This window comes from Mesorhizobium sp. P3_B5 (assembly GCF_056402815.1).
The window spans coordinates 1-217,281 of the sequence record NZ_JBFUGR010000003.1; the positions used below are offsets into that span (position 1 = coordinate 1).

Annotated in this window: 232 protein-coding genes, 1 tRNA gene and 2 pseudogenes; 116 read left to right on the forward strand and 119 right to left on the reverse strand. The window is 61.5% G+C overall.

Translation table 11 applies throughout. The features are described 5' to 3' along the window. Positions 1 to 266: pseudogene (locus tag AC1DVW_RS09620) on the forward strand (MBL fold metallo-hydrolase); the annotation flags it as partial. A 1-nt stretch (position 267) separates the two neighbouring features. Beyond that, complete coding sequence (locus tag AC1DVW_RS09625; protein ID WP_477322675.1) at positions 268 to 666, forward strand: nuclear transport factor 2 family protein; 399 nt, start codon at positions 268 to 270, stop codon at positions 664 to 666. A 381-nt stretch (positions 667 to 1,047) separates the two neighbouring features. On the opposite strand, the gene AC1DVW_RS09630 is transcribed toward AC1DVW_RS09625, so the two are convergent. Both AC1DVW_RS09630 and AC1DVW_RS09635 read right to left on the reverse strand, forming a co-directional pair. After that, positions 1,048 to 2,499: an NAD-dependent succinate-semialdehyde dehydrogenase gene (locus AC1DVW_RS09630; protein ID WP_477322676.1), complete on the reverse strand. Its 1,452-nt coding sequence runs from the start codon at positions 2,497 to 2,499 to the stop codon at positions 1,048 to 1,050. Positions 2,500 to 2,639: 140 nt separating this feature from the next. Next, positions 2,640 to 3,944 carry an NADH:flavin oxidoreductase/NADH oxidase family protein gene (locus tag AC1DVW_RS09635; protein ID WP_477322677.1) on the reverse strand — a complete coding sequence of 435 codons (1,305 nt, stop codon included), beginning with the start codon at positions 3,942 to 3,944 and terminating at the stop codon, positions 2,640 to 2,642. A 139-nt stretch (positions 3,945 to 4,083) separates the two neighbouring features. Here AC1DVW_RS09635 and AC1DVW_RS09640 point away from each other — a divergent pair, with 139 nt between their 5' ends. Further along, positions 4,084 to 4,806: a GntR family transcriptional regulator gene (locus AC1DVW_RS09640; RefSeq protein WP_477322679.1), complete on the forward strand. Its 723-nt coding sequence runs from the start codon at positions 4,084 to 4,086 to the stop codon at positions 4,804 to 4,806. A 90-nt stretch (positions 4,807 to 4,896) separates the two neighbouring features. Here AC1DVW_RS09640 and AC1DVW_RS09645 read toward each other — a convergent pair whose 3' ends face one another. The 6 genes from AC1DVW_RS09645 to AC1DVW_RS09670 all read right to left on the reverse strand — a co-directional run bounded on the left by AC1DVW_RS09645 (position 4,897) and on the right by AC1DVW_RS09670 (position 11,403). Continuing rightward, positions 4,897 to 5,787: an N-acyl homoserine lactonase family protein gene (locus tag AC1DVW_RS09645; RefSeq protein WP_477322681.1), complete on the reverse strand. Its 891-nt coding sequence runs from the start codon at positions 5,785 to 5,787 to the stop codon at positions 4,897 to 4,899. Further along, a complete protein-coding gene (locus tag AC1DVW_RS09650; RefSeq protein WP_477322682.1) occupies positions 5,787 to 6,377 on the reverse strand; it encodes a hypothetical protein in 591 nt (196 codons plus the stop codon). Before AC1DVW_RS09650 ends, AC1DVW_RS09645 begins: the two co-directional genes overlap by 1 nt. Before the next feature lie 106 nt (positions 6,378 to 6,483). Next, a complete protein-coding gene (locus AC1DVW_RS09655) occupies positions 6,484 to 7,725 on the reverse strand; it encodes a sugar ABC transporter substrate-binding protein (RefSeq protein ID WP_477322683.1) in 1,242 nt (413 codons plus the stop codon). 129 nt (positions 7,726 to 7,854) lie between these two features. Then, positions 7,855 to 8,880, reverse strand: coding sequence for an ABC transporter permease (locus AC1DVW_RS09660; RefSeq protein ID WP_477322684.1), 1,026 nt, complete (start codon positions 8,878 to 8,880; stop codon positions 7,855 to 7,857). Next, positions 8,873 to 9,778: an ABC transporter permease gene (locus AC1DVW_RS09665; RefSeq protein ID WP_477322686.1), complete on the reverse strand. Its 906-nt coding sequence runs from the start codon at positions 9,776 to 9,778 to the stop codon at positions 8,873 to 8,875. Before AC1DVW_RS09665 ends, AC1DVW_RS09660 begins: the two co-directional genes overlap by 8 nt. Positions 9,779 to 9,882: 104 nt before the next feature. Then, the gene (locus AC1DVW_RS09670) at positions 9,883 to 11,403 is read right to left on the reverse strand and encodes a sugar ABC transporter ATP-binding protein (protein WP_477322687.1); all 1,521 of its coding nucleotides are present in this window, start codon (positions 11,401 to 11,403) and stop codon (positions 9,883 to 9,885) included. Positions 11,404 to 11,688: 285 nt separating this feature from the next. On the opposite strand from AC1DVW_RS09670, the gene AC1DVW_RS09675 reads away from it, so the two are divergent. Beyond that, positions 11,689 to 13,284 carry a GMC family oxidoreductase gene (locus AC1DVW_RS09675; protein WP_477322688.1) on the forward strand — a complete coding sequence of 532 codons (1,596 nt, stop codon included), beginning with the start codon at positions 11,689 to 11,691 and terminating at the stop codon, positions 13,282 to 13,284. A 396-nt stretch (positions 13,285 to 13,680) separates the two neighbouring features. Here AC1DVW_RS09675 and AC1DVW_RS09680 read toward each other — a convergent pair whose 3' ends face one another. Further along, entirely contained in the window at positions 13,681 to 14,559 is an 879-nt protein-coding gene (locus tag AC1DVW_RS09680) for a LysR family transcriptional regulator (protein WP_477322690.1), read from the reverse strand. 149 nt (positions 14,560 to 14,708) lie between these two features. On the opposite strand from AC1DVW_RS09680, the gene AC1DVW_RS09685 reads away from it, so the two are divergent. The 6 genes from AC1DVW_RS09685 (at position 14,709) to AC1DVW_RS09710 (ending at position 21,055) form a co-directional block, all read left to right on the forward strand. Then, positions 14,709 to 15,167 carry a nuclear transport factor 2 family protein gene (locus tag AC1DVW_RS09685; RefSeq protein ID WP_477322691.1) on the forward strand — a complete coding sequence of 153 codons (459 nt, stop codon included), beginning with the start codon at positions 14,709 to 14,711 and terminating at the stop codon, positions 15,165 to 15,167. Positions 15,168 to 15,336: 169 nt separating this feature from the next. Continuing rightward, complete coding sequence (locus AC1DVW_RS09690; RefSeq protein WP_477322693.1) at positions 15,337 to 16,407, forward strand: alkene reductase; 1,071 nt, start codon at positions 15,337 to 15,339, stop codon at positions 16,405 to 16,407. 33 nt (positions 16,408 to 16,440) lie between these two features. Beyond that, positions 16,441 to 17,037, forward strand: coding sequence for an NADPH-dependent F420 reductase (locus AC1DVW_RS09695; RefSeq protein WP_477322694.1), 597 nt, complete (start codon positions 16,441 to 16,443; stop codon positions 17,035 to 17,037). 168 nt (positions 17,038 to 17,205) lie between these two features. Further along, entirely contained in the window at positions 17,206 to 18,723 is a 1,518-nt protein-coding gene (locus AC1DVW_RS09700) for a GMC family oxidoreductase (RefSeq protein ID WP_477322695.1), read from the forward strand. Between the two features lie 347 nt (positions 18,724 to 19,070). Continuing rightward, positions 19,071 to 19,997 (forward strand): pirin family protein, encoded by a 927-nt coding sequence (locus AC1DVW_RS09705; RefSeq protein ID WP_477322697.1) that lies wholly within the window; start codon positions 19,071 to 19,073, stop codon positions 19,995 to 19,997. A gap of 20 nt (positions 19,998 to 20,017) precedes the next feature. Then, entirely contained in the window at positions 20,018 to 21,055 is a 1,038-nt protein-coding gene (locus AC1DVW_RS09710; RefSeq protein ID WP_477322698.1) for an LLM class flavin-dependent oxidoreductase, read from the forward strand. Between the two features lie 736 nt (positions 21,056 to 21,791). Here the strand turns inward: AC1DVW_RS09710 and AC1DVW_RS09715 are convergent. After that, a complete protein-coding gene (locus AC1DVW_RS09715) occupies positions 21,792 to 22,622 on the reverse strand; it encodes an alpha/beta fold hydrolase (protein WP_477322699.1) in 831 nt (276 codons plus the stop codon). A 164-nt stretch (positions 22,623 to 22,786) separates the two neighbouring features. Here AC1DVW_RS09715 and AC1DVW_RS09720 point away from each other — a divergent pair, with 164 nt between their 5' ends. Continuing rightward, positions 22,787 to 23,797, forward strand: coding sequence for a GlxA family transcriptional regulator (locus AC1DVW_RS09720; protein WP_477322700.1), 1,011 nt, complete (start codon positions 22,787 to 22,789; stop codon positions 23,795 to 23,797). 204 nt (positions 23,798 to 24,001) lie between these two features. Here AC1DVW_RS09720 and AC1DVW_RS09725 read toward each other — a convergent pair whose 3' ends face one another. The 10 genes from AC1DVW_RS09725 to AC1DVW_RS09770 form a co-directional block, all read right to left on the reverse strand. Continuing rightward, positions 24,002 to 24,133 (reverse strand): lactate racemase domain-containing protein, encoded by a 132-nt coding sequence (locus tag AC1DVW_RS09725; protein ID WP_477323315.1) that lies wholly within the window; start codon positions 24,131 to 24,133, stop codon positions 24,002 to 24,004. Further along, positions 24,108 to 24,293 carry a hypothetical protein gene (locus tag AC1DVW_RS09730; RefSeq protein ID WP_477322701.1) on the reverse strand — a complete coding sequence of 62 codons (186 nt, stop codon included), beginning with the start codon at positions 24,291 to 24,293 and terminating at the stop codon, positions 24,108 to 24,110. Before AC1DVW_RS09730 ends, AC1DVW_RS09725 begins: the two co-directional genes overlap by 26 nt. Positions 24,294 to 24,366: 73 nt before the next feature. Continuing rightward, positions 24,367 to 25,245, reverse strand: coding sequence for an SMP-30/gluconolactonase/LRE family protein (locus AC1DVW_RS09735; protein ID WP_477322703.1), 879 nt, complete (start codon positions 25,243 to 25,245; stop codon positions 24,367 to 24,369). Between the two features lie 12 nt (positions 25,246 to 25,257). Then, positions 25,258 to 26,130, reverse strand: a complete 873-nt coding sequence (locus AC1DVW_RS09740) for an SMP-30/gluconolactonase/LRE family protein (RefSeq protein ID WP_477322705.1) — start codon at positions 26,128 to 26,130, stop codon at positions 25,258 to 25,260. A gap of 24 nt (positions 26,131 to 26,154) precedes the next feature. Continuing rightward, positions 26,155 to 27,117, reverse strand: coding sequence for a 3,5-dioxohexanoate:acetyl-CoA acetone transferase (kce, locus tag AC1DVW_RS09745; protein WP_477322707.1), 963 nt, complete (start codon positions 27,115 to 27,117; stop codon positions 26,155 to 26,157). Next, on the reverse strand, positions 27,114 to 28,061 hold the full coding sequence (locus AC1DVW_RS09750) for a 3-hydroxyacyl-CoA dehydrogenase (protein ID WP_477322709.1): 948 nt from the start codon (positions 28,059 to 28,061) through the stop codon (positions 27,114 to 27,116). Before AC1DVW_RS09750 ends, kce begins: the two co-directional genes overlap by 4 nt. A 10-nt stretch (positions 28,062 to 28,071) precedes the next feature. Next, entirely contained in the window at positions 28,072 to 28,878 is an 807-nt protein-coding gene (locus AC1DVW_RS09755; protein WP_477322711.1) for an SDR family oxidoreductase, read from the reverse strand. A gap of 13 nt (positions 28,879 to 28,891) precedes the next feature. Beyond that, positions 28,892 to 30,961, reverse strand: a complete 2,070-nt coding sequence (locus tag AC1DVW_RS09760; protein ID WP_477322713.1) for an ABC transporter permease — start codon at positions 30,959 to 30,961, stop codon at positions 28,892 to 28,894. Next, positions 30,958 to 32,496, reverse strand: coding sequence for a sugar ABC transporter ATP-binding protein (locus AC1DVW_RS09765; RefSeq protein ID WP_477323316.1), 1,539 nt, complete (start codon positions 32,494 to 32,496; stop codon positions 30,958 to 30,960). The genes AC1DVW_RS09760 and AC1DVW_RS09765 overlap by 4 nt, the downstream gene beginning before the upstream one ends. Before the next feature lie 79 nt (positions 32,497 to 32,575). Further along, positions 32,576 to 33,706, reverse strand: coding sequence for a sugar ABC transporter substrate-binding protein (locus AC1DVW_RS09770; protein ID WP_477322715.1), 1,131 nt, complete (start codon positions 33,704 to 33,706; stop codon positions 32,576 to 32,578). Positions 33,707 to 33,910: 204 nt separating this feature from the next. On the opposite strand from AC1DVW_RS09770, the gene AC1DVW_RS09775 reads away from it, so the two are divergent. After that, positions 33,911 to 34,588, forward strand: coding sequence for a GntR family transcriptional regulator (locus AC1DVW_RS09775; protein WP_477322717.1), 678 nt, complete (start codon positions 33,911 to 33,913; stop codon positions 34,586 to 34,588). 142 nt (positions 34,589 to 34,730) lie between these two features. Further along, the gene (locus AC1DVW_RS09780; RefSeq protein WP_477322719.1) at positions 34,731 to 35,234 is read left to right on the forward strand and encodes an acyl-CoA thioesterase; all 504 of its coding nucleotides are present in this window, start codon (positions 34,731 to 34,733) and stop codon (positions 35,232 to 35,234) included. Between the two features lie 374 nt (positions 35,235 to 35,608). On the opposite strand, the gene AC1DVW_RS09785 is transcribed toward AC1DVW_RS09780, so the two are convergent. Beyond that, positions 35,609 to 36,544, reverse strand: a complete 936-nt coding sequence (locus AC1DVW_RS09785) for a LysR family transcriptional regulator (RefSeq protein WP_477322721.1) — start codon at positions 36,542 to 36,544, stop codon at positions 35,609 to 35,611. Positions 36,545 to 36,616: 72 nt separating this feature from the next. Between AC1DVW_RS09785 and AC1DVW_RS09790 the strand changes: the two genes are divergently transcribed. Continuing rightward, complete coding sequence (locus AC1DVW_RS09790; protein WP_477323318.1) at positions 36,617 to 37,258, forward strand: NADPH-dependent F420 reductase; 642 nt, start codon at positions 36,617 to 36,619, stop codon at positions 37,256 to 37,258. 214 nt (positions 37,259 to 37,472) lie between these two features. Here AC1DVW_RS09790 and AC1DVW_RS09795 read toward each other — a convergent pair whose 3' ends face one another. The 5 genes from AC1DVW_RS09795 to AC1DVW_RS09815 form a co-directional block, all read right to left on the reverse strand. Beyond that, the gene (locus AC1DVW_RS09795) at positions 37,473 to 37,958 is read right to left on the reverse strand and encodes a hypothetical protein (protein ID WP_477322723.1); all 486 of its coding nucleotides are present in this window, start codon (positions 37,956 to 37,958) and stop codon (positions 37,473 to 37,475) included. 23 nt (positions 37,959 to 37,981) lie between these two features. Next, positions 37,982 to 40,375, reverse strand: a complete 2,394-nt coding sequence (locus AC1DVW_RS09800) for a primase-helicase family protein (RefSeq protein ID WP_477322725.1) — start codon at positions 40,373 to 40,375, stop codon at positions 37,982 to 37,984. Positions 40,376 to 40,381: 6 nt separating this feature from the next. Then, positions 40,382 to 40,747, reverse strand: coding sequence for a hypothetical protein (locus AC1DVW_RS09805; protein ID WP_477322727.1), 366 nt, complete (start codon positions 40,745 to 40,747; stop codon positions 40,382 to 40,384). 217 nt (positions 40,748 to 40,964) lie between these two features. Then, entirely contained in the window at positions 40,965 to 41,465 is a 501-nt protein-coding gene (locus AC1DVW_RS09810) for a MerR family transcriptional regulator (RefSeq protein WP_477322729.1), read from the reverse strand. Positions 41,466 to 41,702: 237 nt separating this feature from the next. Beyond that, positions 41,703 to 41,924: a DUF6471 domain-containing protein gene (locus tag AC1DVW_RS09815; protein WP_477322731.1), complete on the reverse strand. Its 222-nt coding sequence runs from the start codon at positions 41,922 to 41,924 to the stop codon at positions 41,703 to 41,705. 136 nt (positions 41,925 to 42,060) lie between these two features. On the opposite strand from AC1DVW_RS09815, the gene AC1DVW_RS09820 reads away from it, so the two are divergent. From AC1DVW_RS09820 to AC1DVW_RS09835, 4 genes are all read left to right on the forward strand, one after another. Beyond that, complete coding sequence (locus AC1DVW_RS09820; RefSeq protein WP_477322733.1) at positions 42,061 to 42,279, forward strand: hypothetical protein; 219 nt, start codon at positions 42,061 to 42,063, stop codon at positions 42,277 to 42,279. Between the two features lie 62 nt (positions 42,280 to 42,341). Continuing rightward, a complete protein-coding gene (locus AC1DVW_RS09825; protein ID WP_477322734.1) occupies positions 42,342 to 43,028 on the forward strand; it encodes a hypothetical protein in 687 nt (228 codons plus the stop codon). A 548-nt stretch (positions 43,029 to 43,576) separates the two neighbouring features. Next, entirely contained in the window at positions 43,577 to 43,828 is a 252-nt protein-coding gene (locus AC1DVW_RS09830; protein ID WP_477322736.1) for a hypothetical protein, read from the forward strand. A 54-nt stretch (positions 43,829 to 43,882) separates the two neighbouring features. Beyond that, on the forward strand, positions 43,883 to 45,073 hold the full coding sequence (locus AC1DVW_RS09835) for a site-specific integrase (RefSeq protein WP_477322738.1): 1,191 nt from the start codon (positions 43,883 to 43,885) through the stop codon (positions 45,071 to 45,073). Between the two features lie 181 nt (positions 45,074 to 45,254). Here the strand turns inward: AC1DVW_RS09835 and AC1DVW_RS09840 are convergent, their stop codons facing one another. From AC1DVW_RS09840 to AC1DVW_RS09850, 3 genes are all read right to left on the reverse strand, one after another. Then, positions 45,255 to 46,331 carry a helix-turn-helix domain-containing protein gene (locus AC1DVW_RS09840; RefSeq protein ID WP_477322740.1) on the reverse strand — a complete coding sequence of 359 codons (1,077 nt, stop codon included), beginning with the start codon at positions 46,329 to 46,331 and terminating at the stop codon, positions 45,255 to 45,257. Positions 46,332 to 46,336: 5 nt separating this feature from the next. Further along, positions 46,337 to 46,978, reverse strand: a complete 642-nt coding sequence (locus AC1DVW_RS09845; RefSeq protein ID WP_477322742.1) for a hypothetical protein — start codon at positions 46,976 to 46,978, stop codon at positions 46,337 to 46,339. A gap of 362 nt (positions 46,979 to 47,340) precedes the next feature. Beyond that, positions 47,341 to 47,416, reverse strand: a tRNA-Ile gene (locus AC1DVW_RS09850). 133 nt (positions 47,417 to 47,549) lie between these two features. Between AC1DVW_RS09850 and AC1DVW_RS09855 the strand changes: the two genes are divergently transcribed. Next, a complete protein-coding gene (locus tag AC1DVW_RS09855) occupies positions 47,550 to 48,260 on the forward strand; it encodes an SIMPL domain-containing protein (protein WP_477322744.1) in 711 nt (236 codons plus the stop codon). 195 nt (positions 48,261 to 48,455) lie between these two features. Here AC1DVW_RS09855 and AC1DVW_RS09860 read toward each other — a convergent pair whose 3' ends face one another. Both AC1DVW_RS09860 and AC1DVW_RS09865 read right to left on the reverse strand, forming a co-directional pair. Beyond that, entirely contained in the window at positions 48,456 to 48,809 is a 354-nt protein-coding gene (locus tag AC1DVW_RS09860; RefSeq protein ID WP_477322746.1) for a hypothetical protein, read from the reverse strand. A 262-nt stretch (positions 48,810 to 49,071) separates the two neighbouring features. Beyond that, a complete protein-coding gene (locus AC1DVW_RS09865) occupies positions 49,072 to 49,518 on the reverse strand; it encodes a YcgN family cysteine cluster protein (protein WP_477245226.1) in 447 nt (148 codons plus the stop codon). Positions 49,519 to 49,718: 200 nt separating this feature from the next. Between AC1DVW_RS09865 and AC1DVW_RS09870 the strand changes: the two genes are divergently transcribed. After that, complete coding sequence (locus AC1DVW_RS09870) at positions 49,719 to 51,908, forward strand: OmpA family protein (RefSeq protein WP_477322748.1); 2,190 nt, start codon at positions 49,719 to 49,721, stop codon at positions 51,906 to 51,908. A gap of 276 nt (positions 51,909 to 52,184) precedes the next feature. Next, complete coding sequence (locus tag AC1DVW_RS09875; RefSeq protein WP_477245229.1) at positions 52,185 to 52,703, forward strand: TIGR00645 family protein; 519 nt, start codon at positions 52,185 to 52,187, stop codon at positions 52,701 to 52,703. Positions 52,704 to 52,720: 17 nt separating this feature from the next. Here the strand turns inward: AC1DVW_RS09875 and AC1DVW_RS09880 are convergent, their stop codons facing one another. Beyond that, positions 52,721 to 53,587: an SDR family oxidoreductase gene (locus AC1DVW_RS09880; RefSeq protein ID WP_477322750.1), complete on the reverse strand. Its 867-nt coding sequence runs from the start codon at positions 53,585 to 53,587 to the stop codon at positions 52,721 to 52,723. Between the two features lie 177 nt (positions 53,588 to 53,764). On the opposite strand from AC1DVW_RS09880, the gene AC1DVW_RS09885 reads away from it, so the two are divergent. Together AC1DVW_RS09885 and AC1DVW_RS09890 are read left to right on the forward strand one after the other, a co-directional pair. After that, entirely contained in the window at positions 53,765 to 54,031 is a 267-nt protein-coding gene (locus tag AC1DVW_RS09885) for a type II toxin-antitoxin system VapB family antitoxin (protein ID WP_477322752.1), read from the forward strand. Next, entirely contained in the window at positions 54,028 to 54,417 is a 390-nt protein-coding gene (locus tag AC1DVW_RS09890; RefSeq protein WP_477322754.1) for a type II toxin-antitoxin system VapC family toxin, read from the forward strand. Before AC1DVW_RS09885 ends, AC1DVW_RS09890 begins: the two co-directional genes overlap by 4 nt. Before the next feature lie 6 nt (positions 54,418 to 54,423). Here the strand turns inward: AC1DVW_RS09890 and AC1DVW_RS09895 are convergent, their stop codons facing one another. Further along, positions 54,424 to 55,086, reverse strand: a complete 663-nt coding sequence (locus tag AC1DVW_RS09895; RefSeq protein ID WP_477322756.1) for a response regulator transcription factor — start codon at positions 55,084 to 55,086, stop codon at positions 54,424 to 54,426. Between the two features lie 8 nt (positions 55,087 to 55,094). Then, a complete protein-coding gene (locus AC1DVW_RS09900) occupies positions 55,095 to 55,967 on the reverse strand; it encodes a S1C family serine protease (protein WP_477322758.1) in 873 nt (290 codons plus the stop codon). Between the two features lie 167 nt (positions 55,968 to 56,134). Here AC1DVW_RS09900 and AC1DVW_RS09905 point away from each other — a divergent pair, with 167 nt between their 5' ends. Next, positions 56,135 to 57,085 carry a S1C family serine protease gene (locus AC1DVW_RS09905; RefSeq protein ID WP_477322760.1) on the forward strand — a complete coding sequence of 317 codons (951 nt, stop codon included), beginning with the start codon at positions 56,135 to 56,137 and terminating at the stop codon, positions 57,083 to 57,085. A 17-nt stretch (positions 57,086 to 57,102) separates the two neighbouring features. Here AC1DVW_RS09905 and AC1DVW_RS09910 read toward each other — a convergent pair whose 3' ends face one another. Then, the gene (locus tag AC1DVW_RS09910) at positions 57,103 to 57,525 is read right to left on the reverse strand and encodes a VOC family protein (protein ID WP_477322762.1); all 423 of its coding nucleotides are present in this window, start codon (positions 57,523 to 57,525) and stop codon (positions 57,103 to 57,105) included. Positions 57,526 to 57,591: 66 nt separating this feature from the next. On the opposite strand from AC1DVW_RS09910, the gene AC1DVW_RS09915 reads away from it, so the two are divergent. Then, entirely contained in the window at positions 57,592 to 58,218 is a 627-nt protein-coding gene (locus tag AC1DVW_RS09915) for a TetR/AcrR family transcriptional regulator (RefSeq protein ID WP_477322764.1), read from the forward strand. On the opposite strand, the gene AC1DVW_RS09920 is transcribed toward AC1DVW_RS09915, so the two are convergent. After that, the gene (locus AC1DVW_RS09920) at positions 58,151 to 59,107 is read right to left on the reverse strand and encodes a LysR family transcriptional regulator (RefSeq protein ID WP_477322766.1); all 957 of its coding nucleotides are present in this window, start codon (positions 59,105 to 59,107) and stop codon (positions 58,151 to 58,153) included. The two genes, AC1DVW_RS09915 and AC1DVW_RS09920, sit on opposite strands and share 68 nt — an antisense overlap. 108 nt (positions 59,108 to 59,215) lie before the next feature. Between AC1DVW_RS09920 and AC1DVW_RS09925 the strand changes: the two genes are divergently transcribed. After that, positions 59,216 to 59,857, forward strand: a complete 642-nt coding sequence (locus tag AC1DVW_RS09925; protein ID WP_477322768.1) for an FMN-dependent NADH-azoreductase — start codon at positions 59,216 to 59,218, stop codon at positions 59,855 to 59,857. Positions 59,858 to 59,922: 65 nt separating this feature from the next. Here the strand turns inward: AC1DVW_RS09925 and AC1DVW_RS09930 are convergent, their stop codons facing one another. The 3 genes from AC1DVW_RS09930 to AC1DVW_RS09940 all read right to left on the reverse strand — a co-directional run bounded on the left by AC1DVW_RS09930 (position 59,923) and on the right by AC1DVW_RS09940 (position 61,951). Next, on the reverse strand, positions 59,923 to 60,765 hold the full coding sequence (locus tag AC1DVW_RS09930; RefSeq protein WP_477322770.1) for a hypothetical protein: 843 nt from the start codon (positions 60,763 to 60,765) through the stop codon (positions 59,923 to 59,925). A gap of 114 nt (positions 60,766 to 60,879) precedes the next feature. Next, positions 60,880 to 61,176: an HlyU family transcriptional regulator gene (locus tag AC1DVW_RS09935; RefSeq protein WP_477245249.1), complete on the reverse strand. Its 297-nt coding sequence runs from the start codon at positions 61,174 to 61,176 to the stop codon at positions 60,880 to 60,882. 100 nt (positions 61,177 to 61,276) lie between these two features. Beyond that, positions 61,277 to 61,951, reverse strand: coding sequence for a PadR family transcriptional regulator (locus AC1DVW_RS09940; RefSeq protein WP_477322772.1), 675 nt, complete (start codon positions 61,949 to 61,951; stop codon positions 61,277 to 61,279). Positions 61,952 to 62,224: 273 nt separating this feature from the next. Between AC1DVW_RS09940 and AC1DVW_RS09945 the strand changes: the two genes are divergently transcribed. After that, entirely contained in the window at positions 62,225 to 62,482 is a 258-nt protein-coding gene (locus AC1DVW_RS09945) for a DUF2798 domain-containing protein (RefSeq protein ID WP_477245252.1), read from the forward strand. A 58-nt stretch (positions 62,483 to 62,540) separates the two neighbouring features. On the opposite strand, the gene AC1DVW_RS09950 is transcribed toward AC1DVW_RS09945, so the two are convergent. The 7 genes from AC1DVW_RS09950 to AC1DVW_RS09980 form a co-directional block, all read right to left on the reverse strand. After that, on the reverse strand, positions 62,541 to 62,921 hold the full coding sequence (locus AC1DVW_RS09950; RefSeq protein ID WP_477322774.1) for a thiol-disulfide oxidoreductase DCC family protein: 381 nt from the start codon (positions 62,919 to 62,921) through the stop codon (positions 62,541 to 62,543). Between the two features lie 3 nt (positions 62,922 to 62,924). Then, positions 62,925 to 63,989 carry a DMT family transporter gene (locus tag AC1DVW_RS09955; protein WP_477322776.1) on the reverse strand — a complete coding sequence of 355 codons (1,065 nt, stop codon included), beginning with the start codon at positions 63,987 to 63,989 and terminating at the stop codon, positions 62,925 to 62,927. A gap of 51 nt (positions 63,990 to 64,040) precedes the next feature. Continuing rightward, positions 64,041 to 64,676 carry a sulfotransferase family 2 domain-containing protein gene (locus tag AC1DVW_RS09960; RefSeq protein ID WP_477322778.1) on the reverse strand — a complete coding sequence of 212 codons (636 nt, stop codon included), beginning with the start codon at positions 64,674 to 64,676 and terminating at the stop codon, positions 64,041 to 64,043. A 106-nt stretch (positions 64,677 to 64,782) separates the two neighbouring features. Continuing rightward, positions 64,783 to 65,076: a GYD domain-containing protein gene (locus AC1DVW_RS09965; RefSeq protein WP_477245259.1), complete on the reverse strand. Its 294-nt coding sequence runs from the start codon at positions 65,074 to 65,076 to the stop codon at positions 64,783 to 64,785. A 222-nt stretch (positions 65,077 to 65,298) separates the two neighbouring features. Further along, positions 65,299 to 67,323 (reverse strand): RNA polymerase sigma factor RpoD, encoded by a 2,025-nt coding sequence (gene rpoD, locus AC1DVW_RS09970; protein WP_477322780.1) that lies wholly within the window; start codon positions 67,321 to 67,323, stop codon positions 65,299 to 65,301. 377 nt (positions 67,324 to 67,700) lie between these two features. Beyond that, entirely contained in the window at positions 67,701 to 69,641 is a 1,941-nt protein-coding gene (dnaG, locus tag AC1DVW_RS09975) for a DNA primase (RefSeq protein WP_477322782.1), read from the reverse strand. A 142-nt stretch (positions 69,642 to 69,783) separates the two neighbouring features. Then, on the reverse strand, positions 69,784 to 70,155 hold the full coding sequence (locus AC1DVW_RS09980) for an RcnB family protein (protein WP_477245265.1): 372 nt from the start codon (positions 70,153 to 70,155) through the stop codon (positions 69,784 to 69,786). Positions 70,156 to 70,237: 82 nt separating this feature from the next. On the opposite strand from AC1DVW_RS09980, the gene AC1DVW_RS09985 reads away from it, so the two are divergent. The 4 genes from AC1DVW_RS09985 to AC1DVW_RS10000 all read left to right on the forward strand — a co-directional run bounded on the left by AC1DVW_RS09985 (position 70,238) and on the right by AC1DVW_RS10000 (position 73,811). Further along, positions 70,238 to 70,417 carry a hypothetical protein gene (locus AC1DVW_RS09985; protein ID WP_477322784.1) on the forward strand — a complete coding sequence of 60 codons (180 nt, stop codon included), beginning with the start codon at positions 70,238 to 70,240 and terminating at the stop codon, positions 70,415 to 70,417. Positions 70,418 to 70,528: 111 nt separating this feature from the next. Further along, entirely contained in the window at positions 70,529 to 72,193 is a 1,665-nt protein-coding gene (locus tag AC1DVW_RS09990; RefSeq protein ID WP_477322786.1) for a Na/Pi cotransporter family protein, read from the forward strand. Between the two features lie 96 nt (positions 72,194 to 72,289). Beyond that, positions 72,290 to 72,499, forward strand: coding sequence for a DUF2061 domain-containing protein (locus AC1DVW_RS09995; protein ID WP_477245269.1), 210 nt, complete (start codon positions 72,290 to 72,292; stop codon positions 72,497 to 72,499). A 130-nt stretch (positions 72,500 to 72,629) separates the two neighbouring features. After that, a complete protein-coding gene (locus AC1DVW_RS10000; RefSeq protein ID WP_477322788.1) occupies positions 72,630 to 73,811 on the forward strand; it encodes an MFS transporter in 1,182 nt (393 codons plus the stop codon). A 56-nt stretch (positions 73,812 to 73,867) separates the two neighbouring features. Here the strand turns inward: AC1DVW_RS10000 and AC1DVW_RS10005 are convergent, their stop codons facing one another. Continuing rightward, positions 73,868 to 74,317, reverse strand: a complete 450-nt coding sequence (locus tag AC1DVW_RS10005) for a GatB/YqeY domain-containing protein (protein WP_477322790.1) — start codon at positions 74,315 to 74,317, stop codon at positions 73,868 to 73,870. 277 nt (positions 74,318 to 74,594) lie between these two features. On the opposite strand from AC1DVW_RS10005, the gene carA reads away from it, so the two are divergent. Beyond that, positions 74,595 to 75,800 (forward strand): glutamine-hydrolyzing carbamoyl-phosphate synthase small subunit, encoded by a 1,206-nt coding sequence (carA, locus tag AC1DVW_RS10010; protein ID WP_477322792.1) that lies wholly within the window; start codon positions 74,595 to 74,597, stop codon positions 75,798 to 75,800. A 222-nt stretch (positions 75,801 to 76,022) separates the two neighbouring features. Here the strand turns inward: carA and AC1DVW_RS10015 are convergent, their stop codons facing one another. Both AC1DVW_RS10015 and ypfJ read right to left on the reverse strand, forming a co-directional pair. Beyond that, entirely contained in the window at positions 76,023 to 77,288 is a 1,266-nt protein-coding gene (locus tag AC1DVW_RS10015) for a TCR/Tet family MFS transporter (protein ID WP_477322794.1), read from the reverse strand. Positions 77,289 to 77,499: 211 nt separating this feature from the next. After that, complete coding sequence (gene ypfJ / locus AC1DVW_RS10020) at positions 77,500 to 78,432, reverse strand: KPN_02809 family neutral zinc metallopeptidase (RefSeq protein WP_477322796.1); 933 nt, start codon at positions 78,430 to 78,432, stop codon at positions 77,500 to 77,502. A 189-nt stretch (positions 78,433 to 78,621) separates the two neighbouring features. On the opposite strand from ypfJ, the gene AC1DVW_RS10025 reads away from it, so the two are divergent. After that, positions 78,622 to 80,673 (forward strand): hypothetical protein, encoded by a 2,052-nt coding sequence (locus tag AC1DVW_RS10025; protein WP_477322797.1) that lies wholly within the window; start codon positions 78,622 to 78,624, stop codon positions 80,671 to 80,673. Between the two features lie 22 nt (positions 80,674 to 80,695). Here AC1DVW_RS10025 and AC1DVW_RS10030 read toward each other — a convergent pair whose 3' ends face one another. Both AC1DVW_RS10030 and mntR read right to left on the reverse strand, forming a co-directional pair. Continuing rightward, the gene (locus tag AC1DVW_RS10030) at positions 80,696 to 80,884 is read right to left on the reverse strand and encodes a hypothetical protein (protein WP_477236907.1); all 189 of its coding nucleotides are present in this window, start codon (positions 80,882 to 80,884) and stop codon (positions 80,696 to 80,698) included. Positions 80,885 to 80,973: 89 nt separating this feature from the next. Beyond that, positions 80,974 to 81,426, reverse strand: coding sequence for a manganese-binding transcriptional regulator MntR (gene mntR / locus AC1DVW_RS10035; RefSeq protein ID WP_477272611.1), 453 nt, complete (start codon positions 81,424 to 81,426; stop codon positions 80,974 to 80,976). Positions 81,427 to 81,668: 242 nt separating this feature from the next. On the opposite strand from mntR, the gene AC1DVW_RS10040 reads away from it, so the two are divergent. The 3 genes from AC1DVW_RS10040 to AC1DVW_RS10050 all read left to right on the forward strand — a co-directional run bounded on the left by AC1DVW_RS10040 (position 81,669) and on the right by AC1DVW_RS10050 (position 84,780). Beyond that, complete coding sequence (locus AC1DVW_RS10040) at positions 81,669 to 83,036, forward strand: Nramp family divalent metal transporter (protein ID WP_477322799.1); 1,368 nt, start codon at positions 81,669 to 81,671, stop codon at positions 83,034 to 83,036. An 85-nt stretch (positions 83,037 to 83,121) separates the two neighbouring features. Beyond that, a complete protein-coding gene (locus AC1DVW_RS10045) occupies positions 83,122 to 84,009 on the forward strand; it encodes a protein-L-isoaspartate O-methyltransferase family protein (RefSeq protein WP_477322801.1) in 888 nt (295 codons plus the stop codon). Between the two features lie 117 nt (positions 84,010 to 84,126). Then, positions 84,127 to 84,780 (forward strand): dihydrofolate reductase family protein, encoded by a 654-nt coding sequence (locus tag AC1DVW_RS10050; RefSeq protein ID WP_477322803.1) that lies wholly within the window; start codon positions 84,127 to 84,129, stop codon positions 84,778 to 84,780. A 241-nt stretch (positions 84,781 to 85,021) separates the two neighbouring features. On the opposite strand, the gene AC1DVW_RS10055 is transcribed toward AC1DVW_RS10050, so the two are convergent. After that, positions 85,022 to 85,891 (reverse strand): LysR family transcriptional regulator, encoded by an 870-nt coding sequence (locus tag AC1DVW_RS10055; RefSeq protein ID WP_477322805.1) that lies wholly within the window; start codon positions 85,889 to 85,891, stop codon positions 85,022 to 85,024. A 96-nt stretch (positions 85,892 to 85,987) separates the two neighbouring features. Here AC1DVW_RS10055 and AC1DVW_RS10060 point away from each other — a divergent pair, with 96 nt between their 5' ends. Next, the gene (locus AC1DVW_RS10060; protein WP_477322807.1) at positions 85,988 to 86,587 is read left to right on the forward strand and encodes a LysE family translocator; all 600 of its coding nucleotides are present in this window, start codon (positions 85,988 to 85,990) and stop codon (positions 86,585 to 86,587) included. 391 nt (positions 86,588 to 86,978) lie between these two features. Here AC1DVW_RS10060 and AC1DVW_RS10065 read toward each other — a convergent pair whose 3' ends face one another. Further along, the gene (locus AC1DVW_RS10065; protein ID WP_477322809.1) at positions 86,979 to 87,773 is read right to left on the reverse strand and encodes an SDR family NAD(P)-dependent oxidoreductase; all 795 of its coding nucleotides are present in this window, start codon (positions 87,771 to 87,773) and stop codon (positions 86,979 to 86,981) included. A gap of 219 nt (positions 87,774 to 87,992) precedes the next feature. Here AC1DVW_RS10065 and AC1DVW_RS10070 point away from each other — a divergent pair, with 219 nt between their 5' ends. Then, the gene (locus AC1DVW_RS10070) at positions 87,993 to 88,448 is read left to right on the forward strand and encodes a MarR family winged helix-turn-helix transcriptional regulator (RefSeq protein ID WP_477322811.1); all 456 of its coding nucleotides are present in this window, start codon (positions 87,993 to 87,995) and stop codon (positions 88,446 to 88,448) included. Between the two features lie 25 nt (positions 88,449 to 88,473). Here the strand turns inward: AC1DVW_RS10070 and AC1DVW_RS10075 are convergent, their stop codons facing one another. Next, positions 88,474 to 89,652: an MFS transporter gene (locus AC1DVW_RS10075; protein WP_477322812.1), complete on the reverse strand. Its 1,179-nt coding sequence runs from the start codon at positions 89,650 to 89,652 to the stop codon at positions 88,474 to 88,476. 194 nt (positions 89,653 to 89,846) lie between these two features. Here AC1DVW_RS10075 and AC1DVW_RS10080 point away from each other — a divergent pair, with 194 nt between their 5' ends. From AC1DVW_RS10080 to carB, 4 genes are all read left to right on the forward strand, one after another. Then, entirely contained in the window at positions 89,847 to 90,236 is a 390-nt protein-coding gene (locus AC1DVW_RS10080; RefSeq protein WP_477322814.1) for an ArsR/SmtB family transcription factor, read from the forward strand. Between the two features lie 53 nt (positions 90,237 to 90,289). Beyond that, on the forward strand, positions 90,290 to 91,045 hold the full coding sequence (locus tag AC1DVW_RS10085) for a metallophosphoesterase family protein (RefSeq protein ID WP_477322816.1): 756 nt from the start codon (positions 90,290 to 90,292) through the stop codon (positions 91,043 to 91,045). Further along, a complete protein-coding gene (locus AC1DVW_RS10090) occupies positions 91,042 to 92,037 on the forward strand; it encodes an SH3 domain-containing protein (RefSeq protein ID WP_477322818.1) in 996 nt (331 codons plus the stop codon). Before AC1DVW_RS10085 ends, AC1DVW_RS10090 begins: the two co-directional genes overlap by 4 nt. A gap of 145 nt (positions 92,038 to 92,182) precedes the next feature. Then, entirely contained in the window at positions 92,183 to 95,686 is a 3,504-nt protein-coding gene (gene carB / locus AC1DVW_RS10095) for a carbamoyl-phosphate synthase large subunit (RefSeq protein WP_477322819.1), read from the forward strand. Here carB and AC1DVW_RS10100 read toward each other — a convergent pair. The 4 genes and pseudogenes from AC1DVW_RS10100 to AC1DVW_RS10115 form a co-directional block, all read right to left on the reverse strand. After that, on the reverse strand, positions 95,683 to 96,861 hold the full coding sequence (locus AC1DVW_RS10100; protein WP_477322821.1) for an FAD-dependent monooxygenase: 1,179 nt from the start codon (positions 96,859 to 96,861) through the stop codon (positions 95,683 to 95,685). The genes carB and AC1DVW_RS10100 overlap by 4 nt on opposite strands. Positions 96,862 to 97,177: 316 nt before the next feature. Then, on the reverse strand, positions 97,178 to 97,570 hold the full coding sequence (locus tag AC1DVW_RS10105) for a RidA family protein (RefSeq protein WP_113194079.1): 393 nt from the start codon (positions 97,568 to 97,570) through the stop codon (positions 97,178 to 97,180). A gap of 75 nt (positions 97,571 to 97,645) precedes the next feature. Next, positions 97,646 to 98,110, reverse strand: a complete 465-nt coding sequence (locus AC1DVW_RS10110) for a cupin domain-containing protein (protein ID WP_477322823.1) — start codon at positions 98,108 to 98,110, stop codon at positions 97,646 to 97,648. Positions 98,111 to 98,468: 358 nt separating this feature from the next. After that, positions 98,469 to 99,110 (reverse strand): annotated as a pseudogene (locus tag AC1DVW_RS10115) (DUF899 family protein); the annotation flags it as partial. Between the two features lie 177 nt (positions 99,111 to 99,287). On the opposite strand from AC1DVW_RS10115, the gene AC1DVW_RS10120 reads away from it, so the two are divergent. Continuing rightward, on the forward strand, positions 99,288 to 99,632 hold the full coding sequence (locus AC1DVW_RS10120; RefSeq protein ID WP_477322824.1) for a hypothetical protein: 345 nt from the start codon (positions 99,288 to 99,290) through the stop codon (positions 99,630 to 99,632). A gap of 273 nt (positions 99,633 to 99,905) precedes the next feature. Here AC1DVW_RS10120 and AC1DVW_RS10125 read toward each other — a convergent pair whose 3' ends face one another. Beyond that, entirely contained in the window at positions 99,906 to 100,394 is a 489-nt protein-coding gene (locus AC1DVW_RS10125; RefSeq protein ID WP_477245321.1) for a GNAT family N-acetyltransferase, read from the reverse strand. Next, positions 100,387 to 101,343: a transglycosylase SLT domain-containing protein gene (locus AC1DVW_RS10130; RefSeq protein WP_477245322.1), complete on the reverse strand. Its 957-nt coding sequence runs from the start codon at positions 101,341 to 101,343 to the stop codon at positions 100,387 to 100,389. The genes AC1DVW_RS10125 and AC1DVW_RS10130 overlap by 8 nt, the downstream gene beginning before the upstream one ends. 177 nt (positions 101,344 to 101,520) lie before the next feature. On the opposite strand from AC1DVW_RS10130, the gene AC1DVW_RS10135 reads away from it, so the two are divergent. Further along, a complete protein-coding gene (locus AC1DVW_RS10135; RefSeq protein ID WP_477245324.1) occupies positions 101,521 to 102,090 on the forward strand; it encodes a methylated-DNA--[protein]-cysteine S-methyltransferase in 570 nt (189 codons plus the stop codon). Positions 102,091 to 102,138: 48 nt separating this feature from the next. Here AC1DVW_RS10135 and AC1DVW_RS10140 read toward each other — a convergent pair whose 3' ends face one another. Next, a complete protein-coding gene (locus AC1DVW_RS10140) occupies positions 102,139 to 102,465 on the reverse strand; it encodes a hypothetical protein (RefSeq protein WP_477245326.1) in 327 nt (108 codons plus the stop codon). A gap of 36 nt (positions 102,466 to 102,501) precedes the next feature. Further along, complete coding sequence (locus tag AC1DVW_RS10145) at positions 102,502 to 102,807, reverse strand: hypothetical protein (protein WP_477322826.1); 306 nt, start codon at positions 102,805 to 102,807, stop codon at positions 102,502 to 102,504. 52 nt (positions 102,808 to 102,859) lie between these two features. On the opposite strand from AC1DVW_RS10145, the gene AC1DVW_RS10150 reads away from it, so the two are divergent. Beyond that, complete coding sequence (locus tag AC1DVW_RS10150; protein ID WP_112396569.1) at positions 102,860 to 103,072, forward strand: cold-shock protein; 213 nt, start codon at positions 102,860 to 102,862, stop codon at positions 103,070 to 103,072. A gap of 441 nt (positions 103,073 to 103,513) precedes the next feature. Here the strand turns inward: AC1DVW_RS10150 and AC1DVW_RS10155 are convergent, their stop codons facing one another. The 3 genes from AC1DVW_RS10155 to AC1DVW_RS10165 all read right to left on the reverse strand — a co-directional run bounded on the left by AC1DVW_RS10155 (position 103,514) and on the right by AC1DVW_RS10165 (position 106,011). Further along, entirely contained in the window at positions 103,514 to 104,125 is a 612-nt protein-coding gene (locus tag AC1DVW_RS10155) for a glutathione S-transferase family protein (RefSeq protein WP_477245331.1), read from the reverse strand. Between the two features lie 87 nt (positions 104,126 to 104,212). Beyond that, complete coding sequence (locus AC1DVW_RS10160) at positions 104,213 to 105,073, reverse strand: EAL domain-containing protein (RefSeq protein WP_477322828.1); 861 nt, start codon at positions 105,071 to 105,073, stop codon at positions 104,213 to 104,215. Continuing rightward, positions 105,070 to 106,011, reverse strand: a complete 942-nt coding sequence (locus tag AC1DVW_RS10165; RefSeq protein WP_477245334.1) for an EAL domain-containing protein — start codon at positions 106,009 to 106,011, stop codon at positions 105,070 to 105,072. The genes AC1DVW_RS10160 and AC1DVW_RS10165 overlap by 4 nt, the downstream gene beginning before the upstream one ends. Positions 106,012 to 106,163: 152 nt before the next feature. On the opposite strand from AC1DVW_RS10165, the gene AC1DVW_RS10170 reads away from it, so the two are divergent. Next, positions 106,164 to 107,366, forward strand: coding sequence for a pyridoxal phosphate-dependent aminotransferase (locus AC1DVW_RS10170; protein WP_477322829.1), 1,203 nt, complete (start codon positions 106,164 to 106,166; stop codon positions 107,364 to 107,366). Positions 107,367 to 107,448: 82 nt separating this feature from the next. Here the strand turns inward: AC1DVW_RS10170 and AC1DVW_RS10175 are convergent, their stop codons facing one another. Next, positions 107,449 to 107,844, reverse strand: coding sequence for a (R)-mandelonitrile lyase (locus tag AC1DVW_RS10175; RefSeq protein WP_477245338.1), 396 nt, complete (start codon positions 107,842 to 107,844; stop codon positions 107,449 to 107,451). Between the two features lie 254 nt (positions 107,845 to 108,098). On the opposite strand from AC1DVW_RS10175, the gene AC1DVW_RS10180 reads away from it, so the two are divergent. The 3 genes from AC1DVW_RS10180 (at position 108,099) to AC1DVW_RS10190 (ending at position 111,378) form a co-directional block, all read left to right on the forward strand. Then, complete coding sequence (locus tag AC1DVW_RS10180; protein WP_477322831.1) at positions 108,099 to 110,150, forward strand: elongation factor G; 2,052 nt, start codon at positions 108,099 to 108,101, stop codon at positions 110,148 to 110,150. A gap of 477 nt (positions 110,151 to 110,627) precedes the next feature. Continuing rightward, positions 110,628 to 110,909, forward strand: a complete 282-nt coding sequence (locus tag AC1DVW_RS10185) for a hypothetical protein (RefSeq protein ID WP_477245341.1) — start codon at positions 110,628 to 110,630, stop codon at positions 110,907 to 110,909. Then, positions 110,881 to 111,378, forward strand: a complete 498-nt coding sequence (locus tag AC1DVW_RS10190; RefSeq protein WP_477322833.1) for a methyltransferase family protein — start codon at positions 110,881 to 110,883, stop codon at positions 111,376 to 111,378. Before AC1DVW_RS10185 ends, AC1DVW_RS10190 begins: the two co-directional genes overlap by 29 nt. A 22-nt stretch (positions 111,379 to 111,400) precedes the next feature. Here AC1DVW_RS10190 and AC1DVW_RS10195 read toward each other — a convergent pair whose 3' ends face one another. Then, positions 111,401 to 112,297 (reverse strand): LysR family transcriptional regulator, encoded by an 897-nt coding sequence (locus AC1DVW_RS10195; RefSeq protein WP_477245345.1) that lies wholly within the window; start codon positions 112,295 to 112,297, stop codon positions 111,401 to 111,403. Positions 112,298 to 112,375: 78 nt separating this feature from the next. Continuing rightward, positions 112,376 to 113,350, reverse strand: a complete 975-nt coding sequence (trxB, locus tag AC1DVW_RS10200) for a thioredoxin-disulfide reductase (RefSeq protein WP_477272651.1) — start codon at positions 113,348 to 113,350, stop codon at positions 112,376 to 112,378. Positions 113,351 to 113,619: 269 nt separating this feature from the next. On the opposite strand from trxB, the gene AC1DVW_RS10205 reads away from it, so the two are divergent. Then, positions 113,620 to 114,090 carry an Lrp/AsnC family transcriptional regulator gene (locus AC1DVW_RS10205; RefSeq protein ID WP_112560993.1) on the forward strand — a complete coding sequence of 157 codons (471 nt, stop codon included), beginning with the start codon at positions 113,620 to 113,622 and terminating at the stop codon, positions 114,088 to 114,090. On the opposite strand, the gene AC1DVW_RS10210 is transcribed toward AC1DVW_RS10205, so the two are convergent. The 4 genes from AC1DVW_RS10210 to AC1DVW_RS10225 form a co-directional block, all read right to left on the reverse strand. After that, on the reverse strand, positions 114,087 to 114,731 hold the full coding sequence (locus AC1DVW_RS10210; RefSeq protein ID WP_477322835.1) for a D-glycero-alpha-D-manno-heptose-1,7-bisphosphate 7-phosphatase: 645 nt from the start codon (positions 114,729 to 114,731) through the stop codon (positions 114,087 to 114,089). The two genes, AC1DVW_RS10205 and AC1DVW_RS10210, sit on opposite strands and share 4 nt — an antisense overlap. Before the next feature lie 6 nt (positions 114,732 to 114,737). Then, positions 114,738 to 115,310: a D-sedoheptulose-7-phosphate isomerase gene (locus AC1DVW_RS10215; RefSeq protein ID WP_477322837.1), complete on the reverse strand. Its 573-nt coding sequence runs from the start codon at positions 115,308 to 115,310 to the stop codon at positions 114,738 to 114,740. Between the two features lie 7 nt (positions 115,311 to 115,317). Next, positions 115,318 to 116,811, reverse strand: a complete 1,494-nt coding sequence (gene rfaE1 / locus AC1DVW_RS10220; RefSeq protein WP_477322839.1) for a D-glycero-beta-D-manno-heptose-7-phosphate kinase — start codon at positions 116,809 to 116,811, stop codon at positions 115,318 to 115,320. A 141-nt stretch (positions 116,812 to 116,952) separates the two neighbouring features. Further along, complete coding sequence (locus AC1DVW_RS10225; protein WP_477322841.1) at positions 116,953 to 117,585, reverse strand: LysE family translocator; 633 nt, start codon at positions 117,583 to 117,585, stop codon at positions 116,953 to 116,955. 168 nt (positions 117,586 to 117,753) lie between these two features. Here AC1DVW_RS10225 and rfaD point away from each other — a divergent pair, with 168 nt between their 5' ends. Genes rfaD through waaC form a run of 3 tightly spaced genes read left to right on the forward strand, consistent with a single transcriptional unit; the run spans position 117,754 to position 120,664 of the window. Then, on the forward strand, positions 117,754 to 118,704 hold the full coding sequence (rfaD, locus tag AC1DVW_RS10230; protein WP_477245359.1) for an ADP-glyceromanno-heptose 6-epimerase: 951 nt from the start codon (positions 117,754 to 117,756) through the stop codon (positions 118,702 to 118,704). Then, entirely contained in the window at positions 118,677 to 119,684 is a 1,008-nt protein-coding gene (gene waaF, locus AC1DVW_RS10235) for a lipopolysaccharide heptosyltransferase II (RefSeq protein WP_477322843.1), read from the forward strand. Before rfaD ends, waaF begins: the two co-directional genes overlap by 28 nt. Then, positions 119,681 to 120,664 (forward strand): lipopolysaccharide heptosyltransferase I, encoded by a 984-nt coding sequence (gene waaC / locus AC1DVW_RS10240; RefSeq protein WP_477322845.1) that lies wholly within the window; start codon positions 119,681 to 119,683, stop codon positions 120,662 to 120,664. Before waaF ends, waaC begins: the two co-directional genes overlap by 4 nt. Here the strand turns inward: waaC and greA are convergent. Further along, the gene (greA, locus tag AC1DVW_RS10245; RefSeq protein WP_095090920.1) at positions 120,657 to 121,130 is read right to left on the reverse strand and encodes a transcription elongation factor GreA; all 474 of its coding nucleotides are present in this window, start codon (positions 121,128 to 121,130) and stop codon (positions 120,657 to 120,659) included. The genes waaC and greA overlap by 8 nt on opposite strands. 272 nt (positions 121,131 to 121,402) lie before the next feature. After that, positions 121,403 to 121,963: a tetratricopeptide repeat protein gene (locus AC1DVW_RS10250; protein WP_477322847.1), complete on the reverse strand. Its 561-nt coding sequence runs from the start codon at positions 121,961 to 121,963 to the stop codon at positions 121,403 to 121,405. Positions 121,964 to 122,189: 226 nt separating this feature from the next. Between AC1DVW_RS10250 and AC1DVW_RS10255 the strand changes: the two genes are divergently transcribed. The 3 genes from AC1DVW_RS10255 to AC1DVW_RS10265 all read left to right on the forward strand — a co-directional run bounded on the left by AC1DVW_RS10255 (position 122,190) and on the right by AC1DVW_RS10265 (position 124,743). Continuing rightward, positions 122,190 to 122,615, forward strand: coding sequence for a DUF3775 domain-containing protein (locus AC1DVW_RS10255; RefSeq protein ID WP_477322849.1), 426 nt, complete (start codon positions 122,190 to 122,192; stop codon positions 122,613 to 122,615). A 330-nt stretch (positions 122,616 to 122,945) separates the two neighbouring features. Beyond that, positions 122,946 to 123,833, forward strand: coding sequence for an extensin-like domain-containing protein (locus AC1DVW_RS10260; protein ID WP_477323320.1), 888 nt, complete (start codon positions 122,946 to 122,948; stop codon positions 123,831 to 123,833). A gap of 109 nt (positions 123,834 to 123,942) precedes the next feature. Then, entirely contained in the window at positions 123,943 to 124,743 is an 801-nt protein-coding gene (locus AC1DVW_RS10265) for an extensin-like domain-containing protein (RefSeq protein ID WP_477272672.1), read from the forward strand. Here the strand turns inward: AC1DVW_RS10265 and AC1DVW_RS10270 are convergent. Next, on the reverse strand, positions 124,740 to 125,471 hold the full coding sequence (locus AC1DVW_RS10270; protein ID WP_477322851.1) for a gamma-glutamylcyclotransferase: 732 nt from the start codon (positions 125,469 to 125,471) through the stop codon (positions 124,740 to 124,742). The two genes, AC1DVW_RS10265 and AC1DVW_RS10270, sit on opposite strands and share 4 nt — an antisense overlap. A 113-nt stretch (positions 125,472 to 125,584) precedes the next feature. Between AC1DVW_RS10270 and AC1DVW_RS10275 the strand changes: the two genes are divergently transcribed. Further along, the gene (locus AC1DVW_RS10275; RefSeq protein WP_477322852.1) at positions 125,585 to 126,292 is read left to right on the forward strand and encodes an LssY C-terminal domain-containing protein; all 708 of its coding nucleotides are present in this window, start codon (positions 125,585 to 125,587) and stop codon (positions 126,290 to 126,292) included. Positions 126,293 to 126,305: 13 nt separating this feature from the next. Here the strand turns inward: AC1DVW_RS10275 and AC1DVW_RS10280 are convergent, their stop codons facing one another. After that, positions 126,306 to 127,328, reverse strand: coding sequence for a zinc-dependent alcohol dehydrogenase family protein (locus AC1DVW_RS10280; protein WP_477322853.1), 1,023 nt, complete (start codon positions 127,326 to 127,328; stop codon positions 126,306 to 126,308). A gap of 127 nt (positions 127,329 to 127,455) precedes the next feature. Between AC1DVW_RS10280 and AC1DVW_RS10285 the strand changes: the two genes are divergently transcribed. Both AC1DVW_RS10285 and AC1DVW_RS10290 read left to right on the forward strand, forming a co-directional pair. Further along, positions 127,456 to 128,370 carry a LysR family transcriptional regulator gene (locus AC1DVW_RS10285; protein ID WP_477322854.1) on the forward strand — a complete coding sequence of 305 codons (915 nt, stop codon included), beginning with the start codon at positions 127,456 to 127,458 and terminating at the stop codon, positions 128,368 to 128,370. Positions 128,371 to 128,436: 66 nt separating this feature from the next. Then, positions 128,437 to 129,747, forward strand: a complete 1,311-nt coding sequence (locus AC1DVW_RS10290) for a hemolysin family protein (RefSeq protein ID WP_477245383.1) — start codon at positions 128,437 to 128,439, stop codon at positions 129,745 to 129,747. 106 nt (positions 129,748 to 129,853) lie between these two features. Here the strand turns inward: AC1DVW_RS10290 and AC1DVW_RS10295 are convergent, their stop codons facing one another. Continuing rightward, a complete protein-coding gene (locus tag AC1DVW_RS10295) occupies positions 129,854 to 130,720 on the reverse strand; it encodes an alpha/beta fold hydrolase (RefSeq protein WP_477322856.1) in 867 nt (288 codons plus the stop codon). Positions 130,721 to 130,817: 97 nt separating this feature from the next. After that, positions 130,818 to 132,224: an MFS transporter gene (locus AC1DVW_RS10300; protein ID WP_477322857.1), complete on the reverse strand. Its 1,407-nt coding sequence runs from the start codon at positions 132,222 to 132,224 to the stop codon at positions 130,818 to 130,820. 393 nt (positions 132,225 to 132,617) lie between these two features. Here AC1DVW_RS10300 and AC1DVW_RS10305 point away from each other — a divergent pair, with 393 nt between their 5' ends. Further along, positions 132,618 to 133,085, forward strand: a complete 468-nt coding sequence (locus AC1DVW_RS10305; protein ID WP_477322858.1) for a winged helix-turn-helix transcriptional regulator — start codon at positions 132,618 to 132,620, stop codon at positions 133,083 to 133,085. A 109-nt stretch (positions 133,086 to 133,194) separates the two neighbouring features. Here the strand turns inward: AC1DVW_RS10305 and AC1DVW_RS10310 are convergent, their stop codons facing one another. Then, entirely contained in the window at positions 133,195 to 133,800 is a 606-nt protein-coding gene (locus AC1DVW_RS10310) for an NADPH-dependent FMN reductase (protein WP_477272688.1), read from the reverse strand. A gap of 91 nt (positions 133,801 to 133,891) precedes the next feature. Here AC1DVW_RS10310 and AC1DVW_RS10315 point away from each other — a divergent pair, with 91 nt between their 5' ends. Then, the gene (locus AC1DVW_RS10315; RefSeq protein WP_477245389.1) at positions 133,892 to 134,260 is read left to right on the forward strand and encodes a winged helix-turn-helix transcriptional regulator; all 369 of its coding nucleotides are present in this window, start codon (positions 133,892 to 133,894) and stop codon (positions 134,258 to 134,260) included. A gap of 49 nt (positions 134,261 to 134,309) precedes the next feature. On the opposite strand, the gene AC1DVW_RS10320 is transcribed toward AC1DVW_RS10315, so the two are convergent. Together AC1DVW_RS10320 and AC1DVW_RS10325 are read right to left on the reverse strand one after the other, a co-directional pair. Further along, the gene (locus tag AC1DVW_RS10320; protein ID WP_477322859.1) at positions 134,310 to 134,657 is read right to left on the reverse strand and encodes a hypothetical protein; all 348 of its coding nucleotides are present in this window, start codon (positions 134,655 to 134,657) and stop codon (positions 134,310 to 134,312) included. Positions 134,658 to 134,736: 79 nt separating this feature from the next. Next, positions 134,737 to 135,132, reverse strand: a complete 396-nt coding sequence (locus tag AC1DVW_RS10325) for an acyl-CoA thioesterase (protein ID WP_477322861.1) — start codon at positions 135,130 to 135,132, stop codon at positions 134,737 to 134,739. A gap of 214 nt (positions 135,133 to 135,346) precedes the next feature. On the opposite strand from AC1DVW_RS10325, the gene AC1DVW_RS10330 reads away from it, so the two are divergent. From AC1DVW_RS10330 to AC1DVW_RS10340, 3 genes are read left to right on the forward strand one after another with little or no spacing between them, the layout of a single operon-like run. Beyond that, positions 135,347 to 136,963 carry a GMC family oxidoreductase gene (locus AC1DVW_RS10330; protein WP_477322862.1) on the forward strand — a complete coding sequence of 539 codons (1,617 nt, stop codon included), beginning with the start codon at positions 135,347 to 135,349 and terminating at the stop codon, positions 136,961 to 136,963. Beyond that, entirely contained in the window at positions 136,960 to 138,171 is a 1,212-nt protein-coding gene (locus AC1DVW_RS10335) for a mandelate racemase/muconate lactonizing enzyme family protein (protein WP_477322863.1), read from the forward strand. The genes AC1DVW_RS10330 and AC1DVW_RS10335 overlap by 4 nt, the downstream gene beginning before the upstream one ends. Further along, positions 138,168 to 139,091: an NAD(P)-dependent oxidoreductase gene (locus AC1DVW_RS10340; RefSeq protein ID WP_477322865.1), complete on the forward strand. Its 924-nt coding sequence runs from the start codon at positions 138,168 to 138,170 to the stop codon at positions 139,089 to 139,091. Before AC1DVW_RS10335 ends, AC1DVW_RS10340 begins: the two co-directional genes overlap by 4 nt. 92 nt (positions 139,092 to 139,183) lie before the next feature. Here AC1DVW_RS10340 and AC1DVW_RS10345 read toward each other — a convergent pair whose 3' ends face one another. Beyond that, positions 139,184 to 140,122 carry a diacylglycerol/lipid kinase family protein gene (locus AC1DVW_RS10345; protein ID WP_477322866.1) on the reverse strand — a complete coding sequence of 313 codons (939 nt, stop codon included), beginning with the start codon at positions 140,120 to 140,122 and terminating at the stop codon, positions 139,184 to 139,186. A gap of 712 nt (positions 140,123 to 140,834) precedes the next feature. Here AC1DVW_RS10345 and AC1DVW_RS10350 point away from each other — a divergent pair. From AC1DVW_RS10350 to AC1DVW_RS10360, 3 genes are all read left to right on the forward strand, one after another. Then, positions 140,835 to 141,035, forward strand: coding sequence for a hypothetical protein (locus AC1DVW_RS10350; protein ID WP_477322867.1), 201 nt, complete (start codon positions 140,835 to 140,837; stop codon positions 141,033 to 141,035). A 5-nt stretch (positions 141,036 to 141,040) separates the two neighbouring features. After that, positions 141,041 to 142,171 carry a hypothetical protein gene (locus AC1DVW_RS10355; RefSeq protein WP_477322869.1) on the forward strand — a complete coding sequence of 377 codons (1,131 nt, stop codon included), beginning with the start codon at positions 141,041 to 141,043 and terminating at the stop codon, positions 142,169 to 142,171. Positions 142,172 to 142,308: 137 nt separating this feature from the next. Continuing rightward, entirely contained in the window at positions 142,309 to 142,830 is a 522-nt protein-coding gene (locus AC1DVW_RS10360) for a hypothetical protein (RefSeq protein WP_477322870.1), read from the forward strand. 20 nt (positions 142,831 to 142,850) lie between these two features. On the opposite strand, the gene AC1DVW_RS10365 is transcribed toward AC1DVW_RS10360, so the two are convergent. Both AC1DVW_RS10365 and AC1DVW_RS10370 read right to left on the reverse strand, forming a co-directional pair. Further along, complete coding sequence (locus AC1DVW_RS10365) at positions 142,851 to 143,477, reverse strand: hypothetical protein (protein WP_477322871.1); 627 nt, start codon at positions 143,475 to 143,477, stop codon at positions 142,851 to 142,853. Between the two features lie 307 nt (positions 143,478 to 143,784). Continuing rightward, positions 143,785 to 144,027 (reverse strand): DUF1344 domain-containing protein, encoded by a 243-nt coding sequence (locus tag AC1DVW_RS10370; RefSeq protein WP_477312813.1) that lies wholly within the window; start codon positions 144,025 to 144,027, stop codon positions 143,785 to 143,787. A 403-nt stretch (positions 144,028 to 144,430) separates the two neighbouring features. On the opposite strand from AC1DVW_RS10370, the gene AC1DVW_RS10375 reads away from it, so the two are divergent. Next, positions 144,431 to 144,967 (forward strand): YegJ family protein, encoded by a 537-nt coding sequence (locus AC1DVW_RS10375; RefSeq protein WP_477322873.1) that lies wholly within the window; start codon positions 144,431 to 144,433, stop codon positions 144,965 to 144,967. A 16-nt stretch (positions 144,968 to 144,983) separates the two neighbouring features. Here the strand turns inward: AC1DVW_RS10375 and AC1DVW_RS10380 are convergent, their stop codons facing one another. Together AC1DVW_RS10380 and AC1DVW_RS10385 are read right to left on the reverse strand one after the other, a co-directional pair. Then, on the reverse strand, positions 144,984 to 145,952 hold the full coding sequence (locus tag AC1DVW_RS10380) for a hypothetical protein (protein WP_477322874.1): 969 nt from the start codon (positions 145,950 to 145,952) through the stop codon (positions 144,984 to 144,986). Between the two features lie 151 nt (positions 145,953 to 146,103). Further along, complete coding sequence (locus AC1DVW_RS10385; RefSeq protein ID WP_477322875.1) at positions 146,104 to 147,144, reverse strand: CapA family protein; 1,041 nt, start codon at positions 147,142 to 147,144, stop codon at positions 146,104 to 146,106. A 161-nt stretch (positions 147,145 to 147,305) separates the two neighbouring features. Between AC1DVW_RS10385 and AC1DVW_RS10390 the strand changes: the two genes are divergently transcribed. After that, complete coding sequence (locus AC1DVW_RS10390) at positions 147,306 to 148,559, forward strand: hypothetical protein (protein ID WP_477322877.1); 1,254 nt, start codon at positions 147,306 to 147,308, stop codon at positions 148,557 to 148,559. 40 nt (positions 148,560 to 148,599) lie between these two features. Here the strand turns inward: AC1DVW_RS10390 and AC1DVW_RS10395 are convergent, their stop codons facing one another. After that, positions 148,600 to 150,309, reverse strand: coding sequence for an AIPR family protein (locus tag AC1DVW_RS10395; protein ID WP_477322879.1), 1,710 nt, complete (start codon positions 150,307 to 150,309; stop codon positions 148,600 to 148,602). A gap of 344 nt (positions 150,310 to 150,653) precedes the next feature. Between AC1DVW_RS10395 and uvrB the strand changes: the two genes are divergently transcribed. The 6 genes from uvrB to AC1DVW_RS10425 all read left to right on the forward strand — a co-directional run bounded on the left by uvrB (position 150,654) and on the right by AC1DVW_RS10425 (position 157,779). After that, entirely contained in the window at positions 150,654 to 153,719 is a 3,066-nt protein-coding gene (uvrB, locus tag AC1DVW_RS10400; protein WP_477322880.1) for an excinuclease ABC subunit UvrB, read from the forward strand. Between the two features lie 314 nt (positions 153,720 to 154,033). Next, positions 154,034 to 154,939: a DMT family transporter gene (locus AC1DVW_RS10405; protein WP_477322882.1), complete on the forward strand. Its 906-nt coding sequence runs from the start codon at positions 154,034 to 154,036 to the stop codon at positions 154,937 to 154,939. Positions 154,940 to 155,193: 254 nt separating this feature from the next. Further along, positions 155,194 to 156,720 carry an ABC-F family ATP-binding cassette domain-containing protein gene (locus AC1DVW_RS10410; protein ID WP_477322883.1) on the forward strand — a complete coding sequence of 509 codons (1,527 nt, stop codon included), beginning with the start codon at positions 155,194 to 155,196 and terminating at the stop codon, positions 156,718 to 156,720. Positions 156,721 to 156,862: 142 nt separating this feature from the next. After that, positions 156,863 to 157,144, forward strand: coding sequence for a type II toxin-antitoxin system RelE/ParE family toxin (locus tag AC1DVW_RS10415; protein ID WP_477322884.1), 282 nt, complete (start codon positions 156,863 to 156,865; stop codon positions 157,142 to 157,144). 15 nt (positions 157,145 to 157,159) lie between these two features. Further along, the gene (locus AC1DVW_RS10420; RefSeq protein ID WP_477322886.1) at positions 157,160 to 157,459 is read left to right on the forward strand and encodes a HigA family addiction module antitoxin; all 300 of its coding nucleotides are present in this window, start codon (positions 157,160 to 157,162) and stop codon (positions 157,457 to 157,459) included. A 146-nt stretch (positions 157,460 to 157,605) separates the two neighbouring features. Beyond that, positions 157,606 to 157,779, forward strand: a complete 174-nt coding sequence (locus AC1DVW_RS10425; protein ID WP_477272719.1) for a hypothetical protein — start codon at positions 157,606 to 157,608, stop codon at positions 157,777 to 157,779. A gap of 49 nt (positions 157,780 to 157,828) precedes the next feature. Here AC1DVW_RS10425 and AC1DVW_RS10430 read toward each other — a convergent pair whose 3' ends face one another. Beyond that, on the reverse strand, positions 157,829 to 158,443 hold the full coding sequence (locus tag AC1DVW_RS10430) for a glutathione S-transferase family protein (RefSeq protein ID WP_477322887.1): 615 nt from the start codon (positions 158,441 to 158,443) through the stop codon (positions 157,829 to 157,831). A 211-nt stretch (positions 158,444 to 158,654) separates the two neighbouring features. Between AC1DVW_RS10430 and AC1DVW_RS10435 the strand changes: the two genes are divergently transcribed. The 3 genes from AC1DVW_RS10435 (at position 158,655) to AC1DVW_RS10445 (ending at position 160,277) form a co-directional block, all read left to right on the forward strand. Next, the gene (locus tag AC1DVW_RS10435) at positions 158,655 to 159,083 is read left to right on the forward strand and encodes a VOC family protein (RefSeq protein ID WP_477322888.1); all 429 of its coding nucleotides are present in this window, start codon (positions 158,655 to 158,657) and stop codon (positions 159,081 to 159,083) included. A 182-nt stretch (positions 159,084 to 159,265) separates the two neighbouring features. Continuing rightward, positions 159,266 to 159,619, forward strand: a complete 354-nt coding sequence (locus tag AC1DVW_RS10440; RefSeq protein ID WP_477322890.1) for a DUF1428 domain-containing protein — start codon at positions 159,266 to 159,268, stop codon at positions 159,617 to 159,619. A gap of 70 nt (positions 159,620 to 159,689) precedes the next feature. After that, positions 159,690 to 160,277, forward strand: coding sequence for a dihydrofolate reductase family protein (locus AC1DVW_RS10445; RefSeq protein WP_477322892.1), 588 nt, complete (start codon positions 159,690 to 159,692; stop codon positions 160,275 to 160,277). A 4-nt stretch (positions 160,278 to 160,281) separates the two neighbouring features. Here the strand turns inward: AC1DVW_RS10445 and AC1DVW_RS10450 are convergent, their stop codons facing one another. Both AC1DVW_RS10450 and AC1DVW_RS10455 read right to left on the reverse strand, forming a co-directional pair. Continuing rightward, positions 160,282 to 161,865, reverse strand: a complete 1,584-nt coding sequence (locus AC1DVW_RS10450) for a tetratricopeptide repeat-containing sulfotransferase family protein (protein ID WP_477322893.1) — start codon at positions 161,863 to 161,865, stop codon at positions 160,282 to 160,284. 204 nt (positions 161,866 to 162,069) lie between these two features. Continuing rightward, positions 162,070 to 162,252, reverse strand: a complete 183-nt coding sequence (locus AC1DVW_RS10455) for a hypothetical protein (protein ID WP_477272729.1) — start codon at positions 162,250 to 162,252, stop codon at positions 162,070 to 162,072. Positions 162,253 to 162,618: 366 nt separating this feature from the next. Between AC1DVW_RS10455 and AC1DVW_RS10460 the strand changes: the two genes are divergently transcribed. From AC1DVW_RS10460 to AC1DVW_RS10475, 4 genes are all read left to right on the forward strand, one after another. After that, positions 162,619 to 162,885, forward strand: a complete 267-nt coding sequence (locus AC1DVW_RS10460; RefSeq protein WP_477322895.1) for a hypothetical protein — start codon at positions 162,619 to 162,621, stop codon at positions 162,883 to 162,885. Then, positions 162,882 to 163,130: a hypothetical protein gene (locus AC1DVW_RS10465; RefSeq protein ID WP_477272730.1), complete on the forward strand. Its 249-nt coding sequence runs from the start codon at positions 162,882 to 162,884 to the stop codon at positions 163,128 to 163,130. Before AC1DVW_RS10460 ends, AC1DVW_RS10465 begins: the two co-directional genes overlap by 4 nt. A 100-nt stretch (positions 163,131 to 163,230) precedes the next feature. After that, a complete protein-coding gene (locus AC1DVW_RS10470) occupies positions 163,231 to 163,365 on the forward strand; it encodes a hypothetical protein (protein WP_477245443.1) in 135 nt (44 codons plus the stop codon). 104 nt (positions 163,366 to 163,469) lie between these two features. Beyond that, complete coding sequence (locus tag AC1DVW_RS10475; protein WP_477322897.1) at positions 163,470 to 163,694, forward strand: hypothetical protein; 225 nt, start codon at positions 163,470 to 163,472, stop codon at positions 163,692 to 163,694. A gap of 19 nt (positions 163,695 to 163,713) precedes the next feature. Here the strand turns inward: AC1DVW_RS10475 and AC1DVW_RS10480 are convergent, their stop codons facing one another. Beyond that, complete coding sequence (locus AC1DVW_RS10480) at positions 163,714 to 164,115, reverse strand: Kazal-type serine protease inhibitor family protein (RefSeq protein ID WP_477322899.1); 402 nt, start codon at positions 164,113 to 164,115, stop codon at positions 163,714 to 163,716. Between the two features lie 495 nt (positions 164,116 to 164,610). Between AC1DVW_RS10480 and AC1DVW_RS10485 the strand changes: the two genes are divergently transcribed. From AC1DVW_RS10485 to AC1DVW_RS10495, 3 genes are all read left to right on the forward strand, one after another. Next, entirely contained in the window at positions 164,611 to 164,823 is a 213-nt protein-coding gene (locus tag AC1DVW_RS10485; RefSeq protein WP_006202520.1) for a cold-shock protein, read from the forward strand. A 345-nt stretch (positions 164,824 to 165,168) separates the two neighbouring features. Next, a complete protein-coding gene (locus AC1DVW_RS10490) occupies positions 165,169 to 165,381 on the forward strand; it encodes a cold-shock protein (RefSeq protein WP_013530020.1) in 213 nt (70 codons plus the stop codon). Between the two features lie 188 nt (positions 165,382 to 165,569). Beyond that, positions 165,570 to 165,980: a BA14K family protein gene (locus tag AC1DVW_RS10495; RefSeq protein ID WP_477272735.1), complete on the forward strand. Its 411-nt coding sequence runs from the start codon at positions 165,570 to 165,572 to the stop codon at positions 165,978 to 165,980. 384 nt (positions 165,981 to 166,364) lie between these two features. Here AC1DVW_RS10495 and AC1DVW_RS10500 read toward each other — a convergent pair whose 3' ends face one another. From AC1DVW_RS10500 to AC1DVW_RS10510, 3 genes are all read right to left on the reverse strand, one after another. Further along, positions 166,365 to 167,006 (reverse strand): MBL fold metallo-hydrolase, encoded by a 642-nt coding sequence (locus AC1DVW_RS10500; protein ID WP_477322901.1) that lies wholly within the window; start codon positions 167,004 to 167,006, stop codon positions 166,365 to 166,367. A 141-nt stretch (positions 167,007 to 167,147) separates the two neighbouring features. After that, positions 167,148 to 167,465: a hypothetical protein gene (locus AC1DVW_RS10505; RefSeq protein WP_477245452.1), complete on the reverse strand. Its 318-nt coding sequence runs from the start codon at positions 167,463 to 167,465 to the stop codon at positions 167,148 to 167,150. 145 nt (positions 167,466 to 167,610) lie between these two features. After that, on the reverse strand, positions 167,611 to 168,504 hold the full coding sequence (locus tag AC1DVW_RS10510; protein ID WP_477322903.1) for a branched-chain amino acid aminotransferase: 894 nt from the start codon (positions 168,502 to 168,504) through the stop codon (positions 167,611 to 167,613). Positions 168,505 to 168,753: 249 nt separating this feature from the next. Here AC1DVW_RS10510 and AC1DVW_RS10515 point away from each other — a divergent pair, with 249 nt between their 5' ends. Then, entirely contained in the window at positions 168,754 to 169,287 is a 534-nt protein-coding gene (locus AC1DVW_RS10515; RefSeq protein ID WP_477322905.1) for a MarR family winged helix-turn-helix transcriptional regulator, read from the forward strand. Continuing rightward, entirely contained in the window at positions 169,274 to 169,993 is a 720-nt protein-coding gene (locus AC1DVW_RS10520; RefSeq protein WP_477322907.1) for a response regulator, read from the forward strand. The genes AC1DVW_RS10515 and AC1DVW_RS10520 overlap by 14 nt, the downstream gene beginning before the upstream one ends. A gap of 41 nt (positions 169,994 to 170,034) precedes the next feature. Here the strand turns inward: AC1DVW_RS10520 and AC1DVW_RS10525 are convergent, their stop codons facing one another. From AC1DVW_RS10525 to AC1DVW_RS10555, 7 genes are all read right to left on the reverse strand, one after another. Beyond that, complete coding sequence (locus tag AC1DVW_RS10525) at positions 170,035 to 170,703, reverse strand: methyltransferase family protein (protein WP_477322909.1); 669 nt, start codon at positions 170,701 to 170,703, stop codon at positions 170,035 to 170,037. A gap of 129 nt (positions 170,704 to 170,832) precedes the next feature. Continuing rightward, the gene (locus tag AC1DVW_RS10530; RefSeq protein ID WP_477322911.1) at positions 170,833 to 171,846 is read right to left on the reverse strand and encodes a phosphatase PAP2 family protein; all 1,014 of its coding nucleotides are present in this window, start codon (positions 171,844 to 171,846) and stop codon (positions 170,833 to 170,835) included. A 246-nt stretch (positions 171,847 to 172,092) separates the two neighbouring features. Further along, the gene (locus tag AC1DVW_RS10535) at positions 172,093 to 172,617 is read right to left on the reverse strand and encodes an A24 family peptidase (protein WP_477322913.1); all 525 of its coding nucleotides are present in this window, start codon (positions 172,615 to 172,617) and stop codon (positions 172,093 to 172,095) included. 9 nt (positions 172,618 to 172,626) lie between these two features. Next, positions 172,627 to 173,175, reverse strand: coding sequence for a tetratricopeptide repeat protein (locus AC1DVW_RS10540; RefSeq protein ID WP_477322914.1), 549 nt, complete (start codon positions 173,173 to 173,175; stop codon positions 172,627 to 172,629). 53 nt (positions 173,176 to 173,228) lie between these two features. Then, positions 173,229 to 174,185 carry a type II secretion system F family protein gene (locus AC1DVW_RS10545; RefSeq protein WP_477323321.1) on the reverse strand — a complete coding sequence of 319 codons (957 nt, stop codon included), beginning with the start codon at positions 174,183 to 174,185 and terminating at the stop codon, positions 173,229 to 173,231. 12 nt (positions 174,186 to 174,197) lie between these two features. After that, on the reverse strand, positions 174,198 to 175,169 hold the full coding sequence (locus tag AC1DVW_RS10550) for a type II secretion system F family protein (RefSeq protein WP_477322916.1): 972 nt from the start codon (positions 175,167 to 175,169) through the stop codon (positions 174,198 to 174,200). Next, complete coding sequence (locus AC1DVW_RS10555; RefSeq protein WP_477322918.1) at positions 175,169 to 176,560, reverse strand: CpaF family protein; 1,392 nt, start codon at positions 176,558 to 176,560, stop codon at positions 175,169 to 175,171. Before AC1DVW_RS10555 ends, AC1DVW_RS10550 begins: the two co-directional genes overlap by 1 nt. Before the next feature lie 515 nt (positions 176,561 to 177,075). Between AC1DVW_RS10555 and AC1DVW_RS10560 the strand changes: the two genes are divergently transcribed. The 10 genes from AC1DVW_RS10560 to AC1DVW_RS10605 all read left to right on the forward strand — a co-directional run bounded on the left by AC1DVW_RS10560 (position 177,076) and on the right by AC1DVW_RS10605 (position 185,323). Next, entirely contained in the window at positions 177,076 to 177,291 is a 216-nt protein-coding gene (locus AC1DVW_RS10560) for a Flp family type IVb pilin (RefSeq protein ID WP_477247618.1), read from the forward strand. An 89-nt stretch (positions 177,292 to 177,380) separates the two neighbouring features. Next, positions 177,381 to 178,439 (forward strand): Flp pilus assembly protein CpaB, encoded by a 1,059-nt coding sequence (gene cpaB, locus AC1DVW_RS10565; RefSeq protein WP_477322920.1) that lies wholly within the window; start codon positions 177,381 to 177,383, stop codon positions 178,437 to 178,439. 32 nt (positions 178,440 to 178,471) lie between these two features. Further along, on the forward strand, positions 178,472 to 179,917 hold the full coding sequence (locus tag AC1DVW_RS10570; RefSeq protein ID WP_477322922.1) for a type II and III secretion system protein family protein: 1,446 nt from the start codon (positions 178,472 to 178,474) through the stop codon (positions 179,915 to 179,917). Further along, positions 179,904 to 180,188, forward strand: coding sequence for a hypothetical protein (locus tag AC1DVW_RS10575; protein WP_477322924.1), 285 nt, complete (start codon positions 179,904 to 179,906; stop codon positions 180,186 to 180,188). The genes AC1DVW_RS10570 and AC1DVW_RS10575 overlap by 14 nt, the downstream gene beginning before the upstream one ends. An 80-nt stretch (positions 180,189 to 180,268) precedes the next feature. Further along, positions 180,269 to 181,816 carry a TadE/TadG family type IV pilus assembly protein gene (locus tag AC1DVW_RS10580; protein ID WP_477322926.1) on the forward strand — a complete coding sequence of 516 codons (1,548 nt, stop codon included), beginning with the start codon at positions 180,269 to 180,271 and terminating at the stop codon, positions 181,814 to 181,816. Positions 181,817 to 181,821: 5 nt separating this feature from the next. After that, the gene (locus AC1DVW_RS10585) at positions 181,822 to 182,358 is read left to right on the forward strand and encodes a TadE/TadG family type IV pilus assembly protein (RefSeq protein WP_477322928.1); all 537 of its coding nucleotides are present in this window, start codon (positions 181,822 to 181,824) and stop codon (positions 182,356 to 182,358) included. A gap of 2 nt (positions 182,359 to 182,360) precedes the next feature. Next, the gene (locus AC1DVW_RS10590) at positions 182,361 to 182,999 is read left to right on the forward strand and encodes a TadE/TadG family type IV pilus assembly protein (protein ID WP_477323323.1); all 639 of its coding nucleotides are present in this window, start codon (positions 182,361 to 182,363) and stop codon (positions 182,997 to 182,999) included. Next, positions 182,996 to 184,159 carry a CpaE/TadZ family protein gene (locus tag AC1DVW_RS10595; RefSeq protein ID WP_477247628.1) on the forward strand — a complete coding sequence of 388 codons (1,164 nt, stop codon included), beginning with the start codon at positions 182,996 to 182,998 and terminating at the stop codon, positions 184,157 to 184,159. The genes AC1DVW_RS10590 and AC1DVW_RS10595 overlap by 4 nt, the downstream gene beginning before the upstream one ends. Continuing rightward, on the forward strand, positions 184,143 to 184,733 hold the full coding sequence (locus AC1DVW_RS10600) for a L,D-transpeptidase (protein ID WP_477322930.1): 591 nt from the start codon (positions 184,143 to 184,145) through the stop codon (positions 184,731 to 184,733). The genes AC1DVW_RS10595 and AC1DVW_RS10600 overlap by 17 nt, the downstream gene beginning before the upstream one ends. Continuing rightward, positions 184,730 to 185,323 carry a hypothetical protein gene (locus AC1DVW_RS10605; protein WP_477322932.1) on the forward strand — a complete coding sequence of 198 codons (594 nt, stop codon included), beginning with the start codon at positions 184,730 to 184,732 and terminating at the stop codon, positions 185,321 to 185,323. The genes AC1DVW_RS10600 and AC1DVW_RS10605 overlap by 4 nt, the downstream gene beginning before the upstream one ends. A 109-nt stretch (positions 185,324 to 185,432) precedes the next feature. Here AC1DVW_RS10605 and AC1DVW_RS10610 read toward each other — a convergent pair whose 3' ends face one another. The 6 genes from AC1DVW_RS10610 to AC1DVW_RS10635 form a co-directional block, all read right to left on the reverse strand. After that, positions 185,433 to 185,972: a hypothetical protein gene (locus AC1DVW_RS10610; RefSeq protein ID WP_477322934.1), complete on the reverse strand. Its 540-nt coding sequence runs from the start codon at positions 185,970 to 185,972 to the stop codon at positions 185,433 to 185,435. Positions 185,973 to 186,744: 772 nt separating this feature from the next. Beyond that, a complete protein-coding gene (locus AC1DVW_RS10615) occupies positions 186,745 to 186,951 on the reverse strand; it encodes a hypothetical protein (protein WP_477322936.1) in 207 nt (68 codons plus the stop codon). A 470-nt stretch (positions 186,952 to 187,421) separates the two neighbouring features. After that, on the reverse strand, positions 187,422 to 187,637 hold the full coding sequence (locus AC1DVW_RS10620) for a Flp family type IVb pilin (protein WP_477322938.1): 216 nt from the start codon (positions 187,635 to 187,637) through the stop codon (positions 187,422 to 187,424). A 309-nt stretch (positions 187,638 to 187,946) separates the two neighbouring features. After that, the gene (locus tag AC1DVW_RS10625; RefSeq protein WP_477322939.1) at positions 187,947 to 188,225 is read right to left on the reverse strand and encodes an excalibur calcium-binding domain-containing protein; all 279 of its coding nucleotides are present in this window, start codon (positions 188,223 to 188,225) and stop codon (positions 187,947 to 187,949) included. A gap of 291 nt (positions 188,226 to 188,516) precedes the next feature. Further along, positions 188,517 to 188,732, reverse strand: a complete 216-nt coding sequence (locus AC1DVW_RS10630) for a Flp family type IVb pilin (RefSeq protein ID WP_477322940.1) — start codon at positions 188,730 to 188,732, stop codon at positions 188,517 to 188,519. Between the two features lie 266 nt (positions 188,733 to 188,998). Beyond that, a complete protein-coding gene (locus tag AC1DVW_RS10635; protein ID WP_477322942.1) occupies positions 188,999 to 189,241 on the reverse strand; it encodes a hypothetical protein in 243 nt (80 codons plus the stop codon). 458 nt (positions 189,242 to 189,699) lie between these two features. Here AC1DVW_RS10635 and AC1DVW_RS10640 point away from each other — a divergent pair, with 458 nt between their 5' ends. Then, entirely contained in the window at positions 189,700 to 190,002 is a 303-nt protein-coding gene (locus AC1DVW_RS10640; protein WP_477322944.1) for a hypothetical protein, read from the forward strand. 534 nt (positions 190,003 to 190,536) lie between these two features. On the opposite strand, the gene AC1DVW_RS10645 is transcribed toward AC1DVW_RS10640, so the two are convergent. Next, on the reverse strand, positions 190,537 to 191,016 hold the full coding sequence (locus tag AC1DVW_RS10645) for a recombinase family protein (protein ID WP_477322946.1): 480 nt from the start codon (positions 191,014 to 191,016) through the stop codon (positions 190,537 to 190,539). An 82-nt stretch (positions 191,017 to 191,098) separates the two neighbouring features. Between AC1DVW_RS10645 and AC1DVW_RS10650 the strand changes: the two genes are divergently transcribed. From AC1DVW_RS10650 to AC1DVW_RS10660, 3 genes are all read left to right on the forward strand, one after another. Continuing rightward, entirely contained in the window at positions 191,099 to 192,514 is a 1,416-nt protein-coding gene (locus AC1DVW_RS10650) for an ATP-binding protein (protein WP_477322948.1), read from the forward strand. Positions 192,515 to 192,722: 208 nt separating this feature from the next. After that, positions 192,723 to 193,745, forward strand: coding sequence for a glycosyltransferase family 4 protein (locus AC1DVW_RS10655; RefSeq protein WP_477322950.1), 1,023 nt, complete (start codon positions 192,723 to 192,725; stop codon positions 193,743 to 193,745). 233 nt (positions 193,746 to 193,978) lie between these two features. Further along, positions 193,979 to 194,857 (forward strand): hypothetical protein, encoded by an 879-nt coding sequence (locus AC1DVW_RS10660; protein WP_477322952.1) that lies wholly within the window; start codon positions 193,979 to 193,981, stop codon positions 194,855 to 194,857. Between the two features lie 40 nt (positions 194,858 to 194,897). Here the strand turns inward: AC1DVW_RS10660 and AC1DVW_RS10665 are convergent, their stop codons facing one another. The 3 genes from AC1DVW_RS10665 to AC1DVW_RS10675 all read right to left on the reverse strand — a co-directional run bounded on the left by AC1DVW_RS10665 (position 194,898) and on the right by AC1DVW_RS10675 (position 196,397). Further along, the gene (locus tag AC1DVW_RS10665; RefSeq protein WP_477322954.1) at positions 194,898 to 195,257 is read right to left on the reverse strand and encodes a tRNA-binding protein; all 360 of its coding nucleotides are present in this window, start codon (positions 195,255 to 195,257) and stop codon (positions 194,898 to 194,900) included. A 13-nt stretch (positions 195,258 to 195,270) separates the two neighbouring features. Beyond that, a complete protein-coding gene (locus AC1DVW_RS10670; RefSeq protein ID WP_006202532.1) occupies positions 195,271 to 195,771 on the reverse strand; it encodes a type III secretion system chaperone family protein in 501 nt (166 codons plus the stop codon). Positions 195,772 to 196,094: 323 nt separating this feature from the next. Beyond that, positions 196,095 to 196,397, reverse strand: a complete 303-nt coding sequence (locus tag AC1DVW_RS10675) for an accessory factor UbiK family protein (protein WP_477322956.1) — start codon at positions 196,395 to 196,397, stop codon at positions 196,095 to 196,097. A gap of 157 nt (positions 196,398 to 196,554) precedes the next feature. On the opposite strand from AC1DVW_RS10675, the gene AC1DVW_RS10680 reads away from it, so the two are divergent. From AC1DVW_RS10680 to AC1DVW_RS10690, 3 genes are all read left to right on the forward strand, one after another. Beyond that, positions 196,555 to 196,713: a hypothetical protein gene (locus tag AC1DVW_RS10680; protein WP_477322958.1), complete on the forward strand. Its 159-nt coding sequence runs from the start codon at positions 196,555 to 196,557 to the stop codon at positions 196,711 to 196,713. A gap of 126 nt (positions 196,714 to 196,839) precedes the next feature. Next, entirely contained in the window at positions 196,840 to 197,694 is an 855-nt protein-coding gene (gene lgt / locus AC1DVW_RS10685; RefSeq protein WP_477322960.1) for a prolipoprotein diacylglyceryl transferase, read from the forward strand. After that, positions 197,691 to 198,755 carry a class I SAM-dependent methyltransferase gene (locus AC1DVW_RS10690; RefSeq protein WP_477322962.1) on the forward strand — a complete coding sequence of 355 codons (1,065 nt, stop codon included), beginning with the start codon at positions 197,691 to 197,693 and terminating at the stop codon, positions 198,753 to 198,755. Before lgt ends, AC1DVW_RS10690 begins: the two co-directional genes overlap by 4 nt. Before the next feature lie 85 nt (positions 198,756 to 198,840). On the opposite strand, the gene AC1DVW_RS10695 is transcribed toward AC1DVW_RS10690, so the two are convergent. After that, entirely contained in the window at positions 198,841 to 199,740 is a 900-nt protein-coding gene (locus AC1DVW_RS10695) for a hypothetical protein (protein WP_477322964.1), read from the reverse strand. A gap of 185 nt (positions 199,741 to 199,925) precedes the next feature. Here AC1DVW_RS10695 and pgeF point away from each other — a divergent pair, with 185 nt between their 5' ends. The 4 genes from pgeF (at position 199,926) to AC1DVW_RS10715 (ending at position 203,631) form a co-directional block, all read left to right on the forward strand. Then, a complete protein-coding gene (gene pgeF, locus AC1DVW_RS10700) occupies positions 199,926 to 200,720 on the forward strand; it encodes a peptidoglycan editing factor PgeF (protein WP_477322966.1) in 795 nt (264 codons plus the stop codon). Then, positions 200,720 to 201,871: a M24 family metallopeptidase gene (locus tag AC1DVW_RS10705; RefSeq protein WP_477322968.1), complete on the forward strand. Its 1,152-nt coding sequence runs from the start codon at positions 200,720 to 200,722 to the stop codon at positions 201,869 to 201,871. The genes pgeF and AC1DVW_RS10705 overlap by 1 nt, the downstream gene beginning before the upstream one ends. Before the next feature lie 66 nt (positions 201,872 to 201,937). Beyond that, positions 201,938 to 202,537, forward strand: coding sequence for a hypothetical protein (locus AC1DVW_RS10710; RefSeq protein ID WP_477322970.1), 600 nt, complete (start codon positions 201,938 to 201,940; stop codon positions 202,535 to 202,537). 158 nt (positions 202,538 to 202,695) lie between these two features. Then, the gene (locus AC1DVW_RS10715) at positions 202,696 to 203,631 is read left to right on the forward strand and encodes a ribose-phosphate pyrophosphokinase (RefSeq protein ID WP_477245476.1); all 936 of its coding nucleotides are present in this window, start codon (positions 202,696 to 202,698) and stop codon (positions 203,629 to 203,631) included. Here AC1DVW_RS10715 and AC1DVW_RS10720 read toward each other — a convergent pair. Then, entirely contained in the window at positions 203,628 to 204,512 is an 885-nt protein-coding gene (locus tag AC1DVW_RS10720; protein ID WP_477322971.1) for an AraC family transcriptional regulator, read from the reverse strand. The two genes, AC1DVW_RS10715 and AC1DVW_RS10720, sit on opposite strands and share 4 nt — an antisense overlap. A gap of 180 nt (positions 204,513 to 204,692) precedes the next feature. Here AC1DVW_RS10720 and AC1DVW_RS10725 point away from each other — a divergent pair, with 180 nt between their 5' ends. Continuing rightward, complete coding sequence (locus tag AC1DVW_RS10725; RefSeq protein WP_477322972.1) at positions 204,693 to 205,934, forward strand: MFS transporter; 1,242 nt, start codon at positions 204,693 to 204,695, stop codon at positions 205,932 to 205,934. Positions 205,935 to 205,997: 63 nt separating this feature from the next. Here the strand turns inward: AC1DVW_RS10725 and AC1DVW_RS10730 are convergent, their stop codons facing one another. Then, positions 205,998 to 206,840: an alpha/beta fold hydrolase gene (locus tag AC1DVW_RS10730; protein WP_477245482.1), complete on the reverse strand. Its 843-nt coding sequence runs from the start codon at positions 206,838 to 206,840 to the stop codon at positions 205,998 to 206,000. A gap of 152 nt (positions 206,841 to 206,992) precedes the next feature. Between AC1DVW_RS10730 and AC1DVW_RS10735 the strand changes: the two genes are divergently transcribed. The 7 genes from AC1DVW_RS10735 to AC1DVW_RS10765 all read left to right on the forward strand — a co-directional run bounded on the left by AC1DVW_RS10735 (position 206,993) and on the right by AC1DVW_RS10765 (position 212,415). Continuing rightward, complete coding sequence (locus tag AC1DVW_RS10735) at positions 206,993 to 207,424, forward strand: MarR family winged helix-turn-helix transcriptional regulator (RefSeq protein WP_477322974.1); 432 nt, start codon at positions 206,993 to 206,995, stop codon at positions 207,422 to 207,424. A gap of 184 nt (positions 207,425 to 207,608) precedes the next feature. Continuing rightward, the gene (locus AC1DVW_RS10740) at positions 207,609 to 208,253 is read left to right on the forward strand and encodes a 50S ribosomal protein L25/general stress protein Ctc (RefSeq protein ID WP_477322975.1); all 645 of its coding nucleotides are present in this window, start codon (positions 207,609 to 207,611) and stop codon (positions 208,251 to 208,253) included. Positions 208,254 to 208,275: 22 nt separating this feature from the next. Continuing rightward, positions 208,276 to 209,016, forward strand: a complete 741-nt coding sequence (pth, locus tag AC1DVW_RS10745) for an aminoacyl-tRNA hydrolase (RefSeq protein ID WP_477322976.1) — start codon at positions 208,276 to 208,278, stop codon at positions 209,014 to 209,016. A 97-nt stretch (positions 209,017 to 209,113) separates the two neighbouring features. Continuing rightward, positions 209,114 to 210,217, forward strand: a complete 1,104-nt coding sequence (gene ychF, locus AC1DVW_RS10750) for a redox-regulated ATPase YchF (RefSeq protein ID WP_477322978.1) — start codon at positions 209,114 to 209,116, stop codon at positions 210,215 to 210,217. A gap of 191 nt (positions 210,218 to 210,408) precedes the next feature. Further along, complete coding sequence (corA, locus tag AC1DVW_RS10755; RefSeq protein WP_477245489.1) at positions 210,409 to 211,383, forward strand: magnesium/cobalt transporter CorA; 975 nt, start codon at positions 210,409 to 210,411, stop codon at positions 211,381 to 211,383. A 103-nt stretch (positions 211,384 to 211,486) separates the two neighbouring features. Then, on the forward strand, positions 211,487 to 211,948 hold the full coding sequence (locus AC1DVW_RS10760) for a MaoC family dehydratase (protein WP_477245491.1): 462 nt from the start codon (positions 211,487 to 211,489) through the stop codon (positions 211,946 to 211,948). Then, a complete protein-coding gene (locus AC1DVW_RS10765; RefSeq protein ID WP_477322979.1) occupies positions 211,945 to 212,415 on the forward strand; it encodes a MaoC family dehydratase in 471 nt (156 codons plus the stop codon). Before AC1DVW_RS10760 ends, AC1DVW_RS10765 begins: the two co-directional genes overlap by 4 nt. A gap of 169 nt (positions 212,416 to 212,584) precedes the next feature. Here the strand turns inward: AC1DVW_RS10765 and AC1DVW_RS10770 are convergent, their stop codons facing one another. The 5 genes from AC1DVW_RS10770 to petA form a co-directional block, all read right to left on the reverse strand. Then, positions 212,585 to 213,130: an adenine phosphoribosyltransferase gene (locus AC1DVW_RS10770; protein ID WP_477322981.1), complete on the reverse strand. Its 546-nt coding sequence runs from the start codon at positions 213,128 to 213,130 to the stop codon at positions 212,585 to 212,587. 225 nt (positions 213,131 to 213,355) lie between these two features. Further along, positions 213,356 to 214,051, reverse strand: a complete 696-nt coding sequence (locus tag AC1DVW_RS10775) for an acid phosphatase (RefSeq protein ID WP_477322983.1) — start codon at positions 214,049 to 214,051, stop codon at positions 213,356 to 213,358. A 138-nt stretch (positions 214,052 to 214,189) separates the two neighbouring features. Next, positions 214,190 to 215,062 carry a cytochrome c1 gene (locus tag AC1DVW_RS10780; RefSeq protein ID WP_477245499.1) on the reverse strand — a complete coding sequence of 291 codons (873 nt, stop codon included), beginning with the start codon at positions 215,060 to 215,062 and terminating at the stop codon, positions 214,190 to 214,192. A gap of 27 nt (positions 215,063 to 215,089) precedes the next feature. Beyond that, on the reverse strand, positions 215,090 to 216,391 hold the full coding sequence (locus tag AC1DVW_RS10785) for a cytochrome b (protein ID WP_477245501.1): 1,302 nt from the start codon (positions 216,389 to 216,391) through the stop codon (positions 215,090 to 215,092). Positions 216,392 to 216,407: 16 nt separating this feature from the next. Then, positions 216,408 to 216,968: a ubiquinol-cytochrome c reductase iron-sulfur subunit gene (gene petA, locus AC1DVW_RS10790; RefSeq protein WP_477322985.1), complete on the reverse strand. Its 561-nt coding sequence runs from the start codon at positions 216,966 to 216,968 to the stop codon at positions 216,408 to 216,410. Between the last annotated feature and the right edge of the window lie 313 nt (positions 216,969 to 217,281).

Consider the following 217,281-nt stretch of genomic DNA (forward strand, 5'->3'; position numbering starts at 1 on the left):
CGGCATGGATTGCCAATCTTGAGAAAATCGCGGCCCGCAAGCCGGCGATCGTGGTTGCCGGCCACATGACACCGCAGTCCCCTACCGACCTCTCGGGCGTCGAGCACACCAAGACCTACCTCATTGCCTTCGAGGAAGAGCTGGCCAGGGCCAAGGATGCGGCCGCGCTCAAGAGCGCCATGGAAGCCCGCTTCCCCGGCCTCGGCATGGGGGTCGCCCTCGACATCGGTTCCAAGGTTGCCACCGGCGAAATGAAGTGGGGCTGAGATGGGCGCCCATCTCGATCTGATCCGCGCCACCTATGAGGGGTCGTCGGAGGACAACGGCCGCAATCTGCTGGCCGCTCTCGCCCCCGATGCCGAGTGGACCGAGGCCGAGGGGTTCCCATACGCCGGGACCTATGTCGGCGCGGAAGCGATCATCGCGGGGGTCTTCCACCGCCTCGCCACGGAATGGATCGGCTACAAGGCCGAGGTACACACCTATCTCGAAGACGGCGACCGTGTCGCCGCCTTCGGCGTGTACTCCGGCACCTACAAGGCGACAGGCAAATCGATGCACGCTGCCTTTGCCCATCTCTACGAGGTGAGAGGCGGCAAGATCGCGCGCATGACGCAGTATGTGGACACATTCCTGGTCCAGCAGGCGCTGACGCCCGACGACTGACCGAGTGCCACTGGCTGCGTTAACGAACTTCATGCCGTCGACCCAAGCGCCGTTCGTTCGACCACACGAGATGGCGTTCGAGGTGAACTCGGTGCCATGGCCAGAGAGGATATGCGCGGCTTACCGCTGTGAGCGATCAGTTCGTCAGCTCGCAGCAACCCCGACGATCTCCTCAGCTCGGCAGCTGGAATTCGAAGCTCGATACCGGAGCCAAGTCATCGGCTTCATGCCTCGAGAAAGCTGTCTGGTCGAGTTTGCGGATCGTTCGCCAACGTCCTCAAGCATACGCTCCTGGCCCGGCCTATTGTAAGTCGCACGGTGCCTAGGCTGCACAGCCATCGGGAAGTGCAAAATGAACCAGCTTCACCTCAATTGCCCAGACTAGAGACCTTGCTGCGCAAACCGCGTCTTTATGTATTTCGGCTCAAGGTAGTCGAGTATCCCAATACGGCCGCCCTCACGGCCCGTGCCGCTTTCCTTGATCCCTCCAAAGGGAATCTCGGCGGCGGCTATTGACAAGTCGTTCACCCCGACCATGCCGACCTCGAGCGCCTCCGCCGCGCGATTGGCGAGCTCCAGCGAGTTTGAGAAAACGTACCCGGCTAGCCCAAACGGGAGGGCGTTCGCACGCTGCACGACTTCTTCGAATTCCGTGAAAGTCGTCACTGGGGCAACCGGGCCGAACGGCTCTTCTCTCATAATCAGCGCATCGTCTGGAACGTCGCTGAGCACAGTAGGGGTATAAAAGAACCCGCGATTGTGGACGGGCGGTATCTTGCCGCCGGCACGCACCTTGGCTCCCCTGGCAATTGCATCATCAACCATGTTGATGATGCGCTGCCGGCCGCGCGAATTTGCCATAGGACCCAACTCCACGCCGTCGTCAAGACCTCTTCCGACGCGGAGACCATCAGCAACTGAGACCATGGCCTGGGTAAAGGCTTCTGCTATGGAAGCGTGGACAAAGAAGCGGCTGGGCGATACGCAAACTTGCCCGGCATTGCGAAACTTGGCTTTAGCGCACAACGTGCCGGCGGCAATTGGATCGGCGTCAGCCATCACCAGCACAGGGGCATGACCGCCCAGTTCCATCGATACCTTCTTGACTGAATCGGCACAGAGATGCAGCAGTCGCTTGCCTACATCAACCGAACCAGTCAGCGAAACTTTCCGGATTATCGGGGAAGCGATTAGCCGCGAGGAAATGTCTGCTGACGGTCCGGTCAAGACATTAAGCACCCCAGGGGGCAGGCCAGCTTTTTGCGCTGCCTCGGCGATGAAATAGGTCGAGGACGGCGCTTCTTCTGACGGTCGAATGACTATTGGACATCCGGCGGCCAACGCCGCTGCAATCTTGCGGGCAGGAAGCAACGCAGGGAAATTCCAGGCGGTAAACGCTGCGACTGGTCCGACGGGGTCGTATCGAACGTCCAGTCGCACGCCTCTTTCTCGGCCGTCCAAAGTGTGGCCAAAAATTCGGCGTGCCTCGTCCGCGTACCATTCAAATTGGTCGATAGCGGCATTGAATTCGCCCCTCGCCTCGATCAACGGCTTTCCGGTCTCGAGCGACATCGCGCGCGCGGCCGTCTCAGTGCTTAACCGCATTTCAGCTGCGATTCGTCGGAGGAAACTGCTTCGCTCCCAACCTGACACTTCGCGCCACCGACTTGCCTCGCGCCTGAGAGCCGACAGCACCTCATCCAGGTCTTGCGGATAAGCACAAGGGAGATAACCCAAGACCTCTTCGTCTACTGGATCGATGACCGCTCGGCTCTTTTCGTCGCGCGACCAGCGCCAACGACCGTCGATCAGTAGTCCGAAGTTTTCGTACATCGCACCGCTCCGCAGAGAGTTTCTTGGATATCTGGAAGGCTGCTGCGGGCCGTTATGCGCCGTGCGCGGCCAGCGTTGATGGTTTCACTGACGTAGAGCAGCAACCAGAAATTAGGATCCGTCATCGACAGGAAGCCGTGTTAATATTTTGGCATGATGGCTTTTTCGATCGCACCCTCCTTCTGCGCAAATTCAACCTCCGTCTCCTTCAGCGATCTGCTGTAATCAGGATCCATCCCGTCGCCGAGGTCAAATAGCCCAAGATACAGCAGCGACTGTTGCAGGAAGACCTGTGCAGCGTGGATCTCGTCAGCCGTTTTGCCCATGCGTTCCGCTGAGTTCAGCACCTTCACAGTTTCGAAAGCTGGCGTCTCCGACACTGCACCGGTGAGCAGCTTAGCCGCGATCGAGGTGTCGACGCAGAACGGGCGGCCCAAACCGACGATGTCGCAGGTTCCTTCATTGAGCGCAGCCTCCATGGAGGCAAGTCGCCGGAACCCGCCCGTTGCCATGATCGGCATGGTTGCGACCTTGCGGGCGTGGGCTGTATAGACGGCGAAATAAGCCTCACGGGCAGCGGTGGAAGCTCGCACTGGTTCGCGGTTGAGCTGATCGGATTCGACGATGCCAATCATCGCGGCCCCCTCATAGGTGCCACCCGATAGCTCAAGTAGATCGATCGACTCGCCATTGAGCATCTCGACGACAGTCATCGAGTCGGCGTGCGTAAAGCCGCCTTTTTGAAAGTCGGCGGAGTTCATCTTTACCCCAACGGGAAAATCGGGGCCAACGGCACTTCGGGTGGCTCGGATAACCTCAAGCAGGAAACGGGCCCTGTTAGGAAGCGAACCTCCCCATTCGTCGGTCCGGTGATTTGCGCGCGGGCTAAGGAACTCGCTGATCAGGTATCCGTGGGCGGCATGGATCTGAACGCCCGTGAAACCCGCATCTCGACATATTCGTGCGGCGTTCGCGAAGCGTCCAATGATGTCGTGAATCTCGTCTGGGCTAAGTTCCTTTGGAAGGTCCCCCTTTTTCCATGCCACGGATTCAAGTCCAACCGCGGACGGGGCGACGGGCGCCGGGCAGACCGCCGATGCTGCCTGACGGCCGGCGTGTGCGATCTGCGCCCAGAAATGGCCACCGCCCGAAGTGCCCGCAGCAGCGAGAGCCTTGAGGCGAGACATCTGCTCGACGTCTTGTGGCCCCTCGATACGAATGTTTCCTGCCCGCTCGAGCGATCTCCGGTCAACTTGAATATTTCCCGATAGCAACAGCCCAGCTCCGCTCTCCGCCCAGCGGCGGTAGAGCGTGACGTGACGATCGGTGGCACGACCCCATGGGTCTGCAAGCCCCTCAGTCATTGCGGCTTTGCAAAGTCGGTTCGGCAATACGGCTCCGCACGGCAGGGTAAGAGTGGTCGAGACTGTGATCGGTTCACTCATAGTTCCTCCGCGAGGTTCTCTATCAACGTAGTCCACGTCGCCTCCTTTGTTATATGTTATTATGTAGCTTTGCGCGCAGGTCCGTGTCAAGATGCTTGTGCTGTTGATTGAGGCGACCCAAAGGGAATATGAGGGCTGAATGAGTTTCGAATCAGGTACTGGCTCAAACGACGCGCACGCGGATTGGTACTCGACAATCGTCAAGGAGAACTTGAGCGAGCGAGCTTACCTTGCTCTGCGTGAAGCCTTGATGCGCGGCCAATTGCTGCCGGGTGAGCGTCTGATACTTCGGCCAACATCGGAACGATTTGGCATCAGTGCTACACCTATGCGTGAAGCATTCATGCGCCTCATCTCTATCAATGCTCTTGCATTAGATGGCCGTGGGACCGTGTCCGTTCCGGTCTTGTCGCGAGACGAGCTGATTGAAATCCGCAACATTCGAATTGACCTTGAAGGTCGGGCTGCGGCAGAAGCCGCTCGAATTGCGAAACAGCAGGATATTGATGTTTTGGAGGCGATTCAAAGTCGCATTGCGGCCTGTCACGAGGCCCAGGCATTTGCCGAAGCAGTGAATTATAATACCCAGTTTCATCTTGCGCTGTGTCGAACGGCCAGGCTCCCCATTTTGCAGGAAATCGTCGAGAATCTTTGGGTGCGTTGCGGACCGATCCTGTCGCACCTGTACGACGGGGGTGTGCCCGACTGGAAACCACATCCACATGAACATGTTCTACATGCTCTGCGCGCTCGCGACCCCGAAGGGTGCAAGGCGGCGATACAGTACGACATCAAGAACGGCGGCAAAGGATTGTTGCAGTACGTCTCCAACGCAGGATCTGAGCATGCTAGCGAAACGTAATGCTCGCTAGCACGAACAACGTCTGCTGCGTCGTGCGCCGCTACAAACCCTTTTTGAGATGCTTCGACCGACTGGATTGCTTACAACCTTCTACTGTTTAACAGCAGACTTGGCTCCATCTGCCAGGCATATCTCGCTGATCCGCAACCCCGTTTTGGCAATCCGGCTCGGAAAGGTGGTGGCCAAGCCCTCCTCATGCGCAGGGATCACCCGGCGCTCCTCGTAGCCCACTTGCTTCATCATGGCCTCGGTCGCGAGGATAAGATTCAGCTGGCTCCCGACAGCCAGTCCCACCGGCGTGTACATTGTGTCTACGCCGACGACCGAACCTTCGTTCTTGAGATTTGAAAACTGGTAAACCAAGTCGCCCGCCAGGATCCAGCTGTCCTGCGAATCTGCTCGCCCGTCATTTCGAACAGTAACCCACATTGAACCAAACGTATGGCTATCGCGGGCCAAGTGAAGATCAATGCCCGGCAGGACGTTTTCGACGGAGCCCTCAACCAGGCGCAAGCGACCTTGAGCCGCCAGGCCGACGCCACGCAGGATGTCGGATGGGTCGATGGCGATCATAACCCATCGCATCCGTTCAGGCAGGGACATAGCCCACACCCATTTCTCAATTTCTTCGCGCTGCATGTAGAACGTTGCGTTAGGAAAATCCTCGACATTCCCAAAATGATCAAAATGGGCGTGGCTTACGAAGACCGTGTCGATGTCGGCGGGGCTCAGCCCGAGCTCTGCCAGTACCTCCCGGGGGGGATGCCAGTTCGTTGCTCCGAATTTGTCCCCAAGGTAGGCGCCATAGTCCTTGTGATTATAACCCACGTCAACCATCGCAACATGGCCGTTACCTTGAATTACCACGTAGCAATATGGGAGTTTAATAAATCCTTGGTTGTGCGCGCCATAAAGCACACCACTCTTATGGTACTGTGGAACGTTGCAATATTCCAGGACGTGTATTGAATAATCGGCCATCAGAGCCTCTCTTTTAACGATTCGAATTTGCTTACTGCATTTCTCGATTGCGCCGAGGCACAATTGCAGCAGCTCCGATTGAGGTCCACAGGAGCTATATCAACTGTGGGCAGCGCCGCGCCGATCAGGAGACGCTGTACGACGTGAAGCTGCCGCAGGATGACGGTGACATCCTGTTGTCTGCGGTGCGGATCCAAGGACGCCCGGATTGAGTCGATCATTCGCAACGCTGCAGCGAGTCCTTCCATGGCATCGGTCATGGTGGACCGATGACGAAGGGCGCTTGAAGGGGCCGCCAACCCCCGCAATCTCTCCGAAGCTTCTCGAAGCTGCTCCCGCGCGCTCGCAAGAATCACATGGTCCAGCGGCAATCCAGGAGTTCGGCTGGTCATTGCAAGAAGTAAAATACCGGCCAATTGGGATAGACTACGTGCTGCTGCGGAGTAAAGCGGCGTGACAGCCGACAGGTAAGATGCAGTAGCGGGGTCATCGACCCCACTTGCCAACAAATGCTCGATCTCAGCGGTTTGAGGAATTTCCCAGATTCCGCAGTTGGCCTGATGCACCTGAGTGTGTTCGGGGAACGTCATTGATCAACCAACTTCTCGGTTCTATGGAACACAAAGCGACATTGATTTTGACATATGTAAATAGATTGCCCGCCTGCCAGGCTGGATGTCCGGCAGGCGGTTCACTTCAGGGCTGCACAGTCGCCTGTACCTTTGTCAGTTTGTAGAGGTCTGCCGGTGCTTCACACGCGCTGCAGTTAATGCCAGGCAAGTTTGAAGCCGGAACGTAAGCATCAGCAGGCAGCGCTTGAATGACTGCCCCGGCGGTAGGTTTGGCATCATTAGCGGAGCTCAGCGACAATTCTGGGAGTAGTTTTGGGTTGAACACTTCCGTAACGAACGAGCCCGGGACTTTGTCCGCTGGAAAGGCGTTGCAACCGTTTTCGAATGCTTCCCCTTTGCAAAGGACGACGTCTGCGGCTGTCACCCACGGAAGTGGATACTCGAGGTTGCGCTGACCGACAGGGTAAGCGGCATGCGTGCCATTCAAAATCTCCATCATCATCTTGAATGCGATTCCCGACTGCGCGGGCGGAGATCCGGCCGAAACGCCATTCAACCCCTTCGCTTTGTAGTCTGGATTGGCAAGAGCCAGGCGAAAGCCGTTCGAATTCTCTCCCGTCACCGGCACTAGTTTATCAGGGTTTGCTTGGAGGAGAGCAAGAATGACTCCGTTTTCGCCCGCCTGCGCCCAGATGCCGGCCACATCCGGATGGGCAGCCAGCGCCTTGGCCGTCTCTTGCTGCGTCGTGCGGTCATCCCAATAGCCGTAATATTCAGCGGCGATCTTTATGTCCGGATACTTGCTGAACACGCTCATGGCGCCGCCGACATGTCGGTCATCGACGGAGTTGCCCGGGACGCCGCGGTCGAGGAAAATCTTGCCTTTTCCGCCGATGGCATTGACAAGAGCCTGCGCTGTGTTTTCGCCAAAGCCTGAAGTCAAATAGCTGAGCTGGTAGGCACAGTTTTCTGTAACGTTGCCGTCATACATGAAGAACATGACACCCTTGTCACACCCTGCCTTGATGACTTTGTTGAGCGCGGTGGCCGAGATTGGGAAACTGATGACGCCATCGGCACCAGCCGCGATCATGCTCTCATAGTCGGAGATCTGCGCCTGCGGATCGGTGCCCGAGATCACCTGAACAAGCTTCACCGTGTCATTGAACGGCGGCGTGGCAGCGAGCGCCTTGATGATGTTTGCCGTTTCGCTCTGCCAAGCATTGCCTGAGTAGCTCTGCGCCAAATAGATTAGCCATTTTCCATCAGCGGTCTTTGCATCGGCGCTCGTGACACCAATAAGGTGCAGTGCTGTGGCAAGAATACTTGACACGAAAGCCGTTGATGTCTTAGTCCAAACGTTCATCTTCCACTCCTCCAATTACCGCTTTTTCAATCGCACAGCGGTCTTGTGCGCGTGTTCCGATAGCAAAGCCTCGGAAATTCACATCTTTCGCTCGACGGCAAATTGGTGCGTCAACATGTGAGCCGCAACTCAACGCGCCTGCCGAAGCCACTCTTGCAGCGCGGCGAACGTTTGGTCGCGCAAGGCTACAAGCGCAATCAGGATCACGCCGCCCTCGACTATCGTTTTCCAGCCTTCCTCAAAGCCGGCCGCAGACAGGATGGTCGAAAGAGTTGTGAGCAGGAGAGCGCCGCCGACCGTCCCCAAAAATAGGCCTTTGCCGCCAAGGATTGAGGACCCGCCGACCACGACCGCCGCAATTGACGGCAAGAGAAAGGCGTCGCCCATCCGTAGCGTCGCCCCATCGGCGTAGCCGGTCATCAATACGCCTGTCAGTCCCGCGCAGAGTCCTGAAACAGCGTAAGCTGCTGTTGTAATTCGCTTACATGGCAAGGCGGCCAGGTAGGCTGCTGTTGGATTGGCGCCGACGGCATTGAGCATTCGACCAAAAGTTGAATAGGACTGCACGATTGTGCCGACGAATACGAACGCCAGGAGCAGCCAGATTGGCGCCGCGAGGCCCAGCAAAGTCGCCCCCATAAAGGCGCGCAGTGCTGGTGCGGCGTAGCCTCCAGGTGTTCCCAAGGTGGAACCAAGACATGTGCTGTAAACGATCAAGCCCATCGCCATCGTCATGATGAAAGGTGGTACTTGAAAGACCGCAACGCCGATTCCGTTAATGATGCCGACCAGAGTGCAGATGGCGAGGATGGCGATCAGCAGAACGATGAAATTGTCGTTGCTGCCATTCATCAAAGTGGCGGACAGGACGCCGCCAAGCGTGATGGTGGATGCAATTGAGAGGTCAAGCCCTCGCACCATGATCACCAGGCCCTGACCAAAAGCACAAAATACAAGAAAAGAGCTTAGGTAAAGTACCGTCCCTACATGTGACCATCCGCTCAACGCAGGACTTATTAACCTAAACCCTAGAAGCATCGCCAAGGTGATAGAGAGAATCACGATGACGGATATGCCTTGTTCTCCGAGGCGAGCAGTCTTGGGCCTTGGTGCGCTGTCTGGGAGCTCGCCGGCATCAAGATCATATTTACTCATCTTTCGTGCCTCCCTGATGTTGGGCTACTGCTCGGACCATAGGGGCGACGAGAACTGCTGCGATCATGATGGCCCCCTGAACGACGCCGGTGTAGAAAGACGACACCCCAAGCGCGAATAGAACTTTCTGCATCAGCATCAACGTGGCTGCTCCGATGAGCGATGCTGTCAGACTGCCTCGCCCCCCTCCAAAAGCAGTCCCGCCAAGAGCAACCGAAGCAAAGCACAACAATAGGAAGGAATCGCCGGCACTCGGATTGCCTGTGGAGGTTTGTGCTGCCAACATATAGCCGGCAAGAGAATAGAACGCGCCGGCCCACAGGAATGACTTGAACCGCACCCGAGCCACATCAATCCCGGACAGCGCCGCCGCCTGATCGTCCTGACCGATGGCTATAAGAGCCCGCCCGGTGTTGGTCCGGCGATAGATACTCCAAAACAAGATGACACAGGCCGCGACTGCCACTGCTACCGGAACAATTCCGAACAGCGAACTGGTCAACTCATCGGTCATGAATTCCGGCACGATACCGCCAGGCGCTCGAAGGACGAGGAGAGCCGCGCCCTTGCAGATGATCATCGTGGCGAGCGTGACCGCGATGGCTTGGATACGCAGGTATGCCACGAACAAGCCGTTGATAGCGCCTACGGCCAAGCCAATCGCTATGACGATTGCCAGATCCGCGACAGCACCCCATAGCCCACCGAAGGGGACAACCGCCACAACCACATTGGCGAGCGAGATCACACCGGCAACCGACAGATCAAATTCACCATGCAGGATGACGAATGTCGCACCAGCTGCAGCAAGCATAAGTGGAAGCGAGTTGTTGAACAACGCCTCGATCGCGTATTGGGACAATGCCGAAGGCAGAACGGCAATATAGATCGCGGCCATAATCCCGTATATGCAAATTATCTGGAACGAACCGTCCGACAGTCGTCGAGAAAGCACCCCAGAACCCTTAGAACGCTTGAAGTAGTTGGACACTAACGCCATTGTCAGCCTGCCTTCTGTTGAAGCGGCAGAGCGCCGTGTGCGGCCGCCAGCAGGGCCTCCTCGTTCAACTGGTCTCCTTCGAACTCCCCAGCTATTCGCCCGTCATAAATCGCAATGCAGCGCGAGCTGAGTTCCACCAACTCCGACAACTCAGATGAATAGAAGATAATTCCGCCGCCTTCCGAAACGAACTGGCGCATCATAGAGTAGATCGACTGCTTGGTTCCCACATCAACACCGCGCGCAGGATCGAACAACACGAGGCACCGTGCGCCAGTCATGAGCGCCCGGGCCAAAAGTGCTTTTTGTTGATTCCCACCGGAGAGCGCACCTACCGCGATTGGGAGATAACGGTCGGCCAATGCCACACGGCGGCTAACTGATTTTGCGGCCTTGCGCTCAAGAGCCGCCCTTAAGAATCCGCCGCGGGCGATCCGAGAGAGGCTGGGAAGGGAGATGTTCGCGGCCGCCGACAGTTCCGAGAATATGCCCGCGCTCTTGCGCTCCTCAGGAATAAAAGCAATTCCGCCGCCCGCACTCAACGCCTGTCGCGGGGACCCTAAACTCACCGGCTTGCCATCGACGAGCACTTTCCCACCCCGGATCGTGCCGGCGCCGCCGAGAATACGAAGTAACTCCTGTTGTCCCTGACCCTCAAGAGCCGCAACGCCCACAATCTCGTGGGAATGAACGGCAAGATGGATGTCTCGTATTCGCCAGCCTGCCAAACCTTTGGTCTCGATCAGTGGGACGCCGTTGCTTTTCGACAACGATCTTCCTGTCACCCGAGCGGTAGGTTTTCGCCCTACCATTAAGGAAAATATTTCTTCATTCCCAATACCATGCAGGTCAGTTGTCTCAACGGTGCTACCATTTCTTAGAACAGTTGCCCGCTCGCAGATTTCGCGAACTTCCCCAAGTCGATGTGAAATATAGATTACCGCTACGCCGTTGCGGGTGACTTGACGAAGCTGATCAAATAGCCATTTTGGATCAGGCAGAGCTGCCGTAGGTTCATCGAGTATGAGAAGTCGTGTCGCATGAGAAAAAGCGCGAGCAATCTCGACTCTCTGCCTTTGCGCCAGGGAAAGTTCCGCCACAATCGACTCGGAGGAAATGTCAGCGATTTGCCAATCCGCCAAAACACGTTCTGCGCGCCTTAATATCTGAGGTCGCGCTTCGGGCCAAAACGATGTGCGCGAAGGACGTGGGAGCAAGAGGTTCTCGCCGACAGTTAAGTTCGGAACAAGGCTCAGTTCCTGGAATGCAGTGGCAACTCCCCGCTCTCGAGCCTGCATGATCGAAGACGGGGCATATAAGCGGCCATCAAGTGCAAGCCGGCCCTCATTAGGAGCCACGACGCCGGACAGAACCTTCACCAAGGTGGACTTGCCCGCTCCGTTCTCACCCAGGATAGCTCGGATTTCGCCGGGTGGAATGGACAAGGCGACGCGGCTCAGTGCAAGCGTGGCACCGTAGCGTTTCGATAGCTCCGTCACTTCCAAGGCGGCCTGCAACGACATCCCTCCCTTTGTTGTTATAACAAATAACCTAGAGTCTAAAACGGGCCTTGTCAACACGCCAACGCCGGCAGTGCGTGCCCGCCCTTGCTGCACAATGTTGGGAGGAAAGCGGGCATCGGTGTTGACAAGGCCCGAAGCCTATAGATATCTGTTATAACAAATAACGGATGCGCCGATCTATTGCAGGTCCGGTTACAATCGGGTTGTCCGCTCCGTATCGACCGCACGCCGAGTTAGCCAGGTTCCGAGATTTGGTTCGCTGCCTGAGGTCACGAGGGGATTGCAATGGCAAATTTCGACTACATCATTGTCGGTGGTGGGACCGCTGGCTGCGTGCTAGCCAACCGGTTGACCGAAGACCGAAAGAATCGCGTTCTTCTTCTTGAGGCGGGAGGAGAGGACCGTGGTTTATGGCTCAATATTCCCGCAGGCTTCGGGAAGCTTTTGACCAACAAGAAATTCAACTGGCGTTTTCAAACCGAACCTGAGTTCTCAACGAACTATCGAACTATTGCTGTCCCGCGTGGGAAAGGACTAGGTGGCTCGAGTTTGATCAACGGAATGGTCTATGTCCGTGGACAGCGCGAGGACTTCGAAACCTGGAGACAACTGGGCAATGTGGGCTGGAGCTTCGCCGACGTGCTCCCATATTTTAAAAAACAGGAAGACTACGCGGTCGAAAATAATCTACGTGGCAAAGGTGGTCCCGTTTCAGTGGTCAAAGTCAACGAGAGGCCGGTGCTGGCCGAGGCCTTCATAAACGCCGCGATCCAAGCGGGCTACAACCAAAACCCCGACTACAATGGGATATCCCAAGAAGGGTTTGGCTACTATCAAGTCAATCAACGGAACGGCCGTCGCTGTAGTGCGTCGACTGCATACCTCCGCCCGGCGCGCAAGCGCGAGAACTTGATGGTTGTAACCGGTGCCTATGTTACCCGCCTCTTGCTGAGCGGAAAGAGGATCACCGGCGTGGAGTTTCGACGAGGAACCAGTGTTGAACAGGTTAGCGGCGGCGAAACGATACTCTCGGCCGGTGCCATTCAAACTCCTCAAATCCTCGAGACATCTGGAATCGGCGATCCGGCCGTCCTTACTCAATTTGGTATTCCGGTCCTTCATCCATCAGTTGGTGTCGGCGCCAATTATGCGGACCACTTCTGCACTAGGATGAACTGGCGCGTTAATCAGCCGATTACGCTAAACCAGCAGACTCGGGGTTTCGGGCTGGTGAGCGCGGCTGCGAAATACTTTGCCACGAGGAAGGGAATATTGTCTCTTGGAACCGGCCTCGCTCATGGATTTGTCCGGACGAATCCAGGCGTAGTGTCGCCGGACGTGCAGTTCTTCTTCATGCACGCCAGTTATGCGAACGCCGCCGAACGCGTATTGGATCGGGAGCCCGGGATGACAGTGGGGATTACGCAACTGCGACCGGAATCCCGCGGTACAATCCATATTAGATCAGCCAATCCGCTGATGTCGCCCGCAATCCGTCCCAATTTTCTATCAGCCAGTGCCGATCAACAGGTAATGGTTGATGGGATGAAAGTGGTTCGAGAAATTATGGGGCAAGACGCCATAAAATCATTTATTTCAGCCGAGATGAACCCCGGGCCGAAGACCCAACGCGACGAAGAATGGCTCTCGTTTGCTCGATCAAATGGTCAGACTATTTACCATCCAGTTGGCACTTGTCGTATGGGCCAGGGCGGGGATGCTGTCGTGGATTGTCGTCTAAGAGTGCACGGTCTTACAGGCCTGCGCATCGTCGATGCATCAATAATGCCAACTCAAGTCTCGGGAAATACGATGGCGGCGGTGGTGATGATCGCGGAAAAGGCATCGACAATGATTCTCGAGGATAGAGTCGCCGTCTGACTACTTTGAATGCGGCCTTGGCCCGTTGCTACTCGCGCTCGCGCCCGAGATCGGAATGTCCGCTAACATTACTTCTTTGAAAGCTCCGCCCTCTACCAGACTTTGGCAGTTTCTGACGGAAGGATTCCGAGGCGATGTCGACAAAGGTTCGAGCTTAGCGAGGCGCAGTCGGCGTGTCCTTTGACGTCGACGTGGCACCTGGCGTTGTGCTCGATGCACGCCGCCTTTGCCCATCTCTACGAGGCGTGAAACGGAAAGGTCGCAAGCATGACGCAGTATGTCGACACATTCCTGGTCCGCAGGCGCTGACGCCGGACGCTTGGCCAGGATATCTTCGACTCGCAGGCGTAACTAGCAAAGTGGCTAGATTACGGGATTAGCGGTTTCGAGCCCCTCTCAACGGTGCTGCCATCGGAAGAAATTTTCGATCAGCAGGTCGGTGAGGACTCGGACCTTTCGCGTTGGATACTGCCCCGGGGGCCGTACAACGTAAATGCCCGCCTCCAGGAGTGGATAGCGGGTCATCAAAGGGACCAACGCGCCGGAAGCCAAATGGTCCGCGGTTAAAAAATCCGGCAGCGCCGTAACCCCCAGTCCTGCCAGCGCAGCCGCTACCAGCGCGACACCGCTATCGGCCTTGAACCGTCCCTGCGGATGAAACGAGATCGTCTTGTCGCCGTCGATGAATTGCCAGATTTCCGTTCCCTGGATGAGCGCTTGGTGCCTGAGGAGATCGTCCAACGTTTCGGGAGACCCGTGCTCCCTGACATAGTCAGGGCTCGCCACAACCCTTGCATGGACCGGGCCGATCCGGCGTGCGGTCAGGTTTGAATCGGGTAGATTTCCGACCCGCAAGGCGCAATCGAAGCCCTCGCCGACGAGATCCACGAAGCGATCACTGTAGCTTGTGTGCACATGAAGGAGAGGGTGTCGCCGCGCCAGATCCGCGAGAACAGGCGCCAGATGCGTTGGAAAGAATGAAAGCGGTGCAGCGATCCGCAAGCGACCGCGCAAGTCGCCAGTCGGCAGGATTGTCTCTCGTGCAGCATCGATCTCGGCGCCGATCCGCGCGGCGTGCTCGCGGAACGTGGCGCCAGCTTCTGTGAGCGCCGCGCCACGTGTGGTCCGGGCGAGAAGCTGGACGCCGAGTTCGGCCTCCAGCCGAAACAGCCGCCGACTGACTATCGATTTCGAGACGCCGAGGCGGCGTGCCGCCGGCGACACGCCACCAGCGTCGGCAACCTCAACAAAGGTCCGCAAATCTTCAAGATCCAAGCCCGCGTTCCATTTTTCGCGACACAGAGTGGCAATTTGCACGACTACCACGGCGCAGAAGGGAGCGCTACTTGCACGTCAGCGTTGATCCACGGGTCACCTGGGCAGAGCTTTGGATTCGCTTTCATCGCCTAAAGAAGGAACAAGCAATGCTTAAGCTCGTCGACCCCAACGATCCGATAGCGGTTCGCAATTTGAACCACATAATTGACCTCCACGAGGTGATGATCAACCAAAGGAAGCCGGAAGAAGCCGTGGCGAAATACATGGACCCGGGATACATCCAGCACGACCCTCTGCTTGCCACAGGTGCGGCAGGCCTGGCGAAATTTTTCAACGACATCATCAAGGACCGCGCTCGCGCACGTTGGGTCGGCTTGCGGATAATTGCAGTGGACAACTATGTGTGGGTTCACTCAAACTTTCTTAATATTTTCAACGATGATCCTAACGATACCGGGATCGTTGGCGCAGACATTTTCAAGATGGACGCCGACGGCAAGGCGATCGAGCACTGGGAGGTCCTGCAGATTGTAGGCACTCCTGACAATGCCGCGCCCTGGCTTGCCCCGAATATCAAGGCTGCCAATACAAACGGAACAATCTGACTTTAGGTCGGCGACGGCCGCAGAACCTGCATTCCCGGCAGATCGGGTCGCGGCGTCAGCGACTCCAGCAACAGGCTATGGCGCCGGGCAAGATGTTCTGCCCCTCGCCAGCAATGAGCCCCCAACGGGCAAACCAATGCGCCTGTCTGCGCGCCAAAGGAACTATCCAATGACCATACCTGAGAGGCTGCTCTCGCCTGTTCAACTTGGCCCCTATACCTTGCGCAATCGCGCGGTGATGTCGCCGCTCACCCGCAGCCGTGCCGGCGATGGCGATGTGCCCACTGCGCTCGCGGTAGAGTACTACCGTCAGCGCGCGACGGCGGGTCTGATCATTACTGAAGGCTCGCAAATATCGACGCAGGGCAAAGGCTATTCCCGTACGCCCGGCATCTTTACCGATGCGCAGGTCGCCGGCTGGTCGGCAGTGACCGATGCCGTCCATGCCGAGGGTGGGCGCATCTTCCTGCAGCTCTGGCATGTCGGGCGCCTGTCGCACTCCACGTTCCAGGCGAATGGCGGACTGCCAGTCGCGCCTTCGGCGATCGCGCCTGTGGGCGAAATCTATACCCCCTCCGGACTCAAGCAACCCTATGAGACGCCTCATGCGTTGAGCGTGAAGGAGATCGAAGGCGTGGTGGCGGACTTTGCCCACGGCGCCGAGAACGCCAAGCGCGCGGGCTTCGACGGTGTCGAGATCCACGGCGCGAATGGCTACCTCATCGATCAGTTCCTTCGCGATGGCACCAACAAGCGCACCGACGCTTATGGCGGCTCGGTCGAGAACCGCATTCGCTTCCTCAAGGAAGTGGTCGAGGCCGTGATCGCCGTCTTCGGTGCGGATCGCGTTGGCGTGCGCCTGGCGCCGATCTTCCATCTGTTTTCGATGCGCGACAGCAATCCGACCGAGATCTTCGGCCACGCAGCCAAGGTGCTGAGCCGCTATGGCCTCGCCTATCTGCATGCCATGCAAATGGGTGAGGCCAACTTCGACTTATTGGCCTTCAAGCGGGCGTTCGGAGGCGTCTACATCGCCAATAGCGGCTACGACGCCGAACGGGCGGAGGCGGCGATCGAGGCCGGCGAGGCCGACCTGGTGGCGTTCGGGACGAAGTTCCTCGCCAACCCGGACCTGGTAGAGCGCTTCCGTCGCGGCGCTCCACTCAACACGCCGGACCCCACCACCTTCTATCAGGGCGAGGAGCGCGGTTACACCGACTATCCAGCGTTGACCGGCTGACCCTGACACCAGCCCAAAACAAAGGAGACCACGATGACCAGCTATGCGATCATTGGCGCCGGTGCCATCGGCGCCGCGCTTGCCGAACGCTTCCACGCCGCCGGGACTTCGGCCATGATAGCCAATAGCCGCGGTCCAGCCTCGCTCACCTCCATTGTCGACCGTTTCGGGGGATCGCTCAAAGCCGCTGAATTGAGTGAAGCCCTTTCAGCCGATGTCGTCATCCTGGCCGTTCCCTACGATGCGATACCCTCCGTCATTGGAGGCAGGTCCAACTGGGGCGGGCGTATCATCGTCGATGCCTCGAACGCCCTCGATCTTCCTGCGTACACGCCGCGTGATCTCGGGGGACGGATCTCTACGGATATTGTTTCCGAACTCGTGCCTGATGCCAAAGTCGTCAAGGCATTCAACAGTCTAAAAGCCACGGTGCTCGTAGCCGAACCGCACACGGCTGGCGGTCGCAGGGTTCTGTTTGTCTCGGGCAATCACCCTGAGGCAAATGATGAGGTAGCCGAGTTGATCTCGGCACTCGGTTTCGCGCCTATCGATCTCGGAACACTTGCCAGGGGTGCCTCTTTGCAACAATACGGCGGCCCCCTCGCCGCAATTTCTCTTCTTAAAGAATGATCTGCCGCACTCCTTTGCTCGGATTGGCTGCGGCACTTTGTACGACGTAATTCTCGGACGAGAAGTACGAGCACGGTCAGCGGTTGTGCCGCGGTGCCAGAGGCGACCAGGTCTCAGCTGGCGAATGCACACGTCGGATGCGGTTTGAGCCGCGTAGGGATAATTTCCATGCCAAACCAAGACAAAACACCTTCCTTCGACGTCATCATTGTTGGTGGTGGCTCTGCCGGAGCCGTGCTCGCCAATCGATTGAGCGCGGATCCATCGCGGCGCGTGCTGCTCATCGAAGCCGGCAAGGCCTACCCCCCGAATGCCTATCCCGATTCTGTGCGGCGCCAGGACCTTTTGGGCGGCGACTCGCAGCATGACTGGGGATTCGAAAGTGAGCCAGGTGTGCTCGGTCGGAAAATCCCTCTCAACCGCGGCAAAGTCCTTGGCGGGAGCTCCGCGATCAACGGTGGCGTGACGATGCGATTGCCGAGATTCGATTATGAGCGCTGGGCAAAGGAATACGATCTCGGTGAATTGAGCTGGGAATCCGCGCGACCCTTTTATCAGTCACTCGAGCGAACTTCAGGGGCAGGTGGCGAGGGTCATGACGGGCCCTTTCCAATACACCAGCTCGGCGACGAGGAAGTCTCCGATCAACATCGTGCCTTCATCGCGTCCGCCGTGGCGGCGGGTTATCAGCGCACGGCGGGCTTCACGACCGAGCAACCGCTTGGTGTCGGTGCCTATGTCATGAACACACGCATGGGCGTCCGGCTCAACACAGGCATGACGCTTCTGAACGATGGGGTTCGGGCGCGCCCCAATCTGACGATCCGCGACGAAACGCTTGTTGACGCCGTCATTGTGGAGGGAGGTCGTGCGACGCGGGTTCGGCTGGCCGGTGGAGAAGAGATCGCAGCCGGAGAAATCGTCCTGTCCGCCGGCACTTACGTCAGTCCGGCGATCCTCATGCGGTCTGGAATTGGACCGGCCGAAACGTTGCGCCGCCTCGACATTCCGGTCATCGCTGATCTACCGGTCGGTCGCCGTCTGCAGGATCATCCTGTTTTTCCAACGGTCTGGTCGATCCGCAAGGAATCGGTTGGGCTTGCCTATCCGCCCATTGGCGCCATGCTCTGGGAGCGGTCGCGCCATGCCACTGGCGACGAGGCCGACATCAACATCAGCACCGCACCACTCCCGGATGGCGGCCAATCCCCGACCGGCGCAATGTTCCTGCTCTTTGCCGCTCTCGTCCGTCCCCGCTCCGTGGGTTCGCTGACGATCGCAAGCCGCGATCCGCAAGCCGCACCGGTCATCGATCTTGGCTTTCTCAGGGATGCCGAAGACAAGGAACGCCTGGTCGATGGCGTCGAAATGATCCGGGAAATCACGAGCCACAAGCCCTTTGCCGACATCATCGGCGCGGAGATGATGCCGGGTGCAGCTACGAGCGATCGTGCGTCAATCAACGCTGCGTTGGCGGCCGGCGTCGTCACCTACCAGCATCCGACCTCGACGGTGCCAATGGGCGGCGCCCGGGATCCAAACGCTGTGGTCGACACCCAGGGGCGGGTTCGCGGCGTCAGCGGACTGCGTGTGGTCGACGCATCGCTATGGCCCGACGTGCCGTCAGTCGCGACAGCGTTCCCAACCATGATGCTTGCTGAAAGCATCGCCGCAAAAATGGCATAGAAAGCGCATGCCGAATTTTGCTCATGGGTTGGACCGAGTTGGGAAATATTGCGGTGGCCGCGCGGCAAGCTGGCAAGACCGTCGGCGGTAGAGCGATTTCCCGGCGTTCCACTCTGGGCGACACAGTGTGTCAAGCAACGAGCCTAGTACCTCGTTGATAGGTACAACACATTAGCTCCCATGAAAGCCAACGTAGATGTGACGACAAATTCTCTGGGCGCAACAGCAGCGCGCTCAGTCGAGGCTTTTGGCATCGCCTGTCGAGATCACCGGCGCCATTGCGCTGTTCGTGCCGGATCGCCGCACGACTGTGCTGAATTTGAACCCCTGCAAAAAAGGAGCAGGCAATGACCATTTCAAGCGCGGTGCCAGACTCGGCAGTGGAACAGCTGATCCTCCCACCTGTTCGCGATCTGGGTGATGGCTTCAAGGTTCGCCGTGCGCTGCCATCCGCCCTGCGTCGAACGGTTGGTCCCTTCATTTTCCTCGATCATTTCGGGCCAGTGGTGTTTCGAGCCGGGGCTGGTCCGAATGTCCGTCCCCATCCCCATATCGGGCTGTCGACGCTGACCTACCTGCTCGAAGGCGAGATGGTTCATCGCGACAGCGTCGGCAGCGTCGAGACGATCCGTCCCGGTGACGTGAACTGGATGACGGCGGGTAGCGGCATTGTCCATTCGGAGCGCTCGCCCGCGAAGCTCCAGGCTCAAGGTGGAACGATGTTCGGCCAGCAGATTTGGGTCGCCTTGCCCAAGGCGCTCGAAGAAATGCAGCCGGGCTTCTCCAATCACGCCGAAGGCACTCTGCCTGGGATCGAAGCCGACGGAGCCTCGCTCACCATCGTTGCGGGCAATGCGTTTGGAGAACGCTCGCCGGTTCCGGTCTATTCTGATTTGATGTATGTCGACGCCGTGCTCAAGCCCGGCGCGCAGTTGCAAGTGCCCGCCGAGCATATTGAGCGGGCGGTGTTTGTCGTATCGGGCGAGATTGAAGTTGCCGGCCAGACCGGAACCTTCGGCGAAGCGCAGTTTGTGGTCTTCAAGCCTGGCGCGGAGATCATTGTGACCTCACGAGGCGGAGCGCACCTGATGCTAGTGGGCGGCGAACCATTTCCTGAGCAACGCCACATCTACTGGAACTTCGTTTCAAGTTCCAAGGATCGGATCGAACAGGCCAAGGACGACTGGAGACAGGGCCGCTTCCCGGAGGTCGCCGGCGAGACGGAATTCATTCCACTTCCGCCAGACCCACCGCGGATTGGGCCTGCCGTCTGATGATTTTGCAAGGACACGTTATGGAAATCGGTATCGATAGTTTCGCAGCAATCCTCCCCGATCCGGCGACAGGAAAACTTCCTTCAGCAACCGATCGTATGGCCGATCTGCTAGAAGAGGTCGAGGTTGCCGATCGTGTTGGGCTCGACGTCTTCGGCATTGGCGAGCACCACCGTGCGGAATTCTTGGATTCCGTGCCTGCGGTGATTCTGGCTGCTGCGGCTGCCCGAACCAACACGATCCGGCTGACAAGCGCGGTCACGGTACTGAGTGCCGCCGACCCTGTGCGGGTGTTTCAGCAATTCGCGACGCTCGATCTGATCTCAAAAGGTCGTGCCGAAATTGTCGTTGGCCGTGGCTCATTCGTCGAGGCGTTTCCGTTGTTCGGCTTACAGACACGGGACTATGACGCACTTTTCGCGGAGAACCTCGATCTCTTCCTCAATCTGCGCGAGACGACCCACCCCACTTGGGAGGGGCGCTTCCGCGCACCGCTGACAGGCCAGGGCGTTTTTCCCCGGCCCCATCAGCAGCGCCTCCCGGTGTGGCTTGGCGCCGGCGGCACGCCGCAATCCTTCGTCCGCGCCGGCACGCTCGGCCTTCCCCTGATGGTCGCGATCATCGGCGGCAGCTTTGAGCGTTTCCGCCCGCTGTTCGATCTCTACCGCGAGAGCGGGCTGCGCGCCGGGCATGCGCCTGAGCAACTCACAGTCGGCGTCCATGCCATGGGCTTCGTCGGAGATACCACCGAAGAAGCCAAGGATGCCTTCTTCCCGGGCTGGGCACATCTGACGACGACGATTGGTCGCGAGCGCGGCTGGTCAGCGCCATCGCGCCAGCAATTCGAGGCGATGTGTGGACCAGAAGGCGCCTTTCTCATCGGCGACCCTGCGACCGTCGCCGACAAGATGCTCGATGCGAGTGATGCGCTTGGCGGCGTCGCACGCATCACTTTCCAAATGAGTACGGCATCCCTCGAAACGGCCGCGATGAAGCGCTCGATCGAACTGCTGGGAACTGAAGTCGCGCCAATCGTCCGGGCGGCGCAGTCAAAGTAGACTGCCGATAGAATTGGACGCGTAATTTGGTATAGAGAATAGACCCAATGCCGGTCTCGACGCCCCGCCTCCGATATGGGCACGTACCGGGCCAGGTTGTCCGTCAGGGCCCAAGCGCAGGCCGACCAGATCGCAGATCCGCACCGTGTAGACGCCTTTACGGATCGATCTGCTCGGCCGCGTCCAAACTTGTCTTTGCATCCGCGGTCCCGTCGTCTTTTCCTCCTGATCAGGCCTTGGTGGCCATGGCCGAAGGCGTTGATGACATTCTTCGACCGCGACGCCCGGTCGATCACCGGGATGCCGTCGGGGGATCAAAACGATGCCCCATCCAGCGTGTCACCTCACCCACGCCCAGTTTCCGGAACATCGGCCTGTTTGAGAAGAACATTGGCCCGGTGCGGCGAATTCGACTTTGCCGTCGATCCGCAGTCCGTCTTCCATCGGCGAGGCAACGAACTTGGCGGTCGGCGGAAATGGTCTGGATGCACAGGCCGGTAGCGACGCCCTTGACCATGATATGGCAGCCGCGCTCGCTCTCCAGCGCGGTCGCCGAGCTAGAGTGCAAAGCTCGCCAGGCGACCCGCATGTACTCCTAAACCCGCTGCCGGGTGTCCGGCAAATCCGGAACTTCTTTGTCTTGAAAGAGGTCAAGGACAACGTGCCTCTCCTTCTGAGCGTTAGGCAAGTTTAGGGGGCGGATTGGGCCCGCCCCCTTGGGTCAAGTATTCCGCGATCAGGCTTTGGCAAAGGCCAGGAGGTCGGGGTTGATCACCTCGGGATGGGTGGCGAAGAGCCCGTGCGACAGACCCGGATAGGTCTTCAGCGTGCCGTTCTGCAGCAGTTTGATCGCCTTGTGGGCCGAATTCGCGATCGGCACGATCTGATCGTCCTCGCCATGGATCAGCAGCACCGGGATGGTCAGAGCCTGCAGATCCCCGGTGAAATCGGTCTCTGAAAAGGCCTTGATGCAGTCGTAATGCGCCTTGGCGCTGCCCGCCATGCCCTGACGCCACCAATTCTGGATCAGCCCCTGGCTAACCTTGGCACCCTCGCGGTTAAAGCCGTAAAATGGCCCTGTGGGGACATCGAGGAAGAACTGCGCCCGGTTGGTCACCAGCGCCGCCCGGAACCCGTCGAACACCTCCAGCGGAATGCCATCGGGGTTGGCTGCGGATTTCACCATAACTGGCGGCACGGCGCCGATCAGCACGGCCTTGGCAATCCGGCCGGGCTCGGCACGGGCGGCATAGCGGGCAACCTCGCCGCCGCCGGTGGAATGGCCGATGTGGATGGCATCTTTCAGGTCCAGCGCCCGGGCCAGGTCGACCACGTCATTGGCATAGGTGTCCATCTCGTTGCCGGGGTCGGTCTGGTCCGACCTGCCATGGCCACGGCGGTCGTGGGCGATGACGCGGTAGCCGTGCGACAGGAAATACAGCATCTGGTTGTCCCAGTCGTCGCCCGACAGCGGCCAGCCGTGGTGAAAGACGATGGGCTGGGCGTCGCGCGGGCCCCAGTCCTTGTAGAAGATATTGGTGCCGTCCTGGGTCTTGATCGTGGCCATGGTGATCTCTCCTTGGGTTTGTGCGGAAGTCGTGCGGTTCATTATGATCGCGGCGGTGGCGGCTGCCCCCGTCAAGATCAGCGTTCGTCGGGTAAGTTCGAAATTCATTGCGGTACCTTTCGGTTCGGTATGGACAAGTTAGGCTTGAGGGAGCAGGAAAGGACGTGGCGGAAAGGACAATTACCAAGGCAAAACGGACAATTGCCCGAAAGGCGGAACAGGTGGCTGAAATCGGCCTGCTGATCTATCCGGACTGCCAGCTGGCCGCGATCTACGGGCTGACCGATCTGTTCCGCATTGCCGGCGAATGGGCGGGTGAGCCGCCACGCTTCATCCGCGTTTCGCATTGGCAGGCTGCGGATGACGGTGTTGTCTGCGTCTGGGACAGCCATCCCGGCACCGCGCACAGGCTAGGTCAGGCGATCGCCCCGCCCAGCATCATCCAGCCGGAACGCATGGCGCCTGCGCCTGCGGCGGCACGCTGGCTGCGCGACCAGCATGCGGCGGGGGCAACTTTGTGTTCAGTCTGCGCCGGGGCCTTCGTTCTGGCCGAAACCGGGCTCATTGATGGGCGCCGCGCAACCACCCATTGGGCCTTTGCCCGGCAACTGGCAAAACGCTTTCCCAAGGTGCATCTGGCCGAGGAGCACATGGTGCTGGACGAGGGCGACATCATGACCGCCGGCGGCATCCTCGCCTGGGCCGATCTGGGCTTGACCCTGGTCGGCCGCCTCCTAGGCCCGGCGACTATGCTGGCCACGGCGCGGTTCCTGCTGATCGCGCCGCCGCGCTCAAGCCAGCGCCCCTTTGCGCAATTCGTGCCCCGATTCGATCATTCGGATGAGGCGGTGCGCCAAAGCCAGCACCATATCCACGCCCATGCGGCAACCCTACAAGGGGTGGCCGATCTGGCCGCCGCCGCCGGAATGACCGGCCGCACGTATCTCCGCCGCTTCAGTGCCGCCACCGGCTTCTCGCCGGTCGAATATATGCAACAAGTCCGCATCGCCAAGGCGCGCGAGGCGCTGGAGCGGACGCTGACGCCGGTCGACCGCATCGCCTGGGATGTCGGCTATTCCGACCCGGCCGCGTTCCGCAAACTGTTCCAGAAGCTGACCGGCCTGCCACCCGCCGCTTATCGCCAGCAGTTCGGTATTGCGGCAGACTCTCAATAGTGCCGCGCACCGCTAGTTTCATGGACGGAACTTGGCTGCAGCGGCGTGCGTTGCCGAGCATACTTGGATATCTTTGGAGGACATCGCGAGCTTGGCCGTCACGCCCGGTCTGTATGCCCGGCTGCGCTTGTTTCCAGCACCCAGCGATCACCCACGAGTCCGGCAAGCTCGCTGCCGAGATTGGGACGAAGCAGGCCCCGGTCGCTAATCCAGTCCAATTCCGGCTTCCACCATCGTCTCGATCATCGGCCGCAGGAACAATCGGTTCGGCACCGGGCGCGTAATATCGTAGATCAGGATGCAAGCGCTCTTACGGCCCCGCGCCAGCTTGGAAATGGTTCCGAACCGACAGGCTCGTTAGAGCTGCCGCAATCGATTCAGCAGGATCGATGAGCTTGGGAAGTTGCCTTTTCCGGATCACCGTAGCTTTGGCGCAGTCAGGCAATACCACTGACAGGTGGTCGCGCCCGAAGGATATCGAAATCCCTTCGTTCATGGGGTCTTCTCCGCAGCCCGCCGGGTTCCATTGGCCACCTGTTCGGCGAGGGGCCAGTCACTCTTCTTGAGAGTCACGCACCAAAACGCGGCTCTTCGATGCCCCTAATGCCGAGACCCGTGATCGCGAACAGGCTACCGCGCAGGACGCCATCACCTGGGAAGCGTGGCAAAGGCGGTTTCGCCATTGAGGTCACATAGATGATGTCGAGATTTGGCCCACCGAACATGACACTTGTGATCTTCTTGACCGGCATGTCGATGATGCGGTCGACGCTGCCGTCCGGCGCATAGCGCACCAGCCTACCGTCATAGACCAGTGCATTCCACAGAAGGCCTTCCGCATCGACGGTCGAGCCGTCGGCCGCACCGCCACGGCTGGTGTCGACGTGCGCGAAGGTGCGCCTGTTGGTGGCAGCGCCGGTGGCAATATCATAGTCATAAGCCCAGATCTCGCCGGTCCAGGTGTCGGCAAAATAGAAGGTGCGGTCGTCGGGGCTCCAGCACGGTCCGTTGGAAACGATGATGCCGGTCTCGACCCTGGTGACCTTGAAATCCGGATCCAGCCGATAAAGAGCGCCGAAGGGTCCCGCCTCCTGGCTGTCCATAGTGCCGGCGAAGAAGCGCCCTTGGCGATCCACCTTGCCGTCGTTGATCCAGTTGGTCGCACGGTCCGGCTCTATCTCCGCGATGAGCGGACAATCGCCCGTGGCGAAATCCAGTGCATGGAAGCCCTTCGCGAGCGAACAGATGGCGCCGCCGCCATCCTTACGGATGGCGATGGAACCGACTCTCGACGGCACGTCCCACGCTCGTATTTCGCCGCCTTGAGCGGTTGCGCGGAACACCCTCATGCCCGCGGCGTCGATCCAGTAGAGCCGCTGCTGCTCGACGTCCCAGAGCGGGCCTTCGCCCAATGTGGTCTTCACGTCGACGACGACATCGATCTTCATTGTCATTCTCCCTTAACCTCTGAAGCGCGGCTCCTCGATGCCGCGCACGCCCAGACCGTGAACCGCGAAGACAAATCCTGCCTCACGTTCGCTGTGGTATTGAAACTGATAGGGCCGCGCCATCGAGGTAACGTAGGCAATGTCAAGGTTCGGTCCACCGAAGGTCAGGCTGGTGGTGGAATTCACCGGTAGGCCGACGATACGGTCGACGACCCCGTTTGGATCGAAGCGGATCAGCCGGCCGGAGTACACCTCGCAGCACCAGAGATAGCCTTCGGCGTCGACCGTCGCGCCGTCTGGCAGGCCACGCTGTGTCTCGAAACTGGTGAAGGTGCGCCGCGACCGCACGTTGCCGGTCGCTGTATCGTAGTCGTAAGCCCAGATTACCTTTTGGCCGGTGTCGGCGAAGTAAAGCGTTTTTCCGTCGGGGCTCCAGCACGGGCCGTTGGAGCAGATGATGCCACAATCGAGCGTGTGCAAGGAGAGGTCCGGATCGAGCCGGAACAGCTTCCCTACCGGCTCGGCCTCGCCGAAATCCATCGAGCCGGCGACGAAGCGTCCCTGCCGGTCGACCTTGCCGTCGTTCATGCGAGGCCGCAGTTCGCCGGCCTGCGTCTCGTGGATGCGCTTCGCCTCGCCGCTCTCGAAATCGAAGCTGTAGAAACCGTCGCGCAGCGACAGGATCGCGCCGCCGTTTTCGCGCAAAGCCATAGAGCCGATCGGTTCGGGGACGGTCCAGCTCTTGCGCTCGCCGCCTTCGGCATTGGCCGAATAGATCGCCGGGCCGTAGGAATCGATCCAGTAAAGCCGCTGCTCCCTGACGTCCCAGAGCGGCCCCTCACCGAGCTGGTCGGGTTTGTCGCTGAAGATTTCGATGCGCAGCATGACGGTTCCTCCCTGACCGTTGCTCTAGAACGCAACCTTGTCGGCGCCCTTCAACTCGAGGATCTCGCGTGCGTCGTCAGGTGTCGCCACCTCAAGCCCCAGTCCCTCGATGATCTTGCGGGCAAGCACGACCTGCTCGGCGTTGGATTTCGCCAGCTTGCCCTTGCCGGCCCACAGACTGTCTTCAAGACCGACCCGGATGTTGCCGCCAAGGGCGGCCGACTGCGCGGCGATGCGCAACTGGCTGGCGCCAGCGCCGAGCACCGACCAGCGGAACTGGTCGCCGAACAGCCGATCGGCGGTGCGCTTCATATGGGCGACGTCTTCGGGATGCGTACCGATGCCGCCGAGCAGCCCGAAGACCGACTGCACGAAGAACGGCGGCTTCACCAAACCGCGGTCGGCGAAGTGAGCGAGATTGTAGAGGTGGGCGATGTCGTAGCACTCGAATTCGAAGCGCGTGCCATTGTCGTAGCAAGTCGCCAGAATGTATTCGATATCCTTGAAAGAGTTGCGGAAGACGAGGTCGCGCGTCGCTTCCAGATGCGGCTTTTCCCAGTCGAACTTGAAGGTCTCGTATTTTTCGGCGAGATGATAGAGACCGAAATTGATCGAACCGATGTTAAGGGAAGCCACTTCCGGTTTGAAGAGGGCAGCCGGTCGCACGCGCTCCTCAACCTTCATAAACGGGCTGCCCCCGGTGGTGATGTTGATGGCGGCATTGGTGGCTTGCTTGATGCGCGGCAGAAAGCGGGCAAAGGCCTCCGGCGTCTGGTCCGGCTTTCCCGTCTCCGGGTCACGCGCATGCAGATGCAGGATCGCGGCCCCGGCTTCAGCCGCTGCGATCGCCTCCGAGGCGATCTGGTCGGGCGTGATCGGTAGATAGGGCGACATGGTCGGGGTATGGATTGCGCCGGTAATGGCACAGGTGATGATCACCTTTCCCCTGTTGGTCGCGCCGCTCGATTTGCGTGTCGTTTCACTCATTTGCCAAATTCCTCGTCAGACTTTCTTTTATGGGCGGCCAGCGCCATCAACCTGCGATCGCGCCAAACCTGGCGGCCGGCGAGGTCTTTTTGCTGCAGGCGCTTGCGGCGGTCGGCTTCCACGGTTTCCATAACTTCGCCCGCCCAGTCGACTCGGCGCAGCATCTGCGGGAAGATGTTCGAATAGATCGTCTGGTAGCGGTCGACGTAATCTCGTACGCCGCCGGGCGCATTGAGATCGATCGTCTCGAAAGGACCCATGAACGACCAGCGCAGCGCCAGCCCGTCTCGGATGCCGATATCGACATCTTCGACGCTGGCATAGCCGTCAGCGACAAGCCGGAAAGCTTCCTCTAGCAGCGCGCCCTGCAAGCGGTTCATAATGAAGCCGTCGAGTTCACGCTTCATGATCAACGGCGCATGACCGGCCGAAATAAGGAACAGCCGCGTTCTTTCCACTGCATCGGCAGAGGTCCACGGGGCTGGTACAATTTCCGCCGCCGGAATGAGGTATGGCGGATTGATCGGATGCACCACCAGGCAGCGGTGACGCCCCTTCAGATGATCGGTAAATTTTGAAGGCAGCAACGCTGAGGTGGAACTTGCGATAACTGCTTGCGGGCCGGCAAGCGCATCTATTTGGGCGAAAACCTCTCGCTTGATACCGAGGTTTTCCGGTGTGTTTTCCTGGATGTGAGTGGCGCCGCTTAAGGCCTCGCCAAGATCCGATGAAATCGAAAACCGTGCTAGGATGTCGCCCGGCGACTGGCCACGCAGCAAGTCATTGGCGGCAAGATCGTCCAACACTCCGGCGATATAGGATCGCGCCGCCTCAGCCGCCTCCGGCGACTGATCCCACATTTTGACCTGATGTCCAGCCCGAGCAAAGCTGATTGCCCAACCACGCCCGATAAAGCCGCTGCCGATGATTGTGGTTATTTCCATGAACCTTGACTCACAGAGTTTCAACATTGCCGTCGACACCCAGCGATTGGCCAGAAATGTTGATGCCGGCGTCGGAAAGCAGGAACGCCACCATGGCGGCAACGTCGTAGGGGCTGGTCATGCGGCGCAGCGAAATGTTTTGCAGGTAGCGATCCGTCATCTCCTCATGGCTGACACCGACCTGCTTGGCGCGCGCCGCGATGACGCCTTCTATACGCGGTCCTTCGATGATGCCGGGCAGGATGGCGTTGACCCTGATGCCGTGCGGCCCTAGCTCCTTGGCGAGGCTCTGGGTAAAACCAATGACGCCGAACTTGGCCGCCGAATAGGGCGTGCGGAACGCGTAGCCGTGGCGCCCCGCCGCTGACGACATCGAGACGATCGAGCCGCCACCCGCAGCCTTGATCAGCGGCACGGCCCGCCGGGCGCACAGGAACTGGCCGGTCAGGCAAATGTCGATGCAGCGCCGCCAGTCAGCCGGGTCGATCTCATCGACGCCGCCAGTCGGCCCGGCAATGCCGGCATTGTTGATTAGCGCGTCGAGCCCGCCGAGTTCTTTCTCGACCGCTTCGAACAGGCGGTCGACCTCATCGTCGCGCGAAACGTCGGCCTTGACTGCCGCCACCAGGTCGATCTTGCCGGGCGCGGCGGCCAGCGCCTCGTCGGAAACGTCGCAGACGACGATGCGCGCGCCGAGCCGCGACAGCGTCTCGGCTATGGCAAAACCAATGCCGCCGGCGCCCGCCGTCACCAGCACGCGCTGGCCTTTCAGCCCGCCCAGAAATTCGTCCGCCGATGCCGGTGCGCTTGCGCTCATGGTCCTGTCCTTGTCATTGCAGCCGCCGTTCGCGCAGCGCCATGACGGCGCCGAGAACGACCAGCCCGTAAAGAATTGCCCTTGTGGCGTAGGGAAGCGTGGTGCCGGCCAGCAGCATCTGCAGCGCCGTCAGCAACAGCACCCCGCCAAGCATGCCGAGATAGTGGCCGCGTCCGCCGGTGATCAGCGCACCGCCGACCACCACCACAGCGATCGATGGCAACAGATAGTCGTCGCCCATGCCGAGGCTCGCCTGGCCCGAAAAGCCGGTCAACATGATGCCGACCACGGCCGCGCAGACGGCCGACAGCATGTAGACCAGGATCAGCGTGCGCTCGACCGCGATGCCGGACAGCCGCGCGGCGCGCAGGCCGTTGCCGATGCCGTAGACTCGGCGGCCGAAAGCGGTGCGGCCGAGCAGCGTCACCGAGACGGCCACGAAGACGACCATGAAGAATATGACGGGTGTGAAGCCAAGCAATTTGCCGGTCATGAACCAGCGCAGCATCGGTGAGGAAAAGCCGGCCGGTGTTCCCTGCGAATAGAGCAGCGCAAAACCTTGGAGGATGCCATTGGTGGCGAGGGTCATGACGATCGGCGAGATGCCGAGATAGACAATGCCGACGCCGTTGGCGAAGCCGATGGCGCAGGCTATCAGCAGTACGACCGGCATCGCATAGACCAGCGCGGCGTCCGAGCCGTTGACCATGCCGGTCAGGATGATGCCGGATATGCCGATCGTCCACGGCACGGACAGGTCGAGACCGCCGGTCAGGATCACCGTGCCCTGCCCCAGCGCCAGCACAGCCAGGAACGACGACAGCACCAGCAGCGAGTTCCAATAGCCGGGATTGAGAATGGCGCGTCCGAGCCAGATTTGCGTGACCACAACGACGATCAGCAAGCAGACATAAGCGGGCAGCGCGAAACGCAGGATTTCGGCATTGCGGATGTGAAAAGCCGGGCGGGGAGCTGCGTCACGGGCGCCGATCGGCCCGGCGATCCGCAACCGCCGGTCGACGCTATCGAGTTGCGATGGCAGCATGCCGGCCCGCCACGCGGCGAGCCGGGCGCGCGCCGCGCGGAACTGTATTGCCAGTACGGAGCCATGCGAGATCGCGCCAGCGAGAACGGCAAGGATCAGGATCGTGCCTTCTGCGATGGTCGCATAGTAGGCCGAGACGTTGAGAACAAGAAGGATGTTGACGACCATCATCAGGATGAAGGCGCCGAACGCCGTTCCTACAGGGCCACCTTGCCCACCGCCGAGCCGCGTGCCACCGACGACCACGGCCGCGAACATGGAGAGCAGTAGAGGATTGCCGACCAGCGGGTCGCCACTGCCAGTCTGGGCGCTGATGAACACGCCGGCAAGGCCATAGCAGCCGCCGGCAATGACATAGACCATGAAGCGCACGAGAACGACACGAACGCCTACTGAAGTAGCGACATCCGGGTCGCTGCCAACAGCATAAAGAGCCGTACCGAAACGCGTTCCCTTAAGCCAAAGCCAAGCCAGGAGCACCACTGCGATCACCACCAGCGGCATCGGCAGAAAGCCGGTAATCGCATCGCCGAGATAGAAGGCGCCGAGGTCGGGTCCGACGATCCCGCCGGGTTTGTCCATGACCAGCAAGGTGACGCCCTGCAGAATGAACATGGTCGACAGCGTCACCACGATCGGCTGCATGCGCAGCACTGCGATGAAGAAGCCGTTGAAGGCGCCAACGCCCATGCCAATGGCGATGCCGACCGCAGTCCACAGTACAACGCTGGCGGTCGGCGCCATCGGATCCATGCTGGACGCCAGCACGACATTGACCAGCGAAATGACGGCACCGGCCGACAGGTCGAAGCCGCCTGACAGGACGACGATCGTTTGGCCGATGGCGGCGATCGCCGAGGCGGCTCCGCCGCTCGACAGGAACGAGATGTCGAAATAGGTGAGCGGGCCAGCGCTGATGAAATCGACGATGAATAGAAGCACTGCAAACACCGCGACCGCGATCAGCGCACCGCGATTTCGCGTCACCCAACGGCCGACGCCAATGCCGCGCGATGCGGAAGCGGTCAAAGCGCTCATGCCGCCACGTCCTCGACTTGGCCATGCCCAAGCGCGGGCCGCATGATGGCCGGTTCGGTGATCTCATCCCCCTCAAGTTCGGCGGCAACGCGGCCCTCGTAAAGCACGAGCACTCGGTCGCATTGATGAACAAGTTCCGGGATTTCGGTCGAGTGCAGCAGGATCGAGCCGCCTGCGGCGACGTAGTTGCGCATCATCACGTAGAGCTCGTGCTTGGTGCCGACGTCGATCCCCCGGGTCGGGTCGAAGAGAAGCAGAATGCGGCTTTCGGCGACCAGCCATTTGGCGATGGCGATCTTCTGCTGATTGCCGCCCGAGAAGGCGCCCGCACGCGTCCATAGCGCTCGACCGTCAACCTCGACGGTCGAGAAGGCGGAATGGACCGCCGCCGTCTCCGTCCGGCCGTCGATCAGGCCCATTTTCGTGAACCGCGACACGACTGGTAACGAAGCGTTCTGCCGCCCACTCAGTTTCAGGAACAGACCTTCCGATTTGCGGTCTTCCGGCACAAGGCCGATCGCCATGTTCGGCCTTAGTGCGTCAGCTGGCGAGCCGAGCCATACCTTGCGGCCGTCCACCAGCACCCCACCGCGCTCGATCTCGGCCATGCCGAAGCAGGCAAGAAACAGATCCTGCTGCCCCATGCCCTGGAGCCCGGCGATACCCAGAATCTCGCCCTGGCGCAGATCGAAGCCAACACCGTCAAGCTTGTGCCCGACCTTCAGGTCTCTGGCGCCAAGCACCGGGGCGCCGAACGCCTGTTCAGAGGCAGGCTTCGGCGGAAACGTTTGTTCTATGGTGCGGCCGATGATCTTTTCGATGACGTCCGCATCCGAAATCTCGCCCGTTGGTACCGTCACGATATGGCGGCCGTTGCGCAGGATAGTCAGCGTATCGCAAAAAGCGCGAACCTCGCGCATGCGGTGGGTTATGAAAACAATCGTCGTGCCCGCCTTCGTGAGCCTCTTGATAATATCGCCGAGCCAGTCGACGTCACGGCCCGCAAGCGTCGACGTTGGCTCATCGAGCAACAGGATGCGTGGCTTGCGGTAGACGGCGCGGGCGATCTCTATCTTCTGTCTTTCTGATAGCTCGAGGCTCGCCACCTCCGCATCGAGATCCACCGAAAAACCCAATTCCTCTATGTGCTGCTGCACACTCCTGCGTGCTGCGGCGCGCCGGACGAGCCCGCTTGCACCCGTTGGGGCATAAGGCAGCAGCATGTTGTCGAGCACGGTTAGGTCCCGGACCAGCGTCATTTCCTGAAACGCTGTCTGTACGCCAAGCGCATGGGCAGCGCGCGGCGAACTGAGCGCGGCGTCCTCGCCAAAGATGCGGAAGCGGCCTTCGCTGGGGTGCATGAGTCCGGACAGCAATTTGACCAGCGTTGACTTGCCGGCGCCGTTCTCCCCAAGCAGGGCATGAACGCTACCTGGTGCGATATCGAATGAAACGCCGTCGAGCGCGACCGTCGGGCCGAACGCCTTGCGGACGCCGTCGACTGAAACTGCCGGAACCTGCGGGTTGGACATCATCAATACCGATTGTTGCAAGTGATGGCACGGCGCACGGATCAAACATCCGTGCGCCGCAACGAACAAGCCTTGGGAGGGCTCAGTTCTCTGGCTGACCCACGAGAGCGGCGGCGAGGCCGACCTCAGGCGTCTGGTCCGAAAAGATCGAAGCGAACCAGCCGGGATTGGAGACCAGCGACGGCTTGAAGGCGTTGCAGCCGGCCTTCATCTCCGCCCAGGTGCCTTCGTCACACAGCTTGATCGTCTCATTGGTGACGAGCGGCAGCGGCAGGATCGTAAGCTTCGGAACGTCCTTGCCTTCAAGCGCCTGCACGGCGAGCTTCAGCGCCAGCGCCCCGGAATAGGGCGGCGAGGCATAGGAAATGCGTTGTGCACCCACCGGTGCATAGGGAGGCGCCGCACCCTCGACTTCGGTGCCCTCCGGCAGCATCTGGATACGGCCGCCATTGGAGCCCTCGCCGGCGCAAGGCAGGAGTTCGCTGGTCTTCTTGCCGGCTTCGAGCTGCATCGAGTTGGCGGTAAAGCAGCCGACCTGCATCCACAACCCGTTGATGTTGTCCCAACTTTGGGTCGCGAGAATTTTCGACAACTCGGTGCGGGCGACCGCCTGGCTCCACATGCCGACGGCCTCGCCGACGATCTTGATGTCGGGATACTTGGCGAAGACTTCCTTGGCGGCCTTTGTACGTTGGTCGTCGACGGATGTTCCCGGAACACCGGTGATGGCGATGATGTTGCCCTTGCCGTTGAGCTTTTTCACCAGCCATTCGGCGGTCACCCTGCCCGCCTCCAACTGGTCGATGTGTACGTTGTAGGCACAAGGCTCGGTGATCTCGGCGTCGTATGCAAACACCTTGACGCCCTTGTCACAGGCATTCTTCACCACCTGGTTGAGCGCGGTCGGCGAGATCGGGTATACCACGATCGCATTGGCGCCGCTTTGCACCATTGCGTTGATCTGCTGAATTTGGCGTTGCGCGTTGGGACCCGCGACCTGGACCTGCAGATCGACCTTGTCGGCCAGGCTCTTGTGCGCAGCCATGGCCTTGACCATGTTGGCCGCCTCCGCCTGCCAGTCATTGCCGATATAGCTCATGCTCAAATAAATTTTGTATTTCTCGGCCGCCTGCGCCGTCGTTCCACATCCGAGCGCAATAGCACCCAGTCCCGCCAGCAGCGCGAGCCGCCGGATTTTTGATCCGATTTCCATCTCGTTCACTCCTCCCTACTTTGCGCGCAGATCAGAGAAGCATGGTCAAACACCACGCTTGTCATCCGGCGAAATAGACCCTATCATCATTTGATCAAAGATCAACGATGAAAACAGAAATCGAACTTTTCAGCTCGCTTGACGCACACGGAGGAAGGCGGCATTGCCGTTTCTGGAAAGCCGCCAGAAAGGAAAGTGAGCTCAATGGTCGACGGTGCTTATAAGAGAGAGGGCGTCGAGATCGTTCCGCTCTCAAAGGAAACTCTCCAGGACCAGGTTTTTCGACACGTCACGGAGCTCATTCTGGACGGGAGCATAGTGCCTGGGGAAACGGTTACGGTTCAAAGCCTTGCCGATGCGTTCGGCGTCAGCCCGATGCCGGTCCGCGAAGCGCTGCGCCGGCTGAGTTCAGCCAACGCTCTGACCGTGATCTCAGGCCGTTCGATCGGCATCCCGGCTCTTAGCCGCAAGCAACTGACGGACTTGCGCAATGTCCGCTTTGAAGTGGAGGGAATCGCCGCATCCTGGGCTGCGCAGAAGCGCAGCGATACCGAGATTCCGGAGTTCTCGCGCCATCTGGCCGCCCTTGAGGAGGCGAATGGCGCAGGCGACGTAAAGGCTTATCTCCGGGCGAACTATACCTTTCACTTCGCGATCTACCGGGCGGCAAGGTCAGAAATTCTTCTGAAGATAATAAAAGACCTGTGGCTGCAGGTCAGTCCATATTTCAACATGCTGCACGGTTCCTACACGACGGCCAACACCTATCATCAGGACATGTTCGCGGCTTTGCGGGACAAGAACGCAGAAGCCATGAGAATTGCCGTGTGTGCCGACATTGATGCGGCCTATCAGGTTCTAATGCAGCGATTGGTTGAGTAGATGCTCACTTTGCGGCAGGTGCGTTTCCAGCAGTACCGATCGGCTTCCGGAACATTCCCGAGCACGAGAATCGGAATGGCGCAGGTCGACGAAAATCAGAGCGCGTTTCTGCAGACCGGTTCATGAAGAATAGGGGAGAAATATGGACACATTGTCATATAGCAGAGTGCCTTCGACTGCGCGCAATGGCGTGAAGCCTGCTGTCCATCCCCTTTCCACATACCGGTGGATAACTACTCACGACCTTCGTTTCGCAGATGTCGACGCAAATGGTCACGTGAACAACGGAGCTTACAATTCAATTATCGAATCCAACCGAAGTTTACTCCTGAACACCAATGACATTCGGGAATGCGGGCCATATAAATTTTTGTTGGCGCACTTTGAAATTCACTACTTGGCCGAACTTACGTGGCCAAATCTTGTTCATGCGGGGCTCGGAATCGCGCGCGTAGGAGTGAGCTCAATTCGCTTCAGACAAGCGCTTTTCGCGCAAATCCAATGCGTCGCCATCGCCGACCTAACCATCGTTGCCGGGGACACCGAAACTCGGAAACCGCGCGGCATCTCGGATGATCTGCGAGCGGTACTCGCCCAATGGGTCATGCCCCTCGCGGCGAAATCAGAGATGAGGCGCGACAATTGAAAGATTGCCGCATCGTCCCAGATCGAAAGCCGGTCGACCGGCTGGCCGAACATTCCACCCGGGCTTGACGCCCAGGCCGGGCCTTTGCGATGCCTTTGCTATGACGATCAGGTTGGCGATATCGAAATGGCCATCGATCTATTGGTGTATGATCCAAGCTCGTTGAAAGACCGGGAAGATCTTCTCGCACCATCTGCGGGAGAATCTCGCTGCCGCGGACTTGCGATCGTCAACAGACGATCTCGCCGACCTTGACCTGATCGCCGGGCGCTCAGAATAGCGCGGACGGGCCAACCAAGGGTTTCGTCGTACCAAAATGGTGCAAGCTTCGTCGGGTGGCCGATCTGACGCACGACTAATCTTAACGCTCGCCGCTATCCGGTGTCGCCAGGTATTGCTGCAAACAGCTGACGAACCTTCCTTGTTTTGAAAGCGTCGGAGACGAAATCGATGAACGCCCGCGTCTTCGCCGGCAACAGCTTCTGCCCTGCAAAATATAGTGACATCGGCCCCACCTCGACCTTCCATTCAGGCAGCAGCCGCACAAGCGCACCGCTCTCGAGATGCGGCTTCGCAAGCGGCACTGCGACCAGTCCAATGCCGATGCCCATGACGACGGCGGAGCAGAGCGCATCGGGATCATTGGCAATCATGACCGGGGTTTCCCCGGCGGCCATTTCCGTCATGCCTTGCCGCATCATCCAGATCCGCACGCGATTGTTAAGCGGGGAGCGCATCGTCACGCAGGGCCATTGCGCCAACTCGGTGGGGTCCGACGGCAGAGTCCGGCCGCGCAACAGGTCGGGTGCGCCGACAGCGATCAGGGTGATTCGGGTCAGTTCGCGCGAGACCATTCCGTCTGGCATGTCGAACCCTGCCCCGATCGCCACGTCGAAACCGCCCGCGATCAGGTCTAGCGGGCGATTGTCGAAGGTCCAGTCGAGTACCACCGCTGGATAGCGCTCGCGAAACGCCGGCATCAGCGGCAGCAGGTATGTGACGCCGAACCCCACCGGCGCAGTGAGTTTGAGCGTCCCTGCCGGTTGACCAGCGTTGCGCGTGACGTCCGCGATCGCCGTCTGGATGTCGTCGAGACCAGCGCGCAACGAAAGAAGAAAACGATCGCCGGTCTCCGTCGTGGTCAGCCCGCGCGTGGTGCGCTGGAACAGTCGCACGCCGAGATTGCGTTCAAGCTGCGCCACATTACGGCTGACTGCCGCGGGCGTGAGCCCCAGCCGACGGGCGGCGAGCGAGAAGCTGCCTGCTTCTGCACTGCGCACGAAGGACTCCAGATTGGCGAGTGTTTCCATAGACCGATCATAACGTATGCTTGAAACTGATTCAACTCGGAGCTGACTAACGCTAGAAACCGTGCCGGCCTAATTCTCTGCTATCGCAATCATCCAACGTCGGAATGGACCAATAAAATGAACATCGGAATCATCGGCGCAGGCGCCATCGGTACCGCCATTGCACGCAAGCTGGCGAATGCCGGATTCAAGGCGTCCATCGCCAACAGCCGCGGACCGGAGACGCTCCAGGACCTCGTCGAGGAACTCGGCCCGAACATCACCGCGACAACGGCGGCGCAAGCCGCCGCAGCTGATATCGTCTTCCTCGCGGTGAACTGGGATAGGCTGGAAGACGCGCTGGCAAACCTCGGCCCCTGGAACGGTCGCATCCTGATCGACGCCAACAACGCGGTCGAAGTGCCTTCCTACCAGCCCGTCGATTTGGGTGGCCGCGCATCGACGCAGGCGGTGGCGACATGGGCGCCCGGCGCGCGCGTCGTGAAGGCGTTCAATCATCTGGTCGCCAATGCGCTCGAGGCGGATCCGAAGACCGATGGAGGTCGGCGGGTACACTTTATCGCCGGCGAAGATGCGGATGCCAAGAAGACGGTCGCCGATCTGGCCGGCAAGCTCGGCTACGCGACGATCGACCTCGGCGGCATCGAGCAAAGCCGCCTCGTCCAGTTCCCGGGCGGGCCGCTCTCGATCATCAATTTCGTTCACCTCGACTGATATGAGCCGGTGGCGGCATTCAAGAGACGACGACAATTGTGAACCAGACGCTCGTTGCTTGGATGAGCTTGAGCGACTTGACCATCTTCACCGACGCGGCCTTGTAGGGCTTGTCAGCACGGTCAGAGACTCGACCCAACCGGTCGGCCGCCGCCTGTAGGCGGCAGCAGTCAACAGTGAGTGCCCGGCCATCTAGTACAATTATTTCACTGGGCTAGGCCGCCTCGACTTCACGGAAATTTCGCCAAAGCCGGTTCACCGCCGGGAAAAGGTCGTTCACGGCCTCCAGCTGGGCGATACGTATTTGTACGGCCTCCTCGCTGATCACGTCGAGCGGCATGCCCATCTGGCCGAGCCACAACGCCGAGAACTGCCAATCGGAACATTTACCACCCGAGAGCCACTCAGCGATCTTGTCCGGACGATAATATATGCGGTTGCCATACCCCCGCCGCATCGGTTCGGTTGCGGGTCCCACCTCTCTTAGGCGCCAGTTCGCGAGACTCTGTACGCTGGCGCCCAGGAACCGTGCTGCAAGGCGCGATGGTATCGGCCGCCACGGAGGTAGGCTTGTCGTCGTGGCCATCGTGTAAAAGTGCTCAATGTCGACGTGCTTGGCGATACCCTTGGGTGTCCAACTGTCCAACTGTCCAACCTCTTTTTCTTCAAAGTGATGGTTGGTAGAGATATAAGTCTGCATGGTCCTTTGCTCCGCGCACCTGGTCAGTTGGCCAGCTGGACAGCGGCCGCGATGGCAGGCATCAGGCCCGATGACAGGACATCCGCATCTCTACCCGTCAGGGCAACCCGGACGTCATCGTTCGAAGCGTCCATCCACTTTTCGACTTCCTGCCACGCCCAGATATAGCCACGCGGCGACCGTCCGAGGCGCGGAACGGACGTCTTCGTGCTCCGCTTGCAATCGCCGAGCCTCTTGAGGATTGGGGTGATCTGCTGCACCGTGATCGTCTTCCTCATTCGCGCTTCAACCGCCTCGGCCACGTCCTCGGCCAGGTACACGGGACGATTGAACGGCGCAGAGCCAGTTTCTCGAAGGTCAACGATAACCTGTTCCAGCACGGGCGCGCTGGCCCGGATCAACTCTTCCTTCGCACCGGTTCGCGGCGGCTCAGCATTGGCGTCGAAGTCGGAGAGGTCGAAGTTCAGAAGGTAGTGTTTAAAGGCGGCGACGGTCTCGTCCGAGTGGCCTACCTTCCTGAGATGGCGGTAGTAGGCGTCTTCCCGCTTCGGTGCCTCCACCTTGCACACGAAGAGCCTGCGGTCGTCATGCTCGATGGCCATCGGCTTATCGCTGTTGGTCATGATGATGATGCCGCGAGGCGTCCTCACGTTGAACGCATCAACCCCCTTGCGCTCGACCGACTGAGTCTCCTCGGTGGCCCATCTCTTTAGTCGGTTGTAGGCGGTCTTGAGCTCATCGATCTGCAATTCGTCGAGAGCCAACAGACGAACGTTTCCCAACTCCGCCTGCCAACGCTCCCCGAGAATGCCGCCGTACACCTCGCGGACATCGTTCTCATGAAACATGCGCTTGATGGCGCGCACCAGGATGTTCTTGCCGACGCCTTGCTTGGATTGGAGCAGGATCGCCGATTTGATCTTGTCGGCCGGCCGCTGAACGAGGTGAGCAAGGTATTGAAGCAGCCAACGCCTCTCACCGTCACCCGGTAGAAGATAGCGCAGATGGTCAAGCCAAAGAGAAGCGTCTCCTTCCGCGGCAACCACCCCTCCATCCTTCCACGTGTTCAACTTGCGGATGCCGTTCTCCTCCACGATGAGCTCTTCATTTCCAACAAGGAAGTCATGCTCGTCGGCAAGGCAAGACACCCGCGAATTCCGGAAAGCGATGCTTGCCGTTCGGTTCTTCTGGATGTCCCGCGTGTAGGAGCGATCGAAATCTTCCCTCGTCTTGTCTCGCCCGTTCAAGACGTCGAAGAACAAACCCGATTTAGTGTCGAGCACGTACTTCCCCTGCAGCGGCGCAAGTCCGGGATCGGTCTTTGCCAGTGCGACGGGTGTTCGAATGACCCTTCCTTCCCGGAAGAGGCAGCCCTCACACTCGGAGTTTGTTTTGGCGATCGTCTCGCAGAGCTTCGGGCGATACTTGCTGGCGTGATCCAGCTTGTCCTCCGCCTGCTGATACGAGTAGCGGTCATCACGGGAGGACATCAGGTGGAAATACCGCCGCCCTTGCGGGATGTGCGCCAGAATGTCCGCAGCGTCCTTCCACTGCGGCTCCGTCAGGCGCCCGCTGCTCTCATCGCATGAACGAAGGAAACTGCAGGCCGTGATCATGGCCAGGGCGCCGGCAGCATCCTTTCCTCCATCTTCGTCGCCCGACCTCATTTCGTCTCGGAGCGCGTCCGCCACGGTATGCTGGCCAGAGCTGGGCGAACTGTTGGAACTTGGGGCCATTCGGGTCGCGACGACGGCTTCCAGTTGTTCGAGCGTCCATGTCCGGCCACTTGCCCCGTACATGATGTGGACAGGCTTGGCCGGTTTTGTCTTCGGGTTGAACGTTCCCGGCACCCGGAGGACACGTGCGAGCTCCGCGATCCTGTCCAGCTTGAGCCCGTGTCGCTCCCAGACCAGCCCAGCCTGTTCGTTCCAGGCGGACCAGAGCCGCTCAACACGGCTCCGATCTTCCTGCGTCTTCAAGAGCAAGGGTTGCTCGAACTGCCATATCGGGTAGAGCCCTCCACCTGAATGGATGGTCAAGGTGGGCTCAGGCAAGCCCGCTTCCTCCAGCAGCTTGAACGCTTGTTTTTCGTTCTCCGGCAGGTTCTTGGCTGAGTGCACCCCAGTGGCAAGATCAATGTCGAGCGCCAGGAAGGCGACGGCGCAGGCGGTGTCCTGTCGTCGCGTCTGGTTCTCGACGGCGTTGTGATCGTGAAGCGCTACCGCGAGGTATCGATGAATGCCTTCGGGCTGTGCTGCCAAAAAGTCGAAGGCGACTTCCCGATTGCTGTACGGGAAAACCGCATGCCTCCGCCGTGTGTTCGATTGATCGCGCTCGAACACAACGAGGTTGCCCCGGCTTTCCTGCCCGAACATCCTCTCGATGTAGTCCTTGATCTGCTTCCTGTCAGACGGCATGCGCACTTACCATGCCTTCCGCGAAAACAGGGTAGTCAGAAACCTCCGCGGGTCTGCATTGTCATAGTGCTCGAACTCACGAATACGTCGAGTTCGATCGTCCTTCAGGATGATATCGGCCGCTTGCCTGATATCTTCGTCACTTGCTCCGCGAGCTGCCCAAGATTTCCAGAACGAAACAGCCTCCTTCAAAAACCAGTAGTGGTCTGACGCGAAAGCGGGATGCGGCCTTGGGCCAAGCCCTGCCTTAACGAGTTCGACGAGAGCATCTCGCGGGATGTGAAGTTTGAGAGCGACCTTGGTATCAACCATTAGAGCTCCTTCTTGCTTAGCCAAGTATGGGTAGAGATCGATCGGGTATTGTTCGTTCACGTGGTTCTTCCTTCTGAACTGCCTGGCCGCTGCCAGTGCCGATCAGATTGTGACTACCGAAGAGGGGAACAACCGAAGTGTGCTGCGTCGTGCTGCAGCCAGATCTCGCGGCGAGGCGCGTGATGTGCGCATGCCGCGAACCACACAAGTGCAGCCTTTTGGACGCCGAGCATTTGAAACCCGGCGTCCATGACGCGGTACTATTTTTTTGCTGGGATTAGTGGCTCACGTTTGGAGCTTCGACCGTCACATCCAAATCATACTGCCCGGCCCAGCTATATCCCCAAGCGATTGAAGTGGGATTTGGAAGACCCTCCAAACTGACCTCTGGGACATTTGCGTCCTCACAGGAAAGCAAGATGGTCTCGTGATCGGGAAGATCATCGACCAAGTGTGTGAGCCATGGGCGAATGTGGAGGCTTTTGTCCCAGAGACTGAAAACTGCGAATGGCCAGTTTTTGTGGATAAGCATGTGGCTGGCCTTCACCACCCTATAGTAGAAATAATCTTCGCCCGTCGAGAGGTAGACGCCGGCAGAGGGGATAGCGTCGTCCTCCTCCTCGCGTCGACGCAAGATAGGCTCCTCAGGAAAGTGTGGTTCACCGTTTGTCGTGACCGGAGGTGGGAGCGCCCCGTGTTCAGCCATTCGCAAAATATTTTCTTTGAGCACACCAAGCACGTCGGCAACTTCTGAGACTGTCAAATATTTGTTGGACATTGGTTTCCTTTCAATGGATTTGCCCGACCCATGTGGTCCCGCCAACCTCGCTCCGCTAGGCGCGTAATTCGCGATACTCTAGGGGAAGAGAACTTCGTCGAGATCGTCTCCGAGTGGGCAAATCCCGCCTGCGCCAGGACCTGGGCCAGTCCAAGGGCCTCTACCCGACAGCACAACCAGCTGCGGTAGCTGCGTATAGAAGACTGCATGGACCAGGCGCTGGCGCGCCGACGAATGTCAGTCGAGCTTCAGCCTCTGCGATCCGACGGCCTTTAGGCACTGCGCAAAAAATACTGCCGTGAAGGTTCCCCGTGAAAGCTTGTTGGCGATGTTCACTTCCTTTTCGTGAACGCCGATGTCAGCCAGCTTTTTCACCAAGTCGGCGTAGCTGAGACCCCGTAGCTTCAGCTCAGCCTTCACGACTCCGCTTAGTAGCCGCTGCCATTCGGTCTCGGTCATCGGCGCATTCTCCGCGAAAAAAATGTCGCTCGACCTATTGCGCGGCGCACGTTCATATTTATCTATCTCAAACCTTCAGTTTCATACTGAAAAAGATATATTAGACACCACTCAAGCTCGACTAGGAACTCACAACATGACCATCGACCAGACAACGGCAAAAGTGCTGACGGACCTCCTGCTCGAACTCTCCTCGGAACTGGACCTTCATCACGAAGATGACCAGTTCCCCGCCCTCAAGCCAACGATCGAGACGCTGCGAAGTGCTGCTACCCTGATGACGGACGCCGGCCACAAGACTCCTGAAGTCTACCACCATGTCATGCGCCGCTTCGAACGGGCGACTCGTTCCTAACATAGCGATCCGAAGCCGAATTTCACGGCGTCCAGCCTGCATACTCCACAGGACTTTCAAAAATGATCAAACTATTCGACTCATCAATCTTGAGCTCCGACTATCTGGCCCTGGCGCGAGACCGCCATCGGGCCGGGCCATCCAGACTGAACGAGGATCTGGCATGGATGCTGGATGACGACTACACATGCGGCCTAAACCAAGAACACGTCGATGTCCTTATCTATCCCGCCAACTGGAGCTCCGCCGTACGCGATGAGAACAGGAAACCGCGGGCTTATCTCCACGCGACGGTGAACCAAAAGGGAAACGCGGAGGTAAACTGGGCGCGAGGCGACCACGAAGTGGTTTATGAAACCGACTTTCTGGCCAGGTACGTGAGCGCGGCTCAGTCCGCTGCCTCGGTCACAGGGCGAGGCATCGGGGAACTGATGTGGTGGAAGGGCTTCGAGCTCCTGGTCAGCAATACAATCATCCGCAGATCGCCTGTAGCCACCGCGCTCCTGTACGCCCACGCCGCCAGCCTCAACGAGCTCGCATCCGTCCTTGCCCAACACGTCAATCTGGTCGGCGCAATGGCGCTCAAGTTCACCTATCAGGATGGCGAAATAACCTCGGCGGACTTCGAGTCGACCATCCCGCCTGATCGGCTCCGAGAGATGATCCAGGAGCGAGGCCGGCGGAAGGCGGCAACGCTTCGAGAGGCCGTCGAGCGCATCGCAAAGTTTAACCCTGAGGATTCTGAATGATCCTCGTACGCTCTGCTCCTTCTGCCTCCTTCCTCAACCCGCCCATGTGTGTCCAATGGCCTTCCTCGGGGCCCAAGTTCGCCCACGGCTCTCACAGCGTTTTTCGAACCCGATTGGCAGTCTTATCCCCAACGATCCACCTGCATCTCGCGGCCGACATCTTCTCGGCAAAGCGGTCGATCCGCAGGCGCAATGAACAGCGGCGCGGCCAGCTGGATTTTGGGCCAGCATTTCCATCCTGCAGCTCCGCCGCCGGCTGGAAGGTTTTGGAACCGGCTCGGCCGCGGATCTTTTCGTTCGCCCGTGCACCTGGAGTTGGCAGGGGAAGGGGTACACCTTTTTTCGGCAGAAAGGGTGGGTTGGCGGCGGGAATAGACCCGCCCTCGGTTCGCACAAAAACTTGGGTTTTTGACTAATAGCACTCGCACCCAGACCCATCAGGCTGAAAAGGCACTTCCCCTATAGTACAGCGTAGATTGCCCATAGGCGCCCCGTCTGCACCACCTTAGATGCGCCCTACAAACGCACTTAGGCACCGGGCGATCAGCATGACGAGCGATACAATCTCATACCCGCCCAGGGGCCTCTCGAGACATGAAGCTGCACGTTACGTCGGCGTTGGTTCAACACTTTTCGACGAGATGGTCGCCGACGGACGGATGCCTACGCCAAAGCACGTCAACAGCCGCACCATTTGGGACCGTGTTGCGCTCGACATCGCGTTCACCTCCTTGCCCGACGAGAAGACTGAGCTTCAGACCCTTCTTGAACGGAGCACCCGGAACGCCAGGAAAGCGTAGGCCTTTCATACAATACGGTCAGGCCGCCGCAAGACAGATTGAAACGAGAATTTGATGGCCAGGCCTTTCAAGAACGAGCGCTATCCCGGCGTTTCATCGCGCGCCAAAAATGGGAAGGTGATCTACCGTTACCGCGCCAAGGGCATGCCCGAGATCCGACTTCCCGGGCAGCCTGGAGATCCCGAGTTCGAAGCCGAATACCAAAAGGCAATCCAGGGTCTTGGCACGCAGGCAGTGGTCATCCACCTGCCAGGTCGAGCGCGGCCGAAGTCCTTTGGTCATGCCGCAAGACGGCTTGAGGGCACGATGGAATGGCTGGACTTTGACAGTGCGACACAGCAGAAGAATGCCCGGTTGATCGAACGCTTTCTAAACCTAAAGGTTGAACCCGGATATCCTTTGACATGGCGTGACACGCCGGTGGAGCACCTCGACGCAGATCGGCTTCGCGCTGTCATTGAAGCCATTTTCGCAACCAACCGCACCGTTGCGAAGCACATGTTGGTGGCGATCAAGAAGCTGCTTTGGGTCGCGACGGAGGTTGAAAAATGGATCAAGCCGCAGAATGACCCGTCACTGTCGATCCGGGTGCGCGTGCCCAAGTCTACGAGGAACCCGGCGTGGCCAGTCGCCGTGCGGGAGAAGTTCGAGACGCGCCATCCGATCGGCACCCCTGCTCGCACCTGCTACGCCTTGGGTTTCTGGCTCGGGAACCGGCGCGGCGACATCGCGGCCTTGGGGTGGGACGACCTCGTCACCGAGGAGATCGAGCTTTTCGACGGCTCATTGGAATTGATCGAAGCCTTCGACTTCCGCCAAAAGAAGAACCGCAACCGACACGGCGGCAGAGAAATGTTCATTCCGGTCGTCGACAAGCTGGCGGCGGCGCTGGAGCCGCTCGACCGCTCGCAAGGCGGCACCGTCTTGAAGAATGCTTACAAAACGTCGTTCTCGGAAAAGAGCCTGACCGGGATGATGCAGCACTGGACCCGGCAGGCAGGAATTTCAGACGGCTACACCCTCCATGGCTTGCGCCGCACCTTCGGGACCTACCTCGCCGAATGCAACATCCAGGCGCGCGCCATCATGGAGGCGATGGGGCACTCATCGATGACCGTTACCGACGACTACGTCCGTGAGGCAAACAAGAAGCGGATCGCGGTGGATATTGCTCGCGCCATCAATGAGCGCGAGGCGAAACGCGACGCCATGAAACGCCGGGCTGTCATCCGTGTGGTAAAATAACGAAACGTCCGTCTCCTGGCCTGCGCCCAGCCTGACGCGATTGGCGAGACGGACCTTTACGTCGTTCATGAGGGCGAGCGCCTAGTCGCAGTCACGACCGCTGTCGCTATCCAAAGCGGTCCAAGTGCCCTCAATGATCACCAATATCTGAACTTCTATGCTTAGTACCAAGCACGAAAGCTCACGATACTTGGCGAATGTCCGGCCTGCCCGCCGGCCGAACCGGCGGTGCGGGATCACCAGTTAGACCGAAGACAAGGTTTTCCAATTCGTCAGGCGGCAAGTTGAGATCAGCGGCGATTTTATGCTTCGAAACTTTCTCGCTCCAAAGCGCCGTAAGCACTGTCCTCCACACCACCGATTCCTCGCGAGCAACGCCATTTGGTTCATTTTGCTGGAAGCCGCGCTCATTCATCTGAATGCAGAATGTGCGATACTGCCAGTCGCTCAATATCCCTAGCTTATGAAGGCGATATGCAAGCGCAGCGGTCGAAATACCCCATCGCCGCTTAGCGGTAACAAGATCATCCAATCGCCTCACAAAAGGAACGCGAGATTTCACGTCGGCAACCGGCATCAAAAATGCTGAGGCAAAGGTGTTCGCCTCGATCTCAGCTTCGCGACCTTGTCGCGGGCCACCGTGCCGATGAAGAACTAGGTGAGCCAGTTCATGCGCGGCATCCAGCCTGCTTCGCTCAGCGGACTTGAAGGTGTTCAGAAAAATGTATGGAATATCGTTCCGCCAACAAGAGAATGCATCGACGTTCTTCGTGTTCTCAGCCAGCGAGAAGACGCGTACACCCTTCGACTCCAGCAGCTTGATCATGTTGCTGATCGGCTGCTCTCCCAAAGCCCAGACCTGACGAATAGTGCGCGCCGCGGAAGACGGATCACGCTCATGGCTCAGATCGATCAAGTTTGGCTCGGGTAAGTTGAACCGCTCTGAGATGTAGTCGGATAGCAAGTAGGCGAACGACCCGGAGGCGAGCGCGGCGTCACGCTCGCGTGCCGTCATCGCCGTGAGACTACGAAAGCTTGCGGCGTCTTTTTCGACCTCATCGACGTCGTCACCAAAGAAGAACTCCCGTGGAAACTTCAGCGCCGCTGCGATGGCATCGACCGTTTCCGGCGACGGTTCGTTTTTTTCTCCCTCTAGCCGGGTAATCGTAACGGGCGACACGCCGATAAGCTGGGCGAATCCTCTGCTGGTGAGCCTGCGCCTTTTTCGCGCTAGGCTCATTCGTTGACCGCTGAACATGACTGCTACTTCTTGCGGGTGACGTTGATCTCGAAGTCCTGGGCCGGCGTTTCGTCGTCACCTTCCTTCGGCATGATGCTAGCCCACTCGCCGGGCTTGATGATGTAGATTCGTTCATTGAAGTCTTTGAACTGCTTTTCCTCGATGCTCATCGGGAAAGCGAGTTCAGCCCTCACATCGTCGCCATTGATGTACACGCAGAAATACCAAAGCGATGCATTCTCGCGCGCATTGCGGCGCTCGTCTTCCTCGTCGAACTCCTTGAAAAGATTCTTCTGCCCCGAATCGACCGCGCGCGTAGCCGCCGGCCCCTTATCAGAAATCGCCTTCGGATCGCGGCTGTCGTCGCACGCGCTGTCTACGTTCTGGAAGACGATCTTCATCCCGGTCTTCGGATTGAAGGTCGCCTCGATGTTTCCGGTGCGGTCGATTTCCCATCCCTTAAGACGTAGGACGTCACGCAAGCCACCAGTGCCGTAGATGTAGGAAAGCTGACCCGCCGCATTGAGCGGGAAGTTCAGAACATAGCTCGCCTTGGCGGCGACTGCCTGCTTAACTACCTCGATTAACTCGGCGGCGGTAAGACCGAGTTGATCCAAACGGGAACTAACCTCGTAGTCCTGGGAGAAGATGCGGGAAGCGGTCACGGCCCGTGAACCTCATGTTAATTTTTTCTACCTCATTTGTGGCAGAAAAAATTAACATGGTCAACTGTAGAGGTACCGTTTCCAACAGCTCTCCACTGCGGAACGACAGGCGAGCGGCGACGAACGACAGCCCGTCAAATTCAAGGGACATTACCGATCTGCCAGGCGCCTCGGTCAAGATGCCCCTCTGGGCCTCTGGCTTGTCGAAAACGTTGGCATCGATGTGGACAGATGCCAGCGGATTTATCTGGGTGCCTTGCCGGCGATGCCAGACAGCAACAGAGACGGGAGAGATTTGCGGCCCACAACTGGCCCAGAACTTCTGGGCCGACGGCAATTTTCGGCAACAACATCAGCGGTTATGGTGGGCCCGGAGGGACTCGAACCCCCAACCAAGCGGTTATGAGCCGCCGGCTCTAACCATTGAGCTACAGGCCCCACGCTGGCTGGATAATGTTTTTCCCGGGGCGGCACAAGGCTTTCCGGAAGGGCTGGAAGCGATCGCCCAAATCAGCACATATTCGCGCCCTACTTGGCAGGTGCGACCAGATCGCAGACCAAGGAGATTTTCATGACCAGATATCTTTTGCCTCTAGCACTTGCTGCCGCAATCGCTTTTCCGGCGATGGCCAACGCTGCCGATTCGCTGCCATCACCCCGCATCATTGTCTCCGGTGAAGGCGATGCGACCATGGCACCCGATCTGGCACTGCTGACGCTGAGCGTCATGCGTGAGGCAAAGACCGCGCGCGCCGCACTCGATGCCAACAATGATGCCATGGCCGCCGTGATTGCGTCGATGAAATCGGCCGACATCAAGGAACGCGATCTGCAGACCGCCGGCATCCAGATCAACCCGCGCTACAACTACACCAACAAGCCGGACGGCAGCCAGGAGGCCGAGCTCGTCGCCTACCAGGTGACCAACACGCTTTCGGTGCGCATCCGCGATATCGACAAGACCGGCGACATTCTCGACAAGGCGGTATCGCTCGGCGTCAACCAGGGTGGCGGCATCGCCTTCACCAATGAAGACCCGGCGGCGGCCATCACCGAAGCCCGCAAGAAAGCGGTCGCCAACGCCATGGCCAAGGCCAAGACACTGGCGGAAGCCGCAGGCGTCAGCATTGGCCGGGTGCTTGAGATCACCGACCAGAATGTCGCGCCAGCGCCGATGCCGATCAACGCCAAGGCTTTCGATGCGGCCGGTGCCGCGGTTCCGGTGCAGGCCGGCGAGAATTCCTATGCAGTGCAGGTTACCGTCACTTTCGAGCTGAAGTGAGTGGCACCTTCGAGCTGAAGTGACCGGCGCCTGAAACGTCAGTCATGAAAATGAAAAACCCCGGAGGATCGATCCTCCGGGGTTTTGCTTGAGCCACCCATCCGTGTGGAGGGGCTCATACTACTCCAGACTGACCTTCGGAGAAGGTCATGTCTCCGGACCGACCTTTCGGTCGTGTCCCGTGCCGATCTCGCTTTAGCGGTAGAGGATCGGGCAACCGCGCTCATTGGCAAACACGACCAGCACGCGATCGCCGTACTGGCGGCCCGCAACCTTCACCGTGCGGCGATTGATGTCGACGATGCGGGCGCGGTGCAGACCCATGCGCTCGGCCTTGTCGAGAGCACGATCCGGCGAGCAGAACCGGCGCCAGCCACGGTCGTCAGGGCGCCAGTCGCGGTCGTCACGGCGATGCTCGCGGCGGAAGAAACTGTCGTCGCCGTTGCCGAAGCCGAGATACAGGCTGTCGGCATGAGCAGCGGGAATGGCGGCAAGCGTGCTGAGGCCAATCATGGCCGAAAGCGTCGCGGTTTTGATCACGTTGAACATTGTCTTCTCTCCTTGTTGAGGGCTTTTTGCCCGTCTTCGTCGAACCGATGGAGCGGAGAATGCTCCTTGCAGTCTGAACTCATTGCGAACCGGCTGTTCATTTTCGGTTAATCTGCGGGACGGGCGAACCCTGATGGAATTCCGGCCTTCCCCGTTTGCAAACGATCCTGAACCTCAAAAAAATCCGATCTCGCAAACGCCTGGGTGTCCAAACGTTTGATCGCCCAAAACGTTTGAGCGCAAAGTCTGTTCCGCAAACGAGTCAGGGCTCGTCGTCGAGCATATGGTCGAAATAGTCCTCCGGCTCGGCAAGGTCGGTCTCGCTGGCGCTGACCCGGCCGCGGATCGAGATGCCGGCCTCGTGCACGGTCTCGGCACTTCCCGAAACCAGCCTGTGCCACCAGTAGAGATCGCGGCCCTCGGCGACCAGCCGGTAGGCGCATGTCTTCGGCAGCCAGCTGATGGTGCGCACATTTTGCGGTGTCAGCCCGACACAGTCGGGAACACGCGCCAGCCGGTTGGCGTAGTCCGAGCAGCGGCAGGTCTGAGCGTCGAACAGCCGGCAGCCGACGCTTGTCCAGTAGATCTCGCCGGTGTCCTCGTCCTCGAGTTTCGACAGGCAGCATTTGCCGCACCCGTCGCAGAGCGACTCCCACTCGGTCGGGGTCATCGCCTCCAACGTCTTGGTTTTCCAGAAGGGTTTGTCCATTGCGGGGATGTGGCCCGGGCTGGCGTCAAGGTCAAGCAGCGCGATGGTCGCAAATGCCAGCCGCACCATACGAAAAACACGAAATCGCCTTCAAAACGCCGGCCAAACGTCTTTCGTTGCCGGTAATGCCTGCAAACTGGAACCAATCCGGTTAAGGACAGTTTGGGCAGGGATGGGACCCCACAAGGAGAATTTCTGACATGAAACGCCAACCACGGATTCTGGCAGGCACAGCGCTTGGCCTGCTGATGGCATCCGCGCCGTTGGGCGCGTTCCCGCTGAACAGCGGTGCCACATTCGCCCCGTTGCAGCGCACGGCAACACCGCTCATCCTGGCGCAAGCTGCTTGCGTCGAAGGTGAATCGGCCGAAGCCTGTGCCCAGAGGCAGCAGGCAGAACCGGAAAAGAAGCCGGAAAAGAAGAAGGCTGAGCCTGAACAGCAGGCCGCGCCCGCGCAGAGCGAGCAACCCGTCGAGCAGGAACAGCCCCGCAAGAAGAAGCGGGACCAGCAGCAACAGACGGAATCGGCTCCAGCCGAGCAGGCTGCCCCAGCCGAACAGGCCGCTCCCGCTGTGGAAGAACTGCAGCCGCGCAGGAAGAAGCATAAGCAGGAGCAGCAGATCGAGGCAGCGCCGGCAGAGCAGGCCGCTCCTGCAGCCGAGCAGGCTGCCCCTGCAGTCGACGAACAGCCGTTGAAGCCGCGCAAGAAAAAGCGTGATCAGCAGCAGCAGATCGAAGCGGCACCGGCCGAACAGCCTGCGGAACAGGCAGCCCCGGCAGTCGATGAGCAGCCACTCAAGCCGCGCAAGAAGAAGCACGATCAGCAGCAGCAGATCGAGGCTGCCCCTGCCGAACAGCCAGCCCAGCCGGCGGCACCTGCCGAACAGATCGCACCTGCCGAACAGGCCGCACCTGCGAACGACAATGAGCAGGCAAACCCGCGCAAGAAAAAGCACAAGCAGGACCAGCAAATCGAGGCCGCCCCTGCGGAACAGGCTCCGGCCAAGACAGAAGCACCTGCCGGAGAGCCCGTGCCGCAGGCCGAACCGCTTCCGACCGACCAGCAGGCGGCTCCCGTCGAGGGCGAACAGCCCCTGGATAAGAAGAAGCACGGCAAGAAACCCGTCGGCGAACAGCCGGCAACCGCTGAACAGCCCGCTACCGGCGAACAGCCTGTCACTGGTGAGCAGCCCGTCAGTGGCGAGCAGCCGGTTCAGGGTGAAAATCCGGTTCAGGGCGAAGCCCCGACCGATCCAAACGCGGCCCCCATCCTGGACAGCCAGAAGGATGTCCTGCGCAAGCACAAGGGTGGTGGCAAGGACAAGGGCGGCAACCAGCCCGACCAGCAGACCGGCGAACAGGTGCAAACCCCACAGCCGGCTCCGGTCGATCAGGGACCGCCGCCTACCGACGACAAGGCAGCCCAGCAGGAGATCAAGCCTGAAAAGATCGTTCCGGTGACGGAGGAACAGGGCACGCGCGTCGAGCGCGCACCCGACGAGAATGTTCGCGACCGCCGGCGTCCCAAGGGCGTGGACGTGCTGAAGGAAATCGGCGACCGCGTCATTATCCAGTTCAACAACCAGACGATCGTCGAAAGCAATGACGGTCCGCGCATGAACCGCGGCGCCAAGGATGTCTATTACGAGGATCTGCCGCGCGGCCGCACCCGCGAAACCGTGGTGCGCGCCAACGGCACTCAGATCGTCACCATCCGCAACCGCAACGGCGACGTCATCCAGCGCTCGCGCATCACGCCGGACGGCCGCGAATATGTGCTGAGCTATGTCGACGAGCGGCACTATGACGACGATAACGACTGGCGCGATCCCGGCGACGACCTGCCGCCGATGCGGCTCAACATCTCCCGCCGGGAGTACATTCTGGATTCCGAGGACGTCGAAAGCCCGGACGACTACTACGACTTCCTCGAGCAGCCGCCGGTTGAAAAAGTCCAACGCCTCTATTCGATCGACGAGGTGAAGCGATCGGCCCGCGTGCGCGACATTGCACGGCGCGTCGACCTCGACACACTCAACTTCGAATTCGGTTCGGCCTCGATTTCCGACACCGAAGTGCAGAAACTCGAGGGCGTCGCCAGCGCCATGGAGAAGCTGTTGAAGAAGAACCCGGCCGAGACCTTCCTGATCGAAGGCCATACCGACGCGGTCGGCACGCCGGTGGCCAATCTGGCCCTGTCGGACCGCCGCGCCGAGTCGGTGGCGGAGGCCCTGACCAACGCCTTCGGTATCCCGCCTGAAAACCTGACGACGCAGGGCTATGGCGAGGAATATCTGAAGGTCAACACGCAGGGGCCCAACCGCGAGAACCGCCGCGTCGCCATCCGCCGCATCACCTCGCTGGTGGCACCGGTGGCAAGCGCCAACTGACCAAGATGTGAACCGCGCGATTCGAAGAGATCATTGAATCGCGCGGTTACCCACCCCAGATTCACGATAGGGCGTTCCCTGCCCTGTCCCGACTCCAGCGGGACACATGAGCCCCGCCGGCCCTCCCGGCGGGGTTTCTGTTTGGAACGACTGCCCTTGCAAACGGTGTCGGCCTGCCCGAAATACCGCCCTCAATTCACCCCACCCAAGAATTGCCTGGCGATTTTGGAAGAAGGGCGTGCATAAGCCTAGAGAAGAAACAACCGGAACCACCTTATGAAGCGTCTCGAACTCGCCATTGAATCGATCATTCTCGCTTCGCGCTGGCTGCTGGTCGTCTTCTATCTCGGACTGGGCTTGGCGCTGGCCATCTACGCACTGTCCTTCGGCAAGAAGCTCTATGAGTTCGTTCTCATGGCCTTCACGCTCGGCGAGACCGACACCATCCTGAAGATGCTCAGCCTGATCGACGCGGCTCTGGTCGCCTCGCTGGTGGTGATGGTCATAATCTCCGGCTACGAAAACTTCGTCAGCCGTTTCGACGAGAATGACGGCGAGGTTCACTGGCTGGGCACGATCGATGTCGGCTCGCTGAAGGTCAAGGTCGCCTCGACCATCGTCGCCATCTCATCGATCCACCTCTTGCAGGTGTTCCTGAACTCGGTCTCCTACACCACCGACCAGTTGATGTGGCTGACCATCATCCACCTCGCCTTCGTCCTCTCGGCATTCATGCTTGCCTATATCGACCGGCTGATGGGCCTGGGCAAAGCCAAGAAGGCCAGCGAGGAATGACGCCAGCGGTGGTGCCGCTAGTAGATGCCTTTTATCTTCGTGCTCGAGTTCGCAAACACTTCGTCAGGGACAAAGAAGTCGCCGGCCAGCGGGCCGGTTGCGCCTGGCGCATAGACTGAAAAGTCGCTGACGCCCTCGGCGCGCAGCACCTCCTCGTCAATGTAGAAATTGCCGGTCGCCTCGCGCGACGGCCGCATCAGGATCGCGTGCGCGGCATCGGCCATGATGTCGGGCGAACGGCTCATTGCCACCACTGTCGCACCGCCCAGAAGATTGCGCACCGCCGCCGTATCGATGGTCGAGATCGGCCACAGGGAATTGACCGCGATGCCGTCCTTGGCGAACTCCGCGCTCATGCCCAGCGTGCACATCGACATGCCGAATTTGGCCATCGTGTAGGCGACGTGGTTCTTGAACCATTTGGCCTTCATGTCGAGCGGCGGCGCCAGATTCAAAATATGAGGATTTTTCGCCAACTTCAGGTGCGGAATGCACATTTTGGAAACCAAGAAAGTGCCGCGCGTGTTGATCTGGTGCATCAGATCGTAGCGCTTCATGTCGGTCTCCAGCGTGCCGGTGAGCTGGATGGCGCTGGCATTGTTGATGCAGATGTCAATGCCGCCGAACTTCTCCACGGTTTTTGCCACCGCTTCGGCGACCTGAGCCTCCTCGCGTATGTCGCACAGCATCGGCAGCGCCTTGCCGCCGGCCTGTTCGATCTCTTCAGCCGCCGTGTAGATCGTGCCCGGCAGCTTCGGATGTGGCTCGGCGGTCTTGGCGGCGATCGTCACATTGGCGCCGTCGTGCGCGGCGCGCAGCGCGATCGCCAGCCCAATGCCGCGCGACCCGCCGGAGATGAACAGCGTCTTTCCCTTGAGCGACATTTTTCCTCCGCTTCGTATGCCTCTTTGTACGATCCTTGCCCGCGCAGGTGCCGGATACAAGAGGTTGCGTCGGGCAGCCGTGGTGACGCTGGGGAGGCTGGCGTGACGGGACACAGGAAATCCATTGGATTTGCCGATTGGCTGATATATATTCTATACAAATGGGTAGATTATAGAATGGCACTGTCGATCAAAAACATGGAAGTCGAACAACTGGCGCGGGAGCTCGCCCGCCGCCGCCGTGTCTCGGTTACAGAGGCCATCCGCCAGAGCCTCGAGCGCGAAGTTGCGCGCGAACGGCTGGTGCCGCGCGATGAAGCAAGCGACCTGTTTAAGCAATTGATGGCAATTTCCGAAAGGGCCGGAAAAATCCCAAAGCGGGAAGGCGCGATGACCGACGACGAAATCCTCGGTTATGATGAATTCGGAATCCCAACGAAATGATCATCGATTCCTCGGCTCTTGTCGCCATTCTGCGCGCAGAACCAGGCCACGAACGTTTCGCGTTCGCTATCGCGCAGGCGAGAAGACGCCTGATGGCGGCGCCGACCTTTCTTGAAACCACGATGGTGCTTGCGGGCGGCTGGCAGGATGAAATCCTGGACCGTCTCGACGACTTTCTGCGCACCGCCTCTATCGAGACCATCGCCTTCACCGCCGACCACGCCGCCGTCGCTCGCCAGGCCTTCCTGCGCTATGGCAAGGGCCGGCATCCGGCGGCGCTGAACTTCGGTGACTGCATAGCCTATGCAACGGCGCGGCTCGAAGCCATGCCGCTGCTGTTCAAGGGCGATGACTTCCGCCTGACCGACATCGAAGCAGCAGTGTGATCGAAATCAGACCAGCACCAGGCCCTGCCGCATTGCGATGGCAATCGCGTCGGTGCGGTTGGCGGCGCCGAGCTTGATCAGGATCGCGGCGACGTGGAACTTCGCCGTATGCACGGAAATGTTGAGCCGCCGCGCGATGACCTTGTTGGGCGCGCCCTCCGCTAGCAGCGCCAGCACCTCGCTCTCGCGCGGCGAAAGCGATGGCCTGGATGAAACGCCGTCAAGCGTTTCATCTTCGAACAGGTCGCCATCGCCATCATGGAAATCGTCACGCCGGTCAGACAACGGGCGGCCCTCGCCGGAAATCCGGTAGCCCGCCGCCGCCAGCCGCACGGCAGCCGCGATCAGCAGCGCGTCCGCTGCCACCGGCAGCACGGCAAACACTGCACCCGTCGGCCGCACGGGGTTTGCCCCCGGGGAGAGCAGCACACGCGGGATGTGTGCATCAATGCCGCTGCCGCTCAGCGCGTTTTCCGGCGCGTCGCCATCCACGATGGCGACATCAGCCACCTCGCCGCCGCCGACGACAACCGGCAGCAGATCGTCGCTCATGGCAAGCGCAGCAGACAGGCGCTCGGCGCGCGCGGCATCACCGAGCGCGATCAGCACCGTCAGCCGCCGCCCCATGATCCCGGCACTTGCGATTCCGTCAGCCTCGCTGCCTGCCATCGATCCTCTCAGCTCAGCGGCTTTTCGCCGATGGTCAGCATGACCTCGCGCGTCTCGCCGCCGCGCACCACGCCAAGCGTCACCGAGGCGCCGGCGCTGTCAGGCCCGAGCTTGCGGATCAGCTCGCGCGGACCGTGCACCGCTTCGCCATTCCACGAAACGATGATGTCGCCGAGAGAGAGACCGGCGGCCTTGGCCGGACCATTGTCGTCGAGGCTCATCACCATGGCGCCATGCGCGTTACCATCGCGGATCGGGTGCAGGCCGGCGCCGAGATAGCCGCGCGCGACGTGACCTTTCTCGCGCAGCGTCGCCACTGCCCGCTCGATCGTCTCGTAGGGCATGACCAACGCGCGGCGGCGCGGACCGAACAAAAGCATGCCGATCAACGCACCCTTGGCGTCGAGCACCGGGCCACCCTCGAAACGGCCGCCGGCACCGACCGCAAGGTTGATGCGCTGGTCGATCGTGCCGCCGCGCATCGAGCGCCAGGCCGGGCCAACCTCGGCGACCGTGCCGAACACGGCGAGCGCCGCGCCGTCACTGTTGCCAACGGCGATGGCCAGGTTGCCCGGCCGCACCGCGCCCGCTTTGGCCAGGGCCGGTGCGCTGACAGCACCTGCCGGCTTCAGCAAGGCGACACCGGTCGAAGGGTCGCGCCCGACCAATTCGGCTTTGACGGTTTCGCCGGAGGCCAGCGTCAACTCGATCTCTTCGCCGGTTTCCACCGCCTCTTCGGCGGTGACGAAATAGCCGTCGCGCCAATGGAAGGCGGTTGCCGTGCGGTGGTGATGCGTGGCGAAGCTTGCCGCCACCGGTGCCGCGGTTGCCGCGATGTCGGCGATGGCATCGGAAAATGCGCTCAGGTTGAAGTCGCTCATTGGTGTCTCCTGGGTTTTCTCATGCCCCAGATATCGCTCGGCTACGCGTTCGCTTGTACTCGCCTGACGGCTAGTTACTGGTTCGACTGGCCATCTGGTCAGGTCGCGGCCGAATAGGCCGCTTCGCACATATAGTCATCCTTTGGCCTGATAACACGGAGCCGTCGATGGCCCTTCCCGCCCAAAAATTCCAATCGGACGATACCTTGCTCGACACCTATTCGACGACCGTCGCCGATGCGGTCGACCGCATCGGTCCGGCCGTCTGCCGCATCGAGCGCATCGGTGGCGCCGGCGGCCATGGGTCCGGCTTCGTCATCGCACCCGACGGACTGGTCGTCACCAATTTCCATGTCGTCGGCGATGCCCGCACGGTGCGCGTCTCGATGCCGGATGGCGCCTCCAGCGAAGGCCGCGTGCTCGGCCGCGACCCCGACACCGACATCGCGCTGGTGCGCGCCGACGGCAGCTTTACCGACGTCGCACCGCTCGGCGATTCCAAACGCCTGCGGCGCGGCCAGATCGCCATCGCCATCGGCAATCCGTTGGGCTTCGAATGGACGGTTACGGCAGGCGTCGTCTCGGCGCTCGGCCGCTCGATGCGCGCTTCCACCGGCCGGTTGATCGACGACGTCATCCAGACCGACGCAGCACTCAACCCTGGCAACTCCGGCGGGCCGCTGGTTTCGTCGGCCGGCGAGGTCATTGGCGTCAACACCGCCATGATCCACGGCGCGCAAGGCATTGCCTTCGCTGTCGCCTCCAACACCGCCAACTTCGTCATTTCGGAAATCATCCGCTTCGGCCGCGTGCGGCGCGCCTTCATCGGCATTTCGGCGGACACAACCAACCTGCCACGCCGCGCCGCCCTCCTGTCGCAAGTGTCGAGCAGTACGGCCGTGCGCCTGCGCAGCATCGAGAAGGACGGCCCGGCGGCCAAGGCCGGCCTGAAGGAGGGCGACATCATCGCGGCAATAGACGGCCGCCCGGTCACCGGAGTCGACGATCTGGTGCGCATGCTGGATGCCGAACGCATCGGCCGCGAGACGCTGTGCACCGTCGTGCGCCGCACCGGAGTGAGCCAGGTGACGGTGACGCCGGTGGCAAGAGCCAGCTGAGGCCTTGCTCCGCCCGTCTAGCCGGCCACTCCTTCAACAAATTGCGCCAGAAATTCTTCACTCGGCGGGATCGGCTTGATCACGTCGATCAACACGCCATTGGGATCTTTGGTGATGAAATGACGCTGGCCGAAGGGTTCGTCGCGCAAACTGCGCAGGATCGGCAGGCCGGCAGCAAGGATCCGTTCGTAGACCGCGTCCGGATCCCTGACCTCGAAATTAATCAGCAGCCCTGATGTGCGGCCCCGCCCCTCCTCCGGGATCGTTTCATGGTCGCCCTGGACGATGCCGAGATTGACGCGCTTGCTGTCGGTCGACCGCAGATGCACGTACCAGTCGCTCGCAAACAGCGGCTTGAAGCGGAAGTGGTTGACATAGAAGGCTGCCGTGCCGGCAACGTCGCCCGTCATCAGCACCGGATAATAGCTCGTCGTCTTCATCTTTCCTTCTCCCGCCGAACAACATACAGTCTGCATGTAAGTTGAAATAACATACAGGCTGCATGTATGCAACAAGAATCCGCTCGCCGCTCAAACCGCGACCGCACCGAAGCGACACGCGCCGACCTGATCGCGGCAGCGCGAAAACTGTTCACCGAAAAATCCTATGCCGAGACCGGCACACCCGAGATTGTCGCGGCTGCCGGCGTCACCCGCGGCGCGCTCTATCACCACTTTGCCGACAAGCAGGCGCTGTTCGCCGCCGTGGTCGAGCAGGAGGCGGCGGCTGTGGCGCAAGAGATCGAGCGCGCCTCGCCGCCCTCTTTGTTCCCCCGCGACGCACTGATTGCCGGCTCCGACGCCTATCTTGCCGCCATGCGCACGCCCGGCCGCACCCGGCTTCTGTTGCTCGACGGACCGGCTGTGCTTGGCCGCGCCGCCATGGACGCAATCGACAACCGCCACGGCAGTCGCTCCTTGCGCGAGGGCCTCGTTGCGGCGATGCGCGCGCAGGCAATGACACGGTTGCCGGCCGAAGCGCTGACGGCGCTGCTTGCCGCCGCCTTCGACCGCGCAGCGCTCGCCATCGAGACCGGCGCCTCAGCCGAAGATTACCGCGCCGTTCTCATGGCGCTGATCGACGGACTGTCTCCGGCGCTTCCTCAGGCACCTGCCCCGGCTCGAACTCGTTGAAGCAGCCGAGCTGACTTTTGAACTGGTCGATCAGCCAGGCCGCTGCCGGCTTCGGGCTGCGGTCGACGCGATGCATGGCATAGAGCGGCGCTTTCGCCTCCTTGAACGGTTCGAGGTCGAGTTCCACCAGCCGGCCGCTCGCCAGATCGTCGGCGATCAGCCAGCGCGGCAACCCGCCCCAACCCAGCCCCGCGCGCATCAGCACATGCTTGGTGCGCATGTCCGTCAGCCGCCAGGTGCGATAGGCAAAGACGCCGTAGTCGCGTCCCTTGGTGCGCTCGGACTGGTCGGAGACGACGAGTTGGATGTGTTCGCGCACTTCCTCGAGCGCCACGGGCTTCGGCAGCAGCGCCAGCGGATGACTGGCTGCCGCCGCCGGCACCATGGACATGAAGCCGATGTTCACCAGATGCACGTCGACCTCGCCCAGCAGGCCGCCAATGCCGAGATCGGCTTGTTCGCTGAGGACAAGGTCGGGGATCAGGCCAAGCGTGCCGATATGCAGGCGCAGCATCACCGTCGGAAACTGCGCTTCGAACGCTTTCAGCACCCGCACCAGCACCGGCGCCGGCAGCGCCGCATCGAGCGCCAGCGCGAGCTCCGCCTCCAGTCCCTGATGGTGGCTGTCGACGCGCGAGCGGATACGCTGCAGCACGTCGACCATGCGCCGCGCATCTTCCAGCATCGCCCGGCCGATCTCGGTCAGCTGCGGCTCGCGCGTGCCCTCGCGCTCGAACAGTTTCAGCCCAAGCTGCGCCTCGAGATTGGCGACGCCATAACTGATGACGGATTGCGCGCGGTTGAGCTTGCGGCCGGCGGCCGAGAAACTGCCGGTGTCGGCTACGGCAACGAGGATCTGAAGCTGGTCGAGCGTTGGGTTGGGTTGCATCGTCTTATCCAGATTGTAGATGGATACTATAGAAAATATACCAGTTTTTCAAATGGGTCGGTGGCCCCATATCTGGCTGGACAATTCATTCCAACCCTGGAGAGCCCCATGTCCATCCTTCTCGTTACATCCAGCCCGCGCGGCAACGCCTCGCACTCGACCCGTATCGCCACTGAATTCGCTGAAAAGCTGCTTGCCGCCGATCCGTCGGCGACGCTTGTGGTGCGCGATCTCGTCGCCAACCCGCTGCCGCATATCGATGCCGATTATTCGACCGGTATCTACACGCCTGTCGAAGCCCGAACCCAGCGCCAGGCCGAAGTGGTCGGCGTCTCTGACGTCGCACTTGACGAACTGTTCGCCGCCGACACCGTGATCCTCGCCACCGGCTTCATCAACTTCAACATCTCCTCGACACTGAAGTCGTGGGTCGACCACATCGCCCGCTCCGGCAAGAGCTTTGCCTATGGCGAAAACGGCCCCAAGGGCCTCGTTTCCGGCAAGAAGGTCTATATCGTGCTCGCGTCGGGCGGCATCTATTCCGAAGGTGCTGCGGTCCAGATGGACCACGCTGTCCCCTACCTGCGCTCAGTCCTCGGCTTCCTCGGCATGACCGATGTCGAGGTCATCCGCATCGAAGGCGTCGGCATGGGCGCTGATGCCGTCACCGCGGCTCTCGCCAAGGCGACCGCCAAGGTCGACGCCGTGGTGGCCGCGACCGCCAGCCAGCAGATCGCGGCGGCGGCGTAAAGCGCCCGACACTACCCCACCTGAACTGAAAAAGGCAGGCGCCCCGGCGCCTGCCTTTTTTGCTGTCAGGGCGAACCATCCTCACTGGCGGCGCTCGGGCTAAGCGGGGCGACAGCAACCGAACCAATCAATGGAGTGGTCCCGACAAATGCAGGGGCCTTTGTGCAGACATAGATCGCACCGGTGACTGCCATGCTCGATAGGGTGGCCAACACATAGGCAACAGACAGCGAGCGGTCGGAAAGCGCCAGAGCCACGACGGTAAAGAAGGCGGCGAAAGAAAACGACCCGACGATCACGCCGCGCAACAGATTGGCGGCCGCGGGCGCTCCCCGCTGATAATGCGTGAACATCGCCAGGACAAGAACAAATACCGGAAACGGCGCCACAAGCCCGCTGAGTTGCGGCCCAAGGTACCTCGTCGACAGGGTGATCAGAAAGACGAAACCTGTCGAAACGAGCATCCGCGCCGGAAGATCCCATCTGGGCGTTATCCCGGCAAGCGCTTCCATATTCACCGGCTTGGTGAGGAACGACAGAAGCAACAACGTCACCAGAAGCAGCCCAATGGCCGCCACGAATGCCCAGGTAGCCAGGTTCCAGACAAAGGTGGCGAGAAAGAAGGCGCCGACCCCGGCGATCATGCTGAGCCAGCAATTGAAGCGCTTTGCCGCGCGGGCATAGACGAAGCAGAAGATGCAGGTCGAGACCTGACCGACGAGATTGCCGATCGCAGCGTGACGGGCGAAGGCCGCGCCATTTTCCAATGCGGTGAAGATCGATACGGGGCCGGTCACCAAGGGAATCCCCATCAGCAATCCGCCCACCGCCGGCCCGAAACGCCGGCTTAGCAATGTGAGACCGAGGATAAGCAGCGGCGTGCTGAGAAGCTTGAAGATGAGGATCATGGGAACGGGTACTTGGCCTTGTCCAGTCTGCCGCACAGAAAATGGCGTAGGAAACCGGGCCGAAGAGGCCGGGCTTGGTGTATAAACTGGCTTAGCCGTCTGTCGGCAACGGGTCTACCCGAACATCCTCTCGCCTTGCTCGTCGACCAACTGCATGCCTTTCTTGATCGAAATGTCGACCGCATCATCCAGTCCGGCAAAGCGATCGGCGCGGATGAATTTGTGTTCCTTCATGACGCCGCCGACCTCCTTCGAGACCACGCCGCAGGTTTGGTACTGGCCGCCCTCCGCCTTGTAGGGCGTGGCGCTGATCAAAAATCCCTTGTGCTCGACCTGCTTTGCCGGCGCAGCGCTCTTTGGCACGCCCGCCTCACCGCCGCCACCGCCGAAAAGACGCTTCAGAAAAGACATGGGGGCTTCCTCCAACGGCAATCATCCCGCACCACCTCGCGGTGCAGGATGATTTTCAGTACCGTTCCTCAGTCAAACGGGCAAGGGTTCTCGCCAGAGGTCAGCCGCGTGACAGCGCTTCCAGTGCCTCGGCGGCGCCTTCGAGAATGGCGATCGCCTCGGCCTGCTTGTCGGCCGGGGCATCGACGAAGTCGCCCAGAGCCGCACGCAAGCGGTGGCGCACGGCGCGAAACTCGTCGCGAGCGTCCGAGCGACCACGTCCACCGCGCCGTCCGCCTTCCTCACCGTCGTCGTTCCAACCGAACCAGTCGCGCGCCTTGGCCATTTTGCGACCAAACCGCTCGAGATGCTCGAGCACGCCGTCGATCATCTCGCGATTTTCGTTGAGATGCGCCTGCCCTTCCTCGGTGATCGAAAACACCTTCTTGTTGCCGTCGGCAGCTGACGCGGCATAGCCGGCCTCTTCCAGGAAGGTCAGCGTCGGATAAACGACGCCCGGGCTTGGGCTGTAGATGCCGCTGGTGCGCTCTTCCAGCGCCTTGATGATGTCATAGCCGTGACGCGGCGCCTCGGCCAACAGCGACAGCGTGATCAGCTTGAGGTCGCCATCGGCCAGCATGCGTCCGGCGCGGAACATGTCGCCCGGTCCACCACGACCACCGCCACGACCGCCATGTCCGAACGGGCCGAAGCCGCCGCCGCGGCCACCGAACTTGCCGGCCATGTGCATGAAAGCGCGCAACGGGTGCTCGCCAGAATGATGATGTTTGTGCATTGATTGCTCTTGAGTTCTATCTTACGATATATCTTAAGTAAGCGCAGGCTCCCGTTGAGTCAAGATATATCTTACGATGTATCTAGGAATGGCGCCAGCGGGGATTGATATCGTCGGCCAGCCCGGCTAGAAGGCCGCTTGAGCGCCCTTGGGCTGCTCCGTAAGCGTCTGACGTCAAGCAACGCATCCAACCCCGGTCTTTCCGGGCAATTGTGCCGACAACCGGCCAATGGATGCCAATGCGACGGACCGGACACTTCAGGGAAAATCCCAATGACCATGAAAAACCAGCGCAGGAAACTGCCTGCGCGCTATGCGACGATCGTCAGCCCATTGGTGCTGTCGCTGCTGATGACCTTCATCGTCTCGTTCATCTCGACGCTGAAAAGCCTCGGCTTCCAACCCGGTCTGCCAGCCATCTGGCTCACCGCCTGGGGTTTGTCCTGGCTGGTGGCGTTTCCGACGCTGCTGCTGGTGCTGCCCGTAGTGCGCCGCATCGTCGGCTGGCTGTGCGAGCCTGCGACCCGATAGAAGCCCACGGGAAAGGCTCGGAAATGCTTCCGGGCCTTTCAAACTGCAAGAATGCCAATTACCAGCGGCCCTTGCGCCGGTTCCAGCTATAGAGAAGATCGGCGAAGCGGTCATAGCCAAACCGCGACAACGGCAGCGCAACGGGATTGCCGAACAGCGAAGCCAGCCAGCCCTCGCCCGGCGTCGCTCTCCACACGGCAACCGCGACATCGGCGCCGACCAACAGCTTGCCCTGCGCGTCGGTGGCGTGCAGCCGGCGGCGGATGTCTTCCAGCGAGACATTGTATTTGGCCAGCGCCGCCGGCTCGGCATTGATGTCGCGAAATTCGATCCGCCCGGCCTTGATCGCCTCGATCAGCTGCCGCTTCTGTCTGACGATGCCGGCATCGCAGACCGGGCAGCGTGTGTTGTACCAGACGGTCAGCAGAGGCCCGGCCATATGTCAGCCGTGGTCATGCCGGTGATGCAGATCGGGATAGTGCACATGCGCGTGGCGCATCGGCGCATGCCGGTGTAGGTGCGAATGCGGCTCTGTTACCGGCCCGTCATGATGGTGCTGGTGGTGCTCGTCATGCACATGACTATGCTCATGCTCAAGAGCCTGGTGATCATGCTCGTGATCGTGTCGTTCAGAAAGATGCAGCCACAGGCCGACGCCCATCAGAAGTCCGGCAATCGCCAGCTTCAGCGTCAAGGGATCGCCGACGACAGCGATGGCAAGCAGCGCCCCGATGAACGGCGCCAGCGAGTAATAGGCTCCTGTGCGTGCCGTACCGAGATGGCGCAGCGCCAGGATGAACATCACCAGGCTGACGCCGATGGCGAAGAAGCCGACAGCGGCCGCGGCGGCGACTAAGGGCGCGGCGGGAAATGATGCACCGGCAACGAAGCCGAGCCCGACATTGACGATGCCCGCCACAAGGCCCTTGAGCATGGCAATGACCACCGGGTCGGTGGCTGAGATCTTGCGCGTGAAATTGTTGTCCAGCCCCCATGCCAGGCAGGCTCCGGCCACCAGCAGGGCGCCGAGGTTGAAGGCGACACCCTTGCCCTCCCATGACAACAGAACCGCGCCGGCAAGGATGGCGAAGGCACCGAAAAGCAGACGCCGGTCGACATTCTCGCGATAGACGAGCCAGGCGATCGCCATCGTCGCCAGCCCTTCGAGGTTGAGCAGCAGCGCGGAGCTGGATGCCGTATTCAGTGTGAGGCCGAACATCAGAAGCACTGGCCCGCAGATACCGCCCATACCGATGGCCAGCACCAGCCATGGCATGTCCCTGCGCGCCAGCTGTGCTTCGCCGGCCCGTGCTTCAGCGCCTCGAAGCAGGCGAAATACGGCCAGCCCCACACCCGCGCCGAGGTAGAGCAGGCCGGCCAGCATGAAGGGGTTGACGGTATCGAGCAGCAGCTTGGAAAGCGGCGGTGCCGCACCAAACAAGGCGGCAGAGCCGAGGGCAAGCGGCACACCGGGCCACAGATGCGAATGTGAATGCGGTTCAGACATCACCCATCCTACCACGACGTCGCGTCCCGTCTTCCCGTTACGCGCCCGAAATCAGAATTCGTAGCCGAAGCGCTCGAAATCTCTGAAATAGAGCCTCCGAACGATGCTTTTCGCCTCGTCATCATAGTGCGTGCGATAGTCAAAGGGCGCGTTGACGTTCGCCCTGGGAAGCGTCACGTCGCCCGGCAGGTCGAGCCGTTCGACCAGGCCATCGAAATGCTCGGCCAGCGTCTCAAAACGCAGGACCTCATCGACGATGAGGTTTCCTTGGCCGTCCGAGATCCAGCTTGTCTGGTCGATCTTTGCAACGCGGTTCTTGCGTTCGAGATAGTGCAGGAAAGCCTTGAAGTCCCAGCCCTGCGCCTGTCGATGCCGGCGTCGCCGCGTGCTCCTGCGCAAATGATGAAAATTGGAGACGGCCAGGTCGAAAGGGTTGCGCACCACGGCGAACTTGTAGGCGCCGTCGTAGAGCGGGTTGGGCAGCTTGCGCCGCAGCCAGCTGGCTCTGTCATGCTGGTTGAAATTTGCCTTTTCCGGCGCTTCGCGAACCGGCAGATGCGACAGCAGGCGCCGCCACTGCGTCGGCTTCGGCTTCAGGCACCACGGCCGCAGCGCACGGGTGATCGAGCTCCCGGCGGTCTTCGGGATGTGGATGAAAATGAAGTTCTTCTCGAGCGAGAGGAGCATTTCTTTTCATTGTCGCCGGATCAGGCGCCGTCAAGCGGCGCCTGACTGTGAGCGATCAAGAAAATCATTTGGTCTTGTCGCTCGGTGCTGGAGTCTGGCCAGTATCCTATCCGAGTGATGCGATGATCTCGCGATAGGCAACCTCCGGGAAAGCCTTCAGCGTTCGCGTCTTGACGTTGCCGCCACTCGCCAGCATCAGCGAGAAGCGGGCGAGCACCGCATCGTCGGGCGCCTCGACCACCGCCACCATGTCGCATTCGCCCATGGTCAGGTAGAATGCCTTGAACGACCCGCCCATGTCCCCCAGCATCTTCCGGGCGGCATCAAGCCGCTTTGGCGAGTCGCGCACATTTTTTGCGCCCTGCTCCGTCCAGTTGATAAGCACGATGTAAGTTGTCATCGCAACCTCCCTCCGGGGCCACGGAGCACGGCGCCAGGTCATTGACCTTCGCCGGGGCGGGCAGCCGGGTTGTCGCCCAGAACATGCATCCGACCTGGAGACTATCTGCCCGAAAGATGAGCGCGGCAAGGGTCTCGCCTATGGCAACGCGATCCCCGGCGTCACCAACGAAAAAGGGCGCCGTCGGCGCCCTTTTTTGAATTGCTCAACCCGTGGCGGGTATCAACTGTCGAGGAAGCTGCGCAGCTTCCGGCTCCGGCTCGGGTGCTTGAGCTTGCGCAACGCCTTGGCTTCGATCTGGCGGATACGCTCGCGGGTGACCGAGAACTGCTGGCCAACCTCTTCCAGCGTGTGGTCGGTGTTCATGCCGATGCCGAAGCGCATACGCAGAACGCGCTCCTCGCGCGGCGTCAGCGAGGCCAGCACGCGCGTCGTGGTCTCGCGCAGATTGGCCTGGATTGCCGCGTCGATCGGCAGGATCGCCATCTTGTCTTCGATGAAATCGCCCAGATGCGAATCCTCCTCGTCGCCGACCGGCGTTTCGAGCGAGATCGGCTCCTTGGCGATCTTCAGCACCTTGCGCACTTTTTCGAGCGGCATTGCGAGCTTTTCCGCCAGTTCCTCTGGCGTCGGCTCGCGGCCGATCTCGTGCAGCATCTGGCGCGAGGTACGCACGATCTTGTTGATCGTCTCGATCATGTGCACCGGAATGCGGATGGTGCGCGCCTGGTCGGCGATCGAACGCGTGATCGCCTGCCGGATCCACCATGTCGCGTAGGTCGAGAACTTGTAGCCGCGGCGGTATTCGAATTTGTCGACCGCCTTCATCAGGCCGATATTGCCTTCCTGGATCAGGTCGAGGAACTGCAGGCCGCGATTGGTGTATTTCTTGGCGATGGAGATGACGAGGCGCAGATTGGCCTCGACCATTTCCTTCTTGGCGATCGCGGCTTCGCGCTCGCCCTTCTGCACCTGGTTGACGATCTTGCGGAATTCCAGGATCGAGATCGCCGTTTCGGTGGCGAGGTTCTGGATCTCGGCGCGCAGGTCGCGGATCGCATCCTTCTCGTTCTTGGTGAATTCCTTCCAGCCGCGCGAGGTCAGATTGCCGATCGAGCGCGTCCAGTTCGGGTCGAGCTCGGAACCCTGATATTCCTTCAGGAACTCCTCGCGGCGCACGCCGTAGCTTTCGGCGAGCCTGAGCAGCTTGCCCTCGTTCTGCACCAGGCGCTTGTTGATGTCGTAGAGCTGCTCGACCAGCGCCTCGATGCGCGCCGTGTTGAGCGACAGCGACTTCACCGCCTTGATCAGCTGGTCCTTCAGCTCCTTCAGCCGGCGGTCCTGGCTGGGCGACAAAGTGCCGGCGGCAGCCAGCCGGTTCTCGACCTGCTGGTCCTGCAGCTTGCGCAGCTTCTTGTAGGTGTCGGCGATGACGTCGAGCGTCTCCATCACCTGCGGGCGCAGTTCGGCTTCCATTGCCGCCAGCGACAGGCTGGCCTCGTCCTCATCTTCCTCGTCGTCGTCGACCAGCCCGCGCGTATCAGCGCCGACATTGGTGACGTCTTCTTCCTCGTCGCGCGAACGGCGCGACCTTTCCTCAACCTTGGGCGCTTCCTCAATGCGCTCGACCACCGGTGCCTGCTTGGCCTCGGGGCCGGCATAGGTCGCCTCGAGATCGATGATCTCGCGCAGCAGGATCTTGGATTCGTTGAGCTCGTCACGCCAGATAATGATGGCCTGGAAAGTCAGCGGGCTCTCGCACAGGCCCGCAATCATCGTCTCGCGACCGGCTTCGATGCGCTTGGCGATGGCTATTTCGCCTTCGCGCGACAAAAGCTCGACCGAGCCCATCTCGCGCAGATACATGCGCACCGGATCGTCGGTGCGGTCGGTCGGCTCTTTCTTGGTGGTCGTCGCGGCAACCGCGGTGCCGGTCTGCTCGGCCAGCTCGTTGGCGTCTTCCTCGGCGTCGGCGGCCGTATCAGTGGCTTCGGGCTCCTCGCCCTGCTCGTCGTCCTCGACCACGTTGATGCCCATGTCGGACAGCATCGCCATCGTGTCCTCGATCTGCTCGGAGGTGACTTCCTCCGAGGGCAGCACCGAATTCAGCTCGTCCATGGTGACATAGCCGCGCTTCTTGGCGGCCTTGATCATCTTCTTGACAGCATCATCGGAAAGGTCGAGCAGAGGGCCATCGGTGGCGCCTTCGCGTTCGGTTTCGACCTCTTCCTTTTCCTTTGTCGCCATAGTCTTTGTTTTCTCCTAGCGGCTGAACATTGAAGCCGCGTATGCTGCCGGACCGGTCAAATCGGATGCGCTCGTTGTCAAACGCGCTTCACCGGGCCCAGTAACTGCATCTCTCGTTAAGTCCAGATTAACCCTGATATCTGTGGCAGGCAGCTTGCCTGTCCAGTGATCAGTACCTCACATCGTTGCATTGCCCATCGACGCCGGGTGCGGTTAACGTTTCGAATCGTCCTGATTCCGCCATTCTGCCAGAAGGTCAAGCGCCTCTCGCATGATTCGCATGAAAAAAGCGAATCAATTACCCGACTTAGAGCGCCGCGCGCCCAATTCGACGCGTAAGCACGTTCTTGCTCTTTCACTTCGACGCAGGCTTCGACCTAGACGCGCCCGGCACGCCCTGAAGACACGCCAAACCCTTCGATCAACGCTTCCGTCGCTTGCACATCATTGAATTGCGCCTGAATCTCGACCAGATGCCGGAAATTTTCGTCCGAAGGATCCACATCGAGCGCCGCTTGCGCCTGTTTCAGCTCTCTATGTAAGGTGCGCGCGCTGCGCTGCAAGTGCAGGGCCTGGTTGAAGGCGTCGCGGGCATCGTCGAGCGCCGCGGTTTCCAGCGCCGGCCATTGCCTGGCGCGCTTGATCAGCGCCACCGAGCGCGCCCAGATGTCGCTGCAGCCGGCGCGCTCAATTGTCGCGATCACCGCGGCGCGGTCATTGGCCATGTCATGCGCCATGGCGTCGAGGATAGCTGCATGCAGCCGCTTCAGATCGGTGTTGGCGAGGTCGAGGAACTCGACATGGGCGAAGTTCTCGTCGATCAGCGCCGGATGATTGATCAGCGCCACGATGATCGTCGCCTCGCGCACCGACATCATCTCGCCGCCGCGCTTGAGCATGGCGGAGCGGCCGAGGCTTTCTGTGATCGCGGCGCGCCCGCCGGCGCCGCTGCCTTTCGCGAACTGTCCGCCGGGCGCGGGCGCCTTGCCCTGGCCCGGTTTCCAATCCTGACGATCTTGCCGAACAGTACGCTGGGCACTGAAGAAGTTCCGCACCCGCTCGCGCATTTCCTGCTGGTAGTGATAGCGCGTGCTTTCGTCGCGGATGCGGCTGGTGAGTTCCAGCAGCGTTTTTTGCAGTTCCGCCCGCCGCTCCGGTGTGTCGAAGACACCGCCCGTCGTCTCGCGCATCCACAACAGGTCGACCAGCGGTCGCGCCTCGGCAAGCACCGCCCGGAACGCATCCGGCCCTTCGGCCTTGACCAGATCGTCAGGGTCCTTGCCCTCCGGCAACAGCGCAAAACGCGCCGAGCGCCCCGCCTGCGCCGCCGGCAACGCCATGTCGGCGGCCCGCCATGCCGCCTTCAGCCCGGCCTGGTCGCCGTCGAAGCACAGCATCGGTTCCGGCGCCATGCGCCACAACAGTTCGAACTGGTTTTCGGTGAGTGCGGTGCCGAGCGGCGCCACGGCATTCTCAAAACCGGCCTGCGCCAGTGCGATGACGTCCATATAACCTTCGACGGCAATGACCGTACCGCCCTTGGCCAGCGCCTTGCGAGCCCGAGCGAAATTGTAGAGCACATTGCCCTTGTGGAAGAGCTCGGTGTCGGGCGAGTTCATGTATTTGGCCAGCGCATCGGGCGCCAGCGCCCGGCCACCGAAGGCGATGATCTTGCCTCTCGAATCCGGGATCGGAAACATGATGCGATCGCGGAACCAGTCATAGGACACCGGAATGTCGTCGCCATGACGCACCAGCCCGCAAGCCTCAATGTCGGCCTTCGGCACGCCCTTGGCCGCAAGATGCTCCTTCAGCGCGTTGCGGCTGTCCGGGGCATAGCCGAGCCGGAACGACTGCTGCGTCGCCGGCGTCAGCCCGCGGTCCCTGAGATAGGCGCGGGCCTTTGCCCCCTCAGGCCCTTGCAACCGCTCCTGGAAGAAGGCGGTCGCCATTTCCATGACATCGGTCAGGCTGGCGCGTTCCTTCTCGCGCCGCTCCTCATTGGCATCGCGAACCGGCATCGGCACGCCGGCCATATCGGCGATCTTCTGGACCGCTTCGGGAAAACTCATGCCGTCAAGCTCGGTCAGGAACTTGAAGTGATCGCCCGAAACCGAGCAGCCGAAACAATGGTAGCGGCCCTTCTTGTCCTCGCAGTGGAAGGACGGGCTCTTTTCGCCATGGAACGGACAGCACGCCCAATAGTCGCCGCGCGACGCGTTGGTCTTCTTGCGGTCCCACGCGACGCGCTGGCCGATCACCGAGGAAATCGGCACGCGGTCGCGTATCTCGTCGAGGAAGGCGGGCGGAAAGCGCATGGGAAACTCTTTTCTCCACCATATAATCATACCGGCGAAATCCGACGACCCCCAATGCGAGCCATACCCGGTTTCCACAGGGCAAAAATGGAAGGCGGCCGTCACTGACCGCCTTCCTTTCATGGTTCAGCATAAGCCCGGATCAGTGCGCGGCGATGGCGCCGAAGATGATGCCGGAGAGGATGCTGACCAGCACATAGTCGTTGCCGACGCGGATCCACTCCTGGCCGCGGCCGGGACGATGCAGGCCATAGCGACCGTAGTCGCGGATCGGCTGGTGGCGCTTCCAGCCGGAATATTTCTGGCCGTGCCTCCAGTGGTTGTTTCTCACCACGACGCGCTTCTTGACGATGACGCGCTTCCTGACGTCGACGTGCTTGCCGGGCTGCTGCCAGTCGACCTGCGTGTAATTCGACTGCGGTGCTGCGGGCACATTCAGCGGTGCAGCCTGACCCGTCAGGGACGTGGCGGCCAGCATCGAGACAGCGAGAACGGAAAGAACAATGCGTTTCATAGGAGTCTCCTTGGTTGTCGATGCCCAAGGAGTAGCGGCCAGGGGATGAACTAAAACTGAACGCGCGCATTACAATTATGTAATGAATTCCTTCGTTTATCCAAGAGAATTGAACATCATCGCAAAGGCAGACGCCGTCAGTGCAGCGACCTCAGCCGATCCGCCACACCACCGCAGCCAATTCGACATCCGTCCATTTTCCGACACCGCCTGTCGCGCCGCAACAGTCCCTGAAATCGACAAGATTTTATTATCCGGCTAAAATATTCGGACTATTATCGGTCGCTGCCATGATCATGATTCGTACCCCTGTCTTTCACCCCGCTCGCCACGCTGTCCGCGTGGCGGCCCCTGTTGGCATGCACACAACAAGATGAGCGGCTCCGTCGTCCTCCTGCATCTGGCCGGCGCCGTGGCGCTGATGCTGTTTGCCACCCGCATGGTCAAGACCGGCGTCGAGCGCGCCTATGGCGATGTGCTGCGCCACAAACTGCGCGCCACCATGCGCAATCCGATCATGGCGGTGCTGGCCGGCTGCGGCCTGTCGATCGCGCTGCAGAGCTCCACCGCCGTCACTCTGCTGGTCGGTTCCTTCGCCGGCGCCGGCATCGTCTCAGGGATATCGGGCCAGCTTGCGGTGCGCGGCGCCGAGATCGGCTCGGCCCTTGTCGTCAAGCTTTTGACCTTCGACCTGTCGCTGCTGGTGCCGATCTGCCTTGCCGCCGGCACCGTCATGTTCATGGCCACCGAGCGGCGCGACTGGCGCCAGTTCGGCCGCATCCTGGTTGGCATCGGCCTGTTGCTGCTGTCGCTGGAAATGATCGGCCAGGCGTCGGAGCCGCTGCGCCAGAGCACGCTGATGCCGATGATCGTCAACTACTTCTCCGGCGATCCCGTAACCGCCTATCTGCTGGCGGCGCTCATCACCTGGCTGTTCCATTCCTCGATCGCCGCCGTTTTGCTGATGGTGACGCTCGCCGGCCGCGGCTTCATCCCGCCGGAGCTCGGCATCGTGCTGGTGCTCGGCGTCAATCTCGGCTCGTCGATCATCGCCCCGCTGCTGACCCGCAATGCCGAGCCCGGCGTACGCGTCGTGCCGATCGGCAACCTTTTGATGCGCGGCATGGGCTCGCTGGTGATGCTGATCCTGTTCATGACCTTCAAGCCGCCGGTCGCCTTTCTCGGCGCCACCGTGCCCGACCAGATCGTCAACGCCCACATCCTGTTCAATGTCCTGATCCTGCTCGCCGGCCTGCCGCTGGCGGGCCTCGTCTATCGCGCTTCGGAGAAGATCGTGGCGCTCGGCACCCCGCCGCTACCGGCCAATGCGCTCGACGTCGTCGAATTGTCCGCGCTCAACGACAGTGCGCTGGACATGCCGAGCCAAGCACTGGCCAACGCAGCGCGCGAGGTGGTGCGGGTCTGCGAGACGGTCGAGATTATGCTCAAGCGCATCATCGAGCTCTATGAGAGCGCCGACGCCGACAAGATCAAGGCGCTGGCGGCACTCGACGACCGCGTCGACCGGAAGCACGCGGCGATCAAGCTCTATCTGGCCAAGGTCACCAAGAACCCGCTGACCGAAGATGAGGCATTGCGCTGCCAGGAGCTGATCGGCGCCTGCGTCAAGCTCGAACAGGTCGGCGACATCATCGTGCGCAACATGCTGGTGCATGTGAAGAAGAAGCTCGAGCGCGGGCTTGAGTTCACGCCCGAGGGCTGGCGCGAGCTTTGCGCCTTCCACGCCTCGGTGCTTGCAAATGCGCGACTTGCCTTCAACGTTCTGGTATCGCGCGATCCCGAGACCGCCCGCCAGCTTGTCCTGGAAAAGGACCGGCTGCGCGACCGCGAGAAGGAAACCAGCGCCAGCCATTTCGTGCGACTGCGCGACGGCACCGCCAAGAGCGTCGAGACCAGCTCGATCCATCTCGACACCATCCGCGACCTCAAGCAGATCAACTCGCTGCTGGCGTCGATGGCCTACCCCGTGCTCGAAGAACGCGGCCTGCTCACCGGCTCGCGGCTGAAGGCGAGCTGAGCGGTCTCACGAGTTCAGCTGGCCGCAAGAATATCTTTGCGCCGCCTCCTGTCCGTCGGCTAAGGATTGATCAAAAGTCCACCGGGAGGAAAGTCGATGGATACGCATTCGCGCAGTTTCGCCAAGGCGCTCTCCTGGCGCGTCACCGGCACCATCGACACGATGATCATCTCGCTCGTCGTAACCGGCAGCATCAAGCTTGCCGCGGCCATCGGCGCGACTGAGGTCGTCACCAAGTCGCTGCTTTACTATTTTCATGAGCGCGCGTGGCTGAAGATTCCCTACGGACGGAAAACGGCGGCGTAGCCTTGCCAGCGTGGCTGAAGGCGAGACGATCCCGATCAAGAAAACCTAAAGCGTCGGCGACAATTTCTGCATTGCCGGCGGCGCCCATCCGTGGTTTGAGGCTTCCTCAGTCGAGGATCGCTTCCGCGCCATGCTTCCCCTTTTCGCCCTGTTCTTTGCCGCCTTTGCCTTCGGCACCACCGAGTTCGTCATCGCCGGCGTGCTGCCGCAGGTGGCGGACGGCCTTGGCGTTTCGATCCCCACATCAGGCTATCTCGTCTCCGGCTACGCCACCGGCATCGCCATTGGCGGCCCGTTGCTGGCGCTCGCCACCAAGAGCGTTTCCCGCAAGGCCCTGCTGCTCGGCCTTGCCGTCGCTTTCACCATCGGCCAGGCTGCCTGCGCGCTGGCGCCCGACTTTGCCTCCATGCTGCTGCTGCGGATTGCCGTAGCCGTGGCGCATGGCGCCTATTTCGGTGTCGCCATGGTGGTCGCGGTCGGCCTCGTCCCCGAGGACAAGCGCGGCATGGCTGTCGCGGTCATCCTGTCGGGCCTCACCGTCTCCAACGTCATCGGCGTTCCCGCCGGCACCGCGATCGGCAATCTCTGGGGCTGGCGGGCGACGTTCTGGGTCATGTGCGGGCTCGGCGTGGTGGCGACGCTTGCCATGCTTGCGCTGCTGCCGCGCAAGACGGGATCGTCGAGTCCGTCGGCCAGCCTTGCGCGCGAAGTCCGCGTGCTGGCGCGCCAGCAGGTCTGGACGTCACTCATCCTGATGCTGATGCTGATGATCGGTCAGTTCGGGCTGTTCACCTACATCACGCCGACCTTGCTTGAGGTGACCCACCTCGACGAGAACCTGATCCCGTGGGTGCTGCTGCTCAACGGCGTCGGCGCGACGATCGGCGTCTTCCTTGGTGGCAAATTGTCCGACTGGAAATTGATGCCGTCGCTCATCACCATGCTTCTCCTGCAGGCGGTAACCCTTGTCGTCATCTTTGCCGTCAGCCCCTATCCCCTGCCGATGGTTGTGGCGATCGTCATCTGGGGCGGTCTCAACTTCGCCATCGGCACGCCGATCCAGACCCGCATCCTGGCCTGGACGGCAGACGCCTCCAACCTCGCCTCGTCGCTCATTCCGTCCGGCTTCAATGTCGGCATCGCGCTGGCCGCGTCGCTCGGTTCCGCCCTGCTCAATGCTGGCTATGGCTATCGCAGCCTGCCGGTCGTCGGCGCGCTTGCCATGCTGGTCGCGGTGGCGGTCGCCGCCGTTTCCTACATTTCGGAGGGGCGCAGCAACGCTACCCCGCCTGTCCCCGCCGCCGCCGAATAGGCATCAGCGCCAAGCCGGCGTCGGCTCACACCCGAACGGCGGCAGCGGGGAAATCCTTACTGCAGCAGGCCTTTGACGATGCCGCTCGCTTTGCCGAAATCCATCTGGCCGGCATATTTCTGCTTCAGCGCAGCGATCACCTTGCCCATATCCTTCTGGCTGGCGGCACCGGTGGCAGCGATCGCCTCACGCGCCGCGGCCGTCACCGCGGCATCGTCGAGCTGCGTCGGTAGAAAATCACGGATGATGGCCATCTCGTCGCGCTCCTGCGCGGCAAGTTCAGGCCGCTTGCCGTCGTCGAAGGCCTTGGCCGACTCCTCGCGCTGCTTCACCATCTTGGCCAGGATCTGCAGGATCTCTTCGTCGCTGGCCGGCTCCTTGCCGGACCCGCGATTGAGGATGTCGCGGTCATGGATGGCGGCCTGGATCAGCCGTAGCGTCGGCAGCCGGCGCTTGTCCTGCGCCTTCATCGCGCTCTTCAGGGATTCGGCGATTTTGCCACGCATGATGCTTTCTCCTTCGATCGGCGCGGACAATAGCCCCGGCGAATGCGCAAGGCAAACCCCCGAAGACGCCGTCAAATCACTGATATTGTTCGACGAAATAAATCGATGCTGGTCACTGGCTGCATCATTGACCGTTCTGGCACCTTCCCCTATGTACTCGGCCTTGCATAAGACAATGAATTGACGCGCGCAGGCTCGAGAAATCGCTGCCGCGCCGATTGCTGCGCAGCAGGCCCACTAGGTCGGTCGAAGCGCGCAGCCTGATAGGAGTGCCGCCATGGCTGATGTGACGCCCGCCTGGACCATCGAAAAGCCGACCGCGCTGCTGGTGCTTGCCGACGGCACGGTCATCGAGGGTCGCGGTCTCGGCGCCACCGGCTCCGCCGTCGCCGAAGTCTGTTTCAACACCGCGCTCACCGGCTACCAGGAAATCCTCACCGATCCGTCCTATGCCGGCCAGATCGTAACCTTCACCTTTCCGCATATCGGCAACATCGGCACCAATGACGAGGACATCGAGGATCTCAACCCGGTGGCACGTTCAGGCGCCGTCGGCGCCGTGTTTAAGGCCGATGTCACCAACCCGTCCAACTACCGCGCCGGCACCGGCCTCGACCAGTGGCTGAAGAAGCGCGGCATCGTTGCTCTGTCGGGTATCGACACCCGCGCGCTGACCGCGCTGATCCGCGAAAAGGGCATGCCCAATGCCGTCATTGCGCACGCGCCCGACGGCGTCTTCGACCTTGATGATCTCAAGCGCCGCGCCGCCGCGTGGTCCGGCCTGATTGGGCTCGATCTCGCCAAGGAGGTCACGTCAGGCCAGTCCTCGGTCTGGCGCGAGACGCAATGGGTCTGGAACGAAGGCTTTGGCGAACAGGCCGATCCGTCCATGCATGTCATCGCCATCGATTACGGCGTCAAGCGCAACATATTGCGGCTGCTTGCCGGCCTCGGCGCCAAGGTCACCGTGGTGCCGGCCAACACCGGCGCCGAAGAAATCCTCGCCATGCAGCCGGACGGTATCTTCCTCTCCAACGGCCCCGGCGACCCGGAAGCCACAGGCGACTATGCCGTGCCGGTCATCCAGGACCTGTTGAAGACCGACATCCCGGTGTTCGGCATCTGCCTCGGCCACCAGATGCTGGCGCTGGCGCTCGGCGGCAAGACCGCCAAGATGCACCAGGGCCATCACGGCGCCAACCACCCAGTCAAGGACCACACCACCGGCAAGGTCGAGATCGTCTCGATGAATCACGGCTTTGCCGTCGATGCCGACTCGCTGCCCGACGGCGTCGAGGAAACCCATGTCTCGCTGTTCGACGGTTCGAACTGCGGCATCGCGCTGACCGGAAGACCGGTGTTCTCGGTCCAGCATCACCCCGAAGCCTCGCCCGGCCCGCAGGATTCGCACTACCTGTTCCGCCGCTTCGTCAATCTCATTCGCGAGAAGCGCGGAGAGGAATTGCTGGCGGAGCGTGCTTGAGCCGATCCGTTAGAGCCGCCCCTCATCTGCCTGCCGGCATCTTCTCCCCGTAAACGGGGAGAAGGGGCTTGTCGCAACCTCGGCGCTCTTACAGCAACGTTGACGATTGGCGAAAGCGGCGGCGACGGCGTCTTTCTCCCCGTCACTATACGGGGAGAAATGCCCGGCAGGGCAATGAGGGGCGGCGCAAACGTCACGTCAGGACGATGCGGCTCGCATGGCTCATATCTTGGCCCCATCTTCCGCGACGCCGGTCGCAACTTTTCCAAGTGCCGCCGACCTCGCCACTTTGGTGACGAAGACGATGAGCGCCAGCGTCATGAACAACCCGCCGACCAGATAGGGCGCGCCACCGAAGGTCACCGGCGCGCTCGGCCCGGTGAACCAGGAAAAGATCGCCGTATAGAGCAGCGGCGTGATGATCGAGGTGATCGAGAAGATCGAGGTCATAGCGCCCTGGAGTTCGCCTTGCGCCGAAGGTGGCACCTTGGCGGCGGCCAGACTCCTGAGCGGCGGGTCGGCCAACGCTTCGAGACAGCCGACGACGATCACGGCATAGATCATCCAGCCTTGCGACGCGAAGGCATAGCCGAAGGCGCTGAGTGCCGTGAACGCCAGACCGATTGCCGCCGTCTTCCACTCACCAAGCCTTGGGATCACACGCGGCAGCACCGTCGCCATGACGATCGCTCCGCACAGGCCGAAGGCACCCAGCGAAAAGCCGATCTGCTGTTGGTTCCAGCCATAGCGGTAAGTGGAGACGAACGACCAGACCGCCGGATACATCATGTGCCCGAGCGTCATCAGAAAGAAGACAAGACCGATCCAGCCGATGCCTTTGTATTGGCGCATCTGGAGGAGCGTTCCCACAGGGTTGGCGCGTTTCCACTCGAACCGGCGCCGGTGTTTTTCGTCCAGCGTTTCCGGCAAGAAAAACATCGCGATCAGGAAATTCAGCAGAGCAAGCCCGGCGGCAAAATAGAACGGTACGCGCGGACCGAGCGTGCCGAGCAGCCCGCCCAGAACCGGTCCGATGACGAAGCCGACGCCAAAAGCGATGCCAAGCAGGCCGAAATTCTTCGCCCGGTTCTCATCGTTCGAGATATCGGCGATGAAGGCCGACGTCGTCGAGTAGCTGGCGCCCGAAATGCCGGCCAGCACACGCCCGATGAACAGCATCGGGTACGACCAGGCGACGGCGCAGATCAGATTGTCGATGGCACAGGTCAGCACCGAGGCGAGCAGGATCGGCCGCCGTCCAAAGCGGTCGCTCAACCCGCCCATGATGGGCGCGAAGAAGAACTGCATCGCGGCATAGACAAAGAACAGCCAGCCGCCCTCGATAGCCGCGCCGCTGATGCTGACGCCGGTCAGTTCCCTGAGATAGGCGGGCAGCACCGGCATGATGATGCCGAAGCCGATAATGTCGAGCAGCAGCGTGGTGAAAACGAGCGCAAGGCCCCGCCTGGCGGTTTTGGGGTCGATCATGGTGGTCTAGCTCCTCTGCTCGCCCTGGGGCGCAGGCGGACGCACCTTATAGGCGAGCCCACCGCCAGGAACAATAAGGGAACAGGTCAGATATTCTCATCCTGACATCACTTGCCATGATGGATGCTACCGTGCGCATCGTTGGAAGCGCCGGTTTTTCGGAAGAATTCCAGTGCCTCAGATCGGCCAGTGCCTCAGATCGGCCAGTGCTTCAGATCGGATTGTTGAACGTGTCGCAGTCCGAAAGCTTGCCGCTCTTGTAGCCTCGCGCCAGCCATGTCTGCCGCTGCTGCGACGTGCCATGGTTGAAGCTTTCCGGCACGACGTAGCCCTGCATCTTCTTCTGCAACGTGTCGTCGCCGATCTTCTGCGCCGCGTTCAGCGCCTCTTCGATGTCGCCCTGTTCCAGAATGCCCTTCTGCGCGGTGAAGTGCGCCCAGATGCCGGCAAAGCAGTCAGCCTGGAGTTCAACCTGCACCGACATGTGGTTGGCATCGGCCTCGCTCATGCCTTGCCGCATTTTATTGAACTTGGGCAGGATGCCGGTCAGGTTCTGCACGTGATGGCCAACCTCATGCGCGATCACATAGGCCTGGGCGAAGTCGCCCGAGGCACCGAACTGCTGGTCGAGCTGCTGGAAGAAGCTGGTGTCGAGATAGACCTTGTGGTCGCCGGGACAGTAGAACGGTCCAGCCGCGGTCGAGGCGGCACCGCAGGCCGAGCGTATCTGGCCGCTGAACAGAACCAGCTTGGGATCCTCATATTTCAGGCCGTTGGCCTGGAAAATACCGGTCCAGGTGTCCTCGGTTTCGGCCAGCACCGTCGAAACGAACTGCTTCATCTCGTCGGAGGCCGGCGCACCGGTACCGGCGTCCTGCCCGCCGCTGTTGTCGGTAATCTGACCGTCGCCGCCCGGCAGCAGGCCGCCATCGCCGCCGCCCAGGATCTGTGATGGATCGAAACCAAAATACCATCCAGCAAGCACCACCAGGATGACGAGCAAGATGCTGCCGCCGCCACCGGTGCGGCCGCCAATCGGGACACGAAACTGACCGGGGCTCCCGCCGCCTAGCCCACCGCCGCCACCGCTGTCGCTGCGCTCGTCCTCGACATTGTCACTCTGACGACGGCCCTTCCAGAGCATGGCAACTCCCCGCGATGCACGTTTCGGTTGACCCAGCCGATGTCATGGCCCGGTCCGACCCAACAAACAATTAGCCCAATGGTTGCACCAAGTCACAGCATTTTTCGCCGCTAGCGTCGCCGCTTCGCCGCTCTGGCCGAGACGGCACAGGCGCTGTAGCATCCAACTTGAACAGGGGTGTGAGGGCGCTTGCGAACGATCGGCCGATTCTTGTTGCTGGCGGCGCTGCTTTGCCTCGGCCCCTGGTCGGCCGGCGCCGTCACGCTCGATTCCAGCGTCGCCGTCACCGACCCCGCAACCTTGCAAGCGCTCGAGCGCGGCGGCCTCTCGATCAGCCGCCTGCTTGGGCCAGCACTTGGCCTGACGCGCGATGTCGACAACCATGGACTGTTTTCGGTACGCGCGCTGACCCCGGTCCGCAACGCCGTCAAACAACAGATCATCGACGAGCCCGGCAACAGCCCAGACCCTTATGTCGCGGCACTGGCCAAATCGAAGGACAGCAGCCAGAAGTTCAACCCCAGATACATCGACGACGACGGCTCGACGCTCGACCTCACCGGCGTCGTCAACCGCATGGATCGCGGCTATCTCGGCCACACCCAATGCGGCGAGATCAGGCTGATCTACCGCTTTCATTATTCGGTCGAGGAGACACCTGGCCAGCGCATCTCGTCTCGCCTGCCGCTGACCATGAGCCTGGTTTTCAACGCCAGGCCCACCGAGGCGCAAGCCCGTGCCTCAAAGGATCGTCCAAGTGCCATTGGCGCCTCCTGTGCGGATGTCGCCAAACGCTGGCTTGCCGCCGGGCAGAAGGACCTCGCGCCCGACCAACTGGCGGCATGGTTGCGCTCGGACGAAGGCCCGCTTTCCAACGCCATGCTGAATTCCTCGCAGATCATGCGGCTCGAGCTCAACATGCAGGTTTTGCGGCTGTCGGCCTCGACCCGCCGCGATTTCGGCGGCCACGCGGAATATTTGCTGAAAATCTTCAAATGGGATCCTGCCACCTCCACCTTCCAAGAATCGAAGATGGAGAACGAGATCGACCGCAAAGTGGTGCTGGCCGACAGGCAGGCCTTCGCCAAATGGCTGCTCACCGACCGCAACATCTACGACCTCGACCGCGGCCGGCTGGTCATCGACGAAAAGTTCCTGGTGACCAGCGCCATCTCGGTGGCGCCGGGCGGCATGAGCCGGTCGCAGAACAATCTGGCCTATGGGCTGCTCGATGACGACGCCGTCGACAAGGCGCTGAAAGACTATGTCGCCAGGGGCAACGAGCTGAAAACTGTGAAGTCGGTGGCCGGCTTCAACCTGCGGCTCAACGAGATGAGCTGCACCGGCTGCCACCAGACGCACGGCATTGCCGGCTTCCACTACACCGGCGCCGATCCGGCCAGCGAACCACGCCGCAACGCGGTCTTGGTGCCGGGCTCTGCGGTGTTCTTCGCCGACCTGCCGCGCCGCCGCGCCATCGTCGAGGAATTTGCCGCCGGCGGCCATCCGGATTTTACCCGCGGCTTCGCTGCCCGGCCGGACGCCAAGTATGCCGAGGCGTTGAAAGGCACTGATCTCTACAATGGCTGGGGCTCGATCTGCTATCGCGGCGAGGATGCGAGCTTCAAGGATTGGACCTGCGGCGAAGGCCTGCGTTGCGCCGGCGTGCATGAGAGCGCCATCCATCCGGGTTTCGGCACCTGCGTCAGCGAAGCGGGAACCGCTGTCGGCGACCCCGTCGAGTTCGGCGAGATCAAGATGTCCAAATGGGGCGACGACAAATATTGCCGTCTGTCGCCGGCAACCGCAAAGGCCTGCGCCATCGACCCTGTCAGGGACAAGAAACCGCCGATAAAGCTCGCCGGCTATGGCGCCGCGCGCCAGCGTTATGACAATCCCGAGCAGAAGACTGGCGGCTTTCCAGGCGGCATGCTGCGCAAGGCGAGCTGCGAAAAACTGCCCGACGAGGCGACTTGCGGACGGCTTGCCAAGACCGGTTTCAACGACTGCATCGCCTCAGGCAAGGATCATAAATTCTGCACCAAGGAATTCACCAAGACAGCTGGTCTACGCGCCTGCGACAAGGCCCATCCCTGCCGCGAGGACTATATCTGCACCGCCGGCTACGATGATCTGGCGGAGGCGAAACCCGGCAAGGGCACCTGCATCCCGCCCTATTTCATCTTTCAGTTCCGCGTCGACGGTCATCCGCGCAGCTGGGTGCAAGACACCCAAGAGTAAAGGCGCCGCCCTGGGGCAAATCTCAACTCTTCTGCTTGGCGCCTGCGCTCTTGCCGTCCGAGCTTTTCGAACGCTCCTCGAAACGGGCAGCGCCCTTTTTCAGCGGCCGGCCGGTTTCGGCTTCCGTCTTGCGCTCGTCCTTCGCCGCAGCTTGCTTCAATCCCTTTGCCGCCTGCTTGCCCTTCGCTGTCGGTGCCTGTTCAACGCCCATGATGTCCTCCTCGGCCTCGCGCCAACCGCGCGGCATGCTCCTCAACGCATCCGTGATGCGGCGGTTCCGGTAGGTCTGTGGGGCGGGGATTAGCGGGGCGCGGTCATCGCCTTGCGAAACGCTTCGAGCGTCTCGGCGCTGACATGGTGCTCGATGCCCTCGGCATCGATGCGCGCCGTTTCGGCGCTTACGCCGAGCGAGCGCAGGAAGGCTTCCACAGTCTGGTGGCGAATGCGGCTCTCCTCGGCAACCTTGCGGCCGGCCTCGGTCAGGAAGACACCGCGATAGGGTTTCCTGGACACCAGCCCGTCGGTGCACAGCCGGGTCAGCATCTTGGCCACGGTCGGCTGGGCAACGCCGAGCCTTGCCGCGATGTCGACCTGCCGCGCCTCATTGCCGTCCTCGATCAGGTCGGCGATCAGCTCGACATAATCCTCGACCAGCGCGCTGCGGCGCGCTTCGCGCGTCTGCCGGAATCCCTCAGAATGGACGTCGGCGTCAGGCAGCGGTTCGCGCGGTACGGGTCTGTTTTTCAGCGCCAATACGCGCTCCTTCTGGCCGTCGGCGGATGTCCCGATATTGAACATTCATAGCACGAGCTTGAAATGTTCTGGCCGTTTATTTGCATTCCTTGGCAGGCGCAACTGGGTTCCCCCGATTGCCCCCTGCTCTCTGACAAGGGGTCCCTAAAAAGCACATACAATGAAATATAGCATATTGCATAATGTTCAGCCGTGGCATAGATTGGCGGCAACATCCACCAATCCCAGCGGAAATCCCCTTTATGTCGGAAGCCCAAGCCACCTCTGAATCCCGATCCATGTGGCGATTTGCCCGGCCGGAAGAGGACGACCAGCCCAGCCTGCGCGAAGTCAATTCCTCGATCGCCGTGCCGAGTTCGGGCGTCTGGTTTCGCCGGCTGTTCGCTTTTATGGGTCCGGGCTACATGGTCTCGGTGGGCTACATGGACCCCGGCAACTGGGCGACCGACCTCGCCGGCGGCGCCCAGTTCGGCTACACCTTGCTCTTCATCATCTTGCTGTCGAACCTGATGGCCATCCTGCTGCAGGCGCTCGCAGCGCGGCTCGGCATCGCCACCGGCCGCGACCTCGCCCAGGCTTGCCGCGCCTACTATCCGCGGCCAGTGAACTTCATGCTGTGGATCGCCTGCGAACTGGCCATCATCGCCTGCGACCTCGCCGAGGTCATCGGCACGGCGATTGCTCTGCAGCTACTGTTCGGCATTCCGCTGATCGGCGGCGCGCTGATCACCGCGCTCGACGCTTTCCTGCTGCTTCTGCTGATGAACAAGGGTTTTCGCTTCCTCGAAGCCTTCATCATCGCGCTTTTGATCATCATCTTCGGCTGCTTCGCCATTCAGATCTTTGCCGCCTCTCCACCGGTTGGCTCGGTCCTGCACGCCATGTTCGTGCCGTCGTCCGAGATCGTCACCAACCCGGCGATGCTGTACATCGCCATCGGCATCATCGGCGCCACCGTCATGCCGCACAATCTTTACCTGCACTCCTCGATCGTGCAGACGCGTGCCTATGAGCGCACCGAGAAAGGCAAGCGCGACGCCATCAAATGGGCAACCACCGACTCAACCATCGCCCTGATGCTGGCTCTGTTCATCAACGCGTCCATCCTGATCGTGTCGGCAGTGGCCTTCCACGGCACCGGTCATCAGGACGTCGCCGAGATCGGCAAGGCCTTTGAACTGCTGTCGCCGTTGCTTGGCCTCGGCATCGCCTCCACCCTGTTTGCGGTGGCGCTGCTTGCCTCCGGCCTGAATTCGACGGTGACGGCGACGCTCGCCGGCCAGATCGTCATGGAAGGTTTCCTGCGCCTGCGCATCCCGCAATGGGCGCGGCGCCTGGTGACGCGCGGCATCGCCATCGTTCCGGTGGTGATCGTCACCGCGCTCTATGGCGAAAAAGGAACCGGCCAGTTGCTCGTCTTCAGCCAGGTCATCCTGTCTATGCAACTGCCCTTCGCGGTGGTTCCGCTGGTGCAGTTCGTCTCCGACAAGAAGAAGATGGGCAATCTCGCGATACCACGCAGCGTCGCCGCACTCGCATGGGTGGTCGCCGCCATCATCCTGGTGCTCAACTTCAAGCTGCTCTACGACACCGTCTTCGGCGTCGGCTGAGCAACGAACAGTCCAACTGCTCCCTCACCGGTTTGTCCGACAAACCGACGCGACAAATCGGCTGTCTGCGCTATCTTGACGGGCGATGACCGTCCTTGCGGAAGCTCGAAAATTCTACGCGCGGCTGATGGCTGCCAATTCCGGCTCGGCCGATCCGCGTCTCGAAGAGGCTTTCGCCACGGTGCCGCGCGAAGCCTTTCTTGGCCCAGGACCATGGACGGTCATCGTTGGCAGGATGGTTACAGCCGGCAATGGCAAGGTCGTGACCCCAAGCGCCGATCCGGTTCACATCTATCAGGACGTGCTGGTAGCCCTCGATGCCGACAAGGGCATCAACAATGGCGAGCCCTCCCTGCACGCCATGTGGATCGGCAAGATCGCGCCCAAACCGGGCGAGGCCGTCACCCATATCGGCGCCGGCACCGGCTACTACACCGCCTTACTGGCGCGGCTGGTTTCGCCCGGCGGCGCTGTCACCGCCTTCGAACTGGAGGCCGATCTCGCCCGCCGCGCGACAAAGAATCTCGAAGCCTATGGCAATGTGACCGTCATCCATGGCGATGCCGTCACCACCACGCTGCCACCATCAGATGTCATCTATGTCAATGCCGGCGTCGCCGCACCACCGGCCGGATGGCTGAAGGCGTTGAGGCCGGGCGGTCGCCTGATCTTCCCATGGCGTCCGGCCGAGCGTGTCGCCCTGGCGGTGCTGGTGACCCGCACCAAAAAGGGCTTTGCCTGCGACCCGTTCATGGGCTCCTGGTTCATCCCTTGCGTCGGTGCCTCGGTCGCAAGTCCGGCAGCGAAAATCCCCGACCGCGAACAGGCCGCGCTCAGCCGTTCGATCTGGCTGACATCAGACAGGCCCCCGGACGGGACCGCCACAGCCATCATCGGCGACGTCTGGTTTTCGTCACAGAGCCTTAACGACAGACCGCCAGCTTCACGAACCAAAGGCAAGACTGCCTTGTGATCTTCGAGGGGCCGGAATGCCGGAAATTTCTCAGGCAGCTGTCGGGCAGACGTCCGCTCACCCGTCCTTGGGTCGAAGTCCGGCCTTGACGGCGGGACCATGAAAAGGAGCACCCCAATGAGGAAGATCATCGCCGCAACATTCGTCAGCCTCGACGGCGTCATGCAAGCGCCCGGCGGGCCGGAGGAAGATCCGGTCGAGCGCTTCGAATATGGCGGCTGGACGTTCCACTATTGGGACGACGTCATGGGTGCCGCCATGGACGAGACGTTTTCCAAACCCTTCGCGCTGCTGCTCGGCCGCAAGACCTACGACATCTTCGCCGCCCATTGGCCCTATCAGGAGAACGATCCGATCGCCGACAGCTTCAACGCCGTCACCAAATATGTGGCGACGCACCGGCCCGAAACGCTGTCCTGGCAGAACAGCCAGTCGCGTGGGCCCGACGTTGTGGCGACGCTGCGCCAGCTCAAGCAGGAAGACGGTCCCGACCTGCTCGTCCAGGGATCGAGCGAGCTGATCCAGACCTTGCTCGCCAACGATCTGATCGACGAGATCAGCCTGCTGATCTTCCCGCTGGTGCTGGGCAAGGGCAAGCGGCTGTTCGGCAACGGCACGCTGCCCGCTGCTTTCAAGCTGACCCGCTCGCAAGCCTCGACCACCGGCGTCATCATGGCGACCTATGTGCGCGGCGGGGAGATCAAGGTTGGGTCGTTTGTTCCGGAGAAGCCGTCCGAGGCAGAGATCGAACGGCGCAAGAACTGGAAGTAGCGGGACGGCCTTGGCACCTTTCCTCTCCCTCCGAAGGGGGGAGAGGTGGCGCTGCGAAGCAGCGACGGAGTGGGGGAAGCCATTTGCCAAACGCAGCGCTGTAAGACAGGCAGAACCAGGCGGGCAAGAAGACTCAGGCCAGCGGTAATCAGGCGGAAAAGATCGACCCCCACTCCGTCGAGCTTCGCTCGACACCTCTCCCCCGATCGACGGGGGAGAGGAAACCAAGTTCTGCTTGGCCTCAAGCCGCCACCGCCCGCCGCGCCAGCCCATCGCGGATGTGGCGTGCAAACTCCTGCGCCGCCGGCCCGACGCCATGCTTCGGCAGGTGCAAGTTGATCGAAAAATTCGGCAAGGCCGGCAGTTCCGGATCGCCAGAGAGAATGTCGAGATCAACAGGCACGGTCGACGCCAGCCAGGTGGTGACGGCGAGGTCCGAGCGCACCGTCGCCGTCGTCGCGTCGATGTTGCCGTTTTCGAACACGGTGCGCCATTCAACCCCGTGTTCGCCAAGAGCCGACAGCACCGCTGGCCGAAACGCGCAGGTGTCGGCGACCATCGACACCGGCAGCGGGCGTTTGCGACGCGCGATACCGCCCTTGGCGCCCACCCAGACCAGCCGGTCGATGACCAGGCATTCGCCGGCGGACGGGCCGACGCGCTCTTCGATGACGGCGAGGTCTATTGTGCCGGTCGCCAATGCCGCGGCGAGTTCCGGCGACGAGGCGCAGACCAGCGAGATCTCGACCTGCGGATAGGTTTCGGCGTAGCTCTTCAAGACCGGCGCCAGCAAGGTGCCGACAAGGTCGTAGGGCACGCCGAGCCGCACCTCGCCCGCAACCGCATTGCCCGCCATCTCGGCCCAGATCTCGTCATTGAGACCGAGCAGGCGTTTGCCCTTGCCGAACACCCGCTCCCCGGAGCGCGTGAGCCTCAGCCCGCGCCGGTCGCGCTCGAACAGGCTGCAGCCCAAAACCTCCTCCAGCCGCTTGATCTGCTGGCTGACGGCGCCCTGCGTCAGGTGCAAAGCGTTGGCGGCCGCCGTCATGCTGGCTTTGTCGGCAACGGTGACGAAGGTGCGGATCAGGGTCGTGTCAAGATTGCGGATCATGGTGACATTATAATCCCTAATGCCAACCATCACAAACATTGCATTTACTGATGCAGGATGACGCCTAGCATGCGGCCTCCCTGGAGAGAAGCCAGCATGTTTGAGACTATCCTTCCCCTCGTCCTGTTCGCGCTGGTCGCCACCTCCACGCCGGGCATGGCGACGACCTTGTCGACGGCGTCCGGCGCGCAGTTCGGCTTTCGCCGTTCTGTCCCGCTGATGGCCGGCAGCGCCGCTGGTCTGGCCACCGTGGCTGCTGCCGGTGCGGCCGGGCTCGCCGGGCTGCTGGCGGCCGTACCATCCTTGCAACTGGCAATGAAGATCGCCGGCTCGCTCTATCTCGTCTGGCTCGCCCTCAAGATCGGCCGCAGCGGACCGCCCAATCTCGACGTGGCGATGGCCAGGCCGAACAGTTTTCTCGGCGGCGCCGGCCTGCAGTGGATGAATCCAAAAGGCTGGGCGATGGGACTTGGCGCTGCGGCATCGTTCGCGGCACTGGCCGACGGACCGCTGCAACTTGCCCTTTTGCTCGGCGCGGTCTTTGGCCTCGCCGCCGCGGTATCGCTGTCGCTGTGGTGCGTGGCGGGCACGCTGCTCGCCCGGTTGCTTAGAACCGAGCGGCAGTGGCGCGTGCTCAACATCGCACTCGGCCTGTTGCTCGCCGCCTCGATCATTCCGATGTGGCGGACGCATTAGAAGCGTCGGCCTTGCAGAACCTGGGTTCTTGCCCCCGCCATAGCGCTACTGCATCCACACATTTCCAAGCAGTTGGTCTTTGGCGATAGCGTGCATGGCAACTTGGCGCATGCATTGTCTTATGGTGCACGGTCGACCCCCACTCCGTCTCGGCTTCGCCGAGCCACCTCTCCCCCGATCGACGGGGTAGAGGAAAGGCGCCAGGCTTTTTGCCGCCAACGCTTGCCCAGCAACGCTCCCTTCCTTTCCCTCCGGAGGGGGGAAAGGTGGCGCTGCGAAGCAGCGACGGATTGGGGGAACCACGTGGTAATCAAGCCTCGGGCCGATCAGTCACGCCAGTCACAGAAGATACGTGCATGGCGTAGCGCCACAGTGGGGGACAGAGGTGGCTTCAAGCCGCGTAGCGCGCCGCCGGCTTGTTGGCGTGCAGGCTGCCGTAGAAGGCTTGCCGGGCGCCGAGGAAAATGTCCAGCTTGGCCGCATCGGCAAGCGCGGGCGCGGTGACGGCTTCGCCTCTGGCCAGGCCGACAAGTGCGGCATCGACCAGATCGTCGGCGGTCATGACGATCTCCTTCGGAAGCTGTTCGATATCGCTGCCGGCGAGTTCCCAGAAATCGGTCCGGGTCGCGCCCGGCAGAACCGCCTGCACCTTCACTTCGGTGTCGGCGACTTCGCGCTGCAGGGCTTCGGTGAAGTTGACGACATAGGCCTTGGTGCCGCTGTAGATGCCGCCCAACGACGTGTCGAAGGCCAGCACCGAGGCGATGTTGACGATGGCGCCGCGGTTGCGCGCGATCAGGCCCGGCAGCACCGCGCGGGTCAGCCGCGTCAAGGCGATGACATTGACCTTGATCATGCGCTCGGCCACGTCGGCGTCCGCCGTGGCCACCACCTGCGCACCGCCGAGGCCGGCATTGTTGACGAGCAGCGTCACGCTGTGGTCGGCTGATATCGCCTGTTCGACCCGGCGGACGTCGTTGTCGTCGGCAAGATCGGCGCTGATCACACTGACCTTGCGATCGTAGGCGTAGCGCAGCTTCTCAGCCAGTTCCTCGAGCCGGTCGGCGCGCCGCGCCACCAGCACCAGATCATAACCCTGGCCGGCAAGCCGGTCGGCATAGACCGCGCCAATGCCCGACGAGGCACCGGTGACGACCGCCGTGCCCTTGTTGTTTTCTACACTCATTGTCCTGTTCCTTGTGTTCGACCGATTGCTTCGTTTCGACCCTGGTTGCCGGGCTCCGTGGGCAACTGCCCTCGCCTCGCCAAAGTCGCTCCATTCAATTAGTGGCATATGCCACTATTAACGAAGTAGGCATATGCCACTATCTTGTCAATGATCTGAACGGAGATTATTTGTGGGTGGCGCGGACGACCATCTTGTCGCCGTCGCCAAGGAAACCCCATGTCGCAAGATGCTCTGCCCGGCCTGACGCTCTGCAACAACGCCATGCTGCGGCGTGCGGCGCGCAAGCTCGGCCAGTTCTATGATGATGTGCTGGCGCCCTCGGGGCTCAAGGCGACGCAGCAGGGCCTGCTCTACCAGATCCATGTCGGCAACGAGCCGGCCATGGGCGCCATTGCCGCTGCCCTGGTCATGGATCTGTCGGCGCTCGGCCACACGCTGAAGCCGCTGATCCGTGACGGCTTTCTCGAGACCTTCGCCGATCCGAACGACCGCCGCATCAAGCGTGTGAGGCTGACGCCGTTGGGCCTGGTCAAGCTCGATGAGGTGATGAAGCTGTGGCATGTCGCCCAACAGCGTTTCGAAGATGTGGTCGGCAAGGAGCAGGCCGCGAACCTGCGCGAGGCGCTCGACGGCATCGCCGCGCTCGATTTTGACACGTCGCCGGCCAGCTGAGGCGGCCGGCGACTTTGGCGCAAGACTATTCGGCCGGCATGGCCACCGGCCGCGTCGCCCAGCGGCCGGCCAGCACGACGCCCAGTCCCACGATCGGGAACGCCGCCGCGATCAGGCCGAGATCGGCCGGCGCGCCGTAGCGCAGCACGGCACCACCGACCACGGCGCCCAGCGCCACGCCGAGATAGAGCGCCGAGCCGTTGAGCGACAGCACGATCGGGGCGGCATCGGGCGCCAGCTTGATGATGCGGCTGGCCTGCGCCGGCGGGAACGCCCAGCCGACGATGCCCCACGGCACCATCATCGCCATCAGCGCCGGACCGGCGATGTGGTGCGGCAGGAAGGTCGGGATGACCGACAGCATGACCAGCATCGCCGCACTCAATCCCAGCGACCAGCCGACGGTACGCGTCGCGCCAAAACGATCGGCGGCCTGGCCGCCTGCGATGTTGCCGATGACCGCGCCTATGCCGAAGGCGAGCAGCATGCCGGGCAGCGCGATCGGGCTCAGCCCGCCGCCTTGAACGGCCAGCGGTGCGACATAGGCAAAGACGGTGAAGGCGCCGGTCAGCGCCAGCAGCGTCGTCAACAGGATCGGCATCACGCCAGGACGAAGAGCCGCGGCAAGCCGTTGCCTGAGCGGCAGCCTGGTGCCGACGATGCCGCGCGGCAGCCGGTACCACAGGATGGCGCCGGCAAGCGCGCCGAGGCCGGCGATGGCATAGAACGTGCCGCGCCAGCCGGCGAAGGCCGCGACCAGCGCGCCGAGCGGAGCACCGACCGCAACCGCCACCGTGGTGCCGCCGACGACGACGGCGATGGCGCGCGCCCGGTGGTGGCTATCGACAAGCGCCACCGCCGTGCCTTGCGCTGTGGCCGCAAACAGGCCGGAAGACAGCGCCATGACGATGCGAGCGATCAGCAGCAATTCGAAGGAGGAACTCAATGCGGCCGCCAGATTGCCGAGCACGAAGAACACCAGCGTCCACAGGATGACGCGGCGCCGATCCCATTCGCCGGTCAGAGTCGCCAGGATCGGCGTGCCGAGCGCATAGGCGAGCGCAAAGGCGGTGATCAGCGTGCCGGCCAGCGGAATGGAGATGCCGGCATCGGTGGCGATATCGGGCAGCAGGCTGGAAATGACAAAACCTTCGGTCGAGATCGTGAACGATCCGAGCGCAAGCCAGAAGAGGCGCTTGTCCATGACGGGTGTCCTTAGTTCAAAAGTTATTGAACAATTGGACATAAGGTGCCATCATGTCAATGTCCGGCAGCATAAATAGCTCGATCCTGCTGACAGCCCTGTGTCAGGACGGATCGCGAAACGAGAAACTGTGTGCACCCGGCCAAAGGAGGAGATGCGTTGAAATCGGCCCCGATTGTGCTTAATTCAGCGGCATGACCTTGCCCCACCCCAACACCGACCAGATCAGCCTGCCGATCGTGCTTGCCGTGCTCGGCGACCCGACCAGGCTCGCCATCGTGCGCTATCTCGCCAGCAAGGAAGGCGTGCCGCTGAACTGCAGCCAGTTCCTCGATCTCGGCTCGAAAACCAATCTCAGCTATCACCTGGCCAAACTGCGCGAAGCCGGCGTCACCCGCGCCGAGGTGGTCGGCACCAGCCGGCTGATCACGTTGCGCCGCGACGACCTCGACGCCCGCTTCCCCGGCCTGCTCGACAGCGTCATTGCCGCTGCTGGCGAGGATACGGCCCTGCCCGCGGTCGGTGGCCACGATATTGAAATTTCTCCTAGCGCGACACGACAGGACTCAGCACAGAACCGGTAGAACCCCGGCTGCTGTGCTGATATGCGAAGCTTCGAACCAACCGGAGCTTCTGAATGCGCATCGCCGTCCTCGCCGATATCCACGGCAACGTGCTGGCCCTCGACGCGGTGCTCGAAGATCTGAAGCAGCGCGGCGGCGCGGACCTCACCGTCAATCTCGGCGACAGCGTCTCTGGTCCGCTCTGGCCGCGCGAGACTTTTGAACGGCTGGAAATGCTCAACCTGCCGACGGTGCGCGGCAACCACGACCGCCGCGTCGCCCGCGACCCGGCCGACGACACGATGTGGGCGTCCGACCGCTATGCGCAGGAGCGGCTGACCGTGGCACAGCGCGAGGTACTGTTCGCCCAGCCGCTGACGCTGGAGATCGCGCCCGGCGTGATCGCCTTTCACGCCCGGCCCGACCATGACGAGAAATATCTGGCTGACGCGATTACCGATGGCCAGTTGGTGCGCGCGCCGCTGGCAGCGATCAAGCGGCGGCTGAAGAGCCTCGACCCGTCATGCCGCATCGTGCTGTGCGGTCACAGCCACCGCAGCGAGCTGATCCGCATTCCCGGTGGTCCGGTCATCTTCAATCCGGGCAGCATCGGCTGCCCCGCCTATGACGATTCGACGCCGCCGGCACACGTCTCCGAGCAAGGCTCGCCGCACGCGCGCTACGGCATCGTCACATTGGGTGGCGGCCGCCCCGACATCTTCGAAACCATCGCCGTCGACTACGACCACGAGGCGGCGGCACGGCAGGCCGAGCAGGCGGGAAGGCCGGAATGGGCCTACGCGCTGCGAACCGGGTATATGCCGGGTTGAACGCGGAACGCGTTCATGTCCCCGCAGAGCCGGACGGCACTCCCCGCAAACCAGCCGTATTTTCGGGCTTACATAGCGCCATGTCGTTGCTTATTAAACCGGCGTGGCATGCGGTGGCGCTCGTGAGTCTGGCCGCATTCTCGGCAATGCAATCGATCGCCCACGGCCAGATGATGAGGCGCACACTTTCCTTCCGGACGACGCTGGCCGCGCTGATTGCCGCTCCGCTGCTGCTGGCGGCAATCGCGGCCAAGGCCGAGGACGATCCGGCTCTGGTCATCTCCATCGTCACCAACCTCGCCCCGGGCGATCTTCTCAACGTCCGCGCCACGCCATCGCCGATCGGCAAGACCGAAGCGCGCCTGCCGAGCGGTTCGAGCGTGAAGAACCTCGGCTGCAACGACGTCAACGGGCATCGCTGGTGCAAGGTCGAGGACATCGCCAATCCGCAACTGGCGGGATGGGCTCCGGCCCGCTATCTGAACCCTGAGAACCCGGTGGCCGTTTCGGATGCTGACACGCCCGGCGCCGGCGCGTCCTCTGCAACAACGGACCTGCCGCCGCCCGGCCTGACAGCGCGGCTGGGCGATCCTGAAGCCGCTCAGACGGCGGCTGAAATTATCGGCAAGACCGCCATCGAGGATGCCTACACAATGGCGTTCGCGGCCGACCCGTCGGCCGGGGAGATAGAAGCGCCGGCGCCAAACGCGCCCGCCCCCACTGCCACCGGCGAGGTTCCCTGCGCCCGCTATATCGGCCAGCCGATGACAAGCTGTGCGGCAAGCATCGTCCGCATGGACGCCGGCAAGGCCGACGTGACCGTGACCTGGCCCGATGGCGGCACGCGTGTCATCAGCTTTTCCGCCGGCCTGCCGACCAGCTCGAACGCGCCCGGCGACTTCCGCTTCACTCGAGAGGGCAGCCTGAGCATCGTCCGTGTCGGCGTGTCTGAGCGGTTCGAGATTACGGATGCGCTGGCGCTTGGGGATTAGCAAGAACCCTCATTTTCGGGGTTACATCCGCCAAAACTCTTCCCTATAAGGCCCTCCTAGCCTGATACCAGAATCGCGAGCACAACCGGCCGGGTCTTCCCGTCCCGGTTTTTTGTGCAAGCCGCCCGCCGAACGGACCTATGACATGCCAAGACGCACTGACATCAAGTCGATCCTGATCATCGGGGCCGGCCCCATCGTCATCGGTCAGGCCTGCGAGTTCGACTATTCCGGCACCCAGGCCTGCAAGGCGCTGAAGGAGGAAGGCTTCCGCGTCATCCTGGTCAATTCCAACCCGGCCACCATCATGACCGATCCGGAACTGGCCGACGCCACCTATATCGAGCCGATCACGCCGGAAGTGGTGGCCAAGATCATCGCCAAGGAGCGGCCGGACGCGCTGCTGCCGACCATGGGCGGCCAGACCGCGCTCAACACCGCTTTGTCGCTGCGTCGCATGGGCGTGCTCGACCGCTACAATGTCGAGATGATCGGCGCCGACGCCACGGCCATCGACAAGGCCGAGGACCGCGCTTTGTTTCGCGAGGCGATGCAGAAGATCGGCCTCGAAACACCAAAGTCGATGCTGGCCAACGCCACCGACGTCAAGAACACCGACCGCAAGACGCATGAGGCCGAGCGCGCCGCACTCAAGGCCGAGAAGCCGGACAATCTCGACGCGGCGCTCGACGCGCTGGAAACCCGCTGGAACCTCGGCGAAGGCGACCGCAAGCAGCGCTACATCAGCCATGGCATGGCGATCGCCGCCCAGGCGCTCGACCATGTCGGGCTGCCCGCCATCATCCGCCCGTCCTTCACCATGGGCGGCACCGGCGGCGGCATCGCCTACAACCGTGCCGAATTCTACGAGATCGTCCAATCCGGCCTCGACGCCTCGCCGACCACCGAAGTGCTGATCGAGGAAAGCGTGCTCGGCTGGAAGGAGTATGAGATGGAGGTCGTCCGCGACAAGGCGGACAATTGCATCATCGTCTGCTCGATCGAGAACATCGACCCGATGGGCGTGCACACCGGCGATTCGATCACCGTCGCCCCGGCGCTGACGCTGACCGACAAAGAATACCAGATGATGCGAAATGCCTCGATCGCGGTGCTCAGAGAGATCGGCGTCGAGACCGGCGGCTCCAACGTCCAGTTCGCCGTCAACCCTGCCGACGGCCGCCTCGTCGTCATCGAGATGAACCCGCGCGTTTCGCGCTCCTCCGCGCTCGCCTCCAAGGCGACCGGTTTCCCGATCGCCAAGATCGCGGCAAAGCTCGCCGTCGGCTACACGCTGGACGAGCTGGAGAACGACATCACCGGCGGCGCCACGCCAGCTTCCTTCGAGCCGTCGATCGACTATGTCGTCACCAAGATCCCGCGCTTTGCCTTCGAGAAATTCCCCGGCGCCGAGCCGGTGCTGACCACGTCGATGAAGTCGGTCGGCGAAGTCATGGCCATCGGTCGCACCTTCCAGGAATCGCTGCAGAAGGCGTTGCGTGGTCTCGAAACCGGCCTTACCGGGTTGGACGAGATCGAGATCCCCGGCCTCGGCCACGGAGCAGCAATCGCCAACCACGCCGACGACCGCAACGCTATTCGCGCCGCCTTGGGCACGCCGACGCCCGACCGGCTGCGCATGGTGGCGCAGGCGATCCGCATGGGCACTTCGCTCGAAGACGTGCACGCCATGTGCAAGATCGACCCGTGGTTCCTCGAACAGATCGCCGGCATCCTTGATATGGAAGCCCGCATCCGCGAGCACGGCATCCCCGAGGACGCCGTCAATCTGCGCATGCTGAAGGCCATGGGCTTCTCCGATGCCCGCCTCGCCTCATTGACGAAGACCGACGCCGAAGTGATTGCGAAGATTCGCGAAAAGCTCGACGTTCATCCGGTTTATAAGCGCATCGACACCTGTGCGGCCGAGTTCGCCTCGCCCACCGCCTACATGTACTCGACCTATGAAGTGCCGTTCGCCGGCGCGCTTGCGAACGAGGCGCAGGTGTCGTCGCGCAAGAAGGTCGTCATCCTCGGTGGCGGTCCCAACCGCATCGGCCAGGGCATTGAGTTCGACTATTGCTGCTGCCACGCGGCCTTCGCGCTGCGCGACGCCGGCTATGAGGCGATAATGATCAACTGCAATCCGGAGACCGTGTCGACCGACTACGACACTTCCGACCGGCTCTATTTCGAGCCGCTGACGGCCGAGGACGTGCTGGAGATCCTGCGCGCCGAACAGGCATCGGGCGAGCTGGTCGGCGTCATCGTCCAGTTCGGCGGCCAGACGCCGCTGAAGCTCGCCGACGCGCTGGAGAAGGCCGGCATCCCGATCCTCGGCACGTCACCCGACATGATCGATCTCGCCGAAGACCGCGACCGTTTCCAGAAGCTGCTGCACAGGCTCGGCCTCACCCAGCCCAAGAACGGCATCGCCTATTCGGTCGAGCAGGCCCGCCTCGTCGCCGGTGAGCTCGGCTTCCCCCTGGTGGTGCGCCCCTCCTATGTGCTGGGCGGCCGCGCCATGCAGATCATCCATGACGAGGGCATGCTGCAAACCTATCTGCTCGACACCGTGCCCGGCCTGGTGCCGGAGGACATCAAGCAGAAATACCCCAACGACAAGACCGGCCAGATCAACACGCTCTTGGGCAAGAACCCGCTGCTGTTCGACACCTATCTCTCGGGCGCCATCGAGGTCGATGTCGACTGCCTGTGCGACGGCAAGGCGACCTTCGTCTCCGGCATTCTTGAGCACATCGAGGAGGCCGGCATCCATTCGGGCGACAGCGCCTGCTCGCTGCCGGTGCACTCGCTTCCCTCGGAACTGGTGGATGAGCTGGAGCGCCAGACGGCAGCCCTTGCCCGCGCGCTCAATGTCGGCGGCCTGATGAACGTGCAGTATGCGATCAAGGACGGCGTCGTCTATGTGCTGGAGGTCAATCCGCGCGCGTCACGCACCGTGCCCTTCGTCGCCAAGACCATCGGCCGGCCGATCGCCAAGATCGCTGCCCGCATCATGGCTGGCGAGAAACTGGAAGACGCCTTCGCCCATTACGGCGCCATGCCAGACCCCCGTAACCCCGGCCACATCGCGGTCAAGGAAGCTGTCTTCCCCTTCGCCCGCTTCCCCGGCGTCGACATCTTGCTCGGGCCGGAAATGCGCTCAACCGGCGAAGTCATGGGCCTCGACCGCGACTTTGCGCTCGCCTTCGCCAAGAGCCAGTTAGGGGCCGGCGTCGACCTGCCGCGCTCCGGCACGCTGTTCGTCTCGGTGCGCGACGAGGACAAGAAGGGTATCCTCGGCGCCGTGAAGCGTCTGGCCGGCCTCGGCTTCAAGGTGCTGGCGACCTCCGGCACGCAGCGCTTCCTCGCCGAAAACGGCGTCGACGCCCAGAAAATCAACAAGGTGCTGGAAGGCCGCCCCCACATCGAGGACGCCATCCGCAACCGCCAGGTGCAGATCGTCTTCAACACGACGGATGGGCAGAAAGCGGTATCGGACTCAAAATCGCTGCGCCGCGCCACGCTGATGCAGAAGGTGCCGTATTACACCACGCTGTCGGGTGCGGCTGCGGTGGCGGAAGCGATTGCGGCGCTGAAGGCAGGGAGCCTCGAGGTGCGGCCGCTGCAGGAGTATTTCGCCTAGACTAGCGAAGCGGCGGCCGCCTCGGCTTCGGCATAGGCGTCGTGGTTCCAGACCCAGGCGCGTTCCTGCCGCTGGGCGTCAAGCTGGCGGTCGCGGCTATGCAAGTCGCCGCTGGAGGCGTCATAGCGAGCGCCACTCACGCGTGACATGCGCTGGACGCCGGCAGTCCGCTCACGCCGTAGCTGCTCGTAAATCAACAGCGCCCGTGGGGCAGACTTGCGGTCTGCATGGCTCAGCACGGTGGCCAGGGCAACGGCGTCTTCGATGGCCTGGTTGGCTCCTTGTCCAATGTGCGGCAGCATCGGGTGGGCGGCGTCACCCAAAAGGGTCAGGCGCCCGCAAGTCCAGCGCGCCAGCGGCTCGCGATCGAACAGGCCCCAGCGAAACGTCGCTTTCACCTGGGCAATGATCGTCTCGACCATTGGATCCCAGCCGGCGAACTCCCGGGCAAGGGTGGCGGGCTCGCCCCGTGCCGACCATGACTCCTTCATCGGCTCATCAGTCGTGACAAAGCCGACGTAGTTGATGAGTTGGCCGGCGCGCACCGGAAAGACGAGAAAATGCCGGCCCGGACCGAGCCAGTTGCGCATCGCCCCCGACGGCCACGAGACGCTCGCCGCCGGGATCACCCCTCGATAGGCGACCGATCCCGAATAGAGCGGGGCGGACGGGGCAACGACGAACTGCTGAAGGGTTGAATGGATGCCGTCAGCCGCGATCACGACGTCGGCCGTGGTGCGCAAGCCATTGGCGAAAGTGATGACGGCCTGCTCGTCATCCTGTTCGAAGCCGATGCATCTGTGACCAGTCTTCACAACGTCGGGAGATAGCCGGTCGACGAACATTGCCAGCAAATCGGCGCGGTGCATGCCGTGGAACTCGATCTGGCTGGCAAGCTCGGGGGGCCACATTGCCGCGGCATAGGATCCATCGGCGCGACGAAACTGTGGGTCGATCCATCTGGCTCCCGAGCGGATCAGCTCGTAGCCGAGACCGAGCCGCCGAAGCATCCGGACACCGTTCGGCTGGATCGCGACGCCGGCCCCAACCTCGGCCAGGGCTGCCGCCTGCTCGTAGAGACGAACGTCAATGCCGCGTTGATGCAGGGCGTAAGCAGTGGCGGCGCCGCCAATGCCGCCGCCAACGACCGCCACACGTAGTGGGCTCGTGCTCATTGCTCCGGCTGCTCAAGCATTGTCATTCCTTGGCCGGCACCGCGGCCGCCCGTGACTATGGGCGCCCTGACGCCGACGCACAAGGCAGGCAAAAATCAACAAGCTGCTGGAAGGCCGCCCGTACATCGAGGGCGCCATCCGCAACCGCCAGGGCAGATCGTCTTCAACACGACTGATGGCCAGAAGGCGGACTCGAAGTCGCTGCGCCGCGCCACTGTGGTTTGCTTGCTGAAGACGAAATTGATCGTTTGAAATTGACAGGAAAGGACTGGTTCAAGCTCCTAGAAGCGCCAAAGCAGTTTCTATTTCCAATGCCTCACGCCACCGCCACACACTCGATCTCGATATCAAACTCCATCGGCCATGACGCCACCGGCACGAAGCTGCGCGCCGGCGGGTTCACGCTGAAGTACTTGGCATAGACCCGGTTGATGGCGTTGTAGAAGCCGGAATTGACGGCGTAGATGCGCACCATCACCACGTTGTCGAGCGAAGTGCCAGCCGCTTCCAGGCAATGTTTCAGCGCCTTCAGCGACGCTTCAGTCTGCGTTTCGATGTCGCCGCGCACCATTTCGCCGGTCACCATGTCCACCGGCGGCGTCGCCGAGATGAACACGAAGCCGTTGGCCCTGACTGCGGTCGAGCATGGCAGGCCAAGCGCCCGCACCTTGGCCGACATCACCGGCACCTCGATGACTTCTTTTTTCATGACAATCTCCCTGGGTTTGGCAGGGAGCTTATCGCGCTGTCCGGCGAACGCCAGCGCCGACGAATGGTCCAGTCCTCACCCCTGCCCCGGATACGGCGTGCCGTCCTTGTGCAAGAACCGTCCGTCGGAACTGGGGCTCATCATGTCGATGTCGGAGCAAGTGATGACATCGTCGGGATTGCGTGAGCCGACCTCCAGATAGAGCGCCGTCGTGGCGGACCGGTTGATCAAATGATGGCCATTGCCGCTGTTCTTGGCAAAGGTGGCGCAGTCGCCGGCGCGCAGCAGCGTCTCGCCGCCGTCTTCGACCAGCACCAGTTCGCCTTCCAGCACATAGACGAACTCGTCCTCATGGCTGTGCCAGTGGCGCTGGCTGGACCAGCCGCCTGATGGCAATGTCATCAGATTGACGCCAAAATCGGTGAGGCCACCGGCATCGCCGAGGCGCCGCCGGGTGCGGGTTGCGCAGGGTGCATCGAAGGGTGCGGGGTAGCCCGAGCCTTTGCGGGCGGGCACGGCGGACAGGTCGATCTTGGGCATGGGATTCTCCCTCGAGTTGGTGCAGGCATCTGAAGCGCCTGCCGTGGCGCCCTACGGCGCCCCCCCTCTGTCCTGCCGGACATCTCCCCCACAGGTGGGGAGATTGGCAGCTTTCGCGCCGGCTTCTCTGCGACGTTGACAATTGGCGAAGGCTGCGGTGTCGGCCGATCTCCCTCCAAGTGGGGGAGATGTCCGGCAGGACAGAGGGGGGCGCCGTAGAGCGCCAGGTCATCTCTGAAGCACCACGGCCCTCCCCCTCAATGGCAGCACGCCTCGCCATACTGCAATTGCTCGTGCCAATCCGGCCGCCTTGCGGCGTAAGATCCATCAGGTTCCACAGGGGCTCGCACGTGCCGATGGCGCGCGGGTCCTGGCCGGGTTCCTGCGGCGCGAAGCCAAGCTCCGAGCTCCAGAAATGCCTGACACCATCGGCATCGCGGTGGAACACCGACAGCAACGGCAGCTGCGCGCCATCGGGGGCTTCCGCATTGTAGTCGCGCTTGAAGCTGTTGGAGGCGCAGGACAGGAGCCGCATGTTGCGCCAGCCTCTATCGCGGCCAAGCGTGAGCAGATTGTCGAGCGCGGTCTTGCCGACCACGGCGAAATTGAACCCGGCGGCTTCGAGATGGCCGACGGCACCGTCGAACTGATCGAGCAGGCCGGTGCAGGATGGGCATGGCTGGTCCGGCCGCGCAAGCTTCGCCGTGCCGCCGCTGGTGGCCACGTCTCGCGTTTCCTTGGGATGGCGCGGAAACATCATGGAGTAGATGATCAGCGTGTCCTTGCCCGGCGCAAACAGCTCCGACAATTTGACCTTGGCCGGCCGACCATCGGCGCCGAGCCTGTCGAACACATAGTCCTGCGGCACCAGCCCGCCCGGCGGTAGCGCGCGCCGCGCCACGGCGACGTCTTCCATGACCCGGCGCAGCTCGATTTCCTTCTGCAGCAGTCTTTGGCGGGCGGTGCGGTATTTCGCGGATTCGTTGGGAAAGGTGATCATGGTCGGCTCCCTGGTTCGTCGCGCCGGCGTCCCGGCGCGGTTGCTCTGCAAACCAAGGACGTTTGGCAGCGATCGCTTCCGACATTTTTCACGCCACCGCTGTGCCGCACTGCGGAACCTGTCCCGCTTCCCCGCATTCTTCCCATCGGCTAGAGCTTGCAGGATCGGGGGAAAAAAATGCGCGAAGCCGACGATGACGAGATCGACCTGCGCTGCCCGCAGATCGTTGCCGACAACGCTGCCAAGGGTCTGCGGCTGCGCGAAAAATTCGGCCGCGGCGGTACCGAGATCGGCGTGGCGCGGGCCACCGAACTGATGAACCGCGAAAAGCTCGCCCCCTCCACCATCCGCCGCATGGTCAGTTATTTCGCCCGCCACGAGGTCGACAAGCGCGGCAAGAATTACGGCAATGAGGCGAACCCGTCGGCAGGCCACATCGCCTGGCTGCTATGGGGCGGCGACGAAGGCCGCGCCTGGGCGCTCGAGCTCAAACGAAAGATCGGCAACGCACCTGACATCTGAGCGGGCGTCAGACACACCGATACCGAGCTGAAGAAGCAAGCTTGCGAGCGAACCGCCAAGAACAGGCGGGTCCCAAACCCCCGCCTGAGACCCGCCCGGGAGGGACCGACACATGCCGGCGCAGCCCACTCCGATATCTTGCCTCTCGCAGATCCCTGATCGGCCGAGCGGCGTGGATATGTGGTTAACATTTGCCTGCAGCGGCCTATGTGAAGCAGTTCACAAACCCAACGCATTCCTCGGGCGCGTGGCTTCGCGGCAGCAGAAACCGCCCTACCCTTCCCAGGCGACAGGCGTCATACCCAGCCGCTCGTAGAGCCGGACAGCCGCAGCGTTCTCGACGGTGTTGGTCTTCAGGTCGACATAAGCGGCGCCGCGCGCATGAAAGACGGCGAAGGCGTGCCACATCAGCGCCTCGGCAATACCCCTGCCGCGCGCCTCGGGGTGGACGGCAAGGTCCTTGACGAAGGCCCGCGTCCAGCAGAGCGCCGCCCCCGCCAGCCGGCCCTTGTCGTCGATGACCAGGAAGCACAAGGCCGGATCGAATTCGGCGTCACCTGCAATGCGTGGCCACCATTCGTCGAACGGACCGTCGCTGCCGTCGTCGAACACTTCTGTCAGCAGCGCATGCAAGGCGAGCGCATCAGAAGTCGCAAAGCCGCGCATGACAAAGCCTTCGGGCCAGCGCGGCATAACGAGCGTGTCGTCGAGGATCTTGCGCAGCCGGATGTCGTTGAGCGCCGGCGGACGCGGCTCAGGCATCGGGCTGCAGGCGCCGCCGTGAACGGTCGCGGCCAAGGCCGGTTTCTTCCAGCAGGCCCTTGCGCTTGGCGTCGTAGTAATAGCCGGTCTGGTAGAGCCGGTCGGCGCGCTTGGCATTGCCGTCGGAGACCAGCCAGGCGCCGCGCAGATACTTCACCGCATATTTGAGATTGGTCTCGGCATCGAACAGGCCGCTTGCCGGTCCGAGATACCCCATGCCGCGCGCCGTCGCGTGCTTGATCTGCATCAGCCCCCAATGGCCGTGATTGTAGGCCTTCGGGTTGAAGGTGCTCTCGCGGTTGACGACATGGCGCACCAGATCCACCGGCACCTGATAGAGCGCGGCATATTTCTCGATCAGCCGCTCGATTTCGCCGCGCGGTCCGGCTGCATGCTCCTCGGGCTGGCCGGGAGGCGCGAGCAGCGCCGGATTCTCAGGCACCACATAGGCGACTTGTTGAACGCCAGGCATCGGTGCTGCCTTCATCGTCTGCCCGGTGATCGGCATGGCGACGGCCGCGGTGGCATAGACGGCCTTGATGGAGCCGGGGCTTGTCGGCGATGTGCCGGCCATCACGGCCGGCGGTGGCGGAAACTGTCCGGCGATGGGTGTCGAGCCGGCAAAGGCGGCCGGCTGGGCCAGCGCCGCGCCAGGCTGCGCGGGCGGCGGCAGCGCCGCGCCAGGTGTCGCCGGCGCGCCTAGCGTCGCCGCGGCGACCGTCTCGCCGCCGGCTAGCGCCGCCGTCTGAACCTGGGCAAGACCGGACGGTTCCGGCAGCACGGCCACGGTTTCAGGCAGCGCAACCGTCGGCGTGTCGTCCACGACGGCAGGCGTGGCGGCCGCGGCAAGCGCCGGCATAGGCTTGGTCTGCGATGTCGAGGTGCAGCCGCTGAGGCCGGCCGCGGCAGCGAGCACGCCGATTGCGGTGATGATGATTTTCGCTGGCAAGCCGCGGGGGTCCAGTTTGTCGGGTTGTTAAGAAGTCCTTACACCAGCGCTTTTCCTGCGGCAATCAGGGCCATCAGGTGGTTTTCGGGTGGCGAGGTCGGGTGCAAGCTGCGATATTGTTCCCTATCTGTACCAGACACCTAGCCGTTTCTTGGCCTTTTGCGAAAAGGAGCCACCATGGAAAACGCACCCGCGATCACAGCCGGCCACGCAGTGTTAGAAACAGTGATCGGCTTCATGGGCATCGCCTGGAGCGAGACAGGCCTGATCCGGCTTTGCCTGCCCGAGCGCAGTCGCGAGGCGGTTGAGCGCCGGCTGTTTCGCCATGCCGGTGTTTCCACCTCCACCGACCAGCCGCAATGGGTGGTCGAACTGATCGCCTCGATCAAGGCCTATGCGGCTGGCGAGGATATCGATTTCTCCGGCGTGCCGGTCGATCTCGCCGGCGTCGACGATTTCCGCCTTGCCATCTACGACGCGGCGCGAAAACTGAGCTATGGCGAAACCACCACCTATGGCGAACTGGCCAAGCGCGCCGGCCATGGCGGGCTCGCGCGGGAAACGGGATCTGCCCTCGGCGCCAACCCGGTGCCGCTGGTCATCCCGTGCCATCGCATTCTTGCCGCAGGCGGCAAGATCGGCGGATTTTCGGCACCGGGCGGCTCGGCCACCAAGGAAAAGATGCTGGCGATGGAAGGCGTGCGCGTCGGCCCGCCGCCGCCGGCACAGGTATCGTTCGGATTCTAAGGCCGGCACGTGAGCCCGACCCTGTTTCGGGATAACGCCTGGAAAACTCTAGTCCGGGAGAAGTCGCCGGCGGAAACGCCTCTCCGAATCCACCCGCTTGCAGATGTAGACCGGGCAGGATTTCGTGTCGGCGCTTGGCACATAGACGCGCTTCCTGACCTCGCCAATGTTGCAGAATTGTTCGCTCTGCACATAGCGATCGTAGAGCGGCAGCCCAGGCACGCGCGTCGACTGGTAGCGCAGGATGACCGCGCCTTGCCTGGCGATCGTCGCCTGCACCTCGCCGCAGCTCATATGGGTGGGGTCATAGCGCGAGATCGCCTGCGCCTCGGCGGCAACCAGCGTCAGGCATGCGGCAAGCAGAATGGTTTTCATGGTCTTCTCCCAAAACCGGACGAACGCCAGAAGGCGCTACGATCTTCCCGCCGCGCAGACCTCGAAACGCACAATCGGTTTTTCAGCAAGGAACATGCGCACAATCAAGGCCATAGCGTACAATGAGTGCCAAAAAAGAGCGCGCGCCGTGGCCTTATTTTGCAACGCTTTCACGCGATTGGGGCGGTCGTTGGGCAGCGCCGCGGTGGCGCCTTTTTCCGCACCATCTTGTTTTTGGTGCAAAACCAGACTATATGCGTCCCATTGATATTTCGGCCGATCGATCCGGGCCTCGCGATCTTCGCGTTTGCTGACGTCTATCTCCAAAATCTCGATGCACACCGGCTGGACTTCGGTTCGGTCAAACTAAAGCAAATGTTGAAGGACTATCTAAATGGCAACTGGTACGGTCAAGTGGTTTAACTCCACCAAGGGCTTCGGCTTCATCCAGCCTGACAATGGCGGCGCGGACGTTTTCGTTCACATCTCCGCTGTCGAGCGCGCTGGGCTGTCGACCCTGGTCGAAGGCCAGAAGATCAACTTCGAGATCGAGCAGGACCGCCGCACTGGCAAGTCGTCCGCTGGTTCTCTGAGCAAGGCGGCCTGATTTTGCGAATGGCGCGCGCCGGGCGGTAGCTCGGGGCGCGCGGCAAGTCACGGATGTACTGACGGTCGCGCGAGAAGCGCACCGGAGCGAAAAGACCCGACAAGCTGGATCAGCAGATAGCTGCCAGCCCGGACCAAACGCTCCCGATCAGGCTACCGGAAATGGGAAGGCGGGATTTATCCCGCCTTTTTATTTGCCTGGAGTTCAGCCTCCTTCTCCCCGTTTACGGGGAGTTGAGGAGTGGTCCGCGAAGCGGACGAAAAGCCAATTGCTTGGCTTTTCGAATGACGAACGCCCGGCAGGGCGATGAGGGGCAGCGCCCACACATCAGAACTTCCCATCACCAGACCAATCTTTGAGAAGCTGGCGCCGCCCCTCATCTGGCTGCCGCCACCTTCTCCCCGTGAACGGGGAGAAGGACGCTCTCATCGCCGACATCGCTTATCCCAACCATTCCATCGGCACATGCCCCGGATCCGCCTCGACCCGCTTCAGCCAGGCCGCCACCGCCGGATAGGCGTCGAGCTGGAAGCCGCCCTGCTCTGCCGTGTGCGTATAGGCATAGAGCGCGATGTCGGCGACGCTGAGGGCAGCGCCGGCGAAGAACGCGCTGCTTTCCAGATGCCTGTTCATCACGCCGAGCGCCTTGTTGCCGCGCTCCAGCGTCACCGCCAGCCGCTCCGGCGTCGCATCCCTGGCCCTTTCCGGAAAGGTCAGCAGCGCCTTGCGCACCGCGATATAGGGCTCGTGGCTGTACTGCTCGAAGAACAGCCACTGATAGGCCAGCCCCCGCTCGTACCGGTCGGTCGGCAGGAAGCGCGTGCCTTCGGCGAGATAGAGCAGGATGGCATTGGATTCGGCCAACCGCCGACCATCGTCGAATTCCAGCAGCGGCACCATGGCATTGGGGTTCTTGGCGACATAGTCGGCCTTGCGCGTCTCGCCGGTGTGCGAACTCACCTCGATGTTGGTGAAGGCGATGCCGAGCTTGGCCATCAACAGGCGCGGTTTGTAGCAATTGCCGCTGTCGATCATCCCGTAAAGTATGGTCATTGCCGCTCCCTTGGGGCTGCGTTCCCCAGCTGAGGCAATTATCGCGACGGGAACAGCGTCAACCAGTGATTTGTTTTGGCGCGTCCATCAGCGGCGTTGATGCAACGGGATGACCTTGTTGTCGGTGCCGAGCAGCGTGTCGATGCGCAGCGGTTCTTCATTGAAGATCGTGCCGGCGAGCGCCGGCCGCGCCAAGAGAAAGCCCTGCAGCAGGTCGACACCTCCCTCCAGCGCAACGCGAAGGTGCACGGACTGCTCGATCCCCTCGACCAGCACCTTGGCGCCGCGATCATGCAGCATGGAGACGAGCGGCCGAAAAAACCGCTCGGCGGCGGCATGGCGGCAGAATTCCGCAAACCAGGCGCCGTCGATCTTGACGATGTCGGGATGCAGAAGGCTTATCCGCTCTTCCGTCGAGTGGCCGGTGCCAAAATCGTCGATGGCGATGCGGAAGCCGCTACGCCGCATCTCGTGCACCAGGCTGATGAGCACCTTGTCGTCGGCCGCCTGCTCGGTGATCTCGCAGACCAGCATCGCCGGATGCAGGCCGAGATCGCCGAGATGCCTGGCCATCAGCCGGATTTCGGCCAGCGCCCGTCCGGGATGATCGTTGATCAGCGGGTTGTAGTTGAAGAACAGGTTAAGCCCATCGACGCCGATATTGCGGAAATTCCTGAGATGCAGCATCCGGCACATGGTTTCGACAAACAGGCGATCCTCTACTGGCACGCCGCCGAAAAACACCGATGGCGCAACCGGCATGCCTGCGCGGTGCGGTTCGACCAGCGCTTCGACCGCGACCGCCGTCAGTGACCGGCCGCGCGGCATGAAGATCGGCTGATAGGCGCTCTTCAGCCGGAACTCGCCATAGATGCCATATTCGATCCCGATCTCGTCGGCAAAGATCGCCTCGCCGGCGTTGCGCCGCCTGTCGCCGGGGCGGATCATGGCGTCTTCCTGCGCCCGAATGCTTTCACCGGGCGTGCCGACGGCGCCGCGGTTGGCTTGGAAGTCCCAGCATCGGCTGCCGCGGCCGATGGCTGCGTGTCCTTGCCGAATGCACGAAAACTGGTCGGTGCCAGTTCCGGTCGCCCCACCGCGAAACCCTGCACCATGGAGGCTCCCGATTTTTCGGCCAGCTCAAGCTGCCAGCCTTCCTCGATGCCCTCGAACACGGTGCGGATGCCTTGCTGTTCGAAGCTCGTCACCATGGCGGTCAACAGGGCAAAGCCGGCGCCGGACTCCATCAGCTGTGTGATCCAGTGCGCATCGAACTTGACGATGTCCGGCTTGAGGTCCTTGACGCGGTTGATGTCGGACTCGTCGGCGCCGTAATCGTCGACGGCGATGCGAAAACCATTGGCCTTGAGCGCCGCGACGAAACTGTACAGCGTTTCCTGCGATGCCGATTTCTGCTCGGTCACCTCGCAGACGACACGGCGCGGATCGATGCCGGCCTCCTGCAGAACCAGCCGCATGTCGCGCAGCGCATGGTCGGAGATGGCGCGATCGGTGAACACCGAGGGGTCGAAATTGATGAAGATGGACGCCTCTTCCGGCAGGCATGCGCCGGCATTCAAAAGGTGAAGTGTCCGTGTCAGCGCCTCGATATGCAGGCGGTCGCCGGCCGGACAGCTCCTGAAAAAACTCATCGGCGATTGCGGCTCGCCGTCGCGAAACGGCCGGATAAGCCCCTCGAACGCGACAACCGACAGCTTGCCATTCCTGAAGGCGAAGATCGGCTGGAAGGCGCTCTGAAGCGTATAGATGCCCCAGACACCGGTGGAGGTGCCGTCATTCTGGCGGACGATGTGGTGGGCAAGCCCGATGCTCGACACGGTTCCTCGCTCCGCAAGACGGGCGGAATTGGACCGCGATCCTGCCATGCAAAGGGTCTACCCCTCGTTAATGAATTTAGTGTTGCCGAGGATTTGAGCCCTGGTTCACCCGACAATGCTTGCGCTTGGCTAAATGATGCGACATGAGAAGCGCCGCGGCCGCTGGTGGCCGCGCCGATCCTCTCTGGAGACATTTGGTCATGGCCTTTCTTGCCGACGCCCTTTCCCGCGTGAAGCCCTCCGCGACCATCGCGGTGACGCAGAAAGCGCGCGAGCTGAAAAACGCCGGCCGTGACATTATCGGCCTGGGTGCCGGCGAGCCGGATTTCGACACGCCAGACAACATCAAGAATGCGGCGATCGAGGCCATTCGCCGTGGCGAGACCAAGTATCCGCCGGTTTCGGGCATCGCACCGCTACGCGAAGCGATCGCGAAAAAGTTCAAGCGCGAGAACAATCTCGACTACCGGCCGGAGCAGACCATTGTCGGCACCGGCGGCAAGCAGATCCTGTTCAACGCCTTCATGGCGACGCTGAACCCCGGCGACGAGGTCATCATCCCGCGTCCCTACTGGGTCAGCTATCCCGAAATGGTGGCGATCTGCGGCGGCACCTCGGCCTTTGCCGACACGTCTATCGACAACGGCTTCAAGCTGACGGCGCAGGTTCTGGAAAAGGCGATCACGCCGAAGACCAAATGGCTGCTGATGAACTCGCCGTCGAACCCGTCGGGCGCTGCCTACACGGAAGCCGAACTGCGCGCACTCGCCGATGTGCTGTTGAAGCATCCCCATGTCTGGGTGCTGACCGACGACATGTACGAGCACCTGACCTATGGCGACTTCGTCTTCAAGACCATCGCCGAGGTCGAGCCGAAGCTTTACGAGCGCACGCTGACCATGAACGGCGTGTCGAAGGCCTATGCCATGACCGGCTGGCGCATCGGTTATGCGGCGGGTCCGGTGGCGCTGATCAAGGCGATGGACATGATCCAGGGCCAGCAGACCTCCGGCGCCTGCACCATCGCGCAATGGGCCTCGGTCGAGGCGCTGAACGGCCCGCAGGATTTCATCGCCAGGAACAAGGCGATCTTTCAAGGAAGGCGCGACCTCGTCGTCTCGATGCTCAACCAGGCGCGTGGCATCACCTGTCCGTCGCCGGAAGGCGCCTTCTACGTCTATCCGTCCTGCGCCCAGCTGATCGGCAAGAAGACCAAAGCCGGCAAGGTGATCGACACCGACGAGACTTTCTGCTCGGAACTGCTCGAGGCCGAAGGCGTCGCGGTCGTGTTCGGTTCGGCCTTTGGCCTTGGGCCCAACTTCCGCATCTCCTACGCCACGTCGGAGACGCTGCTCGAGGAAGCCTGCACGCGCATCCAGCGCTTTACCGCATCGCTGACCTGATCGGCACATCGACGAGAACCATGAAAAACCCGGCCGCGCGGCCGGGTTTTTTTACACCGGTTCCAACAGAGTCTTTGTGGCCTCAGCCGCCATACTGCTCGTCGGTCACCTGCTCCATCCAGTCGGCATGGGAGCCGTCCAGCGCCTCCTGCATGGCCATGTGCGTCATCGCCGATTTCGGACCGGCGCCATGCCAGTGCTTTTCGCCCGGTTCAAACGAAATGACGTCGCCGGCCTTGATGTCCTGGATCGGCCCACCCCAGCTCTGCGCCCGACCGGCGCCCGCGGTGACATACAGCGTCTGGCCAAGCGGATGGGTGTGCCAGTGGGTGCGTGCGCCGGGTTCGAAGCTGACCATGGTGGCGCGTAGCCGCGCCGGCGCTTCCTTCTCGATGACCGGCGTCTGCAACACACGGCCGGTAAAGTACTTTTCCGGCGCGATGATGGTCGCGACGCTGCCGCAGGCAATGATCTTCATGACAGGCAATCCTCAATCTGGTGGCGTGGCGATGGCGGTGCCGCCCGCTCTTCCGCCGATGGCAGTGTCGTCCGATCTCGCGGGCGGTGCAACCACCTGGGCGAGCCAACAGTGCCGGCTTCCTATTTTCCTTGCCCCGCCGGCAAACCCGTGGGACGATGGTCTTGGGCAGGTGGCGAACGAAAAGAACCCCGCCCGCGACGGTCGACAGGCCGGCCGCCGCTCCCAGGGAAACGCCTGAGTGGAGGTCAGTCATGGGTACTCGCGCCGGAGGACGACGCACGGGACCGAAATGCATTGCCATAGTCGGTCCCTTCGCAAGCGGTAAGACGACACTTCTCGAAGCCATACTCGCCCGTACGGGCGCCATTCCCCGCCAGAACCCCGTTTCATCAGGAAACACCGTTTCCGATCATTCGCCCGAGGCGCGCGCCCACGCCATGAGCGTCGAGGCGACCGTCGCCACCACCGAATTCATGGGCGAGCAGATCACCTTCGTCGACTGCCCCGGCTCGATCGAATTCTCCTTCGAGGCCGAGCCGGTGCTGGCCGCTTGCGACCTCGCCGTGGTCGTCGCCGAAGCCGACGAGAAGAAGATCCCCGCCTTGCAGCTGATCATGCGCAAGCTCGACGATCTCGGCGTGCCGCGCATCCTGTTCCTGAACAAGGTCGACAAGGCAATCGCCGGCGTGCGCGACACGCTGAAGATGCTGCAGCCGGCAAGCTCGGTGCCGCTGCTGTTGCGCCAGATTCCGCTGCGCAAGGATGGCGTCGTCGTCGGCTCGATCGATCTCGCGCTGGAGCGCGCCTACATCTATCGCGAATATGCCGAAAGCGAGGTTGCCCAGATTCCCGGCGACGACAAGGCGCGCGAACTCGAGGCGCGTTTCTCCATGCTGGAGACGCTCGCCGACCACGACGACCAGTTGATGGAGCAGTTGCTGGAGGAGATCGAACCACCCAAGGACGAGATCTTCGACGATCTCGCCGCCGACCTGCGCGCCGGCATCGTGACGCCGGTGCTGATCGGCACCGCCGAAAAGGGCAATGGTGTGCTGCGCCTCTTGAAGGCGATCCGCCACGATGCCCCCGATATCGAAGCGACCCGCAAGCGCCTCGGCGCTCCCGACGGCAATGCGACCGTGGTCCAGGTGATGAAGACCATTCACACCGCGCATGGCGGCAAGCTTTCGGTGTCGCGCATCCTGTCCGGCCAGCTTGCCGACGCCTCGGAGCTCTATCTCTCGACGGGCGAGACGGCAAAAGTCTCTGGCATCTACAGAATGCTCGGCAAGGACCAGTCGAAACTGACCTCGGCCAAGGCCGGCGATACGGTGGCGCTGGGCAAGCTCGACGACGTCAAGACCGGCCAGACGCTGAGCTCGGCCAAAGGTGGCATCAAGCCGCTGGTCACCCTGACGCCACCGCAGCCGGTCTTCGCCTTCGCGCTGCGGCCGAAGGAACGCAAGGACGAGGTCAAGATGTCGGCCGCCATCCAGCGCCTCGCCGAGGAGGATCCCTCGCTCAGCCTGCGCCACAATCAGGATTCGGCGGAAACCGTGCTGTCCGGGCATGGCGAGATGCATCTGCGCGTCGTGCGCGAACGGCTGGAGGGCAAGAACCAGATTCCGGTCGAAGGCCACGCTCCGGCGGTGCCCTACCGCGAGACGATCCGCAAGTCAGTCCAGCAGCGCGGCCGCCACAAGAAGCAGTCGGGCGGCCACGGCCAGTTCGGCGACGTGGTGATCGAGATCAAGCCGCTGCCGCGCGGCTCCGGTTTCCAGTTCTCAGACACCATCACCGGTGGCGTTGTGCCGAAAACCTATATCCAGTCGGTCGAGACCGGCGTGCGCGACTATCTGAAATCCGGCCCTCTTGGCTTTGCGGTGGTCGATGTCGCCGTCAACCTTTCCGACGGCTCCTACCATGCCGTCGATTCTTCGGACATGGCCTTCCAGATGGCGGCCAAGCTGGCGATGAAGGAAGGCATGGCCGCCTGCTCGCCGGTGCTGCTTGAACCGGTGATGAAGGTCGAGATCGTCACGCCGTCCGACGCCACCTCGAAGATCATTGCCCTGATCCCGCAGCGGCGCGGCCAGATCCTCGGCTATGACGCGCGGCCCGATTGGCCGGGATGGGATGTCGTCGAGGCGACCATGCCACAAGCCGAGATCGGCGACCTGATCATCGAATTGCGCTCGGCGACAGCAGGCGTTGCCACCTATCGCAGCGTTTTCGATCACATGGCCGAGCTCACCGGGCGGCTTGCCGACGAGGCGATGAACGCCAACGGCAAGGCTGCCTGAGACAGGCGTTTGGCGGCTTGCCTTCGCCATCGGCACCGACATGAAAACGGCGCCCGGATAATCCGGACGCCGTTTTGCGGACCGTCTTTGTGGGAGGTAAAAACGGCAGGCCCGCCGCACGATTTCCGCCGTGTTGGCCGGCAGAGAAAAAGGTTCGGACGCGGTAGCCGCCTGAGCCCGGATCGTTCGAGTGATGCCCCCATCTCCCGAACGAACCACACCGCGTCCTATGGTCTGCTTAATCCATAGAGTGCATCCGCGACATGTTACCTGGGGTTACATGTCACTGTTACGCGGCAATGCTGGTCAATTTTCCGCTGGCCCTAACAGGGTTCGGGCAACAAAAAAGCCGGATCAATAAAGATCCGGCTGAGTTTGATTGGAAGTGCCTGTTAAGGCTAACCTCCAGAGGGGAACACTCGCGGGCGCTAATGGGAGGAGAACGCGCCCAGGAGATGAACTATATATGTGCTCATCATGCCCAAGAAACAAGCATCTATTTTGCAACACACGCATGCAAAAAGACGCAGTCTGTGGTCCAACCCATTCCCGGACCCGATAGGACCAGAAAAAACCACCAAAATGGGCGCGCCCGGCACCAAAGCCATTGCGGAACCGCCAATCCGAACCGATTCTGTTGCCGAAATTCGCAAAACGCCGAATGATGCTGAATCGGGCAGCCGGCGTTTATTTTTACGGCACCAGGCCGTGAACCGGCGGGGAGACCTCGATGCGAACACCTCAGGCAATTGCCGGTAGCGCGCTGTTCTTCATCGCCGCACCATGCGTCGTCGCCGGACTGGTGCCCTGGCTGTTGACGGATCGCTACCATCTGCCGCTGTCGGCCGTGCCGGGCTTTTCCGCGGTCGGCGCGATCCTCATTGTCGCGGCCGCGGCCTTGCTGCTGCATTCCTTCGCCCGCTTTGCCCTCGAAGGCCTGGGCACGCCCGCCCCGGTGGCGCCGACCGAAAGACTGGTGGTCGGCGGCATCTATCGCCATGTCCGCAACCCGATGTATGTCGCCGTGCTGTCGATCATCCTTGGCCAGGCGCTGCTGTTCTCGAGCTGGGCGGTCGTGGTCTACGCCGTCATCGCCACCACCGCGATGATCTCGTTTGTGAAGCTCTATGAGGAGCCGACGCTGGCCCGCCGCTACGGCGCCGAATACGAAACCTACCGCCGCAACGTCCCCGGCTGGCTGCCGCGGCTGACGGCTTGGCGGGGCTAGATTCGTTCGGAATGGATCAGGTTCAAAACGACCAGCTGCGCGCTTTGGCGATGATGAAATCGCGAAACACATGCAGCTTGGCCTGGTTCTTCATCGCGTCCGGATAGGCGAAATAGGTGTCGAAGGACGGCACTTCGGTCTCCGGCAGCAACTGCACCAGCCCTGACTCCTTGCTGATCACATAGTCCGGCAGCATGGCGATGCCGGCACCGCCCTGCACGGCGCGCTTGATCGACAGGATGTCGTTGATCTGCAGCGTCGGCACCCTCTGCCCGCCTTCGAAATCGCCGACTGTTTCCAGCCAGTTCAATTCCGACAGATGCGAGGGCACCGGCACGCCGAAGGTGACGATGCGATGGTTCTTCAGCTCGGCCACCGAAGCCGGCTTGCCGTGTTTGTTGACATAGGCCGGCGAGGCATAGAGGTGGAAATGCACGGTGAACAGGCGGCGCTGGATAAGGTCCGGCTGCTGCGGCTGGCGCAGCCTGATCGCGCAATCCGCCTGGCGCATGGTGAGGTCGAGTTCCTCATTGGCCAGGATCAGCTGCAGGCTGATTTCCGGATAGAGTTCGATGAATTCCTGGACCCGCTCGGTCAGCCAGCCGGCGCCGAGGCCCACCGTCGTCGTCACCCGCAGCACGCCGGAAGGCCGGTCCTTGGCCTCGGTCAGCCGCGACTTGATCGTCTCCAGCTTCATCAGCACGTCATGCGCCGTACGAAACAGCATCTCGCCTTGCTCGGTCAGCACGAGACCGCGGGCGTGGCGATTGAACAGCGGCACGCCGACGTCATGTTCGAGCGCGCTGACCTGGCGTGAGATCGCCGACTGCGACAGATGCAGCGTCTCGGCGGCGTGGGTAAAGGACCCAGCTTCCGCCGCAGCGTGAAACACGCGTAGCTTGTCCCAGTCCAACGCCATGAGTTCCCCTCGTTCTGGTTTGGCGTCTGAATGAAAAATCAGGCTTTTGAACGGCTTGTCCCGCCGCTTTGATTAGATTTATTCCGCCGCTTCGCGGTGTACCTCAATGCCGGCCAGATACTTTTCCGCCTCGAGTGCGGCCATGCAGCCAAGCCCCGCCGCCGTCACCGCCTGGCGGTAGATGTCGTCAGTGACGTCGCCGGCGGCGAACACGCCGGGCACGTCGGTGCGGGTCGAATTCGGCGCCGTCCACAGATAGCCGTTGGGCTTCTGCTTCAGCTTGCCGGCGAACAGCTCGACCGCCGGCGCATGGCCGATCGCCACGAACACGCCGTCGACCTTGAGATGCGTTTCCTCGCCGGTCACCGCGTTGCGCAGCTTCAGCCCTTCCACCGAGGGCGGCAGCGGCGTCTTGCCGGGACGGCCGGTGATCTCGTCGACGATCGTGTCCCAGATGACGCGGACATTTTCCTTCTTGAACAGCCGCTCGCGCAGGATACGCTCGGCACGAAAATCGTTGCGCCGGTGAATGACCGTCACGCTTTTGGCGAGGTTGGAGAGGTAGAGCGCTTCCTCGACCGCCGAATTGCCGCCGCCGATCACCGCGACATCTTTGCCGCGATAGAAGAAGCCGTCGCAGGTGGCGCAGGCCGACACGCCAAACCCCATGAAGGTCTGTTCGGTCGGAATGCCCAGCCATTTCGCCTGCGCGCCGGTGGCGATGATCAGTGCGTCGGCGGTGTAGGTGGTGCCGGAATCGCCCTTGGCGCGGAACGGCCGCACATTGAGATCGACCTCGGTGATGATGTCGTTGATGATATCGGTGCCGACATGCTCGGCCTGCTTGAGCATCTGTTCCATCAGCCACGGACCCTGGATCGGATCGGCGAAGCCGGGATAGTTTTCGACATCGGTGGTGATCATCAGCTGGCCGCCCTGCTGCAGGCCGGCGACCAGCATCGGCTTCAGCATGGCGCGGGCAGCGTAGACCGCCGCCGTATAGCCGGCAGGGCCGGAACCGATGATAAGAACAGGCGCGTGCTTGGTGGTCATCTAAAGCCTCTGCGGACAGCAGCCAGTGATTGTGGCATGGAAATCTCGTTTGATATCGCGCGTAATGTAAGTGCTGCCCGCCATGCCAGCAAGGCGAGTCGGCATTCGTCCCCGGAAAGCTTCCGCGCCAAGGGCTGTCGCCGTGTCGACAGCCCGAGAAATCCTTCAAAGGCCCAGGAAATCCTTCAAAAGGCAGGGATGGAATGGACAGTGAACTCGTTTAATTACAAAATCACGAAAGATTCTTTCGCGCTGCACGAAAGCCGCCCATGCCGCTCAAAGCCGACCTCGACGCCATCGACTGGAAGATCCTGCGCGAACTCCAGGGCGACGGGCGCATGACCAATGTCGAACTGTCGAGCCGTGTCGGCATTTCGGCACCGCCTTGCCTGCGCCGCGTCAGGCGGCTGGAGGAAACCGGCATCATCCGTGGCTATCGCGCGCTGCTCAATGCGCCCGCGCTCGGCATGGACGTCGTCGCCTTCTGCCTCATCGGCCTGCACCACCAGGCCGATGCAGAGCTCAAAACCTTCGCCGAACGCACGCGCGGCTGGCCGATCGTGCGCGATGCCTGGATGGTCTCGGGCGAATCCGACTTTTTGCTGCATTGCGTGGCGAGCGACCTCGGCACGTTCCAGACCTTCGTTATCGAGCAACTGGCTTCGGCGCCGAATGTCGACACCGTGCGCACCGCGCTCACCATCCGCCGCGTCAAGGACGAAGGGCTGGTGGCGTTCTAAGCCACGCCTAACCCGGCAATTGAGTCGCACAGTCTGCGGTAGTCATTGCCCATCATCAGCTTGCGCGTCGAAAAACTGCCGTCCGGGGCCTTTTTGTTGAACCGGCCGCCGACCAGCCAGCCTTCCACCAGCCCAGCCCTTCGACCGGCTTCCATGTCGTCAGCCTTGTCGCCGACGATGATCGATCGACCGATGTCCACACCCAACAGATCACGAGCACGCAAAATCATGCCCGGATTGGGCTTGCGCATCGGATGATCACCTATCGCCAGTTCACCCGTGCCGCTCGAATGGTAGGCGCAGGCAAGCACCATATCGATATGGCATTGCTCGGCTTCGAGAAGTGCCAGCAGTCTGGCATTCACGGCGGCGAATTCCGGCCAGCCGAAATAGCCACGGCCTATACCTGACTGATTGGACACTATGACCGCAGGAAGGCCGACGGTATTGGCAGCTCGGATTACTGGCAGCATTTCTGGCCGCAGGACGATGTCGGCCGGATCACTGGGATAACCCGTATCGACATTGATGGTGCCATCGCGATCGAGGAACAGCGCCGGCGTTTCCGGGGCGAAAACCCTGGTGCCGATCCGCTCGACCCACAACCCCGGCTCTTCGAGTGGATATGGGTTCGGCTTCACGTCCAGTCAGCCATTGCTCAGGCGCGCTTCGACCACTTCGCACAGATGGTGATAGAGGCACAGATGCCCTTGCTGGATGATCGGCGTCGAGGTCGAGGGCACGTTGAGCAGGATGTCCGACAAAGGCTTGAGCTTGCCGCCGGTGTCGCCGGTCAGGCTGATCACCGTCATGCCCATGATCCGCGCCTGTTGAGCGGCAGCGAGGATGCTCGGCGAATTGCCGCTGGTCGAGATGGCGAGCAACACGCCGCCGGCCGACCCATGCGCCTCGACTTGGCGCGAAAACACGGTGTCGAAGCCATAGTCATTGCCCCAGGCGGTCAGCACCGCGGCATTGGCCGGCAGCGCGATGACGTTGTAGGCCTTGCGCTCCTTAAGGAAGCGGCCGACCAGCTCGCCGGCGATGTGGATGGCGTCGCTGGCCGAACCGCCATTACCGGCGATCAGCAGCGCCTTGCCCGAAGAAAGTGCCGCGACGACCGCCGTCACCGCCCGCTCCATCTCAGCCGTGAGGTCGCGCTCCACCATCGCCGAGATCGCAGCCGCAGAGCGGACCAGATAGTCGTTTAGCTCAGACATGAAAACCTCAGTTGGTGGTGCTGCCAGCGCGCAGTTTGCCGATGGTGCCGGTCGTGCTTTTGCCGGCGACGAGGTCGACCAGCACGACGCGTCCGCCTGCCTTCTGCACCACGTCGGCGCCGACCACGGTCTCGACCGTGTAATCGGCGCCCTTGACCAGTATGTCGGGCAGCAGCGCTTCGATCAGCGCCAGCGGCGTGTCTTCCTCGAAGACAACGACCGCGTCGACCGAGGCGAGCGCTGCCAGCACACAGGCACGGTCATGCTGGTCGTTGACCGGACGTCCCGCACCCTTCAGCCGACGCACAGAGGCATCGCTGTTGAGGCCGAGAACCAGCCGGTCGCACTGGCTGCGCGCGGCGTGCAAGAGGCTGACATGGCCGGCATGCAGGATGTCGAAGCAGCCATTGGTGAAGCCGACGCTCAGGCCCTCGTCCTTCCACGCCGCGACCATGCGCGCGGCCGAAGCGGCATCGAGGATCGCATCCTTGTGGGCAGTCGGCCCGTGCGAGCGAAACAGCGCGCCGGTGAGTTCCTCGACCGTCAGCCGCGCGGTGCCGCGTTTGCCCACCACCACGCCGCCGGCGGCATTGGCGATGGAGGCGGCCATGACACGGTCGCCGCCGGCGGCAAGCGCCAGTGCAAATGTTGCGATCACCGTGTCGCCGGCGCCTGAGACGTCAAACACTTCGCGCGCCTGCGTGGAAATATGCCGGGCATCGTTCGAGCCGACGACGCTCATGCCTTTCTCGCTGCGCGTCGCGACGACGAAATCGAAGCCATGGGCTGCAATCAATGCGCGCGCGGCCGCCACGATCTCATCATCGGCAAACACCGCACGGCCGACGGCCTCGCCTAGTTCCTTGCGGTTGGGCGTGATCGCCGTCGCCCCGGCATAGCGCGCATAGTCGCGCCCTTTCGGGTCGACCAGCACCGGCTTTCCCGCCTCGCGGCAGATCGAGATCAGCTCGCCGGCAATGCCGTCGAGCAAAATGCCCTTGCCGTAGTCGGACAGGATGACGATGTCGGCCTGTTTGAGCGCTGCGCGGAAATGCCGAATCAGCGTCGCCCGCTCCCCGTCGCCCAGCGGCTTGATCTCCTCCTCGTCAAAGCGCAGCACCTGCTGGTTGAGCGCACTGAAGCGGCTTTTCGACGAGGTCATGCGATCGCCGTCTTGCGCCAGACCGCTTGTGTCGACGCCCAGTTCCCCGAGCATGCGCACCAGTGTGTTTCCGGCCGTGTCGGCGCCGATTGCCGACACCGGTATGGCGGCAGCACCAAGCGAGACGATGTTGGCGACGACGTTGCCGGCGCCGCCCATCGCAGACGTTTCGCCGCGCCCGTGCAGCACCGGGATCGGCGCTTCCGGCGAAATCCGCTCAATGACGCCGTTGACGAAACGGTCGAGGATGAAGTCGCCGACGACCAGCACGGTCACGCTGCCGAACCGGGCAATGGCGCGGTGCAGGGGTTCGGAAGAAGGCGGATTGTGCTTGATCATGTCACTGGCAATTCGAGAGAGAAGCCGATCTCTGTCGTGCTGAAAATTGTCAATTTACGGGTCGGATCGTTCATGGCGAAGCCGATATACCGCAATTCCGCGCAGCGCAACGGCAGCACACCACCGCAACGGCTCAACCGGTCAGGCCTTCTGCAAGGCGACATGCACGCCCAGTCCGACCAGCACCGTGCCGCCCGCACGCTGCATCAGCCGCTGTGCACGGCTGGAACGGCGCAGCCGGCCGATCACCGCACCTGCCAGGAACACGCAGACGATATCGGCCGAAGAGAACATCAAATTGACGATGATGCCCAGCACGACGAACTGCAGCCAGACCGGAAACGCCGCCGACGCATCGATGAACTGCGGCAGGAACGCCATGAAGAAGATCGCGGTCTTGGGATTGAGCACCTCGACGGTGATGCTCTCGAAAAACGCCCGCCGGGCCGATTTCGGCTCGATGCCGGGCAGAACCGCATCGCCTTGCGCCTTGGCGCGAAACAGCGAGACGCCGAGCCAGATCAGATACAGCGCACCGCCCAGCTTGACCGCCATGTAAAGCGTCGGCACGGCGTGAAAAAGCACCGACAACCCGGTCGCGGCGGCGATGACATGCACATAGCCGCCAAGATGAATGCCCAACGACGCCGTCAGGCCGGACCAGCGACCACGCGCCATCGTCTGCGCCGCGGCATAGAGCATGGCCGGGCCGGGGATATAGGCGAAGATCGCCGTGGTGGCGAAAAACGCGATGAGCAGTTCGGTCGACGGCATTGTCTTGCTCCTGGCGCACCCCGACGGTCGGCCCGTGCCGACTGAAGCGGGAGATTTGCGGCGCCACTGTGACTGGCCCGTGCGCCCATCTCAAGTGCCTGCTTTATCGACAGGCCAGCCAGCCTCCCCTATAAGGGCCGGAATCGGCAAGGCAAACCAGAGGCTTCCATGATCATCGTCACGGGCGGCGCCGGCATGATCGGCTCCAACATAGTCGCCGCTCTCAATGCCGAAGGTCACAGCGACATCGTCGTCGTCGACGACCTCACCAACGGCCACAAGATCGCCAATCTCGCTGACCTGCAAATCGCCGATTATCTCGACAAGGACGAATTCCTGACACAGCTCGAAGCAGGCGCGCTCGGCCGCGTCGAGGCCGTGTTCCACCAGGGCGCCTGCTCGACCACCACCGAGTGGAACGGCAAGTTCATGATGGAGGTGAATTACGCCTATTCGAAGCGTCTGCTGCATGCCTGCCAGGCGTTGCGCGTGCCCTTCCTCTATGCCTCCTCGGCCTCGGTTTATGGTGGCGGCGCAGAGTTTCGCGAGGAGCCGCAATGCGAGCGGCCGCTCAACGTCTATGCCTATTCCAAGAAACTGTTCGACGACTATATCAGGCGCACCGTCTTCGACACCGATCACTCGCAGGTGGCGGGCCTGCGCTACTTCAACGTCTATGGACCACGCGAGGCGCACAAGGGCGCCATGGCCTCGGTCGCCTTCCATCTGTTCAACCAGGTCGAGCAAGGCCAGAACCCAAAACTGTTCGGCGCTTATGACGGTTTCGGGCCTGGCGAGCAAAGCCGTGACTTCATCCATGTCGGCGATGTCGCCGACGTCAATCTGTGGCTGTGGAAGCGCGGTTCGAGCGGTATCTTCAACTGCGGCACCGGCCGCGCCCAGCCCTTTCGCGCCATAGCCGAAACGGTGATCGACACGCTGGGCAAAGGCGAGATCGAATTCATCGAATTCCCCGACCACCTCAAGGGCAGCTACCAGAGCTTTACGCAAGCTGATATGTCCCGTTTGCGCGCGGCCGGTTACAATGGCCAATTCCGGACAGTGGAAACCGGTGTCAGAGACTATGTCGAATGGCTGAAAGCCCAACGATCCTCGTGATCGGCCCACGCTGGGTGGGCGACATGGTCATGGCGCAGTGCCTGTTCTCGGCGCTGAAAGAGCTGCATCCCAACGCCGCGATCGACGTGCTGGCGCCGGCCTGGGCCGCACCTTTGGTCAAGCGCATGCCGGAGCTACGCCAGCAGATCGACTTTCCGCTGAAACCCGGTGCGCTCGAATTCACCATTCGCCGCCGCTTCGGCCGCCTGCTGCGTGGCCGCTACGACATGGCCTATGTTCTGCCGGGCAGCTGGAAATCGGCGCTGATCCCGTTCTTTGCCCGCATTCCGCGCCGCGTCGGCAATTTGCGTGAAATGCGCTATGGCCTGCTGACCGACATTGTGCCGTTGCCCGAGGCGGCGAAACGGCGCACCGCGCAAGCCTATTTCGGCCTCGCCCAGGGGGGTGCATTCCGCGCTCCGAAGCTGACCGTCGATGCAGCCAACCAGGCTGTGTTGCTCGGTCGATTTGGGTTGCGAGCGGAAAAATTCGTGGCCCTTATGCCTGGTGCCGAGTTCGGGCCGGCCAAACGCTGGCCGAGCGAGAGTTATGCCGGCCTTGCGCGCGACATGATGGCCAAAGGTTTTCAGGTCGCGCTGTTCGGGTCGAAAAACGATGCCGGCGTGACGGCGGAAATCGCAGCACTTGCGCCTGGCGTCGTCGACCTCGCCGGCAAGACGCGGCTTGAGGACGCTATCGACCTGATATCAGCGGCCAGGCTGGCGGTGTCGAACGACAGCGGGCTGATGCATGTCGCCGCCGCGGTCGGCACGCCGATCGTCGCCGTCTACGGCTCGACATCGCCACGAAACACGCCGCCGCTTGCCGAGCACCGCGAGTTGGTCTGGCTCGGCCTGTCATGTTCGCCCTGCCACCAGAAGATCTGTCCGCTCGGCCACCTCAACTGCCTGAAGACGCTGGACGTCGCACGGGTTGCGGCCGCAGCCGACCGGTTGCTGGAAATTCCGGCCGCCGTATGAAGGTGCTCATCGTCAAAACCTCCTCGATGGGCGACGTCATCCACACATTTCCCGCCGTCGAGGATGCGCGCCGCAACCGTCCAGATGTGTCGTTCGACTGGTGCGTTGAAGAGGCTTTTGCCGGCATCGTCGCCTTGCACCCGGCAATCGGCACCATCCACACCGTGGCCATAAGACGCTGGCGCAAGGCGCTGCTCGACCGCGGCACCTGGCACGAGGCATTGGGATTGCGCAACGCATTGCGGGCCTGCCACTACGACCTCGTCATCGATGCGCAAGGACTGCTGAAGTCGGCCCTGGTGGCAAAACAGGCGAAAGCACCGATCGCCGGCTTCGACCGGTCGAGCGCGCGCGAGCCATCGGCGAGCCTGTTCTACGACCGCCGCTACGCCGTGCCCCGCGATCTCCATGCTATCGAGCGGACGAGACGGCTGTTCGGGCTGGTGCTCGGCTACACCCCTGATTTTTCGACGTTGGTATCAGGCATTCAGCCGCCGCCTGGCGGTCTGACCGGAATTGCAGGAAAAACCGCCTTCCTGCTGCACGGCACCAGCCGCGAGGACAAGAAATGGCCGGTCGGCGACTGGATCGAAACCGCCCGCCTTCTCGTTGAGCGTAAGATGACGCCGGTCACCACCTGGTCCGACGCAAGGGAAAAAACGGTCGCCGAAGCCATCGCAAAGGCCGTTCCACAGACTGTTGTGGTGCCCAAATCATCGCTTGCCGAAATCGCCGCGATCATCGGCCGCTCTGCCCTGATCATCGGCGCCGACACCGGGCTTACCCATCTAGCCAGCGCCTTCGGCCTGCCGACCGTCGCGATATTTCTGGCGACCGAGCCCGGTCTCACCGGCCCGCGCGGGCCGTATTCGTCGACGCTGCTGGCCACGCCGGGCGGCCGCGTTGCGGCGGATGAGGTGATAGCGGAAGCCGAGAGGTTGCTGGCTGCCAGAGCAGAATTATCGAAAGATCCTAGATAAACTGCACCTGGACGATCTCATAACCCCTCGCGCCGCCGGGCGCGTTGACTTCGATAGCGTCGCCGACTTCCTTGCCGATGAGCGCGCGCGCGATTGGCGAGGAGATCGAGATGCGGCCCGATTTCACATCCGCTTCCTGGTCGCCAACGATCCGGTAGGTCTTCTTTTCCTCAGTGTCCTCATCGACCAGCACCACAGTGGCGCCGAACTTGACCTTGTCGCCGCTGAGCTTGCTGACGTCGATCACCTCGGCCCGCGCGATATAGTCTTCAAGCTCGTTGACCCGGCCCTCATTGAGGCTCTGCGCCTCTTTCGCGGCATGGTATTCGGCATTTTCGGACAGGTCGCCGTGCGAGCGCGCCTCGGAGATCGCCTCGATGATGCGCGGCCGCTCTTCCTGCTGGCGCCAGCGCAGCTCTTCCTTCAATGACGCGAACCCCTCGCCTGTCATCGGGACCTTGTTCATGATGCCTGACCTTTCCTGCCGCCACCCCCGCGTTTCGGGGAAAGCCTTGTCGATGGGTACAAAAAGAAAACGGTCCGGCAGCCTCGGGCTAACGGAACCGTTTCACCGCAATTTCCCTGAATATAGCAATCTTCGCGGGTTTTTCACGCCAAAAAATCGGATTTTGAAAATTCATCTGCCAGTTACACAATTGCCGCCGCGGCAGATGCGGTTTTGCCAACAAAAAACCGGCCGCGATTGCTCGCAGCCGGCTCGAGAAGCGTTGGGGTAAATCAGCTTCTCATGAAATGGTCGATCTGTTCCGACAGCATGCCGTATTCGCGAGAACCCTTGCCCGTGCGCTTTTCGATCTCGCTGAGCTGTTCGCGGGCGCCGGCGAGATCGCCGATCTGCAGATGCGCCTCGCCAAGATATTCGCGCACCAGCGTGTAGTTGGGATCGATGCGCAGTGCTTCCTCGTAGTAACCGAGGCCGACAGTGACGCGGCCGGAATGGCGATGCGAATAGCCGAGATAGTTGAGGATGCGCGGATCCTGCTTGTTGGCGGCAAGGCTGAGCACGGCAATCGCCTCGTCATAGCGTCCGGCCATCGCCAGATCGTGGCCGGCATCATAGATGTTGTCGTCGTCGAGCATGCCGTACTTCGGCGCCACGCACTTCTTCAGCTTCTTGTCCCAGACCTCGCCCTTCTTGCACTTGGTGGTGGTCTGTTCACCACCGCCACCGCCGCCACCACCGCCGCCACCGCCCTCGCCGGCTGCAAACACCGGAACCGCAAAGAACTGCAGCGCGACAAGCGCCGCGGCCGCCTGGATCAGCACTCTTTTATGCATCGAAGCCTCCTTGAGGATGATAATGCAACAATAACGCAGGGCGAAGTCCGTTTCATCCCAGAAAAAGTAATGGCCGCGAAACATTCTCTGACCGGCGTCCCGCAGACATTCGGCAAGGCTCCGCTGCGCCGGGGATTTTGCCAAAGGTGAACACGGCAAGCCGAACGTGACGTGACGAGCGCTGCAAATCCGCTATCATCCAGGGAACGGAGGATGGAGAAGGCCAGTGCAGCGGCGCCTTGAAAAGGAATGGGAGCTTTCGATCGGTCCCGACACCGTGCGCCTGTTCATTCTCAAGGCCAAGGCGCTGAGCGCCGCCGTCAACGAAGACTATGCCGATGGCGCCGAGCACGAGGTCGAGCTCGACGGCGAGGCGCACGACAATCACCATCATGACGGCCTGGCCGAGGAGAGCTCCGAAAACCTGACCGAGGAGGAACTGCGCGAACTCATCAACGACCTCAATGTCGATGAAGCGGCCGAACTGATCGCGCTGGCCTGGGTCGGCCGCGGCGACTACGACGCCTCGGAATGGACGGACGCGCTGGCCGCCGCACGAGAGCGTGCCAACAAGCGCACGGCCAAATATCTGCTCGGCATGCCGCTGCTGGCCGACTGGCTGGAGGAAGGGCTGGAAGCGATTGGTGCATAACAGCGCCGTTACCGATCGTGATCGCCTGAGCGGCCGATCAAAGGCAACCTCCAGGCCTTGCCGCCGTTGAGAGCCATGGGGTCGATTAATTTTTCCCGAACATTCAGGGTTTTACTGGTCATCGGCCTCACGGCCTTGCTGACAATGCCGGCTGACGCCAGACATCGCCACAAACAGCACAAGCCGACATGGGTGGAGCAACTGCTGACACCGAGGGCCGAGCAACCCCCGAAGCGGCGAGCAGCGAAGCCGATGAAACGGCGCAGCAACCTACAGGTCACACAGGAGCCGACGCATCGGAGAACCCCGGATCCGGTGGCATCGCCCGATATGCCCGTGCCCGAACCGCGGCCGGCGGATGCTGAAAAGGTCGACTCATCAGAGATGGATGAGCAGAAGACGGACGCTCCAAAGGCCGGCGGAGCGTCCGACCGCTTCAATCAAGAAAAGTCCCATGAGAGAAAGCAGGCTCGCCCCGAATCGTCGTCGGCCGAGATGGAAAGCGCGCCGGAGCCGCCGGCGGCAGTGCCGACACCGACACAAAAACCCGATACCGCCATGCCGCCGGAAACCGAGCCACCGGCCGTCGCTCCGCAGCCGCGGCCAAAACCAGCGGATGCCGGCGAGAAGATGCTTCCCGATCCGCGCTCGGCTGACCTGCCGGATGAAAAAATGCCTGCGGCTGAACTTGCGTGCCGGGAGCGGCTGAAGACGCTCGGCGTCGAGTTCGAGGAGCACAAGGCGGAAAGCAATCCCGAAATCGGCTGCTCGATCCCCTATCCCCTGGTACTGATGACGCTCGGCAAGTCCATCGGCATCGGCCCCGGCACCGAGCTCAATTGCCAGATGGCTGAGGCCGCCGCGCGTTTTGCCGCCAATGTCATCCAGCCGGCCGCGAAGGCCGAATTCGGCGCCGATCTGAAGTCGATCAGCCAGGCATCGGCCTTTGTCTGCCGGCCGCGCCACGGCACCAAGAAACTGTCGGAACACGCTTTTGGCGACGCGCTCGACATCGCCAGCTTCACGCTGTCGGATGGCCGGAAGATCGAAGTCGGCCCTACGCCGCCGGAGGAGGACGGCAAATTCCTCAACGCTGTTCGCAAGGCGGCCTGCGGGCCGTTCAAGACCGTGCTCGGACCAGGTTCTGACCCCGATCATTCCCTGCATTTCCATCTCGATTTGGAACCGCGCCGGCATGGCGGCACATTCTGCCAGTAGGCGTAAGGCTGCTTGCCGCAATTCAGCCGCAGGCGTGAACGCAACCGCTGAGTTTTCCTTTACCCTTGATCGTTAAAATGCCGGACATCTAGGGACAGGGATTCCGCCCATGGCCGGAATATTTCGCGCCGCTGCGATGGTCGCACGCCAATCGAAACGTGCAGCGATGGTGGCCACCGGCCTTGCCCTCGCCGCCGTTTCGGCCTGCAACACCGGCAGCGTATTCTCGCTGCAGCCGGCGGTCGACGTCGGCGCGCAAACGTCGGCCGTTCCGCAATACGGCGGCATGCAGAGCCTAGTGCCCTCCAACCCCTACATGACCGCCGCCTATCCGCGCATGGACGAGCCAATGTCTGAGCCCGAGCAGATGCCGGCCAGCGAGATCGACTGCCGCAGCGAACTGAGGCGCCTCGGCGTCGTCTACACTGACGTCCAGCCGATCCACGAAGGCCAGTGCGGCATCGACTATCCGGTCAAGGTCTCGGCCATTGGCAGCATCCAGATGAAGCCTGCCGCCACCCTGACCTGCGACATGGCCGCCACCTTCGCCGGCTGGACGAAGAACGAACTGGTTCCGTCCGCCCGCTGGCGCTATTTCTCCGGTGTCAAGACCATCCATCAGGGTTCGAGCTATTCCTGCCGCAACATTGCCGGCGAAGGTGTCCTGTCGGAGCATGGCAAGGGCAACGCGCTCGACGTCATGAGCATCGAGCTCAACAATGGCGACGACATCGATGTGCGCAAGCCCGGCCTGTTTGCCTTCCGCACCCGTGGCTTCCTCAACACAGTGCGCGCCGATGGCTGCCAGTATTTCACCACCGTGCTTGGCCCCGGCTACAATTACGACCACCGCAACCATTTCCATTTCGACATCAAGAACCGCAAGAGCGGCTATCGCGCCTGCCGCTAGGGTGAAGATCGGGCGTGCTGGGCGCCGCCCGTGGACGCGATGATTTGCCGAGCCACCAGATCCTGGATGCGCCAAAGGTTCCTGTCGCGAATCCCGCTCTCCTCCAGTTTGCTGACGGTTCGGAACAGATACTGCGCCGACGAGCCCCAATGCCCGGCAGCCCGCGCCAGCGTGTCGGCAACCTGCTCCAATGGCAACCGGCCGGCATAGGCCCTGCCGTCTGGCGTGGCGACGAAGGCGAGGGCACGCAGCGGCCCGTCCTTGGTGTTGACCTTGATCCAGCACGGCACGTTGGTTGGTGGGTTGGCATCGATCTCCCGGCGCATCAATTGGCCAAGTTGCCCAATATGGTCTTGCGCAGGCAGCCGATAAACGATGCCGTTGCAGCTGCCGCCTCGATCGAGAGCCAGCATCAAGGCCGGCAAATCGCGGGTTCCGCGCCAGCGGGTCAGCTTCAGGCAGAAGGAGCGGTGCCATCCTGGCGCCGTGGCCGGGCGCTGCTCGACATGGTCGAATTCGGGATTCCAGATCAGCGACCCATAGGCAAAGACCCACAGCACTTCGGGCCGGTGCTGTGAAAGCAACCGCTCGACCAGGCCGTCGAACTCCGCGTCGGTATGGTCGGTTGTTCCAGGCTCGGGACCGGGATCCGGTTCGATACGTTCGACCCTCGCGACGAGGTCGGCCGTCAGTGCCATTGAACCGCGACCTACCGGCTTCCGCTTCATCCCTGCCCACCCAGCCAAAAAGCGATGGCCGACGATAGAACAGCTGCGCGCCGCTGGCCATTGATTTCCAGGGTCTGTCAGGCAACAGATACCGCACGGATCGAGCCGCATTCATGAGCCAACGAAGCCTGCGACGACGCGCATTGACCTGGCTGGTGGCGCTTTGCGCAGCCTATCTGGCGCTGGCCTATGTCGCCGCGCCGGAATTCTGGACGTTTCACGATCGCGGCTTTCGTACGCAGCGCTTCGAAATGCTGACGCACACGCCGCAAGGCATTCCCGGCGATCCGATCAATGTCGGCCTTGTCGGCACGCAGAAGGAACTGGTTCACGCCTTCGCCGTGGCAGGATGGGATACGGCCGACGCCGTCACGCTGAAGACCGCGATCGAGATCGGCGAAAGTGTTTTGTTCGGCCGCCCCTATCCCGACGCGCCGGTCAGCCGGCTGCTGTTCGAAGGCCGGTCCCAAGACCTCGCCTTCGAAAAACCGGTCGGCGACAGCGCCGACCAACGTCACCACGTCCGCTTCTGGCAGACCGACGCCACCAGCGACGATGGCCGCCCACTCTGGCTGGGCTCGGCCAGCTTTGATCGCGGCATCGGCCTCAGCCATGAGACCGGTGCCGTCACCCATCATATAGGCCCCGACATCGACGCCGAGCGCGACGCCCTGATCCGCGACCTGACCGCCGCCGGCACGCTTGTCTCGACGAGCGACATCCCTGGAATCGGCGCCACCAAAGCCGGGCGCAATGGCGGTGGCGATCCCTATTTCACCGACGGCAAGGCCGTGGTCGGGGTGTTGAAGCAGCTGCCATGAGACGACCGAAAGGTCAGCTCGTGGTGATGACAATCTTGCCGAACGGTCCTTTCTCCAGATGCTGCATGGCTTTCGGCACCTCGTCGAAGCCGAAGACCTTGTCGATGACCGGCTTGATCGCCAGCGCCTCGATCGCCTGATTCATCCGCTCGAAGGCGCGCCTGTGGCCAACCGACATGCCCTGCACGGTGATGCGGTTGCGCATGAACGGGATGATCGGAAAGCTGAGCTCCGTGCTGCCCAGCAGGCCGATAATCGACAGCCGACCGTCGGCGGCGAGCGCGTTGAGCGATCGCCGCGCATTGTCGCCACCGACCATTTCCAGCACGTGGTTCACACCCACGCCGTTTGTCAGCTCGCGCGCGGCCTCGTCCCATGCCGGCTGGGTGCGGTAGTTGATCACTTGCCAGGCGCCGAGTTTTCTTGCCCGCTCCAGCTTGTCGTCGTTGCTTGAGGTGACGATGGCACGCAGGCCGAAGGCGGTGGCGAACTGCAGCGCAAACAGCGACACGCCACCTGTGCCCTGGATGAGAATGCTCTGGCCTGGCACCGGCTTGGTCGCCTCTGCCATGGCAAACCAGGCGGTCAGCGCCGCGATCGGCAGGGTCGCCGCCTCGATATCGCTGAGCGACGGCGGCGCCAGCACAGCGGCGTCCTCGCCGAAGATGACATGGTCGGAAAGCATGCCCGACAGCGACGACCCCAGCGTGCGCTTGTGCAGCACCGGCGGCGCATCGCCATCCGGCCAGTCGGCGATCACCTGCCCGAGCACCCGCTGGCCGACCTGGAAGCGGCTGACGGCACTGCCGACAGCCATCACCAAGCCCGCCGCATCGGAGGTCGGCACGAAGGGAAAGGCAAGGTCGGGGATCAGCACGCCATCGACGATCATCTTGTCCTTGTAGTTCAGCGATACGGCCTTGGTCCGCACCAGCAAATCGTGCGGCCCCGGCTCAGGCAACTTGCCCCTCACCTGGCCCAGCTTCGACAGGCCGAAGCCGCTCATCTGCCAGGATCTGTTGATGTCAGTGCTCATGTCGTTTCGCGCTCCGTGATTGGTGGCCACGCGAGACATCTATGCCTTCTGACTATAGAAAATAGAGCTTCTATGCGGCATAATTTTCGACTGATTGCGGACTAGAAATTGACAATAGGAAATCTTCATGGAACCGGCCGACCTGCAAGGCATCGTCGCATTCGTTCAGACAATTGAGGCCGGCAGCTTCACGGGCGCCGGCGAACGGCTGCATGTGACGAAATCGGCGGTTGGCAAGTCGATCGCCCAATTGGAGCAGCGGCTTGGTGTCCGCTTGCTGAACCGCACCACCCGCCGCCTCAGCCCGACCAGTGAGGGCGTCAGCTACTACGAAGCCTGTGTCAGGGCGCTGGCTGAGATCGAAGCCGCACAGTCGCTGCTCGCCTCACGCCGGCAGGTCCCGTCCGGCCGGCTTCGGATTGATGTGCCGCTCGCCTTCGGCCGCCGATGTGTCGCGCCTGTCCTGTTCGACATTTCCAGCCAATTCCCTGATCTGACGATGGAGATCTCCTTCAACGACCGGCGCGTCGACCTGGTCGAGGAAGGCATAGACCTTGCGGTTCGCATGGGCGAGCTCGATGACAGCCTGTCGCTCGCCGCGCGTCGCATCTATGCCCAGCGCTCGGCGATCTGTGCCGCGCCTGCCTATCTCGAAAAACACGGCAGGCCACAATCGCTCGAGGATCTCGCCTCTCACAGTGTGATCGGCTATGGCCGCGACGGCGTCGTTCGTCCCTGGGTCATAAGGCAGGCCGACGGCCATCTCGCGACTTTCGTGCCCAAGGCACGGCTCGTCCTCGGCCACGGCGAACCGATGCTCGATGCAGCCCTTGCCGGTTGCGGCATCGCCTTCCTGCCGACCTGGCTGGCTGCCGACAGTTTCAAAAGCGGCGAACTCACGATGGTCCTGTCGGATTGTCTGGTCGAAAACGTCGTCGTAAATGCCATCTGGCCAGTCACGCGCAACCTGACGCCGAAGGTCCGTGTCGTCGTCGACGCGCTGGTCGAGCGCTTTTCGTCGCCGCCCTGGGATGCCACCTGACGGACGGCCCTGAAAAATGGCGGCCGTCTATTTTCGATCGCCCCGCCGCAATGCTATTGACCCCTCATGCTTTATGTTGAAATCGCCATCGTGGTCGTCCTCATCTGCGTGAACGGCCTTCTGTCGATGTCCGAACTTGCCATCGTCTCGTCACGGCCGGCCCGCCTCAAGGCGATGATCGACCGTGGCGTCAAAGGCGCCGGCCGCGCATTGGCGCTCGGCTCCAATCCCGGAAAATTCCTGTCCTCGGTGCAGATCGGCATTACCCTGGTCGGCGTGCTGTCGGGCGCATTTTCGGGTGCTACGCTGGGGCAACGGCTTGCCCAGTTCCTGGCCTCGACCGGCATCCGTGAAACCATCGCCGATCCGCTCGGCGTCGGCATCGTCGTCGCCATCATCACCTATTTCTCGCTGATCGTCGGCGAACTGGTGCCCAAGCAGATCGCGTTGCGCGATCCCGAGCGCGTCGCCGCCCGCGCTGCCCCGGCGATGACCATCCTGGCCACCGTCTCGGCGCCCCTTGTCTTTCTCCTCGACATTTCCGGCCGCGCCATCCTGTGGCTGCTCGGCCAGCGCGGCGAAAGCGAAGAGAAGGTCACCGACGAGGAGATCAAGATGCTGGTCGCCGAGGCCGAGCATCACGGCACCATCGAATCCGACGAGCGGCGCATGATCGCAGGTGTCATGCGCCTCGGCGACCGCGCCGTGCGCGCCGTGATGACGCCGCGCACCGAAGTCGACTGGATCAATCTGCAGTCCGACGAAACGGCGATCCGAAAATTGCTGATGGAGACCCAGCATTCGCGTCTGCCCGCCGGTGACGGCGGCGTCGATGTCATGGTCGGCGTCGTCCAGACCCGCGATGTGCTGGCGGCCATGCTTGCCGGCCGCGCGCTCGATCCGCGCAAGCATGTGCGCGCCGCACCCATCGTCTACGATCAGGCCGACGCACTGGACGTGTTGTCCAAGCTCAAGGAATCGGACGTGCCGATGGCGCTCGTCCATGACGAATACGGCCACTTCGAAGGCATCGTCACCCCCGCCGACATTCTGGAAGCCATCACCGGCGTGTTCCGCGCCGATACCGACGCCGGCGACGAGGAAAACGCCGTCAGGCGCGAGGACGGCTCATGGCTGCTGGCCGGCTATATGCAGGCCGACGAAATGGCCGACGTTCTCGGCATCGACCTGCCGGAGAACCGCGACTACGAAACCGTCGCCGGCTATGTGCTGGCGCATATGCACCATCTGCCGGCGACCGGCGAATGCGTCGACGCGCAAGGCTGGCGCTTCGAGGTCGTCGACCTCGACGGCCGCCGCATCGACAAACTGATCGCCACCCGCCTGCCCGGCGGCCACCGGGAGGTGGTGCGCTGACTCTTCGAATGTCGGCTTTTGACCCCAAACGGGCATGGGCCTCTATGACGCGAACGGCAGCTTTGCGCTTCAATAACTGTCGTTAAGGGGAATAGCGAAGCCGAGCTCAGAGGCTCGCGCGTCGCGCGGTCGCCAGAATGGGTTTGAGATGCGCGGGGGCGCTGCCTGCGAAAGCAGAGACCCGCTCCTGGACAACATTGTCGTTCAGGAACTCTCGGTGATGGCCTAGGCCATCGACGAGGAGCCACTGGGCGCCGGGCCACATCGAAGCCACAACCTCCGCGCCCTTGTAGGGCACAACCGTGTCATCGGATGAATGAACAAACAGGGCGGGTTGGGACATTTTCGCCGCCTGTCGCCGCATGTCTATGCGATCAGGATGGAGCCCGATCAGGCCTTCCAGCTGCCGTAGTATTGCGTCTTCGTCTCCTTCAAGCCCAGCCTTGCGCGCCATGAATCGGACAAAGTGCCCGTAGTGCGTCGGTGTGGCGAGGAGGACGATCCGCTCAGCTGAAAGACCTTGGTCCAGAGCTTGCACCACGCAGGCCCCTCCAATCGAATGCCCCGCTGCCAGAGCAAAAGGTCCAGCCAGCCGCTCGACGGCCCGTAGAACGGCGGCTGCCAACGGAATGGACAATCGCTCACCGGCCGAATCTCCATGGCCGGGAAGGTCGGGAAACCAGACTGTGTGGCCGGCCTCTGCGAGCTTGCGCCCTATGCCGATGAGATCGGAACGCAGCCCTTGCCATCCATGGACAAGCAGTGCATTTGGCCCCTTCCCCCAGCGATGGACTCGCACCTCGATCTGGCGGCCATCGGGCCAGTCGCCCGGCGCCTCGACCTGCATTGTTATGGATTCGGTGTTCAACAGTGCCTGAAACTGCTGATCTATAGGCGGTCGCTTGATCCGGAGCAGCTTGTCAGCAAAGCCTGCAGCTCGGTCTTCGGCATCGCTCACTTCTTTCTGTTGCATGGCAAACCTTCCTGCTGTTGATCGATGTGGGACCGCGTCGCGGTCGCTTTTCGCCTGGTCAGACAAGGTGGAAGAGCCGTTCTCGAGAAGCTGGAGGTCAAGCCGTCCTCCGCATGCCCAGCGCCGTCAACGCGCTGAGCGCAGCGCCGAGAGCGATGAGTTGCCAACTCGTTTGAAAAGCATGCAATGCCTGGTCCGGGGCGAGACTGAGAGAGCCCAGAACCGCCACCAGCAGTGCCACACCCAGAACATAGCCCAACTGCCGGCTTGTATTGACCACTGCACTACCCGTCGCTGCCATGTTTGCCGGAAGATCGCGCGTTGCGCTCCCAATCATGGTCGGCATGGCGATGCCGATGCCGATACCAACCAACATCCATGCCGGCATGATATCTATGCTGTAGCGGGGGGCGGTTGACGCCATGAAGGCGAGGCCCAACGCTCCAATCGCGAAAATGACATTGCCGACGATCACAAGCGCTCGCGGTGACGTGGTATATGCAAACTTCTGAACGACGTAAGCGGCTATGGGCACGCAAACAGGGCCAGGGACAATTGCAAATCCGGTCTCGATCAAGGAAAGGCCGGCAACTGTTTGCAACCAGATTGCGAGGCTGAGAAACATAGCGGCAAAGGCCGTGCAGAACAGAATGATGGTGACGTTCGCCCAGGTAAATGTCGAAACCTTGAAGAGGCTCGGGTCTACGATGGGCGCCTGGTGAAACAGGATTCTCCTTACGAGCCAGGCCGCGGCCAGAATGGCTAAGGCATAGTAGATTATGACTTCCGACGTGGTCGATTGATCATGCTCGACGACGGCGAGAGACAGTGATCCCACGGCGATTGCAGTAAGCATGGCGCCGAACAGATCGAGCTTTCTGGTCGAGGCACTGACCGGCTGTATCGTTGGTATCAGCGATGCAGCTGCAATGCCGGCAAGAATCCCGACCGGCAGATTGATGATGAAAATCCAACGCCATGAATATTCTGCAAGGACCCCGCCGAGGGCCGGACCGACTGCTGCAGCAATCGCAGATGTCGTCGCCCAGATCTTGACGGCCCCCGCCCGCTTTTGCGGAGGAAGAACCGTCAAAATAAGGCCGAGGCTGCTCGGAGTGAGCATCGCGGCTCCCGCTGCTTGCAACACGCGGCAGAGTATGAGCGACCACATCGCGCCCGACAGCGCGCCGCCGACGCTGGCCAGCGTGAATATCGTCAGGCCCGCAAGGAAAGCACGCTTGCGTCCCCACTTGTCGGCGAGCCCGCCGAACGGAATCAACAACGCTGCATAGACAATGGTGTAGCCGTTCAGAATCCAGCTGAGATCGGCAAAACTGGCGTCGGGAAATTCCGCGCCTATCTGACGGAAGGCGACATTGACGATGAATACATCAATCATCGCCATGAATGCCGCCCCACACAGGACGAAAGTTATCAGAAGCGATCTTTGATCTGAGATTTCGCTCGAGGATGCGGCGTGCGATTGCGTATCCATGATTATCATCTACTCCCTTAGGCAATTCAGCACGGGCAACGTCCGCCATCGATGAAGTTGGTGAAGGCGCTGCGGTTCACGCTTTGCCTTCGACCCGCATGCCATCCAATGACGCTTCCAGCCTCGTTGCCCTCATTGCGCGACTGACGAGTAACGGCGCTTCAAGAGCCGGTGACCCTCTTTGCTGAGCCCCGCTAAAGACAATTTTCGATCCACGTCCGGTTGATATTTTCCGCCCGGGGCGCGGTGTTTGTGAAAGCGACATCAACGCTAGGCGATCGGGCGTTTTCCATGCCGCAATTGGTCAGTTGGGTATTCCAACTCTGAAAATTACACAGTCAGTTGGATATCGCAACCCACTTCGGTTTGATTTTACAACTTTCTCTTGATATGAGATCTGGCATGCGATCGAAGGCTGCCGATTTAACCCCACGTTTGTGCAACATCGCGGCCGCCCTCGAGGTCGTGGGCGACCGGTGGAGTCTTTTGATTGTTCGGGAGCTGCTTTACGGGCAGCAGAAGTTCACCGAGATTGTGAACAATACCGGAGCGCCGCGAGATATCCTCGCCGTCAGGCTTCGCAAGTTGGAAGAGCACGGCGTCCTGGATCGAGAGCCGTACAGCGATCATCCATTGCGCTACAAATATCGGCTCACTGCCACAGGGCGCGGGCTGTTGCCTGTACTGCTCACATTAAAGCAGTGGGGCCAAGACCATGTCCGGAGCGGACAGCCGGACTCGATTCGCCTGATCCACCGACAGTGTGACCACGAAGTCGCGGCACAGGTGCATTGCCGCGCCTGTGGCGAGCATTTGGCACCTGGTGATCTGGAAGTCGATGGAAGACAGAATGACGATTTGGCACGCTGATCGCTGAGGTCGTCATTGGGGGCGTTTCGATAGCGTCATCCTCGGAAATCAAAAGGGCGGCGCAAGCGCCGCCCCATCTCCTTGGGAGGATAATCTCAAGTCCGACGACTTAGGCCGCCTTGGATTCTTCGGCGACGACGTCTGCCGCGCGGGCTGCCTTGAGCACTCTCGCCCACCATGCAATGTCGTTGACCAGAGCGGTTGCTGCCTGGTTCAGGTGTTCGAGCTCATCGAGCTTCTTTTCGCCCTGCTTGACGGCGAGGAAATCGGCCCAGGCGATGTGAACTGCCGACTTGACCGGCGCCATCTGCAACTCGACGGCATGAAGACGGAGCTGTTCGACAGCGCGAGCGCCGCCGACGCTGCCATAGCCGACGAAGCCGGCCGGCTTCTTGTTCCATTCATTGGCGGCGTAGTCGATCGCGTTCTTCAGCACGGCCGTCGGGCCATGGTTGTATTCGGCGGCGGTGAAGATGAAGCCGTCGAAGCCGGCGACCTTCTTCTGCCAGCGCTGTGCCACTTCGTTCTGCGACGGCGCCCAGGCGGAGGAGGCAACCTCGTCGAAGAAGGGTAGCGGGAAATCCCTGAGATCGACGACTTCCACGTCAATGTCGGCGTGCGACTTGGCGATCTTGGCGATCCACTGGGTGGGCACATCGGCGAAGCGTGCGGCGCGCGTCGAACCGACGACGATGGCGATTTTGGGTTTGGACATAAGGGGGCTCTCCTAGCAGGTATTTCTGGTATCATTTAGATACCTGAGCTATATGAGATACTGCCAAGACGACGCGCAAGGAGGCACCTTTTTGTTACCTAGGCACCCGCACCGCACCGAGGACTGTCGCGCCATCTCGGAAATCCTGCAGCGCGTCGGCGACAAATGGACCGTCCTGGTCGTCGGAAAACTGGGCAACGGACCGCTGCGATTCAATGAACTGCGGGCCGCCGTCGGCGGCATTTCGCAGAAGATGCTGACCACCACTTTGCGCGGTCTGGAGCGCGACGGTTTCGTCACCCGCACCGTGTTTCCGACCATCCCGCCGCGGGTCGATTACGAGCTGACACAGCTTGGATGTGACTTGCTGGTGCCGGTCGGCGCACTCGGCGAATGGGCTCGCAACAACACCGATCGCGTCAGGGCGGCACGCGCGAAGTTCGATGGGATTCATGCCTGAAACCCTTGCATTGCAAGGGTTTTCGCGCGGAGCATGATTTAGGCCAATCCTACGGCTGCATCTGCAGTCCGGTCCGCAGACGGCTTTCGATCCGCTTCGATTTCGGGTCCCGGCTGACCACCTTCCCGCCGATGATGCAGGTCGCCCCACCAGCGCAATGGCTAGCGGTCGTCGCACCGCTGTCGCATGGCGGCACCACGCAGATTTCGCACCTGGCCGGTTGCGGTTCCAAGGTGTGGTTTTCGGCGGCGCAGCCGACATCGGCATCGCCCTGCTTGACCTCTATATAGGCGGTTGCGGCCAACAGGCAGAACAAGCCTGCAAGCGCGCCGGCCAATGCGCCGTTCAGCAATCGTTGACGCATTGTCTTCTCCCGGGTCCGCTCGGACACGGTCACGAAAACTTGCGAATGCGACTATGAAAAGCATCACACAGGATTGCTGTTTTGCAGGCGGGGCTGGCGGCCTGACCGCCGATCAGCTCTCAGCCGGAACCGCTTTCGGCTTGCCCTCGCCGTCGAGCGCCACCATGACGAAATCGGCATTGGTGACCTTCTCCATCAGGTCGGAGAGATAGCGTTGCGCCCAGGCCTCGACCTTGAGCGTCATCGAGGTGCGACCGACGCGTTCGACATGCGTATAGATGCACAGCGTGTCGCCGATCTTCATCGCCTTGGCGAACGACATTTCCTTCACCGCCGCTGTGACCACGCGGCCCTTGGCGCGCTCGGCGGCGCGGATGCCGCAGGCCAGGTCCATCTGCGCCATCACCCAGCCGCCGAAAATGTCGCCCGCAGCATTGGCGTCCGAAGGCATGGCCAGCGTGCGCAGCGTCAGATCGCCGATCGGCCGTCCCTCAGCGTACTGCACCATGCGGAAATCCCCTTGCGTTCGACAGTTCCAAGTCACGTATCGGCATGCCGTCGACGCGTCAACGCGCTCGAAATGCCGGAAGTACCGGTTAAGGCGAAGAGCGCGTCCCCGAAGCGGTCGCTTTTTTCACAGCCGATGCCGGATGGCACGGCGACTTTCGGAGCCTGCGGCGTCTAGGCTGCAGCCTGAAATTCCGGAGCCGCCCGCAGCCACCATGCAGAGTTTTGATTTCATCGTCGTCGGCTCCGGCTCGGCCGGCTCGGTTCTGGCGGAAAAACTGTCGGCTTCCGGCCGTTTCTCGGTGCTGGTGCTGGAAGCCGGCGGCACCGACCGCCGCTTCTACGTGCAGATGCCGCTCGGCTACGGCAAGACTTTTTTCGATCCAGCGGTCAACTGGAACTACAAGACCGAGCCGGATCCCGGCCTTGGCGGCAATGTCGACCACTGGCCGCGCGGCAAATTGCTCGGCGGTTCGAGCTCGATCAACGCCATGGTCTGGATCCGCGGCGCGCGCGAGGATTTCGATGCCTGGGCAGCCGCCGGCAATCCCGGCTGGGGTTTTGACGACCTCCTGCCCGCCTTCAAGGCGCTGGAGGACAATCAGGCCGGCGCCGACGCATGGCGCGGTGTCGGCGGGCCACTGCACATCACCGATTGCTCGAAGTCAGTCCATCCGCTGACCAGCCGTTATCTCGCAGCGGGCCAACAGGCCGGGCTGCCGCTCAACCCGGATTTCAACGGCGCAGCGCAGGAGGGTGTCGGCGTCTACCAGATCACCACCAGGAACGGCCGCCGCATGTCGGCGGCGCGGGCTTTTCTGCATCCGGCGATGAAACGAAAAACCGTCCGCGTCGAGATGAACGCACTGGCGACCAGAATTCTGTTTCAGGGCAAGCGCGCCATTGGCATCGAGTATCTGCAGAATGGCGAGACGAAAACCGCTCGCGCCGGCCGTGAAGTGATCCTTTCAGGCGGCTCGATCAACTCGCCCCAGTTGCTGCAGCTGTCCGGCATTGGCCCCCAGGCGCTGCTTGGCAGTCTCGGCATTCCCTTAATCCATGCCAACGAGAATGTCGGCGCTAACCTGCAGGACCATGTCGGCATCAACTACACCTTCAAGGGCAAGCTGCCGACGCTCAACCAGATCCTGCGCCCGTGGTGGGGCAAGCTGTTGGTCGGCATGCAATACATCCTGACCCGTTCCGGTCCGCTGTCGCTGTCGATGAACCATGCCGGCGGCTTCTTCCGCACCGATCCGGCGGCGACGCGGCCCAACATGCAGCTCTATTTCCAGGCCTTCTCGACCCTCATTCCGAAAAGCGGCGAGCGCCCGATCCTGACGCCCGACCCGTGGCCGGGCTTTTCCATCGGCCTGTCCAACTGCCGGCCGTCGAGCCGTGGCGAGATCATGATCCGCTCAAGCAACCCGCGCGACTATCCCAAAATCGTCGCCAATGCCTATTCCACCAACGCCGATGTCGACGAGATGCTGGCGGCGGTGAAGTTCGTGCGCAAGATCGCCTCTATGCCTGCCATGGCCGAGATCATCGAGGAAGAGGTTCTGCCGGGTCCGTCGATCACCTCCGACGCCGATCTGATCCAGGACTTCCGGAAGCGCTCCGGCACCGTCTACCACCCGGTTTCGACCTGCCGCATGGGACCCGATCCCGCGCGCGCCGTTGTCGACCCGCGTTTGAAAGTGCACGGTCTCGAAGGCCTGCGTGTCATTGACGCCTCGATCTTTCCCGACAACATCACGGGTAACACCAACGCCGCCTCCATTCTGACCGGATGGAAGGGCGCCGAACTGGTCCTGGAGGATCAAAAATGAAGATCACCGACGTCAAGACCTGGGTTGTCGGCAACCCGCCACCCGGCATCGGCGGCAAGTATTTCATCTTCGTCAAGCTCACCACCGACGGCGGCGTCGTCGGCTATGGCGAGGCCTACAACGCCACCTTCTCCGCCCATGTCACCGCCAAAATGGTCGAGGACATGGCCGAGCGCTATCTGCTGGGTCGCGACCCGCACGACATCGAAAATTTCTTCCGTCGCGCCTATTCCTCCGGCTTCACCCAGCGCCCGGATGTTTCCGGCATGGGCTGTTTTTCCGCACTGGAAATGGCCTGCTGGGACATTATCGGCAAGGAAGCCAACAAGCCGGTCTACAAACTGCTCGGCGGCCAGGTGCACGAAACGTTGCGCTCCTACACCTACCTCTATCCGCACACCGGGAGCGTCCATTCCGAGGATGCGCACGGCAAGAACGTCTACAACGACCCTGATCTGGCCGCAGCCTGCGCGCTCGAATATGTCGAACAGGGCTTTACCGCGGTCAAGCTCGATCCGGCCGGCCCCTACACCGCCTTCGACGGCCACCAGCCGCGGCTCGTCGACATCGATCTCTCCACGCGCATGATCAAGGCGATCCGCGAAGCGGTCGGCACCCGCGCCGACATCCTGTTCGGCACGCACGGCCAGTTTACCGCCTCGGGCGCGCTGCGCATGGCCCGCGCCATCGAGCCGTATGACCCACTGTGGTTCGAGGAGCCGGTGCCGCCTGATATGCCCGAGGTGATGGCGCAGGTTGCGCGCGGCACGTCGATCCCGATTGCCACCGGCGAAAGGCTGACGACCAAGTTCGAGTTTGCCCGCGTCATCGAGAACCGGGCGGCCACCATCCTGCAACCCGATCTTGGCCGCTCCGGCGGCATTCTCGAGACCAAGAAGATCGCTGCCATGGCCGAGGCCTATCACATCCAGGTCGCGCCGCACTGCTATTGCGGGCCGATCGTCGGCGCCGCCAACATCCAGCTCGCGGTAACGTTGCCCAACTTCCTCATCCTGGAATCGTTGAAGCAGTGGGACGGTTTTCACGCGACGCTGCTGAAGAAGAAGATCGAATGGCAGGATGGCAATGTCATTCCGTCGAAGGAACCCGGACTCGGCGTCGAGCTCAACGAAGCCGTCTGCGACGCGCATCCCTACACCGGCAAGGACCTGCATTTGCAGATGATGCAGACGCCGTTGATGCCGTGAGCACGCGCGAAAACTACGCCTTCATCGGTCTTGGCCATCTCGGCGGTAACCTTGCCGCCAGCCTGATCTGCAATGGCTTTGCCGTCACCGTCTATGACCGCGACCCCACTGCCGTCGAACGCCTGGTGGCGCTCGGTGCTACGGCTGCCAAAAGTCCGGCCGAAGCCGCCGCCCGTGCCGGTAACGCCATCACGTGCCTGCCCTCGCCCAAGATCAGCGAAGCGGTGCTGGCCGGCCCGGACGGGTTGCTCGAAGGTCTGCCCAAGGGCGGCACCTGGATCGAGATGTCGACCAACGGCCGCGACGAAATCCTGCGGCTGGCAGCCCTCGCCTCGGCCAGCGGCATCGAGACGCTGGAATGCCCGGTCACCGGTGGCGTGCATCTGGCGGCGGTCGGCAAGATCACCGCGCTGGTCGGCGGCGATACGGCGCTCTATGCGCGCCATCGCCCGGCCATCGAGGCGATGTGCGCAAAATCGTTCCTGATGGGGTCCGTTGGCTCAGCGGCGGTGATCAAGGTCATCACCAACATGCTGGCCTTCATCCATCTCGTCGCCGCCGGCGAAGCGCTGATGCTGGCCAAACAGGGCGGGCTCGACCTCGCCCAGTCCTACCACGCCATTGTTGCTTCCTCCGGCAACAGCTTCGTTCACGAGACCGAAAGCCAGCTAGTGCTGAACGGCTCCTACGACATCGGCTTCACCATGGACCTGGCGCTGAAGGACCTCGGCTTTGCGCTCGGCATGGGCAAGGATTTCAGTGTGCCACTCGACCTGGCATCATGCGTCAACGCGATTTTTGAGCAGGGCAAGGAAGCCTATGGCGGCGGTGCCTGGTCGACCCAGATCGTCAAGCTGCTCGAAGATGCAGTTGGAACCGACCTGCGCGCGCCGGGCTTCCCGGCCAGGCTGGAAATCTGAGGCGGCTAAATTTTACCAGCGATTTCAGCGAATTGGGCAGCCGGGCGGAATCAAGCCCGCAGCTGCCTGAATCAATCTCTCAACGTCTTGAATCAATATCTGAGCGTCAGCGCCCCAGGCAGGATCTCAAAGGTGGCCGGTATCCGCCCTGGCGACTCACCGTCTATGTCAACCAGCGCGCCGTTCTTTTCCACATCGCCCAGCGGTTCGACAACCACTTTCTTGCCGCGCAAAATGGTGATCGCCGGATGGTTGCGGTGTCGGCCGCCATAGAGCAGGCGGATGTCCCAGATCAGCTTCAGCTTGCCCGCCGCGCGCAGGATGACGATGTCGAACTGGCCGTCGTCCAGCTCGGCGTCGGGCGCGATCATCATCCCGCCACCGAAGAATTTTCCGTTGGCCACCGCCACCAGCGCCATGCGGGCTTCGACCGGCGTTCCATCGTCAACGGTGATCCTGACATCCTGGAAGTGGTAGCGGATAAACTCGACCACGGTGCGCCACAGGAACAGCGCCTTCGCCGACATCCTGCCCTTGCGCTTGTCGGCATTGACCGCGCGATCGGTAGCGCCCGACAGGCCGAGACTGGCGATGTTGATGAAATGGCGGCTGGCCAACGCGCCATGATCGTCGATGTAGCAGATGCGCCCGGCATCGACCTTGCGGGCCTTGGCCTCGGCAATCTGCTTGAGCGTCGCGTCGACGTCGCGCGGCAGGCCGAGCCCGCGGGCAAAGTCGATGCCGGTGCCGCAAGGCAAAAGGCCAAGCTCGGTCGTCCGCCCGCTTTCCGCGGAGGCCTGCAGCAGCCCATCGGCCACTTCGCTGGCCGTGCCGTCGCCACCCGCCGCGATCACCAGGTCGAAGCCGGTTGCCGCCAAGTCGAGCGCCAGCCGTTCGGCATCGCCCTCGGCTTGTGTCTCGCGCAGTTCGAAATCGCCAAAGTGCTTTTTCAGCGAAACGGCGACCTCCGGCCAATGCCGCTTCAGCCGGCCGCCGCCGGCAATCGGATTGAGAATGACCCCGACCTTCAAGCACACCCTCCCCAGGGAGATCGAAGACGCTTGCGCCTCGAATCCTTTGCCGGCATTGAAGACCGCGCCGGACTGCGGAGCAAGATCGAATGTCCCGACCATACCACAAATGACGGGACCCGCCTGTCGGCCGGGTGCGGCCCAAAAAATCGCTTCGCTGCCGAACATAGTCCCCGATAATCCCGCTATCCACAGGCTCGCGGCAGTATCGCAAACCACTTCCCCGGCGTACGTTGAACCCATCTCAGGCGGCTACCGATCGCCACGCCGAAAGGCAAAGCGAAAAGGCGGATTTCCTGAGGCCCGTACGGCCCGGAACGAGAGCAGGCTTGCCTGTTGGAGGGATGGATGCCGAGACCTACGGGGCCGCGGAAAGCGTGCGAACGCCAACGGCGGACCGATGCTGCCATGAAGGACGGCAAAAACCTTCGATGGCGCGCTGGGCGAAGCTCGCAAGGGTGGAGATCGGCGTGGTCTGGAACGGGCACCGCCCTCGGGTGGTGGCTGGCAGGACCGTCAAAATCAAGGCCGGCAAGGCGCGATGACTTTACGGAAGTTGCTGCCGCGACCGTGTCCTGATCTGACAGGGAGGCGCTGGGAGAAATCCCGGCGCCGACTGTCTTTCTGGCCATCCCCCACAACCTGTCGTGGTGCTGCTTCACCCTACGGCAGAATCGGCTACTATCGTCGCGTCGCTTGAAGGGGATACTTCATGACGCTGATCCAGAAGCTTGCCGATGACCTGCTGCACGCCTTCTCCGGCGTCTGGGTGGAGGCGGCGGCCTTCATCTCGCATCGCGGTGCAGTGTTCTATTTCAAGCTCGGCTCGGTCTGTCTGTTCGACGGTGTGCTCGGCCTGATCACCGGTTCGGGCTGCCTCGACGCCGGCATCGACCACTTCGCCACGGCCTGACCGGAATGTTCCTGTTCCGCTGGCTGAAACGCATCATCAAAACGATCCTGTGGCTGATCGTCATTGTCATCCTCATCCCGATCGTTGGGCTGAGCTATGGCTTCCTGACCACTCCGTCGCTGGACACGGCACCGCTGCCGGGCATCGCCGATGGCGCGCCACCGAAGGCGCTGGCCGACAAGGTCCGCGCCGAGATTCCCGGCTACCAGCGGCCGGAGGAATCGACCTACCTCACCTATCCCGAATGGTCGATCGTCTATGCCGCCCGCGAATATGCCGGCTTCGTCGACAAGAACCAGCCGAGCGGCTTCCCCTACTTCGCCTATGTCGGCCGCTTCTGGCAGGACTACGCGATGATGATCCGGGCCAGCGCGAGCGACAAATTCAACTTCGACAAACATCAGATGCTGGTCGTCATCGGCACCAGCCACACGATCGAGCATGCCCTGCAATGGGCCTATGAGAACACGGTCGGCCGCATCACCGAGGCGACCGCCGGCAAGCGTACCGCAGCCGACATCTACCAGGCCAAGGTGGCGGGCGAATATGCGAGCTTTCTCGATCGGGTGCCGTGGCACCAGTTTCCCTACGCCGAAAAGCGCGCCGGTCTTTTTGCCGTGCAGCCGGCGCCGGGCGACAGCAGCGTGCGCACCAGCGAACGCAAGCTCGCCTTCGGCCTCGCCGACACGATCAAGCAAGCCTGCGCCGACCTGATCACCAAGGCACTCGCCGCCACCTCCGACCCGGCCCTGCGCGACATCCATGTCTGGGCCAAGGGTCCGGTCGGCGAAGCGACGCGCGACGAGGCCGACACCTTGCTCGAGCGCGATTTCGGCGCCGATGGCACGGTCTTCGTCACCAAGCGCTACCAGGTGTTCACAGAGATGATCCCGCGGCTGATCGACAAGGGCGTTTCCTTCGTCGAAATCGGCGGCAATGACGAGATCATGATCAGCGTTCTATCCGCCAGCGAGGTCGCCCCGCCGGAGGGTGCCCGCATCTTGTTCAGCTACCCGCTCCCGGCTCAACCGGAGATGCGCCGCACCGGCCTGACCGTCGCCGTGCGCAAGCTGCATCTGGTGCTGCCGGCACTGATCAAGGCAGGCGCCAAGCTCGAACACGTCTACGACTACTGACGCTTTTCGGCCACAGCCGGCACCCCTATGGCACCCTGTTGCGCTTCGTCTTGCTCATTCCACGATCGTGGCCAAAATCCCGCCTTGTTCCGCAGCGATGGAGAGGCTGCCGGGGGGCAATTCGAAGGGACAAGACCGTGATCAAGACCGCCCTTGTCGCCATGACCATCGTCGGCTGCGACTGCGACGCCAAGCTCTGCGAGTATATCGGCGAAACGCCGGCCAAATGGGCAACCATCGCCGACTGCCAGGCGGCGATGAAAAGCCAGATACTGCACCAGAAAAATTTCAACTACCCGCTGGTCTCCGGCATCTGCCGCACGAAGGGCTCGTCGTCCTCCTCGCAACTGGCCGCGACCGCGTCCCGCCCGGAGCTAAAGCCTGTCAGCAAGGTCGTTAGGGTTGAAAGCCCGCTGCCGCCCGAACTGAGCCATCGGCCGAGCGTCCCCGTCGGCTCGCCGACGACGGCCATGGACGCGGCCGCTGCCCGGCCCGTCGCCTATGAACAAGTGGTCAATGGCGGAACCGGCGTGCTCTATCGCACGAAAAACGGTTACGCCGTGGTCAAGACCGACCTCGGCCGCGCCGCGTCCGCGACTGTCGGCATCGCCAAGCGGTCGGCGAATTGGCTGGCGGGGCTGATGCCGGACGGGCTGTAAGCTCGACTGGACAACAGGCTCTAAAGCTTAATCTGCAGGCTCTGCCAGAACTTATCGATCAGCGGCCCTTCGGTCTTGGCGTTTTCCTCGCCAAGGCGCGTGACCATGATGACGCCCTGATCCGACGTGCCGAAGCTCAGCACCTCATAGTCGGCGCTTTCGGTCCGCGTCTTGACCGTGGCACGGATGCCGGTCAGTTCCCTGCCATCGGCAAGCTTGCGTGATGTCGGCTCCTGGGTGAGCGTCGCGCCCGCTTGCACCGATTCCTTGGTCATCTCCTGCAGCATCAGCTGGTTGAGCGCCACCGGGTTCATTGCCGAATATTCCTGCAGGATGACGATCGTTCCGAGCGCCGACGCCATCAGATACTGGCTGGTGTGCTCATCCAGATCGGTCTTGGTGACCTGGACGTCGCTCGGATGGACGAAGGAGAAATGGTCACCAGAAAAGGTGGCGAAGTCGTTGCGCTGGAGCGTCGCCCTGGCCTTCTTCCCATCCGGCAAGGTGACGTCGACGCTCTCGCCGGCATCGATATCGACGGCAACGCCGTCAATCGTCAGCTTGAACGCCTTCAGGTCTTCCGATCCTGCAGGGCCGCAGCAAAGCGCCACAACAGCCAGTGCCATCGCCGCTGATCTCGTTCGCATCGCCGCTCCTGCCATCTGCTATGCCACGCCGCTCAGCACTTTGATCGCACGGTAGAAGGTCGAGGAAAACAGCTCCGTCGGATCAAATTGCCGTTTGCTGGCGAGAACCGCCGGAAATTCCGGATAGGACGCCAGCAATTCCCTGGCCGTAATGCAGCCGGTAGGTTGACGAGCGTCATTCTGGTCGCCTGGCGTCGGCTGGCAATATCGACATGAAAGCGGCCGGCCCCGGACGGGACCGACCACTCCTGGGACAGGGGGCATTGTTGAAAAAGTTCCCGGCAGCAGGCTGCTGCCGGCGATATCTCTACGAAGCTTTTTCGATCGACGTGACCAGCCCGGTCTTGTCGTCGACAGTCACCGCCACCTTGGCGCCGATCTTCAGTTTTTCGATCGCCGCTTCCGGCGGCAACTGGTAGATCTTGCCGTCGTCCAGCGTGATCGACTTGGTTGTCGGATCGACCGCCTGGATGGTGCCTTGAACGGTCGCGGCATAGGCGGTGCCAACAAAGGCGAGCATGGCGGCGGTGGTCACAAGGATTTTCTTCATCGGTAGGTACTCCGTTTCAGTTTGCCGGGACGCTGCCTCGTGGAAGCGACAGTCACCGAACGCCCCAAAGCTGGTACGGAAAGCGGCCGGCCGCAAATCACGTTGAATGAATTTTGCAAACAGAATCAGCTACTTAATTCTGACACATTGTCAGACCGTCCCGCTGATCCGGCCAATCGGGCGGTCGCCTGTTACAGCGCTTTTCCCACGAAAAGAGTCGGTTGTCGGGACTGCGGTGGCCTGCACGCGACCATCACATGACCGCCGCATTCCGCGTCCGGTTGCATCACGAAACGGGCAGCGGAAAAATCATCGGGGACACGTTTTGTTTCATGGTTCCAACCAAACCAAGCTTGACCAGAGACGATTCGCACCTCGATTGAAAATCCAAGCTTGATGCACGATGATCGCGGCCGCTCTGGTGAAAGATCGAAGGCCGCTGTCCATGAATCTTCCAGTCCGCATTGTGATGTCTCTTGTGCTGGCGCTTGCTCCCGTATCGGCCGAAGCGCAAGACTCTAATCAGGGCGGCGACCACGTTGTCGCGGTGGCCGCTGACGATCCGGATATGGCCGCCGCGATTGCACAGGCGCGTGCCAGCCTGGACGATTTCCTGGCGTTATCTCGGACACCCCCACCTGGAACCGATACATTCAAATTGAAGGTGAAGATCACCGACGGAAACGCGACCGAACACTTCTGGGTCATACCGTTCCAGCGGACGGAAACCGGGTTCGCAGGAATATTGGCGAACGAGCCGCAGAGCGTCCACAACGTCGTGATCGGCCAGTATATCAAATTCAACCGAGACGATATTTCCGACTGGGGCTACACCAGGAACGGCCATCAGGTTGGCAGTTTCACCGTCTGTGTGATGTTCAAGACCATGTCGAAGGAAGAGGCCGACTACCTGCGCAGCAATTACGGCTTCGACTGCTGACGTCTCGCCAATCCGGCTAACCCGCGTCGTCTTTCGCGCCGATCTTGCGCACTAGCGCCGCCGTCGCCAGCATCGCGCCCATGTCGGCGATCATCGGCGCGATGTGGCTGGTGTAGTCGAGCGGCACGGAAATGGCGGGCAGTTCGAAAAAATTCTTCGGCTGCGGCAAAAGCAGGAAACCGTCGCTGCCGTTGAGCGCCACCCGCGCCGGGTCATCAGGCCATGTTTCGTGCAGCCATTTCAGCGCCTGCGCCAGCCGGCCAGTCACCAGCGGCTGGGCGGCCGCGATATTGTCGGTGCGGAATTCGTAGGCAGCATCGAGCGCCGCGTCGCCGGATGACAATTCCTGCATCTTTGCTGTGAATATGCTGCGGAAGAAACCGACGACCGCATTGGCCCGCCGCGCCGCCACCAATATGCCGGGGAACGGCGCAATCGTCTCGAAGGCAACGATGACGCCCTTGAATACCGTCGACGAGCTTTTGGCCGTCCCTACGCGCAACTCTGCCTCGTAGAGTTCGAACGGAAAGTCCTCGTAGCGGCCGGACACGATGTCGTCGAAGGCCTGCCGGTTGAAGGAGCCGACCGCGGCGCGCGGCAACCGGTCGAAGGAATTCGGCGTCACGCCATTCTGATAGCGCATATCTCTGATGAAACCGAAGATGATCGGAAGCAGCGTGTCGCGAAACGATTGCTGCAGCCGCGTCGCCGGTGTGATCGCCAGGAAATAGAGCAGCAGCGCTGTGAAGAAGCAGCCGACATAGAGGAACACATGCGGTGTCGAGAACCACTGCTCGTTGGCATCGGCGACCTTGTTGAACAGCCAGGCCACCAGCACGACAAAGACCAGCAGCGGCCCCAAAAACACCGGCACCCGCCAGCGCACCTGGCGGTAGGCCGACGCCCGTCCGGCCTCATAAGCCTCGATATTTTTCCTGATGCCAGCGATCACCGCTTCGCTCGGCATGAAATCTGCTGTTTCCATCGCCCCCTCGCAAGCCTTTGAGCAATTCCAGGAAAAGTGTGAGCGGTTTTCCGTCCGGAATTGCGTAAAACAGAGATAGAGCGGATCGCCGTTTCCGCGAAACGGTGAAACGCTCTAGTGGCCTATGATAGCCGCTTTTGCGGGAAAGTCGTCAGCCGCCAAAGATCGTCTTCAACCGACCCTCGACCCTGCCACGCATCCGGCCCTGCAGCGCCGCTACCGGCACCAGCCGCTCATGATTGCCGGCGCGCAGCCGCATGAAAGGGTGCAGCCCGTAGGCGGCGATCGCGCCACGCATGCCGAGATCGGCACTAACGTCGACGACGAAAATGCAACCGATGCGGCCGGGCCATGGCTGGCGGGCAAGGGCGGTGCCAAGAAAATCGCCAAGCCCATAGGCGACAAGCGCTTTGCCGAGCCGCTCAACCGGCTGCACGACATGGGCGTGGTGGCCGGCGATCAGGCCAACGCCGTGGTCGGCCAAATGCCTGGCCAGCGCCCTCGTTTCGCCGCGCGGAAAATGCCGGAACTCCCAGTCCCAATGCGGCACGGCGCAGAGCAGATCGGCGCCCTTGGCTGCATCGCGCGGCCACAGTGCCGGATCGCTTTGCATCGACACCCGGCCGGCAAACAAAGCTGCATCGGCATTGCGCCACAGCGTGAAGGCGGCAAGGCCGATGGTCAGCGGCCCAACCGCAAGCCGCACGACCGGACCTTTGGCCGCGGTACCGATGCTGCGGATGCCGAGGCGCTTCAGCGCCGCAACCGTCTCGTCGAAACCCGCCACGCCCTGGTCGAACACATGATTGTTGGCCAGCGACAAGACAAGCTTCTTGTGTGGGATGCCGACAGCCGCCAGCGCGTCTGCAAGAAATCGCTCGGTCATCGCATGATGCGTGCCGAGCCGCGTGCCGGCGACAACCCTTGGTCGCTCCACGACCGGGCTTTCGCAATTGCCGATCACCAGGTCGGCGGTGCCAAGCAGCGCCACGATCGCCGGGTCGCATTCGGGCGCAGCACGATTGGCAACCGCCGAGATATCGCCAACGAAGGCCAGCCGCACCGTCCGCGCCGGTGGCGGTTCGATCATCGTTGCGGCTGCCGGCACAAAGCCACTGCTATCGCCGGCGAGCGAAGGCTTCAGGAAGCGCGGCAGCCACGACAGTTTGTAGGAAAGTGGATAGTTCGACACACAATGTCCAATCGTTTGCCTTGTGTAGACTGTCTGCTGGGCTGGTTGAAGCGCCGACTCTTGGCCAATTGAAATACAGGCTCGCACCGCATCAGGACCGACAGGCGCAGCGCAGCAGATGCGTGTATGGTTGCTGCGGAACGGCACATCGGAGGACCAAGATGATACGACTCGCAACCCTGCTGGCATCCGCCCTTGTTCTGCTGCTGCCGCTGTCTTCCGCCAGCGCCGCGGCGCCCGAAGCAGCGAGCGCGCTGTTCGAGGCGAAAACCGTGGCTGAGCGAAACGCCGCGCTCACCACGCTCGAAGCCGCGGCCCCAACCGATCCAGCCTCAGCCTATGCGGCCGGCGCCGGCGAATTCTTCACCGCGCTGGAGATCCTCGCCGGTGGCCTGCACCGCCATGGCTTCGAAAGTCCGCAATCCTTCATGCTGCCGCTGATGCGGCTGCCGGTGCCGGACAATCCCAATCCCGAGCCGCTGACCTACGAGCAGTTTCGCGCCATCCTTGTCGCTTTCCGCGACCGGCTTGAAAAATCCACGGCAACGCTGGGCTCAGTGCCCGCCGATGCCGGTATCGGCATGGAGATCGATCTCGCCCATGTCGGCGTAGACCTTGACGAGGATGGCAACATCACGCCGCAGGAAAGTCTCGCGGCAATCATGGCGGCACTGTCGAACAATAGCGGCGATGCGCCGGACGCCACCCCGCTCATCTTCCGCTTCGACCGCGCCGACGGTTTCTGGCTGCAAGGCTACGCCGAATTCCTGATGGCCCAGGCTGATTTCTGGCTGGCGCATGACTTCAGCAACATGTTCGACGGCTCGTTCCACATGCTGTTTCCGCGCGCAAAACTGCCGCTGCAGGACATTCTCGTCCCGCCGGACGGCGGCATGGGCGGCGGTATCCTCACCTCGGAATGGCGCCTCGCCGATTTCATCTCGCTGGTGCATCTCATCAACTGGCCGGTGGTCGAGCCGGAACGCCGTCAAGCAGCGCGGCGTCATCTGCTGGAAATGATCCGACTGTCGCGCGAAGACTGGAAAGCGATCCGCGCCGAGACCGACAATGACCGCGAATGGCTGCCCGGCCCGCAGCAGAAAGGCACCAACCGGCTCACCGGCCTCGAAGTCGGCGAGGAGCAGGTCCAGGCCTGGCTCGCCACCTTGACCATGGCCGAGGATCTGCTCGAAGGCCGCACCTTGCTGCCGCATTTCCGCATCACCGGCAAAGGCATCAACATGAAGCGCTTCTTCGACGAGCCAAAAACCTTCGATCTGGTGCTGTCGATCACCGGCCCGGCCATCGCCCCCTATCTCGAAAGCGGAAAGATCCTGACCAGCGAGGAATTCAACCAGATCCAGCGCCAGTTCGGCGGCAGCGGGTTTCTGACGTTTGCGCTGTGGTTCAATTGAACTACGTGTCGCGTAAGCGAATCGTATATTCGGACTCTGATCACACTGCCGAAGAATTACTTTTCTTCCTCAGTCTGGCCTGCTTCGTTTTCCACTGGGCGTTCAGTTTTTTGAGCATCTGCGACCCCCTCGCTGCTGCGTCACCATCCATAGTTTTGGTCAGCGTCTTATAAGTCCTCAGTACGCGCTTGAAAGCATCTCCAAGGATGGCTCCATCTAACTTCGACGCCGGAGGCAATTTGCTTGCCACCGGACGGGTAAGCCCGGAAAATTCGCGCGCTACTAATGCTCCCAGATAGAATTTGAGGTTCTTCTGATCGCTTCCACCTATGCCTTGCTTAGCCAAAAATTCGTCTACCTTTTGCATAATCTGGACGCAATTTACGTATGCGGATACCGGTATCTTAGGATCGGCAAAGACGGCCTTGTACCGGCTATCGTCTTTGAAATAGTCCCCGGGACGTGCCCGCGCGTCGTCGGGTCTTTGAAGTATAAGAGAGATGACTGATTGAACCAGCGCATTGACACCAACGATCTTTCGCACAGGTCGCCCTTGGTCCCGGTAAAAACCCTTTCGCCTGTCATAGTAAAGGTCAAATTTCCGAAATAGCTCTTCAATGTCTCGCTGAATCTGGTCGGTCATACGAAGAGATGCGGGTAGCATTTTGTTTTGGCTGTTAGTAGCCCGGATGATCCGGTCCTGTGTCGCCTGATCGGTCGTCTCTATCACGCGAATAAGCACCGTCCTTTCACCGTCGTCACCATTCACGCCGATTTTCGCAAATATGACGCGCGAAGTCTGCAATCCATTGACGATTTGCGGGTCTTCTATGACGAGTTGCTTATGCCCGCCTGGTGTGGTCTTACCTGCAATGATCGTCACCCCGTTGTTGAGTAGCCAAAAATTCGGGCCACCCTTCTCCTCAAGGGTCTTCGCAATTTCCTTGTTGACGGTAGAATCTTGCTGAAAACCTCGAACGTTCGTTTCGAAGATACGTTCGGCTAGCTCCCCCGGAGAATCCTCAAGGAAGCGGCAAAACTCGGCAAGCCTCACAAGGCCAACCGAACCCTCTTTGGCAACCATCGGCGTCTCTGCCCAAACGATTGTCCTACTCCTGGGTGGCCGGCGTTGAACCTGTTCCCAAAGCTCCTTTGCTCCAACGCAATGAACTGTGCAGGTTGCCTTAATGTGCTTAGCTGCAGCCGCCTCGATTCGGCGGCAAGCATCAAGGGCGTAACTATCTGGAACAGCGTCGTCGCCCGTAATATAGTAATAGTCCACGGTGAGATCGGGATGATTCTGGACCATTTTCAGGTATTTGTCCCGCCAAACTCGCATTGCAAGCTTGACAGTGTCGTTGTATCTCATACCGAACGAGCTTGGATCTTTCGATAGATCAAAAAAATCTTCAGTGAATGGGAGCCACTTCTCTATCTCTGTTGGCTTGATGCCTCCACTGGTCTTGACCTGCACAAATACAACCCGGACTTTGGATACAAACTTCGCGTCGATTGTGTCATCGTCGGTCAGCAATTGACCTTGGTTGGCCAAAATGTATATGCCATCGGCACCACCATCGTTACCACCCTCGGTGATTCCAAAGCGAATTTCATCCTCGTCGAGAGAATACGGTTTTAGGAATTGCTCTAGGCAATAGTACAGCCAGGGGTCGATGCCACCTAGATCCCCAGCGTTTGTCCTCCAATCGTCGAAATTTGCCTTTAAGACGATAGCATCGTTCGTTGACATTATTTCCCCCCCCGCGTCCTGACGACGGAGAGTATGGCTTACAACTGCATGTTCAAGTCAAGGTAATGTCTCGCCAACTTAGGCGTGCGAGGCGGCGGCCACGAATACGTTTGTCACTCTGAGAGATCGCCCCTAGGTATAGCACCGCCTCTGCCTCATCGGTGTAAAGCGGTTCCCAGCGTGCGAAAGGCGCGGCCGCCGCCGCGATCGATGCGTCGACTGTACGCTGCTGCGGCAGATGTCGTCACCGCTCCTGACACCCTTGTGTCAGGAGCCTGGTTTCGCTCCGGAACCCGAACCACTCGGCTCTTTCCATTTTGGCTGACTCTGCCCATATTCGGAACATGGCCAAATCTCCCGATAAAAAGACGCCGCCGCCGGCGGGTGACGATCGTGCTTCGCCACCCAAGCGGCGCAGCCCGCTGACCGATTTCCTCGATGCCTCTGAGCCCCTACACAAGGGCGGCTTTGCCGAGGCGCCGCAAGCCGAATTCAGCGGTGCGCCGCTGACCGGCTCGATCGCCGATTGGGCCGAGCAGATCGAACAGGAAGCCGAGAAGGAAGGGCGCGCCTCCAGCAAGTCGCCGAAGGCCGCAAAAAAGATCCCTGAACGCTCCGCCGCGCCCGGCCGCTCGGCGCGCGGCACTTCGATGGGCGGCGCGGCCTCGGCTCGGGAGCGAACCGCGGCTGGCCTCAATCCAGTCGCCGGCCTCGACATTTCGCTGGAGGACGCCGAGACCATGGCCTCCGGCGGCGTCACCGCCACGGTCGCCGCGCTGTCGGCGCTGATCGAATCCGGCAATCCCTTGCACAAGGACGGCGTGCTTTGGACACCGCACCGCCCTGCCCGTCCGGAAAAATCCGAAGGCGGCATCGCCATCAAAATGGTGTCGGATTTCGAGCCGGCCGGCGACCAGCCGACGGCGATCAAGGATCTGGTCGAGGGCGTCAACGACAACGACCGCACCCAGGTGCTGCTCGGCGTCACCGGCTCGGGCAAAACATTCACCATGGCCAAGGTGATCGAGGAGACGCAGCGCCCTGCCCTGATCCTGGCGCCCAACAAGACGCTGGCGGCGCAGCTCTATTCCGAGTTCAAGAAATTCTTCCCGGAAAACGCCGTCGAGTATTTCGTCTCCTACTACGATTACTACCAGCCGGAAGCCTACGTCCCGCGCACCGATACCTTCATCGAGAAGGAATCCTCGATCAACGAGCAGATCGACCGCATGCGCCATTCCGCGACGCGCTCGCTGCTCGAGCGCGACGACGTCATCATCGTCGCCTCGGTGTCTTGCATCTACGGTATCGGCTCGGTCGAGACCTACACGGCGATGACCTTCCAGATGCAGATCGGCGACCGGCTCGACCAGCGCGCCTTGCTCGCCGATCTCGTCGCCCAGCAATACAAGCGGCAGGACATCAACTTCGTCCGCGGCTCGTTTCGCGTGCGCGGCGACACGATCGAGATCTTTCCGGCCCACCTTGAGGATCGCGCCTGGCGCATTTCGATGTTCGGCGACGAGATCGAGCAGATCACCGAATTCGATCCGCTGACCGGCCAGAAGACCGGCGAGCTGAAGAGCGTCAAGATCTACGCCAACTCGCACTATGTGACGCCGCGTCCGACCCTGAACCAGGCCATCAAGTCGATCAAGGAAGAGCTCAAGCACCGGCTGGTGGAGCTTGAGCGCGCCGGCCGCCTGCTGGAGGCGCAGCGGCTGGAGCAGCGCACACGCTTCGATCTGGAAATGCTGGAAGCCACCGGCTCCTGCGCCGGCATCGAGAACTATTCGCGCTATCTCACCGGCCGCCAGCCCGGTGATCCGCCGCCGACCTTGTTTGAATACATCCCCGACAATGCGCTGGTCTTCATCGACGAAAGCCACGTCACCGTGCCGCAGATCGGTGGCATGTATCGCGGCGACTTCAGGCGCAAGGCGACGCTGGCCGAATACGGCTTCCGTCTGCCGTCGTGCATGGACAACAGGCCGCTGCGCTTCGAGGAATGGGATGCCATGCGTCCGCTCTCGGTAGCCGTTTCGGCGACGCCGGGCGGCTGGGAAATGGAACAGTCCGGCGGCGTCTTCGCCGAGCAGGTCATCCGCCCAACCGGCCTGATCGACCCACCGGTCGAGGTGCGTCCGGCCAAGAGCCAGGTCGACGATGTCGTCGGCGAAATTCGCGACACCACCAAGGCCGGTTACCGCACGCTGGTGACGGTGCTGACCAAGCGCATGGCCGAAGACTTGACCGAATATCTGCACGAACAGGGCATCCGCGTCCGCTATATGCACTCCGACATCGACACGCTGGAGCGCATCGAGATCCTGCGCGATTTGCGCCTCGGCGCCTTCGACGTGCTGGTCGGCATCAACCTGTTGCGCGAGGGCCTCGACATTCCCGAATGCGGCTTCGTCGCCATCCTCGATGCCGACAAGGAAGGGTTCTTGCGCTCGGAAACCTCACTGATCCAGACCATCGGCCGCGCCGCTCGCAATGTCGACGGCAAGGTCATCCTCTACGCCGACCAGATCACCGGCTCGATGGAGCGGGCGATGGCCGAAACCGGCCGCCGCCGCGAGAAGCAAATGGAATGGAACGAGGCCAACGGCATCACGCCGGAATCGGTCAAGTCGCGCATCTCCGACATTCTCGACTCTGTCTACGAGAAGGACCACGTGCGCGCCGATATCTCGCAGTTCACCGACAGCGCCGGCGCGATGATGGGCAACAATCTGAAGGCCCATCTCGACGCCATGGACAAGCAGATGCGCGAGGCCGCCACCAATCTCGATTTCGAAAAGGCCGCCCGCATCCGCGACGAGATCAAGCGGCTGCGCGAGATGGAACTGTCCATCTCCGAGGACCCGTTGGCCAAATATGCCGACATGGAAAGCCCCGTCTCGGGCCGCGAGAAGGGCAAGCACAACAAGGGCGTGGCCAAACATCGTACTTCAGAGGAACAGGAGCGTTTCCGCAAGCTCGACGCGGCACGTGCCTCTGAAAACGCAGCCCGGCCCAATCTCTTCCGCAAGCCTGATCTCGACGAGATGGGCACCGACGGCGCCGTACCGGTGAAGAAGCCGCTATTCGCCAAGCCGTCGCTCGACGCCATGGGTCCGGGCACCGACATGCCGACCCCGGCCGGTGCGGTGTCGCGCTCGCTGTTCAAGAAACAGTCGGCCGAGGAGGCGCACGGCTCCGATTTCGGCATTCCGGGTGAGCCGACCAAGCCGCTGTTCAAGAAGAATTCTCTCGACGAGATGACCGTGCGGCGGACCGAAACGCCGATCGAAGGCGACAAGCCGGTCAAGCGCGAACGCGCCGGCATGGGCTCTTATGAAGATCCGGCAGATGCTCGCCGCGAAAAGCGCCGGCCGGGCAAGACGGGCAGGCCGGGACGGTAGCGATCCTTCGCGCCCCCCTCTGTCCTGCCGGACATCTCCCCCACGAGTGGGGAGATTGGCGGCTTCATCGCTTCGCTCAATTCTGCAACGTTGGAGATCGGCGAAAGCAGAGGTGAGATCCGATCTCCCCCCGTGTGGGGGAGATGTCCGGCAGGACAGAGGGGGGCGCTGTCCCTCCAACACCGAAAGCTCTTCCTTCGACCAACTCACCGGCAACGCCCTGCTGGACTATGCACCCGTCCTTGCAAGCCACTGGTGGAACCTATACGGGCCTTGCCATCCCGCCCGTCCGCCCCGGAAACCACCCACGAACCATGAAACCCAGAGACATCGCCTCCTACATCTTCCTGGCCATCACCTGGGGGTTGTCATTCCTGGTCCTGCTCAAGGTGGTGCATGCCTTTGGCTGGATCGGCGCGGTCACCTTGCGGTCGCTGATCGCCGGCGTCACGCTGCTGCTGCTGGCGGGTGCGACCAGGCGCAAGCTCGATTTCAGCGCCGGCTGGCGGCCATTCGCTATGGTCGGCGCAACGACGGTTGCGGCACAGCTGATCGGTCTGTCCTATGCCACCCCGCGCATCGGCACGGCGATGGCGGCCATTCTCGTCGCGGCGATCCCGCTGTTCTCGATGATCCTTTCCCAGCTTTGGGGGCTGGAGCGCATCACCGTGCGCGGGCTGGCCGGCCTGCTGCTCGGGGCCGCCGGCATCATGGTGCTCGTCGGCTTTCCCTCGGTGCCAATGACGACATCCTTCGCACTCGGCTGCGCCGCCTCGCTGCTCAGTTCCTTCTCGGCGGCATTCGGCAGCAACTACGCCAACCGTCATTTGCGCTCGGTTGGCTCGCTGGAAGTCACCAGTGCCGCCTTCCTGTTTGGCGGGTTGATGACGCTGCCGCTGCTGCTCGCCGTGCCGGTACCGGCAATGCCGCGCGTCGTGRACTTCCTCTATCTCGCCATTCTCGCCTGCGTGATGAGCGCAATGACCTACGTCGTCTATTTCCGGCTGGTTTCCAGCATCGGCGCCACCAGGGCGATCAGCGTCGAGTTCGCCGTGACCGTGATCGCGGTGCTGGTCGGCACGGTCATGCTCGGCGAGTCGCTGACCATCATCCAGGGCTTCGGCGCGGTGGCGATCATCTGCGGTTGCTTGCTGGTGCTGGATCCGTTCCCGCGCCGGGCGAAAGCGGTCCCCTTGCCATCCGCCCAGCCTTTGGTGTAATCGCTCCGCACACTCGAACGTCTTGAAAGGAGGGCTCACGTGTTTGATTTTTCTCGTCACCATCGTCAGCGTGGCCCGATTTCTGCCCTGCGAGCTTGCTTGCAGGGCTGACCAGGGTCATCACGGGTTTTTCCCGCTTCGATTATTTGGTCTGCCCTTCGTGGTGCCGCAACGCCGAGCCTGATGGCCAGCCTGCGCACCGTCAAAGTGCATTGAACCGGACCTTTCCTCCGGACAGACCAGAGAAATCAAAAATGGCCCTGATCAGCCTCAAATCCCTCGGCGTCACCATGAGTGCGCCGCTGTTCTCCAATCTCGACCTCACCATCGGCGCCGGCGACCGGCTCGGCATCGTTGCCGCCAACGGTCGCGGCAAATCCACTCTGCTCAAATGCCTGACCGGCGTGATCGAGCCGACCTCCGGCGACATCACCCGCACCCGCGGCCTGCGCGTCGGTCATGTCGAGCAGTCGGTTCCGCCAGCTCTCCTCGACCACAGCTTTCATCACATTGTCGCCGATGCCTTGCCGGCGGAGCAGGCCGAAAGCGAGCTGTGGCGCGTCGACGTGGTGCTGGATTCGCTCGATGTGCCGGAGCCGATGCGCGAACGGACGATGCGGGCCTTGAGCGGTGGCTGGCAAAGGCTGGCGCTGATCGCGCGTGTCTGGGTCACCGATCCGGATGTGCTGCTGCTCGATGAGCCGACCAACCATCTCGACCTCGCCAAGATCGGCCAGCTGGAAACCTGGCTGAACGCGTTGCCTCGCGAGGTGCCGGTGGTCATCGCAAGCCACGACCGTGCATTCCTCGACGCCGTCACCAACAGGACGCTGTTCCTGCGCCCGGAACAATCGCCGGTGTTTGCGCTGCCCTATTCCAGAGCGAGGCAGGCGCTGGACGAAGTCGACGCCTCGATGGCGCGCAAGTTCGAGCGCGACATGAAGGTGGCGCAGCAATTGCGCCGGCAGGCCGCCAAGCTCAACAACATCGGCATCAATTCGGGCAGCGATCTTTTGGTGGTCAAGACCAAGCAGCTCAACCAGCGGGCAGAGCGCCTCGAAGTATCAGCGGCACCGGCACACCGCGAGAAATCGGCGGGCGCGATCAGGCTGGTCAATCGCGGCACCCATGCCAAGGTGCTGATCACGCTCGACGACGCCGCGGTCGAAACGCCCGACGGAACCCTGCTATTCAAGACCGGCAAGCGTCATATCTGCCAGGGCGACCGTATCGTCCTGCTCGGCCGCAATGGCGTCGGCAAGACGCGTTTCGTCACCTTGATCCGCAACGCCATCACGGAGCCGGAAACGGTGCCTGATGTGAAGGTGACGCCGTCGACGGTGCTCGGCTACAGCGACCAGGCGCTGGCCGGCATCAGCGGTGACGACACACCGCTGGCGATGGTTTCGCGCCGCTACGACGTCGGCGAGCAACGCGCCCGCTCGCTGCTCGCCGGTGCCGGCGTGGTCATCGAGATGCAGGAGAAAAAGATCGCCGTGCTGTCGGGCGGCCAGAAGGCACGGCTGATGATGCTGGCGCTCAGGCTCGCCAACCCCAACTTCTATTTGCTCGACGAGCCGACCAACCATCTCGACATCGACGGCCAGGAAGCGCTGGAAACCGAATTGCTGGCGCATCAGGCAAGCTGCATGCTCGCCTCGCACGACCGCTCCTTCATCCGCGCGATCGGCAACCGCTTCTGGCTGATCGAGAAGCGGAAGCTGATCGAGGTCGAGGACCCCGAGGATTTCTTCCGCTCGGTGGCCGAAGCCGGGGGTTGAAGGATTGGCGGCGAGACCAGATATCCTGCCGATATGGAATTCCGGTCTGTCACCGACAGATCGGAATTCGTATCATTGCATGAGACGTTTCTCTTGACTTCCGTTGCGTATCATGCGACGATACGTTTGTCGGATACAGCAGATGATACGTTCATTCAAGGACAAGACCAGCGAGGCGGTTTCGAAAGGCAAGGCTCCGAAGGGCTTCCCATCGGATCTCGTTCGTTCCGCTCAGCGCAAGCTGTTCATGATCGACAACGCCGCCGAACTGTCAGACCTGAAGACGCCACCCGGCAACAGGCTTGAGCCGCTGAAAGGCAACCGTGCCGGTCAGCATTCGATCCGCATCAACGATCAGTTTCGCATTTGCTTTCGCTGGGTTGACGGGCAAGCCGACGATGTCGAAATCACCGACTATCATTGAAAGACAGGGTCTCAAATGCTGAACATCAACCCGCCTATCCATCCCGGAGAAATCCTCCGCGAGGAGTATCTCATACCGCTTGGCCTGAGGCCCTATTCGCTGGCCAAAAAGCTGCATGTGCCGCGTACGCGTATCGAGCGCCTGGCCAGCGAGACGACGCCGGTAACGCCCGACACAGCGTTGCGCCTTGCCAAGTTTTTCGGAACCACGCCGCAATTCTGGATGAACATGCAGTCCAGTTATGACCTTGCCGTGGAGGGAGAGGCCAAGAAGGCCGATCTCGAAACGATCGAGCGCTTGGAAGTTGCTGCTTGAGGTAGGCGGCGCTGGCAACAACTCGGTTCCGTTCCGCCTTCGGTGCTGACGCAAAAAAGATTCGGCGCCCTGTCGGATCGCCTGAACGTGCCGCGTCCTTGGGATGCCGACACGATGATGCCGGCTTCATCTGAGGAGAAAGCATCATGTCCATTCTGTCATCCATAGGCCGCGTTGCCACCCGTTACGCACAGAATCGCGCCCGCCATCGCAGTGAGCGCGAGTTGCTGTCCCTGCCGATTGAACTGCGCAAGGATATTGGCTGGCCGGAAATCGTCATCGACGCGCAAAACGGCCCACGGATCCGCAGGGCGCCCTGACCATGCGGTCGGACAATATCGATGCAGGCCGCCACGGGGCGACCATTGCTCAATCGTGCGTGTCGCCCGACAGCGGCGTCGCCTGCATCGATCCGCGCCTTTCGAAAGCCTCGAACCAGCGCGTCAGCCGTGTCCGCTCGCGAAACGACGGAAGCTGGCGGAACGCCATCCAGGACAGTGTGGTGGCAAGCGCTATATGGCCGACATGGAGCGGGGCGTCATCATCCAGCATGCTTTCGATCCAGTCATAGCTCGCCTCGATCTTGTCCCGGTATCCCTGGGCAAGAGCAGCATAACGCAACTGTTCGGGCCGCCTTTCCGTCTCCCAACGCAAAGCTATGCCCGTCTGCGCCAACCCTTGAGCGACTGCTTGCAGCTGCAATGCTTGCCAGCGCGCCTCGCCGTCCTGCGGCAGCAGCTTGCGGCCGTCATGCAGCGTGTCGAAATAGGCGCAGATGACATCGGAATCGAAGATCGGCGACGCGTCTGGCCGCAACAGCACCGGCACCTTTCCAAGCGGGTTTTCGGCATAGATGCGCGCATTGCGCGAGGTCGGGCTGGTCTCGTGATGAATGACCTCGAGCCGATCGGCAATGCCGACCTCATGCGCGAAGACGAGTGCCTTGCGCGCGAAGGGCGAGTGGGTCTGGTAGTAGAGGATCATGGTCGTCCCAAGGGGGCTTGAGGAAGTGGCGCCGGCCCCCTTTCTAGCCCGAGAGCTCCGAGATTTGCGCTCTGATTTGGGGGGCCCCGACGCAAGTTCATTTCACGCCAAAAAAATCGCGGCGGCCATGTAGGAATGCCGTCACCTCGTTCGTCCTATGGTCCGCAAGGCCAGATCACACGCCCGGACCCAACGCAAAGAGGAGCAAGACATGACCGACCAGACCCCCGTTCAGCCGGCTGCAAAAGTGCTCGGTGGATTGACCCCTTATCTGCAACTGGACGGCGCCTTCAAGGCTGCCGAGTTCTACAAGAAGGCCTTTGGCGCCGAGCAGGTGTTCTTCTATCCGCCGGATGACCAGGGCCGCACCATGCACATCCACCTCCACATCAACGGCTCGACGCTGATGCTCTCCGATTTCTACCCTGAAAACGGGATGCCCGCCGTCAAGCCGCAGGGCTACACCATGCAGCTTCACCTCGGCAGCGACGACATCGATGCCTGGTGGAAGCGCGCCGTCGAGGCCGGGTGCGAAGTCGCCGTGCCGCTGCAGGTCATGTTCTGGGGCGACCAGTGGGGCAATATGCGCGACCCGTTCGGTGTCGAATGGGCGATGAACGCACCGGCCAAGAAAGCCTGAGGCTTTACCTCTCCCCCTGTGGGAGATTGCCCCGGATTGCTCTCGGCAATTCGGCTGGCAATCCGGGTGAGGGGTAACTTGGCGCCAAGCTGGGACACCCCTCATCCGTCTCGGCGCTGCGCGCCGATCCACCTTCTCCCACAAGGGGAGAAGGAAGAGCGCTGCTAACCCAGGAGAACCTCATGTCCTATGTCGATGGTTTTGTACTCGCCGTGCCCAAGGCGAATCTCGATGACTACAAAAGACTGGCCAACCTCACCGGCCCCATATGGATGGAACACGGCGCACTCGCCTATGTCGAATGCATCGGCGACGACGTGCCCTATGGCGAGGTGACCTCGTTTCCGCGTGCCGTGCAGGCAAAAGACGACGAGATCGTCGTCTTTTCCTGGGTGGTCTATGAATCGAAGGAAAGTCGCGACACGGTGATGCCCAAGGTCATGGCCGACCCGCGTTTGACGCCCGATTGGGGGCCTATGCCCTTCGATATGAAGCGCATGATCTTCGGCGGCTTCCAGCCGTTCATGGAACTGTAGACCGGGCGTTCCGATACCAACGGCAGAACGCGAAACTCGACTCGATTTCTCAAAAAAATAGGACCGACTTATGCGCAAGCTGATCGTTTTCAACAGCATATCGCTCGACGGCTATTTTACCGACGGGCACGGCGCCATGGATTGGGCGCACAGCCAGGACCCGGAATGGAACGCCTTCGTCGCCAACAATGCCAAAGGCGGCGGCATGCTGGTGCTAGGCCGCGTCACCTATGACCTGATGATCCAGTTCTGGCCAACGCCGCTGGCCGCACAGATCGCGCCGGTGGTCGCCGAACGAATGAACACCATGCCGAAGGTCGTGTTTTCCCGCACGCTCGACACAGCCAGTTGGAACAACACCGAGTTGGTCAAAAGCGGACCAGCCGCGAAGCTCCGGGAACTGAAGCAGCAGCCGGGCAATCACATGACCATCCTGGGAAGCGGCAATCTCATCGCCCAATTGGCCGAGGAAGATCTGATCGACGAATACCAATTCGTCGTCGTTCCGGTCGTGCTCGGCGCCGGCAGGACGATGTTCGAAGGCATCGGCAAACCGCTCGACATAAAGCTGAGCCGATCGCAGACCTTTGGCAATGGCAACGTCTTTCTGTGCTACGAGCAGAAGGCGCAAGCCGATCAGCTCAAGGCATTGGCCTGATTGTTCAGTCCAGCCTGTCGAGCAACGGCTTGAGCCGGTCGCCATAGCGCTTCCACAGATCGACCGAGCCCTGGTACATCGGCTGGCGCACTTGCGCGGCCGAGGCCGTGCGCACCGGACGGTCGGTCTCGTGAAACGACAGCGCAGCGTCGTCCCATGGCAGGCCGAGATGGGCAATCAGCGCCCGCGTCTGCCCTTCCTGGTCGGCGAYGAAATCCTCGTAGCGCACATCGTGCACGACGCCGGGCAGGACAGCGCGCCAATGCGCCATGATGTCGGTGTAGAGATTGTGGAAATCGGCGAGCTCGCCAAGGTCGTAGCCGTAGCGATGGCTGTCGCCGCGGAAATGCACCTTGTAGATCGAAAGGCATGTCGCCGCCGCATCGCGCGCGCAATGGATGATCTTGGCCTTCGGCAGCATCATGTGGATGAAGCCGACCAGCAGGAAGTTGCCGGGCATCTTGTCGGTGACATGCTGGAAGCCGGGATAGCGGGCGTGCAGCATGTCGAGATAGGCCTGGCCTGCCTCGAAGAAGGCCTTGTCGGGCATGTCGGCTATCCCCTGGGGGAAGCCGCCCTTCATGGTCAGCGGAAACTGCTTTCCCACCGCCGTCTTCAGGATCGAGAGCTCGCCCGCGCCATAGACCTTGGGATGGCTGGAGATGATCTGCTCGATCAGCGTGGTGCCGGAGCGCGGCATGCCGACAACGAAGATCGGCGTGTCGTCGCCGATCGTGCTCGGCCTGTGCTTTTCGAAGAAGCCGGCGTTGAAGGTCGCCTTCATCGCCTCGAATTCGGCGCGCGTCCTGCCCGCATCGTAGTCGATGCCTTTGCGCCGGATCGCATTGCCTTCGGCGAAATAGTCGAAGGCGCGGCCATAGTCCTTCAGATCGTCATTGGCCTTGCCGAGGCCGAAGGAAAGCTGCATGCGCGCCAGGCTATCTGCGGGCGCCTTGGCGTGCTGCGCCTCCATGCCGGCCAGCTCGGCGTCACGCTCCTTCTGGCGCTTGACCTGCGTCAGCATCAGCCATGCCGTGGCCATGCCGGGCTCGACTGCCAGCGCTTGCCGGAACAGATCGGCCGCTTCATCAAGCTTGCCTTTTTCCATCATCCCGACGCCGAGCCCATGCAACAGGTTTGCATCCTTCGGCCGGATCGTCAGCGCCTCGCGGAAGGTTGCCAACGCCTCATCCAGACGCCCTGCTTCCTGCAGCGTTTCGGCTAGCCCGATGCGTGCACGCACATGGAAGGGATTGCGTCCGACCGTGCCGCGATAGATGGCTTCGGCATCCTCGAACTGGCCGAGCTGTTTCAGCGCCGAACCGAGATTGTCGCGCGCCGCAAGCTGATCTGGCTTGAGGTTCACTGCACCGCGGAAGAAATCCACGGCCGCGGCAACGCGGCCAAGATCGCGCATCACCGTGCCGAGATTGTTGAGAAAATCCGGATTGTTCGGCAGCAAGCGCACCGACTGTTCAAGCAGCGTCAGCCCATCGGCGCTGCGCCCGGTCTGGTGCAGCAGCAGCCCGAGGAAATGCGCCGCCGCAGGGTGATTGGCCTTTTGCGCCAGCACCTGACGGTACAGCATCTCGGCCTCTTGCCGGCGGCCGGCCTGATGCAGCTGCAACGCCTGCTGCACGCGCTGGTCTAGCCCTAGCGGCGGCTGTCCGCCTGCGCCTGCCCGTTGTTTTGGATCTCTGGTGATGGGAAACCTGCCGTGTTTGTCCGCTTGCCGGACCTAAGCCATGGCAGACGCAGATTCAAGAGCGGATCAAGACGGGATCCGGCCCTGTCAAATCAGGCGGTTGCTTTCGGCAAGCTGGCGCGCGCGGCGCAGCGTGCCGTCGGTGTCGGCGATCATCCGCCTTGCTGCCTCGTCGCTTCTGATCGTCAGCCGCGCCGAGATGACTTTGATCGGCTTGACGATCGGCTTGATTGTCACGGTGGAGCCGTCCGGGGTTTTTACAGAAATCATGTTTTCTCCTCCTATGCCTAAATAAAATGCAAATGCCGGGACAAATGTTCCGGCGAAATATCAAACAATTTTTGAGAATGCATCCGCACCCTATCAGCATTCTACAGATAGTTATAGGGGACGATTTTTGCGATAAGATCAGGGATTTACAGGAATCTTCTTGATTTATCCGGGATTCCGGAATAAAGATTTGAGGTCAATTTTGGGTCAGGCTTGGCATCTCGCGGCGTCAGAGTTCTCGACCCGTCAACCTCATTCAAGATCGCCGATACCCAGATTGCCGACACAGGGCGCGCGACACCTCGCGACCATTTCTCTCTTTGAAGAAACCGCTTTCGCGGATTGATAGAACATCGAGGCACCAGAATGTCCGGCCGCACCACCCATTCCATCGCCCACTTCGCAGCACCTTTCGTGCTCGGCGGGCTGGAAGGAAGTTTGCCGGCCGGCGATTATGACATCGACCACGACGAAGAGCTGATCGACGGCATGTCGTGGCTTGCCTGGCGCCGTGTCGCCACCTTCATCCATCTGCCGGCAAGGACGGTGAAAAGCCCGACCAGCCAGCTCATCGCCATCGACCACGCCGAACTCGAAACAGCGCTTCGGCAAGACCGGGAGAACGCCGCATGATCCGTTTCCAGCAGAATGCACGCCCACGCACCGACACGCCCGCGCATCTTTTCGCGATCGGCCAGACAGTGCGCATGAAAAGCCGCACCGGCCTGGTGCAGAAGACCGCGGAGCTGTTCCAGATCAAGAGCATGATGCCGGTCAAGGACGGCTCCCCGCAATACCGCATCCGCAGCGAGCAGGAGACCCACGAGCGGGTCACCACGGAAGACAATCTCGAAGCGGCCGACAATCCGGCGGTCTAGACCATCGCGGTTGAATAACAAGACAGAGCCCCATCCCGATCCACCGGAATGGATCAGCTCTCGTCCGCACCTCAACAGACACACAACGAGGGACCAGAGAATGGCCAAGGGTCAACAGCGCAGCAATCGTGAGACACGCAAGCCCAAGAAGGACAAGGTGGCGGCAAAACCGGCCTCGCCCTTCGGCTCGGCGGTCAAGCAGGCGGAAACCGGACTGAAGCCGAAGTCCAAGTAGCGGAAGCAAACGGACCGCTCGCCGGTGCCTCGAAGGCGAGAGGCGCCGCGGCATATCTGACGCGATGCAGGGCAGCTAAACGCCTATCCAACACGGAGGCGCGCTTGAACTTCGTCATCGAGTTCTATCGGTCGCGCGATGCCGACGAGGCGATGCTCGACAAGGTGTCGCTTGAGGCGCCGAATTTGCGCGCCGCCTTGCAAGGCGCGAGCGCGCTGTTCCACACACTGGCCATGCCGCAGACCCCCGATCGCCTGCGTATTTCCGACGAGGATGGCAGCGAGCTTTACGCCGGGCCGGCTGATGGGGCGTATCCCGTAGAAATGTGAGACGCGCCCCACTCACGCCTCAGCAGGGACCATCATCCACGACGTTGTAGTCGGCGGCACGAGCCTCGCATTCGTTCGGGAAGGTGCGCAGTTCGCCATGCCGGCGGGCACAGACCGGAGCATATTCGCGGGTGCAGAATGTCTGCTCCTCGCCGCCGCCACCGCCACCGTCGCGGCACTCGCCATCGCGCAAAATGCGATATCCTGCCCGCTCGGCAAGGCAGGCATTGGCGAAGGTCTGGCGGTCGCCGCCGCGCCGGGCACAGACCGGCTCATAGTGCTTGGGGCAGAATTGCGGCTCCGGCCTTGGCGGGCGCGGCCCTGGTCCCTCATCGACCACCACCGTGCAGGCGCCAAGAATTGCCGACAGGAACAGGATGGCAAAGCCCTGTCGCGAGAAGATTGCCGCAAGAAATCTCATGAATATGTCTCCCTCGAGACCCCCGTCCCGGCGCTAAACACGCCAGCCAATCCTCTTCATTCCGGTCGCAAATGCAACCCCCGTTTGCGGTCCGCCGTTTGCGGAAACGACGCGGCGCGCGTGCCGGCGCCACCCCTGACATGGCCCGCTTTCCAGCGCTGGACCATGCGTGGCCGGGCTCTGGCCGATGACCGGGGAGAGAGCCGGGTCTATCGATGCGCTACGTCGGGATGCGCCCATCGGGGCGCCCCGCGGGCCTATCTTGCAACCATCACGTTTCCGTGCGATAAATTTTGTGTTCGGGCATTTGCGACCCGGAGAGCGGAACGTTTTGGACGACCTTTCCCCGATACTGTGAATCTCTGACGGCCCCGTTTTCGGCGGGGGGTTTGACCATGCGCAAATGCGTGACTGCCGAAGCAACCACCGGGACTTGCCCACGGCGCCAGGCGGCGGGCAAACCACAAGACTGACACGGGTGAAGGAGTTTCCCCAATGGCCCAGACCGGCACCGTTAAATTCTTCAACGCGACCAAAGGCTTCGGCTTCATCACGCCAGACGGCGGCGCCAAGGATGTGTTCGTCCACATTTCCGCGATCGAGGCTTCGGGCCTGCGTACTCTCGTCGATGGCCAGAAGGTCACCTTCGACGTCGAGCCCGACCGCATGGGCAAGGGTCCGAAGGCGGTCAATCTGCGCGCAGCCTGAACCGTTGCGCGTCCGTTCGGACGTGCGAGAGGACGCCGCAAGACCTTGAGCCGGCTTCCGGAGCCGGGCTTGAATTTTTTCGAAGGCGCGACGGGTTCTGTCGCGCCTTTTTCGTGTCCGGCGCGCCCAATGCATGTCGCCCAAAAGTGCGCAGCGGTTTTGGGACAACGACATGCATCAAAACAAAGACTTAAAGCGCGTTGCCTGAATCCGCTTCAACGCGACGCGCTTTAGCCCGCCCCCGCAAAACTTTCTCTTGCCGATAGCGCTAAAATAAAGGACAAATTTCCCTTCGGGCATTTGCCGGCCCGAGACTGGACTTTATGGGATCAAAGGGAGCTTCCCATGCCGCAGACCGGCACCGTCAAATTCTTCAATCATGCCAAAGGCTTCGGCTTCATCACGCCGGACGATGGCGCGAAGGATGTCTTCGTCCATATTTCCGCCGTGCAGGCGTCGGGTCTTCCCGGTCTTGAGGATGGGCAGAAAGTGTCCTTCGACACCGAGCCGGACAAGCGCGGCAAGGGGCCGAAGGCCGTCAACCTTTCGGTCGGCTGAGCCGGCCTGAAAGACAGGACCGAACGGGGTGAGGTCCGCTCTCTGCGAGCGTGCGGTTTTTGTCGCACGCATTGAACGTCCGAAAATTTCGTTCAGCCCCCGTTCAGCCACGGTCGCCTATTAATCTTTGGTAAAGCCGGACCGCATCCCCCCGAAAAATTGCACGGGACGGCACGAAGGAGACCAAGATGAATCGCATTTTCAAGACCACCATCCTGTCCGCAGCCATCGCCGCGACCACGCTCGCCACCTTGCCTGCTGCCAATGCCGATGAGTGGCGCCATCACCGGCATCACAATGGTGACGCCCTCGCCGCCGGCGTCCTTGGCCTGGCAGCCGGCGCGTTGATCGTCGGTGCGCTCAACAACCCGCAGCCGAGATACTACGATCCCGGCTATGACGATTACGATGGTTACGCCCGGCCGGCACCGGTACGCCGCTACTACGTACAGCCGCGGGTCGTTTATGCCGACCGCTACGCCGAGCCGTGGACCCGCGAATGGTACGAATACTGCTCGGATCGCTACCGGACCTTCAACTCCCGCTCGGGAACCTTCACCGGCAATGACGGCGAGCAGCATTTCTGCACCGCCAACTGAGTGCATGTCGTCCAAAAGTGCGCAGCGGTTTTGGTATAACGACTTGCACAAGGCAGAGCAATTAAGCGCGAAGCGCATTAGGACTTCCCTGCCCCAAAGCAAAAAAGCGCTGTCCGCAAGGCCAGCGCTTTTTTGTATTGAGCTCTCGATTTCTGATCCGTTGCCAGGTGCTCACCCCGGGTGTGTTGAGATTCAGGTCAGGCCGAGCCGAGAGCGATGGGTTCCGAGAACCTGAGCGGAGCGTACTTTTGGGTACGTGAGGACCGGCCTACGCCGGCCGTAGCCTTAGCTGCCACGATCCTTCATGAATGCTTCGGCCGGCGAAGGCCGGAAGCGCAGGAGACCATCGCTCTCGGCTCGGCCTCACCTGAATATCGGCACACCCTAGGTCAGGAACGGATTGCTCCGGCGCTCCTCGCCGAAGCGGCCACCGGGCCCATGGCCGCAGATGAAGCCGATGTCGTCGCCGAGCGGCAGAAGCTTCTCCTTGATTGAGGCGATCAGCGCGGCATGGTCGCCGCCTGGCAGATCCGTGCGGCCGACCGAGCCGCGAAACAGCACGTCGCCGACATGGGCGAACTTCGCCGCACGGTTGTAGTAGACGACATGGCCGGGCGCGTGGCCGGGACAATGAAGCACCTCGAACACATGCTGGCCGAACGACACGGTTTCACCTTCGGTGAGAAACCGGTCGGGCACGCAGTTGCGCACCGGGTCGGTGATGCCGAAGCGCCTGGCCTGGTTCTCGAGATTGGCCAGCAGCGGCTTGTCGGCCTCGTGCGGGCCGATGATGTCGACGCCGAGCGCTTCCTTCAAATCCATCGCACCGCCGGCATGGTCGATATGGCCATGCGTGATCCAGATCGCGCCTGCGGTGATCGCATTGTCCTTCAGCACCGACAGCACCTTGTCGATGTCGCCGCCCGGATCGACGACGACGCCTCGCTTGTCATCCATGTCGAACAGGATGGTGCAATTCTGCTGGAAGGGTGTGACCGGCACGATGCCGGCATTGAGCTGCCCCATGGTCGTCCTTTCGCTATCTCATCTCCGATGTAGAGACAGAGGCGAAAGCCGTCCACCGCCAAAAAGCGGCCGGCGAGTTAGCCCAAAAACAGAAATGGGCGGCCGCAGCCGCCCATGCGAGAAGCCTGAAACGCAGAAGGCTTATTTCTTCATCGCACCCATGACCGCACCGATGATGCCGGTCAGGATGGCGCCGCCGCCGGCACCGCCAACGATGTTGTTGAGGTTCAACGCGCTGCCCAATCCGCTGGTGGCCGCCGCAGCCGCTGCCGGATCGACCGCACCGCCGCCCAGCAGGCTGCCGAGGATAGCCGCGCCGCCGACGCCGCCGAGAGCGCCGCCCAGGATTTTGGGAAGCTGACCCAAGGCTGCCTGTTTGAGCGCCGCGCCCACCGCCTGACCACCGATGATACCCGTAATCACCTGAATAATGATCGGAAGAAGCGTGTTCATGTCCATATTACCAGTCCCTCCATGACTGCCAGCCTCCCGGGCCGACGCCATCATGAGACGCTGAATTGGACGAAAGTCAAATGCAGAGATGCTGAAATAAAAGGGGCGGCTTCAAAACCGCCCCTGCTTGACTAAAAAGCTGTGACTTACGCTATTCTGCGGCGATCGCATGCTTAGGCTGCACTGCGGCCGAGTAGTCATTCATCAGTGTTTTGGCGATTTCGCCGACCTCGAATCGGTAGGGCCCAACCTCCGAAACCGGCGTCACTTCAGCCGCCGTCCCGGTCAGGAAGCACTGCTGGAAGCCTTCGAGCTCGTCCGGCATGATGGCGCGCTCGATCACCTCGATGCCACGCTCCTTGGCGAGGTCGATGACCGTACGGCGGGTGATGCCGTCGAGGAAGCAATCGGGCGTGGGCGTGTGGATCTTGCCGTCCTGGACGAAGAAGATGTTGGCGCCCGTCGCTTCCGCGACCTGGCCACGCCAGTCGAGCATCATGGCATCGGCATAGCCCTTGGCTTCGGCGGCATGCTTGGACATGGTGCAGATCATGTAGAGGCCGGAGGCCTTCGACTTGGACGGCGCGGTGCGCGGATCGGGCCGGCGCCATTCCGCCAGATCGAGACGGATGCCCTTGAGCTTCTGCGCCGGATCGAAGTAGCTCGGCCACTGCCAGATAGCGATGGCGCAGTTGATCCGATTGTTCTGCGCCGCAACGCCCATCTGCTCGCTGCCGCGCCAGGCGATCGGCCTAACATAGGCGTCCTGGAAACCTTGCTTCTTCAAAAGCGTGGTGGAGGCATCGTTGAGCTCTGCCACCGAGTAGGGAATCGTGTAGCCGAGCAGGTGTGCCGATTCATGCAGGCGCTCGGTATGCTCGTTGAGCTTGAAAATCTCGCCGCCATAAGCGCGCTCGCCCTCGAAGACGGCGCCGGCATAGTGCAGGCCGTGAGTCAGCACGTGGATCTTGGCGTCGCCCCATTTGACGAACTCGCCGTTCATCCAGATAAAGCCGTCCAGCTGGTCGAAGGGAACGGATGCCATGGAAACCTCCCGCGAGCGGCCGCCCGCACATTATTTTTTCGTTGCGTTTTTCGTCTCAGCCGCGTCGGGCAGCCGGTGTCTCAAAGCGTAGGCGGATATTTGAGGGTTGGCAAACTCAGGAAGTTCCGGAAAAACGGCTTCCCTTTGCCTTTTCGTTCGCAATCCACCGAAAAGCTTGTCAAAAATTACCATTGCCAGGAAATTACGTCAATAGTACTGACATAATTTCCTGCTTCGCATGGAGAAAAGATGACGGATCGAAGCCCAGCTGCCGGAAAACCGATCAGGACGGCGATCACCGACGAGGACGGCATCGACTTCGCCATCATCGAATTGTTCTTCTTCGCCTATCGCGATTTCACCTCCGATCCGGACCAGATCCTGGCCGACTATGGTTTCGGCCGCGCCCACCACCGCGTCCTGCATTTCGTCAATCGCCGGCCGGGCCTGACGGTGGCCGAACTGCTGGACGTGCTGAAAATCACCAAGCAGAGCCTGGCGCGCGTGCTCAAGCAGCTGATCGACACCGATCATATCGTCCAGTTGCAAGGTCCTCGCGACCGCCGCCAGCGCGAACTCTACCCGACGGCCAAGGGCCGTGCCCTGGCGCTGGCCCTGGCACGGCCACAGTCGCGCCGCATCCGTGCGGCATTGGAGGATTCCGGAGCCACCGAACGCACCTTGATCGAACGTTTCCTGGAAGCGATGGTCAATCCGGAACTAAGAGCGCAGATCGACATTGTGCCTGCGAACGCATCGGGGAAAAGCCATGGAGACCATTGAGAGGGTTGATCACCCGGCAGCACCGGACGACGACGCACCGCACCTGCTTGTGGTCGATGACGACACCCGCATCCGCAACCTGCTCAAGCAGTATCTGACCGAGAACGGCTTTCGCGTCACCGTTGCCGGAAATTCCGGCGAGGCCAGGCGAAAGCTTGTCGGTCTCGATTTCGATCTGATCGTGCTCGACGTCATGATGCCGGGCGAAAGCGGCGTCGATCTCACCAAGGCGCTGCGGGCCGAGAAGAACGTGCCGATCCTGATGCTCACCGCGCTGTCCGAAACCGACAGCCGCATCACCGGGCTCGAGGCCGGCGCCGACGATTATCTGCCCAAGCCCTTCGATCCGCGGGAACTGATCCTGCGCATCAACAACATCCTGCGCCGTGGCGGCCCGGCGACGACGCCCAAGGTCGAGCAACTGGTCTTCGGTCCCTACACGTTCCAGATCGCCCGGCGCGAGTTGAAGCGCGGCGGCGAGGCACTGAAGCTGACCGACCGCGAGCAGGAGATCCTGGCGATTTTCGCCGCGCGCGCCGGCGAAACCATACCGCGCCATGAATTGGTCGGCGACGATTCGGAAGTCGGCGAGCGCACCATCGATGTGCAGATCAACCGGCTGCGCCGCAAGATCGAGCGCGATCCGTCCAATCCGGTCTGGCTGCAGACCGTGCGCGGTATCGGCTATCGGCTCAGCGTGGAGTAGGCGTTTTTCGGGCCAAGCGTGGCTTGCAAAACGGCTGTCCGCTATTGCTTGTCAACCACCGGTGTAGCCGCCCAAAAAATTCGCGGCACGAGCATGGGGACGCGCCGAGCATATTCATCATACTCGGGAAAGGTTTGCCGCAGGATGGCTTCTTCATTTCTCGCGCGCCGGTACTGCAAAAGAAATTGGAGGACACCAAGCGCCACCATCAGCACGGAAAGATGCGAAATGACCATCCCGACAACGAAGGCAGCCTCACATACGTACAGCGGATGGCGGACAATTGAATATGGGCCCGTGGTGACCAGACGCCGGGCCGTTGCCATAATCGAGAAAGAGCGGCCGAGCCAGTAGAGACAAAATATCGAACTTGCCGTACCGACGAAGATCAAGCAAAGAGCCACCAGCTGTGCTGCTTCACTTTCCAGCGCCGGCGTCAGAAACATTGCCACCAACATCATGAAAGATCCGGTTACCGAAATAACCCTCGGTTCAATTCCCCGGGCGGTTCCCTTCGGCGGGATGCGGCCGACTGTCATGAAAAGCTGCAGCGCCAAGAAAATTGTGGCGGCGACTTGAGTGACAACAGCCAGATTATTTGCCGAGATGTCCTGACGGAAATAGATGAACAGAGGAGCCGCGCTCAATATCACCAAAGCCGTCATTATAAGGACGATGGCGATGCGGCCGAAAAAATCCTCAGTTAACATTTTGCCAAGCCTCCCGAAGAGGCATTGAAACACCAGTTCTACGCTTCGGCAAGAAGATGGTTGCCAAAGAGTTAACGCCTGCATTGACCTTTGGCTAGGAGCGGGCGACCCCGTAGATCGGGCGACTGGTTACCACAACTGGACCCGCGAAAATCGCCCGGCGACCATCCATATGATCGGCGTGGCCAGCATCGACGCATATCCGTCAATCCCATAGTGCCAAGCGAGATGCACAGACCCCAACTGAATTACAATCAAGAAGGCGAAACTGGCCCAGCGCGCGAGGCCGCCAAAGCGCCAGAGATAAATGGCGTTCAGAGTTGCTATGGCGACGTGGACCGAAGGAAAGGCTGATATGCCACTGCCCACACGTGGGCCGTCCAACGCCGCGTTGGCAAGCAGCATCCCCTGTGTCCTCAGAGCCCATATTGGATAGGTGGCGTCGGTTATCTGAAGATAATTCATGAGTGGAGAGAATGTAGTGTCGCCGTAAAACGGACCGAGGAAGGCCGGTCCGACCGAAGCGAATGCGGTTGCCACAAAATTGCCAAGAACCGCCCAAGTGAGAACGAACGCCACCAAATATTGTGCGCGAATACGAACATTCTTTGTCGAGAAAGTTATACAAAACAATATGATGAACATTACGGCAAACCAAATATTGTAGAAAAAATTCAGAGCGAAAATCACTGGACCGTTCCCGAGCAGGGGGTGCAATACGCGCCAGGCATCGACACCGCCATGGATTGTCCTGTCGATCGCAATTATCGTAGGGTCGGCATAGAATGGCACCATTCTGCTAAGGCCGTCCTTGATGCTGGTAAACAGCGAAAAAAAGACAGGCAGCGCCAGCGCGACCGGCACGCCTATAGTGAGGCGGTTGGGGAGATCATTCGCCAGCAAGCGATCTCTGAGAGCAGGAAGCAGCTGTTTTGGCCGCTGCAACATGACCTGCGCCGAAATGACAGCAAACAGGCTAATCGTAACGCCGGCCCCAAATAGTAGGAACAACAGACCGTAGAGTTCGAAGTCGATCGGAATGCGCCAATGCCTTGCGGCCGCAAGCGCTGCCAGTGCATAAATGATCACCGCCACAAAGAACGGCTGATTGCTGCGCCATGCTGCCGAACTGTTGCGAACCATGATCCCAACTATGGACATCAGCATCGACCTAGGACTTTAAAGACAGGCTCTGCGCCGGCCGACCGGCAAGGCGCCGCTCTGATATGCGGGCGAACTCCCGGCCTGATGATTGAGAGCGGCGCGATCCGGCGTTGCGATTACGCACTGGTTCATACCCGCTCGACACCCGATGAGTATGCCAGTTAGCCCTAAAGAAAAGATTGCAAGAGCCCAGATCCATGAGCGTACGTCGCCAGACTCTGATTTTCAGATTGCGGGGCCAGGGTGGGGTGTCAAATTGGCGTAGATCAGAAACGCTATCGTACTAATCGCGGCCATCGAAATCGCCACGCCAAACGGCACAACGCCCTTGCGATCCAGATGTCGAACGTAGAGGCGAAAGGCGCCTTCGGGCAGCATCAAAGGGTTTTTCACGATCACCGCCAAAGCGACGGCAAAAAGCAGCAAAAGTCCGGAAAACACGATAAGATCGCTGCTCCCGATAAGAAAGGGTATGACTGCCATCAGCTTGACGTCACCGGCACCAATCTTGCGCAACGCCCAGAACGGGAAGAGTACAACAAACAACAACAGCCCAGCGAGCGCGCTCATGCCCATGTTCCACCACGACCCGGACTGAAGCGATAGAAGCTGCAGCGATCCGGCGCCCAGGCAAAGAAGAAGCAGCACGGCGCGGTTGGATATTTTCTGGGTAGTAAAGTCGAGCCATGCGATCCTTGCCAAGAGGGGGATGGCGAGTGCTTTCAGCAGCAGCGATGCGGCAAGCAACATGCTGGCGCCTTACCGCTCGATATTCTGCACGCTGGACGACAGCAGCTTCAGATTGTTGGCGACGGTCGGATCGTTGGGCGCCAGTTCGTATGCCTTGAGGAAATTGCTGCGAGCGTCCTGCAGCTTGCCCCGCAGCAGATATGAATAGCCGACATTGTTGTAATATTCGGGCGTCGCACCAACCAACTTGAAGGCTCGGCTATAAGCCCGGTCAGCGAGGTCGAAGCGATGGATCCGATCGCAGGAGGCGGCCAGTCCCATCCAGGCGTTGCCATCATTGGGCGCCAGTTGCGTAGCCTTGAAGAACAAGGCGCCGGCATTGCCGTAGTTTTCCGCGCGGAACTGGTTCTTGGCCTCGGCAACGGCCTGGTCCGAGGCGTAATATTCCACGTCGCCAACCGTCTTCAGCCCGTCGAACGCATCGCCAAAGGCCGTCACGTCGCCTTTGGAGGGTTCGTTGGTGCGAACGACGCCGTCCGCAGTGTCAGCCCCATTCGTCTGACAGCCGACAAGTGCCATCATCAACAGGCTGGCTACGACTGCAATTGGCCTTTTCATACAGTTTTCCCCGAGGGTCCTCGACCCATATTAAGACCTAAGCATAAGCGCAACTAGAAGAAAACGCCTTTCATGCGGATGATCACCGGCAACATGATGACCATCAGCACAACCGGGAATATGCATAGCCCCAATGGAACCATCATCTTGACCGGCAATGCGTTGGCGCGTTCCTCTGCATGAAGAATTCTCTGGCTGCGCATTTCGTCGCTGTAGACACGCAATGCGTCGGTCAGGCTGGTGCCGAGCTCTTCCGATTGCCGGAACAGCACCGCCAGGGCCCGCGCCTCGTCAAGGCCGATGCGGTCCGCAAGCTCGCGCAGAGCTTCGCGCAACGGCTTGCCGGCGCGCAATTGCAGATTCATGATCGTAAGCTGGATACCGAGCCATTTGTGGGTGCCGGCCAGTTCGTTGCTGACGCGCTCGACCGCCGCTTCCAGGCTCATGCCAGCGTCGGCGCAAGTGATCATCATGTCCATGAAATCGGGAAAGCCGCGGCGATAGACCTGCTTCTGAGTATTCTCAAATCGATCGAGCATGATGCTCGGAATAACCAGACATGCGAGCCCGAGCAAGGCGGCGCCGGCCAATGCGACAAAGCCAGGCAATTGTGGCGGCAATACCCGCGACAGGAGCGCATAGGTGGATAGAAAGCCGACAGCGACTGCACAGATGCGCGACAAGGTATAGATTAGGGGCGCGCTGGAATGATAGAACCCTGAGCGAAACAGCTTGGCCTCAAGCGCATTTGGCTCCCCTCGCTCTTTCTCGACCGTGCGAAAATAGGCATCAATCGGTCGCTGCGCCGAGATTCTGGCGAGTTGCTCCTGACCGGCAAGCGAACGACGATCGGCAATCCCCTCCGCCATAAGGCTTTGTACGACCAGCCTTCGCGTCTGCAGCACTGGCAGGAGGAGAAGAGCGCCGAACAGGAAAAGCGCCACTGCCGCCAGGAAGACAGCAATCGAGACGAGAAGGCTCAGATCCGGTGTGTTCGAAAAAAGGTTGATGGCTTGCTCCTGTCAAAAGTCGAAGTTGACCATTCGATACATGATGAAGTCGCCCAAGAGTGCCCATGTCCCGAAAATCACAAACACGGGATAGACGAGCGGGTTGTGCCAGATGCCGCCATAATAGCTCGGTGCGGTGATCTGAAGGATCAAGAACATTACAACCGGGAACAGCGAGATAACCCACGCGGATACGCGGCCCTCGGCTGAAAGCGCCCTGATCTTCATCCGAAGCTTTTGCCTCTCGCGCAACACCTGCGACAGATTGTGGAGAATTTCGGTCAGATTACCGCCTGTCTTGGCTTGGATGGAGAGTGATACCGAAAGCAGATGCAGGCCTTCGAACCCAACGCGTTGCGAAAGTTTGCGCACCGCGTTTTCAAGGCTGAGGCCGAAAGTGATTTCGTCGGAAACGATGCCGAATTCGGTTCCGAGCGGATCGGGCATTTCACGGGCGACGAGACTAATCGCGACGGAGGCCGGATGGCCGGCGCGCAGGGAACGGACGATCATGTCGAGCGCGTCGGGCAGCTGCTTGGCAAATTTTTGGATACGTTTGTTGCGGGCACGCCGAAGGACAAGAATCGGCAGGGCAAATCCCACCAGCAGAAAAGCAATCACCGCTACGACACTGGATAAGCCGAGAAGTAATGAAAGGACCAACGCCAATACCAGTCCGGCAAGGAGGAACATGGCTGCGAAAGCGAGCGGATTGCCGGTGATGCCAGATTGTGTATAGAGCCGGTTCAGAGTAATCGCGCCGAAAATGAAGTCGCCCTTGTCCGTCAATCCACGTTCGCGCAAGAGGCCTTGCAGCGTCTTCTCGGCCGGGGCCTCCTCAGCCAAACGTTTGAGCCGCCGATTGATCGTGCCAATTCTGACACGCCGCCCAGCATACGAAACGTAAAGGGACTCGGCGGCAAGGATCACAGATGCTGCCGCCAGCACATAGATGAAATAGAGCAGCGTCTGACCGGTAGGCATCAAAGTGAAACCTGCGGATTGAAGGCATCTTTGGCGAAGTGAAGGCCGAGCGTCGCCGCCTCCTGGGCAAAACGCGGACGAATGCCGGTGGCACGAAAATCACCGATGATCTTGCCGTCCGCCGCCACCTCGCGGCGAACGAAATGATAAAGTTCCTGGAGCTGGACGACATTGCCTTCCATGCCGGTCAGTTCCGATATGGAGATGACCCGCCTGCCGCCGTCGGACAGGCGCTGCGTCTGCACGACGATGTCCACAGCGGAGGCGATCTGCGCCCGTATCGAGTCATTTGTCATCGGCATGCCGGCCATGCCGACCATCTGTTCCAGGCGAGACAACGCATCGCGCGGTGTGTTGGCATGGATGGTAGTCATCGAGCCTTCATGGCCGGTGTTCATCGCCTGCAGCATGTCGAAGGCTTCCTCGCCACGAACCTCGCCGACGATGATGCGGTCCGGCCGCATGCGAAGCGCGTTCTTCAGCAGTTCGCGTTGTCGAACCTCGCCCTTGCCCTCGACATTGGGCGGGCGCGTTTCCAGCCGGCCGACATGCGGCTGCTGCAATTGCAGTTCCGCCGCATCTTCGATGGTGATCAGGCGCTCGGTGGCCGGAATGTAGCTCGACAAGGCGTTGAGCAAGGTCGTCTTGCCACTGCCGGTGCCGCCTGAAACCAAGATGGACTTGCGCGCCTGCACGGCGATTCGCAACAGATCGACCATTGGCTGGCGAATCGAGTTGAACGCCATCAGGCGTTCGAGCGAATAGGGGTTTTTTGAGAACTTTCGGATCGAAACCAGCGGGCCATCCACCGATATCGGCCGCACCGCTATGTTGACGCGCGAGCCGTCTTCAAGTCGGGCATCGACCATTGGCGCCGACTCGTCGACGCGCCTGCCGATGGCCGAAACGATCTTGTTGACGATTCGCAGCAAATGCGCCTCGTCGCGAAAGCGGATCGAGGTTTCCTCAATGACGCCCCGCCGTTCGACGAAGACGCGCTTGTGGGTGTTGATCAGGATGTCGGAAATCGACTCATCCTTGAGCAGCGGCTCGATCGGCCCGAGACCGAGCATCTCGTCGGCGGTGTCGCCGGTCAACTGATCCAGCTCGCGTGCATTCAGCGGTACGTTGCGAGCGCGTACGAACTCGCGCACGATCGGTCGGATCTCGTTCAGGATCTCATCCTTCGACGCCGTTTCAAGCGTGGCGAGATTGAACCGGTCGATGAGGTGACGATGGAGCTCGACCTTGAGCGTCAGGAAATCGTCGCCATGAGATTCCATGTCGGCGGCAGGAGAAAGCACCGGAGCCGTCGGCACTACGGCCGTCCTCGGCTGGAGCGCCGGCTCGACCCGCGGCTCACTTGGCCCCTTGATGAATCGGCCCAACATGATGCTGTGTCCCCGTTGCGATCCCGGGCGTGAAACTAAGCGTTAACCACGGGTGGCACAAGCGCCCAGAGGGGCGACGCGCGAACAATACTTACAACATAGTTAAAGGGCGTTCGAAAAAAATCGTTTTATTTTGACCGAGGATTCTTCCGTCTCTCGCTTTTCGAGTCTTCACGGAACGTTTCGCGTCGCAACAAAATGGTAGACAGCCGGCAATCGGCCATAAACCATTAGATATAAATGATTATGCAGTATGGCTAATATGGTCATCCGTTGGACGTAGGTGCGGCAGAATTGTGAACGAATGGTTAAGGGCGCTTGAAAAATTAATCGAATCAAGCTCTTGGTAGAATTGAAATGTCGTCTGATCTGGTATTGGAGGGTTAAGGAACTGTTAATCCGTTTGACTCTGCTTTTTCGCGAGACCTAGGATTGAGATGACGGGGGATGCTTGGGTATGGATTTCATCCCGTGCTCTGTCTCGTCGGGTTCAACCTCCAAAGGGAGAAATTGGCATGAAGAAGCTCATGACGATGGCCCGGCAGTTCCGCGACGATGAAAACGGGGCTGCCATGGTCGAGTACTCTATCCTTATCGGCATTATCGCTGCGGCATCGATCCTTGTGATCATCGCGATCGGCGTGTGGGTTGGTGGCCAGTTCACCGGCCTTTGCGCCACGCTCAATGGTCATGGCGCGGTCGGCCACACTGTTTGCGCCGCCGCCACTTGATTTTTGAACTCAGGCCCGGGTCGTGGATCCGGGCCTGAGCCCGTTATCGGCGGGTAAGCTCCCGCATTTGGGTTTTGGGGTTTGGATCCATGCGCGCCAACACACTTATCATGATTGTCCTCGCCGGCGTATTTGGTGTGCTGGCGGTCGTGCTCGCCAATATATGGCTGGCCAGCCAGCGCGGCGCCATGGCGCGGACTGATGACGTCCAGCGCGACACGGTGGTGGTAGCGGCAGTGGCGCTGAAGTTTGGCGACACGCTGACATCCGACAAGCTGCGCGAAATCGCCTGGCCCGCGGGCGCGGTTCCAACCGGCGCCTTCAAGACGACGAAAGACTTGCTGGCAGGCGAAGGCACAAAGCAGGCGCTGCAGGCGATCGGCGCCAACGAGCCAATTATCGCAACCAAGATCACCGGCCCCGGCCAGCGCGCCACGCTTTCTGCTGTCCTCGGCGACGGTATGAAAGCCGTTTCCATCAGGGTCAACGACGTGCTCGGCGTTGCTGGCTTCGTCTTCCCTGGTGATCGTGTCGATGTGCTGCTGACACGCACGGTGCACAATGCCGACGGAGCGGATCAAAGTTTTGTCGACGTGCTGCTGCAAAGCATGAAGGTACTCGCCGTCGACCAGGTCGCCGATGAGAGCAAGGACAGCCCCACCGTCGTGAAAGCGGTGACGCTCGAAGTCAGCACCAAGGACGCTCAGAAGCTTACCCTGGCCGCCGGCGCGGGCCAGCTGTCGCTGGCACTTCGCCAGGCCGCCGCCAGCAAGGGCGAGACGACCGAACGCATCACGCTTTCAGACTTGTCCGGAGAAACACCGGCCGACGTCGCCGCCAGGCAGGCCGAACTCGACAGGAAGGCAGCGGCAGAAGCCGAGGCCGCTGCGGAGCGCAAGCTTGCCGATGACAAGATTGCCGGATTGGCCCAGGCTGTCGAACAAGTTGGAAGCAAACTCGACCAGTTGAGCAAGGTCAAGCCGGCTCCGGTCGTTGTTGCGGCACCCGCACCGCAGGAAATCGTCAAGGAAGTTGTCAAGTATGTGGAGCCAGAGCCGCCGAAGAATGTTACAGTGGGCGTCTTTCGGGGCGTGAAGCTCGAATCCTATGAAGTGCCGCGACAAAAACAACAGGCTGCGGTAAATTGAGGGCTGCCACGGCAGCAAGCGGGGAGACGAGTATGCGGGGGTTTTGGATGAGGATGGCGGCGGCCGCGCTGTCCTGTATGGCGGTGCTGCTGACGTGGGGGCTTGCCGCGGAAGCTGCCGACCGCTTCATCGATGTGTCCAACCCCAGCGTCCATCGCATCTTCCTGCCGATGTCACAGTCGGTGACCCTCCAGGTGAGCGCCACTCTCGGCGACATCGTCGTCGGCGACGAGAAGATCGCCGATGCCCAGCCGATGACCGACCGGACGCTCTATGTCATCGGCAAGAGCGCCGGCACCACCACGGTCAATCTCTTCTCCCCGGAAAAGCGCTCGCTCGGCGTCATCCAGATCGAAGTCGGCGTCGACGTCAGCGACATGGCGCAGGCGATCCGCCAGGTGGCGCCCAGGGCGCGCATCGAGATCGGTTCGATCAACGGCAAGGTCCGGCTTGGCGGTCACGTCAAGGATGGCGCCACGCTGGCGTCGATCCTTGAGGTGGCGCAGCAGTATGGCCCCGACGCCATCATCAACTCCGTCATTGTCGACGATAGCCAGCAGGTGAATCTGGAAGTGCGTGTGCTTGAGGCCAAGCGCAATGCCGGCCGCGATCTTGGCGTGTCGATCAGGAGCACGAATGGCAGCGGCACAACCCGTACGGGGACGGGCATCGCGGCCGCCGACAAAGATAACGTAGTGCTCGGCCCGGGCGATCTGCTCAGCGGCCTACTGTCGACCAGCAATCCTTTCGCGGCGCTGATTACGCGCGTCATTGACAGCAACATCAAGGTCGATCTGATCATTGAAGCGCTCGAGGCAAAGGGCGTCGTGCGCACGCTGGCTGAACCCAATCTCACCACGCTTTCAGGCGAGCCAGCCAGCTTCAACGCCGGCGGCGAAGTTCCTATCCGTGTCGTCGGCAATGATGGCCAGATAACCATCACGTACAAGCAATTCGGCGTCAATCTGCTGTTCACGCCGGTCGTACTCGACGACGGCAAGATCCATATGAAGCTGGCACCGGAAGTGAGCGACCTCACCGGTTTCACCACTGCCGGCGACCCGATCTTCACCAACCGCAAGCTGGATACCGTCGTCGAACTGCGCGACGGCCAGAGCTTTGCGGTCGGCGGGCTCCTGTCGAGCAAGACCACCAAGCTGCAGAACCAGGTGCCGTGGCTCGGACAGGTCCCGGTCATCGGCTCGCTGTTCCGCAATTCGAGCAATCAGAAGGAAGAGACCGAACTGGTCGTCATCGTCACGCCGCATGTTGTGCGGCCGGTCAAGCCGGGCGAACAACTGGCGACCCCGTTCGACAAGACACGACCCGCCAACGACCCGGAGTTCTTCATCCTTGGGCAGTTGGAAGTGAACAAGGACATGATCCGAAAATATGAAACGGGCGACGGCGTCACCGGCCCCTATGGCCACATGCTGGACTTCAAATCGAAGGACAAGATGCTCTATGTCAAGAAATAGCGCCCTGATCCTCGTCTTGTGTGCCGGCGCGCTGTCAGGCTGCGCTGCAGACTATCTCAACCACTACGACACGGTGACGCTCGCCGCCGGCGACACCCAGAAATTCAATTCGCTGCTGCAGACGGTCGATCCGCTCAATCCGAACTCGAAGAACACACATATCGAAGGCGACGGCACGCGGGCTGCGCTTGTTGCCCACAACTACAAATTTCCACCACCACCACCACCGCCGCCGGCGATCACGGTCAATGTCGGCACACCAACAAACTAAGGCATCGAACAGAAGGATGCGATTTCAGCGCGGCAGGCCGAACGAGGGGTCCTGGCGTCAGGGGAGCTAAGAGTAAGGCCATGTTGCGGATCATTCGCGCGTTCTGGCACGATCAAAGGGGGATAGCGCTGATACTGTTCAGCATCATGCTGCCGGCAATCGTCGGCTTTTCCCTGCTGGCGATCGACATGAGCCGGGTCAACAACCTGCACAACGATATCCAGAAGGGCACTGATGCCCTGGCGCTTGCCGCCGCGGCCGAGCTAAACGGCAGGTCCGATGCATGGACTCGCGCCCAGAACGCCCTTGGGAATCTGATCTCAAATGACACCACATTCTCGGACGGCGGTATTGTCACTCTGCCCGGCAGCGGTGCAACCACCGTTGATACGACCTACTCGGCTTGCCGCTCGAGGGGACAGATCTCCTGGTGTTTCCTGTCAAGCATACCGGCAAGCGATGCCACTCTGATTACGTCAGCAAACTATGCGGCCTCGGCAGCCGTTACCCGGTTCATCATGGTGGAAGCCAAGCCGGAAACCATGACAACGATCTTCCCGATCTCTTTTCTTTCCGGGAACTCAGCTGCCAGCGGCTTCAGCTTTGGAGCGGTTTCGGTTGCGGGCTTCACATCAGGCGTGTGCAATTACACACCGGTCTTCATGTGCAACCCGTATGAGATGGTGAACGGCACCAATTCGGCGGGTGGAGCGACGCTCGAACAAGCCGTGACGGATCCGGCAGTCCATCGCCGGCTCATCGAACTTCGGCTGGTGGGAAACAATGCCGCTTATGGACCCGGCAATTTCGGCTTCCTGCAACCGCCGGACGGTGTCGGCAATGGCGCACAGGCGCTCGCCCAGACGATCGCTACATCGACACCACTTGGCTGCTACTCGGCACAGGGGGTAAACACCAAGACCGGCCAGAACAACGGCCCGGTCCAGGACGCCTTCAACGTCCGCTTCGGGATCAACGCCAGCGGCAATGCCTTCAACAGCCCGGAATATGGCCCGGCTGCGAATGTCCGCAAGGGTGCGTCGACGGGCGGCAACGGTAATGGAAACGGCAATGGCAATGGAAACGGAAACCAATGCCCTTCCTACAATCAGTTGACGTTCAACGGCACCGGCAATATGGGCCTGCCCCCGGATGCCACCACGCCCTATATGGGCGGGCGCATGGGCGACGGAAACTGGAACATGTCCGGTTACTGGAGCACCAATTTCGGCTCCACCGGCTACCCCTCTTCCTGGAATACGACCAAGCCGACCCGATACCAAGTCTATAAATACGAGATCGCGAACAACCTGGTTGGGGTCGCGTCTACGGGCGGCGAGGTGGGAACCCCGCCAAGCTCCTGCCAGCCTCCGGTGACTTCCGTTGATCGTCGCTTGCTCTATGGCGCGCTCCTCAATTGCAACGCGCTTCAGGCCGCTGGCAACAATCTGAACGGCAACAGCACCAACCTGCCTGTCGAAGCCTTCGCAAGTTTCTTCATGACACAGCCCGTTCCGGGAGCTTCAAGCGGAGGGTCGGTCTTTGTCGAACTCGTCGACATCACCGGCCGAGGTGGACAAGGGACGCTCGATAATTTCCTGCGCGACGAAGCGCAGCTTTATCGGTGACGGCCATGACAAAAATGCTTGCTCGTTGTCTAAGACGCTTTCGCCTGGACCAGCGCGGCACGGTTCTTATCGAGATGGCGCTGGTCGCACCGCTGATGGTGGTTTTGTCGGCAGGCGTGTTCGAGTTTGGCAGGTTTATCCATGACAAATTTCTGATGGAGGCTGGACTGACCGACGCAGCCCGCTTTGCCGCGCGCTGCAACAGCCAGCTCTACACAGCTGCCGGGCTCACGATCAATTGTGCCGGCATCGCTGCCAACATTGCGGTATTCGGCAAAGCGAATGTGAATCCAGCAACGGATGTTCCGCGTGTCGATGGCTGGCAGACGTCCAACGTCACGATAAACATTGCAGATCCCGCCACCTGCCAAAATGCGGTCGCCAGCGATGGCACCGTCTTATATCTCTCCACCACTTCGCAGGTCTGCATCGTGACGGCCTCCACCAGCTTCCCCTATCCCGACTTGGGCATGCTGTCGCTCGTCGGTGTCGGCTCCATCACACTCGGCGGGACCCATCAGGAGCGGTTGATCCGATTTTGATGATGTTGACGCGCTTCGTAACATCAGAGGACGGCACGACGATGGTCGAGATGGCCATCGCGATGACGTTGCTGCTGACGCTCACGCTCGGCTTCGTCGATTTCGGCTATGCGCTCTATCAATGGAACTCGGCGACCAAGGCCGTTCAGGCCGGAGCACGATTGGCTTCGATCTCCGATCCGGTCGCACCGCAGATTTCGACAGCCGGCCCAACCACAACGCCAGGAGCCCCTGTAGTGGCCGGTTCCTTTGACTATGTCTGCGATGGCGCAACCTCGGCTTGCAGTTGCACAGGAAGCTATTGTGTCGCCGGGGTATGGACGCCAGCGAACTTCAATCGAATCTTTCAAGGTGATGCAACCGGCACCGGCACCTGCCCTGGGCTTGCAGCGGGACAACGGCCGGGCATGTGCCATTTCTTCCCCTTCCTGCAACCCGCGAACGTCGTCATCCGCTACACCGCCACCGGCCTTGGCTATCAGACTCGCCTGGGTGGCTCAGTTCCGACCGTCACCGTCAGCCTGCAGAACGTGACCTACCATTTCTTCTTCCTGGGCGGACTGCTCGGGTTCGACAATATGACCATGCCCTCCATGCTGAGCACGGTTACGGGCGAAGACATGAAGAGTAGCTCACCATGAATGCCATCAACACCAAGGTTCTGCCGACCAAGCGAAAGCAGGTGGCGCTGTTCTCGTCGGATCCGAATTTCAAGCGCGATGTGGCGACGCGGCTCGATGCGCTGGCAATCTACGACGTCAGGGTTTCCGAGACGGGCGACTTCCTCAAGGGGCCGCCGGCCGACACGCGGCCTGGCATCGTCATCCTCGATCTTGGTCATGGCGAATTGCTCGGCCAGCCCGGCATCGTCGAGGCGCGCTCCAAATGGGCTACCGTGCCGCTGATCGCGGTCTCCGACGAGTTGACGCCGGAGCAGACGCGGGTGCTGGTGCGCATGAACGCCTCGGATTGGCTGCACAAGCCACTCGACGGCAAGGAACTGCTCAACGCGGTCACCTTCCACGACACCGGCAACCAGGGCACCAAGAGCCGGATCATCACCTTCATCGGCGCCAGCGGCGGCGCCGGCGCGACAACGCTCGCTCTTTCCGCAGCCGAATTCCTGGCATCGAAATCGACAGAGCGGGGGGCTTCCACCTGCCTGGTCGACCTCGATTTCCAGAGCGCCAATTGCGGCGCCTATCTCAACCAGTTCAACCAATTCGACCTTGGCGGCATTATCGGCCAGCCGGAACGACTCGACGTCGAGCTGATGGATGTCATCAAGCTGTCGCGCCCGTCCGGGCTGACGCTCTATTCCTTCGAAAGGCCGCAACTGCCTTTCGAGCCGCAGGGCGCCGATTTCGTGTTTCGGCTGCTGGACCTCGTCGCCTACCGGTTCGACGACATCGTCATCGATCTGCCGAACATCGAGACGCCCTGGCACAATTCGGTGCTGTCGACGAGCGATGAGATCTTCATCGTCTTCGAGCTCAACGTCGCCTCGCTGCGGCAAGGCAAGCGGCTCTACAAGAAGATCCGTGAGTTGCGTGGCAATGCAGTCAGCATCACGCTGGTCGCCAACAAGCACAAGCGCAAATGGTTCGGGAACCACTTTTCGCGCAGCGAACTCGAAAAGATTTTCAAGGCGCCGCACATCAAGTCGGTCGCGCTGGACAATGCACTTCTGGCCGATGCCTTGAACCGTGCTATCCTGCCCGCGGAGGTGGATGGGCGTGCACGCTTCAACAAGGATCTGAAGCGGATGTTCAAAGAGCGGCTCGATGATGCTGCCAAGTAGGTATCGGATCGTCCCAGGATTGGCCGGCGCCTGCGTCATGGGCGTGGCGCTGGCGATGTCCGTCCAGGACTTCGCCTATGCGCGATCGGCACTTTCGGATCGGCCGCCCCTGCCGGCAATGGGCCCCAGCCTGCGCAAGACTGTCGCCTTCGAAACCACGGAACAACCCGGAACGATCGTTATCCGCAAGGGCGAGAAAGCGCTCTATCTGGTGACCCGGCAAGGCCAGGCGCTTCGCTATCAGATCAGCGTCGGACGGGACGGATTTGGCTGGACCGGAGTCGTCAAGGTGGGCGCGAAGACCGAATGGCCGGAATGGCGCCCGCCCCGGGAAATGCGCGCCCGCCAGCCGGAGCTGCCGGAAATGGTGCCTGCCGGTCCCTACAATCCACTCGGCGCGAGAGCGCTCTATCTGCTTCGGGACGGGCGTGACACGCTCTACCGCATCCATGGCACCAACGATCCCAAAGGTGTCGGCTTCGACGGAACATCGGGGTGTTTTCGCCTTACCAACACCGATGTGATCGATCTCTTCAAGCGCGTCGCGGTCGGCGCAAAGGTGGTGGTCCAATGACGATGATCAGCGAGCCGGACATGCCGGCAATCGAGATTGGGACGGCAACGCACATTGGAGAGCAGGCTGCCGTTGGGAAACCGAGCGACAGAAGCATTCTCGGCGCTGTCGTCATCGGCACGTCCCTGATCACCCTGGTGAACATAATAGCCGCGGTTTATCTCTACCGCGGCATCAGCGACATGCGCTTTTTGGAAGGGCGCCTGGAACAACTCGGGACGTTCGAACAACGAATCGGCGGCCGGCTGGATACGGTCAACAACGGTTTTCAGAGCCGGTTTGAAAAACTCGACGGTCAACTGCAGAGCAGCTTCAGTGAAATCAACCGGAGCATAGCCCGACTGGAACAGAACCAGCCTCTAGCCCGTGACGAAATCATGTCGAGCGCCGCGGAACCTTCGATGGTCGCGTCCAGCGCCGAGGCGGAGGCATCCGCCGTTATCGATGGTGAAGACGCAACCGAGCCCGGCGCTGTCGATGCGCCGCGTCCGCCCAAAAGGAGGATCGCAGCCGCAGCGCCTGCCCCTAGCCCCGACTACCAGCGCATACAGCAGGCCGACGGCAAGGTTTACTACCGAAAGATCAACTAGCGCTGGAAAACGTCGGGCTGCCCCTGAGCAGGGAGCCGGTTTTCGTAAAAGATCATGCTTAAACAAAGAGATAGCGCCTCATCCCGATTCCATCGGGATGGAACAGGCTCTAGAGATCTCGCTGCAGAGCAACAAGCCTCGCGGCCAGCGCTTCGGACCGCTGTCGGGTTTCGCTGAGGAAGGCGACATGGCAGTAGGCGCATGCTGTCACGCCCAGCAGCAGCACAAGGCTGTTCTTCAAGGTGAAATCGACCATTAGCGAGAATGGAAGACCGCCGGGTACCGTGAATGAGGCGATCGTGCTCGCTGTTTCGGAATGGCTGGTGACGGCGATCATCAACCCGGCGAAAAGCAGGGCGACGTGATTGGCAAGGAAGAAGAAGGCGGCCGACTTTTTTGTGCGGCACGCCATCCAGCAAACGATCGATGCGGCCACCAGCATCGAGGCATCAAGCACCATCGACGACCCGAGATAAAGATCGATCTGTTGCCAGAACATCGTCGACAGGGGCCTTAGCTCAAGCCAAATCCGCCACATTGTGGGACTGGCCGGATAGGCTCCCAGCAAGAAAGTCGCCATGCGCTCCCCTGCCAGAATCAGCAGGATCAAAGCTGGGAAGGCAAAGAGCATTATCGATTTGCGCTTCATGTCATCCTCGACAATCTGGCATTCAAGATAGATTGCAGAGGTTGCGCGAGGATTAACGGAGCGTGGGTGCTGCTGCGGCAGTGCAGCCGACTGCTCATGGCTGCCTGCAAATCACGCAGGAGCCATTTGTGGATAGCGCAGCCCTTAGTTGTTTTGGCTGAGCACGAGCGTCACCACCTTCGGCTCGACTCGTTGGAGACATCGTTCCGGAATATTGGGCCACGTCGCCTTGGCGCATCCCTCGTTCGCGACTGGCGCCGGAGCAAGCGAGAGTTCTGAGTTACGGGCTTCGTCGGCCGTCGATAGGAACACCTGCGTAGCCAGCGCAGTCGCCATGGATACCTGGACGAGGATGAGGGCGTAAGCAAATCGTCTGATCATCCGCTCGCAACGCTCAATTCGCGAAGTGGTTCCAACATCGCGCCGCGCCAGTGTTAACTCATTGCGAAACCAATCGGCGCGCTTAACGGCTCAGAGGGGCAGCCGTCCCTAACGAGACGACGTCGAGGCCTCATTTCGTGGGGAGTGAACGATTGGCCCGCGGTTGGAAGGTTGCCTTTTTGTTTCGGGCGCAGCCGCCCGTTCGCAGCGGATGCGGCTTTTTTCAATCCGACGGGATTATCGAGGTCCCAATTTAATCGGCCTGCATTCGACAGAGAGCCGACATTCATGCTCGGGGACACGCTGCAACCCGGGCGCCACCTTATGCGAAGCTAGCGTCGAGGCCGACCTCGCCACCGCCGCAGCCGTGCCCGGGCCAGGGGATCAAGGATCAGGGAATCTCGTCCGGTTTGGGATCGAGAGGGTCGTGCAGGTCATGGATAAAGCCCTCAAGGGACAGCGTCGCATAGTTGATATGCTGGCCGACCGCCAACTTCGAGTCGTCCGGTATGCCTGTGGCAAGAAGTTTCCGCGGCGTGGCATCAAGCTGATCCATGATCTCCTGAGCAGCGTCTGCAATCGCATGCGTGCCGTCCATGTCGCACCCGTCACTGACCGCGTGCCGGTAGCACGATCGCCACAAGCTGTAAGCTTAGCCATTTGAGAGGGAGTTCGCTTTCGGCGATTAGTTCGCGGGCAGCGCGTACCTGTCAGAGGGGATCTCAGGGCGCGCGGCAAGGTCAGGGGTTCACATGTTGTAGGGGCAAGCAACCCCTGCGACCCGTTTGCAGGCGCGGGCCAGAGAACGGCTTATCCGGCTCAGCGACGAGCGCCAGGCGGCGCGGGACGTTAACCCGGTGGTAGGGCGGCGGCCGGCAGAAACGCGCGCTGGCGAGGCGCCCTACCTTAGCTGGTAGGGCCAAGGTCTTAGATTATGACGCAAAGGTCTGATCGGTCCTGTTCGCCGACTGGGGCTGGCGCGACGTAGCACCAGCCCCACGTTGCCGCACTTGGATCGGCCCAAACTTCCAAAGTTCAGAGGCCCGAACACGCACTCTAGGCGACGAATCAGGTCGCGGCAGCGCAAACGGTATGGCCGACCGCACCATGACCATTGAGCGTGGCGCAAAGGCCGGTGAACTGACCGCCCACCCAAACACCGATAGCGATGATCACAAGGATCGACGCCGCGGCGATAATGCCGATAAGGATAGAGTACTCGACCATCGCAGCGCCGTTGTCGTCGTCGCGGAACTGCTTAGCAATGCTCAGAAGCTTCTTCATTTGACTTCCCCCTGTTACCGATTTTATCCGGACAGGGGGTGCTCGCAAGCTCAACCACCCGGTCCCGATGAATATCCTGTGCCGGGATGGTGCAGTGAGTCAATAATCCGTTAAGCCATTGTTAACATTTGACCTTCCGACGACGTCTCTTCGTCGTATCGTTTCCTAATATAAGGGATTGATAATACTGACTTTCTTGGCCAGCTTAACCATTCCATGCAAATGCTTGTGACAGGTCAAGCGCTGACATATCCTCTTATGTCAACCGGCCGTTGATACTCGAAACAAGTATCAATCCCCGAACAGGATTTAAGACGGAATCCGGCAAATCGTCTCGCAGGCCAGCCCGTTGCCATCGCCATCCAGATGATCTGGACCCCACGCGCAGTTCTTGAGGTGCCAGGCGGCATCTTCACACGAATACATCTGTGAGCAGGCCAGCACGGGCTCGCAGGAACGGTTCACAAAGCCTTGGGGTTTTGGGTCAAGCTGATGGCGTTCAAATTGGTGCAGCGCATACTGCGTTAGAAGAGCGGCCACCGCTGCCGCTAGGAGAAGCAATAACTTATTGTCGGAAACCCACCCCATGAAAGCCTCGCTTTTTTCCAGCCGGTGGCATCGGCCGTGCTACAGAACCACCGCTCGCCGTCCTTCCACAAGTTGAACAGGAAGCGTTGTCGGGAATTGTAGCTGATGTTGCAGGGCGCGCGCCAGAACGCGCGCACGCTCGGCGCTGTAACGGCGGCCGAACAGAACGCACGCTGGCGAGGCTCCTACCCAGGCAGGTAGGGCTAAGGTCTTAGACCATGGCGTAAAGGTCTGGCGTTTCGTCGCGCCAGCTTCTCTTCACGATAGCATTCGGCTCAAGTGCTGCCGATGTCAGGTCGCTGCAGCGCAGGTGGTGTAGCCAGCGGCGCCATGACCATTGAGCGTGGCGCAAAGGCCGGTGAACTGACCACTGACCCAAACGCCGATTGCGATGATCACCAGGATAGACGCCGCGGCAATAATGCCGATGAGGATTGAATATTCGACCATGGCCGCGCCGTTGTCGTCATCGCGGAATGCCTTGGCCATGCTGAGGAGCTTCTTCATCTGACTTCCCCTGTTACCCAACTAACCCGGACAGAGGTGCCCCTGAAGGTGCTCATCCCCCGGTCCCTATAGCGATCCTGTGCCGGGTGGTGCAGCGAGTCAATAATCTGTTAAGCCTTTGTTAACAATGCCATCTTACCACTTACTAAAATAAGAGATTGATAATATTGACTTTCTTGGCGGGCTTTAACCATTTGAGCAAATGTTCGTGACCCGCCAGGCGCTGCTATGGCAAGCCTCAATTTCATAACGTGGCGACATATCGCTCAGCAAAACATGCGCCTGCCATCCACCAGGAGGCGCATCAGAGACTGACCACCGACGCGCGGTGACGTGCTGTAGCGGGAGCCGCAATCCATGAGCGCGGGGCCAAATTGCAGGGCCAGGATGCCTACTATCAACGCGACCCCAGCGACAATCTTTGCTCGATGGAACCAGCCGCCAGATAGGCGACCACTGCCGTACTTTCGACGGTTGTAGCGATTGTCTGCCCGATCGACCTTGCCCACGGCCCCTCGCTCCCCGCGGGAGAATGCTGCCAATCCGCGGTTGAGTCCATATGAGACATCGCTAGTCTGGCACTGTGTGTCTCCAGCAGAGCTACCCCCCATGAGGATACTTCGACCGCGTCCCAAGCCGAAGAAGAGTTACCCCAACAGCGATCGGTTCGGAGAGGACGGCAGGCGAATTTACAGCGCCTATGATGCCGCCAGGCCGATCAATCGCGTCAAACGGCGGCGCCGGTCATTGCTCATAGGCGGCGCGTCACTTGCTGCCGTTGTAGGCATTCTGATGTACTTGATCGGGGCTGGCTAAACCCAGCGACAGCGTCGGGCGCCAGTCGCATATTCAGATCGGCTAATCTACCTATTTTGGACATGGTGTGATCGCGTAAGCCCTTGGCATTTGACCCGAGATCAAGAATATTATCCTCCCCGTTGCGGCGATCCCTTCAACGGAGTTCGCCATGCCTCAGAAAACCCTCGCCGACACCTTGGCCGCCCGCGAAAGCCTCTATGTGAATTGCGGGCATCCGATGTGCTGCAAATCGACAAAGCTCGATGTCCAAGCGCTGATCGACCGACTCGGCCCGGATCATGGCCCGATGGATGACGATCTGGTCGGGGTCTTCGGTTGCTCAAGTTGCAAGGTGGCTGGCCGCGACCGCCGGCCAGTGTTTTTCACATGCATTCCCGACTATGAAGGCCAGCAGCGGGAGCGGAACCGCGACTGGAAACCGACTTTTGAGAAGCGTCAGGATCATCTCTGATGAAGTGGCCGGCGCCCGTTGGGCGGGGGCTTTGGGGTAAAGGCGCCGGCCTGGCGAAACCACACAGGTCCGCCGCCCGAACAAGCTAACAGACAATCCGTCGGCACGTATAGCGTGATCGCGGAAGGCATCTCGGTTCGTCGGCAATGGGCAATGACGAGCGCGGGAGCAAGAGTCACGGAATTTGCGACTCCACCATCGTTTCGGGAAGAGGAGGCAAATGATGCGTCAAGATGGAACAACAGCGCGAAAAGCAGCAACACGGTACGTGCCAGAATGGCGCCTCAACCAGAGAACGTTTGAGGTTCCGTACCTCATGAAGCTCGGCAACATTGGCCGCCGCAAATGGTGATCGGGGCGCGCCGTCCTCGAGATACCAGTGCAACTATTGCGATCATCGGACGGCAGAGACCCGGCAGGCCTTGGGCTCGCGCCACCGCCATGTGCCATTCACGCGCCCGGGGAGTGGCCACACAAGCGCTCCGGCTTTGCGACCAGAACGACGGGCGCCGGCAGTGCACCGATAGTTCCCGCCTATAAAAGAAGTTTCGCAGCAGATTGGCGTGCGACAACGTTACGGACGTTTGAGACCTGCCACCGGCCGTTCCGCGCTGTGCGCACGCCGCGATTGTTCAGGGCGATTGCCAGGCCACGTAGACTGGTGACACCGGAGCGCTGAATCGACGCGATGATTGGCAGCACCGTCTGGGCAAATCGATCAGCTTCATCAATCGATATCTTCCGGCCCTTGGCCGCGGCCTCCGCCGTATTGGTCGGGTTGCCGAGTTTCATGCCGGTCGTCTTGCGAGAGGCGAGGGCGGCTTTTGTGCGTTCCGAGATGAGGCGCCGCTCCTTCTCGGCCAGTGCCGCATAGAGGTGCAGCATATGCGCGTCGATACCCTTGCAATCGGATCGGCCGCGGTCCGAAAGCTGGTTTGACAATTTGGGAATAAAGCCTTTGTTATCAATGACCGGCAATCGAGCGTTTGAGAGTCTAAGCACTGGAACGGCCACGGCTGTTCCAGAACGGCTCAGCGTGGAATAGAATGCCGACCCGGCCCTTTGCTGAAAGGCCGCAGACGAGCGAAAAGGGCGAATGGCGACCACGGAACTGCGACAGCCGGGAAATGGCGGCGTGAGCGATCGCTTGACGCGCACGCTGAAGGCAATGCCGCGTGCCTGGAACCGGTTCTGGCGCCTTGTTGCGCTTTATATGCCCAAGCGGCTCTATGCCCGCTCCCTGATCATCGTCATCGCGCCGATGATCCTGCTGCAATCGGTCGTCGCCTTTGTCTTCATGGAACGCCACTGGCAGACCGTGACGCAGCGCCTGTCGCAGGCCACCGTGCGCGACATCGCCGCGATCATCGACCTGATCGAGACCTATCCGCACGACGCCGACTACGCCAATGTCATCCGCATTGCCCAGGATCGCATGCAGCTGAAGGTCGACCTGCTGCCGCCCGATCCGCTGCCGGCGCCCGGTCCAAAGCCGTTTTTCTCGATTCTGGACGATGTTCTCTCAACCGAGATCACCCGCCAGATCAACCGCCCGTTCTGGATCGATACGGTCGGCAATTCCAACATCGTCGAGGTCCGCGTCCAGCTAGAGGGCAAGGTGCTGCGCGTCTTCGTGCGCCGCAGCCAGGCCTATGCCTCGAACACCCATATCTTCCTGATCTGGATGGTCGGCACCTCGCTGGTGCTTTTGATGATCGCCATCCCCTTCCTGCGCAACCAGATCCGGCCGATCCTGACGTTGGCCGAGGCCGCCGAGAGTTTTGGCAAGGGCCGACCGATGCCGCGCGATTTCCGCCCGCGCGGGGCCGAGGAGGTTCGCCGCGCCGGCTTTGCCTTCATCCAGATGCGCGAGCGCATCGAACGCCAGCTCGAACAGCGCACCGCCATGCTGACCGGCGTCAGCCATGATCTGAGAACCATCCTGACCCGCTTCAAATTGCAGCTGGCGCTGACCGGCGGCAAAGCCGAGACCAAGGCAGCGCTCGATCAGGACATCGACGACATGCAGTCGATGCTGGAAGGCTATCTCGCCTTTGCGCGCGGCGAGGCATCGGAAGACGCCGGCCGTTTCGATCTCGAGGCCTATTTCCAGAAGCTCGGCGAGGAGGCGACGCTGCACAAGCGCAAGCTGTCGACCGTGCTTGCCGGCGACCCGGATGTGCATGTGCGGCCCCACGCTTTCGCCCGGCTGCTGTCCAACGTCGTCGGCAATGCCTTCCGCTATGCCAAGACCGTCGAGATCACCGCCAACCACGGCCGCGGCTCACTTCTCGTCACCATCGATGATGACGGTCCGGGCATTCCAGCCGAAAAACGCGAACACGTGTTCAAGCCTTTCGTGCGCCTTGACGAAGCCCGCAACCTCGACGCCAGCGGCACCGGGCTTGGCCTGTCCATCGCCCGCGACATTGCCCGCAGTCATGGCGGCGACATCACGCTTGACGACAGCCCGCTCGGCGGTTTGCGGGCGGTGATCAAGGTTCCCGCCTAGCTGCGCCTGGAACGAGGCTTCATCCGCCCGTCATGAAACCATGGTGAAGAGCGCGCATGAAGCGCGCTATCCCTCTTGATTCGGCCCTACCGCCTCACTTTGACCCCGTGCCCGCCCGGGTGCGCTGGAGCGAAGCGAGTGCAGCAAGCTGGTCGCCGTTCCGGCATCGTTTCAAGGCAACCATCGACCTTTCAAGCAAAGGGCCGCCATGCGCATATTGATGGTCACCGACGCCTGGCGCCCGCAAGTCAACGGCGTCGTCCACACGCTGGAACGGCTCACCGAAACGCTGAAATCCTTCGACGTCTCGGTTGATTTCCTGACGCCGAACATCTTTCGCACGCTGCCTTTGCCGACCTATCCGGATATAAGGCTGGCACTGACGACGCCGGGCAATGTTTCGCGCCTGATCGAGGCGCGCAAGGCAGACCATATCCACATCGTCACCGAGGGACCGCTCGGCATCATGGCGCGGCGCTACTGCCGCCACGCCGGCCGGCCGTTCACGACCAGCTATCACACGCGCTTTCCCGAATATCTCAGCGCCCGCCTGCCGGTCCCCGAAAGCTGGGCCTATCGCTGGCTGCGTGACTTCCACAATTCCGGACAAGGCACGCTGGTCGCCACCCAGTCTCTGGCCGACGATCTTGCGGCACGCGGCTTCACCAAGCTCAGGCCATGGACGCGCGGCGTCGACACAGATCATTTTCGGCCGGAGAAGAGGAAAGACCTTGGATTTCCCGGCCCGATCTTCCTCTGCGTCGGCCGTGTCGCCATCGAGAAGAACCTGACCGCTTTCCTCGACCTCGACCTGCCCGGCAGCAAGGTGATCGTCGGCGAAGGGCCGGAACTGGCAAAACTCAAGGCCAGATATCCGCAAGCGCATTTCCTCGGCCACCGTCCCAATGACGAATTGGCGGAAATCTATGCCTCGGCCGATGTCTTCGTCTTTCCCAGCCGCACCGACACGTTCGGCAATGTCATCATCGAGGCGCTGGCCAGCGGCACGCCGGTCGCCGCCTATCCGGTGACCGGGCCGATCGACATCGTCGGCGACGGCATTGGCGGGGCGGTGTCGAACGACCTGCGCGAAGCGTCACTCACCGCGCTCAATGTCGACCGCGCCGAGGCGCGCCAGCGTGCCTTGCGCTACAGCTGGAAGGCTTGCGCGGAAATGTTTCTCGACACGGTCGAGGAAGCACTGGGGATGCCGCGGAAACTTGCAGCCTGATAGATTTCGCGGTGGGATGTATTGGGATTCAGGTCAACCGAGCCGAGAATGGTGGCTCCAGTAACCGGAGCGGAGCATACTTTTGGTATGTGAGCAGCGGAAGCACAGTTCCTTTCGAGAGCTTGTGCGACAGTTCCTTGCAGTGCATTATTCCGCATCTTTAGTTCCCTGCGGGATTGACGCCGATATCAACGCTGGACGAATTGCCTGCCGTATCGCCGAAGCGTCGCGTCTTGCGCATCAGCAAGACCGTTGCGAGGGTGTTCGACTATTGCCGTGCGAATGCCTGGCCACTCTTCGTGGCCGCCTGGTTTCCCTGCTTTCTGACGACGCTCTCTCTGACTGTGCTTGCTCTCATTCTTTTTGCCGATCCGGGGCAGGCGCCCACCTGGCTTCTATCGCGAGGCTTTGACCCCAGGACGTGGCTTTCTCCGATTGTTGCCGCGCCGTTCTCGGCGATGGTCTTTGCGTTCGTTCTGGACCGCATGGCAAACGCGCCCGAGCACGGCCGTGTCGTTGTTTCGCGCGGCGTTGAAAGTGTCAAACGCTTCGCTATCCCAGGCATGCGCTTTGAGCTCGGCCGGCGGATCCTTCTGGCTGCATTGCTTCTCGCGGCCATCCAGCTTCTATGCGGCTTTGCGGTGGACGGCGAGCACCGACTGCTTATTGCCGGCCTGCTGGCCACGCGTGACCTGCCGCTCAACCCCGAGGACGTCGCGCCTTGGGCGTCGGCGATGGGAGTCTTCAACGGATTCGCAGGTGGTTACGTACTTGCCTGCACATATCTCTTTGTCGGCGACTTTCTCTGGACGGGATCTTTTGATCCAATCGGGTGCTGGCGTGCGCTCGACGGCAATCGTCTGCGCTTCGTCGCCATAATGTTCATCGTTTTCGCAATAGTTGCCATACTCAAATACGGGCTGGTCCTGGCCGCAGCCTTGATCCTGATTCCCGGGGATGGCGCGTCGCCCTTGAACCTTATGCTGATGCATTTCGGTCTAGCCTGGCCGTTCGACGTCCTGCATCTCGTGCTCTCAGCCGCAACGGTCGGAACCATTCTCGGCGCGTTTCGGCCCCCAGCTATCGCTTCAATCCGGCCGGCTGCGGCGTGATGGCGCCTGCCGCGACTTCTGAGCAGCGGCAGGCTGCTCGCTAGAACAGGCGACCGCCGTCGGGCACTTTGCGCTCGATCGCGCCAAGCACCACGGCGCCCTCCTCGTCGGGAAAGCCGAGCGTCAGCACTTCCGACATGAACGGCCCGATCTGGCGCGGCGGAAAATTGACCACGGCGAACACCTGCCGGCCGATCAGCGTTTCCGGCGCATAGTATTTGGTGATCTGCGCCGACGACTTCTTGATGCCGATGTCAGCGCCGAAATCGATCGTCAGCTTGAATGCCGGCTTGAGCGCCTCGGGGAACGGCTCGGCTTCGACGATCGTGCCGGCACGAATGTCGACACGGTCGAAATCGGCAAAGCTGATCTCGGGCTTGCGCGCGCTGCTCGAACTCATCGCAGGTTCTGGCTCAAGCGTTTCCGTAGGTCTCGAACAGCACGCCGGCCAGCGCGTCCTTGGCCGATGTTCCCGACCAGACGACGAACTGGAACGCCTGGAAATAACATTCGCAGGCTTCCAGCGCCGACGACAAAAGCACTTCGACCTGCTGGCTCGACGGCTCGACTCCGCCGGCCAGCAGCAGCGACTGGCGGAACATGATCGCGCCTTCCTGCTCCCAGAGGTCGAAATGGCCGAACAGCATCTGCTCGTTGATCAGCGACAACAGCCGCATCACCTCAAGAGCGCGTGCCTCCGGCACCTTGATGTCAAAAGCGCAGGCCAGATGCAGTGCTTCGAAATCCTCCATCCAGGAGAATGAGACATGGTAGTCGGTCCAGCTTCCGGCAACAGAAATCGAAATCTCGTCATCACCGGCCCGCTCGAAGGACCAGTCATTGTTGTGCGCCACCTGCTCGATGACATCCACCGGATGGATTTCGCGGGAGAATTCGAGTTCGAGAAGTTCCATGGAATGCTTCCTGTCGTTCTGGGAGCGCCACCACACGCTCCGCGGGAGAGGCACACACAACGAACAATCGTGTCTAGAACTCGGACGGCCGGGACTTCATCAACGCAAAGACCCCAGACCGGACCCCACCGCCCGGCGCATGACCCTGCTCCGAATCATGCAACAAATTCAGTCTATTGATCGGGAGTCGCGTGAACAGCCCAATTTTTCGCACTGCGTCATTCGCATGTGGAAAGGCGCTGTCACAAAGATTCATGCAATGCCGGTAAGCGATTCACGGCAAAGCGCTTTTTCGGATTGTGCTTTGTGGAAAAGTTTAACGATTATTTTTTTGGTTTCGGCTTGGCCGCCGCCGCCGGTGCGGCCTGTCCGGTCAATTCGGCGAGCTTCGCCTCGAGCGCTTCTATGCGGGCAGCCAGGTGGGTGTTTTCCTCGCGCGCCTTGGCGGCCATGTCGCGGGCGGCCTCGAACTCCTCGCGCTGCACCACATCCATTGTGTTGAGGATGCGCTCGGCCTGCCCCTTGAAGGCTGTCTCCACCTCGCGCCGCACCCCTTGCGCGGCACCGGCGGCGTCGGTCATCAGCTTGGCGAATTCATCGAGAATGCGGTTCGGTCCGGTCGACATGGCAAATCCTCGCTTGCTCGAATTGACGTAGTGGCGCGCGGCGCGGAATGCAAGAACGTTGCGGTGGCTGCGGCATCAAGTCGGATGCGATTTTGATCTGACCTGCCGCGCCAATAGCTGGTACGATTACCAGACGAACGTTTGATGGGAGTCTCCAATGGCCATCAAAGCGGATTTGGACCAGCGTCTTGCCGCACTCGCCACAGCGCTCGCCAGGGGCGTCAGAGACGCTGATGCAGGGCGGGTGAAGCCAGCCGATGAAGTGTTTGACCGTCTTGAGGCTAAATACAAGGCATTGGCTGAGACCAAGCGCTGAGGCGGTAGTACAGGCACGATCAGCCTGCTTCTGGAAGCCGCATTTGACGAGCCACCTTGCCTTGACCCTGCCAAAACCCTGCCGCATGGTCCGCGCCAAAACGCGATCGCAATCGAGAGTTCCCCGTTGAACGAATATTTTATGCTGCCGCTGGCCTCCCTGCCCTTTCCCAACATCAACCCGGTCCTCATCCAGATCGGGCCGCTGGCAGTGCACTGGTATGGCATCGGCTACATCGTCGGCATTCTGTTTGCCTGGTGGTACGCCAAGCGGCTCGTCACCAACTCAAAGCTTTGGCCCGATGGCGTCCTGCCGATGAAGCCCGTGGACCTCGACGACTTCATCGTCTGGGCGGCCATTGGCGTGGTGCTGGGCGGCCGCGTCGGCTACGTGCTGTTTTACGATCTGTCGCGCTACATCGCCCACCCGCTCGACATCGTTGCCGTCTGGCAAGGCGGCATGTCGTTCCACGGCGGTCTGCTCGGCGTCATTATCGCCATGACGCTGTTTTCCCGGAAGCGCGGCATCCGCACCTGGTCGCTGTTCGACGTGGTGGCGGCCGGCGTGCCGGTTGGGCTGGGCCTTGTGCGCGTCGCGAATTTCATCAACTCCGAACTCTGGGGCCGGGTGACCGACGTGCCGTGGGGCGTCGAATTCCCCAATGGCGGACCGTTTTCGCGCCATCCGAGCCAGATCTATGAGGCGCTGCTCGAGGGGTTGGTGCTGTTTCTCGTCTTGCGCATCCTTACCCATTCGCGCCTCAAGCTGAAGACACCGCGCTTCGTCGGCGGGGCCTTCATCTGCGGCTACGGGCTGTCTCGCATCTTCGTCGAATTCTTCCGCGAACCCGACCAGCAGCTCGGCTATCTCCTCGGCACCGACTGGCTGACCATGGGCATGATCCTCTCGCTGCCGATGGTGCTTGTCGGCATCTGGGCAATGGCGACGGCCAGGCAGGTGCCACAGCCGCAGCCGGCATGACACGGCTGAAAACCCGCATCGTCGACCTGATCGGCGCGGTAGGGCCCATCCCCGTCAACCAGTACATGGCGCTCTGCCTGTTCGATCCTGACGATGGCTACTATACGACGCGCGAGCCTTTCGGTGCTGCCGGCGATTTTGTCACCGCGCCCGAGATCAGCCAGATGTTTGGCGAGTTGGTTGCCGTCTGGTTCTACCAGGCCTGGCAGGCGATCGGCCGGCCGGCGCCGGTCACCGTCGCAGAGATCGGCCCCGGTCGCGGCACGCTGATGAAGGACATGCTGCGCACTTTCTCGCGGCTCGACCCGGCGCTCACCACCGGCGCATCCTTCGCCATGATCGAGACCAGCCCAAGATTGATCGGAATCCAGAAGCAGACGCTTGCCGGGACTGCCGCCAAGATCGACTGGCACGAAACCATCGACACGCTGCCAAAGGCGCCGCTGCTCATCGTCGGCAACGAATTGTTCGACGCGGTCCCCATCCGCCAGTTCATCCGTGCCTGCACCGGCTGGCGCGAACGGGTGATCGGCCTCGACGACGCCGATGAATTGCGTTTCTTCGCCGGCGTCGGTTCGGTCGATGCCACATTGTTGCCGGACGACGCCGGGAATGCGCCGCAAGGCGCGATCGTCGAGATCGCGCCCGCCCGCGCTGCCTTGATGGCAGCCATCGCCGAGCGATTGGCCGAGCACGGCGGGGCTGGCCTGTTCATCGACTACGGCCATCTCAAGCCTGGCGTCGGCGACACATTGCAGGCCTTGCGCAAACACGATTACGAAGATGTGCTGGCCAATCCGGGCGAAGCCGATCTCACCGCCCACGTCGATTTCGCCGCCCTTGCAGCGATTGTTCGGACGCACGGTCTCGATGCACAGCTCACCACACAGGGCGAATTCTTGCTTGGCATGGGCCTGATCGAGCGAGCCGAGCTGCTCGGCGCGCAGGCGAATGAACAGTCGCGACAGGCCATTGCCGACGCCGTCGAGCGACTGGCCGGCCCCGACGCCATGGGTGAGCTTTTCAAGGTGCTGAAAATCAAGCCGAAGGCAGTCGGCTAGAGCATGATCCCGAAAAGTGGAATCCGGTTTTCGGAAAAGATCATGCTCAAACAAAGGGATACAGCCATCAATCGGCTGACCATCCTTAGAGGTCGTTTACAAGCCGTCCCGCCACGCCGCCGAGATAGGTGTCCCAGAGATAATCCGACATCAGCCGGCGGTGGCGCTGCGTACTGATCAGGTCCCCGTATGAGGCGCCGCCAATATGGAAGAAGCTGTCGCCGAGCATGCGGTGGTCGACGTCTACGCCACCTAGCCCCAGCCTGACCGTCGTCTTTCCAACGTCGGCGATGTTGCCTTCGTCCAGCCTGTCACGAAGCATTGGCCAATTGCCGCCGCCAGTGTCCAGCCCGGTCTCGAAGCGAGGCGTAAAATCGAGATCGAGATCTTCCACCACCGCATAGCGAAAGAAGCAAAGTCCTGCCCAGAAATACCACCCTTCATGGCCTCTCTTGGCAGGATATCTGGCGCCAAAGGCCGCTTTGCCCTGCATTCGCCCGGGTATGTCGATCGCAACGATCGGCAGGCAATCATGATCCAGATAGCCGAACAGCTCTGGTCGCAGGTGACGCACGATGTTGTGGAATACCCAGTTCATCGAGGTGCCATGCGACCGGTTGGGGTTCCATTCCGGGTTTCGCGGCAAGCCGAAATAGGCAATGCCTCGCGCCCGGCAGACGCTCTCGATCGCCTGTCGTGCCGCGCGGTTTGACGAATTGTCGACAACGACAAGCGTCATTCCTGTGGAATAGGTCAGCCAGGCCTTGGCTAGCGCATCGATGACCCAGGGCGTGTTGAAGGCAATGGCAAAGCAATAGTGCCGCGAGCCGGTCTGCCGCAATGTTTCAGCGAATTTGAGCCCCGCTGCCACATCCCGCGAGCGAAAATAGCCTTCCACCAGCGCGTTGCGGAAATCCTTCGCCTTGCGCACGTGGCGGTTCTTATGAATCCGGCGGATCAGGCTCTTGAGTGGTTTCCAGGCCATTGACACTTTCGCCGGAACCCAAACCGTCTGGTCCGTCGATCACTGCCTATAGTCGAAGGCCGGCTTTTCGCCAAGCCGGCGAGGCCTCCGGACATGGCGTCCGGCTGCCTTTGTCCAAGGTCCTGTCCGGCACTCGCCTTGAACTTCGCCTTGACGAAATCGCCGCCGCGGACAACAACCCGTCCATGCTGAATCAGACCAAGCCGGATCCCGTTCGGTCGCCCTTGCTGGAGAATGCGCGCGCGCAAGGCATCCGTCACGGCTATTTCACACGCGTTGGCGGCGTCTCCAGCGGCATCTATCAGGGTCTCAACATCGGCACGGGCTCGAACGACGACCAGACGCTGGTCGCCGAGAACCGCCGCCGCGTGGCCGATTGGATGGGTGTTCCCGCAAACCATTTGCTGACCGCTCACCAGATCCATTCACCGGATGTCGTCATTGCCCGCGAGCCCTTTGCTGGCGAGCGGCCCAAGGCCGACGCCGTCGTCACCGACCGGCCAGGTATCGCCGTCGGCGCCTCGACAGCCGATTGCGGACCAATCCTGTTCGCGGATGCCGAGGCGCGCATCATCGGCGCCGCACACGCCGGCTGGAAGGGCGCTTTCACTGGGGTGCTCGAAAACACGGTTCGCGCGATGGAAGGCCTCGGCGCCCGCCGCGAGCGGATTGTCGCCGTGCTCGGCCCTTCCATCGGCCCCGAGAACTACGAGGTCGGACCGGAATTCGTCGCCCGCTTTGTCGACGCGGATGCCGAAAACATCAACTATTTCACACCCTCGGCAAATCCAGGGCATGCGATGTTCGACCTCAACCTCTATACGGTCGACAGGCTCAACAAGGCCGGCGTGACCGCAGAAGGCCTCGGCCGCTGTACCTATGCTGAGGAAGAGCTTTTTTACTCCTACCGGCGCACCACGCACCGGAAGGAACCGGACTATGGGCGACAGGTTTCGGCAATCGTTTTGGAGAAAGAGTGATGGCGCTGCATTTCGAACGGCCGGAATTTGACGCGCGGCGCGATCGTCTGATGATCGAACTCGCCGAGAAGAAGCTCGACGCGGTGCTGCTGTTTGCTCAGGAAAGCATGTACTGGCTGACCGGCTACGACACGTTCGGCTTCTGCTTCTTCCAGTGCCTGGTGGTGAAAGCCGATGGGTCGATGGTCCTGCTCACCCGCTCGGCCGATCTGCGCCAGGCGCGCCACACCTCGATCATCGACAACATCGTGCTGTGGACCGACCGGGACGGTGCCAATCCGGCGGTCGACCTGCGCAATTTGCTCAATGAACTCGGCCTGCTCGGCGCCCGCATCGGCGTCGAATACGACACGCACGGCCTGACCGCCTACAATGGCCGGCGTCTGGACGAACAGTTGCAGACCTTTGGCCAGATCGCGGACGCTTCCGGCATTGTCGGCCGGTTGCGGCTGTTCAAGAGCCCGGCCGAAATCGCCAAGGCTGAAAAGGCTGCAAATCTTTCGGACGATGCGCTCGATGCGGCCCTGCCGCTGATCAAGCAGGGTGGCGACGAAGCCTTGATCCTGGCCGCCATGCAGGGCGCGATATTTGCCGGTGGCGGCGACTATCCGGCCAACGAGTTCATCATCGGCTCCGGCGTCGACGCGCTGCTGTGCCGCTACAAGGCCGGCCGCCGCAAACTCACCAAGAACGACCAGCTGACGCTCGAATGGGCCGGTGTCTTCCATCACTATCATGCGCCGATGATGCACACCGTGCTGACCGGCAAGGTGTCGAAGCGTCACCAGGAGCTTTTCGATGCCGCCCGCGCTGCAATTCTTGCCGTCGAAAAGGCTATGACGCCGGGCAACACCTTTGGCGACGTCTTCGATGCCCATGCCCGCACGCTCGAGGCCCACAATCTGACCAAGCACCGGCTGAACGCTTGCGGCTATTCTGTCGGCGCCCGCTTCACGCCGTCCTGGATGGACATGCCGATGTTCTACCAGGGCAATCCCGAGCCGATCGCGCCCAACATGACGCTGTTTGCCCACATGATCATCATGGACTCCGAAACCGAGACGGCGATGACGCTTGGCCGCACCTATCTGACCACCGAATCGCAGCCGAAGCCGCTTTCGCGCCATGATCTCGACTTGATCGTACAGTGAATCCATAATGGCAGGAATGCGGAGGGCGTTCATCGGGGCGCCCAGCGCCAAGGAGTTTTCAGGCAAATGAGACGATCGCATGTGACGACCGTGTCATTGCTCGGCGCGCTGGCGCTGGCTGCTTGCACCAATGCCAAGGACGTCCTCGAGCCTTCAGCCATCGCCCCGCCAACGACCTTGACACAGACGGTGCCGGCGGCACCGGGCAGTGCTGAAGCCGCCACTCCGGCACCTTCGTCGCCCGCAACAGCTGCCCCCACCCCTGCCACCCCGGCCCAGAGTGCGGCCATCCTGTCGAAGACGCGGCTGCAGGTGGCGCCGATCGTCGGCGCCTCGGTGGAAGCCGCAACGCCGTTGACGGCGGAACTTCAGACGCGCGCCAGGCAGCGCGGCATCACGCTTGCCGGCAGCGCCGACCAGACCGCCACGCATGTGCTGAAGGGCTATTTCTCGACGATGACGGAAGGCAAGGACACCACCGTCATCTATGTCTGGGATGTCTATGACCCCGCGGGCAACCGGCTGCACCGCATCAACGGCCAGCAGAAAGCCCCCTCGGTCAGTGGCGGCGAAGGCTGGGCGGCGGTCGCGCCGGCAACCATGCAGGCGATCGCCGACCAGACGATCGACCAGTTCGCCGCATGGCTTGGCGGCGCCGCCGGCTGATCGGCGTGTTGCCGGCGTTCGTCAGTGTTGACGTTTTTGAGATTAGCCGGCGGATTCCCGATCACGAGGCTTGCAATACCGGCGCGGCCCGCTAAAAGCCCGGTTAAGAGGCTCTTGAGAGTCTGCTAGGTCTCTCCATCCTTCACCAGGAACGGTGCATGAAGCTCTTCGCGGGCAATTCCAACAGGGTGCTGGCCGAAGCGGTCGCCCGCTACCTCAATGTCCCGCTGGGCAAAGCCAGCGTCAGGCGCTTCGCCGATCAGGAAATCTTCGTCGAAATCCAGGAAAACGTGCGCGGCGAGGATGTCTTCATCCTGCAGTCCACCTCTTTCCCGACCAACGATCACCTGATGGAACTGCTCATCATGATCGATGCCTTCATGCGCTCGTCTGCAAAGCGCATCACCGCGGTCATCCCCTATTTCGGCTATGCCAGGCAGGACCGCCGCGCGTCCGGCCGCACACCGATCTCGGCCAAGCTGGTCGCCAATATGATCACCCGCGCCGGCGTCGACCGCGTGCTGACGCTCGATCTCCATGCCGGCCAGATCCAGGGCTTTTTCGATATCCCGACCGACAATCTGTTCTCCGTGCCGGTCATGGCCCGCGACGTGAAGGCGAAGTACAAGCAGCTTGCCAATGTCGTCGTCGTATCGCCCGACATCGGCGGCGTGGTGCGCGCCCGTGCGCTGGCCAAGCGCTTTGACGCACAACTCGCCATCGTCGACAAGCGCCGCGAGCGCCCGGGCGAATCCGAAGTCATGAACATCATCGGCGCCGTCGCCGGCAAGGATTGCCTGCTCATCGACGACATCGTCGATTCGGGCGGCACGCTGTGCAACGCCGCCGATGCGCTGCTTGCCAACGGCGCCACCAGCGTCACCGCCTACATCACTCACGGCGTGCTGTCGGGCGGCGCCTGCGCCCGTATCGCCGGCTCGAAGCTGCAGGAACTGGTGATCACCGATTCCATCCAGCCGACCCAGGCCGTGCTCGACGCCCACAACATCCGCGTCATTTCCATCGCCGACCTGATGGGCGAAGCGATCTCGCGCACCGCGACCGAGGAATCGGTGTCGAGCCTGTTCGACTAGAGCGTCGGACTCTCAAGCAGAGCCGGCCCGCTTTTCCGCCGCATGCCTTCGCCGGCATCGCGCGCGCCGCGCATGTAGCCGCGCGGTGACGCCCCCAGCATGCGCTTGAACATGGTGATGAAGGCCGGCACGCTGTCATAGCCGAGATCGAGCGCCACCCTGGTGATCGGTTCGCCGTCGGCCAGCCGCGGCAGGGCCGCGAACAGACAGGCCTGCTGGCGCCATGTCGACAGCGACAAGCCGGTCTGGCGATGGAAGGCGCGGGTGAAGGAGCGGCGGCTCATGCCGACGATGTCGGCCCATTCGTCGATCGTCGCATGCGGCGAAGGTGCCGCGACAAAACGCCGGCATAGCGCTGCCAGTTTCGGATCGGAAGGAAATGGCAGGCCGAGCGGCCGTTCCGGCAGGTTCGGGATCTCATGCAGAAGAAGATTCATGATCAGCCCGCCGCGCCCCTCCAGCTCGGCGCCTTGCGGCAGCTTCTCCGATTCCACGATCAGGCTGTGCATCAAATCGGTGATGCCGACGACGCGCAAACTATCCGGCAGCCCGGCGATCGCTTCCGGCATCACATAGACCGAGCGCATCGAGACATCCCCCAGCATCTCGACGGAATGCTCGATCCCCGCCGGGATCCACATGGCGTGATCGGGGGGCACCATCCAGCGCCCATGCCGCGTCGTCACCAGCACGACGCCGACCAGCGCATGCAGCAGCTGGCTGCGGCTGTGATGGTGTTGCGGCACATGGTAGCCGTCCGGATATTCGGTCGGCAACGCCACTGCCGGCCCGACAGCCTGCTCCAGCCACTGCCAGCGACTTTGATGCAGTCGGCCGAGCTCGGCGGCGTCGCCTCTGAAGATTTCCCTGCCATGCGGCATTGGCTATGGCCCACTTGCGAAACTATTGGACCAAACCACGAAAGAAGTCGCCTCGCAAGCAGCTTATAAGGCAACCGTCCCCCAAGGCGCTTCAGACGAGCGTCCTTAAGGCGGTCCGCAGGAGCGGCCGCCAAGCCTGCCCGCGGGTTAACACCCGCCAAAAAGACCTCGGAGCTTGCCTTGACCGATACGACAGCCACCAGCATTGCGCCGCCAGCCGGCGCCAGCCTCGCTTCAGCCCAGGCGACCGCCTTCACCGTCATCCTGGCGGTGAGCTTTTGCCATGGCATCAATGACATCATGCAGTCGCTGCTGCCGGCGATCTATCCGCTGCTGAAAGAGAATTACGGTCTCGATTTCTGGCAGATCGGTCTTTTGACCTTCACCTTTCAGGTAACGGCGTCGCTGCTGCAGCCGGTCATCGGTATGATCACCGACAAGCGACCGATGCCCTATTCCCTGCCCTATGGCATGGCTTCCTCGCTGATCGGCCTGGTCGTGCTCGCCTATGCCGGCCACTATGCTCTGCTTCTGGTCGGCGCGTCGCTGATCGGCATCGGTTCGGCTATCTTCCACCCGGAATCCTCGCGCATTGCCCGCTTTGCCTCGGGCGGTCGCTTTGGCCTGGCGCAATCGCTGTTCCAGGTCGGTGGCAATTTCGGCCAGTCCATGGGGCCGCTACTCGCCGCCTTCATCGTCGTGCCCTTCGGCCAGACCAGCATTTCCTGGTTCGCCGTCGGCTCGCTGATCGGCATCATCGTCTTGTGGCGGGTCGGCGGCTGGTACAGCCGGATGCGCGCCGCGCAGGGCAACCGCAAGGCGGCAAGCTTCGTCTCGCCCTTCCCGCGCCGCAAGGTCATGGGAGCGCTGGCGGTGCTGACCTTGCTGGTGCTGACCAAGAACGCCTACATCGCCAGCCTGTCCAGCTACTACACCTTCTATTCCATTCACAAATTCGGTGTTTCGGTGCAGATGAGCCAGGTCATGCTGTTCCTGTTCCTCGGCGCCTCGGCGCTCGGTATCCTGCTCGGCGGCCCGTTCGGCGACCGCTACGGCCAGAAGGCGATGATCTGGTTCTCGATCGTCGGCGTGCTGCCGTTCACGCTGGCGCTGCCCTACGCCAATTTCGAATGGACGATGGTGCTGACGGTGCTGATCGGCCTGATCCTGTCATCGGCCTTCTCCAACATCGTCGTGTTTGCGCAGGAACTGGTGCCGGGGCGTGTCGGCACGATCGCCGGCATCTTCTTCGGCTTCGCTTTCGGCATGGGCGGCATTGCGGCTGCCGTGCTCGGCGTCGTCGCCGACATGAAGGGCATCGATTTCGTCTTCCAGGTCTGCTCCTATTTGCCGCTGCTCGGCCTGCTGACGGTGTTTTTGCCGAACATGAAAGAAGCCAGGAAGGCGCAGGCAGCCGCCTGAGCAATTCCAAACAAAGCACCCGCCCGACGGCGGGTGCTTTTTTCTGTGCCGTTCCCGAGGAGCCTAGGCCTTGAAGAAGGCCAGCAGGTCGGCGTTGATGACATCGGCATGGGTCGTCGCCATGCCATGCGGGAAACCCTTGTAGATCTTGAGCTCGCCCTTCTTGAGCAGCTTGATCGCAAGCAGCGCAGAGTCGGCGATCGGCACGATCTGGTCGTCATCGCCATGCATGACCAGCACCGGCACGTCGATGGCCTTCAAATCGTCTGTGAAGTCGGTTTCCGAGAAGGCCTTGATGCAATCATAGTGCGCCTTGGTACCGCCCATCATGCCCTGACGCCACCAATTCTCGACGACTGCTTGCGAGACTTCGGCGCCGGGACGGTTGAAGCCGTAGAACGGGCCGGCCGCAACATCGTGGAAGAACTGGGCGCGGTTGGCCGCCTGGGCAGAGCGGAAACCGTCGAACACCTCGATCGGCAGGCCGCCAGGATTGGCCGGCGTCTTCAGCATAATCGGCGGCACGGCGCCAATCAGCACCGCCTTGGCGACACGGCCGCCTGAACCATATTTCGCGACATAGCGGGCTACTTCACCGCCGCCGGTCGAATGGCCGACATGGATGGCGCCCTTCAGGTCGAGATGCGCCACAAGTTCCGCGACATCAGCAGCGTATGTGTCCATCTCGTTGCCGGTATCGGTCTGGGTCGAGCGGCCATGGCCGCGCCGGTCATGGGCAATGACGCGGTAGCCCTTCGACAGGAAGAACAGCATCTGGGCGTCCCAGTCGTCGCTGCTCAGCGGCCAGCCATGATGGAAGACGATGGGCTGGCCGGTTCCCCAATCCTTGTAGAAAATCTCGGTGCCGTCCTTGGTGGTGATCGTGCTGCTGCCGGGCTTGGTCATCTCAATCTCCGTTGATTGCTATCACGATAATCAATATCGCGATAGCAATATGATTAGCGCAGATCGAAATCCTTGTCTACCGAAAATATGTATCGCGATATCATTTTTCGTGGTACATATATGAGATGCTCAGTCGGCAAAAGGAATGCGCCGTGCCTCTCCCATTGGACAATCAGCTCTGTTTCACGCTTTACGCCACCAGCATGGCGATCAACCGTACCTACAAGCCGATGCTGGACGAGATGGGGATCACTTATCCGCAGTACCTCGTTCTGAATGCGCTTGCCGAGGCCGACGGCATGTCGGTCGGTAGCATCGCGCACAGACTTGCCTTGGAATCGAGCACGATCACGCCGCTGGTCAAGCGCATGGAACAGGCAGGCCTGGTCACCCGCCAGCGCAGCCAGACCGACGAGCGCCAGGTACAGGTCGATCTGACTGCCGCCGGGCGCGCGCTGCTGGTGCAGTGCAACTGCCTGAACGAAACCCTGATCGAGCGCTCGGGCATGACGCTGACACAGCTCGACGCGCTGAACCGGCAGATCCAGACGCTGCGCGGCGCGCTGAGCGGCAATCAGGAGTAACCCTGCCCCGCCCTTGCCCGCCATGGCTTGCACCTCCGGCCGCCTTCCGCTATAGAGCCGCCACCCGCGTAGACACCCTTGGAGGCAACGCGGCGGAAGGCCGCCTCACCCGGCGGCTTTCGACGTTTACGGCCAGGCTCATTGCTTGCCGCGAACGCTCCAGAACAAACCGAAAGGAAATGCCATGAGCCACGACACTTACGAGCTCAAGGCCGAAGCACGCGAACAGGTCGGTAAGGGGTCCGCCCGTGCAGTTCGCCGCAACGGTAAAGTGCCTGCAGTAATCTATGGTGACAAGCAGCCTCCCCTGGCTATCGCGCTCACCTACAAGGACATCTACTACAAGATCCACGGCGGCGGGTTTCTGACCACGATCGCCACGATCGATGTCGACGGCAAGAAGATCCAGGTCCTGCCGAAGGACTTCCAGCTCGACCCGGTCAAGGATTTCCCTGTCCATGTCGACTTCCTGCGCATCGGCAAGGACACCGAAGTCAATGTCGACGTGCCTGTCCACTTCATCAACGAAGACAAGTCGCCCGGCATCAAGCGCGGCGGCGTGCTCAACATCGTGCGTCACGAAGTCGAGTTCCACTGCCCGGCCAATGCGATCCCGGAATTCATCACCGTCGATCTCACCGGCGCCGACATCGGCGATTCGATCCACATCTCGGCAGTCACCCTGCCGGCCGGCGTCAAGCCGGTGATCTCCGACCGCGACTTCACCATCGCGACCATTGCCGGCTCGTCGGCGATGAAGCCGGAGGTCGAAGAGACGGTTGAAGTTGCAGCGCCTGAAGCGGCGACCCCTGCCGCCGAAGAGAAGTAATTATTCCGGCCCGGAGCTGACGATGCTTGTATTTGCAGGCCTCGGCAATCCGGGCGCGAAATACGCTGATAACCGGCACAATGTCGGCTTCATGGCGGCGGACGCAATTGCCCGCCGCCATTCCTTTTCACCCTGGTCGAAGAAATTCCAGGGCCTGATCGCCGAAGGCACGCTTGCCGGCGAAAAAATCATCCTGATCAAGCCGCAGACCTTCATGAACCTGTCCGGACAGGCGGTCGGCGAAGCGCTGCGCTTCTACAAGCTTGGCCCTTCGGCGCTTACAGTCTTCTATGACGAGATCGACCTTGCCGCCGGCAAATTGCGGGTCAAGATCGGCGGTGGTTCCGGCGGCCACAACGGCATCCGCTCGCTCGACCAGCATGTCGGCAAGGACTATCGCCGCGTGCGCATCGGTGTCGGCCATCCCGGCGTCAAGGAAATGGTGCACGGCCATGTGCTTGGCGATTTCGCCAAGGCCGACCGCGAATGGCTGGACGTGCTGCTCGACGCTATCGCCGGTGACGCCGGATTGCTGGCCAAGGGCGACGACAATTCCTTCATGAACCGGGTGACACTGGCGCTGCGCGACAAGCTTACACCGACCAGCGATGACGACCGCCCGCCGCCAAAGGCGCCGAAGGCCCAGGGCCCAAAAGCGCAGAGCCATGTCCGCCAGGCGAGGCAACAGCAGCCGGCTGTCAAACTGCCCGAGACCGGGCCGATGGCCGCCATGCTGAAGAAGCTGTTCGGCGGCAAGGACTGACTCTGGGCACGGATCAGGGCTCAAGGGCTTGACGTTGATCCACCCTATCGCCCATAGCCCTGATCAAATTTCTATTTTCCCGATAGGACCGGACAAAATGGGTTTCAAATGCGGTATCGTTGGCTTGCCCAACGTCGGCAAGTCTACGCTATTCAACGCGTTGACCAGGACGGCGGCGGCGCAGGCCGCCAATTATCCGTTCTGCACCATCGAACCGAACACCGGCGAGGTGGCGGTGCCCGACCCGCGCCTGCAGAAGATCGCCTCCGTCGCCAAGTCGAAGGAGATCATTCCGACCCGCATCTCCTTCGTCGACATTGCCGGCCTGGTGCGGGGCGCCTCCAAGGGCGAAGGGCTGGGCAACCAGTTCCTCGCCAACATCCGTGAGGTCGACGCCATCGTCCACGTGCTGCGCTGCTTCGAGGATGACGACATCACTCATGTCGAGGGCCGCATCGACCCCGTCGCCGACGCCGAGACCGTCGAAACCGAGCTGATGCTCGCCGACCTCGACAGCCTCGAGCGCCGCATCGTGCAGATCCGCAAGCGCGCCGGCAGCAAGGACAAGGAAGCCACCACCGTGCTGCCGATGATGGAAGCGGCACTTGAGCTGCTGCAGGCCGGCAAGCCGACGCGCATCCTGCTCAAGGGCATTTCAGCCGAGGACCTGCGCATCCTGCAGGGGCTGAACCTTTTGACCTCGCACCCCGTGCTCTATGTCTGCAACGTCGCCGAGGCCGACGCCGCCACCGGCAACGAGCACACCAAGGCCGTGGAAAAGATGGCCACAGCGCAGGGTGCCGGCACCGTGGTGATCTCGGCCGCGATCGAGGCCGAAGTCGCCCAGCTCTCGGACGAAGAAGAGATGGAGTTCCTGTCCTCGCTCGGCCTCGACGAACCCGGCCTCAACAAGGTCATCCGGGCGGGTTATGATCTGTTGCATCTCATCACCTATTTCACCGCCGGGCCGAAGGAGACGCGGGCCTGGACGATCCACAAGGGCGACAAGGCCCCGCAGGCGGCCGGCGTCATCCACACCGATTTCGAGCGCGGCTTCATCCGCGCCCAAACCATCGCCTACAACGACTATGTCATGCTGGGCGGCGAAGTGGCGGCCAAGGAAGCCGGCAAAGCGCGCGACGAAGGCAAGGAATATGTCGTCCAGGACGGCGACGTGCTGCTGTTCAAGTTCAACACCTGAGCTGGAAACGGCTGCCTAACGGCCTGACGTTTAGCGCGATTGTAGCTTCGCGGGCGTCGGGCGGCGCCTTTTCACGCGCCTTGACCTTGTCACATCGCAGGTCTAATCGGCTGCTGCACCCGGTCGGCGCTTTTGTCGAAAGTGGCCGTCCCGTGCCATCCATTTTTTGGCCCCAGCAGGGAGACCCGGCGATGATCAAGGCCTTCGTCGTGGACAATGACCGGCTGCGCACCGTCGATGATCTCTTGCAAAACAGCGACAAAGTCGTCTGGGCCGATCTTCTCAATCCGACCAAGGATGAGGAAGCCGCCATCGAGAGCTGGCTCGGCGTCGCCATCCCGACCCGCGAGGAGATGGAGGAGATCGAGATTTCGAGCCGCCTCTATGTCGAGGACGGCGCGTATTTCATGACCGCCACGTTGCCGGCCCAGACCGAGGCCGACGATCCGCTGATGTCGCCGGTCACCTTCGCCCTCGCCGGCCAGCGGCTGGTCACCATACGCTATCACGAACCGAAGGCCTTCAAGACCTTCCCGCTGCGCGCCGAGAAGGTCGCGACCGGCTGCACCAGCGGCGACACCATCCTGATCGGCCTGCTGGAGGCGATCGTCGACCGTCTCGCCGACATTCTGGAGCGCGCCGGCCGCGACGTCGAAGCGATTTCGCGCGACATCTTCGAGGCGCGCTCGACCAAGGTGTCGAAGCGCAACCGCGACTTCCAGGAATTGCTGAAAGCCATAGGCCGCAAGGAGGACATCGCCTCCTCGGTCCGCGACAGCCTGATCTCGCTGCAGCGCCTTGCCGGCTTCCTCGCCCATGTCGCCACCCAGACGAAGATGAGCAAGGACATCCGCGCCCGCATCAAGACGCTGTCGCGCGACGTGCTGTCGCTCGCCGACCACGCCACCTTCCTGTCGCAGAAGATCTCGTTCCTGCTCGACGCGACGCTCGGCATGATCTCGATCGAACAGAACGCCATCATCAAGATCTTCTCGGTCGCCGCCGTCATCTTCCTGCCGCCGACGCTGGTCGCCTCGATCTACGGCATGAATTTCGACATCATCCCCGAGCTCAAATGGCAGCTCGGCTACCCCTTCGCCATCGGCCTGATGATCCTGTCGGCGATCCTGCCCTTCTGGTATTTCCGTCGCCGCGGCTGGCTCTGAGCAAGGCTTGGCTCACCAGAAATCGCTTGACCAAACGCCGTCCGGCCTGCATCCGGGAACGCCGATCCTTGGCGATCGTACAATCTTGAACCGGATTCGGATGATGACCGGAAAGACCTGGGCCTACGAGGATTTCACCGAGGGCGCATCGCTCGACCTCGGCAAGAAGCAGGTAAGTGCGGCCGAGATCATCGAATTCGCGCAGGAATTCGATGCGCAGCCAATGCATCTCGACGAGGAAGCCGGCAAGGCCAGCATCCTTGGCGGGCTGGCGGCTTCCGGCTGGCACACCTGCGCCATGTTCATGCGCATGCTGTGTGATGCCTTCCTGCTCGACTCGACCTCGCAAGGGGCACCCGGCGTCGACCAGGTCAAATGGAAGAAGCCGGTGCTGGCCGGCGACACGCTCACCGGCAAAGCGACAGTGCTTGCCAAACGCGTTTCCAGATCGAAGCCGCAGATCGGCCTGATCACCATGCGCAGCGAACTGTTCAACCAGCGCGGCGAAAGCGTCTTCGAATTCGAAAACACCTGCATGTTCCTGACCCGTGAGGCCAGCGCATGACGCTGGACGAGTACTTTTGCATCGGTGTCGCCGTCACGCTCGGTTCGCATAGATTTGAACCCGAGGCGATCAAGGCATTCGCCCGCAAATACGATCCGCAGGTCTTTCATGTCGACGAAGAGGCGGCAAAGAACAGCGTCTTGGGCGGCCTCTGCGCCTCAGGCTGGCACACGGCCGCCACCTGGATGAAATACAACCTCGAAACCCGCATGGACGCCGAAGGCATCAACTGGACCGGCCCCGGCCCGTTGCCCGAATTCGGCCCCTCGCCCGGCTTCAAGAACCTGAAATGGCTGAAGCCTGTCTATGCCGGTGAAACCGTCACCTTCAGCCGCACCGCACTTTCCCATCGCCCCATTGCCTCGCGCCCCGGCTGGCGAATGCTGGCGCTACGCGCGGAAGCCTTCGATTCGACCGGCGACAAGGTGCTGGAGTTTGAGAGCGCGGTGCTGGTGAAGGCGGGGTAGTTCTCCCCTTCTCCCCGTTCACGGGGAGAAGGTGCCCGAAGGGCGGATGAGGGGCGGCACCAGCGTTGGTGTCCCGCGTTGCCCTACCCAGCCCTTCGCTATCGCTCCGGGCGTTCGAGCCCTTTGAAAGGTCCACTGGACCTTTCAATTTGCCTTCGGCAAACCGGTCTCACACCCCCTCAAACCCGATCAACGTCCTGACCGGCACCCCCAGCTCCTCAAGCTTCCTGCGCCCGCCCAGATCCGGCAGGTCGATGACGAAGCAGGCGGCGAGAATGTCGGCGCCGATCTGCCGCAACAGCTTCACCGCCGCCTCCGCCGTGCCGCCGGTGGCGATCAGGTCGTCGACGAGGATCACCTTCTCGCCCGGAGCAACGCCGTCCTTGTGCATCTCCATCTCGTCCAGACCATATTCCAGGCTGTAGGCGACGCGCACCGTCTCGTAGGGCAGCTTGCCCTTCTTCCGGATCGGCACAAAGCCGGCCGAAAGCTGGTGGGCAACGGCGCCGCCGAGAATGAAGCCGCGCGCCTCGATGCCGGCGATCTTGTCGATCTTCTGGCCGGCATAGGGATGCACCAGCTCGTCGATGGCGCGGTGGAAGGCGCGCGCATTGCCAAGCAGCGTGGTGATGTCGCGAAACAGGATACCGGGCTTCGGATAATCGGGAATGGTGCGGATCGCGGCAAGCAGCGTGTCTTCAAGCGACGGTTTCATCAGGCGGCTCTCCGGGGATCGGTCGTCCAGATTCGGCAGAAGGGACGTCAAAGGGATTTGGCCGATCGTAACCCGGCGAGGCCAGGGACGGCTACCGCCATGTGCCGCCTGGCAAAAAATTGTCTGGCAAAGGATCGGTTCGCCTCGTGAGCCGTGGCCGCACTAAAAAGGGCGCCCGGGGCGCCCTTTTTTCGTGTGCCGGCTGCCTTTTGGGCAGGCCGGTCGTCACATGCCGAGGTCGGAGCGCAGCTCGGCCCGAGCCACTTCGTATTCGGCCTTGAAATCGGGGCGGCTGAGCAGGATCGCGGCAATGACGCTGCCGGAAATCTTGCCCATTTCGATATCGGAGGGATAGTGGATGCCGCCGACCTCACGGTTGTGGGCGTATTCGGCCGCGCGCGCCATGATCTCGGCGCGCTTTTCCGGAACCATGTCGGAAAGGATGATGCCCATCATGGTGCCGACCGTCGCATGGCCGGACGGCCAGGAACCGGAACTCGACAGCTTGACCACGGGCTTGACGAGATCGCTCAGCTGATGCGGTCGCGGACGCTTCCAGACATCCTTGGCCGGGTCGACGACCGCGCCCTCGGTGGCAACGACGCGATCGAAGAAGGCGCTGAACTTCGGCAGCGTTTCCTTGTTGAACTTCGGTCCCATGACATCGGCGAAGCGCCAGACGTCCTCCTGGGCATCGGCGATGGCCCTGGCTTCCATTTCAGGGGTACGCGTCACCTGCAGCGTCAGCACCTCGCCCAACTCGGCTTTCGTCTGGGCGGAATCGTTTGCCGGCGGCGATGGCAGGATCATCGTCAGGTCGATGTCCTTGTTGGTGACGAAGGGTGCCGCGTCGTCGGCATAGGCCGTGGAGCCGACGACAAGCAGCAGAAAGCCTGCGGCAAGCGATGCATATTTCTTCATGGGTGCGATCCTTTGATGAGGGCAACACAGCATCGCCGAATGCGGTGACGGCCATGTGACACGGCCGGTGTTCTCACCTGCTCCAGAATGCAAAAAGGGCGCCTTTCGGCGCCCTCGCATTTTCGAAGCTTGCAGCGCTCAGTGCGCCACGCCTTCCCATACCTTGCGCTTGGTCAGGTAGACCAGCGCGCCGAACAAAAGCAGGAACACCAGGACACGGAAACCGGTCTTCTTGCGGTCTTCCATGTGCGGCTCGGCCGCCCACATCAGGAAAGCCGACACGTCGCGGGAATACTGGTCGACGGTCTGCGGCGAACCGTCGTCATAGGTCACCTGGCCGTCCGAGAGCGGCTTCGGCATCTTCAGCGACACGCCGGACAGGAAGTAGGGATTGTAGTGCGTACCTTCCGGGATCACCATGCCGGCCGGCGGCTGCTCGTCATAGCCGGTCAGCAGCGAGTGGATGTAGTCGGGACCGCCCTGGGCATATTGCGTGAAGATGTCGAAGACGAAGCGCGGAAAGCCGCGCTCGACGCCGCGCGCCTTGGCCAGCAGCGACATGTCGGGCGGGGCAGCGCCGCCATTGGCGGCAGCGGCGGCCTCGACGTTGGCGAACGGCGCTGGGAAATGGTCGGACGGCTTGCCGGGACGATCGAACATGTCGCCGGCGTCGTTGGGACCGTCATGGATCGTGTATTCGGCCGACAGCGACTTGATCTGGGCTTCCGAGTAACCGAGGCCTTCGAGCGTGCGGAACGCCACCAGGTTCATCGAATGGCAGGCCGAGCAGACTTCCTTGTAGACCTTCAGGCCGCGCTGCAGCTGCGCCTTGTCGTAGGTGCCGAACGGACCGGCGAAGCTCCAGTCCATCTCCTTCGGCTCGTCGATCGGGAAATGCGTCGGCGCGGCAGCGTTGTGTGCCTCTTCGGCGGCGATTGCCCCGGTGTTTGCTGCTCCAACGCCGGCGGCGACAAGGCCAATCAGCGCCAGCGAGGTGAGAATCTTCTTCATGCCAAATCCCCTTAGATTCTCTACCGCTCAGCCCTTGGTTTCCGGCGCGGCCGTAGCCCCCGCAGGATGATGACCGCCGCCCTTGTTCTTCTCAAGCACCGCCTCGGTGATCGAATTGGGCAGCCTTCGCGGCGTCTCGATCAGGCCGAGCACCGGCAGCGCGACCAGGAAGAAGGCGAAGTAGAATAGCGTCGCCATCTGCGCCATGAAGACATAGCTGCCCTCGGCAGGTTGCGAGCCCAACCATCCGAGCAGGATGGCGTCGGCCGCGAACAGCCAGAAGAACAATTTGTACCACGGGCGGTAGACCGCCGAGCGCACCTTCGAGGTGTCGAGCCAAGGCACCAGGAACAGCATGACGATGGCGCCGAACATGCACAGCACGCCGCCGAGCTTGGAATTGATCGGCCCGATGTTGAAGGTGATGGCACGCAGGATCGCGTAGAACGGCAGGAAGTACCATTCCGGCACGATATGGGCCGGCGTCTTCAGCGGGTTGGCGATTGTGTAATTGTCGGGATGGCCGAGAAAGTTCGGCAGATAGAACACGAAATAGGCAAAGACGAACAGAAACACGATCATGCCGAACGCGTCCTTGATGGTCGCGTAAGGGGTGAAGGCGACGGTGTCGGTCTTCGACTTGACCTCGATGCCGGTCGGATTCGACTGCCCGACCACATGCAGCGCCCAGACGTGCAGCACGACGACACCGGCAATCATGAACGGCAACAGATAGTGCAGCGCAAAGAAGCGGTTGAGCGTCGGATTGTCGACGGCAAAGCCGCCGAGCAACAGCTCCTGGACCCAGGTGCCGACCAGCGGAATGGCGGTGAAGAAGCCGGTGATGACGGTGGCGCCCCAGAAGCTCATCTGGCCCCAGGGCAGCACATAGCCCATGAAGCCCGTCGCCATCATCAACAGGTAGATGATGCAGCCGAGGATCCACAGCAGCTCGCGCGGCGCCTTGTAGGAGCCGTAGTAGAGGCCGCGGAAGATGTGGATGTAGACGGCGACGAAGAAGAACGAGGCGCCGTTGGAATGGAGATAGCGCAGCAGCCATCCCGAATTCACGTCGCGCATGATCTTCTCGACCGAATCGAAGGCGAGATTGGTGTCGGCCGTGTAGTGCATGGCCAGCACGATGCCGGTCAGTATCTGTGCCACCAGCATGATCGAGAGGATGCCGCCGAAGGTCCACGCGTAGTTGAGATTGCGCGGCACCGGATAGGAGACAAAGGAATCATGGACCAGCCGCGGCAGCGGCATGCGGGCGTCGAACCAGCGTTCGATACCGGTCTTGGGCGTATAGGTCGAGTGTCCCTCGCTCATCGAAATATCCCCTGCCTCAACCGATAAGGATCTTGGTATCGGAAATGAACTTGAATACCGGCACCGCCATGTTCTCGGGCGCCGGGCCTTTGCGGATGCGGCCGGCGGTGTCGTACACTGAACCGTGGCAAGGGCAGAACCAGCCGCCGAAATCACCTTCCTGGCCGAGCGGGATGCAGCCGAGATGGGTGCAGACCTGAACCATCACCATCCAGGCTTCCTTGCCCGGCGTCGTGCGGTTGGCGTCGGTCGCCGGCGCGTCGGCCGGCAGGTTGGCGTTGCGGGCGATCGGATCCTTGAGGTCGCCCAGATTGACCGCCTCGCCATCCTTCATCTCTTGTTCGGTGCGGTTGCGCACGACGACCGGCTTGCCGCGCCATTTGACGATCAGCGACATGCCCGGGGTCAGCGAGGAGACGTCGACTTCGACCGAGGCCAGCGCCAGCGTCGAAGCGTCCGGGCGCATCTGGTCGATGAACGGCCAGGCGACGGCACCCGCGCCGACCACTGCGGCCATGCCGGTGGCGACGTAGAGAAAATCACGACGGTTGGGATCCTGGATGTCGGTTGCGCTCACGGGTGCCTGATCCTTTCGCCTCTTCCGTGCCGGTGGTCGAGCCTTGTTCCCCGCTCATTCACGCCAACCCGACAGCGCATGGCGAACAGGCTTGCGAATTCCTCCGGCATTTGGACTTCGGTTTATGCGTGAAGCCCGTTTTTGTCCAGCGGGGTGGAGGCACAAGGGCAGATTGTCGCGGGGGCGCAATCCGGCGTCGGACGGGGTGGCGCTGGATACTGTTCGGCCCCGGCCAAACCGCCTTATATCAACGGCGGATCCGCGGCCGGCGTTTGCCTCGACAACAGACGCGGGCGCGTTCTATCCTCTGTCC

What these genes read in the sequence shown, in the direction of transcription:
- AC1DVW_RS09625 (WP_477322675.1), top strand. Translation starts at nt 268, where the DNA reads ATGGGCGCCCATCTCGATCTGATCCGCGCCACCTATGAGGGGTCGTCG.
- AC1DVW_RS09630 (WP_477322676.1), bottom strand. Translation starts at nt 2,499, where the DNA reads ATGTACGAAAACTTCGGACTACTGATCGACGGTCGTTGGCGCTGGTCG.
- AC1DVW_RS09635 (WP_477322677.1), bottom strand. Translation starts at nt 3,944, where the DNA reads ATGAGTGAACCGATCACAGTCTCGACCACTCTTACCCTGCCGTGCGGA.
- AC1DVW_RS09640 (WP_477322679.1), top strand. Translation starts at nt 4,084, where the DNA reads ATGAGTTTCGAATCAGGTACTGGCTCAAACGACGCGCACGCGGATTGG.
- AC1DVW_RS09645 (WP_477322681.1), bottom strand. Translation starts at nt 5,787, where the DNA reads ATGGCCGATTATTCAATACACGTCCTGGAATATTGCAACGTTCCACAG.
- AC1DVW_RS09650 (WP_477322682.1), bottom strand. Translation starts at nt 6,377, where the DNA reads ATGACGTTCCCCGAACACACTCAGGTGCATCAGGCCAACTGCGGAATC.
- AC1DVW_RS09655 (WP_477322683.1), bottom strand. Translation starts at nt 7,725, where the DNA reads ATGAACGTTTGGACTAAGACATCAACGGCTTTCGTGTCAAGTATTCTT.
- AC1DVW_RS09660 (WP_477322684.1), bottom strand. Translation starts at nt 8,880, where the DNA reads ATGAGTAAATATGATCTTGATGCCGGCGAGCTCCCAGACAGCGCACCA.
- AC1DVW_RS09665 (WP_477322686.1), bottom strand. Translation starts at nt 9,778, where the DNA reads ATGGCCGCGATCTATATTGCCGTTCTGCCTTCGGCATTGTCCCAATAC.
- AC1DVW_RS09670 (WP_477322687.1), bottom strand. Translation starts at nt 11,403, where the DNA reads ATGTCGTTGCAGGCCGCCTTGGAAGTGACGGAGCTATCGAAACGCTAC.
- AC1DVW_RS09675 (WP_477322688.1), top strand. Translation starts at nt 11,689, where the DNA reads ATGGCAAATTTCGACTACATCATTGTCGGTGGTGGGACCGCTGGCTGC.
- AC1DVW_RS09685 (WP_477322691.1), top strand. Translation starts at nt 14,709, where the DNA reads ATGCTTAAGCTCGTCGACCCCAACGATCCGATAGCGGTTCGCAATTTG.
- AC1DVW_RS09690 (WP_477322693.1), top strand. Translation starts at nt 15,337, where the DNA reads ATGACCATACCTGAGAGGCTGCTCTCGCCTGTTCAACTTGGCCCCTAT.
- AC1DVW_RS09695 (WP_477322694.1), top strand. Translation starts at nt 16,441, where the DNA reads ATGACCAGCTATGCGATCATTGGCGCCGGTGCCATCGGCGCCGCGCTT.
- AC1DVW_RS09700 (WP_477322695.1), top strand. Translation starts at nt 17,206, where the DNA reads ATGCCAAACCAAGACAAAACACCTTCCTTCGACGTCATCATTGTTGGT.
- AC1DVW_RS09705 (WP_477322697.1), top strand. Translation starts at nt 19,071, where the DNA reads ATGACCATTTCAAGCGCGGTGCCAGACTCGGCAGTGGAACAGCTGATC.
- AC1DVW_RS09710 (WP_477322698.1), top strand. Translation starts at nt 20,018, where the DNA reads ATGGAAATCGGTATCGATAGTTTCGCAGCAATCCTCCCCGATCCGGCG.
- AC1DVW_RS09715 (WP_477322699.1), bottom strand. Translation starts at nt 22,622, where the DNA reads ATGGCCACGATCAAGACCCAGGACGGCACCAATATCTTCTACAAGGAC.
- AC1DVW_RS09730 (WP_477322701.1), bottom strand. Translation starts at nt 24,293, where the DNA reads ATGAACGAAGGGATTTCGATATCCTTCGGGCGCGACCACCTGTCAGTG.
- AC1DVW_RS09735 (WP_477322703.1), bottom strand. Translation starts at nt 25,245, where the DNA reads ATGAAGATCGATGTCGTCGTCGACGTGAAGACCACATTGGGCGAAGGC.
- AC1DVW_RS09740 (WP_477322705.1), bottom strand. Translation starts at nt 26,130, where the DNA reads ATGCTGCGCATCGAAATCTTCAGCGACAAACCCGACCAGCTCGGTGAG.
- kce (WP_477322707.1), bottom strand. Translation starts at nt 27,117, where the DNA reads ATGAGTGAAACGACACGCAAATCGAGCGGCGCGACCAACAGGGGAAAG.
- AC1DVW_RS09750 (WP_477322709.1), bottom strand. Translation starts at nt 28,061, where the DNA reads ATGGAAATAACCACAATCATCGGCAGCGGCTTTATCGGGCGTGGTTGG.
- AC1DVW_RS09755 (WP_477322711.1), bottom strand. Translation starts at nt 28,878, where the DNA reads ATGAGCGCAAGCGCACCGGCATCGGCGGACGAATTTCTGGGCGGGCTG.
- AC1DVW_RS09760 (WP_477322713.1), bottom strand. Translation starts at nt 30,961, where the DNA reads ATGAGCGCTTTGACCGCTTCCGCATCGCGCGGCATTGGCGTCGGCCGT.
- AC1DVW_RS09765 (WP_477323316.1), bottom strand. Translation starts at nt 32,496, where the DNA reads ATGATGTCCAACCCGCAGGTTCCGGCAGTTTCAGTCGACGGCGTCCGC.
- AC1DVW_RS09770 (WP_477322715.1), bottom strand. Translation starts at nt 33,706, where the DNA reads ATGGAAATCGGATCAAAAATCCGGCGGCTCGCGCTGCTGGCGGGACTG.
- AC1DVW_RS09775 (WP_477322717.1), top strand. Translation starts at nt 33,911, where the DNA reads ATGGTCGACGGTGCTTATAAGAGAGAGGGCGTCGAGATCGTTCCGCTC.
- AC1DVW_RS09780 (WP_477322719.1), top strand. Translation starts at nt 34,731, where the DNA reads ATGGACACATTGTCATATAGCAGAGTGCCTTCGACTGCGCGCAATGGC.
- AC1DVW_RS09785 (WP_477322721.1), bottom strand. Translation starts at nt 36,544, where the DNA reads ATGGAAACACTCGCCAATCTGGAGTCCTTCGTGCGCAGTGCAGAAGCA.
- AC1DVW_RS09795 (WP_477322723.1), bottom strand. Translation starts at nt 37,958, where the DNA reads ATGCAGACTTATATCTCTACCAACCATCACTTTGAAGAAAAAGAGGTT.
- AC1DVW_RS09800 (WP_477322725.1), bottom strand. Translation starts at nt 40,375, where the DNA reads ATGCCGTCTGACAGGAAGCAGATCAAGGACTACATCGAGAGGATGTTC.
- AC1DVW_RS09810 (WP_477322729.1), bottom strand. Translation starts at nt 41,465, where the DNA reads ATGTCCAACAAATATTTGACAGTCTCAGAAGTTGCCGACGTGCTTGGT.
- AC1DVW_RS09815 (WP_477322731.1), bottom strand. Translation starts at nt 41,924, where the DNA reads ATGACCGAGACCGAATGGCAGCGGCTACTAAGCGGAGTCGTGAAGGCT.
- AC1DVW_RS09820 (WP_477322733.1), top strand. Translation starts at nt 42,061, where the DNA reads ATGACCATCGACCAGACAACGGCAAAAGTGCTGACGGACCTCCTGCTC.
- AC1DVW_RS09825 (WP_477322734.1), top strand. Translation starts at nt 42,342, where the DNA reads ATGATCAAACTATTCGACTCATCAATCTTGAGCTCCGACTATCTGGCC.
- AC1DVW_RS09830 (WP_477322736.1), top strand. Translation starts at nt 43,577, where the DNA reads ATGACGAGCGATACAATCTCATACCCGCCCAGGGGCCTCTCGAGACAT.
- AC1DVW_RS09835 (WP_477322738.1), top strand. Translation starts at nt 43,883, where the DNA reads ATGGCCAGGCCTTTCAAGAACGAGCGCTATCCCGGCGTTTCATCGCGC.
- AC1DVW_RS09840 (WP_477322740.1), bottom strand. Translation starts at nt 46,331, where the DNA reads ATGTTCAGCGGTCAACGAATGAGCCTAGCGCGAAAAAGGCGCAGGCTC.
- AC1DVW_RS09855 (WP_477322744.1), top strand. Translation starts at nt 47,550, where the DNA reads ATGACCAGATATCTTTTGCCTCTAGCACTTGCTGCCGCAATCGCTTTT.
- AC1DVW_RS09860 (WP_477322746.1), bottom strand. Translation starts at nt 48,809, where the DNA reads ATGTTCAACGTGATCAAAACCGCGACGCTTTCGGCCATGATTGGCCTC.
- AC1DVW_RS09865 (WP_477245226.1), bottom strand. Translation starts at nt 49,518, where the DNA reads ATGGACAAACCCTTCTGGAAAACCAAGACGTTGGAGGCGATGACCCCG.
- AC1DVW_RS09870 (WP_477322748.1), top strand. Translation starts at nt 49,719, where the DNA reads ATGAAACGCCAACCACGGATTCTGGCAGGCACAGCGCTTGGCCTGCTG.
- AC1DVW_RS09875 (WP_477245229.1), top strand. Translation starts at nt 52,185, where the DNA reads ATGAAGCGTCTCGAACTCGCCATTGAATCGATCATTCTCGCTTCGCGC.
- AC1DVW_RS09880 (WP_477322750.1), bottom strand. Translation starts at nt 53,587, where the DNA reads ATGTCGCTCAAGGGAAAGACGCTGTTCATCTCCGGCGGGTCGCGCGGC.
- AC1DVW_RS09885 (WP_477322752.1), top strand. Translation starts at nt 53,765, where the DNA reads ATGGCACTGTCGATCAAAAACATGGAAGTCGAACAACTGGCGCGGGAG.
- AC1DVW_RS09890 (WP_477322754.1), top strand. Translation starts at nt 54,028, where the DNA reads ATGATCATCGATTCCTCGGCTCTTGTCGCCATTCTGCGCGCAGAACCA.
- AC1DVW_RS09895 (WP_477322756.1), bottom strand. Translation starts at nt 55,086, where the DNA reads ATGGCAGGCAGCGAGGCTGACGGAATCGCAAGTGCCGGGATCATGGGG.
- AC1DVW_RS09900 (WP_477322758.1), bottom strand. Translation starts at nt 55,967, where the DNA reads ATGAGCGACTTCAACCTGAGCGCATTTTCCGATGCCATCGCCGACATC.
- AC1DVW_RS09905 (WP_477322760.1), top strand. Translation starts at nt 56,135, where the DNA reads ATGGCCCTTCCCGCCCAAAAATTCCAATCGGACGATACCTTGCTCGAC.
- AC1DVW_RS09910 (WP_477322762.1), bottom strand. Translation starts at nt 57,525, where the DNA reads ATGAAGACGACGAGCTATTATCCGGTGCTGATGACGGGCGACGTTGCC.
- AC1DVW_RS09915 (WP_477322764.1), top strand. Translation starts at nt 57,592, where the DNA reads ATGCAACAAGAATCCGCTCGCCGCTCAAACCGCGACCGCACCGAAGCG.
- AC1DVW_RS09920 (WP_477322766.1), bottom strand. Translation starts at nt 59,107, where the DNA reads ATGCAACCCAACCCAACGCTCGACCAGCTTCAGATCCTCGTTGCCGTA.
- AC1DVW_RS09925 (WP_477322768.1), top strand. Translation starts at nt 59,216, where the DNA reads ATGTCCATCCTTCTCGTTACATCCAGCCCGCGCGGCAACGCCTCGCAC.
- AC1DVW_RS09930 (WP_477322770.1), bottom strand. Translation starts at nt 60,765, where the DNA reads ATGATCCTCATCTTCAAGCTTCTCAGCACGCCGCTGCTTATCCTCGGT.
- AC1DVW_RS09935 (WP_477245249.1), bottom strand. Translation starts at nt 61,176, where the DNA reads ATGTCTTTTCTGAAGCGTCTTTTCGGCGGTGGCGGCGGTGAGGCGGGC.
- AC1DVW_RS09940 (WP_477322772.1), bottom strand. Translation starts at nt 61,951, where the DNA reads ATGCACAAACATCATCATTCTGGCGAGCACCCGTTGCGCGCTTTCATG.
- AC1DVW_RS09945 (WP_477245252.1), top strand. Translation starts at nt 62,225, where the DNA reads ATGACCATGAAAAACCAGCGCAGGAAACTGCCTGCGCGCTATGCGACG.
- AC1DVW_RS09950 (WP_477322774.1), bottom strand. Translation starts at nt 62,921, where the DNA reads ATGGCCGGGCCTCTGCTGACCGTCTGGTACAACACACGCTGCCCGGTC.
- AC1DVW_RS09955 (WP_477322776.1), bottom strand. Translation starts at nt 63,989, where the DNA reads ATGTCTGAACCGCATTCACATTCGCATCTGTGGCCCGGTGTGCCGCTT.
- AC1DVW_RS09960 (WP_477322778.1), bottom strand. Translation starts at nt 64,676, where the DNA reads ATGCTCCTCTCGCTCGAGAAGAACTTCATTTTCATCCACATCCCGAAG.
- AC1DVW_RS09965 (WP_477245259.1), bottom strand. Translation starts at nt 65,076, where the DNA reads ATGACAACTTACATCGTGCTTATCAACTGGACGGAGCAGGGCGCAAAA.
- rpoD (WP_477322780.1), bottom strand. Translation starts at nt 67,323, where the DNA reads ATGGCGACAAAGGAAAAGGAAGAGGTCGAAACCGAACGCGAAGGCGCC.
- dnaG (WP_477322782.1), bottom strand. Translation starts at nt 69,641, where the DNA reads ATGCGCTTTCCGCCCGCCTTCCTCGACGAGATACGCGACCGCGTGCCG.
- AC1DVW_RS09980 (WP_477245265.1), bottom strand. Translation starts at nt 70,155, where the DNA reads ATGAAACGCATTGTTCTTTCCGTTCTCGCTGTCTCGATGCTGGCCGCC.
- AC1DVW_RS09985 (WP_477322784.1), top strand. Translation starts at nt 70,238, where the DNA reads ATGAATTCCTTCGTTTATCCAAGAGAATTGAACATCATCGCAAAGGCA.
- AC1DVW_RS09990 (WP_477322786.1), top strand. Translation starts at nt 70,529, where the DNA reads ATGAGCGGCTCCGTCGTCCTCCTGCATCTGGCCGGCGCCGTGGCGCTG.
- AC1DVW_RS09995 (WP_477245269.1), top strand. Translation starts at nt 72,290, where the DNA reads ATGGATACGCATTCGCGCAGTTTCGCCAAGGCGCTCTCCTGGCGCGTC.
- AC1DVW_RS10000 (WP_477322788.1), top strand. Translation starts at nt 72,630, where the DNA reads ATGCTTCCCCTTTTCGCCCTGTTCTTTGCCGCCTTTGCCTTCGGCACC.
- AC1DVW_RS10005 (WP_477322790.1), bottom strand. Translation starts at nt 74,317, where the DNA reads ATGCGTGGCAAAATCGCCGAATCCCTGAAGAGCGCGATGAAGGCGCAG.
- carA (WP_477322792.1), top strand. Translation starts at nt 74,595, where the DNA reads ATGGCTGATGTGACGCCCGCCTGGACCATCGAAAAGCCGACCGCGCTG.
- AC1DVW_RS10015 (WP_477322794.1), bottom strand. Translation starts at nt 77,288, where the DNA reads ATGATCGACCCCAAAACCGCCAGGCGGGGCCTTGCGCTCGTTTTCACC.
- ypfJ (WP_477322796.1), bottom strand. Translation starts at nt 78,432, where the DNA reads ATGCTCTGGAAGGGCCGTCGTCAGAGTGACAATGTCGAGGACGAGCGC.
- AC1DVW_RS10030 (WP_477236907.1), bottom strand. Translation starts at nt 80,884, where the DNA reads ATGGGCGTTGAACAGGCACCGACAGCGAAGGGCAAGCAGGCGGCAAAG.
- AC1DVW_RS10040 (WP_477322799.1), top strand. Translation starts at nt 81,669, where the DNA reads ATGTCGGAAGCCCAAGCCACCTCTGAATCCCGATCCATGTGGCGATTT.
- AC1DVW_RS10045 (WP_477322801.1), top strand. Translation starts at nt 83,122, where the DNA reads ATGACCGTCCTTGCGGAAGCTCGAAAATTCTACGCGCGGCTGATGGCT.
- AC1DVW_RS10050 (WP_477322803.1), top strand. Translation starts at nt 84,127, where the DNA reads ATGAGGAAGATCATCGCCGCAACATTCGTCAGCCTCGACGGCGTCATG.
- AC1DVW_RS10055 (WP_477322805.1), bottom strand. Translation starts at nt 85,891, where the DNA reads ATGATCCGCAATCTTGACACGACCCTGATCCGCACCTTCGTCACCGTT.
- AC1DVW_RS10060 (WP_477322807.1), top strand. Translation starts at nt 85,988, where the DNA reads ATGTTTGAGACTATCCTTCCCCTCGTCCTGTTCGCGCTGGTCGCCACC.
- AC1DVW_RS10065 (WP_477322809.1), bottom strand. Translation starts at nt 87,773, where the DNA reads ATGAGTGTAGAAAACAACAAGGGCACGGCGGTCGTCACCGGTGCCTCG.
- AC1DVW_RS10070 (WP_477322811.1), top strand. Translation starts at nt 87,993, where the DNA reads ATGTCGCAAGATGCTCTGCCCGGCCTGACGCTCTGCAACAACGCCATG.
- AC1DVW_RS10075 (WP_477322812.1), bottom strand. Translation starts at nt 89,652, where the DNA reads ATGGACAAGCGCCTCTTCTGGCTTGCGCTCGGATCGTTCACGATCTCG.
- AC1DVW_RS10080 (WP_477322814.1), top strand. Translation starts at nt 89,847, where the DNA reads ATGACCTTGCCCCACCCCAACACCGACCAGATCAGCCTGCCGATCGTG.
- AC1DVW_RS10085 (WP_477322816.1), top strand. Translation starts at nt 90,290, where the DNA reads ATGCGCATCGCCGTCCTCGCCGATATCCACGGCAACGTGCTGGCCCTC.
- carB (WP_477322819.1), top strand. Translation starts at nt 92,183, where the DNA reads ATGCCAAGACGCACTGACATCAAGTCGATCCTGATCATCGGGGCCGGC.
- AC1DVW_RS10100 (WP_477322821.1), bottom strand. Translation starts at nt 96,861, where the DNA reads ATGAGCACGAGCCCACTACGTGTGGCGGTCGTTGGCGGCGGCATTGGC.
- AC1DVW_RS10105 (WP_113194079.1), bottom strand. Translation starts at nt 97,570, where the DNA reads ATGAAAAAAGAAGTCATCGAGGTGCCGGTGATGTCGGCCAAGGTGCGG.
- AC1DVW_RS10110 (WP_477322823.1), bottom strand. Translation starts at nt 98,110, where the DNA reads ATGCCCAAGATCGACCTGTCCGCCGTGCCCGCCCGCAAAGGCTCGGGC.
- AC1DVW_RS10120 (WP_477322824.1), top strand. Translation starts at nt 99,288, where the DNA reads ATGCGCGAAGCCGACGATGACGAGATCGACCTGCGCTGCCCGCAGATC.
- AC1DVW_RS10125 (WP_477245321.1), bottom strand. Translation starts at nt 100,394, where the DNA reads ATGCCTGAGCCGCGTCCGCCGGCGCTCAACGACATCCGGCTGCGCAAG.
- AC1DVW_RS10135 (WP_477245324.1), top strand. Translation starts at nt 101,521, where the DNA reads ATGGAAAACGCACCCGCGATCACAGCCGGCCACGCAGTGTTAGAAACA.
- AC1DVW_RS10140 (WP_477245326.1), bottom strand. Translation starts at nt 102,465, where the DNA reads ATGAAAACCATTCTGCTTGCCGCATGCCTGACGCTGGTTGCCGCCGAG.
- AC1DVW_RS10150 (WP_112396569.1), top strand. Translation starts at nt 102,860, where the DNA reads ATGGCAACTGGTACGGTCAAGTGGTTTAACTCCACCAAGGGCTTCGGC.
- AC1DVW_RS10155 (WP_477245331.1), bottom strand. Translation starts at nt 104,125, where the DNA reads ATGACCATACTTTACGGGATGATCGACAGCGGCAATTGCTACAAACCG.
- AC1DVW_RS10160 (WP_477322828.1), bottom strand. Translation starts at nt 105,073, where the DNA reads ATGATCCGCCCCGGCGACAGGCGGCGCAACGCCGGCGAGGCGATCTTT.
- AC1DVW_RS10165 (WP_477245334.1), bottom strand. Translation starts at nt 106,011, where the DNA reads ATGGCAGGATCGCGGTCCAATTCCGCCCGTCTTGCGGAGCGAGGAACC.
- AC1DVW_RS10170 (WP_477322829.1), top strand. Translation starts at nt 106,164, where the DNA reads ATGGCCTTTCTTGCCGACGCCCTTTCCCGCGTGAAGCCCTCCGCGACC.
- AC1DVW_RS10175 (WP_477245338.1), bottom strand. Translation starts at nt 107,844, where the DNA reads ATGAAGATCATTGCCTGCGGCAGCGTCGCGACCATCATCGCGCCGGAA.
- AC1DVW_RS10180 (WP_477322831.1), top strand. Translation starts at nt 108,099, where the DNA reads ATGGGTACTCGCGCCGGAGGACGACGCACGGGACCGAAATGCATTGCC.
- AC1DVW_RS10185 (WP_477245341.1), top strand. Translation starts at nt 110,628, where the DNA reads ATGCCCAAGAAACAAGCATCTATTTTGCAACACACGCATGCAAAAAGA.
- AC1DVW_RS10190 (WP_477322833.1), top strand. Translation starts at nt 110,881, where the DNA reads ATGCGAACACCTCAGGCAATTGCCGGTAGCGCGCTGTTCTTCATCGCC.
- AC1DVW_RS10195 (WP_477245345.1), bottom strand. Translation starts at nt 112,297, where the DNA reads ATGGCGTTGGACTGGGACAAGCTACGCGTGTTTCACGCTGCGGCGGAA.
- trxB (WP_477272651.1), bottom strand. Translation starts at nt 113,350, where the DNA reads ATGACCACCAAGCACGCGCCTGTTCTTATCATCGGTTCCGGCCCTGCC.
- AC1DVW_RS10205 (WP_112560993.1), top strand. Translation starts at nt 113,620, where the DNA reads ATGCCGCTCAAAGCCGACCTCGACGCCATCGACTGGAAGATCCTGCGC.
- AC1DVW_RS10215 (WP_477322837.1), bottom strand. Translation starts at nt 115,310, where the DNA reads ATGTCTGAGCTAAACGACTATCTGGTCCGCTCTGCGGCTGCGATCTCG.
- rfaE1 (WP_477322839.1), bottom strand. Translation starts at nt 116,811, where the DNA reads ATGATCAAGCACAATCCGCCTTCTTCCGAACCCCTGCACCGCGCCATT.
- AC1DVW_RS10225 (WP_477322841.1), bottom strand. Translation starts at nt 117,585, where the DNA reads ATGCCGTCGACCGAACTGCTCATCGCGTTTTTCGCCACCACGGCGATC.
- rfaD (WP_477245359.1), top strand. Translation starts at nt 117,754, where the DNA reads ATGATCATCGTCACGGGCGGCGCCGGCATGATCGGCTCCAACATAGTC.
- waaF (WP_477322843.1), top strand. Translation starts at nt 118,677, where the DNA reads ATGGCTGAAAGCCCAACGATCCTCGTGATCGGCCCACGCTGGGTGGGC.
- waaC (WP_477322845.1), top strand. Translation starts at nt 119,681, where the DNA reads ATGAAGGTGCTCATCGTCAAAACCTCCTCGATGGGCGACGTCATCCAC.
- greA (WP_095090920.1), bottom strand. Translation starts at nt 121,130, where the DNA reads ATGAACAAGGTCCCGATGACAGGCGAGGGGTTCGCGTCATTGAAGGAA.
- AC1DVW_RS10250 (WP_477322847.1), bottom strand. Translation starts at nt 121,963, where the DNA reads ATGCATAAAAGAGTGCTGATCCAGGCGGCCGCGGCGCTTGTCGCGCTG.
- AC1DVW_RS10260 (WP_477323320.1), top strand. Translation starts at nt 122,946, where the DNA reads ATGCCCGTGCCCGAACCGCGGCCGGCGGATGCTGAAAAGGTCGACTCA.
- AC1DVW_RS10265 (WP_477272672.1), top strand. Translation starts at nt 123,943, where the DNA reads ATGGCCGGAATATTTCGCGCCGCTGCGATGGTCGCACGCCAATCGAAA.
- AC1DVW_RS10270 (WP_477322851.1), bottom strand. Translation starts at nt 125,471, where the DNA reads ATGAAGCGGAAGCCGGTAGGTCGCGGTTCAATGGCACTGACGGCCGAC.
- AC1DVW_RS10275 (WP_477322852.1), top strand. Translation starts at nt 125,585, where the DNA reads ATGAGCCAACGAAGCCTGCGACGACGCGCATTGACCTGGCTGGTGGCG.
- AC1DVW_RS10280 (WP_477322853.1), bottom strand. Translation starts at nt 127,328, where the DNA reads ATGAGCACTGACATCAACAGATCCTGGCAGATGAGCGGCTTCGGCCTG.
- AC1DVW_RS10285 (WP_477322854.1), top strand. Translation starts at nt 127,456, where the DNA reads ATGGAACCGGCCGACCTGCAAGGCATCGTCGCATTCGTTCAGACAATT.
- AC1DVW_RS10290 (WP_477245383.1), top strand. Translation starts at nt 128,437, where the DNA reads ATGCTTTATGTTGAAATCGCCATCGTGGTCGTCCTCATCTGCGTGAAC.
- AC1DVW_RS10295 (WP_477322856.1), bottom strand. Translation starts at nt 130,720, where the DNA reads ATGCAACAGAAAGAAGTGAGCGATGCCGAAGACCGAGCTGCAGGCTTT.
- AC1DVW_RS10300 (WP_477322857.1), bottom strand. Translation starts at nt 132,224, where the DNA reads ATGATAATCATGGATACGCAATCGCACGCCGCATCCTCGAGCGAAATC.
- AC1DVW_RS10305 (WP_477322858.1), top strand. Translation starts at nt 132,618, where the DNA reads ATGCGATCGAAGGCTGCCGATTTAACCCCACGTTTGTGCAACATCGCG.
- AC1DVW_RS10310 (WP_477272688.1), bottom strand. Translation starts at nt 133,800, where the DNA reads ATGTCCAAACCCAAAATCGCCATCGTCGTCGGTTCGACGCGCGCCGCA.
- AC1DVW_RS10325 (WP_477322861.1), bottom strand. Translation starts at nt 135,132, where the DNA reads ATGGTGCAGTACGCTGAGGGACGGCCGATCGGCGATCTGACGCTGCGC.
- AC1DVW_RS10330 (WP_477322862.1), top strand. Translation starts at nt 135,347, where the DNA reads ATGCAGAGTTTTGATTTCATCGTCGTCGGCTCCGGCTCGGCCGGCTCG.
- AC1DVW_RS10335 (WP_477322863.1), top strand. Translation starts at nt 136,960, where the DNA reads ATGAAGATCACCGACGTCAAGACCTGGGTTGTCGGCAACCCGCCACCC.
- AC1DVW_RS10350 (WP_477322867.1), top strand. Translation starts at nt 140,835, where the DNA reads ATGACGCTGATCCAGAAGCTTGCCGATGACCTGCTGCACGCCTTCTCC.
- AC1DVW_RS10355 (WP_477322869.1), top strand. Translation starts at nt 141,041, where the DNA reads ATGTTCCTGTTCCGCTGGCTGAAACGCATCATCAAAACGATCCTGTGG.
- AC1DVW_RS10365 (WP_477322871.1), bottom strand. Translation starts at nt 143,477, where the DNA reads ATGCGAACGAGATCAGCGGCGATGGCACTGGCTGTTGTGGCGCTTTGC.
- AC1DVW_RS10370 (WP_477312813.1), bottom strand. Translation starts at nt 144,027, where the DNA reads ATGAAGAAAATCCTTGTGACCACCGCCGCCATGCTCGCCTTTGTTGGC.
- AC1DVW_RS10375 (WP_477322873.1), top strand. Translation starts at nt 144,431, where the DNA reads ATGATCGCGGCCGCTCTGGTGAAAGATCGAAGGCCGCTGTCCATGAAT.
- AC1DVW_RS10380 (WP_477322874.1), bottom strand. Translation starts at nt 145,952, where the DNA reads ATGGAAACAGCAGATTTCATGCCGAGCGAAGCGGTGATCGCTGGCATC.
- AC1DVW_RS10390 (WP_477322877.1), top strand. Translation starts at nt 147,306, where the DNA reads ATGATACGACTCGCAACCCTGCTGGCATCCGCCCTTGTTCTGCTGCTG.
- AC1DVW_RS10395 (WP_477322879.1), bottom strand. Translation starts at nt 150,309, where the DNA reads ATGTCAACGAACGATGCTATCGTCTTAAAGGCAAATTTCGACGATTGG.
- uvrB (WP_477322880.1), top strand. Translation starts at nt 150,654, where the DNA reads ATGGCCAAATCTCCCGATAAAAAGACGCCGCCGCCGGCGGGTGACGAT.
- AC1DVW_RS10410 (WP_477322883.1), top strand. Translation starts at nt 155,194, where the DNA reads ATGGCCCTGATCAGCCTCAAATCCCTCGGCGTCACCATGAGTGCGCCG.
- AC1DVW_RS10415 (WP_477322884.1), top strand. Translation starts at nt 156,863, where the DNA reads ATGATACGTTCATTCAAGGACAAGACCAGCGAGGCGGTTTCGAAAGGC.
- AC1DVW_RS10420 (WP_477322886.1), top strand. Translation starts at nt 157,160, where the DNA reads ATGCTGAACATCAACCCGCCTATCCATCCCGGAGAAATCCTCCGCGAG.
- AC1DVW_RS10425 (WP_477272719.1), top strand. Translation starts at nt 157,606, where the DNA reads ATGTCCATTCTGTCATCCATAGGCCGCGTTGCCACCCGTTACGCACAG.
- AC1DVW_RS10430 (WP_477322887.1), bottom strand. Translation starts at nt 158,443, where the DNA reads ATGATCCTCTACTACCAGACCCACTCGCCCTTCGCGCGCAAGGCACTC.
- AC1DVW_RS10435 (WP_477322888.1), top strand. Translation starts at nt 158,655, where the DNA reads ATGACCGACCAGACCCCCGTTCAGCCGGCTGCAAAAGTGCTCGGTGGA.
- AC1DVW_RS10440 (WP_477322890.1), top strand. Translation starts at nt 159,266, where the DNA reads ATGTCCTATGTCGATGGTTTTGTACTCGCCGTGCCCAAGGCGAATCTC.
- AC1DVW_RS10445 (WP_477322892.1), top strand. Translation starts at nt 159,690, where the DNA reads ATGCGCAAGCTGATCGTTTTCAACAGCATATCGCTCGACGGCTATTTT.
- AC1DVW_RS10455 (WP_477272729.1), bottom strand. Translation starts at nt 162,252, where the DNA reads ATGATTTCTGTAAAAACCCCGGACGGCTCCACCGTGACAATCAAGCCG.
- AC1DVW_RS10460 (WP_477322895.1), top strand. Translation starts at nt 162,619, where the DNA reads ATGTCCGGCCGCACCACCCATTCCATCGCCCACTTCGCAGCACCTTTC.
- AC1DVW_RS10465 (WP_477272730.1), top strand. Translation starts at nt 162,882, where the DNA reads ATGATCCGTTTCCAGCAGAATGCACGCCCACGCACCGACACGCCCGCG.
- AC1DVW_RS10470 (WP_477245443.1), top strand. Translation starts at nt 163,231, where the DNA reads ATGGCCAAGGGTCAACAGCGCAGCAATCGTGAGACACGCAAGCCCAAG.
- AC1DVW_RS10480 (WP_477322899.1), bottom strand. Translation starts at nt 164,115, where the DNA reads ATGAGATTTCTTGCGGCAATCTTCTCGCGACAGGGCTTTGCCATCCTG.
- AC1DVW_RS10485 (WP_006202520.1), top strand. Translation starts at nt 164,611, where the DNA reads ATGGCCCAGACCGGCACCGTTAAATTCTTCAACGCGACCAAAGGCTTC.
- AC1DVW_RS10490 (WP_013530020.1), top strand. Translation starts at nt 165,169, where the DNA reads ATGCCGCAGACCGGCACCGTCAAATTCTTCAATCATGCCAAAGGCTTC.
- AC1DVW_RS10495 (WP_477272735.1), top strand. Translation starts at nt 165,570, where the DNA reads ATGAATCGCATTTTCAAGACCACCATCCTGTCCGCAGCCATCGCCGCG.
- AC1DVW_RS10500 (WP_477322901.1), bottom strand. Translation starts at nt 167,006, where the DNA reads ATGGGGCAGCTCAATGCCGGCATCGTGCCGGTCACACCCTTCCAGCAG.
- AC1DVW_RS10505 (WP_477245452.1), bottom strand. Translation starts at nt 167,465, where the DNA reads ATGGACATGAACACGCTTCTTCCGATCATTATTCAGGTGATTACGGGT.
- AC1DVW_RS10510 (WP_477322903.1), bottom strand. Translation starts at nt 168,504, where the DNA reads ATGGCATCCGTTCCCTTCGACCAGCTGGACGGCTTTATCTGGATGAAC.
- AC1DVW_RS10515 (WP_477322905.1), top strand. Translation starts at nt 168,754, where the DNA reads ATGACGGATCGAAGCCCAGCTGCCGGAAAACCGATCAGGACGGCGATC.
- AC1DVW_RS10520 (WP_477322907.1), top strand. Translation starts at nt 169,274, where the DNA reads ATGGAGACCATTGAGAGGGTTGATCACCCGGCAGCACCGGACGACGAC.
- AC1DVW_RS10525 (WP_477322909.1), bottom strand. Translation starts at nt 170,703, where the DNA reads ATGTTAACTGAGGATTTTTTCGGCCGCATCGCCATCGTCCTTATAATG.
- AC1DVW_RS10530 (WP_477322911.1), bottom strand. Translation starts at nt 171,846, where the DNA reads ATGGTTCGCAACAGTTCGGCAGCATGGCGCAGCAATCAGCCGTTCTTT.
- AC1DVW_RS10535 (WP_477322913.1), bottom strand. Translation starts at nt 172,617, where the DNA reads ATGTTGCTTGCCGCATCGCTGCTGCTGAAAGCACTCGCCATCCCCCTC.
- AC1DVW_RS10540 (WP_477322914.1), bottom strand. Translation starts at nt 173,175, where the DNA reads ATGAAAAGGCCAATTGCAGTCGTAGCCAGCCTGTTGATGATGGCACTT.
- AC1DVW_RS10550 (WP_477322916.1), bottom strand. Translation starts at nt 175,169, where the DNA reads ATGCCTACCGGTCAGACGCTGCTCTATTTCATCTATGTGCTGGCGGCA.
- AC1DVW_RS10555 (WP_477322918.1), bottom strand. Translation starts at nt 176,560, where the DNA reads ATGTTGGGCCGATTCATCAAGGGGCCAAGTGAGCCGCGGGTCGAGCCG.
- AC1DVW_RS10560 (WP_477247618.1), top strand. Translation starts at nt 177,076, where the DNA reads ATGAAGAAGCTCATGACGATGGCCCGGCAGTTCCGCGACGATGAAAAC.
- cpaB (WP_477322920.1), top strand. Translation starts at nt 177,381, where the DNA reads ATGCGCGCCAACACACTTATCATGATTGTCCTCGCCGGCGTATTTGGT.
- AC1DVW_RS10570 (WP_477322922.1), top strand. Translation starts at nt 178,472, where the DNA reads ATGCGGGGGTTTTGGATGAGGATGGCGGCGGCCGCGCTGTCCTGTATG.
- AC1DVW_RS10575 (WP_477322924.1), top strand. Translation starts at nt 179,904, where the DNA reads ATGTCAAGAAATAGCGCCCTGATCCTCGTCTTGTGTGCCGGCGCGCTG.
- AC1DVW_RS10580 (WP_477322926.1), top strand. Translation starts at nt 180,269, where the DNA reads ATGTTGCGGATCATTCGCGCGTTCTGGCACGATCAAAGGGGGATAGCG.
- AC1DVW_RS10585 (WP_477322928.1), top strand. Translation starts at nt 181,822, where the DNA reads ATGACAAAAATGCTTGCTCGTTGTCTAAGACGCTTTCGCCTGGACCAG.
- AC1DVW_RS10590 (WP_477323323.1), top strand. Translation starts at nt 182,361, where the DNA reads ATGTTGACGCGCTTCGTAACATCAGAGGACGGCACGACGATGGTCGAG.
- AC1DVW_RS10595 (WP_477247628.1), top strand. Translation starts at nt 182,996, where the DNA reads ATGAATGCCATCAACACCAAGGTTCTGCCGACCAAGCGAAAGCAGGTG.
- AC1DVW_RS10600 (WP_477322930.1), top strand. Translation starts at nt 184,143, where the DNA reads ATGATGCTGCCAAGTAGGTATCGGATCGTCCCAGGATTGGCCGGCGCC.
- AC1DVW_RS10605 (WP_477322932.1), top strand. Translation starts at nt 184,730, where the DNA reads ATGACGATGATCAGCGAGCCGGACATGCCGGCAATCGAGATTGGGACG.
- AC1DVW_RS10610 (WP_477322934.1), bottom strand. Translation starts at nt 185,972, where the DNA reads ATGAAGCGCAAATCGATAATGCTCTTTGCCTTCCCAGCTTTGATCCTG.
- AC1DVW_RS10615 (WP_477322936.1), bottom strand. Translation starts at nt 186,951, where the DNA reads ATGGACGGCACGCATGCGATTGCAGACGCTGCTCAGGAGATCATGGAT.
- AC1DVW_RS10620 (WP_477322938.1), bottom strand. Translation starts at nt 187,637, where the DNA reads ATGAAGAAGCTTCTGAGCATTGCTAAGCAGTTCCGCGACGACGACAAC.
- AC1DVW_RS10625 (WP_477322939.1), bottom strand. Translation starts at nt 188,225, where the DNA reads ATGGGGTGGGTTTCCGACAATAAGTTATTGCTTCTCCTAGCGGCAGCG.
- AC1DVW_RS10630 (WP_477322940.1), bottom strand. Translation starts at nt 188,732, where the DNA reads ATGAAGAAGCTCCTCAGCATGGCCAAGGCATTCCGCGATGACGACAAC.
- AC1DVW_RS10640 (WP_477322944.1), top strand. Translation starts at nt 189,700, where the DNA reads ATGCCTCAGAAAACCCTCGCCGACACCTTGGCCGCCCGCGAAAGCCTC.
- AC1DVW_RS10650 (WP_477322948.1), top strand. Translation starts at nt 191,099, where the DNA reads ATGGCGACCACGGAACTGCGACAGCCGGGAAATGGCGGCGTGAGCGAT.
- AC1DVW_RS10655 (WP_477322950.1), top strand. Translation starts at nt 192,723, where the DNA reads ATGCGCATATTGATGGTCACCGACGCCTGGCGCCCGCAAGTCAACGGC.
- AC1DVW_RS10665 (WP_477322954.1), bottom strand. Translation starts at nt 195,257, where the DNA reads ATGAGTTCGAGCAGCGCGCGCAAGCCCGAGATCAGCTTTGCCGATTTC.
- AC1DVW_RS10670 (WP_006202532.1), bottom strand. Translation starts at nt 195,771, where the DNA reads ATGGAACTTCTCGAACTCGAATTCTCCCGCGAAATCCATCCGGTGGAT.
- AC1DVW_RS10675 (WP_477322956.1), bottom strand. Translation starts at nt 196,397, where the DNA reads ATGTCGACCGGACCGAACCGCATTCTCGATGAATTCGCCAAGCTGATG.
- AC1DVW_RS10680 (WP_477322958.1), top strand. Translation starts at nt 196,555, where the DNA reads ATGGCCATCAAAGCGGATTTGGACCAGCGTCTTGCCGCACTCGCCACA.
- AC1DVW_RS10690 (WP_477322962.1), top strand. Translation starts at nt 197,691, where the DNA reads ATGACACGGCTGAAAACCCGCATCGTCGACCTGATCGGCGCGGTAGGG.
- AC1DVW_RS10695 (WP_477322964.1), bottom strand. Translation starts at nt 199,740, where the DNA reads ATGGCCTGGAAACCACTCAAGAGCCTGATCCGCCGGATTCATAAGAAC.
- pgeF (WP_477322966.1), top strand. Translation starts at nt 199,926, where the DNA reads ATGCTGAATCAGACCAAGCCGGATCCCGTTCGGTCGCCCTTGCTGGAG.
- AC1DVW_RS10705 (WP_477322968.1), top strand. Translation starts at nt 200,720, where the DNA reads ATGGCGCTGCATTTCGAACGGCCGGAATTTGACGCGCGGCGCGATCGT.
- AC1DVW_RS10710 (WP_477322970.1), top strand. Translation starts at nt 201,938, where the DNA reads ATGAGACGATCGCATGTGACGACCGTGTCATTGCTCGGCGCGCTGGCG.
- AC1DVW_RS10715 (WP_477245476.1), top strand. Translation starts at nt 202,696, where the DNA reads ATGAAGCTCTTCGCGGGCAATTCCAACAGGGTGCTGGCCGAAGCGGTC.
- AC1DVW_RS10720 (WP_477322971.1), bottom strand. Translation starts at nt 204,512, where the DNA reads ATGCCGCATGGCAGGGAAATCTTCAGAGGCGACGCCGCCGAGCTCGGC.
- AC1DVW_RS10730 (WP_477245482.1), bottom strand. Translation starts at nt 206,840, where the DNA reads ATGACCAAGCCCGGCAGCAGCACGATCACCACCAAGGACGGCACCGAG.
- AC1DVW_RS10740 (WP_477322975.1), top strand. Translation starts at nt 207,609, where the DNA reads ATGAGCCACGACACTTACGAGCTCAAGGCCGAAGCACGCGAACAGGTC.
- pth (WP_477322976.1), top strand. Translation starts at nt 208,276, where the DNA reads ATGCTTGTATTTGCAGGCCTCGGCAATCCGGGCGCGAAATACGCTGAT.
- ychF (WP_477322978.1), top strand. Translation starts at nt 209,114, where the DNA reads ATGGGTTTCAAATGCGGTATCGTTGGCTTGCCCAACGTCGGCAAGTCT.
- corA (WP_477245489.1), top strand. Translation starts at nt 210,409, where the DNA reads ATGATCAAGGCCTTCGTCGTGGACAATGACCGGCTGCGCACCGTCGAT.
- AC1DVW_RS10760 (WP_477245491.1), top strand. Translation starts at nt 211,487, where the DNA reads ATGACCGGAAAGACCTGGGCCTACGAGGATTTCACCGAGGGCGCATCG.
- AC1DVW_RS10765 (WP_477322979.1), top strand. Translation starts at nt 211,945, where the DNA reads ATGACGCTGGACGAGTACTTTTGCATCGGTGTCGCCGTCACGCTCGGT.
- AC1DVW_RS10770 (WP_477322981.1), bottom strand. Translation starts at nt 213,130, where the DNA reads ATGAAACCGTCGCTTGAAGACACGCTGCTTGCCGCGATCCGCACCATT.
- AC1DVW_RS10775 (WP_477322983.1), bottom strand. Translation starts at nt 214,051, where the DNA reads ATGAAGAAATATGCATCGCTTGCCGCAGGCTTTCTGCTGCTTGTCGTC.
- AC1DVW_RS10780 (WP_477245499.1), bottom strand. Translation starts at nt 215,062, where the DNA reads ATGAAGAAGATTCTCACCTCGCTGGCGCTGATTGGCCTTGTCGCCGCC.
- AC1DVW_RS10785 (WP_477245501.1), bottom strand. Translation starts at nt 216,391, where the DNA reads ATGAGCGAGGGACACTCGACCTATACGCCCAAGACCGGTATCGAACGC.